Here is a 230,686-nt window from a genome sequence, read left to right as displayed (position 1 = left end):
TGTCCCAAGCTTGAAGCCCAGGTGATTTGATCAACGCCACAGTCTTGTCTTTATCGGGACCTCTCTTTTCATATCCCAGAATTCGGCCGCCTTTACTGGCTTTTTTGGCCCATTCGTCGGCACGCTCTTTCAGTTCATTTTCAGCTAACAACTTACGTGCATTATCTTCTGCTACATTGCCTGCACGAGTCGCTAAAACTTCAATTGCATGAGTGAGTTCACTCTGGTTTGACATATCCAATTTACCCGCACCTTCATTCGGGCTGAACTCGTTATTCTTCAGACGCATAAGACTTAGTAATGACCCCGTCAAACCACGATCCATGGCACGTGGAGAGAATGGCGTTACCGATTGTGCCTCAACATGCTTGTAGAAGGTGGCGTGGTAATGTTCGAATGTTTCGTAGTGAGAGAGGTCACGCGGTCGGGCCCAGGTAAGTACGGTGCAGACTAGGCCAGGGAATGAACGTCCAACACGACTGGTAGCCTGAATATACTCGGCCGTTCCCTTAGGTTGTCCATTCACTGCCATCAGGCCGAGTCTATTCACATCGACTCCCACTGACAGCATATTGGTTGCTAGGACCACGTCAATAGCCCGAGTATCACCTTCCCGCCACTTCGTCACGTATTTACCTGCAGAGCTATCAAACTCGGCCTTAAACTTGACCTCAAGATTGTCGAGGTATTTTGGGATGTCCTGGCTAGATACACGAGAAGTCAATTCGCGAATGTTGTTGACACTACGTTGTGCCAATGCAGGCCGTTCCACCATGCTCATTTGCACGCGATAGGAACGTGTCTGCACATCATCTTCTGCCAATCGCTTCATCCCGCCTAGTTCACGTAGCGAGTTGAAGTAGCCGACCATAGTCATATAAGGATCAGCAGGTTCACCGAAGTGGTCAAATAGCTCCTGTGCCGCAGTTAAGAAAGCGGTATAGACTCGAATAAGCATTGCTGGGCGCGAGCTGCCGGGTGAGCAGACTCCCAGATAACGTCGGCCAAATTTATCCTTTATGTGGCGTTGAACTGAGAAGAAGTTGTCTTCCACATCTAGTCCATGTGGTGGGAATACCGAAACTTGGCGCATAAATACATTATTTACTTGCTCTTTGGCTTTGCGCACTGTTGCCGTTGAGGCAATGATTTTCGGTTTGACCGTTTTTCCGTTGAGCGTCCAGCTACACAGCTCATCGACGGCAGTTTCATACAAACCTACCATGGTACCCAGTGGCCCACTTATTAGGTGGAACTCATCCTGGATGATTAAATCAGGCGGTCGGATAGGGGGGATGGCCTTTACTTTAGCGGAAGGCTGTCCTTTGAATGCTTGGTGGTTTCCAGTGCAATTGGCCCCAGGCCAGAGTAAACCGTGCCGCTCACATTCTTTTTCAACTCGGCCAAAAAGAGTCCGCACTTGGCCACGCCATGCCATCATGGTGAACTTATCCACTGTGGCAATCATCATTGTCGGAGGACGATGGTAGATTTCTTCATCTACCACCAGTACTGGTATTCCAGGGTGTAGTTGCTTGCTGGACTTTCCCCTGGAAAATTCGCAGCGTCCTTTTTTGTCACCACAATAGATAAACGTTCGGCCGCCAGCTTTATCCTTTTTAACTTCGACATCTTGCCCAGGAATGATTTCGGTACCACACCATGGACAGCTGGTCAGTTGGACGGGTGAGGCTGTTCCCGCATTATAACTACCCGGGTTACGTGTTTTTTCGATAGCATTATGGCTATCTTCAGTCGTTCCCGGAGTCACTTTATTGCCGACCCATAGGCCAATAGTGAATGGCTCCGTTCCGAGGGATTTATCACCCTTATTTAGTGCCTCGCGTCGCAGCACTTCCATTGCACAAATAAGTGATGTAGCACGCTGGAACTGTTGCAGTGTCAGCAAACGAAGGGTGTAACGCATTATCACAGTCAAACCACGTGAGCTATCGTACCCGCCTAGATTGCCCTGCATACGTCGAATGGCCATGGTGAAGGCGGCTACACCCAGATAGGCTTCAGTCTTACCACCCCCGGTAGGAAACCACAGCAGGTCCGCATAAGCCTCAATAGGTTTGACTCGGTCTGGGTGACACGGATCCGCAAGGGATGGAATCGACAGCAACAGAAAAGCTAACTGGAATGGACGCCAGCTGCGGTTCTTAAGAACATCGAACTTATCTAGGGTAACGTCCTCGCCTCGGCGCATGGCAATTGCATACAAGCTGCGTATGCGTTGCGTGGCCATCGCTTGATTGGCGAAACGGAAGGCTGCCAGAGCATTGTCATTAGACTTAAGTGTATTGATACCTTCTTGCAGGCGGGTATGGATCTCCTGACAACGATCTATGGCCGCTTGGGCTTGGGTATCGAAGCCCTTGACCTTGCTGCTCACACTCAAGTTCTGTTCATCAATCCAGGTAGCGTAGTCATTAGTTAGCACACTTAAGGCATCAACTAATGGATCAGTGTCCAAAGTGGCTAGTCGTTGCATATCAAGCAGACCACTACTTACCATTTCTCGCATAGCTGGACGATCGGATAGCTCAAGCCCAGGAGTCTCAGTTGCCTGAACCTCGTACTGTGGCATCACTGTAGTACGCACTTCTGTAGCTAGTGTGACGTCATCCGCTATTTCTGCATGAACTGCAACTCCATGACCCACGGCGAACTCAACACGATCTCGGTAGATCATCTCAAGTGCTTCGCGCTCTGGGTCCATACCATCTGCATCTAGTACCGGTCTGCGCCTGAAAATGGCAGGCTTGGCAGCATCTTTCGCTGCTCGAACGATCAGCTCTGGTTGAAACACCCATGCTGTATCACGGTTTGTATCCGGTTCTTCCTGCGCATTAACGAGGAAGAGTGTAATCAGCCGATCACCATTGTCATTTTTGGCTCGAATAGAGCCCTGCACTCTAACTTCCGGGGAGGCACTATCCGGAGCATTGTGTGAAATCGAGCCCTCGATCAGGGGGAGTACGATCTTGCCACCACAAGGAATGCGTTTCCAAACCTTAGCTTTTTGCCCATTGGACTTAAAGAATTGATGTTCATCATTTGGCACACGCTCATATCGCCCCCAACACGTTTCGATCTCGATCCGATCGACGTCGCCATCCACGCAGAAAGTCATGCCGAGGCTACTGGGCACCAATGACTGATTGCTGGCTGCATCAATCTCTTCTGCCGTATCGGTTTCGCCGCTGCCAAGGACTGAGGGAGAGTTCACCTTTGCAGTCTTCGCTTTGACGATCAGGTCTGGCTCTTCATCTTCAATATCTTCAGCATCAACAGGAAACTCCTGCCCTCTTTCGGCTGCTTCACGTGGGGCTAGCTTGCCAACTAGGTAGCGGTCGCGTACACCCATATCGACGATGAGCTCATTAGGGCCACCAGCAGGGCCAAGTAAGTCGTCCATCACAGCCAATTGCAGCAGTTCGCGGATATAGGTTTGATCCCCGATTTTTGGTATTTCAGCAATATTCGTATTCAGTGCATTTGGGAGCATTTCAATGAATTCTTTCCATTGAATACGACCAGAACTTCCTTTTGCTGGTAGTGTGAGTGAGGTCATACCAACCGAAATAGATGGCTTGACGTGCAACATGCGATCGAAAAACAGCGTAGTACTTTCAAGATCGGAACGAATACGCAGAATGCGTCCGATTCGCGTGATATGGCCTGAGGTATCTAGAATCACGACCCAATCGTCATTTGAGATGCCTTGATTGAGTTCTCGCTCGCCTTTTAAGCGCTGCGTATAGAGGGCTAAGGTTGGATCTTTCACTTGGGCACGGTCAATCGCGAACCATGCATTAGGTGATCTGGTTGGTTTATCATTTATCATTATTTCCCTCCATACCGCTCTAGACGAAATTTTGAGCCGTGACAACAAGATCAACGGTGGTTGCGTTGATCATTAATGAACTACCTTTCTCAAACTCAAACTTAGTTTGAAATTAATGTTGGGGATTATTTTCGTGGCGTGCTTAATCTCTTAGCTTTAGCCGCTTTTACATGCAAGCCAGCAGCAAGTTCTTCCTGATAGCGCAGACGATTCAGTTCTGACAATCGTTGTAGCACTTCGACACGAGCAGCCTCTGAGATAGTGAAACGAACTCCCTGCTTGGTTTCCCTGAATTCGTGATTCAGCGAAATATCTCCCCATCCATATGCGTCCAAAACAGTCACATCTAGTCTGACGTGCATATCTCGCAAGCCAATAATATCTTGATCAATGCACGCCGGGTCGTGCAACTCTCCATAGATAGGGGTAAGGCCAGAGACCCTACGATCCATAAGATTGCGGCGATAGGCCCAAAAGGCGTTCGCAAAGGAATCCAATGATTCGCTGCCCTGCGGAAATGGAAAGGTTTCGAAGCATCTGGATGGCGTATATCTAAACCTCGTGACCAGACTGCTGGCTTCAATTGAGGCCCACGCTTCATGAATTGTGCTTGAAAGCACTGCGAAACGCCAAGGCTGATCTGACGTAACTATTACTAGAGCATTTGTGAATACCGGCCCCGGTGTAACAAAATCCCAGAACCAATATTCCCCTGTAAATAATCGCGCGACTGCCTTTTCTAGGCCTTGCAGTCGGCTATAAAGACCCTTCGCGATCTCGCCAAACCTCCAATATCTCTCTCGCCTAGCCGCTCGATTATCTTTTGCCCTCTCCGGTTTAACCCATTGTTCGATAATTGAGAACGGAATGCGGTGGCTTCGCGCTTCGGCTTCACCCATGTCACCGAAATCAATCACCCATCTTCCAGGTGACTGCGCAGCTGATGAAGAGAAGTCCTTCCCGTTCATCAGTTGTTTGATAATGTGTGCATCCGGTGGCGAGCATAGCATTTTCCTTGCTTCTGCCTCGGAAACGATGAACCCGTCTCCGAGCAATTCGGAACCCTTGTAGCAAATTCCAGTATTGCTGAACAATGAATGCATGCTAATTTCATCTCCAGCAGCTTCCAAAGATGCGCTTATGTTTACAACTTCCGTATTATTTAAAAGAACTTTCCCTGACCAAATTCCTTTTCTGCCAAAGAACATGGCTACAGAGAGAGCTGCTTTTCCGGGCCACGCTAGAGGATTTGTGGCTTTGTACAGACGAATCTGCGAGCTATTTATTAACCACTTCAGCCCTGATTCCTTGTTATCGCCTTCCGCTATGCTCTTGGTTGTTACAAGTCCTACTGTACCGTTAGGGCGACAGGCAACTAAGAACCGGTGGAGAAAATGGACTGCGAGGTCTGCCGTCCCCTTCACCTTAATGTTGGTAAGCAGCAAATAGCGGAGATACGCAATTCCGTTGTCCGTTGATATTCGTGAACCGTGGCGATAGGGTGGGTTTCCCAGCACCGCATCAAAGCCGCCGTGTGAGTCTGCGAGGACTTCTGGAAACTCCAGAGGCCAATGAAACGGCCGACGAGCAGATTTGCCGATGGGCAGATCCGTCGTGAACGCGTCGATCGATCTCCTGCGCACCAAGGAGAGTACGTCCCGGTCTTCGTCTATGACCTGTCCGGCTTTGATGGTCAGCGAATCCAGCGCGTTTTCCAGCGCAACACCACCTCCTGATATGAAGACTTCCCCAATGAGCGCATCGGCAATACATTTCGACACTTCAAGCTTGCGGCGCGCCTCTGCATCCAGATGCGCCATGGCTTCCACGTCGTGTATATCCCGGATCGGCATATCGCGCAGTCTCTGGCGCAATTCAATTGCTTCCCGAACTGCTTTTTCGATGTCTTGGCCGAACAGGCGTAATTGCCCCTTGGCCGAAGGTTTCATCGTAAGCTGGGTCAGCTGATCCAGCCGATGGATACCGAGCAGGCTATCACCGCAGCGTAAGCTATGGTCGAGGAAGCCAAACGGGCGGCCCTTGGCCAGCGTCACCAGCCAGATGGAGAGCTTGGCCAGTTCTACCGCTAGTGGATTCAGGTCGACGCCGTACAGGCAACGTTCGGCAATCAGGCGACGAGCTATGACAATGCGTGCATCCATATCGCGTGGTAACTGCTCACAGGTGCCCAAGGCATCCAAGACAACACCATCCACGCTCACCGCCTTTCCGTTGGCTTCGGCCAGCGACCAGGCTTCATTGAGACGATCGGCCAGCCAACGGCAGGCCTGTACCAGGAAGGCGCCCGAGCCCATGGCTGGGTCGCAGATTTTGAGATCGAGTAGTTCGGCGGGGGATTTAAGTCGCCACTCTTCTTGAGGCGTACCGTCTGCCGGGCCGATATAAGCTACCGGCGTCAGCGTCTCAGTAACGATGGTTTCGGTAAGGGACTTGGGCGTGTAGTGAGTACCTGTTTCGCGTCGGTTGGAACCGCTTGTGACGATGAAGGCACCAGCGGAGTAGACTAGCGGATAACCCCAAGGGTCAGTGCGCAGCAGATGGGCGTAAGGTTTTATACGGTCACGTAACTGGATGTCACCTTGGCAGGTAGTGAGTAGGCGATCAGCCAAGGTGTCATCAACAGCTTTGGCCAGATCTTTGCGCACCCGGCTGATAGAACTGCCGGAGCGTTCTTGCAGCAACTCAACTAGCTTCTCAGTACTGTTCATGCTTGCTGAATCTAGCTCGGCTAGATTGACCCATGGATACTGTGATTTCTTGGTGGCATCCAGTTCCAGTGTGACTTCATTGGTACGCCTTACGGTACGTTCCAGCAGACCTTCATACACGTAACCGATTTGTTCGACGTCCAGTGCGCGATATGAGAGTGTTCGGCCCTGGAATTGCTGGATGGCCTCTAGCAACAACAGAACTGTGCGGTTATCAATCGGCAGTGGCTTGGCTGTATCTGTCCGCCAACTGGAACCTTTAGCCCGTCCTTCCAGAAAAGGAAAATGATCAGGATCGAACAGTGAGCTACCCAGTGCAGGCAGACGAAGACTTTCATGTTCCACCCCGCAGAAAACAGCACGGAAGACCGCCAGCAGGCGCGACCAGGCGTCCCAGCGCCGTTCTAGGATTTCTTCGGGTACCTTGCGTAACTGCATACGTAAGGTGGAAAGTGCATAGTTGGCTTCGTATCGTTCATCGCCCAAAAGAAGCAGGCCGCGCTCCTCTGCCGAGAGCAGAAACACCAAGCGCATCATCACTGTCAGAGCCGCTTCATAGAGTTCGGATTCTTTTACGTTGTAAAGTAGTTCACGATTGCGATCCTGATCAGCTTTATCAAGGGACTGGATTAATACTTCTACAGCGCGACGTACTTGTTCTCCCAGTGCATCGGTTACTTCATCCTGATATTTCAGAGAACTGTCGAACAATGCGGGTAGTTGTTCGGATTCATCGACGAAGAAACGGCGGATGCCAAGTAGATGCACGAAGGCCTGTAGAGTGATGGGTTCCTGGTTCCAAAGTCGGGCATACCAGCTAGCGAAACTGGTGACTGCACCCACAGGAGCATCCACCAGCATCCAGCGTTCACCATTGGTCACCAAGCCAAGTCGACAGCCTAAGGAACGGCACAGCTGAACCATACGGTCTGCGGGTGTAGCGACCCATCCGTTCATCTTCAGCGTTGCGTCAAGATCGATGTCTTGTGCATAGGTATGAATGAGCATCAAAGGTTTGTTCGCGCACTGCTCGTCGACAATTGCTAGATTAGGTGACAGAGCTACACCATGGTCAGAAAGAACAGTGTTCAGGTTGGCGGTGCACCAATCTGTGCCCTTCAGGACATCGCCTTTACCGTCCTCATCGAACTCAAGGCCACGTGAAAGAACTTCTTCGATCCACGCGAAATGCAATTCATTGAACTGAGAATCTTCTTGTTCCAGTGCTTCTCGCCACTCATCGTAAGCTTGGCGCAGTCGTTTGCGTTTGGCGGTGTCTAGATCTTCCAGCCCCTGCGGGAATGCATCTGTTAGTACAGGTATGGCAAGGAAGGGGCCTGAAATGTCGATTAGCGAGAGCCAATCATCGTGTACGCTGGCCATACTCATGCTTCCCCCCTCTGAACAGTAGATTCAGGTACTAGGAAGGTAACAGCAACAGGAAAAGTACGATCGTCGAGTTTAGCGTAGCGAGTTTCGATGGCTTGGATCTCCTGTTCACGCTCTTCAGGAATACGTGAAAGGCGAGCTTTCAGAGCTGCGGTGTCACGTTTGAGCTGGGTTCGTTCATCCTCTAAGAACAGTGAAAATTGCTCAGGTTGTTGATCTTTTTTTAATTCGATACAGATGGTTTTTTCAAGTTCATCAAGCACTGTGCTAATGTCCGTCAATTCTCGATTCTTACTGAGCTGAAGGGTACTAGCCAAATCTTTGAGCCGGTCTTTTGACCTAGCGTTCACTGACTGTAGAATAGCGTGTTGTGCACGGTCAAAACGAATACGGATGTCATCAAATAGTGAGTCAGAAGCTGTCATTGGCTTACTATTATCTAGCCATAGCTGAACTTTATTGACCCCTTCTTCACGGCGGAAGGATTTATCCCCAAGATAACCTCCAGCTGTTGTCAACTCTTCGTGGAGGCGATGGTAATTGCCTCCGGTGATGACCAGCCTTGAACTAACTACTACGGCAGGGCCATCAATTAGTGTGTCGGGCACCGAACGTACAGTAACACGATGCAACTTCTTCACGTCATCGCGAGCCCATACTTCTGCTCGTAACAGACGTAGACACATCTGTACCAGTCGATGATTCAAATGAACGAGTACGACATCGTCACGTCCTCTCGCCACGGTATGGTCAAAGGTGATAGGGCGAGTTTGTAGAGTATAGGGATGGCGTAGCCCCTCCAGGCAACGAGCCCAGGATCCTGACAATGCTGGCATTTTGAATGTTGAACCAGCTGGATCATCCGGAAGAGCAAACGGTTCCAAATGCGGTCGGCCTGCCAAAGAAAGTCCCGTATTTACAGCCATGAGGATATGTTCTGGCGTGAGATGGAAATCGTTTTGAGTGGATAGTAGCCGGTCATGTAACCGGGCTATCCGCTCTTTCAGTTCACGATCGGCGCTTACGAATCGTTTAGTTTTGGCAATCCGAGCTTCTGCAATACGAGTATCAAAATCCCTGATAGATCCTTCAATCAGCTTCGACATCTGTGGCGCGATAACCGGATTGACACTACCCATGTCTGATCGCATAGATTCGAGCTTACGTAGAGCTCGGATGATGTCCCCACTATGGCCTCCAATGCTAGCTTGGCTATTTTCATCGCCATCGACAGGATGCCAGATCAACACCTCTTTCTGGCGTTGACCATGACGGTCAATACGACCATTGCGCTGCTCCATCACATTGGGATTGTAGGGGATCTCAAGATGGATTAAGCAGTTACAGTGGTTCTGCAGATCGATACCTTCAGATGCTGCATCGGTAGCAAGAAGAATACGAACGGCAGAGTCTTTGGGAGCGGTCTGGAAGGCTGCTTTTACTTTCTCACGTTCGTCCTGCGCTATACCACCATGGAGGATCGCGAGGCGCTCCCCACCAAATCCATGGCTGGCTAGGATCTCGTGTATCCACTGGAGGGTAGTGCGATATTCAGTGAACAGAATTACCCGATGTTCATTCCAATGACCGTTTGTTTTCAGATTGGTATCAAGCCAGCTGAGCACGGCTTTAGCTTTGGAATCGACTTGGTTTCTGGCTATCTGTGCCCATTTACGTAGTTCACTCAGCATTTGTTGCTGGTCGGTCGTGAGCGGCTGAGCTCGACATGAAGCTTCTTCAACAGCCTCAGATTGCGCGTTCTCTACCTCTTGGTCGTTAGCGTAATCTTCATCAACACGAAGAATAGCTTTGCGCAAGATGCGGTCGTCCATCGGACTATTATCACTACGCAGGTTTCCATAAGTCAGACTAGCGATGTGTTTTTCAAGTGTTGATGCGAAGGCCGCAGGGGAGGAAAAGAGCCGTTTTTTTAGTAGCTGATTCACGAAAGCAGTTCCGAATGTGCTACCGGTTTTCTCTGCACCTAGTTCTCGGCTCTTGCAGTAGTCATTGAGTTTTGAGTGAATTTCGCGTTCTTTGGCAGTGTATAAAATCGGTAAGACTTCAAGCTTACGTTGGGCGTAAAGTACATTGCCGTTAGCATCGACGAGATCGCTCTTGAGGCGACGAATCATTACTTGATTGAGCTGCTTATCGTCGGGAAGTATATTTCTAGCGAAACGTTGGTCATCCAGAAGTTCGAGAAGTGAGGTGAAGGATTCGGTATAGCCATTATGTGGCGTAGCGGTCAGAAATAACCTGTGCTGGAAGTGAGGACTGATTGAACGGATGAAGCGCGTTCTCTGACTCTCTAATGCGTAGTTTGCCCCAGCAGCCGGTGCGATATTATGTGCTTCGTCAATGACCAATAGATCGAACTTGCGTGGGTAGCTGTTATACAAGGGCAACACATCGCGCATAGCTCTCAAGCCTTCGCCACTTTTGGCCCAATCCATGGATGTGATCAGTCGAGAATGCGATGTCCACGGGTTGGCATGGATCCCGCGTTCTCGGCGTAATTGCTTGATGTAGCGAGTGTCGACGATTTGAAATTCCAGTCCAAACTTTTCCTGCATCTCCATTCGCCACTTTTCCTGTAGCGACGCAGGGCAGATAATCAGGACTGTACGGGCTCGATGTCGAAGCAGCATTTCCTGAATGATTAATCCAGCCTCAATAGTCTTACCTAAACCGACATCATCGGCTATGAGGAGATTGACACGGGCCATATCAATTGCACGCACCAACGGATCGAGTTGGAAGTCTTCTATACTAACGCCACTGCGAAATGGGGCCTGCAGGAAGCCTCGGTTAGCATTAGTGGCAGCTCCCCAGCGCACTGCGTCAAGGAAAGCATTAAGAGTGCTGGAGTCGTCTTGCCCACTGATTGTGGGCAGCCCAGCTCGCTCAATAATCTGGGCACCTACCTCAATTTCCCAAATAACCTCAAGTTCTTCCCCCAAACCATCTTCATCAATAGATGACAAAGTTACTGCGTGCTGTTGAGCTGAGGCAGGTAACAATTGAGATGAAGTAACTTCCACAACAATCCATTGACGCCGACGGACCTCAACCAACTGACCGGGTTCTGGAATAGTTCGCTGTACTCGGATATCAGGTGTATTAGAAATTTCCATATTGTTTCCAGACTCTAATTCATATAACCCAATGATTAGTAAAGATTTGTCATCCAGCAGTGACCATATTCACATTTGCAAGATGTGAATTAATACTGCGTGCAATTGCTCGGCCAAGTTCAACAGGGACTGCATTCCCGATTAAGCGCCCTAGAATCCTTAAACTTACTGGCCCATCATGGGGAATAAATGCATAGTTACGGGGAAAACTCTGAAGAATTGCCGCTTCTCTCAGGGAGATTGCGCGGTTCTGTTCAGGATGCCCAAATCGACCATTTCCAAAACCATAGCACTGCGTTGTCATGGTTGGTGCTGGTTTGTCCCATTCCATACGGCCATAAACACTAGCGTAAGTTCTGCCACTTTCTGTTCGATGACAATCGGCAACAAGATGTTCTGGCCAGTCACGCCAGGTTCCTCCTGGTTTTGAGGCCTTAATACGCTCCAGATTCTTATCTGACAATGTGGAGGTAACATGCAGCTTATCTCCTGGAGCGGCTTCACCAGCATTTAATGCGCGCAGATGGCCTATAGCTTCTCTTACTGTTTTGGGTTTTGTACACGTTGGAGAAGACATTTTTATCTCGCCATGGAGTGATGCCAATAAAACCATTCTCTTACGTGTTTGTGGGACACCGAAATGAGTGCAATCAACAATGCTAAACCATACGCTGTAGCCAATACACTTCAATGCCTCGACGAAGTCGTGGAACACTTGGTGTTTAGCCACAGTAGGAACATTTTCCATCGTGATCACGTCTGGGCGAGTACCTTCTGCTAGGCGTGCAAACTCATACAGGAGCCCCCATTTACCATCCTTACCATCCGATTCATAACGTTGTGTATAGGTAGAAAATGGTTGACAAGGCGCACAGCCAGCGAGAATTTTGATGTCAGCATCGCCAAACAATGCATCTAATTCGGTTGTTGTTACTTTGCTTATATCCCGTTCTATAAATTTGGCATTGTTGTTTGATTCATAAGGAAATTTGCAGGCCGGATCCATGTCAATTCCTGCAACTACAGGTAAGCCTTCAAGTACAAGGCCATGCGTTAATCCACCTGCACCACAAAACAAATCGACACAAGATACTTTCTTCATTTAACTCTTCTCATCTTTTCAAAGACTTAGAGATACCCATAAATTAATTACTACAAGAGTATCAAGATCTTATTTCCACTTCATTAGTATTTGCACAACGTCCAAGATGCAGCCATTTGCGAGCGCCTTTAGCTTACAACTTCCATGATGAAATATTTTATGTATAAAAATACAGCATTTTGGGGCTGCACATAAATGGTGATTTTGCTGTTACCAGAGTCTTCAATGATTCATTCAACCGATGACCAGCGATCTAGACTGAAAAGCCCCATACCAGAAGTTGTTTGCTTATATGATCTCATGAACAGCTTGTGGGGTAAATGAATACTGGATACCGGTTTGGTGCCTAGTCGTGGACGTTGTGGATCCAGAACGTTACCTCAGCTATGTCCTTGATGTCATAGCAGACTGGCCGGTCAACCGGGTCAGCGAGCTGCTACCGTGGCGCGTCACACTGCCAACTGAATAACATATCCCCGTCAATACGGCTCACGCTGTACGCTTACTGGTATTGTCTTCGCCGCAGGTAGTTACGCGAATACAAACATGCTATTTTAATAAGTGTTATTAACTTTTATTAAAAGGTGACGCTCATGAGACAACTCGCGAAACAGACGATCAGCGCTCAGATCCCTGCAGAGCTTGCTGCGGCGGTTGAAAACCTGGCTATTGAACTGGACAGATCCAAAAGCTGGGTGATTAAAGAAGCGTTGACCGCCATGATTGAAGAGAGAGAACGGCGGCATCAGCAGATTTTGAAAGGGCTTGCTGATGTCGATGCGGGAAGGGTGGTTAGCCATGCGGATGTGGTTGACTTCGCTAACAAACTGAAAAAATCGTAACCCATGGAAATACAGTGGACCCAAAAGGCCCAGGATGATCTGGAGCGTATTTATAGGTTTGCCTGTCAGTACAGTCGGCAACATGCTGACAACGTATTAGAACGTTTGATCATAGGAACCTCAGGGCTCGCCGAACATCCAAGAATCGGTGTATCTCAGACAAGATATGAACCACGAGAAGTGAGAAAAATCTTGTTTGATGATTATGACGTTCACTATGAAATTCAGCGCGATACTATTTATATTGTTGACCTTTGGCATACCCGAGAGGATCGCTGAAGTTTGTCATCTTCCAGGTAACCTTTGCCCCGATTCGAGTCCCAAAATCAACGATTTAATGTGTTGGTATTGATGTTGGTACATTATCTAAATGTTATTTTTTATTGTTTTTAAATCAAAGGATTAATCATTATGTGCGAGTCCGGCCTTCGCACCATTAGTCAGTACGCAAATCAAGTCGCATTCGAGCGGCTTTTTTTGTGCCTGAAATCCAGTCCCCGCAAGGCTCCTTGAGGTTTTTCAGACAACCTGATTCAATCAACATCAACTTAGGGTTTACGTACGAACGTCTGCAATTTGCTTTGCCACCGGATTGATTGAACGGAAAAACTCAGTGATTTCATTGCTAACCAGTGCTCAGTACTCTAGGTGTCGTATGTTTGCTAGGGTTATCCATTCGCAACTCTAAATGCTTCAGACATTCGTTCCTGCTCCCGAAGAGGTAGTCCCAAACCATCAGCAATTGTCCTCCATTGAGCCACGATCCCCATAAAGTTTTCAATAATTTCATCGGCCTGTGCCAAGCTCAAACGGAAATATTCAGCGACTTCGCGTGCCAGTTCGAGATCTAGTGCATTATCTGCTTCGGTGATATTAAGCTTTAGGCCGTCAGACCAGGGAACGGGATTCATATCGTAGGCTGCAGAAAGCCGCCAGCCTTTGCCAGGGACCAAAATGAAACCATGATTGCGTAAGTGATCATCGGTGTTAGAGACAAGAATATTGAAAACAATCCTTGACCAGAGTTCTTGCAGGTCGGTTTTTGTTTGTGCGCCATGTCTTATCAGGACGTCTGCAAGTTCAAGATAACTGACACCTGTAGAGGCATCATCACCATCTTGATGTCTGGTCATTGTCATGGCAGAAGCAAAATGAAGGCGCTGGCCGGATCCTGTACGGTCGAACCGACGGACCATAAAGCAGTGGTAATCGCTGGCATATTTATGCGCTTCAGCTGTTGCGACGTTCAGCCCACAACCCACGGCGAGAGCATTGGCTACCATCTCCCAGCCGCCAACATCGTAATCATCTTTGGTGCTGGGAAATTTTGCGATATAGAGATGGCCATGCTTGTCCACGACACTTGCTTTGGGCCTTGCCCCACCTAGAGAGCCACCTGGCGCAATGAGCATCCGCAACCATTCCTGACCCTGTAGGGATGTATTGTCTGGATCATCTTCCAGTGCGCGGCTTGCCCTTTCTAAAGCGTGAATTTCGGTAAAGGGAGGTGCCGCTTCGTCAGCTCGGTTATCAAGAAATTCACCTTCATCATTAAGCTTGTAGCGTAGAGCTCCTACTCGATAAAGATCATGTACACCCAAGAGATAATTTGATTCGTATAGCCTGGTTCCTTCAGCTTGGATACCGGCACGAATATCCCGTTCAAGGCGACGCTTCATCAGTATTCGGCCCCAGCGATCGGGACTGGAGTCACCAAATATACCGAATTTATCCCGTGGGTGAGTGGGGTACTGGGCACCCTCGAATAAAAGAATTTCTGGATCAAGTTGCAAACGATTGAGGTCGGGATCAGTCAGTGCTTGAGGGTCATACTGAAATTCAAACAACTCTCGCGTACGAGTTTGTCGGCTATGCAGCAAGCCAACTCGCTTTGGCCCGCGCATTCCATCCCAGTCTGCATATACCCCAATCATCGCCATCGTTAACTCCCTTTGATTGACTTCTTCAATGGTTTCAGCAGGGCAGCCAGATCGGCCGACGTTGTGCCTGTCGCTTTGTGGGCTGTATTGTTTGCTACGGAGCCAGCTTTTGTTGTTGTAGCTGCCTGCTTATCTGATCCTTCATACCTGTAGGCAGCCTCAGAGCGCGGCTTTTTGTCTACCGGTGCTTTATTGGGTTTTGCCTTGGAAGTGAAAACGATGTCCTTCTTTATCAGCCGGGAATCCTGAAGTTGGCGGCCTAGTTGATCTTCGGCTGCCAACTTATTTAGATCGTTTTCAAGCCCTAACACCTGCATGACAGATAGATATGCACCTATCGTTACGCCTGTTCCCCCGGCTTCAAGCGAACGTAGCGTCATTGGCGACATACCAGCTCGTTCTGCTACCTGTTTAGCCGTCAGCTTGCGCCGAAGACGCGCAAGCTTCAGCCGCTCACCAAAATCAGTCAGCAACTGGTTAGTTGTAGGAAGCAGTGGTGCTGTTTTTTTAGCCATAATATCAATATTTTATCTTTTTAGTACAGATTACACCATAATATTAGCATAATTTTGACATGAAGCAGCAAGGGGGATGACGTGTGATACTAATATTTTTACTAAAAATAGTTTAAAACGCCAGAATATTAGCACTTTTTAAATGGCTTCGAAGGAGGGAAGGGGATTTGTACGTATTCACTAGCCCCGTATCTGCATCGTCCATTTATGCAACGTCTGTGTTACCTGGGCTCTTATGTTCCTTGCAGATAGCCTACTCATACTAAAAGCACTCCGCTGGACCTCTGGGGCGTCTAGCTTAAGGTTTTGCCCGCTTTCCAGCTTAGCCTGCAAGGATTATCATACTATCGAGACTACAGATCTAGAGAGTGTGCTATGCAACATATTATTGAAGGTTTTCTCAGTTTCCAGAAAGAGATTTTCCCGCAGCGTAAGGAACTCTTCCGCAGCCTGGCCTCCAGCCAGAACCCTAAAGCGCTTTTTATTTCGTGTTCTGACAGCCGCCTGGTACCCGAGCTGGTGACCCAGCAAGAGCCGGGGCAGCTTTTCGTTATCCGTAACGCTGGCAACATCGTCCCTTCCTTTGGCCCGGAGCCGGGTGGGGTGTCGGCGACCATCGAATACGCGGTTGTGGCGCTAGGCGTTACTGACATAGTGATCTGCGGCCACTCGAACTGTGGTGCTATGAAGGCTATAGCTTCTTGCCAGTGCCTTGACCCGATGCCTGCTGTTGCCCACTGGCTGCACTATGCGGACGCGGCAAAAGCGGTGGTAGAGAAGAAAACCTGGGATAGCGAAATCGACAAAGTTAACGCTATGGTTGAAGAGAACGTGATAGCCCAGCTCAACAATATCAAGACTCATCCGTCCGTTGCCGTTGGTCTGCGCGACAACGCCCTGCGCCTGCACGGCTGGGTGTACGACATCGAAAGTGGCGAGATCCGCACGCTGGATAAAAATACCAAGAATTTCGTTTCGCTGGCGGATAACCCCGAGGTCTACTTCGAGTAAAAGATGCTTGGCCTTGGTTATGAAACTGAATCCACGTTCCGACGTGGATTTTTTTTAGGGCTAGATCTAGTTAGTTGAATATGATTAATAATGTTCGCTTTTGATACTCACTAAAAACCTTGGCAGATTTCCTCGATATGGAGCTGTCCCTTATACACAACTCGGAATCTTGCTGTTTTTTATAGGCGTTACTTTAAACTTGTCAATTTGCCGCCCGAAAAATTCTCTTTAAAATCAGCCTGCTGTGTTTCTCAAATTACGGCCATTTGACCGCAATTTGAGATGGGTACAGGAGACAGTAATATGGAGAGGGGATGGAAAACTCATGTTCAATGTGCTTTTCTTGGCTAGTGACGGGTTAAACCGCCCTGCAGCATCCAATGGAATAACTCGCTAGTGCGTCTGAAATTCAATTTTTTCATTGCCGCGCGTTTGTGCGAGCTTATGGTCTTCTCCTTGATACCCATGCAACGTGCAACGCTGGCATGCGCTTTACCCTGCTTAAGGTGATATAGCACTTCTTGCTCACGCCGTGTGAGTGGCTCGTGGAGACAGACTTTTGCTGTTTGCTGCGTGTCTTCGGGCGGCGGTTGATGTGAAAGCAGGATGTTCTCAATGAGTTGTAAAACGGTGCTCACCGATTGGTGCCGGTATAAGATATTGGACGTCGCCACACCACGGTATAAGTGCTGTAGATGAGCATCTTTTCTATCTGCGATGGCAAAATAAAGCGTCGGGCTACAGTCCCCTGAGGAGGAAGCTGGCGTGATAAATGTGCCGCAGCGAATGGCCTGAAAGATAATATCAGCAGTTATTCCATTCGAAGGGCCGGTGTAAAAACGGATCTTTTTATTTTTAAAATAGCTGGATAGGGCCATAATGAGTCCTGCAATGAAAAAATTATCATCGTCTATGATGCGGATGGTCAATGTTTCCATCATCATGGCATTGTTCGTGCTGTTCATGTTCTCTTCGTCCTGGTTTATGCTTTTTGGTTTGAGTCATCAATTTTTTACGTCACGACTCTTGGCTTTTATCTGCACGCGTATCGGCTGATTCCGGTATTACACTACGGGTTACTATATTAATCACCGGATAAAAGCCGGCTATGCAGCGGCAGCAATAGGCTAACCAACAAGATGCTCTGCATTCAAGTTAATGACTTTTAATCGCCATATCTGGTTTAATACTTTGATTGATGGTGATTTATCAGTTTTTTATCCTGTAACTTGCTCTGATGATTAGCGTATTAGGCGGTGTTAACTGGGGTGATCCTCAATTAACTTTAGCAGGATGGTATTAATAAAGGCTTAATCAGTGAGTGACAGTTGATTAAGCCTTTTTGATAAGTTAATTCGATATTATTGCGCAAGTAAAGTAGGGGTTGGTCAACCCTTTAATAAGATATGCATTATTATTTAAATGCTTTGTTTCCATATAGAATGCGACGCCTGGTGCCTCTGGCAGCACGTATTGTTGCCAGATTTCGTCTGGCATATTATCTATGGGATGGCGTTCTTCCCGGGTGATCATGGTTTTGGCAAAGCCCTTAAAGTCAGATTGCTTCATGGTGACGAATATTCGTCTGGCAATAACATAATTACTATCTAGTCCTTTGAGGGAGCCTAGCGCGAGCAATTCGCTGCTGCCTTCATGGGCGGTGACGATGTTCATATCCAGGTTAAGTTCAAGTTTCTTACCCTCTTTGGTCGCTATGTACGAATTCAGATGAGTATCACAGCGAAACGGTTTCCAGTTAGAGCGGCTGAAATAATGAAATGCGCCACTCAGGATGACGAGGACGATGATGGACAGACTGATAATAATTCTATTCATGTGAGCCTACTCAACCTGTTTGAAGTTATTGCAGTTTTTATAGTTCATATCGCTATTCTTGGTGCAAACTGACAGAAAATAAATCTTATGAAATTCGTTGGTAGGACGCGCTTCCATATAATAGATGTCAAGATCGGTCTGCGTACAATCGATCCCTTCATCGGTCAGCATCTTTCGTGCACGATCAGATTGTACGGGTTCATGCTTACCTTCATTCAGAGTATAGATATGGCATTTATCCTGGATCCCGATGAGCGCGGGTTGTTCATTCTTGCTTAGGGTCATCCATGCCGCCGCTGCAGCGGTGACGCACAGAACAAAGAGCAGAGACAATGCCGGAATTTTCAATCTGCGTAATGGCTTTTTTGAGCTTATGTTCACACCGGCCGCTGCAACGTTATCCACCGTTGCCGGTTGACTCGACGGCTGAAGTTCAATGTGTTCAGCAGAGGCCGATTCTTTGGCGAGCTTGGTTTCTGGATGGATTTCCGCATCCAATTTAAAGCCTATGCGCGGCACCGTGAGCAGAATGTCTTTACTCATCCCAAGTGCCTCAAAGGCTTTTCTCAACTCGCTGATATGGTTGCTCAACGTGGCGCCGGACGGAGAAAACCCAAAATCCTCCCAGACATGCTTGAGCAGAATTTCACGCGTCAGTTCAGTTTTATTATTCTTTATCAACTCGCTTAACAATCTTGTCGCCGGGTTAGATAACCCTACCGTTAGTTGGGTATTATTCCTCAGCATTAATAATCGACTTTCCGGATCGAAAATCAGTGTTAGATTTATTATGTATTTCATGAAGATACCTATTTGATTCTGGTGTGTAAACATCAAAATAATCAATACTAAGATTAGTCTTGAAACAAGATTAGTAGAATCTAGGGTAGGCCAACACTGACAGTCAACTCCTTTTGAGAAAATTATCCCCTCCCTGAAATGGGGTTGAAATTAAAGGAGTTTTAGTTTTTAACTGGGTTTCATGTTTTGGATTTATCTGCTGATTTGTTTCTTAATTTTATTTAATTTTGGAATTTTCATCCAACTTTTTTAGATTAATTAGATTTTTTAGCTTTTTGTTTTTTTTGGACATATCATATTTCCAGTTGCCGGTAGCTATGACATGGCACGCAGAGAGAGGCGTAAACCTCTTTCATGTGCCGGTTGTGTGAACCTGAATAATTGGCGACTTCACACAAATGGGAATGGACCCTTTAAAGGATAAAGTTGAAATGAAATTGAATAAAATCATGATGGCCGCAGTTTTGGCATTCGGTACTATTTCTGGCGCACAGGCTGCAGATGAAGGACATGGTAAAGTTACCTTCACTGGCTCTATTATTGATGCACCTTGCTCAATTGATCCCAAGTCTGTTGATCAGACCGTTGATCTGGGCGCAGTGTCGAACGTTTCCCTGCTGAATGGTGGTAACTCTGACCCTAAGCCGTTTGAAATTCGCCTGGAAAAATGCAGCCTGGACACCGCGAAAACAGTGACCACCACTTTTGATGGTGCGGCCGGCAAAAATGGCCTGTTGGGTATGACCGGTGATGCCAAAGGCGCCAGCATTGCAATTACCGATGGCAGCAATAACCTGATTGAACTGGGTAAACCAAGCGCGGGCCAACTGATCAGCGCCGGTGCTTCTGAAGCGACTCTGGCCTTCAGCGCTTATCTGAAAGGCGACGGCGGCGATGATAAATCTATCATTCCAGGTAAATTCCAGAGCGTGGCTAACTTCATTCTGAACTACAAATAATTTGGCTTGTTGACAGGATTAATCATGTATGCGGGCTGTGCCCCGCATACATTCTTGCCAGAATGACTCGTGGGAGAATGATGAGATGAAACAGCCAGAAATGCTTTATTCGGCGTTTTGCCTGTTAATGCTGTTACCAATGCAAAGCAGCCTGGCTGCGGCGGGTTGGGGGCGGGTTAACATGCAAGGCGCCGTAATTGAAACGGCCTGCGCCATTGATACCAATAGCCGCGATCAGACTATTGATATGTCAGTAGCACCATTGAGCCAAATTATACGTGATGGGCAAGGCGCTATTCGCCCATTCAGTATTCGCTTGGTTAATTGTGTTTTGGGACGCATTGATGAAAATTTAGCGAAGTGGCAACGCTTTCAGGTGACATTCGATGGGCGGGTGGATAATGGATTATTCGGTGTCGATGGGCAAGCTCGCGGCGTTGCGTTACAGCTTAGCGACAGCGAGGGAAATATCGTATCACCTGGCAATCCAACGCCGTTGCTTGATATTACCGAAGGTGACAGAGCACTAAATTATTCGCTGCGGCTGGTCAGCAATCAACAGCAATTACGCAGTGGAGAATACACCTCAACCATTAGGTTTAAAATGGACTATTACTGATTGGATGATAATAACGCGGAAAAACGTTAGGTTTTAAATCACCAGATGTGCCTGTCACTTATTTCCTGTTCGTGGAAATACAAAGTTTTTCATTGATAGCGCTGGCGTAAAAATAAGAAGAAAGGGATTGATGAGCATGATAATGCCGAGCTGGAATTTATTACCCTTCCGCCCTCGTGCAGTAGGGATTTGTATTGCCTGCGCGTTGGGTCTTTTTGGGTATTACGCCAGTGCGGAAGAGGTGCAGTTCAATACCGACGTTCTGGATGTAAAAGATCGCGAAAATATTGATCTGGGCCAGTTCTCGCGTGGCGGATATATCATGCCGGGCGATTATATGATGTTGGTGCGCGTTAATAAGCAGGAACTGCCTGAGCAAACCGTTACTTTTTACCCGGCGGAGCAGGACGCTGACGATAGCGCCGCGTGCATCAGCCCGGCAATGGTAGAACAGTTCGGCTTAAAACCGGACGTGAAAGAAAAACTGACCTGGTGGCATCAAGGTGAGTGTCTATCGGTGGATAGCCTGCCGGGCACGTCGGCGCGTGCCGATTTGGGCAGCGCCAGCCTCACTGTTAGTTTGCCTCAGGCCTATCTGGAATATGCCGCCGACAACTGGGATCCGCCGTCGCGTTGGGATGAGGGCGTGCCAGGGTTGCTGTTGGATTATTACCTCAACGCGCAGGCCCAACGGCAACAGCAGCGGGGGCAGCAGGGATATAACCTCAGCGGCAACGGCACGGTGGGGGCCAATCTGGGTGCCTGGCGGCTGCGGGCAGACTGGCAAACGCGGCTGGATCATCAAACTGGTCGCGGGCAGCCGACGCAGCAGAACTGGGACTGGAGCCGTTATTACGCCTATCGCGCGGTCCCGCGTTTGGGGGCCAAGCTGTCGGTCGGGGAGAACTTCCTGTATTCCGACATTTTTGACAGTTTCCGGTTCACCGGTGCCAGCCTGATCAGCGACGACAGCATGTTGCCGCCGAACCTGCGCGGTTACGCCCCGGAGATTACCGGGGTAGCACGCACCAACGCCAAGGTGGTGATCAGCCAGCAGGGGCGTGTGCTGTATGAAACCCAGGTCGCGTCCGGCCCGTTCCGCATTCAGGACATCAATGATGCGGTCTCTGGGCAGTTGGATGTGCGGGTTGAAGAACAAGACGGCAGCGTACAGGAATTCCGCCTCGATACCGCCAGCATCCCGTATCTGACCCGGCCGGGGACGGTGCGCTACAAACTGGCGAGCGGCCGCCCTTCGGACTGGAAACACAGCACCAACGGGCCGCTGTTTGCGACCGGCGAGTTTTCCTGGGGCGTCAGCAATGGCTGGTCACTGTACGGCGGCGGCGTAGCGGGCGGTGATTACAACGCCCTGGCGGTCGGTATCGGGCGGGATCTGATGATGTTCGGTGCACTGTCGTTTGATGTGACCCAGTCGCGGGCGCGTTTGGCGCAGTTGGAAGACGCCACCCTAACAGGTGGTTCTTATCGGCTGAGCTACTCGAAAAACTTCGATGAGTACGACAGCCAGGTGACCTTTGCCGGCTACCGCTTCTCGGAGCGGAACTACATGTCGATGAGTGAATTCCTGGATGCGCGCACCTATGGCACGCGCAACCAGAACAGCAAGGAGATGTACACCATCAGCTTCAGCCAGCACTTACGCGATCTCGGGTTAAGTGCCTACCTGAACTACAACCATCAGACTTACTGGGACAGCGCGGCCAACGATCGTTACACCCTGACGCTGTCACGTAATTTTGATATTGGCCGGTTCAGGAACCTGAGCCTGTCACTGACGGGGTATCGCAATAAGTATAACGGTGTCAATGACGACGGCATGTACCTCTCGCTGTCGATGCCGTGGGGGAGCAACGGCTCGGTCAGCTACAGCGGCAGCTATGACCGTAACGACAACACCCATCAGGTGGGGTACTACGATCGGCTGGAAAACGGCGATAGCTATCAGCTGGGCAGCGGCATCTCACGCAACGGTGCATTGGCGAGCGCTTATTACACCCATCAGGGCGATATGGCGCAGGTAAATGCCAATGCCAGCTACCAGGAAGGGCGTTATTCGTCGGCCGGGATATCACTGCAAGGGGGGGCGACCGCCACCGTGAAAGGTGCGGCGCTGCACAGGTCTGGGATGATGGGCGGTACCCGCATGATGGTGGACACCGGCGGCGTGGCGGATATTCCCATTGGCGGCTATGGCGCGGTGACACGTACCAACCGCTTCGGTAAGGCGGTGGTGACGGATGTCAGCAGTTATTACCGCAACCGGATCAGCATTGATGTTAACAAGCTGCCGGAGAATGCCGAAGCGACGCGTTCAGTGGTGCAGGCCACCCTGACCGAAGGGGCGATTGGTTATCGCCGATTTGAAGTGATCGCCGGTGAGAAAGCGATGGCGGTGATCCGCCTGGCGGACGGTTCGACGCCGCCGTTTGGCGCCACGGTGAAAAACCGCAAACAGCAGGATGTGGGCATTGTTAACGATGGTGGCAGCCTGTACCTGAGCGGCATTAACCCGAATGAGGAGATGACCGTGCGATGGGACGGGCGGGCGCAGTGTGCGCTGACATTGCCGGAGCACATTCCGCAAGACGATTTGGCCAACCTGTTGTTGCCGTGCCGCCTGCTGCCGGCGGAGACGGCGGAATAACGACGGAAACGTATTTAGCCATGGGGCAGGCCGGAGCTGTTTCTCCCCCTCCCCGGCTTTTTTATTGAATTTAAAGAAAGTGAGTAATTAATGATGAACCTAATGAGTCAATCCCTTTATTCGTTGGCGGGCAGCTTGCTGGCCGGGGTGTTGGGCCTTCAGCAGGCCCAGGCCGCGATAGCGCTGGATCGCACCCGGGTGGTGTTTAACGGTGGTGAAAAATCGACCAGCCTGACCATCAGCAACGAAAACAAGCAGTTGCCATACCTGGCGCAAGGCTGGGTGGAAGATGCGCAGGGCAATAAAATCACTACGCCTTTGACGGTGTTACCGCCGTTACAGCGCCTGGAGCCGGGGGCAAAAAGCCAGATCAAGGTGCAGGCCTTACCGGCCGCCAACCTGTTGGTGCAGGATCGCGAGACGCTGTTCTATTTCAACCTGCGTGAGATCCCGCCAAAGAGTGAAAAGCCCAACACGCTGCAACTGGCGTTGCAAACGCGGATCAAACTGTTTTACCGGCCAAAAGCACTGAGCAATACCGAAGGTGCGGCCCCTTGGCAGGAGCAGCTAACGCTGACCAGGCAGGGCGACAAATACCAGGTGAACAACCCAACGCCGTATTACATCACCATTGTGGATGCCAGCAGCAAACCGGGGAGCGCCAGCGCCAAGGGCTTTGAACCGGTGATGGTGGCGCCAAAAGGCAAAGAGATGTTGAACGTCGGCGTGGCAGCGCTGGGCAATGCGCCGGTGCTGACCTATGTCAATGACTACGGCGGCCGCCCGCAATTGCAGTTCAACTGCGGTGGTGCCGAGTGCAAGGCCAAGCCCGTCAAGCCAAGCTGATAACCGGGTGTAGAGAGGGAACTGAACATGCAACAGCGAAAACAACGGAGCGGCTTCCTGTCTTGCCCTGAGCGGCAATATCTGTTGGCCAGGGTGGCTGCGGCACTGATGGTGCCAGTGGTGATTGGCAGCATGTTGGCGCTGATGCCTGAGGCTGGCGCGGCGGATAACTGGAACGTTGACGGTGCTAACGGGGTGTTGCATGTGCGTGGTGCGCTGACCGAAAGCGCCTGCCGCCTGGAGATGACCTCGGCTTATCAGGATGTATGGTTGGGGGAAACCGGCACCGCCCGGCTGGCGCAGATTGGCGCGCAGGGCACGCCGGTGGCGGTGCGGTTGCGCTTGCAGGATTGCCTGCGTACCCCGGCGAACAACCGCGATGAGCGCAATGGCAATCTGTTGTGGAGTGCTCATCAACCGGCGGTGTCGTTGAGTTTTGTCGCCCCGGCGGATGCGGATAACCCGCAGTTAATCGCGGTGCGCGGGGCATCCGGCGTGGCGTTGCGCATGGTGGACCAACTCGGCAGGGATATCCGCCTGGGGAGCCGAGGTGCGCCGTTGATGCTGGCTGTGGGGCAGGATCAACTGGACTATGTCGTAAAGCTGGAGCGCACCCGAGCGCCGTTGCAGGCGGGGGCCTATTCGGCTCATGTGGATTTCAGGCTCAATTATGACTAAGGCGGGTGATGTGGAGACAACGATGTTATGCAGGCTGGGGCCGGCGTTGTCTGCGGCGTGCCTGGCGCTGACGGTCTGGGGCGGAAGCTTCCCGGCCATGGCGAAAACGGCCACCACGACGGTGACCGTCAAAATCACGTTGACGGCGCCGCCATGTGACGTCAACGACAACAAGCTGATTGAAGTGAACTTCGGCAACGACGTGATGACCACCCGCGTGGACGGCGAGTACAAAAAAATGCCGATCACCTACACGCTGAAATGCCAGGGCGGTGCGTCAAATGCGGTGCGGATGCGGATTGATGGTCAGGGGGCGGCGTTTGACAATGGGGTATTGAAAACCAACAAAACGGATTTTGGCATTGCGCTGCTGAACAACGGCAAGCGGCTGCCGATCAACGGTTGGTTGAATTTTACTTATCCTGATCAGCCAACGTTGGAGGCGGTGCCGGTGAAGCGCAGTGGTGCCAGGCTGAGCGGCGGGGCGTTTTCCGCTGGCGCGACGATGAAGGTGGAATACCGATGAAAGGTTATTCAGGCATGGTCTTGCTGCTGGCCTGCGGAGCGCTGAGCACCCCAGGGCTGGCGGCGGAGAACATGAAGTTCTACGGCACCCTGGTTGAGCCCCCGGCTTGTACCATTAATAACGGTGGCAATGTTGATGTCGATTTTGGTAACCGGGTCGGGGTTAAAAAGGTGGATGGGGTGAACTATTTGCAGCCGATGAATTACCAGATTAGCTGCGTTCCCGATGCCAATGCCTGGCGGATGACGCTGGAAATCGCCGGAAAAGTGGCGACTTACGACCAGGCGGGCGTCATCACCAATATCACCGATCTGGCGATCCAGATCAGGCAAAACGGCGTTCCCTTCGAGCTGAACAAGCCGATAGCCATCAACCCGACTAACCCGCCACAACTGGAAGCGGTGCCGGTGAAACGGCCAGGATCGACGTTAAAAGAAGGGGCGTTCGAGGCCACGGCCACCCTGAAGGCGGTTTACCAATGAACGGATGTGGGCAACAGCTTAATGCAGTGCTGATCGCCGGGGTTCTGGCGTTTAGCGGGCAGGTGCAGGCCGACAACGTTCGCCTGCATGGTGCACTGGTCGCCGAACCCTGCGTGATTGCGCCGGGGGACGAGAACGTGCGCCTGGATTTTGGCACGGTGATCGACAAATACCTGTACGCCAATGAACGCACCCACGGGCAGGCGTTCGATATTCGCCTGGGGGAGTGCGATCTGAGCCTGGGGAAAACGGTCAAGGTGACCTTCAGCGGCACGGAAAACCCGAGCCTTAAGGGGCTGCTGGCGATTGACGGCGGCAGCAAGGCCTCCGGCATCGCAATCGGTATGGAAACCCAGGGTGGTCAACCTTTGCCGTTGAACAAGGCCGGTGAGGGATACCGGCTGGTTGCTGGCAATAACACTCTGACGGTGCTGGCCTATGTGCAGGGGGAGCCAGAGGCGATTGCCCAGCGGCGAATAGTGCGCGGGCCGTTTAGCGCTATTGCCACCTTTAGACTGGAATATGAGTAAGGCGGCATCCGACTGGCTGGCAGCATATCTGTGGTTGTACAAGCGCCGACGCCATGCGCCGCCCAATGCCGATATCTGGCATCTGCGGTTTCATTGGCAAGAGCGCGGGGAAGCGCTATACCGGCAGGTATGCAGTGGCAATTACCGCCTGCAGCCGATGCAACTTCACCGCCGGTACGATAACAGCTGGGTGCAGTGGTGTGCGCAAGATGCGCTGGTGCTGAAATGGGTGGCCTGGCAGGTGGAACATCTGCTGCCGACTCATCAACGCTGCGTTCATCTGAAAGGGCGTGGCGGCGGCCAGCAATCGGTGGCTCAGGTTTGGCGAGCACTCACCTCCGGGGAGTACGCCTTTGTTTATCGAACGGATATCCGTGGCTATTACCGCCATATCCGCAAGACACAGGTGCTGAGTCTGGTGCAACAGCACGTTGCGGATCCGGTACTCACCGGTCTGATTGAGCAGTATGTGCATTACAGCGTTGAAGAAGGGGGCGAGATTTTTACCCCGCAGCACGGCATCTGCCGCGGCTGCGCGCTCAGCCCGCTGATAGGTGCAAGTCTGTTGCATCATGTTGACAGCGATTTTGCCGCACAGGCAGGGACGTTTTATCTGCGCTACATGGATGACTTTGTATTGTTTGCCCGCACGCGCTGGCAGCTAAGGCGCTGTGTTAAGCAACTGCACCATTATTTCAATCTGGCGGGCTTTGAAACGCACCCGGATAAAACCCAATTGGGAAGAATTGAACAAGGCTTTGACTGGCTGGGCGTGTGGTTTACCCCTGAGGGAACCACCATAGCGCCCCGCGCATTAGAAAATTATCGTGTCCAGCGCCTGCGGCTTTACGAGCAGGCCCGGCGGCGGGGTCTGTCAACAGCAGACTGCGACGCACGGGTGCAGGCGTATGACGTACGCTGGACTAGATGGGCCAACGGCCTGCTTCGGCGATGAACTGATACTAGAGGGCAATATGACCATATCCGTAGACATCAGATTGTATTATTTACCACTGGCTGCAATGCTTGCACTCCCGGACTACTCACACAGTAACACGGCGGTATTATCTCCGGGATATGTCATACCTCCCGCACAAACAATTACTGCTACACCGCAAACCCTCGGCGGCGGAGGTTCGTGGACAGCGCAACCGGGACCAGCTTATTGTAAGATATATGCTTACATATCCGGCCCGGAGCATGGCTCTTCTTACTTACTCGTTGACAACTCATATAGAGGGCGGGGTAGTAGCTGCTTCGGCGTCACAATCGGACCGGACCATATGAATGAGTACCTGAACTCTATCTTGTACAATATCCCGTCTTATCCAATGCCATATGCTGGTGTCCACTCGATTGTGTCCCCCGTACCTGTATGCCTATTTTCGTTTGAAATTCGCACCGACATCAACTCGAACGTATACTCGTGGGCTACCGGATATGCTGGTTGTAAACTGCAACCCCTGAACCCGCAGACCTACTGCTATGTGCATGCCCCCCAGCCCATGATCCACCCTCCGTCACCAACTGGATACATACGGTCCACCAGCGGAAGATCTGTCGATGTATCATGTTCACAAGAAACAAACCTAACCGTGTCGATAGACGACAGTTCCCTACCTCTGCGAGGGGGAAAAGGACAAATCGCGTCCACCTTGTATGTTGGCGCGAATGGCCATAGTTCTGTACGCGTGAAAGCAAATCCGAACGCTGCGGTACCTCTGATCAGCGACATCAATACAACAGCCGCAATCCCGGATGTGTATCAGGGATCGAAAGTATTAATCATCTCCTGGGACTGATACCCTGGAGGATTCTGTTAAAAAAGGTGGCACCGTACCGTCGGCAGTATCTGCGGCGGCGTCGACGGAAAGGACACAGATTTTTAACTTATCTGTGTATCTAGCGCGGGGATTCAGTATAAATCCCGGCCAGCCCCTACTTGGTAGGATTTGTGTGCACCTGGTGTAAACCAAGGGGCGGAAAACGACACCCACAGTAGCTGCGCCGCCCGGCCGCAGCTGCATTCTCATGGTAAACGCGATTGCATAGACAGTCATCCGATTATAGACGTACGTGTGGCCGTGGGGCCTGCCGTGTGAAACCCTGTGCTTTCGTACCAACGCCCTTATCTGTTATATTCGGTCACGTGTGAATTATTCTAAGCTGTCGGGGGCGAGCAGTTAATGGACAACGAAGAACATATTAGTAACATTATCAAAACGCACCTCGAAGCGACATTAAACGATCTCGGGGAATTCATCTGGGCGTATGTGGTGTTATCGAAAAAAGATATGTCCTGTATCTTTGGGGTAACCAACTATCCGGGGGAATGGGTAGAACATTATAAAGCCAATGGTTTACAGTATACCGATCCGGTGGTGATCACCGCGCTAAACCGGTTAACGCCTTTTTCCTGGGATGAAAATCTGATGACGGGCGGAGGTTTTCATTTTTCCGAACTCTTCGAGCGGGCCAGGAAATTTGGGCTGAATAACGGCTATACGTTTGTATTGCATGATTATAATAATAACCTGGTCACCTTATCTTTTATTCTTGCTCCTGAAACCAGAGCGGAATTAACCCAAACGCTGATCAAGAATAAAGGTGATATTTCTGTTTTACTGGCGTCAGTGCATGAGATCTACCTAACCCTGAATTCGCTGTCGGAAAAAAACGCCTCTCGCTCGGAAAAAAGTGCCCAATTTACCGAACGGGAAAACGAAATCCTCTACTGGGCCAGCGTGGGCAAAACCTATCAGGAGACGGGGATGATCCTCGGGATCACTACGCGTACGGTCAAGTTTCATATGTCCAACATCGTCAAAAAGCTGGGAGTCGCAAATGCCCGGCATGCAATACGTCTAGGTGTGGAACTTCAACTGATTAAACCGGTTAGTTGATTACAAAGAAGGCTCAGCCGCCAGCGGCCAGTCGTTCAACCTGGTTTCGTCCGCTGCGCTGTGCTTGCTGAATATCTTGGCTTTTAGCTTCCTCTGGCTCTCAGAATCGACATGGCCGAGCAACAGATAGACCGGCTCATCTTTCTCGGAAACACCGGTTTCCAACACGGTGACATTCCAACCCGAGGTTCTGATGATGTGCATCATCGCATGGCTGGCAACGGCAAGAATGCCATCATAATGATGTTGTTGCGCATAGTTAATCAGTGAGAGAAACAAAGCCATAGTGACGGGAAACTTACGGCCTAACAGCGAATGGGTTCTTTCTTTATCCACGAAGAAACGCGTGGATTCAATGTAGTTGCCTTCTGGAATGTTGACATTGTTAAAGAATGAGGAAAATGTACTGTTCAACATATTATTGTATTTCATATCTATCATCCTGGTTCCACATATAATCATGCCGTTCTCCACGCCAAAAATATAGTTGGTCTTGTCATTGTCAAACTGATCGACCTCCTTGCCATCCGAACAGTCGACTGCCCATTGCAGTCTGTCTTTAAAGGTATTTTTTCTTAACATAAAGAGATCTTCAGATTTCTCATTGCTCATTGAAGCATAGTTAACGCTGTAAATATTAAACATAATGTCACCTGTGAATGAATATATAGAGATAAGTTCATCCGGTAACATCAGTGAAGTTTCATTAAGAGCATGCCGGTACAGAGGAATGATAATGCTTTTTAATAGATTTACGTAACCTTATTATAGGAATTAACTGGTTTTTAGCCGGTGCTGGGAAAGGTGTTTTAGGCGGCACTCCGGGCTTAAAAGTGATATGTTTCTTAGCGCATGCGAAGCGGAGGGATCTGCAAGCACCGGCAACTTTTACCCATTTTTTACATCTTTATACAGATAACAGACAACTCGCTGGCCGAGACGGGCAAGAATGGATGTGATTCTTTTGACAAGGAGCTTCCCCATGGATCTGAAATGTATTTTTGCGTTATTCACCCTGTCTGTGCTGCCTTGGAGTGCTAGCGCAGCCCCGGCGGCCCCCAAGGTCGTCGTCAAGTCTGAAGTTGCCTCGCCCGTGGTGTTGGAAAATACCCAGGATAAAAACTACCTGAAAATCTCGTTGGTGGGCTATCCGCTGCCGCAGGAAAAACGCAGCCCGATCAATCTGGCGTTGGTCATCGACCGCTCCACCTCAATGAGTGGCGATCGCATCGAAAACGCCAGAAAGGCGGCGATCGCCGCTGTTAACATGCTTAACGGTAATGACACGCTTTCGGTCGTTGCCTATGACTCCGGGGTTGAGGTGGTGATCCCGGCGACCAAGGTCAAAGATACCAAAGAACTGATTAATAAAATTAACAAAAGTATTGAACCGCGTGGGATGACGGCGCTGTTTGCCGGGGTGAGCAAGGGCATCGATCAGGTGAGCAAGCATCTGGATAAAGAGCAGGTTAATCGCATTGTTCTGCTTTCCGACGGGCAGGCCAACGTGGGGCCAACCTCCAACAGTGAACTGGCCGAGCTGGCCAAATTGGCGGCCAAGAAAGGTATCGCCATTACCACCATTGGCATTGGTGATGGTTACAACGAAGATCTGATGACCACCATTGCTGGCTATAGCGATGGAAACCATGCCTTTGTTGAGCAATCCAGCGATTTGGAAAAGACCTTCGCCCACGAGTTTAACGACGCCATGTCCGTGGTGGCACAGGATGTGGTGGTGGTGATCAAAACCGCCGATAAGGTTACGCCGGTTCGCCTGCTGGGGCGTGATGGCAGCATCAGCGGCAATACGGTCACCGTAAAACTGAACCAGCTGTATTCCAATCAGGAAAAATATGTTCTGCTGGAAGTGATCCCGGCCAAGGGCAGCAACGCCCAGAGCAAACCGCTGGCCGATGTTAACGTGCGTTACGCCAACCTGAGTACCAAGCAGGTCGATACCTTCAATGAAAAGGTGGTGGTACGTTATAGCCAGTCCGCTAAGGACGTGAGCGCCGCGCAGGTTGATGAGGTGTTGGTGGATTCGGCCATTCAGAAAGCAGCGATTGAAAATGAGCGCGCGGTAGAGCTGATGGATGCAGGCAAAATGGAAGAGGCCAAGCAGGTGTTTAGCGCTAACGCGGCAGCCTTGGAAAGCCTACCCGTCAGTGCCGCGCCAGCCAGACAAAAAGCCGAAGCCAGCGCGCAGAAGAACAAAGACCTGATGGGTAAAATGGAGAGCGACAGCAAGGAATCGACCCGTAAGGCAGTGAAAGAACAGAACTACAACATCAAAACCCAGAAGAACCAGTAGCAGGGAGCCAAATGAGCCAGCGTACTTCCAGAAGTTTAACGGTTTTTATCATCATCACCGTGGCGGTCTTCAGCCTGATCGCCTATCTGGGAGTGCGCACCCTTGAGCACGAAGTGTTGTTACGCCATTACCAATCCCAGACCATGGCACAAACGCGCGCCGTTCAGGCCAGCGACAGCGTCATGGATATTCTGCGGCAGAAAGCGACGCGGCTGGACGCGATCACCGACTACATTCAACCCAACGAACAGGCGCTCAAGGAGCTGGTCGAGAAAGATCACGACATTGATGGCGTGTTTGTCCTGCAGAAAAATCGGTTGTTATATCCCAACGAAAACGGCCCGCTGAGCCAAAAAGAACTCGCCTGGGTTCAGGCCATCACGCCGCTGGTGAACGATCCTTCCTTGCTTTACGGCCACAGCGTAAAAAGCGAAATGGCTGTCCCACAATCCGGCTGGTATATCACCGGCGAGGTGCAGGAGCCGTTGCTGATTTACTGGCGCACTATCGGCAGCGATACCATCGGATATCGGGTTCCTTATATCAAGCTGTTGTCGGACGTGATTAATACGGTCAACGTCGATTTTGGTAGCGACACGCTGGTGCTGGTAGAGAACGGACGCCTGCTGTACCAAAGCAACCCATACGTCACCCTGGGAAACCTTCAACCCCTAGCCGAGCAAAGCCTGCCTTATCCACTTACTGGCTGGCAGGTGAGTTATTACGGCAAAGCGGTCAGCACTACGGCGGTCTATCTGTGGGGCGGGGCGTTTATTCTGCTAATGTTGGCCATCATGGGTTTGATCATTTTCCGTCTCTACCGGGAATACACCCAGACGGCACGGCTGGCGCGCCAGCAGGTGGGTTTTGTCAGCCAGGTGTCCCACGAGCTGAAAACGCCGCTGACCAATATCACGCTGTATGCCGAGTTGCTGAAAGAGGAGCTGGACGAACAGCACGATGAAGGGTTGCGCTATCTGGACGTGATTATCGGCGAGAGCCAGCGCTTATCGCGCCTGATCCAGAACATTTTGAGTTTTACCCGTGAGCCGAAGCTGCACATTCAGCCCATTGATCTCAACCCGCTGCTGACGAAGATTGCGCAGACTTTCATGCCGTCATATCAGGCCAAGGGGATGGCGATCTCACTCTCGTTAGGCGAAAGCGTGGTGGTGCAGAGTGATATCGATCGCCTGACGCAGATAATCAATAACCTGCTGAGCAACGCAGAGAAGTACGCCACTACCGGTAAACAGGTCGATATGCTGGTGGCGTGCAGTGCAGATTATGTCGATATTCACGTGCGGGATTATGGTGCCGGTATCGCCGAGAAAGAGCTCAGGATGATTTTCCTGCCCTTCTACCGGGTGAAGTCAGGCATTACCGAGGGCGTTTCGGGCACCGGCATTGGCCTGACGATTGCCCAGCAGCTGGCACACAGTCTGGGCGGGGAGATCCTGGTTGCACCGCAGTCGCCTGGGGTGCGCTTCACCTTGCGGCTGGCGCGCGCAATACCATCGAATAACTAACGACAACAAACGGGCTACTGCACCTGATTCCGGCACCGTACCCGCTCCCTCTCCCTGTGGGAGAGGGTTGGGGTGAGGGGAAAACACACCACCGCAGGCGATAATCGAACATCACCGCTAATAGCATCAACCACAGGGAGTCATGATGAAAATACTGGTCGTTGAAGACGATACGAACATTCGCCAGGGATTGGTAGAAGCACTCTCCCGCGAGGGTTACAGCCTGATCGCTGCAGAGAATGGCAAAGTGGCGCTGGAGATGTATCAGCAGGAAAAACCGGATTTTATCATCCTCGATATCATGATGCCGGAGCTGGATGGTTACGCGGTATGCCGAGAGATCCGCAAACAGGATGAGCAGATCCCGATTATCTTTTTGTCCGCCAAGGATGAAGAGATCGACCGGGTGGTCGGGTTGGAACTGGGAGCAGATGATTACATCAGCAAGCCGTTTGGCATTCACGAGATCCGTGCCAGGATCAAAACTATCGCCAGGCGTTGCCTGCGCAGCAAAACCGCGCAGCCAGATGCCAGTTTTTGCTTTGGTGATTTAACCGTGTACCCCAATGAGCTGTGCGCTCTGCGCCAAGCGGCGCGGCTGGAGCTTTCACTGCGCGAGGTGAAAATCCTGGAGTGTCTCTATCAGCACAAGAATAAGGTCGTCACGCGCGAGATGCTGTTCGATGCTGCCTGGGGTTATGACTTTCTGCCTAACAGCCGCACGTTGGACCAGCATATCTCCAAGCTACGCAAGACCATTGAGCTTGATGCGAATAGTCCGGTGTTGATCCGCACCGTGCATGGGATGGGGTATCGGTATTTGGGGTGAAAGCTGCGTGGGTATTCTCTCATCCCTTAAATGCCTGCCCCCGGTGCCACTCCACAAACCTATCCAAAGGATAATGTTCGGCACTCTTGGGAAGCCAAATCGCCTTGCCGGCAAAATCCCAGAACAGCCGCTTGACCATCTGGCTGCCGTTCACGTCTGCTGAAACCAGTAGTTTCATGCTCGCAAAACGAAAGGGATTCAACAGCTTCTAGGCAAGCATCAGCCGTTCAGCCTCCACCTTACTGACTTTCTTACAGGGGCAGCGGAAGTCTTTATTTCAACGCGTGATCGGTTTGACAAGCTGCCATTCGGCCCTCAGCCTGATGGCATGTCTGGCATTGGTCACCCCCATCTTTTTCACAATATTGCCGATATGGAATTTTATCGTACGGATCTTCACGTCTAAAATAATGGCAATTTCCTGGTAGGTTTTACCCATGCTGGCCCAATAGAGCACTTCGTTCTCCCGCGTTGTCAGGGGATCTTTTTCTACGCTGGAGTTATCGCGATTATTTCGTGAGGTTTCCCGGTGCCGGGTGGTGATCCTTTCGTGGACGTTAGCCAGCAGCATCTGCAAACGGGCTTTGTTAGGGTGTATTTGGCCCTCTATATCGATGGCTTTGTTATCATTAATCGTTAGCGTCAGCATCGCCAAATTATGATCGTGGTCATGCAATACAAAGGTATAGCCAGTGGTAATATTATAGTTCTTTGCATGGCTGAATATATCTGAGGGCTTTAGACTTGGATTTATTGGCGTGCTTTCATCCCAGGGAAATGGCGAGACTCTTTGCAGGGCGCAGAGCACCACGGGATCGATGCATTGGTAGTTCCTTTCTTTATAGATATCAATCCATTGGCTTGGGTAGCTGGAGGTTATCACTGTCTCCATAAGGTCTTTCTTGTTAAGTATCATATAGGCGTATTTGAAATCGCCAAATTCCGCTATTTCTTTATCCAGATGGTTTTTAAATGCATTTTTTTCATCGTGGCTAGCAGAAAATAATGTAGACATCAAATTACCTCAGCCTGAAATAATAACGCTACTAACATAACTTGTGGGACAATAGTCTAGCCTAACCGTTATTGAACACCAGATAATATACTGGCTTGCCGGCGATTTTCGACAAAATAGTAAAAAAAAACCTGACCTCGTTGGGTCAGGTTGCCACATTGGCCAACACCAGGGAAATTTTTACTGCCATTATCTTAAAGCCATTTTCTTGGTTGAGGCAAGCGCTCTATGCTGGATTTTGGCTATCTATCACCATTATCCGGTCTAGGATTAGTATTGCCTTACGTTGATCATTGCAGCGGCATGGTATCTGCATTGATATTCTTGCTGCTAACTCTTGGCATTATCTGAGGGGATACTCAGAGTTGCGTTGGTAACTTACCACCATTTGATCATTATTTGATCAGTCTTGGGCCTGCTTTTATAACGAAAAACGCTTGTAAGACCTCAATATAATCATATTGAGTCCGCATTATTGCCGTTTACAGCCTGCTATAAGACGCTAATCGAGCTGTTGATATCATTGGGTGGAACAGATTCTTCATGCAGGACTTCTCTGGATACATTCTGTATCTACAAAAGCAGGTGGGGCTGGCTCGTGCCGAAGGGGAGCTGTGCTATGCGGCCAGCCGTTGATTTTTCCTTGTTCCCGAGTGGAGGAGGCCTCAGGCATCTCTTGTCGGGTGAGATCATTGTGTTGCTCAATAGATTGTTGTCACGGTAATCCGAAGCTTGATCTTCACCGATAGCTAAAAATTGAGGTCTCAGCAGTGGGCTGGAGGCCTTGAAACCGCTCTCAGACGGGTTCTCATGAGATAAAACGGATTTTTTTCAAAGAAAAAGTGATGAGAATCACAAATAAACACCCTTAAATCGCTCATTAAATGGTCATTCCGTTGCCATTATGTTGCATTGTCGTGTCTGGTAAACGGGAGAGGGTGAGACTATTCTGATTCATGAGCTAAGCAACACGTTATAGCGCTCCTTTTATGGAAATGTTCTTGATCATCCTTGCGTATTATTTGTCCGTTAATACCCTTTATCTACTGCTGTGTCAGCATTTTTTAAGAAAAAGCTTATTTGTGATGCGTGGATTATTGAAGAATATTCTTAGTCCGTTGAGAGCTTCCTAATTAACGTTTTAAACTAAAATATATACTGTTAATCCTAGGAATCTTCAGAATGAATAATAACAACTTGATAGGTATTATCGATGAATATGGTCATTCGCGATCGTTTTAACCGATTTTGAATAATTGTTTTTAGCCATTAATATTGTTTTGGAAATTAAGAAATAACTTAGTTTCAGTAAATGGTATTCTGCTCATCCAACGGCGTAATGGAGTTGGTAAATGATGAAGAAAGGAAGGGAGTCTTATGCTAAAGATATTAGATTGTGGGTATCCACCACAGAGCGGTGCTCGCTCCAAAAGACCTTTAACCTGGCCAGATACCAATAAGTATTTCCGTGAAGGTATCGTAGGCTACTGTGACTCAGTTAATACTTCCCCAGAGCAGCTAAAAGTCGTATTTATTGACTTTCAATTGGCTAACCTGCGCCTTTTTCTGGAGCAGGACTGGCTAATGTATTCTGCTTGTAATCGCATTGTGCTGGTCACCGATAGTTACCTGTTACCCTTGGCAAATTACTATAAGAGCATGTTTCGGCAGGTTGATTCTGTGATCCAGAGAACGGGGGCATCCAGTGACATTTTTGCTAAAATCGATCATGTTATTGCCGGAGAGCGGGTTTCTTCAACATCGCAAGTCAGGCTGTCTTCGCGTGAGATATGTTTATTACGCACTCTGATCCATGGTGTCACCGTGGGCGATCTCGCCAACAGGTTGCGTCTTAGTCCTAAAACAGTTTATGCCCTGCGCCATAATATTTTGGGCAAAATGGGGTTGACTAAAATGAATGATATCTTCACTCGTGCCTATCACTCTGTTAGATAAACTATAACTACCTATTGTCATAGGGTTATCTAAAGGAAATAAAATATGCGGTGATTGTATATCGCAGGATTTTCATTATTTAATTGCCGTAGGACCTTTTCGAAAATGTTGGTTTTCGAATGCGCCCTTGTGTCGCATTTATTGTGCCACGCCAGTAAATATTGGCGGGAAATTAATTGATATAAATAAAGGAAGAAATTTTATGAAGAAGTTAGCTCTGGCTTTGATTGCAGCTTCAGCGTTGGGAACAATTAATCTGGCTAATGCGGACACTCGTACTGCGAACGCGACAGCGTCTTGGGATGCAAAAGCTATTAAAGATACCAGCAGTATGCTGGTTGTTACCCCGATAAAGTCACTGACCTTTAATTACGCAGAAGGTCTGGAGCGTTTTAACTCTCAAGACGGCGCGTTCGATATCACCATCGCTGGCCAGTCTGGCGCGAGTGATTTCAAACTGACCTCTAAAATCATCTCCAACACCCTGAGCCGCGCAAGCGATGACTCTGCACTGACCGTTGGCGTTAAGTGGAACGGCAAAGCACTGTCTGAAAGCAGCGAGATGGTGATGATCGATACTTCTGCAGGTATCAGCGCAGGTCTGTCTGCACTGGCCGTACCAGGCGCTTATGCTGGTGCTAACCGTACCAGCACTCAGGGCGTGTTCGCCTTTGAGATCGCTAAAGCAACCGTTGCCGGTACTGACACTGCATTCAAAGACCTGACCGACGGTTACTGGGATGGCAACGTAAACGTTGAATTCACAGCGACCTGGGACGGTACTTTCTCCACCCTGTAAGCGATTTTGTTGTCTTAACGTAGTCAGGATCGGGGTGAATAGCCCCGGTCCTTATGGAACGCATGATGAACAGATGGTTTCCTACGCTGATGTGCTCAGCACTATTTTATTGTACTCACGCCGGTGCAATTAACGTTGGCGAGATTACATCAATCATTTCCCCTGGCCAGAGCGTTATCGCCAAGGAGGTGATTAATACTGTGGATGATGCCCGTCTGGTCAGCCTGAGGGTCGAGCGTATTTCCTCCCCGATGGAAGGTGGCAAAGTGATCCCAATGGAGAGCAAGCAGGAAATAATGGCCACGCCATCCAACCTGATTTTGCCAGGCAAAGGTAAAGATGTTTTCCGCGTTTTCTATTCCGGGCCGAAGGACGATAAGGAGCGTTATTACCGTTTAATCTGGAATGATAATCCGGTTACCGAAGAGGGGCTGTCAAAGACCAAAAAAGCCGCTTCGGCAACCACCTCGGCAACCATAAGTACCATTATGGTCGTCACACCACGGAGGGACAAGTTCGATTATCAGTACCGAGATGGTGTTGCGTATAACACCGGTAACAGCTCTTTCCGCGTGGTGGCATTTGGCCCCTGTAAGCAGGCACAAACCAGTGAAGAGAAAACGAAAGGATGCCGTGAGCGTTATTACGTCATGCCAGGACTCGGCGTGCATTTGAAATTTGTTGATATCAATAATCAAAAACTCAGCGTTGGCATTTGGCACAACGAAGATTATATCAACGTGAAATAGCCTCTTTACCCATTGCCTGCATCGTACGTGTTTTCCAGGTGTGGAGTAGGGAAGCTATTTGGGGAAGCAAATGGGTAATAATTTCATCTTAAGGACAAGAACCAAGGCCGTAGCGCTATGTATCGCTGCGGCTCTGATGTCTATGCAGGCTAACGCCAGAAACCTACAGGATGTTCGTTTAGGAAATTATCTTATCCCGGGGGTATTTGGTCAGGCGCTGACCGAAGGTATGACCATTCCTGTACTGCTACGTTACAAAGGCGGCGATCAACAAGAAAAACAAAAGGTAGCGGATGCGCTGGTGGTGCTGGAAAAAGGCCGCCTGATGATAAGAGATATTACGCTGGCGGAAGAGTCTGAAGGGGCAACCTTGGCGGAGACGACCCAGACATTGATCCGCGGTCTGAAAGATCGTTTCTTTGATCAAAATACCCATATTGCCGTTTCGTCCGATGCCGATCTGAACCTGAATATCCGTTCATTTGTACTGACGCTGGACGTGAGTGAAAAAAGCTTGGGGACTTCCATTATCCCACGAACGAGTTTGCTGGGGATCTCTTCGGTGCCGCATTTCAGTTCGGTGCTGAATTACGATCTCGGTGTTTACCGCTCGCAGTTAAAAAAGGGTGAGAACACCTCGAATAACTATTTGACCCTGGATAATACCTTTGGCTTCGCGGAGCATCATTTCAATGTGAACGGCTCGTTTTACGGTATTGGGGAGTCTCAACAGGATTCTCAGCTTTACCGTGCCATGTATGAACGGGATATGAGCGGGCGCCGTCTGGCATTTGGCTTGGTTGACACCTGGAACCTGCAATCGTTGGGGAGCCTGTCGGCACTTAACTCCAGCAAGGTGTATGGCGTCACTTATGGCAATAAGTCCGCTACCAAGATCCAGAATACCCAATATTCGCTAACGCCAATTACCGTATTCTTACCTAGCGCGGGTGAAGTCCATATCTACCGGCAGGGGCGTCTGTTGAACATCCAGAACTTCCCGATGGGCAGCTTTGAGGTCGATACCAGCCGCCTGCCGTATGGGATTTATGACGTTGATGTCGAAGTGGTGATCGACGGCAAAACCCAGTCGCGTATGCGCCAGACAATCAACAAAGCCTTTTCTGGCAATAATGGCGTGGCGCAAGAACTGAACTGGCAGCTATATGGCGGATATGTTAATTACGACAACCGCAATAACCGCACCAACGACAGCACCACCAACGAAACCTATCTGGCTGGGGCGTCGGCGGCGATGTCGATCCCGGAAATTCTCAAGATCGCCTCGGTTCCGGCGATATTTGGCCTGGCAGTGCAAACCTCGACCTATACCTTCGACAAGAAGGTGGTGAATGAAACCTCGGTTAACCTCAACGTGAACCAGTTCGCGAGCTTGGGCTGGCAGGGGTTGCTGTCACAGGGCGGGCGTTACCGCAATATTTTAAGCGCCAGCCTGATGCTACCGAAAGGCTTCGGCAGCGTGTGGGCCAACCGGGAAAAGAGCCATATCGGTAAGGGGTTGCCGGTCTATGAGTCGGACAGCTATTCCTATGGCGGCACCCTTAGCCTGAGCCGGTTCTTTGAACGTGGTGGTCAGCTTACGCTGAGCCGCACGGTAGATAAGCGCGATCGCAGCACCTCTAACAACCTGGAATACTCCACGGCGCTGTTCTCCGGGCGTTATGGCACGGTCAACCTACGCGCCGGTATCCAGCGTTATCGCTATGATTACCAGTCCAACAGCACCAACCAGCGCTATATCTCGCTGGACTTCTCGTTGCCGCTGGCCGCCTGGTTAAGCACCGGTGTGTCTTCCAACAATGGCAACGTGCGGGCCAATCTGGCTGCCAACAAGAGCTTCGATGACTCGGCGTTTACCTCTGCCGGTTTCAACCTGGCCAAGCTGGTCAAGGATAAGCACAACGGTGACAGCGCTTATTCGGCCTCTGGCTATGCCGCCTTCGATACCAAATACAGTGTGGGCACGTTGTCGCTCTCACGGCCGGACAACAATCGCCTCAATGGCAACCTGACTGCGCGCGGTGCGGTGGCCTACAGCGATAAGAACTTCGCCGCCAGCGGTATTCAGGAGAAGTCCGGGGTGTTGGTAAAAACCGGCTTCATCGACGATGCGGTGCTGTCGGCTCAGATCGATGGCCGCAGCTATCCGCTGAGCGGTGCGAATAACTTTATCCCGTTGCCGCCGTACTCAAGCTACAAGGTTGAACTGATGAACGACAAAAACTCGATGGACAGCTTTGACATCGTCAAGGGGCGCACCCGCAACGTCACGCTGTATCCGGGCAACGTCGCCGTTTATGAGCCGGAAGTGAAACAGTTAGTGACGGTGTTCGGCCGGATGACCATGGAGAATGGCCGGGCGATCGCCAATGCCGCTGTGCGTAACCACATCGGTAAAACCATTACGGATGCGACGGGCGCCTTCCAGATGGACGTTGATAAACGCTACCCGAGCGTGTCATTGACCATGCCAGATCATGGCATTTGCGAGGTCGATCTGGATTTGGCCAAGGCCAAGGGCGTGAAGTGGGTCGGCGATGTGGTGTGCAACGTGCAGACCATTCTGGCACAACGATGAGGAAAGGGTTTGACATGAAACGGCGTAATATTTGCCAGTTGGCTGGGGTGCTGATGTTGGTTTCCTTCTCTAGCCAGGCGGCCAACGTGAGCAACAGTTATTTCTTTATCGAAAATCAGGTGGATGGAGAATACTTCATCACGCCACAGAGCACCGATCCCCGTTTCAGCGGGGCCAACGCGTTTACCAAATATGCGTCAGGCGACCAACGCAGTTTGGGCTATATGGGCTATACCGGGCTGATCCAGACCAATTCGTTCGCCGATATCTGGCTGGAGGATTCTCCCATCGCTCGGCCATTTATCGGTAACCGCTGTATGAATAATGGTAGCGGTTGCCCCTCGAACGGTTATCTGCCGGGCTATATTGGCGATAATGGCGTTTATCACGTGGCGGTTAACACCAGCAGCGGTGAAGCGCGTTATGGGCGTGGTATTTTCTCTGATTCGGCTTATGAGTATTTTAAAAATGTGTCGGTTGGCTCGACGGAAGTTTATAAATACCGTTTCTGCTCTACCCGCACGGACTACAACCCTGCAGCAGGGCAAAGCTGCGTTAGCGTAGGTGGTTCGCAGACCAGCCATGAGTTCACCATCACCAAAGCGGGTAATTTGCGGTTGGAATCTACCAACGCACTGCAGGAAATTTTTATCGACAGCAATGGCAATCCGGTGATGGGAACGGGTTCTCAGTTCTGCTCTGTGGGCTACATTGGTTCACTGAGTGGCGCGATCTGTAAGCTGGTGTCTTATCAGATGCAGGGGAGCACCCTTTCGCCGATGCGCATGAACATGAAGCTCAACACTGCTGCGCTCGGGTTTACGCCTGCCGCAAATACCATTCGCCTGAGTGCCGATGGTGCCAGTGGTTGGGTGAACTACAGCGCCACCACCAACGCGGCGAATTTGATCAAAGCCGGTAACGGCGGTATTTATGTCTTTTTATCGCAGACCTTCCTGAAGAACCTGATCGATCGGGGGGTGGATCTGAGCCACAGCCAGGATTTCTTCACTTTCCTGTTCACCAGTACGGTGGCGCCGCAGTCCGGATATTACGAATTTTCGCCTTCAAACACTATCTTGCTGGTTCCGCGCGATTATGGCATTAGCATTATCTCCAAAGACCAGGTGCTTAATCCCAAGCGTGAAGGCAAAGTCGGCAGCACAGAACCGCCGATCGTGTTCGACTATATTGTGACTACCTCTGGCCCAAGGCAGGCTGATAGCATTACTGCGCAGGTTTACGGTCCGGCAGGGCAGGTCAATGGGCGCCCGTACTGCGTCTTTTCCTCTACCGACGGTAAGCTTAGGGTACCGTTCTCGGCCTATCTGGCTTATACCGATAACGTCGGGCAAGTGGTCCGCACGCGTGCCAGCTGTGATGATGTTCCTATCAGCCTGAATGCGGCGCGTTGGGTAAGAACCGCCTGGCCGGTTCCCTCACAAAACGACGGCAGCTTTTATCGCACCGAGTTGTCTCTAAGCTTCCCGATGAATGAGGGCAATTCGATGTGGACCCTGGATGGGCGGGATTGGATGGGGATTGTCAGCGCCACCGGTGAGGTAAGGGTCAGGGCGGTCTGGACCGGCCCTGATATCCATTAGGATTGAAAATGACGATAAGACTAGGGTGGTGGCTAGCGGGGCTGATGCTGGCGTTCCCGGCGCAGGCGGTTTATCTCTCTTCCGGCGTATTCACTCTGGAGAGCGATCGCACCTTCTTCTCGCGCCAGTTTGTTAACAACACCAAAGAGACCAATCTGTATGTGATCGGTGCCTATCGGATTGCCAAACCGGGGGTTGACGAACAGCCTCAGCCGCTAGAACAGGGCGAACTGCTCTATACCCCACTGCGCAAAATACTGGAGCCGGGGGCGTGGGAATATTTCAAGATTTTCTATCGCGGCCCGGCGGACGAGCGCGAGCGCTATTATCGCATAGTGATCCAAGAGATCCCGGCCAACTTGATGGAGATGCAGGGGGAAGACAAGACACCGCTGGTATCCCCGACCATGTCGCTAGATACCATCATGGTAGTTCGCCCGCGCAAGATGCGTTTCACTTATCACTATGATCCGCAGGCCGGGGTGTTGAAAAACACCGGCAATACCTATTTCCGGGTGATGATCCATCAAGGCTGCGACGGGCAGGATGACACCGCCAAGGTGTTCAATCTGTTGCCGGGGGAAAGCTACAGAGGTGCCGATCTGCGTGGGCAGAATCGCAAGTTTATTGTTGGCTTTAACAAGTACCTACGGCTGGGGGAGCAGTGCTTCGAACAGGGGCAGGGATAGTACCCCCACCCCAGTTCACCACCAAAGCTAGACTTCCTTGCGGCCCAAATAGCGCTCTTTCATCAAAGAAACGCCAATCGCAATATCCAGCACCGGGGAAGGCGGCAGGTAATTTGCCTTACCGAGTTCCTGCATCGCGCCAATCAGCGGATGGTCGATCCCCAGCGCATAGTCCGCCAATAACGTCCCGGCAATGGTTTGCTTGGACACGCCTGCGCCGTTACAACCTCCGGCGGTATAAATACCTTTCTTCAACTCGCCCCAAACCGGCGCGCCATTGCGGGTGACGCTGATGGTGCCAGACCAGGTACTTGTCAGCGGCACATCCCTCAGCTGCGGGTAAATCTTGTTGAAAATCTGCTGATGTAACAGGGTTGCCTGATAGGTCTGCGCAGCGGTGATCCGGCCGTTCAAGGCTGGCGTCACATGTTGGCGGATCAGGAAACGGTGATCCTGGGTATAGCGTACCGTTGCCCCGGCGATCGCGTTGACCGGCGTTAGCCCCCAACTGCTCATGGTTGGCAGCTTTTGGCGTTGCTCTGCGGTTAATGGCGCGGTGATGCTGGCGAAGGTAGCCATGGCCGCCTGCTGGCTGGTGACCGGAGCCAGCTCCCTGGAGAGGGCGTTGGTGGCTAACATCACGTTGGCCGTTCTAATCGTGCCAAAGGGGGTGACCACCTGCGTCACGCTACCGTGCCGGATTGCCATCACCGGAGTGTGGTTATACATCGTTACGTTGTCCGGCAGATTATTTGCCAGGCCAACGATCAGGCTGGCAGGATTAACCAGGATCGAGCTTGGGGTATAGATGCCCTTATTATAAAAACGAGTGCCCAATTTTCGATACAGCGCTTCCTTATCCATTATTTGATAAGGCTCGTTCATGGCATCGAGATTATCGGTGTACTCTTTGAGCACCCGCTGATTAGCGGCATCAACCTGGCAGTGATATTTTCCGGCATTCTCCCATTCGCATTCGATCCCCTGTTGCTCAATTTGCTGGGTTAATTGATTGATCCCTTCTTGTAATAAAGAACGATACGACTGGGCTTTTTTCAACTCCGCCGTCGAGCTGCCAATATTATGAGGTAAGCCGATAATAAACCCTGAATTTCTGGCCGAAGAACTTTCCGCCGCACAGGCCGCATCAACGATGATGATTTTCAGTTTGGGATCGTGGTTAGCCAGCCTTCTGGCGAAGGAAATCCCGGCGAAACCGCAGCCTACCACGACCCAGTCGGCCTCGGTATCGCCGATCAGCGTTGGGTAAACGGTGGGGCGCAGATCGGGTTTTAACCAACCATTTTGGTTTTGATTTAACGGTACCGATGCATATTTCAAACTCAAGGTCCTTTTCAAAATGTTTGCCACTCAAGGTCACTAAATAGGGTTATAAAACATTTCGCTAGCCTGAACCAGCAGATTCAGCCGTTGGTCATTTACCCCCTTTTATTGACGGTAAGTTATTTATAAGCAACCGTTAAGCATTGAGGCGCCTCATTGGATTGCCGCAGTTTGCCAATTGGCCGGGGAGTACAATCTGGGCGAGCCTCTATGACAGAAATTAAGGTCACTCAGCAGATTTATTTCTGATTTTTTCCTTTATTCCCCTGCCATAGCTGTTTAGTATCGGAATTGGTGAGAATGACCCATTTTCTGAGGTTTTGTTCTGAAAATCGGCTATCCCTTCCCGAAATTGCAGAGTTGTTAACTACATTATCATTGTAACTTAGTGGATTTAACTATCCTAAACGGATTTCTAAAAAATATAAGAACGGAAATATTCTATGTCACAGATGTTAGCGCTTTTGATTGTAATGGTGATTTTATACCTGGGAGATGCGGTATCCGTGCGTACTAAAGCCTGGATCCCTTCTGTATTTGTCTGTGCGGTGTTGTTCCTGTTCGGCTACTGGACGTTTTTCCCGAAGGATATCGTCAGCCTGGCCGGTATCACACCGGCGGTAGCGGTGATGCTGATGTATCTGCTGATCACCAACATGGGGACGCTGCTCTCGGTACCTGAGCTGATGCGGCAATGGAAAACCATTGTGATCTCGCTATCGGGGATCGCTGGCATTATCGCCGCTGTGTTTGCGGCCTGTATGCTGATGTTTGATATGAATACTGCCATCGTGACCATTCCACCATTGGTTGGCGGCATCGTTTCGGCGTTGATCATGTCGAAGGGGGCAGCCAGTGCGGGCCTGGTCGATCTCTCGGTATTCGCTATCCTGATCTACGTAATGCAAGGGTTTGCCGGTTATCCGTTAACTGCCATCATGCTGCAACGGGAAGGTAAACGCGTGCTGCAAAAATATCGCAATGGCGAATGGCACGAGTCTGCCACGCAATTGCCTGCCGATAAAATGCCAACCACGGTCAGCGCGGAAGAAAAAATGCCGCGTATGTTTGGCCTGATCCCGGCCCATTACAACACCAGCTACTTCAAGTTTCTGCGCCTGGCGCTGGTAGGCTATCTGGCTTATCTGGTATCGGACCTGCTGGCCCCGGTGGTCACCATCAGCCCGTTTGTGCTGTGTTTGCTGTTTGGCGTAGTGGCCGCCACGATCGGCTTCCTGGAAAAACAGCCGATGCAGAAGGCCAACGGCTTCGGATTTGCGGTGATGGGGCTGATGCTGTTTATCTTTGACACCCTGAACAGAGCAACCCCGGAAATGCTGCTGCGGCTGGTATTCCCGATGCTGGTGCTGATCGGCGTGGCGGTAGTGGGGATGTTTATCGTCTCGTGGATGGTGGGGAAATTCCTTGGCGTCAGCATGGAGATGGCCTTCGCGATCTCCCTGACGGCGATGTATGGCTTCCCGGCGGATTACATCATCACTAACGAAGCGATAACGGCGCTGACCAAAGACGAAAAAGAGCGTGAGATCCTGACGCACCATATGTTGGCACCGATGCTGGTCGGCGGATTTATTTCCGTGACCATGGTTTCCGTGGTGCTGGCGGGCGTTATGGTCGGTTACATCACCCCAATCGCAGGATAAGTCATGAGCTATGCAAATCAGCTGCGTATTCAGCAGCACCTGGAACAACTGGCCGAGTTCACCGCTACGCCGGGCGAAGGCACGACGCGTATGAGTTACAGCCCACAAGGCCAACAGGCGCGGGCTTATATCAAGGCGCAGATGGAGGCGGCGGGCCTCAGCGTACGTGAGGACGCCATCGGCAATATCTTCGGCAAGAGTCAGGCGCAGGACCCGGCATTGCCGAGCGTGATGATCGGCTCCCACTTTGACTCGGTGCCTAACGGTGGTGCTTTCGATGGCCCTGCCGGAGTGGTGATGGGGTTGGAAGTGGCCAAGCTGTTCCAGGAGCATCGATTATTGCCGCGTTACCCGCTAGAAGTGGTGGCGCTGGTGGAAGAGGAAGGGGCCAGCTTTGGTCGTGGCCTGCTGGCTTCCTGTGCGATTGCAGGTAAGGTGGATGCTGCAGAGTTGCACCGCCTGCGGGATAGCCAGGGGCAATCGGCAGCACAGTGTATGGCCCAGGTGGGGTTTGATGCCGATCGGGTGGCCAGCGTGGTGCGGGAGCCGCAAACCCTCAAGGCGTTTATCGAGCTGCATATTGAGCAAGGGCCGGTGCTGGAACAGGAAGGGTTAGACGTTGGCCTGGTAGACGTGATCGTCGGTATCACTCAGTTGGTTGTCACCATCACCGGTAAGGCCGGGCATGCGGGCACCACGCCGATGGATCGCCGCCACGATGCGCTGGTGGCCGCCAGCCAGGTGATCGCCCGCGTTGGCGATTTTGCCCGTGAGGCCGGTGATGAAACGGTCGCCACTACGGGGAAAATTCAGGTGTTCCCTAATGGAGCGAACGTGATACCGAGCAAGGTGATTTTCACCGTCGACATCCGTTCTAAGCGGCTGGATAAGCTGCAACAGGTGGTCGAGCAGACCAAAGCCTGTATCCAGCAGCAGGCCGGGGCGGGGATCGCCTGCCAGATTGAACAACCGTTGCTGGTAGAGCCTACGCGTCTGCACAGCGGTATCCACAGCCAGCTACAAAAACACAGCGAAGCGCTGGGCCTGAGCCACCGGACCATGGTCAGCGGAGCCGGGCATGATGCAATGATTTTTGCCGGGATCACCGACGTGGGGCTGGTGTTCGTGCCCAGCAAGGACGGCCTGAGCCATCACCCCGATGAGTGGACCGACTATGAGCAAATTCAGAAAGGCATCGACGTTATTTTTCAGACAGTAAAAGAGATCACAGAGGCCAGCAGTTATGACTAATCAAGCTATCGCGCAATCTATAAAAGCCCACGCGGAGGCGATGATTGCGTTCCGTCGCGATCTGCATGCTCACCCTGAACTGCCTTGGGAGGAGGTGCGCACCACTCAGAAGGTGGCGCAAGCGCTGGAGGAGATCGGTATTCCTTATCGCCTGACGACGCCAACGGGCGTGATCGCCGAGATTACGGGTGGGCAGCCAGGCAAGACTGTGGCCTTACGCGCCGATATGGATGCGTTGCCGGTGCAGGAACTCAACGACTCATTAAGTTATAAATCGCAGACCGACGGCAAGATGCACGCCTGTGGCCACGATGCCCACACCGCCATGCTGCTGACGGCGGCGAAAGCCCTGTATGAAAACCGTGAGAGCCTGCGTGGCAACGTGCGGCTGATTTTCCAACCTGCCGAAGAGATTGCTCAAGGCGCGCGTGAAATGGTGAAGCAGGGTGCAATCGAGGGCGTGGATAACGCGTTTGGCATGCATATCTGGACCACCAGCCCGTCGGGCAAGGTGTCATGTAATGTCGGCTCCACTTTTGCGTCTGCGGATTTGCTGAAGGTGAAGTTCAAAGGGCGCGGCGGCCACGGCTCAATGCCAGAGGCCTGTGTGGATGCTGCGGTTGTCGCTTCTGCCTTCGTGATGAACGTGCAGGCGATCGTTTCCCGTGAAACCTCTCCGTTAGAGTCAGCGGTAGTGACCATTGGCAAAATGGAAGTCGGCACCCGGTTTAACGTGATTGCTGAAAATGCGGTACTGGACGGCACGGTGCGCTGCTTTAACGTCGAGGCACGTGAGCGTATCAAGGCGGCGATTGAGCGTTACGCCGAGCATACCGCGGCCATTTATGGCGCGACCGCACAGGTGGAATACACCTACGGCACTTTGCCGGTGATCAACGAGGAGCGCAGCGCGTTGCTGGCACAATCGGTGGTGCGTTCAGCCTTCGGCGACGAGGTGCTGTTTGCCGAAAAACCGACGACCGGCGGTGAGGACTTCAGCTTCTTTATCGAAAATATCCCCGGCTGCTTTGCCCTGTTGGGCTGTGGCAACCCGGAGAAAGGCACCGATTGGGCGCACCATCACGGCTGCTTCAATATCGATGAAGACGTGATGGCGACCGGCGCGGAGCTGTATGCGCAGTATGCCTGGAGTTACTTGCAGCAGGATGCGTTTTAAGCCCGATAGCTTTATTGGGCAACATTGAGTGCGGTGATGCCTCTCACCGCACTTATTTAGTCCTCCGGTCCGCTCATCTCGCCGATAAAGTCCATTCTGTCACTGAGCCAGGTGTTCACTATCGCGTCGGCGGCTTTGGCCGCATCGCTGGCCGAGAAATGCTTCTCGGTTTGCAACCAGCCCATGGTCGCCAGACGTGCCGGTTCAATGGCGACAAGCAACTGCTCGCGTTGTTCTTTCGGCCAAACCTTATCGTCAGACCAACTGCGGATTAGCTGTGCAGGATCGTCCGAGGCTGGCGTGCGCTGGCTTGGCTTAAGGAAATCCTCGGGGGAGATGGTGGCGCGCAGGCGGAACATGGCCCAATCGGCATAGCTGGCAAAGCGGATGGTACCGGAATTCTCACTGGCCTTGCCAATCATCGGTTCTATTGACTTGGTAAGTTGCTGCCAGGCTGGTCGTTCAAACAGATCGCCCTGCGGTGAACAAATGGGGGCCTGTGAATCACGAGACGATCCATATAATGCCCCAAAGGCTTCATAAGCCGCTGCGCCCTGCTGTTTGAAGATGAAGCAATGCACATAGGGGCGGCCATCGGCATTTTCATACCCGGCTCGCTCAATGGCCATGCGTAATAGCGTTAAAACTGCAACATCATGGCCGGTTTTGGGATCGTTTTCGATATCACGTAACACTGATTGGGAGAATGTATCGTCGTTCATTGCCTTGATCACGCTTTGATGCCTGGTTTCTACCTCGGCATCCGTGACCTTGCTGGCGGGCGCAAACTGATGCAGGTAAATCAACCAGGCGGAGGCCAGCGGGCCGCGATACTGCTGCAACTGCTGTGCCGCTGCAGCCGGGTCTGCAGGAATGTTGGCGATGATGTTATCTAGTGCCGAGGCGGCCTGCTTGGCGGTGTTCTGCAACTGGGCGGCGCGTTGGCTAAATAAATCGCTCAGGCAACTTTCCTGACCGTTGCAGGCATCCCGCTGCTTCAACCAGCTACGCTGCTCGGCGCGTAATGCGTCGGCCTGATCCCCTGGCAGGCTTGCCATTGCTAACCGGTAATTTTCGGTCAGTTGGCTGTCGAGGCTGCTCAGGTCTGGGCTATTGCAGATGCTATGCTCGATATCGCTGGTGGCTTTCTCACAATCGAAAGAAGCGGCGTGCGCTGCGGTGCTGGCCCCCAGAGTCAGGCTCAGGCAGAGCAACAAGCGCGATAAAGGATGGCCGGCGAATGTTGTATCACGGAGAGAGTTAGCGCGTTGAAGCCTGGCGATCATGCTGAGTTCCTTTTGGTTGGGTCTTTAACTTTGCTCCATATTACTTTATTGCATTTATACAATATATTAGGTGTGCTTTTATTATGTTTATGCAATAACTCCATGGTAAGAAAGACAGCGTTGGCAGTTCTAACACCCAACACCGCCCCCCAACTCATCAGCCCAGCGCAGCAAACCCAGAGCGGATTTCATCTTCCGGCAAATCGATGCCGATAAACACCATCGTGCTTTTGCACTCTTCTTCCGGCAACCATTCACGGTCCCAGTCGGCGTTATACAGACGCTGCACGCCCTGGAACAGCAGGCGGCGCGGTTCGTCCTTAATCGACAAAATCCCTTTGTAGCGCAGCAGGTTATCGGCGAACTTCAATAATAAGCCTTCCATCACTTCGGAAATTTGCATCAGCTCCAGCGGTTGGTCGTGGTACACCACGATCGACTGGATGTTGTTCTGCGCTTGCGGAATGCGGCGGAAAAGCGGGGTAGGCGCTGCCACGTTGAGCTTGTCGTTAAGCACAAAGCCTTCGATATCAAATAGCACGCTGAGATCGATATCACCGTGCGTCACTTTATATACCGGTGCGCGGGCGTTCATCAGTTGCAAACGCTGGATCAGCGCTTCGTTATCCGTTGCCACATCGGTCTTGGTCAGCAGGATACGGTCGGCATAGCCCACCTGGGCCTGCGAGATAGTGAACTGGTTCAACTGCTGATCGGCATGTACCGCATCCACCAACGTGATAATCCCGTCCAGCAGGAAGCGTTGGCCGATGACTTCATGCGAGAAAAAGGTCTGAGTGATCGGGCCGGGGTCGGCCATGCCGGTGCATTCAATGATCAGCCGGTCGAATTCCAGTTGCCCCTTATCGACGCCGTCCAGCAGATCCAGCAGCGCGTCTGCCAGTTCGTTGGATTTGCTGCAACAGATACAACCGTTGCTGAGGGTAGTGATGCGGCTGGCGCGGTCGCCAATCAGCGCGTTATCAATTGGCACCTCACCGAATTCGTTCTCGATGACGGCAATCTTGTAACCGTGGTTTTCATTCAGAATGTGGCGCAGCAGGGTGGTTTTGCCTGCGCCCAAAAAGCCCGTCAGGATGGTGACTGCAATGGGTTTCATGCCTGGTCCTTGTACTTACTTAACTAGCAACAGCGCATACCGCCTTTGCCATCGCCACCGTAGCGGGCATCCTGGCGTTCGCGGAAAAATTCTTTATAGGTCATCACCGGCTTGTCCGGATGGTTGTCTTTCATATGCTGGACGTAGGTATCGTAGTCAGGCACGCCCACTAACATGCGTGCAGCCTGCCCGAGATATTTACCCGCCTGGCCGAGGTTTCCGAACATGGGTTCACTCCAAAGAAAAATACCCTACATAACGTATTATCATTATGCAGGGTATCCATCAAATCACCATCAGTGGTGCGACGAAACTTTGACGCCACCCTCAGGAACCGGCACGTATGGTGTCTCCTGATCGGTGCGTTTCGGGTTTTTGTGCGCCGCCATGGCGGTTTTAATACCGAAGAAGATGATGCTGTACACCACCAGCAGGAACAGGATGCTCAAACCGGCGTTGGTGTAGTTGTTCACCACGATATGGTTCATGTTGGCAACCTGCTGTACGGTCAGTTCAGCACCGCCCTCGGTGATTTTGTTTCTGTACAGGCTAGCCTGGTAGAAGAAGCCTTCCAGCTGCGGATTGTCGCTGAACAGCTTGAGGCAAATCGCGTAGGTGGTACAGATCAGCAGCCAAACGGCTGGGATCACGGTCACCCAGATGTACTTGGTGCGCTTCATCTTAATCAATACTACGGTGCTCAGTACCAGTGCTACGGCAGCCAACATCTGGTTGGAGATGCCGAACAGCGGCCACAGGCTCTTGACGCCGCCCAATGGATCGACCACGCCTTGATACAGCAGGTAACCCCAAAGCCCAACGCAGCCTGCAGTACCGGCAATACCGGCCACCAGTGAATCGGTTTTCTTCAGGAATGGCACAAAGTTACCCAGCAAATCTTGCAGCATAAAGCGACCGGAACGGGTACCTGCATCCAGAGCGGTCAGGATGAACAGCGCTTCGAACAGAATACCGAAGTGATACCAGAAGCCCATGTTCGCGCCAGGGATGACCTGATGGAACACGTGAGCGATACCGACTGCCAGAGTTGGTGCGCCACCGGCACGGTTCAGTACCGAAGGTTCGCCGATGTCTTTGGCGGTTTGCAGGATCTGCTCTGGGGTAATCACAAAGCCCCAGGAACTGACGGTTGCGGCAGCATGCGCGGAGACATCACGCAGAGAGGCCATGATCATCGGTGCATCTTCGGTGCCCAGACGGTGCAGGTCTGGCATGGTAATGCCCAGTGCTGCCGGTGGGGTGTTCATGGCGAAGTACAGGCCAGGCTCGATGATAGAAGCCGCGACCAGTGCCATGATGGCAACGAAGGATTCCATCAGCATGGCGCCATAACCGATAAAGCGGGAGTCCATTTCGTTGGCCAGCAGTTTCGGTGTGGTACCTGAAGCGATCAGCGCGTGGAAGCCGGAAACGGCACCACAGGCAATGGTAATAAACAGGAACGGGAACAGGGTGCCTTTCCAGACCGGGCCGGTGCCGTCAATGAACTGCGTTACCGCAGGCATTTTCAGCTCTGGGTTGAGGATCACGATACCGATCGCCAGCCCGACGATCACGCCGATTTTCAGGAAGGTGGCCAGATAGTCACGCGGAGCCAGGATCAGCCATACCGGCAGCAGGGCAGAAACGAAGGCATAACCAATCAGCGTATAGGTGATGGTGGTGTCTTTAAAGGTCAGCGCCGGGCCCCAGTATGGGTCGTGGGCAATCACGCCGCCGAACCAGATGGAGGCGATCAACAGCACGATACCGATGACCGACACTTCACCCACCTTGCCAGGGCGCAGGAAGCGCATGTACACGCCCATAAACAGCGCGATTGGCACGGTAGAACAGACGGTGAACACGCCCCATGGGCTTTCGGCCAAGGCTTTCACTACGATCAGAGCCAGCACCGCGAGGATGATGATCATGATCAGGAAGCAGCCAAACAGCGCGATGGTGCCAGGGATTGGGCCCATTTCCTTTTTGATGATCTCGCCCAACGAAGCACCGTTACGGCGTGAGGAGATAAACAGCACCATAAAGTCCTGTACCGCCCCCGCCAGCACCACGCCGCCTAACAGCCACAGCGTACCGGGCAGATAGCCGACCTGTGCTGCCAGCACTGGGCCAACCAACGGACCCGCACCGGCGATTGCCGCAAAGTGGTGGCCGAACAGCACGTTTTTATTGGTGGGGACGTAGTTCAGGCCGTCGTTGTTTACCACCGCCGGTGTAGCGCGGGTGGCGTCCAACTGCATCACCTTGGTGGCGATGTAGAGGCTGTAGTAGCGATAAGCCACCAGGTAGACCGCTACCGAAGCAACGATGATCCACAGTGCACTAATACTTTCGCCACGGCGCAATGCGATGACACCCAGGCAGGAAGCCCCGAGTATCCCCAGCAGCATCCATGGGAGGTGTTTTAAAATCCCCTCGCGTTTCATGAGGTATCCTTATCCTATCTGCAAAAATTGAGTGATAAATCCGATTCTTAGATGTCGGACATTTAGCTGTAGCGTCTTCCCCTGGTTAGGGTCAGGTTTAGGAACAGCTCATCATTGCCAGGCTGGATAGGGAAAGACATCTGAATTTCAGCCAGCGGTTTTATACGCTGGCGAACGGTTGGAATGGCGGGGTGAGTGGTTTAGGCAGAAGTGTGAGTGGCGAAGGCGATCAGGTTTTGCTCCGTTTTGGCATTCGCCAACTGCTGCCCCATCCAAGGGCTGAAGGCCCAGGGGGCTGCCGTTACCGCAGCGATCAACGCGCGTAAATCAACCCAGTGGAAGTCCATCACTTCATCTGCTCTGGCTGCAACGGCACCCGTAGCCAATGCCGCGTAAACCGGGCAGATTTCGTTTTCCATAATGCCGGAGGCGTCTGTCTCGCAGTAGCGGAAATCGGGGTCGATGGGGGTGATCTGTTCCACGCTCAGGCCCATTTCATACAAACAGCGTTGCTCGATAGCGTGTTCGGTGCTCTCCTGCCACTGCGGATGGCCACAGACCGAGTTAGTCCAAACGCCTGGCCAGGCTTTTTTGCTCAGCGCTCGGCGGGTGATCAGCAACTCGCCCTGCGGGTTGAAGATCCAGGAGGAGAAAGCCAGATGCAGGGGCGTTTGTCGCTGGTGGGCCGCATATTTTTCCATCACGCCGGTGGGTTGACCTTGTTCATCAAGTAAAACGACATGCTGCTGGGTCATGAAAATTCCAATTTAATCGCGATGTACGACTATTACTATAACACCCGTGTCTCAATGTAGGGGGCACTTCATGCTGCGCCCATTCAGCCTCTATTTCGCACCTCATCCCAGCTCAGACCAAAGCGCGCCAGGTATTTACGCAGCCGGTCTGCATCGTTGGGCTGTTTTTTCTGCTGGCGCGAGACGGCAAACAGCTGTCTACCCGCTTCGGAAAGTGATGTGGAAGCTCGGCACACGTCAAGCACCGTTTCCAACTGGCTTTGCTCGAACAGATCGATAGCGGCAAGCTCGACAGGTAATTGCACGCTGGTGTTCCCCTGCCAATGGGATTTCAGCCGGGCGATTTCTTCATCGACCAAAGGCTGGTTGATGCGCCCTTGCTCTGCCAACGTTGCCATGCGTGCGATGGAAGATCCCAGCTCGCGGAAGTTGCCGCGCCAGACCGCCTGCGGGGAACGGGCAAAAGCCAGGTAACGCTGTCTGGCGTCTTTGTCGAAACGGACCTGCGTCTGGTTGCTGCGAGCAAAGCGTTGCAATTCGTAATCGATGTTCGGCTCGATATCTTCGCGGCGTTCAGCCAGGCCGGGCAGTGGGAAGGTCCACATATTGATACGGGCGTATAAATCCTCACGGAAACGGCCTTGAGCTATCCAGTCGCGCATATCACGATGGGTGCCGGCAATCAGCTGGAAGTCGCTGCTGGCTTCTTTATCGGCACCAAAGGGGAAGAAGGTTTTTTCCTCGATGGCTTTCAGCAGCATCGCCTGTTCGTCTAACCCCAGCTCGGCGATCTCATCAAGGAACAGCATGCCGCCGTCGGCTTCACGCAGTAGGCCTGCTCGTGCCTGCAACGCACCGGTAAACGCCCCTTTCACATGGCCGAACAGGGTCGACATGGCGTTATCGCCGCGTAGGGTGGCACAGTTCACCGCGACAAAACGGCCTTTTACCCGATGGCGCGAATGCCGGAGTTGATAGATACGCTCGGCCAAAAAGGATTTCCCGGCTCCGGTGGGGCCGGTGAGCAGTATGGGCGCATTTGAACGCAGGGCGACGCGTTCAATCTGGTCGATCAGCGAGTTAAAGGTGGCGTTGCGCGTTTCAATACCGGCTTTGAGGAACGACACCGAGCGCTGGTGTTCATGTAGGAATCGGCTGGTGAGGGCGCTGTAGCGGCTGAGATCCAGATCGATCACCGAGTAAATCCCTTGGGGGGACGGGCGATCGGCTTTGTCACCGGGGGCGGTTTGCAGCAACTGGGCAGGCAGGTAGTGTGCCTCGGTTAGCAGGAACCAGCAGATTTGTACCACGTGAGTGCCTGTGGTGATATGCACCAGATAGTCTTCGTTCTCGGTATCAAACGGATAGCGGCCGGCGAAATCCAGAAAGGCGCTGTACACCTCTTCCAAATCCCAGGGATCCTTGAGTGCCACTTCCTGTAACACCACCTGAGTGGCTGGAGAAACCGCTACGATATCTTCCGCCACCTGCTGCGCCATGCCTTTATCGCGCGGCTGATGCAGCAGCTCCAGGCGATCGATCGGCAGATCGGGCTGCTGGCACAGACCCACCGTTGGCCGCCATTTGCTCCAGCGGTTTTCCCGTTTGCCACGTTTATCCAGCGTGGTGCCCAGCACACCGATCACGACTCTGCGCTTCATATTATCCCTTTCGATAAAATACTATCCTGAAAGATAAAATACCGGCTTGTTGGCAACATCGCCAGTCATCTGTGATTAATTATTTATTAGTTAAATATCAATCAATTGTATTTTTAATGGGTGTTTTTGACAGAGTTGGCACGCCTTTCGCTATATCCACTACGTCAAAAGAAAAAGGATGACTAAAGAATGAAGAATAATTATGAGTTGATGGCACCGGTTAATAGCGCACCGATCAAAATGTGGACACAGGGCGTGCCCGTAGAGCCAGAAGCGCGTGAGCAGTTGCTGAATACGGCGAAAATGCCGTTTATTTTTAAACACTTGGCGGTGATGCCGGATGTGCATTTGGGTAAGGGTTCCACCATTGGTAGTGTGATCCCTACCCGTGGCGCGATTATTCCGGCGGCCGTTGGCGTGGATATTGGTTGCGGCATGATTGCGGTGCGTACTTCGCTGGTGGCCGCCGATCTGCCGGATAGCCTGGCTGGGCTGCGTAGCGCCATCGAACAGGCGGTGCCGCATGGCCGTACCTCGACCCGTTCAAGAAGAGATAAAGGGGCCTGGGAAACTCCACCGCAAACGGTCGATCAGCATTGGGCCACTTTGCTGCCGCGCTTTAAGCGCTTGACCGACAAATATCCGCAGTTGCTGAAAACCAACAATTATCAGCATCTGGGAACGTTGGGAACGGGTAACCACTTTATCGAAGTCTGCCTGGATGAAACGCAGCAGGTGTGGGTGATGCTGCATAGCGGTTCTCGTGGCGTGGGGAATGCCATCGGTTCACTGTTTATTGCCTTGGCACAGCAGGATATGCAACAGCATATCGCTAACTTGCCGGATCGTAACCTGGCCTATTTCGAGGAAGGTAGCCAGCATTTTGACGATTACATGGAAGCCGTGGGTTGGGCACAGGATTTTGCCCGCCATAACCGGGAAGTGATGATGGAGCACGTGCTGGCGGCGCTGTCGCGTATCGTGACCAAACCGTTCACTACCCAGCAAGAGGCCGTGAACTGCCACCATAACTATGTGCAGCGTGAGACGCACTTTGGTGAGCCGGTGTTGGTGACGCGTAAAGGGGCCGTTTCTGCGCAGAAAGGCCAGATGGGGATCATCCCCGGTTCTATGGGGGCGAAAAGCTTCATCGTGCGCGGATTGGGAAACGAAGAGAGTTTCTGTTCTTGCAGCCATGGCGCAGGCCGCACCATGAGCCGTACGGCGGCAAAAAAACGCTTCACCGTGGCCGATCAGATCCGGGCAACCGAACATGTGGAATGCCGTAAGGACAGCGAGGTGATCGATGAGATCCCAATGGCTTATAAAGATATCGATGCGGTGATGGCGGCACAGTCCTCACTGGTGGAAATCGTCCATACCCTGCGTCAGGTGGTATGCGTAAAAGGATAACGTGATGGAACAGCTAGTAAACGGAGTGGATAGCGCCATGCGGGAAAGAGTCCGGCAGGTGCTGGGCGAGGTGGAAAAACGTTACGACGTGCGGGTGCTTTATGCCTGCGAATCCGGTAGCCGCGGCTGGGGCTTTGCCTCGCCGGACAGCGATTACGACGTGCGCTTTTTGTATGTCCACCCGCCGGAATGGTATTTACGGGTGGAGCCACACCGGGATGTGATCGAACTACCAATCGATCATGAATTGGATGTCTGTGGCTGGGAATGGCGCAAGGCGCTTGGTCTGCTAAAGCGGGCCAACCCAACGTTGATCGAGTGGTTGGATTCACCGGTGGTATATCAGGAAGCCCCTGAGAGCGTTGCGGCGTTGCGAGGTGTAGTGCCTGAATGGTTCTCCGCGCAGCGGGCACGTTGGCACTACCTGTCGATGGCCAGGAAAAACTTCCGTGGCTATTTGCAGGGGGAGCAGGTACGGCTGAAGAAATACTTCTACGTGCTGCGCCCGTTGCTGGCGGTGCGCTGGATAGAAGCGGGCAAGGGCGTGCCGCCGATGCGTTTTGACCAACTGTTGGCTGACACGGTGGAAGATCCGCTGCTGTTGGCGGAAATCCATGAATTACTGGCGGCGAAACGGCGCGCAGGCGAGGCGGAGTACGGCCCGCGTAGGGAAAGGATCCACGCGTTTATCACGCAGGAACTGACGGCGGATGCCCGGCAGGAAGCTTTGCCCGACAGCCCGGCCCGCAGCGACAAATCGCTGGATGAACTGCTTTATCGCACGGTGATGGTGTAATCAACCGGGGAGAAAGAAGGCTCCCCGGTAATGCAAATGATAAGGATAAAAAATGAAAACATGGTTAGCGCGTTTATTTGGCAAGGATATTCCAGCGGTTTTCCCGGCTCCTTGGGCGGCCGATCGTATGGCAATTTATCGTTGGTTGGCACCTTGGCAGCATAGTGCTGAGCCATTGCCCGCTGAAGCGAAAACCTTGCCGGATGAACCCCCGGTCATTGATGGTGAAATCCGTTGGTCGGCAGGGGCGCTTGATGGTGTTTTTGGTCATCATGTGGGGACAACCGATGATGAATCGCCGGTTGAGGCCATCATGGCAGCTCTAAGAAGTGTGTTGCGTAAGCCACAGCAGCAGAATGTCGAACAGCTCTATAATCTGCTGTGTCGGGAAACTCCGCTAGATTATATCGATGCATTGCTGCCTGAGGTTGCGCAGGACCCGAAGTTGCCCGCCAACAAATTGCAGGCTTTGGTGGAATGGTTAGCCACCGGAAGCCCGGATCGTAACGTGGTTAAGGTAGCCATGGCGCTGTTGGTCCTATTTCCGACGCAGAAAAACTGCCAGATACTTAACGTGTTGGGGGCGCACGACGAATTTACGCTTTATGCGATAGTGGCATTCGGGTCAATTTTACCTGCCGATGAGTATGAAAGCGCTTGGCTTGCGCTGGCGAAGCGGGCTGGTGGCTGGGGGCGAGTACAACTGATCGAGCGTTTACCGGCCTCCTTGAAGCAACAAAGCCGCGATTGGTTGCTCTGTGAAGGCTATCGTAACGCGGTGATGTATGAATACACGGCTTGGCATTGTGCTACCCATGGACAACTGCTCCAGGCAATGCAGCAGCAGCCTGATGCGGCGCGGTTATTGGGAGCTGCGGAGATTTTGCAGGCGTTAATTAACGGCGGTCCGGCGCGGGATATGCATGATTATGAGGAGGGTGCACAAGCTTGTGAATGTTATCTGCAATGCTTGCTGGCGGCTCCTCCGGCAGAAATACAGCATTATCTGGCGGCTGGTGATATTGCACGTTTCGCACAGGAACAAAGTGGTGCAGAGAAAGCTACGTGGACTCTTGAGCAGTGTGGACGGTTGCTCGAACTGACCAATGCGGTAATGGCACAGTCGCAATGGCCAGGTATTATCGACAATCACTTGCAGGGTAGTGACAAGTATCTTTTCAATCTGGCCGTTGCCGCTAGCCGGTTGCGTCAGCAGGAGCCGTGGGAGGCCATTTACTCACGGCAGTCAGCGGATCCAACGGATGACAACTGGTATCAGTTAATGCAAACCGACCAGCCAGAACATATTGCCAGAGTGATTTCGCTGGCCGAGCAGCAACTGGATTTAGTGGCTATTGCTTCCGGTCCAGGAATGGCTATGGGGCTAGGGTTGGCTTACCGACAGCATCAGGCGCTGGATTTTGTGCTGCAGGATCTCAACAAGTTTCCCGGCATGGGCTGGTCATTGTTGGCGGTAGGGCTACGTAGTGAGGTGATCCGTAACAGGCATATGACGCTGAACGCTTTGGAAGTATGGCCACAGACTGATTGGTCACCTGAGATGTTACAGATATTGCTGGCGGGCTTACGTAATGAACCCGATGAGCAGGTACGCGAGCGACTGCAAGCGTTGTGCGTAAATCTGAAGATTACGACAGACTGAGTCGACGTAGGCTTGGTCAATTGCCCTGAGAGTTATCCTCAGGGCTTTTCAGTTTTTAGCGATAAAGATGTTCTGCCGATGATAGGCCAACTGGTGGACATCTGGAGGGAAGTCTATTGGCAGCCTTAGCCTGCGACCTTCATATTTGGCAAAGTTCTCTTCGCTGATGGCGCTTTTCAGTTGTTTAAGGCGCGGCGAAAGCACCAGCTCAAGGTGTTCATTAAAGGTGATTAATCCGCGATCGAACGCTTTGTCGTGCAGGTTGGACAGACATAAGCCGTTGTTGGGGTTGAGCCGATGTTCAACGGTATGCTTCCACGGGCGGATATGGCTGGCGACCAGCAGCATCGGTTCTTCCAGTTCGGTCAGGCAACAGCGATTTTCATAAGCATCCAGCACCCGTTTGCGAAACAACTGCTGACCAACACGCGCATTGATGATGGTGGTTCTTTCTCTGCCACTGAAATCTTCTATTGCGCTGTCATGTAAGGCCGTGACCGGTGGCTTTAACTGTGTCATTGCCAATTGGCACTGCCGGTCAAAGGTGTCACTGTCGAGGTTCATTTCCTGCCATAGCGCTTCATCTGCTTTGGATGCCCCTGTCAGTCCACGACGGCCAGAGTTAACGATAAACGGATCCAGACTGGCGATATTCACTAACTTCATTGCCAATGCGGAAGGTGAGCGGCCGATTAACCCAGCATAGTGGATAATGTCGGGGTTTTTGGCGTGCAATTTACCAAAGGGGATTTGGCTGTATAGCGTAAAAGCTACCAGCAACTGTTCCCGTGTCCAGAGATTTACGGCAGCCATCAGGGCCTCGTCGTGGCATAACTTAATGGTGTTAGTTGAGCCACTTACTATGCCAGGCACATTGGTGATTGCCTACTTTCATCGATAACCTTCAGCGCCGCTACGTGGCGAGCCGGTGAATAAATGCCTGCAGCTCAGGAGTCCGTGGATTTTTGCCAGGGATTAACGGCGTCCGGGATGACCTTTTCCATGATCCTTCCCATACCCATGTTTATCACCGCCCTTGTGGTCACCTCTATTACCATGCTCCTTGCGGGGGGGCACTTTATGACCCTTATCGTCGTCACCATCACTTAGCAGTGCCAATGCGACCAGTGCACCTAGCCCGATCACCACACCGGTGATCGCGACCTCATCGTTGGTCATATTGGCACAACCCACCGTCGACAAACACAGCAAACCAATCAGCGGATTTCTCAAAGACTTAACCATGATCATTGATCCTTTTTACGGTCAGTTAGCTATCCATTCAAACTACCGATACCGTAGGACATCGCGATCGCGAGCTCAAGATAAGCTCAGGTAAATTAAGTGATAAGCTTCGTCAAGGAACTTGACGTGGATTGACATTAGCGGGAGAGAAGCGGGAGCCAAAGGGTAAAAAAGCCAGGTTGCCTGGAGACAACATGACACTTTTCTTCCCTCACCCCAGCGGAGTGGCGGTCAAACGCAGGCGTAAACCGTAGCACGTTCGATTCCCTCTCCTTGGGGAGAGGGTTAGGGTGAGGGAGAATAACGCTATTATTTCAACGCAATGCGGATCACGTCATCTGGAGCGGTGGCTTCTTTTTCACGGCTTGAAGCCTGCTTCACGCTCACGTACAGCGTCTTACCATCTGGTGACAGTGCCAGGCTGTTCGGATGCGTTGGCGTCTTGATGGTTTCCAACAGCTTGTAGCTCTTGGCGTCGATCACGCTCACGGTGCCCGCTTGGCGATGAGTAACGTACACTTCATTGCGCGCTGGGTTAAACAACACGGCCAGGGATTCCGGCACGTCGATCTTCTGCAGAATGTTGCCGTTGTTGGTATCAACAACCAGTACCTGCGGCTGCTTGGAATCGGTGATGAACGCACGGTGGGTTGCCGGATCCAGGCTGATATTCAGGAAGAAGTGCTCCTTCGACTCATCCAGCTTCTTACGTGACAGCACCTTGTTGGTTTTGGTATCGATAGTCACCAACTCGCCATCGGCATTGGTCACATACAGGCGGCTTGCCGCTGCATCCAGCGCCAGGCCGGTACCGTATTTACCGGTTTCGGTGATGGTGGTGCGCAGAGTCAGATCCTTGCCATCCACAACCCAAACCACGCTGGACTCGCCCAAGCCGGTGATATAGACGGTGTCTGTGGTCGCGTCTGCCACCAGCTCACGTGGGGCCAATGGTTTTACGGTATCAGAGCGTTTACGCGCATCCAGCACCAGGCGGCCTTTCACTTCGCCGGTTTTGCCGTCGATCGCGGTCAGCGAGTTACTGGTGGTGTTACCAAAATAGAGAGTATCGATCTTGGTGTTGATGGCGGCACCGAACGGTTTGATATCATTATGAATGATCTGCGTGATATCCAGCGTTTGTGGGTCAAGGCGATAGACGATGCCGCCCTTATCCAGCTTGCGGCTCTGTGAAGTTGCCAGATACAGCGCATTCTCGCCCTGGCTGTACACCATCTCGTAAGCGCCTTTACCTACCGGCTTACGCAGCAGTTCCGTTTCTGTCTGTGCCAGTACAGAGGTGGAAAACATCAGGCTGCTGAGAAGCAACAGAGGGTAAACCGCACGTCCGCCAAACTTACGGCTGGTGGTCATCATAGCGTTCATAAAAGCTCCATTTGATCAAAATACAGGCCGCCACCGGGCTGCTGCTCGGTGGCTAAATCGGGCTCAACATTGAATCGAAAGCAAAATCTGGCCGATCATGTCATTGCATGCGGCTCACTATATTTGTGAATGATAATCATTATTCTTACGGAAGGGGAGCACTTTTGTTGCTTGGGGCGATAAGAGTCACGTTTAGGGCAATCAGAGAGAGGAGAATATCCGGCCAGTGTCTACTCTTCGGTCAGGATCAGGCCCAGACGCTCGGCGGTCTTTTGGATAATTTGGCCAATGGCTTTATGGCTGAGGAGACGGCTTGAGGGTTCGGCTATCGAGAGTTCACTATCCATGACCCGTTGGCCGCCAAACAGGATCATGGCAAAATGATCGTCATTTCTTTTTGAGTACCACTTCATTCCGTCAACGTTATGATGCTGTTGATAAATAGCCTGTGACCAGGCTCGGGTTTGCGAGTATTTGAGCTGGGTACTGCCGATCAATTCATCGCGATCGATGCCCATATAGAGACAATCCTGTGCTCGGCAACTGACGACGTTCAGATCCCGCTCTGGTTTCAACTGGATGTAATGCATATGGGTAAATGGGCGTAAATCGAAAAATTCTGTTTTGCCTGTGGCGATCACATCGTGAAAAACCGATTCCGCGATAGCGGCTTCGCAACTGCTGGCCAGGTACATGGTGGGGATCAGATCCAAAGCTGCATCCCTGATAGGGCTGAAACGGGCTCCGTACTCATGGGGAAGCAATATTCTGCCGGGATTAAAACAGTCACCGGGGTACTGCGCATCATGGCAGCGATGTAACACCGTGCCTTTGGGAATGACTTCGATTCTTACCCGCAGGGTCTTGCCAGGGGCGGCTATCTTGCGGCCAAGAAAAACGGGTGAACCAAAATCTTCCTTTTTGGGCTCACCCTTCTGTTTAACTTTGTTCTGCTCCATCGACGATCCTTTTCGCTTCATATTCCGCCGCCGCAATCACATTGGCCGGATATGACTGCAACATTTCCATGGGACGGCGGCCAGCCAACAGGTTGTTTGACGTCGCGAACCACTGGGCAAGCCCCCAGCCGCGTTTCAGGTTTTTAAAGCTGGCGAGCAACACTGCCATCACGGGAAGAGGGCGATAGTTATCATCCAGCGCATAACGGGGAAAGAGTTGTGTTGCCCCTTTCTTCAATGAAAATATGCGGTTATGGCTTTTCCATTTGCTTGGCTGGGCCGAGGGATTCTCGGTAGCAAAGCCTGCCAGATGGGAAATCTGTTCTGCCGTGAGCCATTCGCTGGCCGCCAGGATGTGCTCACGCCCGCGTTCCACCTTGGAAATATCAACCAGGCCACTGTGATTGACGGGCTCTTGCGTATCCCGCGGAAGAATTATCCGGGCAGTGTCATCCGGATTGATTTGTTGCTCCAGGCTATGAAACATGGCTTCAAAACGTGTCTCGTCGATGTGGCAAACGTCGCCAGAATCATTTTCAGCTTCTCTAACCTGGCGGAGAGTTTGCAACATGATTTTCAGGTGTTCTTCAACCACACCGAGAGACGTTGAGTTGTCTATATCAACTTTCAGCTGAAAGAAAGGCTTCTGCGCCTTCATTTTCCTTTTACTGATGACCATCTGCAGCCCATCTTCCCTGATCCTGAGGCCATCTTTGTTGATGTCGATTTCTCGGGCCAGCATTCTTTTCTCCCGTTAGCTAAAGCTAACCGTTTTAACCATTCTAACCAAACTATCCTCAGTTATAGCAGGTTGTGTAAGAATTAACCAGAACAGATGCAGCAACATGATCGGTCGAGGTGTGGGCTTACAGTCTTATCGCACCAGCAAGCGCCTGGTCTGCGGCGGCTTTTTCCGCCAGATAACGGGCCGGAGGCTTACCTACCGCTTTACGGAACATGGTGACAAAACCGCTGGCGCTCTCGTAGCCGAGATCTAACGCCACGGTCTGGACGCTTTCCCCCTGCGTTAAGCGTTGCAGAGCCAGCATCACATGTAATTGCCGCCGCCAGTGGCCAAAGCTCATGCCCATCTGCTGTTGCAGCGTTCGGCTGAGCGAACGTTCGCTCATGCCAATGCGTTGCGCCCACTGACCCAGCGTGGATTTATCGGCCGGGTTGGCCAGCAGTTGCTCGGTCAATTGGCGGATGCGGGCATCATTGGACACCGGCAGGTGCAGGTTCTCCAGCGGCGCGGCGGCCAGTTGATCCAACAAAACCTTCGCAATGCGGCCTTCCGGGCCCTCTTCCGGATAGAGAATATCGAACTGGCTGGCCTGCAACAGCAGTTCTCGCAGTAATGGAGATACCGTCAAGGTGCAGCAGTTTTGTGGCAAACCAGGGATGGCATCCTGCTCAACGAAGAGGCAATAGCACTCGCTTTGGCTGGTAGCTCGCGCGTTGTGGCTGACGTTACTGGGCATCCACAAGGCACATTGTGGCGGTACCAGCCACAGGCCATTTTCAACTTCGCAGCGGATCATACCGCGCACCGTGTAAATCAATTGCGCCTTGCGGTGGCGATGATGGGTGCATTCCCAGTCTTTCTGCACGCTTGATGCCTGAACCGCGAAGATGGCGCGGGGCACGTTATCGATATCGGGTCTGGGATCCTGGCAAGTGGCTTTCATGAGAACAATTATCATATTGGCGTATTTGAGCAATATTATGTCTTGATTGTGCAATGTGGTCTAGCGCCAACGTCGATAGAGTAAGCGCCACTGGCGTGTTTTGTGGTAACACGCTCATGACCGACAACGCAGAGGAGAGGCCATGCATCAGGAAAATGTTATCAGTCAGCTTCTGGCCTGGATTGAGCAAAGCCTGGATCAGCCCTTGACGCTGGACAGCATCGCGGCCAAATCCGGCTATTCCAAATGGCACCTGCAACGGATGTTCAAGCAGCACACCGGCGAAGTGTTGGGGACCTATGCCCGGCGAAGAAGGTTGACTGCGGCGGCACGTGAGTTGCGCCTGACCAGCGCCACGGTGGCCTGTATCGCAGATAAATACCAGTTCGATTCGCAGCAGACTTTCACCCGTGGATTTAAAAAACAGTTTGGTTTGCCACCGGCGGCTTATCGTCGCAGCGTGGACTGGCCTAGTTATGGTTTGCAACCGCCGTTGAATATGACCCATGAGCCAATGCCAGAGGCGCAGATTATTGTGCTGCCTTCGATGAAACTAGTCGGCCATACTCAGCAGGGTAGCTGCACGTTGGGGCAATTGGGGCCCTCGAAAAAGCGGCTACGCCAACACGCCTGGCGGCATTTGCTGCATCCGGAACAGGAATTACCCACCGTCGCGTATGGCCTGATGAGCCTGAAGGCAGACACCCAGCAGCGGGATCGTCAACAGATGGTGTATACGGCGGCACTGCCAGAGGAAGAGGCGGCAGGTGAAACGGTGACGATCGAACCCGGGGAGTATGCCCGCTTTGCCTATCAGGGGCAGGTTGCAGGGCTCCAGAACTTTATCGCCCGGCTGTATGACACGGCCATTCCGCAGATGAATGCGGTACGGCGGCCAGGGCAAGATATTGAGCGTTTTTACCCGGCATTAGGCGTTTGCTACGGTGACGAACAGGCGGCGATCAGCTGTGAATATCTTATCCCGATCCGCCGTAGCGAAGAGGTCAGTGGGTTACGCTAGGGCAGGAATTTACCAAAAGGACACTATTCCCTATATCCGGCTACAAAAAAGTGAGGTATTTGCGTTAGTAATGTTTCCATCTTGGCGGCAAGTGCACATATAATGCGCATCCGGTCAAACCAGGCCGGGCAGAACACATACCATTTTTAGCCAGTGCGGCCACCACTTTACTACGAAGATGAAAATGAGCATTCGCGCGTTATTAACCCTGTTTACCGCTCTGGTTGCATTCAGCCAGGCTGCCTTCGCCGTTGTATACCCTTTGCCCGCCAAAGACAGCCGTCTGGTTGGGGAAAATATTCAGATCACCGTGCCTGCAGACAGCAAACTGCCGCTGGAGAGCTTTGCGGCTCAATACCAGATGGGTTTGAGCAACATGCTGGAGGCTAACCCTGGCGTTGACCCGTTCTTACCGCTGCCAGGCAGCACGCTGACCATCCCACAGCAGCTGATCCTGCCTGACGCTCCGCGTGAAGGCATCATCATCAACAGCGCAGAAATGCGTCTGTACTACTACCCGAAAGGCACCAAGACCGTCGTAGTGCTGCCGATTGGTATCGGCCAGTTGGGTAAAGATACGCCGCTGGACTGGGTCACCACCGTACAACGCAAGAAAGCAGGCCCAACCTGGACGCCAACCGCTAAAATGCGTGAAGAGTACGCTGCCGATGGTGAAATCCTGCCAGCGGTATTCCCGGCGGGCCCTGATAACCCGATGGGTCTGTACGCCCTCTATGTTGGCCGCCTGTATGCGGTCCATGGTACTAACGCCAACTTCGGTATCGGCCTGCGTGTGAGCCACGGCTGTGTGCGTCTGCGTGCTGACGACATCAAATACCTGTTCGACAGCGTGCCAGTAGGCACTCGAGTGCAGTTTATCAACGAGCCAGTGAAGGTTTCCGTAGAGCCAGACGGTTCACGTTACCTGGAAGTACACAACCCGCTGTCTGCCAACGAAGATGAGCTGAAGTCGAAAGAGCCAGTGCCAATCACCATCACCGCGCCGGTTGGCAAAGTGCTGATGGATCCAGCCGTTGACCAGAGCGTCGTGGACGCGGCCATCAAGGCACGTTCCGGTATGCCGGTTAAAGTGAACTGATTTTTGCTATTGCGATAAAAAAGACGCTCTCGGGCGTCTTTTTTTATGGGAAAAACTCAGCGTATCCGCTTGGCCACCAGAGTGAACTTGTAATCTTCGCTTTTAAAGAAGTTGCGGCTGAACTCAAATACCGTACCGTCGTTGAGAAAACCGGTGGAGACCTTCTCCAGGATCGGTTTCTGCGGATCTATTCCTAACGCCTTCACCACATCTTCGCTTGGCATTACTGGGATGATCTCCTGCTCGCTACGGTCAATTACCCGCTTTTTGACCTGTTCGATGTAGTGATATTTGGATTTCTGCATCACCTCATAGCTGAGGTCGGGGAACAGTGCCAGAGGCATCCAGGTCTCTTCCAGCGTCACTGGTTTTTGCTTGATATAGCGCACCCGTTTGACGTAATACACCTTGTCTTCAGTGGTCAGGTGCAATGCTTCGGCGATGGTTGGGCTGGCCTTGGCGACTTCAAAGATCAGCACGTCGCTGTGGGTTTCCACGTTGCGATCCGCCAACTTTTCATAAAAGCTGGTGAGCTGATAGATATCGTAATTCACCTTCTCTTCTTTGACGTACCAGCCGCTGCCCTGAATGCTCTCAATCACCTGTTCTTCGGTCAGTAATTTCAACGCCTGGCGCACCGTTACCCGGCTGACGTTGTATTGTTCGCGCAGTAAAGCCTCGGTCGGTAACGCATCGCCGGGCTTGAGTTCACCATCGGCAACCTGTTGGCGCAGGGTATCCGCAATCTGGCGATAAATAGGCTTTTTGCTCACGCTTTGGTGTCCCCGGCTGGTTGTTGGATCTGCTGCCCGCATTCTAGCCTTAGGCCAGGGATAAACAAACCAATAACGCCATATCTCGTTAAGTTGTTCTTAAATTGAATTAATACAAATTTAATACAAAAATGGCGTTGATTTGAAATTGATCACAAATTGGTGTGGCTTGTCTTGGTATTATCGCCGCCTGTTTATTGACGGAGCCGCCCTGGCTTCAGCGTGAGGATAAAGATGGACCTGAGCAGCCTGACCCACCCCAGCCTGATAAACCTGCAAGTGGCCTTTGCGGGGCGCGATCAGGCGATTCATCAGCTTGCCGACCAACTAGACGTGCAAGGCAAATTGCATGACAAAGCGGCGTTTCTCCGCGAGGTCTTTGCCCGGGAAGCGCAAGGCCCTACCGCGTTGGGGGAAGGGTTGGCGGTGCCCCATGGTAAAAGCGATGCGGTAAAGGAAGCGGCATTTGCCGTTGCCACGCTGAAAACGCCGTTGGAGTGGGAAGGGATCGATGGGCCGGAAAGCGTCAACCTGATCTTCCTGCTGGCGATCCCGCAGGCACAGGCCGGTACCACGCATATGCAATTACTGACCAGCCTGACGACGGCGCTGGTGGATGACGACATCCGCGCGGCAGTTCTAAATGCTCGTACGCCGGAACAGTTGTTGGCCCTGCTGGCTGGAGGGACGCCGGAATTTGCACCCAAACCGCAGGATGATACTCGGCCTACGGTGGTGTGCGTCACCGCGTGCCCGGCCGGTATCGCCCATACCTATATGGCTGCGGAATATCTTGAGAAGGCGGGGCGCAAGCTCGGCATCAACGTGTATGTCGAGAAACAAGGGGCTAACGGGATCGAAGGCCGCCTGACGGCGGAACAGCTAAATAGTGCGACGGCCTGCGTGTTCGCTGCCGAAGTCGCGATTAAAGAAGTGGAGCGCTTCAACGGTATTCCCCGTATCGAAACGCCGGTCGCCGAGCCCATCAAGCACGCAGAGCGCATTTTGCAGCAGGCATTGGCTGTGGGCCAATCCGCTAACGGTGCTGCACGGGTGCAGCAGAGCGAAGTGCCGGTGCAGAAAAATAGCGTGAAGACCGAACTCAAACAGGCGTTACTTAGCGGCATCTCTTTTGCGGTGCCGCTGATTGTGGCGGGGGGCACGGTCTTGGCTGTTTCGGTTTTGCTGGCACAGATCTTTGGCCTGCAGCATCTGTTTGATCAAGAGAACTCCTGGTTGTGGATGTACCGCAAGCTGGGCGGCGGCATGCTGGGTATCTTGATGGTACCGGTGCTGGCGGCCTACACGGCGTATTCGCTGGCGGATAAACCGGCCCTTGGCCCAGGCTTTGCGGCCGGGTTGGCGGCAAACATGATTGGCTCCGGCTTCCTTGGCGGTATTGTGGGCGGCCTGATCGCCGGATATCTGATGCGCTGGGTGAAGAACCATGTGCGCCTCAGCCCCAACTTCAACGGCTTCCTGACGTTTTATCTTTACCCGGTGATTGGCACGCTGGTAGCGGGCAGCCTGATGCTGTTTGTGATCGGGGAGCCGGTGGCCTGGTTGAACAACAGTCTGACCGCCTGGCTTAACAGCCTGTCTGGTACCAACGCGCTGGTGCTGGGAGCGCTCCTCGGTTTTATGTGCTCGTTCGACCTCGGCGGCCCGGTGAACAAGGCGGCCTATGCGTTCTGCCTGGGGGCGATGGCCAACGGCGTGTTCGGCCCCTATGCGATCTTTGGCGCGGTCAAAATGGTTTCGGCCTTTACGGTCACCGCCTCCACCTTGCTGGCTCCACGGCTGTTCCAACAGTTCGAGATTGAAACCGGTAAATCCACCTGGCTGCTTGGCCTGGCAGGCATTACCGAAGGGGCGATCCCGATGGCGATTGAAGATCCCGTGCGGGTGATCGGCTCCTTCCTGGTGGGATCGCTGGTGACCGGCGCGATCGTCGGTGGGATGGGGATTGGCCTTTCGACGCCGGGCGCGGGGATCTTCTCGCTGTTTCTGCTGCACGATAATGGCCTCGGTGGCCTGCTGTCGGCAGCCATTTGGCTGGGGGCGGCGCTGCTTGGCACGGCGATCTCCACATTGGTGCTGATCCTTTGGCGGCGTCAGGCGATGAAGCAGGGCAAATATCCCCTCGTTCAGCCGCAGTAAGTTGATTTCCCCTCACGCTAACCCTCTCCTTTAGTGAGGGGGGACTGATCGAGTGGATCTGAAAATTCGGTGACGCACCCTGGATAAGGGGGCGATCGAGTTTGCTGAAATTACCGCTTTACTGCCAAAAGAGCAGGAGTCATCAGCTCCCTCTCCCTGGGGAGAGGGTTGGGGTGAGGGGCTTGGTTACGTCATCTTAGGAATTGATTATGAAAGCTGTATCACGTGTTCACATTACGCCGCATATGCACTGGGATCGTGAGTGGTATTTCACCACCGAGGAGTCACGCATCCTGCTGATAAACAACATGGAAGAGATCCTGACCCGGTTGGAAACCGATCCCGAGTACCGTTTCTATGTGCTGGATGGGCAAACGGCGGTGCTGGAAGACTACTTTGCCATCAAGCCAGAAAATCACGAGCGGGTGAAAGCGTTGGTGCAGGCTGGCAAGCTGATCGTTGGGCCGTGGTATACCCAAACCGATACCATGGTGGTGTCAGGGGAATCGATCGTGCGCAACCTGATGTATGGCATGCGCGACTGCCTGTCCTTTGGCGAACCGATGAAGATCGGCTATCTGCCGGACTCTTTCAGCATGTCTTCGCAGTTACCGCATATTTTCAACGGGTTCGGTATCACGCGCGCCATGTTCTGGCGCGGTTGCTCCGAGCGCCACGGTACCGACAAGACCGAGTTCCTGTGGCAAAGTAACGACGGCAGCGAAGTTGCGGCACAGGTGCTGCCGCTGGGTTACGCCATTGGTAAATACCTGCCCGAAGATGAAGCAGGGCTGCGCAAACGGCTGGACAGTTATTTCACCGTGCTGGAAAACGCCTCGGTTACCAAAGATATCCTGTTGCCGAACGGCCACGATCAGATGCCGCTGCAACAGAATATCTTCCAGGTGATGGCCAAACTGCGCGAGATTTATCCACAGCGTGAGTTTGTCATGAGCCGTTTTGAAGAGGTCTTCGAGCGGATCGAAGCCAGTCGTGAACGTTTGGCGACGCTGAAGGGCGAATTTAACGACGGTAAATACATGCGCGTGCACCGCACCATCTCGTCAACCCGCATGGATATCAAGATCGCCCACGCCGAGATCGAGAACAAGATCGTTAATATCCTTGAGCCGTTGGCGGCGATCGCCTGGTCACTGGGCTTTGAATACCATCACGGCCTGCTGGAGAAAATGTGGAAAGAGATCCTGAAAAACCACGCCCACGACAGTATCGGCTGTTGCTGTAGCGACAAGGTACATCAGGAGATCATGACGCGCTTTATTCTGGCGGACGACATGGCGGAAAACCTGGTGCGCTTTTACATGCGCAAGATTGTCGACAATATGCCGGTACAGCACGCAGATGCCGACAAACTGACGTTCTTCAACCTGCTGCCTTACCCGCGTGAAGAGGTGATCAACACCACCATTCGTATTCGTGCCCAGCAGTTCTCGCTGATGGATGAACAGGGCCAGCCGGTGGAGTATTTTATCCGCGCCGCGCGGGAGATCGATCCTGGGCTGGTGGATCGCCAGATTGTGCATTACGGCAACTACGATCCCTTTATGGAGTACGACATTCAGCTCTGTCGCCCATTGCCCGCGATGGGATATTGCACCCTGCATATTCATGCCAATCACGCAGGTCAGCAACGCCAAGCTGCGGCGCAACCGGCAGAACTGTTGGAAAACGAGTATTACCGCATTGCCCTGAATGCCAACGGTACGTTGGATATTACCGATAAACAGAGCGGCTATCTCTATCAGCAGGTGTTGCAACTGGAAGATGGCTCCGACGATGGCGATGAGTATGACTATTCGCCTTCCCGTGAAGAGTGGTTGATCTATTCCACGCAAAGCGCAGTGGCTACCGCCATCAAACATGAGGCTTGGCAGAGTATCGCCACACTGGAACTGCGCATGGCATTGCCAGCCAATCTGCAACAGCGGGCGGAGCGGCTTAGCGACGGTTACCTGGATGTACAGTGCCAGGTGACGTTGGCGCACAACAGCCGCCGCATCGACATTGAGATGTGGCTGGATAACCAGGCCGACGATCACCGCGTGCGGGTATTGATCCCAACGCCGTTCGCCAGTGAAAACGTGCTGGCGGATAACCAGTTTGGCTGCATTACTCGCCCGGTGGACGATCCGGCCATGGCCGTTTGGCAGCAAGAGGGCTGGAAAGAGGCGCCGATCCCGGTGTGGCAACTGATGAACTTTGCCGCCTTGTATGACGATCTGCATGGCATGGCATTGTTTACCGAGGGGTTGCGTGAGTTCGAGATTGTTGGTGAGCGCCGCGATACCTTTGCCCTGACGCTGTTCCGCTCGGTAGGCGTGCTGGGTAAAGAGGAATTGCTGTTGCGGCCGGGTCGCCCTTCCGGCATCAAACTGCCAACGCCAGATTCCCAGATGCGTGGCAAATTGCATTGCCGGTTCAGCCTGTTCAGTTTTGCAGGAGATCCGCACCAGGCGGGCGTGATGCAGCAGGCCCGGGCCTACGTCACTCCGGTGCGCTGTTACAACAAAATCCCGTTTGATGCGATGAAGCTCAATCTGGCGGCCTTCCGCACGCCGCTGCACTTTAGCCTGCTTTCGATGCCAGAATCAGGCCCAGTATTGAGCGTGTTGAAGAAGGCTGAGGATGCCGATGCTTTGATTATTCGCGTGTATAACCCTTCGGAGCAGGTGTCGATCGGCGGAGCGTTAACGTTGGCGGCTCCAGCGCAGGAATGGCTGGAAACCGGTATGGACGAGCAACCGTTGCCACAGCAAGGCATAGCAAAAGGGGATTTCACTACCTTGGCGCCTTGCCAGTCGAAAACCTTCCGTTTTATCCGATAAGTACTGGCCAGAGGCGTGGATTGCCACGCCTCTGAATGTAACTATAAATTCAATTGGCGTGCTAGCTGGTCGATAGCGGCGCGCTGGAACTGGTTGAAGGCCTCGCGGGGTTGCTGTTGCTGAATGAATTCCAGCATTGGGTCCTGCACCTCGGTGCGTATGCCGCTCAATTCTTCCATTACCGCCAGGCCGCAGAACGGCACATAAGCTTCGGCATAGCCCCCTTCGTGCACCATCACCAGCTTGCCACCGCAGAGCCGATCCGCAGCGCTTTGCACCTGGGCGGTCATGGCTCGGAAGCTGTCGCTGTGTAACTGCATCCGCGCCAGAGGATCGATGGCGTTAGCATCGTAACCGCAGGCGATGATGATCATCTCTGGCTTAAACTGCTCTAGCGCTGGAATGACGATTTGCTGCATGGCGTATTGATAGCCGTCGTCACCGGCCCCGGCCAGCAGCGGAATATTGATGTTGTAACCCGCCCCGGCTCCCTCACCGCGATCTTGTTCACCGGCGTAGCCCGCCGGGAAACAGCCGTCTTGATGCAACGAGATGGTCAGCACGTCGTCGCGCTGCCAGTAAATGTGCTGGGTGCCGTTGCCGTGGTGCACGTCCCAGTCGATCACTGCCACCTTGCCTAGCCCGAAGCGGTCTTTGGCGCGTTCGATGGCAATGGGAATATTAGCCAGGAAGCAGAACCCCATCGATTGATCCGGCAGGCAGTGATGGCCCGGCGGGCGTGAGAGGGAATAGGCGTTGTCCAGTTCCCCTTTCAGCACCGCCTCTACCGCAGCACAGGCCAGCCCAGCGGAAAGTTTGGCAATTTCATAGCTGCCTGGCCCCAGCGGAGCCTCTTCCCCCAACATGCCGCCGCCGTTATCGCTCAGCTGTTTGAAGCGTTGCAGGTAATGTGCCGGATGGATGCGCAGTAAATCTTCCTCATCGGCCAGCTCGGCGCTCAGCAGCTTGAGCTGGCGCGACAGGCCGGAAACGTCCATCAGGTTTTTCATCCGCCGCTTGGTTTCCGGCGACTCGGCATGCCCGGCTCCAGATGGCGGTTGCACCCAGCCGCCCACCGGCAGCGTGGTGGCATGTAAGCCGGTGCTATGCCAGAAACAGCGCTCATCGAAGAAAAAACCGGTTGTTCTTTTCACCTTATGACTCCTGTTAAACGGCGCGGCGCGCGCGGTGAAGCCAGCGAGATCAGCAGCAGGGACAGCAGCGCACAGCTCAATGCGCCGATCAGCAATGCGTTGATCCCGCCGGAAGATTCGATCAGGTAACCCGCCAACGTAGGGCCAATGGCCATGCCGCCGCCAATCACCAGATTGATGCTGTTCATCAGCTTGCCGTTGTTATCCAGCACCGAAACGCGCGCCAGAATAAAGGGCAGCACAAAGGTCCAGGTGAACTTGAACATCACGGCGGCGAGGGTGAAGCGAATGAGTAGCGGGTTGCGGCTCAGCAGCAGGACGCTGGCAATCAGCAGGCCGTAGCCGATCCACAACAACGGCTTGTGGCTGCGTCTTGCGCCAACCAGTGCCGCCCCGCCAGCCCCGATGATGCCAAACAGGGTGGCGGCCGCCAGCACCTGCCCGCTGTGCACCGGTGAAAGGCCCGCGGCTTCGGCGATAGTGCCGATAAAGGTCCAGACCGCACTCAGGCTGATGTAAAAGGCCAATACCGCCAGCACGGCAAACAGCTTGTAAATGGGCAGGCTTGGGGGCATCTGGCTGGCCGCGCTGTGGCTATGGCGGAAGCCGCTGGGGAATGCACTTAGTAACGGCAGGCAACACAGCATGATCGCCGCCAGGATAAGGTAAACCGCCATCAGGCCGAAATGAGCAAACAGCGGGGGCAATGCCAGCAAGCCGAACACGCCTAGCAGCAGTTGGCCCAGCACCCAAAAGGCATAGACTCGGCTGGGGTTGGCGGTACCTGCCGCACAAGAAATGCAGAGGATCATCAGTGTGCCACCGGCCAGTGAAGCGATAAATCGCAATACCAATAGCAAGCTGAAATCGGTGGCCATGGCCGAGGCCAGATTGCCGATCAGGAACACCATCGCTGCTAGCGTAGCGACTTTGCGCCAGTTGATCCGGCTGATCCACCACCAGGCGGGCAGCGTGGCGATGCTCATGGCTCCCAGTTCGGTGGAAAACAGATGGCCGATCTGGCCAGGTGTGAGGTGCCACTGGCTGGCTAACTGGGCAGCGACGGCGGGAGCGGTCATCAGGATCCCCGGCGCGATGGCGGCAAACACGATAATCGCCGTTAACAGCCTGGGTGGGCAGGGGAGCAAGGCCCCGGTAGAAGGCACAGAAACTGCATCACTGGACATCGTCGTTATCCTTGAGTTTCGTCAATCGTTACCCTCCACGCTTTTTAAGCATGGGGAAGCCGCGCCAGCATTGGCGGATGGTTGAGTGTTACTGCTTTAGTCAGGATCAGCCGTAGGCAATAAACCCGCTGGAGACCAGTTCGGTGCGGTTGACCACGGCGGTTTTGGCAAAGATATTGCGCATATGGGTTTTCACCGTCGATAGAGAAATGCCGAGCTTCAAGGCGATACGCTTATTACTGGCCCCTTCACGCACCATATTGACGATCTCCTGCTCTTTGGCGGTGAGCAACTGGGCTTCACTGTCTGGCAGCAGATCGCGGGTGGCCAACTCGATCAACGGCAGCACCGCACGTAAGCGGCTGCGTTCCAATTCGGTGAACGGCGTATCGCGGATCAGAGAAACCCCGGCAATAATCCGCTTACGCTGGCGGATAAAAATCTCCGTCATGTCTCGCATGCGATTGGGCAGCATAAAGTCGTGATAATAGTGGCGGTTATTGGCGATCGCCGCTGGCGTCATGTTCACCATCTGGATGTCTTGCTGGTGGAAGTTGGCCGGTTTTAACGGGTCCAGCTGTTGAAAATGGTCCAGATATTGCTGATGGGTATCATCGCTAATGCCATGAAGAATGTAGTGATCTGGCCGCAGGTCCGGGTCCACCAGATAAAAAACCCCGGCTGAAACTGGGATCAGATGCGCAATGGTATTCAGACAGCTCGAGATAAAAGCGTCGTTACGCATGAAGGATGATGTGGTGGTCATAATGCATTTTCCTCCGTTGATCGCTCAGTACCCTGAAGGACACCTGCAAAGGTATCTGGACAATATGTGAACGATACAAGCATAGGTGTAGCAATTATGCAACACAACGAAAACATATTAACAACGTGAGCCGGATTGCAATAAAATACATTAATAACAACATCCCCATGTTGAGTGGTGGAGTATCCAACAGCCGATGAGTAGTGTTTTCATTAACACATTAATGAAATGGGCCAAGCGGTTACTACTGAATTTAAAGTAATTTCTCGTTGATAGAGTTTTTGCCCAGTAACTCAACTCCCCCATTAACTCCTCTGCCTCTCTCGTCCTTAAGGACGATAGCCAGCCTTTTGCTTTCCTTCCTATAGTGAGATTACCGCCCTTGGCGGCTACAACACCGGGTAAAAACCACTATAAGAGGAAATACCATGAACCTGTCGTCGCGGCTCAATGCCCAGCTAGAACGGGGCAAGGTCGGGTTCCCCACCACGTTAGCCAGTTCGGTTGGGGTGATCATGGCCAGCCCGGTGATCCTCACCGTTACCAGCGGTTTTGGTATCGGCGGTGACACCTTCGCGCTGGCGATGCTGATCGCCTTTATCATGATGCAAGCCCAGCTCACTACCTTCTCTGAAGCGGCGGCGATCCTGCCCACCACCGGCTCGGTGTATGACTATATCTCCTGCGGTATGGGGCGCTTTTTTGCCATTACCGGCACCCTGTCTGCCTATCTGATCGTCCATATCTTTGCTGGCACTGCCGAAACCATTCTTTCCGGCATCATGGCGCTGGTGAACTTTGAACACCTCAACACCCTGATGGAGAGTAATAACAGCTCATGGATGATCGGCGTAGGTTTGGTGATCATTTTCGGTATTCTGAATGCGTTTGGCATCGAAGCCTTTGGCAAGGCTGAGGTCGTGCTGACGTTCTGCATGTGGAGCACCTTGATGATCTTTTCGATCGCCGGGCTGTTGCTGCCGCATGCCGTACCGCTAGAAGGCTGGTTTGGCACCACGCTGGATGTCGGCGATCCCTTTGCGGTGTTCAGCCTGGTCGGCATGGCGATGTTTATGTTCGTCGGCTGTGAGTTGGTAACGCCGATGGCGCCGGAGATTAAACGTTCGCACCGGGTGATCCCACGGGCCATGTCCCTGGGGTTGTGCGGTGTGGCGCTGTGCATGGCGTTATACGGTGCGGCACTGAGCCACCAGGTGGAAAACGTGGTGGTGGATGCGGCCAATAACGTGCACCTGTTGGATACGCCAATGGCTATCCCGGCATTTGCTGGCCAGATTATGGGTAACTTTGGCAAATACTGGCTGGGCGTCGGGCTGCTGCTGGCCGGTGCTGCGACGATTAATACCTTGATGGCAGCGGTGCCACGGATTATCTACGGCATGGTGTTGGATGGCGCTATGCCACGTATCTTCGCCTATCTGCACCCGCGCTTTAAAACTCCGGTAGTCGCGATTGCCGCTGCGGTGCTGATCCCCTGCGTTCATGCTTTTGCCATTCAGGGCAATCTGGACCGCATTATGCCGATGGTGCTGGCCGCCGTATGTGCTTGGGGCGTGGCTTACCTGCTGGTGACCTGCTCGGTGGTGATCCTGCGTATCCGCCGTCCGGATCTGCCACGCGCCTATAAATCGCCTTGGTTCCCGTTGCCACAGATTGTCTCCAGCGTCGGTATCGTGCTGGCGATTTTCTACATCACGCCACCGGGCATGAACCCACGCGATGTCTACATCCCCTTTGGCATCATGATCGGCCTGACTTCCGCCTATGCGCTGTTCTGGACCCTGTGCGTACAGAAGGTGAATCCGTTTAAACCGGTGCCGGTGGAAGAGGTGCTGGAAAGTGCCTTCAACAAGGCAGAAGCTGCGGAGGTGGAATTTGATCGGCTTACTTCCCTCACTTAATCGTTATTGGCACCGCGATCCTTCTGGCTATCAGCCGGGAACGACGATGGATCGCCTGGCCAATAACCTGCGGCCTTACGCCTGTGAACGCGTTGCTGTTAATCAGTTGCGGCTCACGCTACCACAGGGACCGGTGATCGAGGTGGCTGAACAGGTGCAGTCGCTGTTTCTGGCGCATATCGTCACTCACCGTTTCCGCTTGCAGGGCAGCGTACGCTTTACCGAGCCGCAGGTGCTCAACATCATCACCGGTGGCTGGCTGCGCCGTAATGGCGTGATTTATCGCACCAAAGCCAAACATGATGGTGCTCGGCAGTTGATCGCCGCGTTGCAGCAATACCCACAAATCGGCGACACGCTGGCCAAGCTCGATTTTCGCCGCGCCACGCTCACGATAACAGAGGGCCGCTGGCAGTTGGATATTGAGCATTTTGCCGCTTCCGAAGTGGTCAGCCGCCTACCCGCCAGCCGTCGCTATCTGCGCTTGGAGGCCGAGCAGCGGCGCTTGCTACTGAGTAGTTTCCTGATGATCGGCCAGTTGATGGAGAAATGTAATGAGTAGAGTGGTGGTCATTACCGGCGGCGGAACCGGCATTGGCGCTGCTTGTGCGCGTTTGCTGGTGCAGGAGGGGGACCAGGTGTTTATCGTTGGCCGCCGCCGCGAACCCTTGAACGCCTTGGCTGCGGAGATTGGAGCACATGCCGTAATTGGGGACGCCGCCAGCGGAGCCAGTTGGCACACCGACATTCTGCCTGCGATTTTACAGCAGGCCGGACGTATCGACTGCCTGATCGCCAGCGCTGGCGGGATGGGGTTGGGCCGTATCACCGAAGTCACCGATGCCCAGTGGCAGCAAGCGCTGGACAGCAACCTCAACAGCGCGTTTGCCAGTGCCCGGGCCTGTTTGCCGGAGTTGGTGAAAAGCTGCGGTAATCTGCTGTTTGTCGCATCGATCGCCTCGTTGGCCGCCGGGCCGGAGGTGTGTGGCTATGTCACCGCCAAACATGCGCTGATCGGCCTGATGCGTTCTATCGCCCGCGATTATGGCCCACAGGGCGTACGTGCCAACGCCGTTTGCCCCGGCTGGGTGACCACGCCGATGGCCGATGAAGAAATGCAGCCGTTGATGGCGGCACATAACTTAACGCTCGAGCAGGCCTATCAACATGTCTGTCGCGATGTGCCGCTGCGCCGCCCGGCCAGTGCGCAAGAGATTGCCCAAGTGTGTCGTTTTCTCTGCTCAACGCAGGCGTCAATTATTACCGGCGCGACGCTGGTGGCCGATGGCGGTTCCACCATTGTCGATGTGCCGACCTTAGCTTTCACTTCCCTGTAAGGAGATTGTCATGAGTTCAGAAGCGGTATTTATTCAGGTTGGCGCATTGGCGGAAGGTTTCGCTCCTCACAGTCATACGCTGGCACAGCAGGATTTAGCCGGTACTACGCTGGCGTTCCATTTTGCCGAAGGGGAAACGGTGCAGTGCAGCTTTAACGACGATCAAACCCTGCAGTGGGGAGATCAACGGGTTGACTACCGAGCCACCGGCATTCGTCCGGGGATCCTGTTTATCGATTTCCTCGATCCGCAGCGGCCCAGCGGCAGCGTTACGCTGGTGTGCGATCGTCAGCAGGGTAACTTTACCGCCGTCTATGGTCAGTTACCGGATGAGTCACAGGCGCGGCTGGATGCCTTTAGCCGGGTGGAGCAGGGCTTGCCGCTGACTGCGGTGAATGCTGAATTCCGCTTTGGCCGCCTGGACAACAGCGATGCACCGTTGCCGCAGTTTACCGACGAACTGATCGGGATGCGTAATATGTATACCTACAGCCCGACGGAGCGCTATGAGCATATTTATCTGAACAATAATTTCTACGCCTGGCAGTGTTTGGACGGGGTCGAGAAAGGGCTGGCGGATGTTGATCGCTGCCATTACGTCAAAGTGGCGGAGAAGCTTTATCTGTTCGTCTGGCGCGAGAAAATTATCCCAACGCTGGGCGTGGTGATGATCGATCTGCAAGAGATGCGCACCGATGGCAAGATCCTCGGCTATCAGGGCAGTGATTTCAGCAGCCTGAGTAACTTTGCCGTGGGCGCTCACGCGCAGATCCTTAACACCACGCATTACCCAAAGGCCTGAGCCGATGACGGCGATTTATGCCAGTGATGCGTTTACCGGGCAGGTGGTGCTGGTGACCGGCGGTGCGCAGGGCATTGGGCTGGCGATCGTCAGCGCCTTTGCTCGTTTGGGGGCCAAGGTGGTGATGGCCGATCTACAACGGCAAAAGGCGCAGGAGGCGGCTGAAAGCTTGTGCCAGCTGGGTTGGCAAGTGCAGGCGGCTGCCTGCGATATGGCCGATGCAGGGCAGATTGCCGAGCTGGTAGAGCAGATAGCGCAGCAGCATCAGCGGCTGGACGTGGTGATCCACAACGCCGCTTATTTTCCGCTAAGGCCGTTTAGCCAGATTGATGCTGAACTGCTGCAACGTACGTTAAGCGTCAATTTGATGGCACCGTTTTTTCTGGCTCAGGCGGCACAGCCGTGGATGAAGCGCCAGGGAGGCGGACGCATTCTGGTGACCTCGTCGGTCACAGGGCCAAGGGTGGCCTACCCGGGGTTGGCGCACTATGCGGCTTCCAAGGCGGGAGTTAACGGCTTTATTCGTGCCGCCGCATTGGAACTGGCATCTGACAATATCACGGTGAACGGCGTGGAGCCGGGGATGATCCGCACGCCCGCGATGGCAAATCTGGGCGGGGACGCGGTGAACCAGGCGATTGCCTCTGCGGTGCCGTTAGGCAGGTTGGGGGAGCCGGAGGATATCGCTGCCGCAATGGTCTTTTTAGCCTCACCGGCTGCGAGCTATATCACCGGCCAGACGCTGGTGGTGGATGGTGGTGCGCTGTTGCCGGAAGCTCAACCTGCTAGTCTCTGAGGATACCCTCACCCTAACCTTCTCCCACAGGGCGAGGGGACCGATCGAGTGGGTTTGAAAATTCGGTGACGCACCTTGTATTAAGGGGCGATCGAGTTTGCTGAGATTACCCTCTTTCTCCCAACAGAGCAGGGACTGTCAGCTCCCTGGGTTGGGAGGCTGGGCTATTTGTGAGCAACTACGTTGTTGGCATGTTGATCCCCTAAGCGGATCAGCTCGTCGAGTAGCTCCATCAACTGTTCCATCTTCTGCTTCGAGAATGCCGCTTCTATCTCCCCATATCCCTGTTCCACCTGGTGGCGTGCCAGTTCATACAGCTCCTGTCCCTGCTGAGTCAAGGACACGTACAGCTTGCGCTGATCGTTAACCGGCTTGAGGCGAAAGATCAGCTTATCCCGCTCCATGCGCGACAGGATGCCGGTCAGGCTGGGGCGCAGGATGCAGGTTTCTGCGGCCAACTCGTGAAACTCAATGGAACGGTTATCGGCCAATACGCGAATGATGCGCCATTGCTGCTCTGTCAGATTGTGGCTTTTCAGGATCGGGCGGAAGAACCCCATGGCGGTTTCACGCGCCTGCAACAGGGCGATGGTTAACGATTCATGCATGTCGATGGCCTTGGCTTAATTTTATTAACAACTTAATAGTAGCCAATTTTTGACCGGCGGAGAACGGCAAAACGCGATCCGTCACGTAAAAATCCGGCGAAAAAGGTTAATTTGCTGATTAATAAAGCTAATGTGCATAATTTGTGAATATTTCGTTATCACGATCACAAATTAAATTAACAACGTTGCGTAAATGCTGAACAGCGTATAAAAGTATTCATTAACATATTAATGATTGGCGATCCGTAGAAGGAGTCTGCATGAAAGGCACCGTATTTTCCGTAGCACTTAACCACCGCAGCCAGCTTGATGCCTGGGATCAGGCGTTTCGCTCCGCCCCTTACCAAACGCCGCCCAAGACGCCGGTGTGGTTTATCAAACCGCGCAATACCTATCTTGCCAACGGCGGCAGCATTCCGTTCCCGGCCGGTGAAACCGTGCAAAGTGGCGCAACGCTGGCAGTCGTGATTGGTAGCACCGCACGCAAGGTGGCGGCGGATAAGGTGGCCGATTATGTGGCCGGTTATGCCTTGGCTAACGACGTCAGCCTGCCGGAAACCAGCTTCTATCGACCGGCGATCAAGGCCAAATGCCGTGACGGCTTCTGCCCGCTGGGAGAGGTGGCTTCATTGGCTAGCACCAGCAACCTGGAAATTATCACCGAAATCAACGGCGTGGAGCAGGATCGCTGGTCAACGGCCGATCTGGTGCGTTCGGTGCCGGAACTGATCGCCGCTATCAGCGATTTTATTACCCTGCAACCGGGGGATGCTGTGCTGATTGGCACGCCACACCAGCGGGTTGAGATCAAGCCGGGTGATCAAGTGACGGTGCGGGCCGCAGGTTTGTCAACCCTTACCAACCCAGTGACGCAGGCAGGAGAATAACCATGAGACATGCTCGTATCCGCCATCATGGCCAGATTGTTAACGTCACCGTAGACGACCAGTTAAGCGTTACCCTGCCCGATGGCAGCAAGCTCGATGAGCACGATGTGGAATGGCTGCCACCGGCGCAGGGCACGATATTTGCCCTCGGCCTGAACTATGCCGATCACGCCAGTGAGCTGGAGTTTAAAGCGCCGGAAGAGCCTTTGGTGTTCCTCAAAGGGCCAAACAGCCTGACCGGCCACCGCCAGGTTTCCGTGCGACCGGCGCAGGTGGAATACATGCACTACGAAGCCGAGCTGGTGGCGGTGATCGGTAAAACTGCGCGCAACGTCAGCCGCGAACAGGCGATGGATTACGTGGCCGGTTATACCCTGTGCAACGACTACGCCATCCGCGACTACCTGGAAAACTACTACCGCCCCAACCTGCGGGTGAAAAGCCGCGACACCCTGACGCCTATCGGCCCCTACATTGTCGATCGTGACGATGTCGCAGATCCGCATAACCTGACGCTCAGCACCTACGTTAACGGTGAACTGCGCCAGCGCGGCACCACCGCTGACATGATTTTCGACATCCCGTTCCTGATCGAATACCTGAGTGAATTTATGACGTTGCAGCCTGGCGACATGATCGCCACCGGCACGCCGAAAGGGCTGGCCGACGTGCAGCCTGGGGATGAAATTGTGGTTGAGATCGAAGGCATTGGCCGTTTGGTTAACCACATCATCAGTGAAAAAGATTACGAGGAGAGCAAGGGATGAAAACCATCAACCATTGGATCAACGGCAAGAACGTCGCCAGCAAAGAGTATTTCACCACCACCAACCCGGCTAACGGCGAAGTGCTGGCGGAAGTGGCGTCCGGTGGCCAGCTCGAAATCGACCAGGCAGTCGCTGCGGCAAAAGAAGCCTTCCCGAAATGGGCCAATACGCCGATGAAAGAGCGGGCACGCCTGATGCGTCGCCTGGGTGAACTGATCGACCAGAACGTGCCGCAGATTGCCGAGATGGAAACCGCAGATACAGGGTTGCCGATCCACCAGACCAAAAACGTGCTGATCCCACGCGCCTCGCACAACTTTGAGTTCTTTGCCGAGATCTGCCAGCAGATGAATGGCCGCACCTACCCGGTGGACGACAAGATGCTCAACTACACGCTGATCCAACCGGTGGGCGTGTGTGCGCTGGTGTCGCCGTGGAACGTGCCGTTTATGACCGCCACCTGGAAAACAGCACCTTGCCTGGCGTTAGGTAATACCGCAGTGCTGAAAATGTCCGAACTGTCGCCACTGACGGCGGATCGCCTGGGTGAACTGGCGCTGGAAGCCGGTATTCCTGCCGGGGTGCTGAACGTGGTGCAAGGCTATGGCGCAACGGCGGGGGATGCTCTGGTACGCCATAAGGACGTGCGTGCGGTGTCCTTCACCGGGGGGACCTCAACCGGCCGCCGCATTATTGAAAGCGCCGGGCTGAAGAAATTCTCGATGGAGCTGGGCGGCAAATCACCGGTGCTGATCTTTGAGGATGCCGATATCGAGCGGGCGCTGGATGCTGCGCTGTTCACCATCTTCTCGATTAACGGTGAACGCTGCACCGCAGGTTCACGCATCTTTATTCAGGAAAGTATTTACCCGGAATTCGTCAAACGCTTTGCCGAGCGTGCCAACCGCCTGCGCGTAGGCGATCCGATGGATCCCAATACTCAGGTCGGTGCGTTAATCAGCCCGCAGCACTGGGAAAAAGTCTCCGGCTATATTCGCTTGGGCATCGAAGAAGGGGCCACTTTGTTGGCAGGTGGCCCGGATAAACCGGCCGGTTTGAGCCACGGCAATTTCCTGCGCCCAACGGTGCTGGCCGATGTTAACAACAATATGCGTGTCGCGCAGGAAGAGATCTTCGGGCCGGTGGCCTGCCTCCTGCCGTTCAAATCAGAAGAAGACGGCCTGCGCATGGCCAACGATGTGGAGTACGGCCTGGCGTCGTACATCTGGACGCAGGACGTGAGCAAAGTCCTGCGTCTGGCCCGCAATATTGAAGCGGGTATGGTTTTCGTCAACACCCAGAACGTACGCGATCTGCGCCAGCCGTTTGGCGGGGTGAAATCCTCTGGCACCGGCCGTGAAGGCGGTGAGTACAGCTTCGAAGTGTTTGCCGAGATGAAAAACGTTTGTATCTCCATGGGGGATCACCCGATCCCACGTTGGGGAGTGTGAGATAGCTCCGTGCCCTTTAAAACAACAACCAAGGACTAGACCCGATAGATATCAGCCTGCGGCCTGCCGTGCTGCAGGCTGAAAGATAAAGGGGATAGGAGGACATATGGGTAAATTAGCATTAGCCGCAAAGATTACACACGTTCCTTCGATGTACCTGTCTGAATTGCCAGGAGAACACCATGGCTGCCGTCAAGCCGCCATTGATGGTCACAAAGAGATCAGCGCCCGCTGTCGTGAAATGGGCGTCGACACCATTATCGTATTCGACACCCACTGGTTGGTGAACAGCGCCTACCACATCAACTGTAACTCGCATTTCAAAGGGCTTTACACCAGCAACGAGCTGCCGCACTTCATTCGTGACATGACCTATGAATACGACGGCAACCCAGAGCTGGGGCAGATGATTGCCGATGAAGCCCGCAAGCTTGGCGTACGTGCCAAGGCCCATGAGATCCCAAGCCTGGAGCTGGAATACGGTACGCTGGTGCCAATGCGCTACATGAACAGCGACCGCCACTTCAAGGTGATCTCCATTTCTGCCTTCTGCACCGTGCATGACTTTGCCGATAGCCGCCGCCTGGGCGAAGCGATCAAAACTGCGATTGAGAAATACGACGGCACCGTGGCGGTATTGGCTAGCGGCTCGCTGTCACACCGCTTTATCGACGATCAACGTGCCGAGCAGGGCATGAACAGCTACACCCGCCAGTTCGACCAGCAGATGGACGAACGGGTAGTGAAACTGTGGGAAGAAGGGCGCTTCCGCGAGTTTTGCGAAATGCTGCCGGAGTACGCCGATTACTGCTATGGCGAAGGCAATATGCACGACACCGTGATGTTGCTGGGCCTGCTGGGCTGGGACAAGTACCAGGGCAAGGTGGAGTTCGTTACCCCGCTGTTTGCCAGTTCCGGAACCGGCCAGGTCAACGGCATATTCCCGCTTCCCGCTCAAGCCTGAGGATACCCAATGCCCCATTTTTACGCTGAATGTACCGACAACATCCGCCGGGAGGCGGATTTGCCAGCGCTGTTCGACAAGGTTAATCACGCGCTGGCGGAAACCGGCATCTTCCCGCTGGCTGGCATCCGGAGCCGCGCCATCTGGCTGGATACCTGGCAGATGGCCGACGGCAAGCAGAACTATGCCTTTGTACATATGACGCTGAAGATTGGCCACGGCCGCAGTCTGGAGAGCCGCCAACAGGTGGGCGAAATGCTGTTCATCCTGATCAAGGATCACTTTGCAGCGCTGATGGCCAAGCGCTATCTGGCCCTCTCTTTCACCATGGAAGAGCTGGATCCGGTGCTGAATTACAAGCAAAACAACGTCCATGCGCTGTTTAGCAAGGACTGAACAAGGGGTGGTAAATGCTGGATAAAGACGTACTGAGCCGAGCCGTGCAGCGCCTGCATCAGGCCGAGCAGAGCCGGGAACAGATCCGCGCGTTATCGCTGGATCACCCGGAGATCACTATAGAAGATGCCTATGCTATCCAGCGCCAATGGGTTGAGCTGAAGATCGCCGAAGGGCGCACGCTGAAGGGGCATAAGATCGGGCTGACCTCGCGCGCTATGCAGGTCAGCTCGCAGATCACCGAGCCGGACTACGGCGCGCTGCTGGACGACATGTTCTTTAACGATGGCAGCGACATCCCGATCGATCGCTTTATCGTGCCACGCGTCGAAGTCGAACTGGCGTTTGTGCTGGCGAAGCCGCTGCGCGGGCCGAACTGCACGCTATTTGATGTCTATAACGCTACCGACTATGTGATCCCGGCGCTGGAGATCATCGACGCCCGCAGCCATAACGTCGATCCGCAAACCCAGCGGCCACGCAAGGTGTTCGACACCATTTCCGACAATGCTGCCAACGCCGGAGTGGTGATGGGCGGCAGGCCGATCAAGCCTGATGCGCTGGATCTTCGCTGGATCAGTGCCTTGCTGTATCGCAATGGCGTGATTGAAGAATCTGGCGTGGCGGCGGCGGTGCTCAATCATCCGGCCAACGGCGTGGCCTGGCTGGCTAATAAGCTGTCCCCGTATGACGTGGAGCTGGAGGCCGGGCAAATCATCCTTGGCGGTTCCTTCACCCGCCCGGTGGCGGCACGGCGCGGCGATACCTTCCATGCCGACTATGGTCCGATGGGCTGCATCAGCTGCCGGTTTGTCTAAGGAGCAACACGATGATAACTAACCATTTCAAACAGGCCTTGCAGGAAAAACGCCCGCAGATCGGCCTGTGGCTGGGGCTGTGCAGCAGCTACAGCGCGGAACTGCTGGCCGGCGCCGGGTTCGACTGGCTGCTGATCGATGGCGAACATGCGCCTAACAATGTGCAAACGGTATTGGGGCAGTTGCAGGCGGTGGCGCCTTATCCCAGCCATCCGGTGGTGCGTCCGGCCTGGAACGATCCGGTGCTGATCAAACAACTGCTGGACGTTGGTGCGCAAACCCTGTTGATCCCGATGATCCAAAACGCCGAACAGGCGCAGGAGGCGGTGCGGGCGACCCGCTATCCACCAAACGGCATTCGCGGGGTTGGCAGTGCGCTGGCTCGCGCCTCGCGCTGGAACCGGGTGCCGAATTACCTGCATCTTGCCGACAGCCAGATGTGTGTGTTGGTACAGATCGAAACCCGAGAGGCGGTGAAAAATCTGGATGCCATCCTGGAGGTGGAAGGGGTCGACGGCGTCTTTATCGGCCCGGCGGATCTGAGTGCCGACATGGGCTTTGCCGGTAATCCGCAGCATCCCGAAGTGCAGCGCACTATTGACGATGCCATTGCCCGCATCAGTGCCGCAGGCAAGGCACCGGGCATCCTGATGGCACAGCAGGAACTGGCGCAGCACTATCTGGCATCCGGCGCGTTGTTTGTTGCCGTTGGCGTGGATACCACTCTGCTGGTACGGGCGGCAGACTCCCTGCTCAGCAGTTTCAAACAGGATAAAGCGGCGGAGCCACCTCCATCCCAGAGCGTTTACTAATCGGAGTCATCATGAGCAACGTCGATTCGCTCAAGCCACTGAACCCGGCAGAGCAACATAAAGCGTTAACCGCCACCGAGCAGTCGGTGATTAAAAAGTTATTTCGGCGCCTGATTATTTTCTTATTTGTGTTGTTTGTTTTCTCGTTCCTTGACCGCATCAACATCGGGTTTGCCGGTTTGACCATGAAGCAGGACCTCGGTCTTAGCTCCACCATGTTCGGCCTGGCCGCAACGCTGTTTTACGTCACCTACGTGATCTTCGGCATCCCCAGCAACATGATGCTGAGCAGGGTGGGGGCACGGCGTTGGATCGCCACCATCATGGTGCTATGGGGCATTGCTTCTACCTGCACCATGTTCGCCACTGGGCCAACCAGTCTGTACGTGCTGCGGATGATCGTCGGTATTACCGAGGCGGGCTTCCTGCCAGGGATCCTGGTGTATCTCACCTACTGGTTCCCGGCGTTCTACCGCGCTCGGGCCAACGCTTTGTTTATGATTGCCATGCCCGTCACGATGGCGGTGGGTTCGTTGGTATCCGGCTATATTCTGGCGCTGGACGGCATGATGAACCTGAAAGGTTGGCAATGGCTGTTCCTGCTGGAAGGCATTCCTTCGGTGATCCTCGGCGTGGTGGTGTGGTTCTACCTGGACGACACGCCGGCCAAGGCCAAGTGGCTGACCAGCGAAGAGAAGGCCAGCCTGAAGGCGATGATGGAAGCCGACAAACTGCAACTGGTGCAGCCGGAAGGGCCTAGCAGCCACCGTGCATTGCAACAGCGCAGCCTGTGGCGTGAAGTGCTGACGCCGGTGGTGCTGATGTATACGCTGGCCTATTTCTGCCTCACCAATACCCTGAGCGCCATCAATATCTGGACGCCGCAGATCTTGCAGAGCTTCAACCAGAGCAGCAGTAACATCATGATCGGTTTTCTGGCGGCGATCCCACAAATCTGTACTATCGCCGGTATGATCTGGTGGAGTAAACGTTCGGATCGCCTGCAAGAGCGTAAGTTCCACACCGCACTGCCTTATCTGTTTGCCGCGGCGGGTTGGCTGCTGGCTTCGGCGACCAATCACAGTATGGTCCAACTGTTAGGGATCGTGATGGCGTCGGTCGGCTCCTTTACCGCGATGGCGATCTTCTGGACCACGCCGGATCAGTCGATCAGCTTTGAAGCTCGAGCGGTGGGGATCGCGGTGATCAACGCCACCGGTAACATCGGCTCGGCGGTCAGCCCACTGTTGATCGGCTGGTTCAAGGATGTGACCGGCAGCTTTAACTCCGGGCTCTATTTTGTCTCGGCGTTGTTGATTATCGGGGCCGTGCTGGTATGGCGTATCCCGATGAAGGATTCACGCCCACGGGCCACGCCATAAACAATATTGGCGATGGGGGCCGCATGTGGCTAAACGGGCGCAGCATGCGGCGCCCCTACAATTAGTTGTAGGGGATCGGCATTTATTTTCACCGGAGGACAGCGTGCAGAAAAGTACCGGCTTTATCGCCAATATCGATATTGGCAAAGAGTATGACGCGCGTTACGCCGCTGATGAGGTGCACTACGAAACCTTTGCCGGACTGGCGGCGTTTTTTGGCCGGGATATGCAGGTGCACTGGCACGATCGCTTCTTCCAACTGCATTATCTGGCCACCGGCAGGATAGAGCTGCAGCTGGACGATCAACACTATTCGGTGCAGGCTCCGCTGTTTATCCTCACCCCGCCTTCGGTGCCACACGCCTTTTTCACCGAACCAGACAGCGACGGCCACGTGTTAACGGTGCGCCAGGAACTGATCTGGCCGTTGCTGGAGCGCCTGTATCCGGGCAGCAATCTGGCGCTGGATATGCCGGGGATTTGCCTTTCGCTGGCCGCAGTGCCGCAGGAGTTGGCGGCGCTTGGGCATTATTGGGAACTGATCGCCCGCGAGTTTAGCCAAAAGATGGCCGGGCGCGAGCAGACGTTGGCATTGCTGGCCCAGGCGGTCTTCACGCTGATGCTGCGCAATGCCTCATTGGATGATAAGGCCGCCAGCGGTGTACGCGGTGAACTGAAGCTGTTCCAGCGTTTTAACAAGATGGTGGACGAGCGTTTTCGCGATCACCTGTCGGTGCCGGAATATGCCCAGTCGCTGGGGGTGACGGAATCACGCCTCAACGACCTGTGCCGCCGCTTTGCCAACCGGCCACCCAAAAGGCTGATCTTCGATCGCCTGTTGCGTGAAGCCAAACGGCTGCTGCTGTTCAGCGCCTGCACGGTGCATGAAACGGCCTACAGCCTGGGGTTTAAAGATCCCGCCTATTTCGCTCGCTTCTTCAATCGGCTGGAAGGCTGTTCGCCTTCCGCCTATCGCGCTACGCAACACGTTCTGTCGTAAACAGGTGCGGGTCAGCCTTTGTTCGCCACCAAATCCGCGACCAGCCGGTTGACCGGATCGCTCATGTTGGTGAACTTGGTCAACTCCGAGCGGGTAACGACCACAAACACGCCGATATTTTGCTGCGGCACCATCGCCATATAGGTGATGAAGCCGCCGCCGCCGCCGGTTTTCTGGATGATCCCTGGCAGGCCATCTTTCGGCGCCATGTATACCCAGCCCAATCCCAAAGCAGAGGCTTCACCCGGTACATCCATCCCTTTCAATGACACCAGGTCCTGGCGCTGGAAATACATGGTTTGTTCAGTTAACGCGGTTGGCTTGCGCGAGCCGCTTACGTTGGAGGACAGGAACTGCTGCATCCAGCGCTGCATATCGCGCGGGGTCGAGTAAACGCCACCGCTGCCACTGGCGGCCGTGGTATCGCGGCAGGCGCTTGGCCCAGAGGCTGCAACCATCAGGCGTGAGCACTGCTCTGCGCTTGGCGTCAGCGTGGTATCAACCATCCCCAGTGGACCCGTGATTTTCTCACGCAACAAGACGTTATAAGGCTTACCAGCGGCACGTGACAATGCATCGGCCAATAGGTCGTAGGCCAGGTTGGAGTAGGCCGCTCGCACGCCCGGCGGCACGGTTATGTTGGCATGAGACAACCACTGCCAGCGCTGTGCCTTGGTGGGCCAGGTAAACACCGGCGTTTTTGGCGGTTTCTTGCCGGGTTGTTCACGCGGCAGGGCGCTGGTGTGCGTTGCCAGGTTCAGCAAGGTAATCGGCTGGCGTGAATTGTAGGCAGGGACGACGGCCCCTTTGGGTGCATATTTGCGCAGGGGATCGGTGAGTTTGACCTTACCTTCCGCCGCCATTTTGACCATCACTTCGCTGGTCATCAGTTTGGTGATGGAGGCGATGCGGATCAGGGAATCTGGCCGTGGACGTAGATCGTTGCCCGGTTTGGTATCGCCAAAACTGCGGTTAACCACCTGATTATTATCGATAACCACCAGCGCCATACCGGTTGCGCCGCTGTTATAGAAGATATGTTCAGCATACTGATCGACAATCTGTGAGGTGAGCTGCGCGTCGGTCGCCTGGCTGGCCAAGGGTGTGGCACACAGGCCAAGCGCCAGCAATAACGTGGAGAGTGAGGTCTTCAACGGTCGTGTTCCATTTAAAAATGTGGCAGGGAAGGCGTAAGTTGTCCGCTAGTGTAATGCGCTACGACGCGATTGGCATGTGGTAAAAGTGGCGACAGGTAAAAGTTTTTCACCTTTCCCCTTCCGGCGAAGGGGAAAGGATCAGGTGACTGGCTGCGGGTGTGAGGCTAGCTGAATATTGTTGCGGCCACTGTTTTTGGCCCGGTACAGCGCGGCGTCGGCCGCACAGATCGCAGAGTCGATATCCAGTTTATCCAGCGCAGAAATCCCGGCGCTTAACGTCACCTTGGTTGTCTCCTGCGCGTGGAAACGATGGGTGATGGTTAATTCCTGCACGCATTGGCGCACCTTCTCCGCCAGATAAGCCGCGTAGTCTTCACCGACGTTGGTCAGCAGAACTAAAAACTCTTCTCCGCCGTAACGCACCACGATATCCCGTGAGCGTACCGCATCCCGGATGGTCGCTGCCACTTGGACTAGTGCTTGGTCGCCCAGAGTGTGGCCGTAGCGATCGTTGTAGACCTTGAAATGGTCGATATCGAGTAGCAGCACAAAGTGGTTGCCTGAGGTCGGCGAGAGCAACTGATCCAGTTTGCTCTCCAGCCCACGGCGGTTATACAGGCCGGTTAGCGGATCGATCATGCTCAGATCGCTGAACTTATCCCGTTCGTGATACAGGTTGGCCACCAGATGTTGGGTAAACATCTCACTGCGCTTCAACAGCAAATGATGCACCGAGAAGGCGACGATCGGCAGCAGGGTGGTGAACAGAATACGCATGGTGTTATGCATGCCGTCCAGCCACAGGATTATCAGCGCCGAGGGAACAGCGTGCAGGCAGAAGGCCAGCAGGTTATCCGTCAGCGAAATCGCGCTGATAAAGAAAATACTGAACAGGCTGATCAGCAAGAAGCCGTGGTTGTCACTGGCGGTAAGCTGGCTCTTGCAATAGATGTGCGCCGCCCATAGCAGCCCAAGGATGATGGCGAGCAGGTTGAGCCTTTGGACGTAGTGGCGGGGCGAATACAGCGTAAATAGCATGGCCGCCAGGCAAATCGCCGGAATGCAGATTAGCGGCAGCGTGAAGGCCGGGGTCTCTTTAAAGGGCACGAATAAAGTAAAAATGGCAGAGGCGGCATTCATCAACAAGAAAAGAAACAGGGATAAGCGCTGTTTGCTGGTTTGCAGTTGCTGATAAGAACGCGAGTTCATACGGGGATCACTCTTTACCAATGGGGCCGGTCGAAGGAAAAATGTTAGACAATGCCTGTTGAATAATTCCAATTGGTTATTATTAACAGACTATAAATGTTAAGAATTTTCTTATATGAAACTAACATTTTTCGCGCAGGCTGTCATCCGCGTTCAGCCGGATCTTGAAAAGAGTGCGGGTCGAAAAAAAGTGTTATATGATATTGGTTATCATTATCACTTAAAGGGTGGGGTTATCATGTTAGCAGCCATGGTTACCGCTTGTGGATTGTGGGGCATCAGTTGGTGCTTGGGGAATCGGCTTGCCAGCGCCTGGGGCGTGTTGCTGCCCTGTGCTCTGATGCCATTTCTGGCGCTGATAGACCTGGATATGATGCAACTGCGTACTCTGATCGTGGTTGCCATGCTGGCTACGCTGGTGATGCTGTTTAACAGCCGCTGGCGTCATTACCTGCTGCTCCCTTCCTGCATGGCTCTAGCAGGTGGACTGGCCGCAATCAGCCTGCATTTCAGCTTTAACTGAAACGACAAAACCACGCCTGGGCGTGTTGGTTTTTTTCAATGAGTTTTAATGCAGGAACAGCTGGAAGATAACTCATCAAGTGGTGCGAAGAGAGGGACTTGAACCCTCACGTCCGTAAGAACACTAACACCTGAAGCTAGCGCGTCTACCAATTCCGCCACCTTCGCACAGTTTGATGTGTTGCTTTGATGTCGATTTATATCACCAGCTTGGTGCGAAGAGAGGGACTTGAACCCTCACGTCCGTAAGAACACTAACACCTGAAGCTAGCGCGTCTACCAATTCCGCCACCTTCGCATTCGATGCTGTGCAATATAAATCATGTGGTTATTTGGTGCGAAGAGAGGGACTTGAACCCTCACGTCCGTAAGGACACTAACACCTGAAGCTAGCGCGTCTACCAATTCCGCCACCTTCGCGTACCAGATACGCTACCGGAGTAACGCTACCACGGAGGCGAATTCTAGAGATTTTGGCGGGGACGTCAATAGTTATTTCCCGGATTAGCGGCGTTTGCTGTAAAAAACGGCATATCAGCGCTTTTATGGCCCTCGAACAACGTAATCAGCCAATCAATCAATACCCTGACACGCGGGGCGAGGAAACGGCCAGGCGGATACATGATGTAGATCGGCATCGGCGGTGGTGGCGTATCGGCCAGCACTTCCACCAGTTCGCCGCTTTGCAACCAGGGAGAGAGCGTATAACGCGCCCCCTGGATGAGGCCCAATCCGGCACGGCAGGCACTGGTGTAGGCATCGGCCCCGCTAACGCTCAATCTGCTTGGCAATTCGCGCAGCTCAAGGCGGCCATCACGGCAAAATTCCAGCGGGTAGTTGCGGTTATTCACCAAGGAGAAATAGCCCACCGCCCGATGGTGTTGCAGCTCGTCGATCGACTGCGGGGTACCAAACGCCTGTAAATAGCCGGGTGAGGTGCAGGTGAGCTGGGGCAGTTGGGCAATCCGCCGGGCAACCAGCGTATCGTCTGCGGTTTCCCAAGCCCGCAGCACGCAGTCCACACCTTCGCGCAGCAGATCGACATGGGTGTCGTTGGCCCCCAGCGCAATTTCTATCTCTGGATAGCGCTGATAGAACTCATCCAGCGCTGGGATGACGATTTCCCGCGCCAGCGAATGGGGCATATCGATCCGCACCTTACCGGTGGGTTGCAGCTTGTGGTGGCTGAACAGGGTATCTGCTTCCTCCAGGGCGTCCAGCAGGTGCAGACAACGTTGGTAGTACAGCGTTCCCTCGGCGGTGACCTGTACCTGACGCGTGGTGCGCACCAATAATCTGACGCCAAGCCGTTGCTCAAGGCGTTTGAGTACGTTGCTTACCGTGGCTCGAGGCAGCTGCAACCGTTCGGCCGCGCGGCTGAAGCTGCCTAGTTCCACGATCCGGGTAAAGATGCGCATAGCCTGAACCTGATCCATTTTGCCGCCCGCATTGTTGGTGATTTATGAACAGTGATGTGCAATCTGCATTATTTATCTTTGTGGCATAAACAACCAGACTTTGTTTCGACATCCATGTTCAATAAGGACCACACAATGCAACAGCGCAAATTAGGTACTAATGGCCCCCTCGTCTCTGCCCTGGGTTTAGGTTGCATGGGGATGAGCGATTTCTACTCCACGGGTTATGATGAGCAGGAAGCCATCGCCACGCTGCATCGGGCTCTGGAACTGGGGGTGACTCTACTGGACACAGCAGATATGTACGGCCCGCACACCAATGAACAACTGATCGGCAAGGCGATCAAAGGCAAACGCGACCAGGTATTTCTGGCCACCAAATTCGGTATTGTGCGCGATCCGGCCGATCCCACTGCGCGGGGCGTGAGCAGTGAACCGGACTATATCCGTCGCTCGGTAGAAGGCAGCTTGCAGCGGCTAGGGGTAGAAACCATCGATCTTTACTACCAGCACCGGGTCGATCCGAAGGTACCGATCGAAGAGGTGGTTGGCACCCTGGCGGATCTGATCAAAGAGGGCAAGATCCGCCATATTGGCCTGAGTGAAACCTCCGTTGCAACGTTGGAACGCGCTCATCAGGTGCATCCGATCACCGCGTTGCAGACTGAATATTCCTTGTGGAGCAGAGACGCTGAGCAGGGGCAACTGGCCGCTTGCCAACGTTTGGGCATTGGTTTTGTCGCCTATAGCCCGCTTGGGCGTGGCTTTCTGACCGGGGCGATCCAGAGTCTAGAGGACTTGGCGGCAGATGATTTCCGCCGCGATAATCCACGTTTTCAGGGGGAAAACTTTGCTCGCAATCTGGAACTAGTCACCAAGGTCAGTGAATTGGCCAGGCAGAAAGGTGTGACCCCGTCGCAACTGGCGTTGGCTTGGGTGATGGCGCAGGGGGAACATATTGTTCCAATTCCTGGTACCAAACGTCGGCGCTATCTGGAAGAGAACGTGGCGGCAGCGGAGATCACGTTGAGCGAGCAGGAATTGGCGGCTATCGAGGCGGTATTCCCTCTGGCAGGCGTGGCGGGTGCACGCTATACAACGGTGGGAATGGAGTTGATTAACGGCTGATGGCATACCTTAGGGATAAATGTTCGTCAGGCGAGCAATCTCCCCTCACACCAACCCTCTCCCGATGAACAAATCGGAGGCGTCAGGAACACTTGTGTGAGGGAGAGGGGGCGGGTACGGAGCTGTGGTCAGGTACAGAAGTTATTCAGTCGCATGGCTGAATTTATAGGTAGGGTGCTGTAGTCAAATGGTGGCACGATCGATCCCCTCTCCCTGTGGGAGAGGGTTAGGGTGAGGGGCTTGTTACCTTTTCTTCTTCGCATCGCGTGGCTGGCGTGCCACGGTGGCTTTGTACACCTTGAAGCGGCCGTTCTGTGCCAACACTTCATGGCTGCCGAAGGTGGCATCCAGAATGTCCGGGTAAGGCAGGAAGGCGTTGGCGACGATGCGCAGTTGGCCACCGATTGGCAGGTGTTTTAACGCTCCGCGGATCAGCGTTTCTGCGGCGGTCAGGCTGGTGGCCAGGCCGTCATGGAACGGTGGGTTGGAGATGATCAGGTCAAAGCGGCCGGTAATGTCGGAGTAGACGTTACTGACGATCACTTCCCCTTCAATACCGTTGGCAGCCAATGTCGCCCGGCTGGATTCTACGGCTGCGGCGTTGACGTCGCTGAGGGTCAGCTTCATTTTCGGCGACAGTTTAGACAGCACCGAAGCCATTACGCCAGCGCCACAACCCACGTCCAGCACTTTGCCTTTCATGTGTTTTTCCAGCGTGGAGAGCAGCAGTGAACTGCCAACGTCCAGGCCATCACGGCTGAACACGCCAGGTAGCGTCTTCACTTCCAGATCGTGCAACTGATAGCTTTCCCACCAGTCGGCCAGATCAAACTGGGTCTGCACATCGATGCGGCCATGATACAACCCGCAGCGGCGAGCGCTGTCGATCTTGGCAAGCGTGGCATGGCCTTCCAGCGTTTGTTCCGCGCTGCGTACGCCACTGCGGTTTTCACCGACGACAAAAATTTCTGCGCCAACCGGCAGCAGGGCCAGGATATTGCACAGTTGGAACTGCGCTTCCTGCTTGCTCTTTGGCCAGTAATACACCAGCGTATCACACTCGGCGACGAAGGCAGGATCGACCGTCAGACCGAACTGTGCATGCTCTCCCATCGTCCGGTTCAGTAACTGCCAGTGATGGTATTGCTGGGTATGGACACGCACATCCGCGGCCTCTAATTGGGCCGGCAGGGTATCCTGCAGATCGCCGGCAAACAACACGCGGCGTTCCATAAATTCATCACTGTGGCGCAGCATGACTTCACTGGCGGGGGTTAATGCAGACATCAGTTTTCGGCTCCTCAAGATTTAGCCGGAGATTATAGAGCTTTGTGGCCAGATGTTCGACGGGTTTGTTGGCGCAGGCTGCGTGGGTTTGTTAGCATAGCGCGGCATAGGGCAGGTAGGGTGCGTCACACACGGGGATCGGCATGGCATCAAAACGCGACTGGTTGTTACAACAGCTGGGGATTACGCAGTGGACATTACGCCGCCCTGGAGTGTTGCAGGGAGAGGTGGCGGTAAGCGTGCCCCCGAACGTGCGCCTGCTGGTGGTGGCACAGGCATTGCCAGACCAGCACGACCCGTTGTTTTGTGACGTGCTGCGCAGCCTGGGGCTGACAGCGTCACAAACCTATGGCCTGACACCGGATCAGGTAGCGATGCTGCCACAAGATACCGAGTGCAACAGTTGGCGGTTGGGCGTCACGGAACCGCTAGCGGTGGCCGGCGCGCAGCTACATAGCCCGGCGCTGGCCGAGCTTTCTCAAGATGCGGGTGCGAAACGCGCACTCTGGCAGCAGATTTGTCATCATGAACAGCATTTCTACCCTGACAGCGGCCGATCTGGCCACAGCCTTCAAGATTGAACAAGCCAGCCATGCGTTTCCCTGGACGGAGGCGACGCTAGCCAGCAATCAGGGCGAACGTTACCTTAATCTGAAATTGACAACCGAAGGGCAAATGGCGGGTTTTGCCATTACCCAAATCGTGCTGGACGAAGCCACGCTGTTTAATATTGCTATTCATCCAAGCTGGCAGCGCCGGGGCTTTGGCCGCATGCTGCTGACTGCCGTGATCGAGCAATTGGAAGCGCGTGGTGTGGTCACTCTGTGGCTGGAAGTTCGAGCCTCTAACCGCGGTGCGATAGCGCTCTACGAAGACCTTGGCTTCAATGAAGTGACGGTGCGCCGCAACTATTACCCCGCAGCCAGTGGCCGCGAAGACGCGATCGTTATGGCGCTGCCGCTGGGGTAGCGACTTATAGTCCTCCCTTTGTGCAGCCGGTTTGGCTTGCCATTATCTTATGCCGAAGAAACCATTGATTGTCACCGGTTGGTAAATCAGCGAAAATACTCGGCTACTATCTTTTTATTACCGCTTTGCCTGGCGCCGCGATCGGCGCGTTGTGATGATGAGCAGGGCGGACTAACCATAGAAACGTGAAAAACATGTCTCCTAGTGAATTCGCCCGCGAAGTTGCGAAAAGAAGAACTTTCGCCATTATCTCGCACCCCGATGCGGGTAAAACCACCATCACCGAGAAGGTGCTGTTATTCGGACACGCTATCCAGACCGCTGGTACGGTAAAGGGTCGTGGCTCCAGCCAGCACGCCAAATCCGACTGGATGGAGATGGAAAAACAACGTGGTATCTCGATCACCACCTCGGTGATGCAGTTCCCGTACCGCGACTGTCTGGTTAACCTGCTCGATACCCCGGGGCACGAAGACTTCTCCGAAGATACCTATCGTACCCTGACGGCGGTGGACTGCTGCCTGATGGTGATCGATGCCGCAAAAGGCGTTGAAGATCGTACCCGCAAGCTGATGGAAGTTACCCGCCTGCGCGATACGCCGATCCTGACCTTCATGAACAAACTTGACCGTGACATCCGCGATCCGATGGAAGTGATGGACGAAGTTGAGCGCGAACTGAAAATCGCTTGCTCGCCGATCACTTGGCCGATCGGCTGCGGCAAGCTGTTCAAAGGGGTTTACCATCTCTATAAAGATGAAACCTATCTGTACCAGACCGGTAAAGGCCACACCATTCAGGAAGTGCGCATCGTGAAAGGGTTGAACAACCCGGAGCTCGATGCTGCCGTAGGCGAAGATCTGGCCGCCCAGTTGCGTGATGAGCTGGAACTGGTGCAAGGGGCTTCCCATGAGTTTGAGCAGGAAGCCTTCCTGGCAGGCGAATTGACCCCGGTGTTCTTCGGTACCGCTTTGGGTAACTTCGGTGTCGATCATATGCTTGATGGGCTGGTGGCCTGGGCGCCTGCGCCAATGCCACGTAAAACCGATACCCGTGAAGTGGTCGCCGCCGAAGAGAAATTCACCGGCTTCGTGTTCAAGATCCAGGCTAACATGGATCCTAAACACCGCGACCGTGTGGCGTTTATGCGCGTGGTGTCTGGCCGCTATGAGAAAGGCATGAAACTGCGCCAGGTTCGTACCGGCAAAGACGTGGTGATCTCCGATGCGCTGACCTTTATGGCCGGTGACCGCTCGCACGTTGAAGAAGCCTACCCAGGCGACATCATTGGCTTGCATAACCACGGCACCATTCAGATCGGCGACACCTTCACCCAGGGTGAGGATATGAAGTTCACCGGTATTCCGAACTTTGCGCCAGAACTGTTCCGCCGTATCCGCCTGCGCGATCCGCTCAAGCAGAAACAGCTGCTGAAGGGGCTGGTCCAACTATCTGAAGAGGGTGCGGTGCAGGTGTTCCGCCCAATCGCCAACAACGATCTGATCGTGGGTGCGGTGGGCGTGCTGCAGTTTGACGTGGTGGTTGCCCGTCTGAAAAGCGAATACAACGTGGAAGCGCTGTATGAATCGGTTAACGTCTCCACAGCCCGTTGGGTAGAGTGCGACGACGTGAAGAAATTCGAAGAGTTCAAGCGTAAGAACGAGCTGAACCTGGCGCTGGACGGCGGCAACAACCTGTCGTATATCGCACCAACCATGGTTAACCTCAACCTGACGCAGGAACGCTACCCAGAAGTGGTGTTCCGCAAAACTCGCGAGCATTAATCTCGTCAACAGGGCGCTTCTAAGCGCCCTGTGTTTTCCTTCTTCAGCCCCCCATCCTGCTAATTATTAAACCCTTCTCACTAATTATTTCGTCTAAACCGAACAAGATTTTCCGCGATCTGGCGGCAAATTTTCGCTTATGGTCTATATTTATCAGGGCGCATAGCGGCATCTGAGCGTAAAATACTATTGTACCCACATATTTTAGAGAGTTATTCGGTAGTGTTGCCGATAGGAGACAGTCCTATCTTAGCAATATCAATAAGATAGTGATGTGGATCCCAAATCAACTGCTATATGTCTCCAATAGACGACAGTTTTACGCTTAATTGTTGCTCATTTGTTTTGTTGTTGTTGATTTTTAACGGCGTTTTTAACTTGGCACGGGCATTGCAGGTATGTTTACCGTAGAGCAATAGTCCGGTCGTGAACGTTTGATTGTATAGAGATCGTGAAGTATTCATTTGAGTTAGCCGCACTCTGGCGGCACCAGAGCCCACAGCAGTTTGGGGTTCTACAACAAGAAGGAAGAGATCGATGAAAAATACCAAGTTTGCACATTCGCTGATGGCAGTCGTTTTGGGTTCGGTACTGGTTAGTGGTTCGGCCCTGGCTGAAGAGACCATGATGAACAAAGCATCAGGCGTAGTTGATAGTACTGGTGCCAAAATCGATAGCTCCATGAAAAAAGTCGACAACTATATGGATGACAGCGGCATAACGGCTAAAGTTAAAACTGCGCTGGTTGACGATAAAGCCATAAAAAGCACCGACATCTCGGTGGAAACCGAAAAAGGTGTGGTGACGTTGAGCGGTTTTGTCGCTACTCAAGCTCAGGCTGAGAAAGCGGTAGACGTTGCAGGTCGGGTAGAAGGGGTCAAATCCGTCAGCGATAAGCTGCACGTGAAAGATCAAGCGACCCAGTCGGTGAAGTCCTATGCCGGTGACACCGCAACTACCAGCGAACTGAAAGCTAAACTGCTGGCCGATGACATCGTGCCTTCACGCAACGTGAAAGTAGAAACCACAGATGGTGTGGTGCAGCTTTCCGGTGAGGTGAAAACCCAGGCGCAGTCTGATCGTGCAGAAAGTATTGCCAAAGCCATTGATGGCGTGAAAAGCGTCAAGAACGATCTGGCGGTAAAACCTTAATCGTCAGTAACAGTAAGCAATAACTCCCAGGCTAACGCCTGGGATGTACTACCAGAAATAGAATAATCCGCAGTTTTAAGCCGCACCCAGCAGGGGCGAGCCAAACGCGAAATTTTTATCACCATGGTAAGGAGAGGCTTATGTTTCGATGGGGCATTATATTTTTAGTGATTGCATTGATCGCCGCAGCACTGGGTTTTGGTTCGTTGGCAGGTACTGCCGCCTGGGCCGCCAAAGTAGTGTTCGTGGTAGGGATCATTCTGTTCCTGGTCAGCCTGTTTACCGGCCGTCGGCGTCCTTAGCGTCTCTCTAAACTGTAACAAAGCTTGATTCTTTTTCTCTGCGCCAGGAGGCAGGTCATGAATAGCGACATCATTGTTGGCCGTTGGAAACAGCTGAAAGGCCAGGTTTGGCAGGCATGGGCGGAGTTTTCCGGCAATGACGGCCTGTGGCTGGCAGGGAGCAATGACTGCCTCTCTGGCGTATTACAAGAAGATTACGGAAGAGAGCAAGAAGAGGTATCCTCGGGAAAACGGCCACATTGAGGATACGGGGTTGGGATACAGAATACCCATCACGCTCGGTAATATAGAACCCCTGGCGTATAAACCATACCGGCCCGGTAAAATGGCGCTGGTGTGTGAGGGCGGCGGACAGCGCGGTATCTTTACCGCCGGCGTACTGGATGAATTCCAGCGCGCACGCTTTAACCCTTTTGATCTGATGATTGGCACCTCTGCCGGTGCGCAGAACCTCTCGGCATTTATTTGTGGCCAGATGGGCTACGCACGGCGGGTGATCACCCGCTACACCACCTCTGCCAATTTCTTTAACCCGCTGCGCTTTGTGCGTGGCGGGCATCTTATCGATCTCGACTGGTTATTGGATATCACCTCGCAACAGTTGCCGTTGGCTTTTGACGTGGCGGAAAAGCAGCTGATTAATGGCCGTGAATTTCTGATGTGTGCCTGTCGCAGCGATGACTTTACGCCGGTTTATCTCCCTGCGGCACGGGATAGCTGGTTACCGGCTATCAAGGCCTCCAGCGCCATCCCCGGGTTTTATCGTATGGGCGTAGAGCTGGATGGCATCAGCTATCAGGATGGCGGCATCAGCGATGCCATCCCGGTCGAAGAGGCCTATCGCCGTGGGGCGGATACCATCGTGGTGATCCGCACCGTGCCTTCACAGATGGCCTATACGCCGAAGTGGATGAAACGCATGGAGCAATGGCTGGGTGAAAGCAGCCTGCAGCAAATGGTGCGGCTGTTGCAGCATCATGAGCAGAGCTATTTGCGCATCCAGCAATTTATTGAAAAACCCCCCGGTAAACTGCGCATCTTCGAAATATTCCCGCCTAAGCCGCTGGCGAGCAATGCGCTCGGCAGCCGTTTGCCTGCGCTGAATCGCGATTATCATCTGGGCCGCCGTTGTGGGCGCTATTTCCTGGCGACGGTAGGCCACTGGCTGCTGGAGCAGGAAAAGAACGATGGCATGACGGTAACAACATCACTTTCCCGTCGTCTGATCCAGCCGGAAACCGTGCGGATGCCTTCGCCGATTATTACCGATGTGCTTAACCCGCAGGGCCATGCCGTGCAGCCTGAAGCGCCACCAAAAATCATCCTGCCAGGTGACGGAGATGTGCTGTGAGTTACGCCTTTACGGATACTCATTGCCACTTTGATTTCCCGCCTTTCAGCGGGGATGAGCAGGCGAGCCTGGCATTGGCCGCGCAAGTCGGGGTGCAGCAAATTATTGTGCCAGCGGTCACGGCCGATCGCTTTGTGCGTATTCTCAAGCTGGCGCGCGAACATACTCCTTTGTTTGCCGCGCTGGGGTTACACCCGCTGTATATCGCTCAGCACCATGATGAGCAGCTTGAACAACTGGCAAGTTACCTGGCAAGCAAGCCGCATAAGCTGGTGGCGGTGGGGGAGATTGGGTTGGATCTGTATATGGCCGAGCCGCAGTTTGAACGCCAACAGGCGTTGCTCAAGGCACAACTGAAGCTGGCAAAACAGTATGATTTGCCGGTGATCCTGCACTCCCGCCGTAGCCACGATCAGTTGGCTGCCGCATTGCGTCGTACCGAGGTACCGCGCCGTGGCGTAGTGCATGGTTTTGCTGGCAGTCTGGCTCAGGCGCAGGCCTTTATTCGCCTGGGTTATTACATTGGCGTTGGCGGCACGATCAGCTACGAGCGGGCGCAGAAAACCCGTCAGGTGATGGCGCAGTTGCCGTTGACCTCGCTGTTGCTGGAAACCGATGCACCGGACATGCCGTTGGCGGGTTATCAAGGGCAGCCGAACCGGCCTGAACGGGCTGCGGAGGTGTTTCAGGTGCTTTGCCAACTACGGCCTGAATCTGCCGATGAGATTGCCGAACAGCTACAACAAAATAGCCAATCCCTGTTTGCATTGGATCCACACCTCTCACTTTAAATGTGACTTGAATCACGTTGTGTGATTTTCAGTTGCTTCTACTTGTATATATTTGTGACATAAAACGAGTCTCATCCCGCCTCGCTCAGTATAATTGCGTCCCATTATCGCCCTTGGGCAACCCGTTTTATCCAGCGGGCCGGGGGTATTTCTTCTTCGCAACAGGGACATACTCGTATGCAACTCTTCATGAGCCTGGTCGGTATGGTGGTCTTGATCGCCATTGCGGTGCTGCTTTCCAGCAACCGGCGCGCTATTAAACTGCGTACCGTACTCGGCGCGTTTATCATCCAGATTGGCATTGGCGCGCTGGTGCTCTATGTCCCGATCGGGCGCCGTATTCTTGGTGGCATGTCGGAAGGGGTGGCAAACGTCATCGCTTACGGTAACGAGGGCATCTCTTTCATCTTTGGTGGCCTGGTTTCCGACAAAATGTTTGAAGTGTTCGGCGGTGGCGGCTTCGTGTTCGCCCTGCGTGTGTTACCGGTAATTGTGTTCTTCTCCTCGTTGATTGCGGTGCTCTATTACCTGGGCATCATGCAGGTGGTGATCAAGCTCTTGGGCGGTGGTTTGCATAAGCTGTTGGGTACCTCGCGGACCGAATCGCTGTCAGCCACGGCCAATATTTTTGTGGGGCAGACCGAAGCGCCGCTGGTGGTGCGCCCTTATATCGCCACCATGACCCAGTCGGAGCTGTTTGCCGTAATGTGCGGCGGCCTGGCTTCGGTAGCCGGTTCCGTGCTGGCGGGCTATGCCCAGATGGGCGTACCGTTGGAATACCTGATCGCCGCTTCCTTTATGGCCGCACCGGGTGGATTGCTGTTTGCCAAACTGATGGTGCCGGAAACCGAAAATACCCAAGACCGAGCCGATGCGATGAAGCTGATCGCCGAAGACGAGCGCCCGGCAAACGTCATCGATGCCGCTGCCTCTGGTGCGGCCTCTGGCATGCAACTGGCACTGAACGTGGGGGCGATGCTGTTGGCATTTATCGCTCTGATCGCGCTGCTTAACGGTATTCTTGGCGGTATTGGTGGCTGGTTCGATTTCCCACAGCTGTCACTGGAACTGATCCTGGGCTGGGTGTTCTCGCCGATCGCCTTCCTGATTGGTGTGCCTTGGAGTGAAGCGATGGTGGCGGGTTCGTTTATCGGCCAGAAGGTGATCGTTAACGAATTCGTGGCCTACATGAACTTTGGTGCTTACCTGCGTCCGGATGACGTGGTGGCTGCTGAGGGGCTACAGGTGCTGTCACAGCACACCAAGGCGATCATCTCCTTTGCGCTGTGTGGGTTTGCCAACCTGTCTTCCGTAGCGATCCTGCTGGGTGGTCTAGGCAGCATGGCTCCAGGTCGTCGTCACGACATTGCTCGTTTCGGGTTAAAAGCGGTGGCCGCCGGTACCTTATCCAACCTGATGAGCGCCACCATCGCCGGATTCTTCCTGGCGTTGTAAGCTATACTTGATATCAACAACCAGGTTCCTGAAGGGGCCTGGTTGCCTGCAAAAAGGGCATTCGCCTAATGACCGCCGTCTCTTTAGTGAATTTGTGAACAATATCGCGTTATTTTGTGATGATCTTCACATATAATTCAGTCCTGTTACAGTGCTATCCTGTGTAGTGTGAATCAGAACACAAATATGCCAGAGTGGTCGTGTTCAAATAGCGATTGCTGGCTATGCGAAAATCGAAGGGCTATGTGCGGTGAGAAGGATCTCAGTTGCTGGCGTGGGAAGACTATCCCGCGCGCTATCTTCAAGGAACCAAGTCCGCTCGCCAACATCAGAATGCTCAGTTGGAGAGTTTTATGACCGAATTAACCGCAGCAGCGCAACGCGCGCTGAACCTGATGGATTTAACCACGCTGAACGAAGATGACACCGACGAGAAAGTGATCGCGTTGTGTCGTCAGGCGAACAGCCCGGCAGGCCATACTGCCGCCATCTGCATCTATCCGCGTTTTATCCCGATTGCCCGCAAAACGCTGCGTGAGCAGGGGACGCCAGATATCCGTATCGCCACCGTCACCAACTTCCCGCATGGCAATGATGATATCGACATCGCTGTGGCAGAAACCCGTGCAGCCATCGCCTACGGTGCCGATGAAGTTGACGTGGTATTCCCTTATCGTGCCCTGATGGCCGGTAACGAGGAAGTCGGGTTTGAACTGGTCAAACAGTGCAAGCAAGCCTGTGCTGCTGCCAACGTGCTGCTGAAAGTGATCATCGAAACCGGTGAGCTGAAGCAGGCGGAACTGATCCGTAAAGCCTCCGAGATCTCCATCAAGGCCGGGGCTGATTTTATCAAGACTTCTACCGGTAAAGTGCCGGTCAACGCCACGCTGGAAAGCGCTGAGCTGATGATGACCGTGATCCGTGATATGGGCGTAGGCAAAACCGTTGGCTTCAAGCCAGCCGGTGGCGTGCGTACCGCAGAAGATGCTCAACAGTATCTGCAACTTGCCGGGCGTCTGCTGGGAGAAGACTGGGCCGATGCGCGCCACTTCCGCTTTGGTGCGTCGAGCCTGTTAGCCAGCCTGCTGACCACGCTGGGGCATAGCACCCAAGCCGCTGGTAACGGTTACTGATTTTCACTCACGTCTTGTTGCGTTGGGGCTGCCAAGCGGCCCCGTTAACGCAGCGCGCAGGCGTATCGAATGACTCTATTTAGCTAAAACAGGGGGCTACTTTGTTCTTGGCACAAGAAATAATCCGTAAAAAACGTGACGGGCAACCGTTGAGCGAAGCCGAGATCCGCTTCTTCATTAACGGCATTCGCGATAACGTGGTGTCAGAAGGGCAGATTGCTGCACTGGCGATGACCATCTATTTCCACGACATGACCATGCCAGAGCGCGTGGCGCTGACCATGGCAATGCGTGATTCCGGCACGGTGTTGGACTGGAAAAGCCTGTCGCTGAACGGCCCGATTGTGGATAAACACTCCACCGGCGGTGTGGGCGATGTGACTTCGCTGATGCTTGGCCCGATGGTGGCAGCCTGTGGCGGCTACGTGCCAATGATTTCAGGCCGTGGTCTGGGTCATACCGGCGGTACGCTGGACAAGCTGGAAGCGATCCCTGGCTTTGATATTTTCCCGGACGACAACGCGTTCCGTAAGATCATCAAAGACGTTGGCGTGGCGATTATCGGCCAGACCAGCTCACTGGCTCCGGCAGACAAGCGTTTCTACGCGACGCGTGATATCACTGCTACCGTCGACTCCATTCCGCTGATCACCGGTTCTATTCTGGCGAAAAAACTGGCCGAAGGGCTGGATGCGCTGGTTATGGACGTGAAAGTTGGCAGCGGTGCTTTCATGCCGACCTATCAGCTTTCTGACGATCTGGCGCAGGCGATTGTGGGCGTTGCCAACGGAGCCGGTTGCAAGACGACCGCGCTGCTGACTGATATGAACCAGGTGCTGGCTTCCAGCGCTGGTAATGCGGTCGAAGTGCGTGAAGCGGTACGCTTCCTGACCGGGGAATATCGCAATCCGCGTCTGCTGGAAGTGACCATGGCGTTGAGCGTGGAAATGCTGCTGTCTGGTGGCCTGGCTACCGACGATGCTGACGCGCGCGCCAAACTGCAGGCGGTGCTGGATAACGGCAAAGCGGCGGAAATCTTTGGCCGCATGGTGGCGGCACAGAAAGGCCCAAGCGATTTTATCGAGCGTTACGACAGCTATCTGCCAGCCGCGACGTTAACCAAGCCGGTTTATGCCGAGAAACCAGGTATCATTACCGCGATGGATACCCGTGCACTGGGTATGGCGGTGGTGTCACTGGGCGGTGGCCGCCGTCGCGCGACCGACAGCATCGACTACAGCGTGGGCCTGACCGATGTGGCTCGCCTGGGCGACACTGTCGATACCCAGCGTCCATTGGCGGTGATCCATGCCAACGACGAAGAGAGCTGGCAGCAGGCAGCAGATGCGGTACGCGGCGCGATGGTTCTGGGCGACAAAGCGCCAGAAGTCACGCCGGTGGTTTACAAACGCATCACCGAATAACCTCTGTCTAAAGAATCAGGAGTGGCAGCGGCCTTTTCGCTGTCGCCCTCAGCGTGAATACGCAGGAGAGTATGATGAAACGTACATTTATTATGGTATTAGACTCATTCGGCATTGGCGCGAGTGAAGATGCCAAAAGCTTTGGCGATGAAGGCTCCGATACCCTTGGCCATATTGCTGCTGCCTGTGCACGTGGCGAAGCCAACGTGGGCCGTAGCGGCCCGCTAACCCTGCCAAACCTGAGCCGTCTGGGCCTGGGCAAAGCAGCGGAAGAATCCACTGGCAAGTTCCCGGAAGGGTTGGATAAAGACGCTGAAATCATCGGTGCTTACGGCCATGCCAGCGAGCTTTCCTCCGGTAAAGATACGCCATCAGGCCACTGGGAAATTGCCGGTGTGCCAGTCTTGTTCGACTGGGGCTACTTCTCAGACGAGCACAACAGCTTCCCGCAGGAATTGCTGGACAAGCTGGTGGCGCGTGCCAACCTGCCGGGTTACCTCGGTAACTGCCATTCATCCGGTACCGTGATCCTGGATCAACTGGGCGAAGAGCATATGAAAACCGGCAAGCCGATTTTCTACACCTCTGCGGACTCGGTTTTCCAGATTGCCTGCCATGAAGAAACTTTCGGCCTGGATCGCCTGTACGAGCTGTGTGAGATCGCTCGTGAAGAGTTGACCGAAGGTGGCTACAACATCGGCCGTGTGATTGCCCGTCCGTTCCTGGGGAATAAGCCGGGTGAGTTCCAGCGTACCGGTAACCGTCACGATCTGGCCGTGGAACCCCCAGCTCCGACCGTGCTGAAAAAGCTGGTTGATGAGAAGGGCGGCGAAGTGGTTTCCATCGGCAAGATTGCCGATATCTATGCCAACGTGGGGATCACCAAGAAGGTGAAAGCTACCGGGATCGACGCCCTGTTCGACGCCACTTTGGTCGAGATGGAAAAAGCCGGTGACAACACCATCGTATTCACCAACTTTGTTGATTTCGACTCCTCCTACGGCCATCGCCGTGACGTAGCGGGTTATGCAGCCGCGCTGGAGCTGTTCGACCGCCGCCTGCCAGAGCTGCTGAAGCTGGTGAAAGGGGATGACATCATCATCTTCACCGCTGACCACGGCTGCGACCCGACCTGGCCAGGCACCGACCACACCCGTGAGCATATCCCGGTTCTGGTCTATGGCCCGAAAGTCAAACCAGGCTCGCTGGGGCATCGCGAAACCTTCGCCGACATCGGCCAGACCGTCGCCAGCTATTTTGGCGTGTCACCGATGGATTACGGCAAATCCATGCTTTAATACCGCTTTTAATGACGCTGGCCTTCACGCCAACGTCTTTATTTCAATGAATTGAGGGAAGTGATTATGGCAACGCCACATATTAACGCTGAGATGGGTGATTTCGCTGACGTAGTGCTGATGCCGGGGGATCCGCTGCGGGCAAAATACATCGCAGAAACCTTCCTGGAAGGCGCTGTGGAAGTGAACAACGTGCGTGGCATGTTGGGTTTCACCGGCACTTATAAAGGTCGTAAAATCTCGGTAATGGGCCACGGCATGGGCATCCCATCCTGCTCTATCTATGCGCGTGAACTGATTGCCGAGTTTGGCGTGAAGAAAATCATCCGTGTCGGCTCTTGTGGCGCGGTGCGTGATGACGTCAAACTGCGTGATGTGGTGATCGGCATGGGGGCTTGCACCGATTCCCAGGTTAACCGTATGCGCTTCAAAGGCCACGACTATGCGGCCATTGCGGATTTTGACATGGTGCGTAATGCGGTAGACGCTGCGGCTGCTCAGGGCATCCCTGCACGCGTGGGTAACATCTTCTCCGCCGATCTGTTCTACACGCCAGATCCGGATATGTTCCAGGTGATGAAGAAGTACGGCATCCTGGGCGTAGAGATGGAAGCGGCAGGTATCTACGGCGTGGCCGCAGAGCTGTATGAAGAGTTCGGTAGCACGGCGTTGACCATCTGCACCGTTTCCGACCATATCCTGCGTCATGAGCAGACCACCGCTGCCGAGCGTCAGACCACCTTTAACGAGATGATCGTTATCGCGCTGGAATCTGTCCTGCTGGGCGACAAAGCGTAATGACCTCGCGGGCGCAGCACGCTGCGCCCCATTTTATCTATTCACGAATCTATTCATTTTGCCGTAAAATAATACCAATATTTGTTATTTTTCATATTGTTACTGATTTTTTATTCTATTCACCAGCCAACTCGCCACCTTGCCAATTCATGGGGCATCTGAACGGGCGCAGCATGCAACGCCTCTACGCTCGAGCATGAGATTCAGCAACATTGCCACTTTGGCATCAATCTCAGAATGCCATCAGCTTTTCTTCGTTTCTTCCTGCTCTGCCGGTTTCTCGTCATCACCATCGTCTACCGTATTACCTTCTGCCAGCGGCGTGTTGGCGGTTAGCAGGTACGGAGACTGCTGCCAGCGGCTGCGGCGGCCTTGCAGCAGGGTACGGGCCAGAATAATGCCGATGGCCAGCGCCAGCAGGATCATCAGGCGTAGCAGGTTGGTGGTGTTATCCACCTGTTTGGATTCGGTGGCCAGCACGTGGGTATCCAGCGTCACCCGGATAAAGCCCAGTGGGCCATCTTTGCCCTGGATTGACTCGACGAGCTGGTGGTTAAAGTAGCTGCCCGCGCGTTTGCCATCCAGCGCCAGGCGATCGCGTACGCTAATCTGCTCGCCGGAGTGGGCGATCAGGGTGCCGTCCAACTGGTAGACGCTAGCATCCAGAATACGACTGTGATTGGTCAACTGCGTGAGAATGCGCTCAACCTGCTGATTGTCTATGTCGCTGTCGCCATCCATCAGCGGAGTCAGGCTAAAAGCCACCTGCTTGGTCAAGGTTTGTGCCAATTCTTCGACCTGTTCCGATCGCGCCATTTGGTGGCTCAGGCTAAAATAGGAGGCACCTTGCATCAACAGCACCAGCAACGCCAGGCAAATCAGGATAATAGCGGTGCGATGCAGGCGGAATTTCAGTTTAGCTTTAGCCATTAGGCTTCCTTTAGGGCGGTCATCCGGGAGTCACGATTGACCACCTGGCTGTGCGGTACCGGGATGTACCAATACCGCGAGCGCATGGATGCGCTAGAGCGGCCAACTAGAGATTCATAGGGTAATATGTTGCCAGAAGCAATGGCGATAGGATAGCTTGATGCGTCGTTTTATCATGCAGTGTTATTCAGGAGTTAAGGATGCCAAATAGTCTGACCTATTGCGATCTCCCTGCCGAGATCTCTCAATGGCCGGGGTTGCCTCTTTCGTTGAGCGGTGACGAAGTCATGCCGCTGGATTATCGGGCGGGCCACACCGGTTGGCTACTATATGGCAGAGAACTGGATAAAGAGCGTATTACTCATTTCCAGCGCAAGCTCGGGGCCGCGATGGTGATCGTGACGGCCTGGGCGGTGGAAGATTATCAGGTGGTTCGCCTGGCGGGGACGCTAACTGCGCGCGCCAAACTGTTGGCGAACGAAAGCGGGCTAGACGTTGCGCCACTTGGCAAAATTCCTAACCTGCGCAAGCCGGGCCTGTTGGTGATGGATATGGACTCAACGGCGATCCAGATTGAGTGCATCGACGAAATCGCCAAGTTGGCCGGGGTAGGCGAGCAGGTCAGTGAAGTGACCGAACGCGCGATGCGTGGCGAACTCGATTTCACCGCCAGCCTGCGCCAACGCGTGGGGACGCTGAAAGGGGCCGATGCCAATATCCTCAAACAGGTGCGTGACGAATTGCCGTTGATGCCTGGGTTGACCAGTCTTGTGCGCAAGCTGCAGGCGCTGGACTGGCATGTCGCTATTGCCTCCGGCGGCTTTACCTATTATGCCGAGTACCTGCGTGACAAGCTCAAGCTGGTGGCCGTGGCAGCCAATGAGCTGGAGATCCGCGACGGTAAGCTGACCGGCGAGGTGCTGGGGCCGATCGTGGATGCGCAATTCAAGGCCGATACTCTGGTGGCGCTGGCAGAGAAGCTGGGGATCCCACCGCAGCAAACCGTAGCGATCGGCGACGGTGCCAACGATTTGAAAATGATGCAGGTGGCCGGGCTGGGTATCGCCTATCACGCGAAGCCTAAGGTCTATGAGAAGGCGCAGGTCTCGATCCGCCATGCCGATCTGCTGGGAGTGCTCTGTGTGCTCTGCGGCAGTTTGAAACACGATGTGAGGTAAGCTGTGGCAAAAGCAGTAAAACGGGCATTTGTCTGTAATGAATGCGGCGCTGATTATCCGCGCTGGCAGGGGCAATGCAGTGCCTGTCAGGCCTGGAACACCATTACAGAAGTGCGTCTGGCTTCAGTCTCCTCTTCCGCTGCCCGTAGCGAGCGTTTAAGCGGCTATGCGGGCGATGCCGGTATCAGCAAGGTGCAGAAGCTTTCGGACATCAGCTTGCAAGAGCTGCCGCGTTTCTCTACCGGCTTTCTGGAATTTGACCGCGTACTGGGCGGCGGCGTGGTGCCGGGCAGTGCGATCCTGATCGGTGGTAACCCCGGCGCGGGGAAAAGTACGCTGCTGTTGCAGGTGCTGTGCAAACTCGCCGAGCAGATGAAAACCCTGTACGTCACAGGTGAAGAGTCGCTGCAACAGGTCGCGATGCGTGCCCATCGTCTTGGATTGCCCACTGGCGGCCTGAACATGCTGTCGGAAACCAGCATCGAGCAGATCTGCCTGATCGCCGAGCAGGAGCAACCCCGGCTGATGGTGATCGACTCGATCCAGGTCATGCATATGACGGATATCCAGTCATCGCCAGGCAGCGTGGCACAGGTGCGCGAAACGGCGGCTTATCTCACCCGCTTTGCCAAAACTCGCGGCGTAGCGATCGTAATGGTTGGTCACGTTACTAAAGATGGCTCACTGGCCGGGCCGAAAGTCCTCGAACACTGTATCGACTGTTCCGTGTTGCTGGATGGCGATGCCGATTCCCGGTTCCGTACGCTGCGCAGCCATAAAAACCGTTTTGGTGCGGTCAACGAGCTGGGAGTGTTCGCCATGACCGAGCAGGGGTTGCGTGAGGTGAGTAACCCTTCCGCGATCTTCCTCAGCCGGGGTGATGAAGTGACTTCCGGCAGTTCGGTGATGGTAGTTTGGGAAGGCACCCGACCACTGCTGGTTGAGATCCAGGCGCTGGTCGATCATTCGATGATGTCTAACCCACGCCGCGTTGCCGTAGGCCTGGAACAGAATCGTTTGGCGATCCTGCTGGCGGTGCTGCATCGTCACGGTGGCTTGCAGATGTCCGACCAAGACGTTTTTGTCAACGTAGTAGGCGGCGTCAAGGTTAGCGAAACCAGTGCCGATCTGGCGTTGCTGCTGGCGTTGGTCTCCAGCCTGCGCGACCGCCCATTGCCTAACGATCTGGTGGTGTTTGGCGAAGTGGGCCTTGCAGGGGAGATCCGCCCGGTGCCTAGCGGCCAGGAGCGTATTTCTGAAGCGGCCAAACACGGTTTCAAGCGGGCGATCGTGCCACATGCCAACGTGCCGAAGAAACCACCGGCCAATATGCAGGTGTTCGGCGTCAAGAAGCTGGCGGATGCGCTGGACGTACTGGAACAGTTTTATTAATTGCCGCCCGCTGCGCGGAATATGCTATTTTGTTTAGCATAATAAACGGGAGGGTTTATGCGGCAGTTCGATTACCTCAAGGCAGCGATTAAGCAACAGGGATGTACCTTACAGCAGGTAGCTGATGCCAGTAGCATGACCAAGGGCTACCTCAGCCAGCTGTTGAACGACAAAATCAAAAGCCCGAGCGCGCAGAAGCTGGAAGCCCTGCACCGTTTCCTGGGGCTGGAATTCCCACGCCGTGAGAAGAAAGTCGGCGTGGTGTTTGGTAAATTTTACCCGCTGCATACCGGCCATATCTATCTGATCCAGCGCGCTTGTAGCCAGGTTGACGAGCTGCATGTGATCCTGTGCCACGATGAGCCGCGCGATCTGTTGCTGTTCGAGAACAGCTCTATGTCACAGCAGCCAACGGTCAGCGATCGCCTGCGCTGGCTGTTACAGACCTTTAAATACCAGAAAAATATCCATATTCACTCTTTCGACGAAAAGGGCATTGAACCTTACCCGCACGGCTGGGACGTGTGGAGCAACGGCGTGAAGAGCTTTATGGAGCAAAAGGGCATCGTCCCGAGCTATATCTATTCCAGCGAAGAACTTGATGCTCCCCGTTACCGTGAACACTTGGGGATTGAAACCATCCTGGTTGATCCTGAACGTTCCTTTATGAATATCAGCGGCAGTCAGATCCGTCAGGATCCGTTCCGCTATTGGGACTACATCCCCACTGAAGTGAAGCCGTTCTTTGTTCGTACGGTGGCGATCCTAGGCGGTGAATCCAGCGGTAAGTCAACGCTGGTCAACAAGCTGGCGAACATCTTCAACACCACCAGCGCCTGGGAATATGGCCGTGACTACGTCTTTTCCCACCTTGGGGGTGACGAGATGGCGTTGCAGTATTCCGACTATGACAAGATCGCGCTTGGGCAGGCCCAGTACGTGGATTTTGCGGTGAAATACGCCAATAAAGTGGCGTTTATCGACACCGACTTTGTCACCACGCAGGCGTTCTGTAAAAAGTATGAAGGGCGGGAGCATCCGTTCGTTCAGGCGTTGATCGACGAATACCGTTTCGATCTGGTGATCCTGCTGGAGAATAATACCCCTTGGGTGGCCGACGGATTGCGCAGCTTGGGTAGCCCGGTCGATCGCAAGGCGTTTCAGTATTTGTTGGAAGAGATGCTGCACGCCAATAACATCGAATATGCTCACGTAGAGTCGAGTGATTACGAGGAACGCTTCTTGCGCTGTGTCGATCTGGTGCAGCAACTGCTGGCGGCGGATGCCAGCCGCTTGGTGAAGTTTTAGGGACGTTTTAGGCGGGTAAATGTCGGTGTAGTGGTGATGTAGTACCCCTCACCCTAACCCTCTCTCACAGGGAGAGGGCACCGATCGAGTGTGTTTGAAATTGTCGTGACTCACCTTGGATGAGGAGGCGATCGAGTTTGCCAAGATGTTCTCTTCACTGCCAAACGAGCAGAGGCTATCAGCTCCCTCTCCCTGTGGGAGAGGGTTGGGGTGAGGGGGCCATAGCAATTTATTAATACCTGACACATCGATAACCCCACTAACTTAGTAAGTTATCACCAACTTACCCTGCATATGCCCATCCAACAGCTTGGCATGCGCGGCGGTCAACGTGTCCACCGTCAGCCCCTGTAGCGTTTCGCTCAGCGTGGTGGTCAATTTACCTTCATCAATCAATTGCGCCACCTGTTTGAGGATCTCCCCTTGCTGGGCAATATCCGGCGTGGTGAACATGCTGCGGGTGAACATGAATTCCCAATGCAGCGCCGCGCTTTTCAGCTTCAACGCATTTTGATCCAGCGGTTGGCTGTTCTCGACGATGGTGCAGATATGGCCGAGCGGGGCGATCAAATCGCTGATGGCTTGCCAGTGGCCGTCGGTATCGTTCAGGCACAGGATATAATCCACGCTCTCAATCCCTTCCTTAGCCAGGTTGCCTTTCAGGTCGCGGTAATCCACCACCAGTTCAGCACCCCGTTCGCGGCACCAGGCGGCCGATTCCGGGCGAGAGGCCGTAGCGATGACTTTCACCTTGCTACGCTGTGCTGCCAGGGGGATCGCTAGCGAGCCTACGCCACCAGCACCGCCGATGATCAACAGCGTTTTACCGGCAGCCGCATGCTGAATATTCAGATGTTCAAACAGGGCTTCCCACGCGGTGAGTGCTGTCAGCGGCATCGCGGCGGCTTGCGCCCAGTCCTGGCTGGCCGGTTTATGCGCCACGATACGTGAGTCAATCAGCTGATGGGTGCTGTTGCTGCCCGGACGGGTAATATCCCCGGCATACCATACCTCATCGCCGGGTTTGAACCCGCTAACGCTGCTGCCCACTTCGAGCACCACGCCGCTGGCATCCCAGCCGAGAATACGTGGCTGCTGCAAACCATTCTTTTGCAGGCCAGCATGAACCTTGGTATCGACCGGGTTAACGGAAACGGCTTTCACTTCCACCAGCAGATCGTATTGACCCGGTGCGGGTTTTTCTGGAGCGATCTCGATAAAACCGGCTGGATTTTTCGGATCGACGGCAATGGCTTTGATTAACATAATTGTGCTCCTTCGCATGAATAGTCCCAGTGTAGACCCTGAGGAGTAGAGTGATAAGATGGACAATAACTAACTAAGTGTTCGTCTGAGGTGAACAATCATGTTCAAGCAGTTGCAAGATATGGCGTTGTTTGCGTTGGTGGCGGAGTGCGGCAGTTTTACTGCGGCAGCCAAACGGGCCGGGCTGCCTAAATCCAGCGTCAGCCAGCGTGTCAGCCAGTTGGAACAAAAGCTCGGCTTGCGCTTGCTCAACCGCACCACCCGGCAGTTAAATTTGACCTTTGCCGGTGAGCGCTATCTTGAACATTGCCAGGAGATGCTCTCTGCTGCCGAACGGGCCGATCTGGCCTTGCAGCGCTTACGCGATAACCCCAGTGGCCGCCTACGTATCTCCACGCCTGCCGGGCTGGGGGCGACGTTGCTTCCGCGTCTGGCGGCAGATTTCCAGCGCCAATATCCGGATGTCTCGTTGGAAGTGTCAGTGTCAGATGCCATGGTGGATATGGTGCAGGAGGGGTTTGATGCGGCATTGCGTACCGGCAGGCCGCAGGATTCCTCGTTGATTGGCCGCCGTCTGGGGCATGCTCCCCGTTATTTGTTGGCTGCACCGGACTATCTGGCCCAACACCCGCCATTGCTGCATCCGCAGCAGTTGCAGCAGCATCTTTGCATCGCTCACCGTGCCTGGCCTGCCTGGATATTACGCCGGGGGGAAGAGTATTACCGTTGGCAGCTGCCGCTGCGGCATACTACCGATAATCTGTTATACGCGCGCGAATGTGCCATTTTGGGGGCGGGTATTACGCTGTTGCCCGCGTTTCTCAGCCGCGAAGTGGTCGCACAAAAGCAATTGGTGGAAGTGTTGCCGCAGTGGCAGGCCGAAGGCAATGAACTGTATCTGGTTTACCCGAGCCGCAAACTCAATTCTCCGGCGCTGGCCTGTTTTATTGATGTGGTGATCCAGCATCCGGTCTTTGTGGATTATGCGCAGGCACTGGATTGGGGATAACAAAAAGCCCGCAAAATGCGGGCTTGAGAGTATAGATAGCCAACCGGATGTTACTTGGTGACTTTCTTGTACTTGATACGGCGAGGTTCCAGCGCATCGGCACCCAGAGTACGCTTTTTGTACTCTTCGTATTCGGTAAAGTTACCTTCGAAGAACTCCACCTTGCCTTCATCCTGATAGTCCAGAATGTGGGTGGCAATACGGTCGAGGAACCAACGGTCGTGCGAGATCACCATCGCACAGCCCGGGAACTCCAGCAGGGCGTTTTCTAACGCGCGCAGGGTTTCGATATCCAGGTCGTTGGTTGGTTCGTCGAGCAGCAGTACGTTGCCGCCAACCTGCAGCAGCTTGGCCAGATGCAGACGGCCACGCTCACCACCGGACAGTTCGCCCACGCGTTTGCCCTGATCGACGCCCTTGAAGTTAAAGCGGCCAACGTAGGCACGGCTTGGCATTTCGGTGTTGCCCACGCGCATGATGTCCTGGCCGCCGGAAACTTCTTCCCATACGGTTTTGGAGTTATCCATGCTGTCGCGGAACTGATCGACCGAAGCCAGCTTGACGGTATCACCCAGCACGATGCTGCCGGAGTCAGGCTGTTCCTGGCCGGACATCATGCGGAACAGCGTGGATTTACCCGCGCCGTTCGGGCCGATGATGCCAACGATGGCACCCTTAGGTACCGCGAAGGTGAGATCTTCGATCAGTAGGCGGTCGCCGTAGGATTTACGCAGATTGTTAACTTCAACCACTTTATCGCCCAGGCGTGTGCCAGGTGGGATAAACAGTTCGTTGGTCTCGTTACGTTTCTGGTATTCGGTGCTGTTAAGCTCTTCAAAGCGTGCCAGACGGGCTTTGCCCTTAGACTGGCGGCCTTTGGCCCCCTGACGTACCCACTCCAGCTCTTTCTCGATCGACTTGCGGCGAGCGGCTTCGGTTGAGGCTTCTTGCGCCAGACGAGCGTCTTTCTGCTCCAGCCAGGAAGAGTAGTTACCTTCCCACGGAATACCTTCGCCACGGTCCAGCTCCAGGATCCAGCCAGCCACGTTATCGAGGAAGTAACGGTCGTGGGTGATCGCCACCACGGTGCCTTCGAAGTCGTGCAGGAAGCGTTCCAGCCAGGCCACGGATTCGGCATCCAGGTGGTTGGTCGGTTCGTCCAGCAGCAGCATGTCTGGCTTTTCCAGCAGCAGGCGGCACAGCGCTACGCGGCGGCGCTCACCACCGGAAAGGTTGGCGATTTTTGCGTCCCACTCCGGCAGGCGCAGTGCATCGGCGGCGCGCTCCAGCTGGGTGTTGAGGTTGTGACCATCGTGAGCCTGAATGATCTCTTCCAGGCGGCCTTGTTCAGCGGCCAGCTTGTCGAAGTCGGCCCCTTCTTCAGCGTACAGTGCGTACACTTCATCAAGGCGCTTGAGGGCACCGACCACTTCTGCCATCGCTTCTTCAACCGATTCGCGAACGCTGTGCTCCATATTGAGCTGCGGTTCCTGCGGCAGGTAGCCGATCTTGATGCCCGGCTGCGGGCGAGCTTCCCCTTCGATATCGGTATCGATGCCGGCCATAATGCGCAGCAGGGTAGACTTACCGGAACCGTTCAGGCCCAGTACGCCAATTTTGGCCCCAGGGAAGAAACTCAGGGAAATGTTTTTCAGAATATGACGCTTCGGCGGAACCACTTTGCCGACGCGGTGCATGGTATAGACGTATTGAGCCACGTTGCTCCGAGCCTCTCTATCAGTTTTTATAGGATGTCTGGCGGCCTGAGTGTAGCCCGTTTCAGCACCGGTTCCCAGATCCCCTATGACGATCGCCAAGTATAACCGCTAATGCTCACCATTAGGTGAACTTTGCTGTTTCTTAAGGGGTGACGACGATCGCCACGCGACGGTTTTCAGCGCGCCCGCTGGAAGTGGCGTTACTGGCTACCGGCTGGCGTTTGCCCATTCCGCGAGTTTCTATATTGGCACGCGGGATGCCGACACCGGCCAGGACATCGGCCACGGCGTTGGCGCGGCGCAGTGAAAGCTGGTCGTTGTAGCTGTCTTCACCGTAGTTATCGGTATGACCATCCAGGCGGAATTGCACGATGTTAACGCTCTTCAGCGCCTTGCCCATCTTCTCGACGATCTCGGTGCTTTGAGGGCTCAATTTACCGACGTTGTTACCGAACAGCACCTTGTCGGAAAAGCCAAACTCCCAGCCGTTATCCGTCAGTTTGAACCCTTGCGCCTGCAGTAAGGCGATCTGTTCCGCCGTCAGCCCCTGTGGTTTGCTCTGGCAGCCTGCCAGCGTGAGCAAGGTGATAAACACTAACGCCAGTAGGGAATAAGTCCGTTTAAAATTTTGCTGTAACATTGATTTTTCTCTTTTTGGTTGTTGAGGCCCGGTGCTGGCGCTATTTGCGCATCGCTAACCGCCAGCCTCCGTGGGACAGGTGTTTTGCCCGGTACATTGCGTCATCCGCTTCGTTGAGCAGTTCCTGAGTGGTAGAGGCATGTTCAGGGTAAAACGCGATGCCGATACTCAGTGCGGCGATCACTCTTTCCTTGTTGGGCAACACAATGGGTTGTTGCATACACTCGATGATGATGTCGGCAATCGGCAACACATCGTTGGTGTCTTTGAGCGGTGCCAGCAGGATGGCGAATTCATCGCCCCCCATCCGGGCGACCAGATCGTGCTTGCGCAACCTGCTACGCAGGCGCTCTGCGATGGTGATCAAGACGGTATCACCGGCAGCATGGCCATGGTTATCGTTCACCTCCTTGAAACGATTGCCGTCGATAAACAGTACCGCCAGCTTTTCATCGGGTTCGAGCTCTGACAGCGCGCGGCCCAACTGAGCTTCAAAGAAGGCCCGGTTTGGCAACCCGGTCAGGCTGTCGTGGGTGGCTTGGTGGGTTAATGCGTCATTCTCTTGTTGCAGGTGCTGTTGCCAGGCTTCGATTTCATCCAGCAGGCCGTTAAAATCACAGCTCAGTTCGTGCAGCTCGGCAATCGGTGCTGAAGGCACCCGCAGTTCGAAAGTCCGATCGCGGCGTACCGTATGGGCAACGTTGGTGATATCGTCCAAGGAGGTCACGATCCCTCTGAGCATTCTGCGGGAAAGTACCAGGGCGCACAACGTACTGAGCATCAGGCAGGCAATCATGCCTACCATGCCGCGCAGCAAGAATTTCAACAGACTGCTGCCGTTGCCGGTCAGCCAGACCAGGCCGATCTGTTTGCCTTCACGGGCGATGGGCAAAACCACCGCTTCCGGCAAGATCCAGCGGGCCACCATCTGTTCCAACCCATGCAATGGACTGTCCGCTGGGTGGCTCCAACTGGCCAAGGCGACCCCCCGCATATCCAGGATCTTGGCCTCCGACACTTCCTCGTTGGAAGCGATCAGCATCAACGCTTCGCGAGCGGCGGGACGGTCTTCAAACACCACGGCGGCCTCAGCGGTATAACTGATCGAGCGGGCAATCAGATGCAGGTTATGGTTGGCATAGGCTCGCAGGGCAAACAGCGCTAGCAACGTCAGGAAGATCCCCGCAGCGCTGACGGCGATCAGCGCCAGCCCCAGGTTCATCCGTTGCAGCACTTGGCCCAGCGTAGGGCGAGATGTAGCCGAACCTTTTTGACCTAACAGTTTCATTGCGGCGGCACCTTTTTACGCGCCAACTGCAGCACGTTGGGGTGAACACGCACGCCACTGCGCGCCAGTGAGTCCAGATTCACTTTAAAACCCGCCTGATCGTTGCTGATTTGCAAACAAAAGGCACTGCCAACAGCACATTCCATATCCTTTTCGCTGATGCTGAGGATCGAGTGACCCGAAATCCGGTGGAAAAAATCTTGTTTCTGAGCAGCATTAACGTCGCCCAAGTACACTACATCGCAGCTAGTTGCCAACTGCGGATTATCTATCTCGATCCGCAGGGTTTTGATTGGCTGCGGTGCCGTCAGCAATACCGGGTCGAACAGACCTTCGGCATACTGCACAGGCGCAGTCACGCACAAGCGGATCGGATCAGGTTTGGCGGGCCAGCGAGCATAGCTGATAATCCCCACCACCACGGTGGTGACGGTATGAATACGTTTTTGGTAGGGATCTTGTGTATCAGCCCCGGCCAAGCTGGGAAACGTCAACATAGCCAGCAGCAGGATCGGTAACATGCGACGCGATCGGACCGGGTTGCTATATAAACCCTGTGTCCTAGCAGCCAACCTTCTGGCCTTTATCGACATCTTCATTTGCCATTCCTGCCTACGGCCGGCTTGGTGGCGCGGCAGTCTGATACTAAATAATTGAGCCTAGTCGAAAAGGGTAAAACTTTGCCACGTACAATCAATCACACTACCCAAAAAGCATAACCTGACCGTCTTGGGGGCGGATTGTATTATAAGAGCCGTTTGTTGTGCGCTTTATGCTCGGTTTTATGAGATTTTTCCTAGGTATTTTTAACGTTATAAAACGCCCGGCAGGGTTTGCCAGGCGTTTTAGTGAAAGTAGTGTTTCCTTACGCGCTTATAATAGCGTTTTTCGGCTCGCTTTGATGCGGTTAATCACCCATTTTTCTACTTCTACGATAAGAAATAGCCCAATGGCTATCATCAACGTCACTCCCCAATAGAACAGCGGCAGCGGCGCGGTGCCAAACAGCGCGTTCATAAACGGCAGATAAATGATGGCCATCTGCAGCAGTAACAGTACGCCACTCACCAACCACAGGCCCTTATTGAGGAACAACTGGCGGTTTAGCGGGAAGCGGTCTGCGGTGCGGCAGTTGAACATGTAAACCCACTGCGCGGTGACCAGGGTTTGCAGTAACACGGTGCGGATCAACTCGCTGCTGTAGCCGCGTGGCGCCATCCAGGCTTCCAGGGCGAAGGCGCTGAGAGCGATCAGCACGCCGACGAAGCCGATGCGCCAGATAGCGTGCAGATCCAACACGTTGCTGCCCGGCACCCTCGGTTTACGGTGCATCAGCCCTTTTTCGGCGGGTTCATAGGCCAGGCCGAAGGACAGGGTGGTGGAGGTGGCCATGTTCATCCACAGGATCTGGATGGGCGTCAGCGGCAGCATGGCACCGGCCAGAATGGCGATGATGATCAGCAGGCCCTGTGCCAGGTTGGTCGGCAGCACGAACAGGATGGTTTTCTTCAGGTTGTCGTAAACGCGGCGGCCTTCTTTTACCGCGCTGGCGATGGTGGCGAAGTTATCGTCGGTCAGCACCATATCGGCGGCTTCTTTAGTGACCTCGGTGCCTTTGATCCCCATGGCGATACCGACGTCAGCCTGTTTCAACGCTGGCGCATCGTTGACGCCGTCGCCGGTCATCCCTACCACGCCGCCTTTATCCTGCAGCGCTTTTACCAGACGCAGCTTATGTTCCGGGCTGGTACGGGCAAAGATATCGTAACGCACGGCGGCTTCTGCCAACGCCTGGTCATCCATATGTTCCAGTTGGGAACCGGTGATGGAATCCTGACTGTTACCAATACCCAGCATGGCCCCGATGGCCATGGCCGTTTTTTGGTGATCGCCGGTGATCATCTTCACGCGGATCCCCGCTTGCTGGCATTCGGCGATAGCAGCGACCGCTTCAGGACGCGGTGGGTCCATCACACCAGCGATGCCGATAAACACCATCTGCTGGCGGATATCACCGTGATCCAGCGCCACCTCGCCGTCTGGTGTGGTTTTACTGGCGGCGGCTACCATACGTAAACCTTGCTCGGCAAAGCGCGACATCTCCGCTTCCCAGTAGCCGCGGCGGAAGGGCTTGATACCAGAATCGGTCAGTTCGAATTCGCACAGTGCGAACAGCACGTCCGGCGCGCCGGTAAGGAACACCTGATTCTTGCCTGCTACCTGGCTTCGTACCGCCATATATTTGTAACTGGAGTCGAACGGGATTTTAGCCAGTTGGCGGGCTTCACCTATTTCCAATCCGGCCTTCATCGCCAGCACTTTCAGTGCACCTTCCGTCGGGCTGCCTGTGATCGCCCAGCGGCCGCTGTCATCCTGCTTTACCTGGCTGTCGTTACACAGGGTGATCGCGGTAATGAACTGCGCTAACGGTGGGATATCTTGAACTTGCGCCGGTTTGTTACTGTCGGCAAAGAAAATGCCGCCAACCGGTTCATAGCTTTCCCCTTCCACACGGTAGGCATGGTCAGCCATGATGACGTTTTTTGCCGTCATTTCGTTCATGGTCAGCGTGCCGGTCTTGTCCGAGCAGATCACTGTCATCGAGCCCAAGGTTTCTACCGTAGGCAGTTTGCGGATAATTGCGCGGTTACGTGCCATCGACTGCACGCCCAGGGACAAGATAATGGAAATAATGGCTGGCAGACCTTCGGGTACCGAGGCCACCGCCAGGCTGATCAACGCTACCAGCAGCTCACCGAGCGGCATATCACGCATCGTGAAGGCAAACAAGAACAGCAACACCATCATTACCAGGATCAGGATGAAGATGTTTTTGCCCAGGCGATCCATCTGTTGCAGTAACGGGGTGCGCTGGGTTTTAACGGTCGAGATCATCTCGCTGATGTGGCCGAGTTCGGTATAGCCGCCAGTTGCGATAACTACGCCCTTGGCATTCCCGGCGCTGATGGTGGTGCCGGAGAACAACAGGTTGGTGCGATCGCCAATCATCACTTCATCAGGGATAGCGTCGGTTTGTTTCGAGACCACGGTAGATTCGCCGGTCAAGATGGCCTCTTCAACCTGAAGGTTGTGAGATTCCAGTAACCGCAGGTCGGCGGGAATTTTATCGCCAGGGCGCAATAATACGATATCTCCCGGGACCAAATCTTCCGCATTCACGGTGTGGTTAATTCCGTCACGCACCACAATAGCCTGGCTGGAAAGCATATTCTTAATGCCTTTCAGCGATTTCTCTGCGCTGTTTTCCTGCACAAATCCGATAAGGGCATTGATCACGGCAACGCAAAGAATAACCACCGTATCGATCCAATGCCCCATAATGCCTTTGAGGAAGGCGGCGGCCAGCAAAATATAAATCAGCACATCGTTAAAGTGGGCAATAAAGCGCATAAAGGCGCTTTTGCCTGCCTGCTCCGGCAGGGCGTTGGGGCCAAACTTCTTCAGCCGCTCGGCGGCTTCCTGCTCGCTCAGGCCTTGTTGCTGGCCGTTCAAGTGCTGAAGCGTTTGTTCAATATCATATTGATACCAGGCTTTTTCCGGCTTGGGCGGCTCTTGGTATGCAGTGGGGGAATGTTTTGGCATGGAGTGCCTCTCCTTAAAGTCGTTCGAATCTAAGTCCCCATCTGTGTCGGCAGCCCTTTTGCCGGGTTGATATTCCATTGTTTTCTGTCACACAGACGTGAATGGTAATAATTTCAGTTAGTGGATGGTCAATTATCTGCCGCGTGATAGTAAATAATCGCAAACTTGAGTTTTTGATCTGAGATAATAAAAACAAAGTAATAGGAATTGTTTTAATCAGTGAGAAAATGTTTCTCTATTAATGTCTCTGTAACGTCATTTTTTGTATAGAAAAACTCGTGTCTGCATAGAAAACTATAGAACACTGGCGTTATTGTGTGATGAAAAAATTTCCCATAATCCCATGATTTTTCAAAACGTCGTCTTGCTGTTCTGCCTGATGCGATAGTCTGACAGCGTGGTTTTCATCTACGCTGATAAACTTGTTATAAAGTAATGAATGGATACACGTTTTTGCTGTCTATGATTAATACCTGATGCCAGCCAATGGTGGCGGCACAGTTTTGTTCCCAGCGTGGCTTCACACGGTGGGGCGTGAGACACTCGCAGAGCAGGATCCACTGGCCCGTTGGCTGCTGACGCGTCGCGGCAGCGGGGTGGATCGGTTCTGGCAAGCTAACCCAGCGAGGAAAGAGTAAGTATGGTCAAGGTGGACAAATGGCGGTTGTGGGCTGTAGGCCTGTGCCTGACGGCATTTTCTGGTGCAACATTGGCAGACTCCCTGGACGGCGAACGCCAGCGTTATCTGCAAATCAAGCAGGCCTGGGACAGTAAACAGATGGACGTGGTGGCGCGACTGATGCCAACGCTGCAGGATTACCCCCTGTATCCTTATCTGGAATATCGCCAGTTGACGCAGGATCTCAGCACGGCCAGTGCGGCTCAGGTCCAGCAGTTTTTGCGGTCGCATCCTACGTTGCCACCCGCAAAATCGCTCTCTGCCCGTTTCGTGAACGAGCTGGCGAGCCGTCAGGATTGGACTACCCTGCTGGCCTTCAGCCCGCAAGAGCCGAAACCGGTCGCGGCGCGCTGTAATTTCTATTACGCCAAGTGGGCCACCGGCGATCAGCAGGCGGCTTGGGCCGGTGCCGATGATATCTGGATGAGCGGTAAAACCTTGCCTGGCTCCTGCGATAAGCTGTTCAGCGTCTGGCAGGCTGCCGGTAAGCAAACGCCGTTGAACACGCTGGCGCGGATGAAACTGGCGCTGAAAGAGGGCAACAGCGGCCTGGTGAACTACCTGTACCGCCAACTGCCAAGCGATTATCAGACCATGGGGGATGCACTGGTACGGTTGCAAAACGATCCCGCCACGCTGGAAGCCTTTGCCCGTAGCGTCGGCCCCACAGATTTTACCCGTTCGGCTACCACCATCGTATTCGCCCGTCTTGCCCGTCAGGACGTAGAAAATGCTCGAGCCATGATCCCAACGCTGGCCCGCCTGCAGAAAATGAGCGAAAGCGAGAAGTTGGCAATGGAGGAAGAGGTAGCCTGGCGGTTGATGGGCAATGATGCCACCTTTGAGCAGACCCAATGGCGTGATCGGGTGATCCTGCGCAGCCAACAGCCAGCCTTGCTGGAGCGCCGCGTGCGTATGGCGCTGGGCGTGGGCGATCGTCAGGGGCTGAAAACCTGGCTGGCACGTCTGCCTGAAGAATCGCGTAACAAGGACGAATGGCGCTACTGGCGTGCCAGTGTAATGATCGATGAAGGTAAACGCAGCGAAGGGGAAGCGATACTGCGTAGCCTGATGAATGAACGCGGCTTCTACCCGATGGTGGCGGCGCAAAAACTGCAGGTGCCTTATCCGGTTATGGTCGCCGTGGCGGCAAAACCGCGCGCCGATCTGGTGAGTGGCCCAGAGATTGCCCGGGTGCGTGAACTGATGTACTGGAATATGGATAACCTGGCGCGCAGCGAGTGGAGCTCATTCGTCGCCAGCCGCAGCCGCCCGGAGCAGGAAGCGCTGGCCCGCTATGCCTTTGAGCAGAAATGGGCCGATCTAAGCGTACAGGCGACCATTGTTGGCAAACTGTGGGATCATCTTGAAGAACGTTTCCCGATGGCTTGGCCGCAGGAATTCCGCCGTGCTACCGAAGATAAAGGCATTACGCCGAGCTATGCCATGGCGATAGCCCGCCAGGAGAGCGCCTGGAACCCGAAAGCGCAGTCGCCGGTCGGGGCCGCAGGTTTGATGCAGGTCATGCCGCGCACCGCGAAACATACGGTGGATCTGTTCGGCATCCCAGGCTATAGCAGCCCGAGCCAGCTGTTTGATCCGCAAACCAATATCACCATTGGTACCAGCTATCTGGAGTCGGTGTATCAGCAATTTGGTCGTAACCGTATTCTTGCGTCTGCGGCCTATAACGCTGGCCCATCACGGGTGAATACCTGGTTAGGCAATACCGATGGCCGGGTGGATGCCGTGGCGTTTGTGGAAAGCATTCCGTTCTCGGAAACCCGTTCTTACGTGAAGAACGTGTTGGCTTATGACGCATTTTATCGTTACTTCATGCATCGACCAGCGAAGGTATTGACGGATGCCGAGTGGCAAAGACGCTACTAATTCTCGATAAGATAGTTACCTAAGTAACTGTGTTTAATACCGCACCACGAAAGTCAGAGGCAGGTGGGGGCCAGGCAGGTTAGCCGAACGTTGAGCGCAAGGATGCGCGATTCGAGCCCTCAGGGATGAGTTTACGGCGTGTCGGCGTTCTGCATGGCCCCACCTGTTGCACCAATACATGCAGCTATTTAGCTTAGCGTTAGCGGCATTTTGACGGCTACCTGGTCTATGCTATGCTGCTGTACTAGTTAAATAGTATGGTGGCTGGCATGACGCAATTATCGCTAAACGACCCCGCTCTTTCAGAACAAGGCAATGAAGATTGGCTGCGCTTTGTCGCACTGCTGCAGAGCTCGTTCGATCAGGATCTGCACCAACAGTTGATGCAACTGCTGCTGACGCCGGATGAGCGTACTGCGCTGGGGACACGGGTGCGGATTATTCAGGAACTGATGCGTGGCGAAATGAGCCAGCGCGAGCTGAAGAATGAGCTCGGGGCAGGTATCGCAACCATCACCAGAGGGTCAAACAGCCTGAAGATGGCGACGCCAGCGCTGAAACAGTGGCTGGAACAGCAACTACTGGGGTGACGCCATCACCCCGGTGGCTTATTGCTGCGGCGTATTATTGCTGTTGTGGCTGCGGTAGATCGGATTGTGGAACGGCACCAGTGCCAGCAGCAGCGCCTGATGGTAAACGCTGGTGCGGCTCAGCCGACCGTCGGTAAAGATACCGATCGCTCCCCCCTGACGTTTGACTTCGCTATTGCCAGTGATCAAGGTCATTTCATCGCCTAACTCGCGACCAGCCCGAATACCCTGTAAAATTGATTCTGGCAGCATCAGGCTGGCAGAACGCGATTCGCCACGGGTCGTCGGGTTTTCTACCGTCATCCAGGCGAACGTCATATTTTCTTCGATCCCGGCTTCTACTCCGACCCAAAAGTCGGCTTCTGGCCGCACCTGCCGGGCTTCCATCACGCGCTGGCGTGCGCCGGTACGGGTTTCGGTATTGCCAATGGGTTGCAGTGAAACGCCGCTGGCGACGTCAACCGATTCTATGCGGCATTGGTCTGCGCCAAAGGTATCTTCAAAAGCCAGTTGAATAGCCCTGATCTTTGCCGGGTTGGTAGTTGCAGCGATAACATGATACATAACGGCTTTAGCTTCCTTAAAGTGGGGCTGTGTCTTGCCATGATTTTTGATGGCGGCAAGTTATGCGTAGTGCAAGGCACGAGCCACAGATAAACTCAAGTTTCACGCAGTATAACGGAAAAGCATAATGTTACAGGTATACCTCGTTCGCCACGGCGAAACGGAATGGAACGCAGCACGCCGCATTCAGGGCCAATCCGACAGCCCATTAACCGCCACTGGCGTTCACCAGGCTCATCTGGTTGGCAAACGCGTTAGCCGCGAGGGCGTGACGCACGTGATTTCCAGCGATCTGGGCCGCACCCGTCAGACCGCGCAAATCATTGCGGACGCTTGCGGTTGCGACGTTATGGTAGATGCCCGGCTGCGTGAACTGCATATGGGCGTTCTGGAAGAACGTTTGATCGACAGCCTGACACCGCAGGAAGAGCTGTGGCGTAAACAGATGGTCGATGGTACTGCTGACGGCCGTATCCCTCAAGGTGAATCTATGACGGAGTTGGCCACGCGGATGCATGCGGCGCTGACAGAGTGCCTGAAACTGCCGCAGGGCAGCAAGCCATTGATTGTCAGCCACGGCATCGCGCTGGGGTGCCTGATCGGGACAGTATTAGGGTTACCGGCCTATGCAGAGCGCCGTCTGCGTTTGCGCAACTGCTCGTTGTCACGCGTCGACTATCAGCAAAGCCCCTGGTTGGCTCCAGGCTGGATTGTGGAAAGCGCGGGCGATATCTCGCATCTGGACATGCCCGCGTTGGATGAGCTACAGCGCTAACGGCGGATCGGGATCAGATAGTCGCAACGGATCTCGCTGGGTGGCTGAGGCGGACGCCGGTCACCTTGCGGATAGAAGCGCTCAATATCGTGCCCTTTGCGGCGGGTCAGTTCCAATGCTGGCAGGCAAGTGCCGTACAGTATCAGGATAAAGTCCTGCAGGCCGGATGCTGGCCCCTGATAGCTGAACATGGCATATTCACCGCCTTGCAGCGTGATCGGCTGGCCTTCCTGCACCTTGGTCGGAACGTGTTGCGCCTCCAGGGCAGTGGTATACAGCACTTCCTGCTCGTCGTCTTTTTCCTGGCTTGGCCGCGAGTGGTGCAGGCCGTAAAGCACCGGTGGCAGGGTTTCTATCTGCCCCAGGTACTGTTGCCAGAATTGGGTACGCAGCTCGGAGCGGAAGTTGGAGATTTGCTCTAACGTACAGGAGTAGCTCTGCGTCAGGCCGATCAGGTCCAGCTCTGGTAGCGTGACAAACTCTGGATGTGGCAGCGTAAAGGCGCCCAGACGTATTGGCGGGCACATGCCGAAGGCGTTCCAGTCTTCTGAACGGCGATACAGCGCCGGGGTTTGCGCAAACTGTTTTTTGAATGCGCGAGTGAAGGTCTGCTGTGAGTCGAAACGATACTGCAAAGCAATATCCAGAATAGGCCGACTGGTGAGGCGCAATGCGACGGCGGCTTTGGACAATCTTCTTGCCCGAATATAGGCGCCGATGGCGTTCCCAGTGATATCCTTAAACATCCGTTGCAGATGCCATTTAGAGTAACCCGCTTTTGCCGCCACGTTATCCAGTGACAAAGGTTGGTCCAAATGGCTTTCCAGCCAGCTAAGCAGATCACGAATGATACCGGCTTGATCCATAGATCTTCCTCGTAGAGCTTCAGGTTCGGAACCCGAACTGTTTGATTTGTCATGCTGATACCTGATGCTCACTGACTTATTGATCAATCAGTTGCATTACATACGGCGCTTTTGCGATATGCGTTGCGGGAAGCGGGGGAAAACTGGTGTTAACAGGCATTAAGCGATGACGATGCCGCATAATAGCAACTTTTTTCCTCCACGACTCCCAAAGATTTTTTTCGCTCTCTGTGCTAAAAAGAGCTGCCTGGGCCGAGGAAAACCCATTTCTATGACCTGAAGCATCGGCGTTCTTATTAGCAGCCCTGTGATTTAACACGCTGTTCTATTGGAGTTAAGTGAATGAAAAAAGGATGGATATTTTTGTTCGGTCTGGTTTGCGCAACGGTTAATAGCGCGCAGGCGGAACAGGTAGGATCGGTCGATACGGTGTTCAAACTGTTTGGTCCAGATCATAAAATTGTGGTGGAAGCGTTCGACGATCCCGATGTGAAAAATGTAACTTGTTATATCAGTCGGGCTAAAACCGGTGGGATAAAGGGTGGATTAGGGCTGGCAGAGGATACCTCGGATGCCGCCATTTCTTGCCAGCAGGTTGGGCCGATCGAGCTGAGCGACAAGATTAAAAAGGGCAAGGCGGAGGGAACCGTGGTGTTCCAGAAGCGCACCTCTTTGGTGTTCAAAAAGCTGCAGGTAGTGCGTTTTTATGATGCCAATCGCAATGCGCTGATCTACCTGAGCTATTCCGATCGGGTGGTAGATGGTTCACCGAAAAATGCCCTGAGCGCGGTGCCAATCATCCCTTGGGGTGAAGCCAAATAATCCAGACGGGCGCAGTAAACAGCGCCCCCTACGTTGTGAGCCCATTCAGATGGCATCGCGTCTGGTCTCAATAAAAAAGGGTTCAGCAAGCTGAACCCTTTTTAACCTGTGACGTTAAGACAGGCTTATTCTTCCAGATCGCCGCAGAAGCGGTAACCTTCACCATGAATGGTGGCAATGATTTCCGGCGTGTCCGGCGTGGATTCGAAGTGCTTACGAATACGACGGATGGTCACGTCTACGGTACGGTCATGCGGCTTCAACTCACGGCCAGTCATTTTCTTCAGCAACTCACCACGGGACTGGATCTTGCCCGGGTTTTCACAGAAGTGCAGCATGGCGCGGAATTCGCTGCGTGGCAGTTTGTACTGCTCGCCAGCAGGGCCGATCAGAGAACGGCTGTTGATGTCCAGCTCCCAACCGTTGAACTTGTAGCTCTCAACCAGCTTGCGCTCTTCGCCGACGCTACCCAGATTCATGGTGCGTGACAGCAGGTTGCGCGCACGGATGGTCAGTTCGCGTGGGTTGAACGGTTTGGTGATATAGTCATCGGCGCCGATTTCCAGGCCAAGGATTTTATCGACTTCATTATCACGACCGGTCAGGAACATCAGCGCGACGCTGGCTTGTTCGCGTAGTTCACGCGCCAGCAACAGGCCGTTCTTGCCTGGCAGGTTGATATCCATGATAACCAGGTTGATATCATTTTCGGACAGGATGTTGTGCATTTCTGCACCGTCATTGGCTTCATGAACAATGTAGCCTTCCGCCTCGAAAATGCTCTTCAGGGTGTTACGAGTGACTAACTCGTCTTCGACAATCAGAATGTGCGGGGTCTGCATATTTGCTACCTAAAATTGCCAACAAAATAGAAAATAGGAAGTACAGCAGTCTCGGTGTTCTTCCATGGAGGGCAGAGATACCGCTCACGTTCCCTCAATTACCAAACGACTACAGTACGTAAACTCGTTCTTGATGCGCTTTCCATCAATGTCAACAAGATCGCTAGCTGGGTGGGGGGGCTATTTTTTACCACCCCGAATGATGCCAAAACGGCGCATATCCTAACCCTATTAACAGCAATATAACAGTGTGTGCCGAATTCATCACCTAACAAAACTACGCTTTGTTGACATATATCAAATTCAATTGTAGCACGTTAACAGTTTTGTGAAAAACACTTACAGAACTGCCAAGTTAAGTCACAGATCGTCAAATTCTGTGAACGATTCAGCTTTGTTGGGGCTGATGCGTTACAATTGAAAGCTAACTGTTTAGGGTGAAAATACAGTGCTTTGTTTTTAATGAAAATTAAAACTTAACCTGTGGTTATGAATGTTTCGTCTGCTTTATAGGTTGAAGTGCCTATTTAATAATATTATAGCAAGAGACCATTTACGATGTTAATCGTTTGTAAATATAATCAGACAAATCCCAACAGTCAAAGAACTATTCTCTTTATTTTTCTGGAGTCTTGATGCAGCTTCATATCGTGTTAGTCGCGCCCGCTCGGGCGGAAAATGTTGGCGCAGCGGCGCGGGCGATGAAAACCATGGGCTTCACCTCGTTGCGCATCGTCGACAGCGAGGCCCATCTGCAGCCCGCCGCCCGCTGGGTCGCCCACGGCGCTGGCGATATTCTGGATGCGGTGCAGACGTTTTCTACCCTGCAAGAGGCATTGGCAGACGTGGACTTTACCGTTGCGACCACCGCTCGCAGCCGCGCACGCTTCCATTACTACTGTACCCCTCAGCAACTGACGGAGCAGTTGGCGGAACGCCAGCAATGGGTGCATCAGGCTGCACTGGTGTTTGGCCGCGAAGACTCGGGCCTGACCAATGAAGAGCTGGAGTTGGCCGATCTGCTGACCGGCGTCCCGATGGTGGCCGATTATCCTTCGCTGAACCTCGGTCAGGCGGTGATGGTGTATTGCTATCAACTGGCGCAGTTAATGTCAGTCAGCGCGCAGCAGGAACCCCTAGCCGATGCCGGGCAGCTCAACGCGTTGCGGCAACGGGCAGATCGCCTGTTACAGGCGCTGGACGTGACAGATGACCAAAAATTGCGCGATTGGTTACACCAGCGGCTCGGGGTGTTGCAGCAGCGCGATACTGTCATGCTGCACCGGTTGATGCATGATATTGAAAAAAAACTGACGAAGTGATGTAGGCGTTTTCTGTTGCTTGTCTGGTGTTATTCACTATTTAATCGGCTTCATTGTGATTTTTTGTTCTGCAATTCCGTTTTTTTATCGGCTTCATCGCGCAGATCCCGCTGTGGCCAGTAAATAGGCAAAATAAAGAAATAATTTGACTTGGCCAGACGATTGCTTTAACCAATAGAGGGGACAGAGATTCTAATGAGACAGACAGACAAAATGCGAAACATCAGCCTGAATACGACAATTATTACCACCACCGATACCACAGGTAACGGGGCGGGCTGACGCGTACAGGAAACAGAAGAAAAAAGCCCGCACCTAACCAGTGCGGGCTTTTTTTTCGGCATAAATTCAGGAGATAACAGAAATGCGAGTGCTTAAATTTGGTGGAACCTCGGTAGCGAATGCGGAACGTTTTCTGCGCGTTGCCGATATCGTGGAGAACAATGCACGCCAGGGACAGGTAGCCACGGTATTGTCCGCACCGGCCAAGATCACCAATCACCTGGTGGCGATGATTGAAAAAACGGTAGCCGGCCAGGATATTCTGCCAACCATGAGCGACGCCGAGCGCATCTTTGCCGACCTGCTCAGCGGTTTGGCCAAGGCGCTGCCTGGCTTTGAGTACGATCGCCTCAAGGCACTGGTCGAGCAGGAGTTCGCGCAACTCAAACAGGTACTGCATGGCGTGGCGTTGTTGGGGCAGTGCCCGGATAGCGTCAATGCGGCCATCATCTGCCGGGGTGAAAAGCTCTCTATTGCCATCATGGAAGGCGTCTTCAAAGCCAAGGGCTACCCGGTGACGGTGATTAACCCTGTAGAGAAGCTGCTGGCTCAGGGCCACTATCTGGAGTCGACCGTTGATATTGCCGAGTCCACTCTCCGTATCGCTGCAGCGGCCATTCCTTCTGACCATATCGTCCTGATGGCGGGCTTTACTGCCGGTAACGACAAAGGCGAACTGGTCGTGCTGGGGCGCAACGGCTCCGATTATTCCGCCGCCGTGCTGGCCGCTTGCCTGCGTGCCGACTGTTGCGAGATCTGGACCGATGTGGACGGGGTTTATACCTGCGATCCGCGTACCGTGCCGGATGCCCGATTATTGAAGTCGATGTCCTACCGCGAGGCGATGGAGCTCTCCTACTTCGGCGCCAAAGTTCTCCACCCGCGTACCATCACCCCGATTGCCCAGTTCCAAATCCCTTGCCTGATTAAAAACACCGCCAACCCACAAGCTCCCGGCACCCTGATCGGTGGCGAAAGCGTGGCTGATGATACGCCGGTAAAGGGCATCACCAATCTGAACAATATGGCGATGATCAACGTGTCCGGCCCAGGTATGAAAGGCATGGTCGGCATGGCGGCACGTGTGTTTGCCGTGATGTCACGCGCCGGGATCTCGGTGGTGTTGATCACCCAATCCTCTTCTGAATACAGCATCAGCTTCTGTGTGCCCCAGAGCGAGCTGCAACGCGCTCGTCGTGCCCTGGAGGACGAATTCTACCTGGAGTTGAAAGACGGCGTGCTGGAGCCGCTGGACGTGATGGAGCGCCTGGCAATCATCTCGGTCGTCGGCGACGGTATGCGCACCCTGCGTGGCATCTCTGCGCGCTTCTTCTCTGCTTTGGCTCGCGCCAACATCAATATCGTGGCGATCGCTCAAGGCTCTTCCGAGCGTTCAATCTCCGTGGTGGTCGATAATGATTCCGCCACCACCGGTGTGCGCGTCAGCCATCAGATGCTGTTCAACACCGATCAGGTGATCGAAGTGTTTGTGATTGGCGTCGGCGGCGTCGGCGGGGCGCTGATCGAGCAGGTTTATCGCCAGCAGCCTTGGCTGAAGCAAAAACACATCGATCTGCGCATCTGTGGCATTGCCAACTCAAGGGCGATGTTGACCAACGTACACGGCATCTCGCTGGAAAGCTGGCGGGACGAACTGGCCGAAGCCAAAGAGCCTTTCAATCTGGGCCGCCTGATCCGCCTGGTGAAAGAGTGCCACCTGCTCAATCCGGTGATCGTCGACTGTACCTCCAGCCAGGCAGTGGCCGATCAGTATGCCGATTTCCTGGCCGATGGTTTCCACGTGGTAACGCCAAACAAGAAGGCCAACACCTCGTCGATGAATTATTACCAGCAACTGCGCACCGCAGCAGCCGGTTCTCGCCGCAAATTCCTGTATGACACCAACGTGGGGGCGGGCCTGCCGGTGATTGAAAACCTGCAGAACCTGCTCAATGCGGGCGATGAGTTGGTGCGTTTCACCGGTATCCTGTCGGGGTCACTGTCCTTTATCTTCGGTAAACTGGATGAGGGGATGTCGCTGTCAGAGGCCACCTTGCAGGCCAAGGCCCTCGGTTACACCGAGCCAGATCCGCGTGATGACCTCTCGGGGATGGATGTCGCTCGCAAGCTGTTGATCCTGGCGCGTGAAGCGGGCTATGCGCTTGAACTGAGCGATATTGAAGTCGAATCGGTGCTACCGCCGTCGTTTGATGCCAGCGGTGATGTGGAGAACTTTATTGCCCGCCTGCCGGAGTTGGATGCTGAATTTAACCGCCGTGTGGCCGCTGCTGCCGCGGAAGGTAAGGTGCTGCGTTATGTGGGTGCCATCGAAGAAGGCCGCTGCCTGGTACGTATTGATGCGGTAGACGGCAACGATCCGTTGTATAAAGTGAAGAACGGTGAGAACGCCCTGGCCTTCTACAGCCGTTACTATCAGCCATTACCGCTGGTGCTGCGCGGTTATGGTGCCGGTAATGATGTGACGGCGGCCGGGGTATTTGCCGATCTGTTGCGCACACTGTCATGGAAGTTGGGAGTCTAATATGGTTAAGGTGTATGCACCGGCCTCAATTGGTAACGTCAGCGTCGGGTTCGATGTGCTGGGAGCTGCGGTTTCCCCTATCGACGGCACGCTGCTGGGGGATTGCGTCAGTGTAGAAGCGGCCAGCCGCTTCAGCCTGGAGAATGGCGGGCGTTTTGTCAGCAAGCTGCCGAACGATCCTAAAGAGAACATTGTTTACCAGTGCTGGGAGCGTTTCTGTCAGGCGATTGGCCGTGAAGTGCCGGTAGCGATGCGGCTGGAGAAGAACATGCCGATCGGCTCTGGGCTGGGATCCAGCGCTTGCTCGGTGGTGGCCGGTCTGATGGCGATGAACGAATTTTGCGATCGCCCGCTCAACGAGACGCAACTGTTGGCCCTGATGGGCGAACTGGAAGGGCGTATTTCCGGCAGCGTGCATTACGATAACGTTGCGCCGTGCTATCTGGGCGGCCTGCAGCTGATGCTGGAAGAAGAAGGGATCATCAGCCAGGAAGTGCCTGGCTTTAAAGACTGGCTGTGGGTGATGGCCTATCCGGGCATCAAGGTATCCACCGCAGAGGCGCGTGCCATTCTGCCCGCGCAATACCGCCGCCAGGACTGTATCAGCCATGGCCGTTATCTGGCGGGCTTTATTCACGCTTGTCACACTCAGCAACCGCGTCTGGCGGCCAAGCTGATGCAGGACGTGATTGCCGAGCCTTATCGCACCCGCCTGTTGCCAGGCTTTGCTGAAGCGCGTAAAGCCTCACAGGATATCGGTGCCTTGGCCTGCGGCATTTCCGGCTCCGGCCCGACGCTGTTTGCGGTCTGTGATGACGGCGCAACGGCGCAACGCATGGCTGATTGGCTGACCAACCATTACCTGCAAAACGACGAAGGTTTTGTTCATATTTGCCGCCTGGATACCGCTGGCGCTCGACTATTGGGATAACGCATGAAACTGTACAATCTGAAAGATCATAACGAACAGGTCAGCTTCGCGCAGGCTATCAAACAGGGCCTGGGTAAGCAGCAAGGGCTGTTTTTCCCGCTGGAACTGCCAGAATTCGAACTGACCGAGATTGATAAGTTGCTGGAGATGGACTTTGTCACTCGCAGCAGCAAGATCCTGTCCGCTTTTATTGGCGACGAGATCGCCGAAGAGGCGCTGTACAAGCGGGTGAAGGCCGCGTTTGAATTCCCGGCCCCGGTGGCACAGGTGGAGAGCGATGTCGCCTGCCTGGAGCTGTTCCACGGCCCGACGCTGGCGTTTAAAGACTTCGGCGGCCGCTTTATGGCGCAGATGCTGGCGGAAGTTGCGGGCGATCAGCCAGTGACCATCTTGACTGCAACCTCCGGTGATACCGGCGCTGCCGTTGCTCATGCCTTCTATGGCCTGAAAAACGTGCGCGTGGTGATCCTCTATCCACAGGGCAAGATCAGTTCGCTCCAGGAAAAGCTGTTCTGCACGTTGGGTGGCAACATCCACACCATCGCTATCGATGGCGACTTTGACGCCTGCCAGGCGTTGGTGAAGCAGGCGTTTGACGATCAGGAACTGAAAGAGGCTGTTCACCTGAACTCGGCCAACTCGATCAATATCAGCCGCCTGCTGGCGCAAATCTGCTACTACTTTGAAGCCGTGGCGCAACTGCCGCAGGAAGCTCGCAATCAGTTGGTGATTTCCGTGCCAAGCGGCAACTTTGGCGACTTGACCGCCGGGCTGCTGGCGAAATCCCTGGGGCTGCCGGTGAAACGCTTTATCGCCGCCACCAATGCTAACGACACCGTGCCACGCTTCCTGACCACTGGTGAATGGCAACCAAACGCCACCGTGGCGACGTTATCCAATGCGATGGACGTCAGCCAGCCTAACAACTGGCCGCGTGTGGAAGAGCTGTTCCGCCGTAAAATCTGGCAGTTGAAGGAGTTGGCACATGGCGCGGTGAGTGATGAAACTACCAAAGAAACCATGAAGGAGTTGGCTGCCTTGGGCTACCTTTCAGAGCCTCATGCGGCGATCGCCTATCGCGTTCTGCGCGATCAATTGCAGGCAGGGGAGTTTGGTCTGTTCCTGGGCACGGCACATCCGGCCAAGTTCAAGGAAAGCGTTGAAGAGATCCTCGGCCAGGAGTTGCCGTTACCACAGGCCTTGGCAGTGCGCGCACAGTTGCCGCTGTTGTCGCATAACATGGCGGCGGATTTTGCCGCGCTGCGTCAATTCATGATGACGTTGCCAGTCTGATAAAACCCGTTCCCTCTCCTAATTGGGAGAGGGAACGGATTTCTCACTGCTCCGGGCGTTTGAACACCAGCTCATTACCTGCCGAAGCCGCCTCATCGAAGGCATACCCTTCCAGATTGAAATCAACCAGCTGTTCTCTGCGCTCCAAGCGATTCTTGATGATAAAGCGGCTCATCAGCCCACGCGCTTTCTTGGCGTAGAAGCTGATGACTTTGTACTTGCCGTTTTTCTCGTCCAGGAATACCGGCTTGATCAGCGTACCGCGCAACTTGGCCGGTTTTACCGATTTGAAGTATTCATCCGAAGCCAGGTTCACCACCACATCATCGCCTTGCTGCTCCAGGGCCTGATTCAGCTTTTCGGTGATTCGATCGCCCCAGAAACTGTATAGGTCTTTGCCCTGCGGGTTCTCCAGCTTGATCCCCATCTCCAGGCGGTAAGGCATCATCAGGTCCAGCGGGCGCAGCACCCCGTACAGGCCAGAGAGCATCCGCAGATGCTGCTGTGCGAAGTCGAAATCCTCTTCGCTGAAGTCTTGCGCCTGTAAGCCGGTATAAACGTCGCCTTTAAACGCCAACAGCGCCTGACGAGCATTGTCCGGGGTGAAGTCAGGTTGCCATTCGCCAAAGCGTGCGGCATTCAGGCCCGCGAGCTTATCGCTGATGCTCATCAGGCCCGAAATTTGTGCCGGGGTCAGCTTACGGCAGATTTTGATCAGCTCTTGCGACTGATCCAACAATTCGGGCTGAGTAAAGCGCTCGGTGGCTAATGGGCTTGCATAATCCAGGGTTTTGGCAGGTGAAATAATAATGAGCATGGTCACATCCTGTTTATCAACATGTGGCTACTGTAGCAAAAAGCGCGCAAGACCAGGAGGTATGGCTGTGATAGGGCGCACTTTACGCGCCCTGGAGGGTTATCTCTGCCTGCTCGGCTTCCAGATCCCCGGTTCGAGTTGGGATCCCAGCTCCGGGTAGTGGTTGATGTCAAAGGTGGGCAGCTTGCCGAGTGAACGCTGGTGGTTGTAATCCTTGGCCAATTTGAAGGCCACGTCGGACAGTAACAAGATAGCGGTCAGATTGGTGATCGCCATCAGCGCCATCGAGATGTCGGCCATTTTCCACACCGTGGATAATTCTGCCATAGAGCCAAACATCACCATCCCCAAGGCAAAGCAGCGGAAAATCGTCAGCTTGGTTGGATGGTGGTGCTTAAGGAAGATCAGGTTGTTCTCGGCATAGGCATAATTGGCAATGATAGAGGTAAAGGCAAACAGGAAAATGGCAATCGCGACAAAGGGCGCGCCCCAGGAGCCGACGGCGCTGGCCATGGCCCGCTGGGTCAGATCGATGCCGCTGATGTCGGACGGGGGATTATCCAGTGCACCAGAGGCCAAGATTATCGCCGCCGTTGCGCTACAGATGACGATGGTATCGACAAATGCGCCAAGCATCTGCACATAGCCCTGTGAGGCAGGGTGTGGCGGATAAGGGGTAGCGGAAGCGGCCACATTGGGAGCCGAGCCCATCCCGCCTTCGTTAGAAAACAGCCCGCGTTGTATACCCTGAGTCATGGCCTGGGAGATCCCGTAGCCGAGGGTACCGGCAGCGACTTCCTGCACGCCAAAAGCGCTTTTGAAGATCAACGCCAGGATGGCTGGCATATGCTCAATATTCAGGCCGATGATCCACAGCGCCAGCAGGAGGTAAGCCAAGGCCATAAACGGTACGATTTTTTCTGCGACCCGGGCGATGGCGCGGATACCGCCAAAGATCACCATGGCGCTCAGCACCACCAACACTATGCCGACGTACATGGGGTCGATGTTAAAGGCCACGGAACTGGCCAGGGCGATGGAGTTGGCCTGTACCGCATTGAACACCAGGCCGAATGCGATCAGCAGGAAAATGGAGAACATCACGCCCATCCAGCGCATACCCAAGCCTTTTTCCATATAGTAGGCCGGGCCACCACGGTAGTGGCCGTTATCGTCTTTGGTTTTGTAGAGCTGCGCCAGGGTACTCTCAATGAAAGAGGTCGCCATGCCGATAAACGCGATCACCCACATCCAGAAGATGGCGCCGGGGCCGCCAGCCGTAAGCGCTATCGCCACGCCGGTAAGGTTGTTGGTGCCGACACGAGCGGCTAATGAAGTGCATAGTGCCTGGAAGGATGAAATACCCGCACCGTCGCTTTTGGTGCTGTTCTTCAGCACGGAAAACATATGGTTGAAGTGACGAATTTGAATAAAGCGGGTACGTAAGGTGAAGTAGATGCCGGCCCCCAACAGCAAATAGATCAGTACTGAACTCCACAGGATGTTATTGATAAAGTTAATCAGATCCGTCACATGTTTCTCCTTGTTAAGATTACTGCTGCTCTGGTTCTTCGACCTTGGTTCGGAAAACTTGAGTCAGTTATCTACAAGAACTTGGCTAAAATCATCCCATTGACGGGAATTACAGCCTTCTTCTGGATTTTTGCGGTGAATAAAAAAGTTGGCGGGAATTTAACATAATTTTCAGGGGGGACTGCGCGTTAATGCCGTGGCATTGCTTCGGTAATTGCGAATTATCGGTGCGTAACCGGTTGCTCGCACAAGGATAAAACAACCGCCGCCAGCGCGTGATTTTCCTGCCTTGCGCCGGGCTACGTGCATGTTATTATCAGGACAAGGCATGGTTGAACGATGCCAAAAGTTCATGCACAAACGATGAGATAATGCCAACATGACCGATAAATTAACGTCCCTACGCCAGCTGACTACGGTAGTTGCGGATACGGGTGATATCGCTGCAATGAAGCTATATCAACCGCAAGATGCCACCACCAACCCTTCGCTGATCCTCAATGCAGCGCAAATTCCTGAATACCGCAAACTGATCGATGAAGCCATTGCGTGGGCTCGCGAGCAGAGCAGCGATCGCGATCAGCAGGTTGCCGATGCCGCAGACAAGCTGGCCGTCAACATTGGTCTGGAGATCCTGAAACTGGTCCCGGGCCGCATTTCCACCGAAGTAGACGCGCGTCTGTCTTATGATACCGAAGCCAGCGTTGCCAAAGCCAAGCGCCTGATCAAACTGTATAACGAAGCGGGCATCAGCAACGATCGCATCCTGATCAAACTGGCCTCCACCTGGCAGGGCATCCGTGCGGCCGAGCGCCTGGAAAAAGAAGGCATCAACTGTAACCTGACGCTGCTGTTCTCCTTCGCTCAGGCACGTGCCTGCGCCGAAGCTGGCGTGTACCTGATCTCGCCGTTCGTTGGCCGTATCCTTGACTGGTACAAAGCCAATGGCGACAAGAAAGAGTTTGCCCCGCACGAAGATCCGGGCGTGGTTTCAGTGTCTGAAATTTATCAGTACTACAAGCAGCACGGCTATGAAACCGTGGTGATGGGCGCCAGCTTCCGTAACGTGGGTGAAATCATCGAACTGGCGGGCTGCGATCGTCTGACCATTGCCCCTGCACTGCTGAAAGAGCTGGCGGAGAGCGAAGGCGCACTGGAGCGTAAACTGTCTTATACCGGCGAAGTGAAAGCGCGTCCGGCACCGCTGACCGAGCCTGAGTTCTACTGGCAGCACAACCAGGATCCAATGGCGGTTGAGAAACTGACCGACGGTATCCGCAAGTTTGCAGTAGACCAGGGCAAGCTGGAAAAAATGATCGCCGACTTGCTGTAATTACGAAAAGTCGTGCAGAAGGTGGCCTCGGCCACCTTTTTTTATACCTGAATATCCACCTCATCGGGCAAACCCCCTATACTCCCGTCATTCATCTCCCTTCGGTAACCGGGGCATAAGACAGAGGTAAAACATGGATACATTACGCATTGGTTTGGTTTCTATTTCGGACCGCGCTTCAGGGGGCGTTTATCAGGATAAAGGGATCCCGGCGCTGGAAGAGTGGCTGGGCAGCGCTTTGGCGACGCCGTTCACCCTGGAAACCCGGCTGATCCCCGACGAGCAGACGCTGATTGAGCATACGTTGTGTGAGCTGGTTGATGAAATGGGCTGCCATCTGGTGCTGACTACCGGCGGCACCGGGCCGTCCCGGCGTGACGTTACTCCCGACGCTACGCTGGCGATTGCTGATCGGGTAATGCCGGGTTTTGGCGAGCAAATGCGCCAAATCAGCCTACACTATGTGCCAACGGCAATTCTTTCACGTCAGGTTGGGGCGATCCGTAAACAGGCGTTGATCATCAATCTGCCGGGGCAACCCAAATCGATTAAAGAAACGCTGGAAGGGGTGAAGGACGAGGCAGGCAAGGTGGTAGTGCACGGTATTTTTGCCAGCGTGCCTTATTGCATCCAACTGCTCGAAGGCCCTTATGTAGAGACTCACGAGGCCGTGGTAGCAGCATTTCGTCCCAAGAATGCGCGGCGCGAGATAAATCTCTAAATTTCAGCAATCTGCGGGATAACCTTCAGCGCATCTGGTGTGAAATTATTTTGCCGTTATAGTAAGAAACTTTTTACAGTCAGCCGTTATGCTTTCTGTGTCTTTCCTGTTTCCTCTAACGGTATCTTATGCATCACGATAATAATCGCCGGCTCAACCGGCAAGATTATAAAACTCTGACGTTGGCTGCCCTGGGCGGTGCGTTGGAGTTTTATGACTTCATCATTTTTGTTTTCTTTGCCGCGGTAATGGGCGATCTGTTCTTCCCGGCGGATATGCCTGAGTGGCTGCGTCAGGTGCAGACCTTCGGTATCTTTGCGGCGGGCTATCTGGCTCGGCCATTGGGCGGCATTATCATGGCGCACTTCGGCGATCTGGTGGGCCGTAAAAAGATGTTCAGCCTGAGCATCCTGCTGATGGCGTTACCGACGTTGGCGATGGGGATGCTGCCCACCTATGCCAATATCGGCATCGCCGCACCGTTGCTGCTGCTGTTGATGCGGGTTATGCAAGGCGCGGCGATCGGTGGTGAAGTCCCTGGTGCCTGGGTGTTTGTGGCGGAGCATGTGCCGCGCAAACGCGTTGGTTTTGCCTGTGGCACGCTCACTGCTGGCCTGACGGCCGGTATCCTGCTCGGCTCGCTGGTGGCCACCGTTATCAATACCACGCTCAGCCAACAGGCTATTCATGACGGTGGCTGGCGTATCCCGTTCTTCCTGGGGGGCATCTTTGGTCTGTTCGCCATGTATCTGCGCCGTTGGTTGCAGGAAACGCCAATCTTTATCGAGATGCAGGCGCGTAAGGCGCTGGCAGAAGAGCTGCCGCTGAAATCGGTGGTGATGAATCACCGTAGAGAGATCGCGGTCTCGATGTTGCTGACCTGGTTGTTGTCGGCAGGTATTGTGGTGGTGATCCTGATGACGCCAACCTACCTGCAAAAACAGTTTGGCATAGCCCCGGCGCTGTCACTGCAGGCCAACAGCATCGCGATCGTCATGCTGTTTGCGGGCTGTATCGTCTCTGGTTCGGCGGCTGATCGCTTTGGTGCCAGCAAAACCTTTATCGTCGGCAGTTTGCTGTTGGCAGGGTGCAGTTGGCTGTTCTATCAGTCGGTGGCAACCCATCCAGAAATGCTGTTTGCCACCTACGCATTGGTTGGCTTCAGCGTGGGGATCGTCGGCGCGGTGCCTTACGTCCTGGTGCGGGCTTTTCCGGCGGAAGTGCGATTTAGCGGGATTTCGTTCTCCTACAATGTGGCATACGCGATTTTTGGTGGTTTAACCCCGGTATTTGTCACGCTGATCATGAAGTTAACCCCGTTAGCGCCCGCTTACTATATGCTGGCGTTATCGACGCTCGGCCTGCTGCTGGGGATCTACCTGCGTCGCGACCTGAACAGTGAAAAGCCACTCTTGAACTAAGGGATTTTCGCCCAATAAAAAACCCTGCGAGTGAACACCGCAGGGTTTTTTTATAATCACGTTAGTACGGATTTATGCAGTAACAGCGGCAAGCGTGGCCTGCTGAACTTTCACCGGGCCGATTGGCAGAACGGTGCGGCCCAACTGTTCGTTGATCACCTCAGCCATTGCCAGATAGATCGCGCTGGCACCACAGATAATGCCTTCGTAACCGGCGAACGTCAGGATCGCGTGGTTACCGGTGATGTTGCCGACGGCCAGCAGTGCGAACAGCACGGTCAGGCTGGCAAACACGAACTGCAACCCACGGTTGGTGCGCAGCGTGCCGAAGAACATGAACAGAGTGAAGACGCCCCACAGTGCAAGGTAGATGCCGAGGACGTTCGCGTCGGTCGGTTCTGCCAGGCCCATGCGTGGCAGCAGCAGGATGCCTACCAGGCTCAGCCAGAAGCAGCCGTAAGAGGTGAAGGCGGTCAAGCCGAAGGTGTTGCCTTTCTTGAACTCAAGAATACCGGCAAAAATCTGAGCCATGCCACCGAAGAAAATCCCCATACTGATGATGACGGAAGTCAGTGGGAAAAAGCCCGCGTTGTGCAGGTTCAGCAAGACGGTAGTCATCCCGAAGCCCATCAGACCCAGGGGGCCGGGATTTGCCAACTTGTTGGAGTGCATATGTCCTCTGCGATAACAGAATTGTAACGAAAATGGATAGGTAATTTAATAATTGGTCTGAATGGCCGAAAAACCCATAACTTCCATCAGAGCGCGCGGCATCATAATGATCCCCACGTCAGGAAACAATGATCTGGCTGCGGATAAAAACGAAATTTTTTTTGCCCTGCCCCTTGATGCTGGTGTGGATGGCCCCATCTTATTGGCAACCGCAGTTGCTGACCGCGGGTAACACTGAGATGCCGGGCAGTTGAAAAGCAAAAAAACGCCCGCATATAGTTAGCAACCTGACCGATTATGAATTTATTAGTGGAGATGTTTAGATGGGCAAAATTATTGGTATCGACCTGGGTACAACCAACTCTTGTGTAGCAATTATGGATGGTGGCAAGGCGCGCGTGCTGGAGAATGCCGAAGGCGATCGCACCACTCCTTCAATCATCGCATATACCCAGGATGGTGAAATTCTGGTTGGCCAGCCTGCTAAGCGTCAGGCTGTTACCAACCCACAAAACACCCTGTTTGCGATCAAGCGCCTGATTGGCCGTCGCTTCCAGGATGAAGAAGCACAGCGTGACAAGGCTATCATGCCTTACAACATCGTCGCTGCCGATAACGGTGACGCCTGGCTGGAAGTGAAGGGCCAGAGAATGGCACCACCGCAGATCTCTGCGGAAGTCCTGAAGAAAATGAAGAAAACGGCGGAAGATTACCTGGGTGAACCGGTAACTGAAGCGGTTATCACCGTTCCTGCCTACTTCAACGATGCTCAGCGTCAGGCGACCAAAGATGCTGGCCGTATCGCAGGTCTGGAAGTGAAACGTATCATCAACGAACCTACTGCTGCGGCCCTGGCTTATGGCCTGGACAAAGAAGTGGGCAACCGTACCATCGCGGTTTATGACCTGGGTGGCGGTACTTTCGATATCTCAATCATTGAGATCGACGACGTTGACGGTGAAAAAACCTTCGAAGTTCTGGCGACCAACGGTGATACCCACCTGGGTGGTGAAGACTTCGATAGCCGCCTGATCAACTATCTGGTGGAAGAGTTCAAGAAAGAGCAGGGCATGGATCTGCGCAACGATCCGTTGGCGATGCAGCGTCTGAAAGAAGCCGCTGAAAAAGCCAAGATCGAGCTGTCTTCTGCTCAACAGACCGACGTCAACCTGCCGTACATCACTGCAGATGGCAGCGGTCCAAAACACATGAACATCAAAGTGACCCGTGCAAAACTCGAGTCGCTGGTAGAAGATCTGGTTGCTCGCTCTATCGAGCCGCTGAAAGTGGCACTGAAAGACGCAGGCCTGTCGGTTTCTGACATTCAGGACGTGATCCTGGTCGGTGGCCAGACCCGTATGCCTATGGTTCAGAAGAAAGTTGCTGACTTCTTCGGTAAAGAGCCACGTAAAGACGTTAACCCGGACGAAGCGGTTGCCGTTGGTGCTGCGGTTCAGGGCGGTGTGTTGGCCGGTGATGTGAAAGACGTATTGCTGCTGGACGTTACCCCACTGTCACTGGGTATCGAAACCATGGGCAGCGTAATGACGCCGCTGATCACCAAAAACACCACTATCCCGACCAAGCACAGCCAGGTGTTCTCTACTGCCGAAGACAACCAGGCAGCGGTGACCATCCATGTGCTGCAGGGTGAGCGTAAACGTGCCAATGACAACAAGTCACTGGGCCAGTTCAACCTGGACGGCATCCAGCCGGCACCACGCGGTATGGCACAGATCGAAGTGACCTTCGATATCGATGCCGACGGTATTCTGCACGTGTCTGCGAAAGACAAGAACACCGGTCGTGAGCAGAAGATCACCATCAAGGCTTCTTCTGGTCTGAACGAAGAAGAAATCCAGAAAATGGTGCGCGATGCCGAAGTGAACGCTGAAGCTGACCGTAAGTTCGAAGAACTGGTGCAAACTCGTAACCAGGCGGATCACCTGATCCACGGTACCCGTAAGCAGTTGGAAGAAGCGGGCGAGCAATTGCCAACTGAAGACAAAACCGCTATCGAGAGCGCGCTGAAAGATCTGGAAGCGGCGGTGAAAGGCGAAGATAAAGCCGAAATCGAAGCGAAAACCCAGGCTCTGGTGCAGGTTTCCGGCAAGCTGATGGAAATGGCCCAGGCTCAAGCGCAGCAGGCACAGGGTGCTGATGCCGGTGCAGACAACGCGGCGCAGAAAGACGACGACGTGGTTGACGCCGAGTTTGAAGAAGTTAAAGACAAAAAATAATCGCCCTTAAGCGGGCACGGTACGGCCACAGGCCGTAACCGGAAACCAGCACGGGCGTCGAGGCAACTCTACGCCCGTGCACGCATGTTAAGGGTAAGAGAAATAATGGCGAAGAGAGATTATTACGAGGTGCTCGGCGTTGCCAAGACGGCAGACGAGCGCGAAATCAAAAAGGCGTATAAGCGCCTGGCGATGAAGTATCACCCTGATCGTAATCAGGAAAAAGACGCCGAAAGCCAGTTTAAAGAGGTCAAGGAAGCCTACGAGATCCTGACCGACGATCAAAAACGTGCTGCCTACGATCAATACGGCCATGCGGCCTTTGAGCAAGGTGGTATGGGCGGTGGTGGTGGCTTTGGTGGCGGCGGTGCCGACTTCAGTGACATCTTTGGTGACGTGTTTGGCGATATCTTTGGCGGCGGACGCCGTCAACGTGCCAGCCGTGGATCCGATTTGCGTTACAACATGGATCTGACGCTCGAAGAAGCCGTGCGTGGCGTGACCAAAGAGATCCGTATTCCAACGCTGGAAGAGTGCGATGTCTGCCATGGCAACGGTGCCAAGCCGGGCAGTTCACCGGCAACCTGTCCGACCTGTCATGGTCAGGGCCAGGTGCAGATGCGCCAAGGGTTCTTCACCGTGCAGCAGGCTTGTCCGCACTGCCACGGGCGTGGTCAGATCATCAAGGATCCGTGCAACAAATGTCATGGCCACGGTCGCGTAGAGAAATCCAAAACCCTGTCGGTGAAAATCCCGGCGGGCGTAGATACTGGCGACCGCATCCGCTTGGCGGGTGAAGGTGAAGCTGGTGAACACGGTGCACCAGCAGGGGATCTGTACGTTCAGGTTCAGGTGAGTGCTCACCCGATCTTCGAGCGTGAAGGCAATAACCTCTATTGTGAAGTGCCGATCAACTTTGCTATGGCTGCCTTGGGTGGCGAGATTGAAGTGCCAACGCTGGATGGCCGCGTCAAGCTGAAAGTCCCGGCGGAAACTCAGACCGGTAAACTGTTCCGCATGCGTGGTAAAGGGGTGAAATCGGTACGGGGTGGCAGCCAGGGTGACCTGCTGTGCCGCGTGGTGGTAGAAACGCCGGTGAGTCTGAACGAGAAGCAGAAGCAGCTGCTCAAAGAGTTGGAAGAGAGTCTGGGTGGCCCTTCTGGGGATAAAAACAGCCCGCGTTCGAAAAGCTTCTTCGACGGCGTGAAAAAGTTTTTTGACGACCTGACTCGTTAATCAACTTTCTCTGCGCATCACTCCTCAAACCCCGGTTTAAGCAAACCGGGGTTTTTTTATCTTTGCTGTCTGAATGCCCCTATAAAAAGTGTGATATATAGCTCAAACAGATCGGTTTTATCGAGTTATTTTGCATTTATAAACTGATTTTTTCGAGGTGATTACTCGACTATACTCGTTTCATTGTCTGGAAACCGGGGCGCTTTGCCTCTTTATCTTTGCCCTATGGATTTCGAGTTGCAGCTTGAAACACGACGGGCATTTTGGAGCGACGTACTGTGACTACTATTATTCGTCAATTTCTGCGTCAAGAAGCCGCTGGCGGCATTATTCTGATCGCTGCTGCCGTGGTGGCTTTGATCATGGCCAATACCCCCGTACAGGGGCTGTATCAGGCCTTCCTCAATTTACCCGTGGCGGTCAGCATCGCCTCGCTGGAAATTGCCAAACCGCTGCTGCTGTGGATTAACGACGGTTTAATGGCCATCTTCTTCCTGGTGGTGGGGCTTGAAGTCAAACGTGAACTGCTGCAAGGTTCCCTGGCTGGGCGTGAGAAGGCTATCTTCCCGGCGATTGCCGCGTTAGGCGGCATGCTGGCTCCGGCGCTGATCTATCTGCTGTTCAACGGTGCCGATGAAGTGACCCGCCAGGGCTGGGCGATCCCGGCGGCAACGGATATTGCCTTTGCCTTGGGCGTGATGGCCTTGCTGGGCAACCGGGTGCCGACCAGCCTGAAGGTATTCCTGCTAGCCTTGGCGATTATCGATGACCTTGGGGTCATTATCATTATCGCGTTGTTCTATACCCATCAGGTCTCGATGGTGGCGCTGGGCGTTGCGGCTGCGGCGATCGTGGTATTGGCGCTAATGAACTGGCGGGGAGTGGGTAAGACCTCGCTGTATATGATGGTCGGATTGGTGCTGTGGGTAGCGATCCTCAAGTCAGGCGTTCACGCTACGCTGGCCGGGGTGATTGTCGGCTTCATGATCCCGCTGAATGCCAAGAGTGAGCCTTCACCCTCTGAAACCTTGGAACATGAGCTGCACCCTTGGGTCGCCTTCCTGATCCTGCCGCTGTTTGCCTTTGCCAACGCGGGTGTATCGTTGCAAGGGGTGTCCTTGAGCGGGTTGACTTCACTGTTGCCGCTGGGAATTGCTGCCGGGCTGTTTATCGGCAAGCCGCTGGGGATTTTCGTCTTCTGCTGGCTGGCGGTGAAGCTGGGGATTGCCCGTTTGCCGCAGGATATCGGCTTTAAACAGGTGTTTGCCGTGGCCGTGCTCTGTGGTATTGGTTTCACCATGTCGATTTTTATTGCCTCATTGGCCTTCGCCGATGCGGATGTGGCTCTCAGTACCTATGCCAAATTAGGCATACTATTGGGATCGACCAGTGCTGCGGTAGTGGGTTACGGCCTGCTGCGTTTGAGCTTGCCTCGCAGCCGATGACCTTTGTATTTACCCCTCGTTGCTGAAGGGCTATTACAATAGTAGAGGTAGCGTGGCTTTGTCAGCCACGCTGCACTTGGGATTAAAGATAACTTTGCGTTGTCCGAAATTAACGATAGGGAGTTTGTCGCTCATCACGGCAGACCGTTTGCCGATGAGAAACCTAAGGAGAGAACGTTTTGAGAATGTCTCATATCAACTTTAACCACCTGTATTACTTCTGGCAGGTGTGCAAGGAGGGGTCGGTCGTGGGAGCGGCAGAAGCCCTGTTCCTCACGCCGCAGACCATCACCGGCCAAATCAAGGCACTGGAAGAACGGCTCAACGGTAAGCTGTTCAAACGCCAGGGGCGTGGGCTGGTCCCCTCCGAGCTAGGCCAACTGGTGTTCCGCTATGCCGACAAGATGTTTATGCTCAGCCAGGAAATGCTGGATATCGTCAACTACCGCAAGGAGTCCAACCTGCTGTTTGACGTGGGCGTAGCGGATGCGCTATCCAAACGTCTGGTCAGCCAGGTCTTGGAAACGGCGGTGGTGGTGGACAACGAGCAAATCCACCTGCGCTGTTTTGAATCAACCCATGAGATGCTGTTGGAGCAACTGAGCCAGCATAAGCTGGATATGATCCTGTCGGATTGCCCGGTTGACTCTAGCCAGCAGGAAGGTTTGTTTTCGCTTAAGCTGGGCGAGTGTGGGGTCAGTTTCTTCTGTCGTCAGCCGATACCCGACTTACCGTTCCCTGCCTGTCTGGAACAGCGCCGCTTGCTGATCCCGGGAAGGCGTTCAATGCTGGGGCGCAAGCTGCTCAACTGGTTCAACACGCAAGGTATCAAGGTCGAAATACTGGGGGAGTTTGACGATGCGGCCCTGATGAAGGCTTTCGGCCTGTACCACAATGCGATCTTCGTGGCGCCAACGCTGTATGCGCTGGATACCTATAGCGATGATGACGTGGTGGAGATCGGGCGTGTCGATAGCGTGCAGGAAGAGTATTACATCATTTTTGCCGAGCGAATGATCCAGCACCCGGCGGTACAGCGGGTATGCAACAAGGACTTCTCGGCGCTGTTTGCGCTGTAGGCTTGAACGTCAGGCGTAAAAAAACCGGCCGAGGCCGGTTTTTTTAACAAGCACACAACGTAATGCTTATTGCATTGCGTTGATACGCGCCGTCAGGTTTGACTTATGACGCGCTGCTTTGTTTTTGTGGATCAGGCCTTTAGCTGCCTGGCGATCCACAAGTGGTTGCATTACGAGGAATGCGTTTTGTGCTGCGTCTTTGTCGCCAGCTGCGATAGCTGCGTCAACCTTCTTAATGAAGGTACGCACCATTGAGCGACGGCTAGCGTTATGCTTGCGACGTTTCTCAGACTGTATGGCGCGTTTCTTAGCTGATTTGATATTAGCCAAGGTCCAACTCCCAAATATATATATTGAGGACAATTCAAAGGCCGAGGAATATGCCCTTTTAGCCTTCGTTTGTCAATGGATTTGTGCAAATAAGCGCCGTTTGTACGGGCGGCACTTGCTACGTTGTGATGGCGCAGGATTTTACCAGCTTCAGCCATGGGAATACAGTGTTTCACGAGAAAAATCGCCATGTGATTTGCATCACAGTCTGCAAGCTGTTGGTCCTGGTGGGTTATCCCCCGTCTTTCAAGCGTCGGCCAGAAGCCAAGCTCGCTATCAGCGCGCTAATATAGCACGCATTGGGCCAGATAAACGGTGGTTAAGGCGATTATCCTCCGGTATGGTATGACTATTACATCAAAGGAACCAATCGCGGGTTAACCTTGACCGCTGTACAAGGTATAATCCGCCGATTTCCACTGTGTTGGGCCAGCTATGCAGCTAATTCGCGGCATCCATAATATCCGGGCACGCCACCGTGGCTGTGTGCTCACCATCGGCAACTTTGACGGCGTCCATCGCGGTCACAAGGCGCTGTTGGGGCAGTTGAAGCAGGAAGGGCGACGCCTGGGGTTACCCGTCATTGTCATGATCTTTGAGCCACAGCCGCTGGAACTGTTTGCCGCGGACAAGGCTCCGGCCCGCCTCACGCGTTTGCGTGACAAAGCCAAATACCTGGCGCAGGCCGGGGTTGATTACCTGTTATGCGTCAAGTTTGATCCCCGCTTTGCTGCCCATACCGCTCAGGCATTCGTTGCCGAGCTGCTGGTCGAAAAGCTGGGGGTAAAATTCCTGATGGTGGGGGATGATTTCCGCTTTGGTGCTGGTCGCCAGGGGGACTTCCCGCTGTTAGAGCTTGCCGGGCAAGAGTTCGGCTTTGAGGTGGTCAGCACGCCAAGCTTCCGTGAAGGCGACCTGCGCATCAGCAGCACCGCTATCCGCAATGCGCTGCGTGATGATGATTTGCCGCTGGCAGAAACCCTGCTGGGGCATCCTTACAGTATTTCCGGGCGCGTAGTGCATGGCGATGAACTGGGGCGAACCATTGGTTTCCCCACCGCCAACCTGCCGCTCAAACGCCTGGTTGCCCCGGTGAAAGGGGTGTATGCCGTCGATGTTTATGGCCTGGGCCCCGAGCCTTTGCCTGGCGTGGCCAATATCGGCACCCGCCCTACGGTGGCAGGCGTACGTCAGCAGTTGGAAGTGCATCTGCTGGACGTAACCATGGATCTTTACGGGCGCCACTTGGATGTGGTGCTGCGCGCAAAATTGCGCAATGAACAGCGTTTTGCTTCGCTCGATGCGCTAAAGCAGCAAATCGCCAATGATGTGGTGACGGCCCGGACGTTCTTCGGGCTACAGACACCGGCTTAATCTACGAACCGAAACGAGATCGAGAATCTAATGAGTGACTACAAGAATACCCTGAACTTGCCGGAAACAGGGTTCCCGATGCGTGGCGATCTCGCCAAGCGTGAACCTGGCATGCTCGCACGTTGGTATGAACAGGATCTGTACGGGATCATTCGTGCCGCCAAAAAGGGCAAGAAATCCTTCATTCTGCATGACGGCCCTCCGTATGCGAATGGCAGCATTCACATTGGTCACTCGGTAAACAAGATCCTCAAAGACATTATTATCAAGTCAAAAGGGATGGCTGGCTTTGATTCGCCTTATGTTCCAGGCTGGGACTGTCACGGTCTGCCTATCGAACTGAAGGTTGAGCAACTGTATGGCAAACCGGGTGAGAAACTGACACCGGCAGAGTTCCGCCAGAAATGTCGTGAATATGCCGCCGAGCAGGTAGAAGGCCAGAAGAAAGACTTTATCCGTCTGGGGGTGCTGGGTGACTGGGATCATCCGTACCTGACCATGAATTTTAAAACCGAAGCCAACATCATCCGTGCGTTGGGCAAGATCATCAGCAATGGTCATCTGCTCAAAGGCGCCAAGCCGGTGCACTGGTGTACGGACTGTGGTTCTTCCCTGGCGGAAGCGGAAGTTGAATATTACGACAAAACCTCGCCATCCATCGACGTCGCGTTCCACGCGGTTGATGCGGCGGCTGTGGCCAGCAAATTTGGCGTAACCCGCGTTAATGGCCCTGTGTCACTGGTGATCTGGACGACCACACCGTGGACGCTGCCTGCCAACCGTGCGATCTCGCTGAATGCAGAGTTCACCTACCATCTGGTCCAGGTTGAAGGCCAGTGCCTGATCCTGGCAGCTGACCTGGTAGAAAGCGTGATGAAACGTGCAGGCATCAGCCATTGGGAAGTGCTGGGTAGCTGCAAGGGCAGCGATCTGGAACTGATGCGCTTTACCCATCCGTTTATGGGCTTTGACGTGCCGGCGATCCTGGGCGATCACGTTACGCTGGATGCCGGTACCGGTGCCGTACATACCGCTCCTGGCCACGGCCCGGATGACTTCGTGATCGGCCAGAAATACGGCCTGGAAGTCGCCAACCCGGTTGGCCCGAACGGCTGCTACCTGACCGGCACCTATCCAACGCTGGACGGCAAGTTCGTGTTCAAGGCCAACGATCTGATCGTTGAGCTGCTGCGTGAGAAGGGTGCTCTGCTGCATGTGGAAAAACTGCAACACAGCTACCCGTGCTGCTGGCGCCATAAAACGCCGATCATCTTCCGCGCCACGCCGCAATGGTTTATCAGCATGGATCAAAAGGGTCTGCGCAAGCAGTCGCTGGAAGAGATCAAAGGCGTGCAATGGATCCCGGATTGGGGCCAGGCGCGTATCGAAACCATGGTTGCTAACCGCCCAGACTGGTGTATCTCACGCCAGCGTACCTGGGGCGTTCCCATGTCCCTGTTCGTACATAAAGACACCGAGCAACTTCACCCACGCAGCGTAGAGCTGATGGAAGAAGTGGCCAAGCGTGTTGAGCAAGACGGGATCCAGGCCTGGTGGGATCTGGACGCTGCCGATATCCTCGGTGACGAAGCGGCCGATTATGTGAAAGTGCCAGATACGCTGGACGTCTGGTTCGACTCGGGTTCAACCCATTCTTCCGTAGTTGACGTGCGCCCAGAATTCAACGGCCACTCTGCCGACATGTATCTGGAAGGTTCCGACCAACATCGTGGCTGGTTCATGTCATCGCTGATGATTTCAACCGCCATGAAGGGTAAAGCGCCTTACAAAGAAGTGCTGACCCACGGCTTTACCGTCGATGGTCAGGGCCGCAAAATGTCCAAATCAATCGGCAACACCGTCAGCCCGCAGGACGTGATGAACAAGCTGGGTGGCGACATTCTGCGCCTGTGGGTCGCCTCTACCGATTACACCGGCGAGATTGCGGTTTCCGACGAAATCCTCAAGCGTGCTGCCGATTCTTATCGCCGCATCCGTAATACCGCGCGTTTCCTGCTGGCCAACCTGAACGGGTTTGATCCAAGCACTGACTGCGTGGCACCGGAAGAGATGGTGGTACTGGATCGCTGGGCCGTAGGTCGTGCAATGGCCGCGCAGCAGGATATCGAGCAGGCCTATGCCAACTACGATTTCCATGAAGTGGTGCAGCGCCTGATGCAGTTCTGCTCGGTAGAAATGGGGTCCTTCTATCTGGACATCATTAAAGACCGTCAGTACACCGCGAAAAGCGACAGCGTTGCCCGTCGCAGCTGCCAGACCGCTCTGTTCCACATTGCGGAAGCGCTGGTACGTTGGATGGCGCCGATCATGTCGTTTACCGCCGATGAAATCTGGGCCTTCCTACCAGGTGAGCGCCCGCAGTACGTGTTTACCGAAGAGTGGTACGACGGTCTGTTCGGGCTGGCGGCAGGCGAAGGCATGAACGATGCGTTCTGGGCCGATCTGCTGAAAGTGCGTGGTGAAGTGAACAAGGTGCTGGAGCAGGCACGTGCGGACAAGCACATTGGCGGTTCGTTGGAGGCGGCGGTTACGCTGTACGCCGATAGCGATCTGGCAGCACGTCTGAACAGCCTGCAGGACGAACTGCGCTTTGTGTTGCTGACTTCATCGGCCAGCGTAGCACCGTTTGCAGATGCTCCTGCCGATGCGCAGCAAAGCGAACTGTTGAAAGGGCTGAAAATTGCATTCAGCAAAGCGGATGGTGAGAAGTGCCCGCGCTGCTGGCATTACACCACCGATGTCGGCCAGGTGGCGGAGCATGCAGAACTCTGCGGCCGCTGTGTGACCAACGTAGCCGGTGACGGCGAAAAACGTAACTTTGCCTGAGATCAAGCGCCTGATGAGTAGACCGATAAGTTCGACCGGCTTGCGCTGGCTATGGCTGGTAGTGGTGGTGCTGGCGCTGGATTTTTTCAGCAAACAGTGGATCCTGAGTAACTTCGTGCTGGGCCAGACCCAGCCGTTGTTCCCGTCTATCAACCTGTACTACGCCCGTAACTACGGTGCGGCGTTCAGTTTCCTGGCGGATCACGGTGGCTGGCAGCGCTGGTTCTTTGCCGGTATTGCGGTCGCCATCGTGGTGGTGCTGCTGGTGATGATGTATCGCAGCAGTGCCCAGCAGAAGCTGAACAATATCGCCTATGCCTTTATTATCGGCGGTGCGCTCGGCAACCTGTTTGATCGTCTGTGGCATGGCTTTGTGGTCGATTTCATCGACTTTTATATCGGCAACTGGCATTACCCGACCTTCAATCTGGCGGACAGCTTTATCTGCGTCGGTGCCGCCATGATCGTGCTGGAAGGGTTCTTGCCGGCGAAGAAAAGCGTCAACAGCGAAGGTAAGTGATATGACGGCTCAGGTTAACGGCAACAGCGCAGTGCTGGTGCATTTCACGCTGAAACTGGCAGATGGAACGACCGCGGAATCAACCCAGGGTAACGGCAAACCAGCGCTGTTCCGCCTGGGCGATGGCAGCCTGTCTGCTCCGCTGGAACAGCAGCTGATCGGCCTGCGGGCAGGGGACAAATGTGCGTTTACCCTGCAACCGGAAGCCGCGTTCGGTGCGGAGAACCCGGATCTGATCCAGTTCTTCTCACGCCGCGATTTTAACGAAACCGGCGTGCCGGATGTTGGCACCATCATGCTGTTTACCGCCATCGACGGCAGTGAAATGCCTGGTGTGGTGCGTGAAGTGGCGGAAGATTCGATCACCGTTGATTTCAACCATCCGTTGGCGGGGCATCCGGTGACCTTCGATATCGAAGTGCTGGAGATCGACCCGCAGCAGGAGGAAGCGCATGCAAATATTGCTGGCTAACCCGCGTGGCTTCTGCGCCGGGGTCGATCGTGCGATCAGCATCGTAGAACGTGCGCTGGAGATTTATGGTGCGCCGATTTACGTGCGTCACGAAGTGGTGCATAACCGCTATGTGGTCGAAAGCCTGCGCGAGCGTGGTGCGGTATTTATCGAAGAGATCGCGGAAGTGCCGGACGGCTCAATCCTGATCTTCTCTGCCCACGGTGTGTCGCAGGCTGTTCGGGCCGAAGCTAAGGCCCGCGATCTGACCATGCTGTTTGATGCCACCTGCCCATTGGTGACCAAGGTGCATATGGAAGTGGCTCGGGCCAGCCGTAAGGGCACCGAAGCGATCCTGATTGGCCATGCCGGGCATCCGGAAGTGGAAGGCACCATGGGCCAGTACAGTAACCCTGAGGGGGGCATGTACCTGGTTGAGTCGCCGGAAGATGTCTGGCAATTGCAGGTGAAGAACGAGCATAACCTGTGCTTTATGACCCAGACGACCTTATCGGTGGATGATACCTCCGATGTGATCGATGCGTTGCGTAAGCGCTTCCCGGATATTATCGGGCCGCGCAAGGACGATATCTGCTATGCCACCACCAACCGTCAGGAAGCGGTGCGCAGCTTGGCAGGTGATGCCGACGTGGTGCTGGTGGTGGGGTCGAAGAACTCGTCCAACTCCAACCGCCTGGCGGAACTTGCCCAGCGTGTGGGTAAACCAGCCTATCTGATCGACTCGGCGGCGGACATTCAGGAATCCTGGTTGAAAGACGCCAGCAACATTGGCGTCACCGCCGGAGCCTCTGCGCCGGACGTGCTGGTTCAGGACGTCATCAGCCGCTTGAAAGCATTGGGCGGCAAAGACGTGCAGGAGCTCAGCGGCCGCGAAGAGAACATCGTGTTTGAAGTACCGAAAGAACTGCGCATGGATATCAAGCAGATCGACTGATCGTTGCCAATATCATTAAGTAACGGGAAGCCTTGGCTTCCCGTTTTGCGTTTTAACTCGCTGTAATTAATCGTGTAACAGGTGGGAGCCATAATGAAGAACCCGTCCCTGGGGCTCGAATCGGGCATCCATGCGCTCAACAGTCGGCTAACCTGTATGTCTCCCACCTGCCTTGGGCTTTATGTGTTGCAGTATTAAGCTCGTCCTTTAGCGTGCAGAATGAGCAAAAATCGACTTTATCGCCATTCATCGTAATGCATAAATAGTGCATGATTATGTAGCACCAGACGGTTGACGCTAATCGGGTAATTGTTAATCAATTGACAGCGTTACTGATAACATACCGGGCATATCATAATTTTCTAATCCGTAAGCAAATCCTCTGGTAGTGATAGGGTAGGGAAGTTACCCTGAACCCATAGCCGAGGAGTGGCTTTTGACCATAAAAGAGAGCGAAGTATGACTGATTCACAAATCCGCATCGCGATTGCGGGTTCCGGTGGCCGCATGGGGCGCCAATTGATCCAGGCCGTGCAGCAGGCACAGGGCGTGGTATTGGGGGCGGCACTGGAGCGTCCGGGGTCTAGCCTGGTTGGCACAGATGCCGGTGAACTGGCTGGCGTTGGTGCATTGGGTGTCACCGTCAGCGATAACCTGGAAAAGGTTGTCAACGATTTCGATATCCTGATCGACTTCACCCGCCCGGAAGGCACCCTGGCTCATCTGGCGTTTTGCGTGGCCCACGGCAAAGCCATGGTGATCGGCACCACCGGTTTTGATGATGCAGGTAAAGCGGCGATCCAGGCCGCGGCACAGCAGATTGGCATCGTGTTTGCCGCCAACTTCAGCGTGGGCGTCAACGTGGTGCTCAAGCTGCTGGAGAAAGCGGCCAAGGTAATGGGCGATTATACCGATATCGAAATTGTGGAAGCTCACCACCGCCACAAGGTAGATGCTCCTTCAGGAACGGCGTTAGCTATGGGCGAGGCGATTGCCGGTGCCTTGGGACGCGATCTGAAAGAGTGCGCGGTTTACGAGCGCGTGGGCTATACCGGCGAGCGCGATCCAAAGAGCATCGGCTTTGCCACCATTCGTGCCGGGGATATTGTGGGTGAACATACCGCCATGTTTGCCGATATTGGCGAGCGGGTAGAAATTACCCATAAAGCCTCAAGCCGGATGACGTTTGCCAATGGCGCGGTGCGTGCCGCGTCATGGATATCAAACCAGCATAATGGGCTGTTTGATATGCGTGATGTGCTCGGTTTAGACCAGTTATAATTTTAATGAACACCATCGTGATGTGGTTGTGTTGATCATAATGATATGATAATCGGACAATAATTTTATTGTCCTTTTTTTTAACATTGAAAATGATGGTTAAGATCATTTTTAATGATGTAGCTATTGTTTTTATATGTTATCTAGTCTTATTCCTGTTTTTTCCGTCATCTTTATTGCTCCCTACGCAGATTTAAGCTGTTTTAAGCCATTTTTTCTGTCACTGTGTCTCGCAACCGTTTACCCGGTCAAGTTTGCTGGTGTTTTTGTGCCTGTGACCCCCTTTAAACCCTGAAGGCTGCAAAAATAATGAAAAAAATGGCGCTTTATCTAGACAAGCGGGACGCTCATCATTAAAATGCGCCCAATTTGCCAAAAATTGGCCTTGAGGGCGGTTTTTGCATTGATTTAGGGCGTGAAATCTGAATTAATATGCAAATATTGTGATTGATTATTCCTCGGAGGGTGTTTTGATTAAGTCAGCGCTATTGGTTCTGGAAGACGGAACCCAATTCCACGGTCGGGCCATCGGGGCAGAAGGTACGGCAGTGGGGGAAGTGGTCTTCAATACCTCGATGACCGGTTATCAAGAAATCCTCACTGATCCTTCCTACTCCCGCCAGATCGTTACTCTTACTTATCCTCATATCGGCAATGTCGGCACCAATGATTCCGACGCAGAATCCTCCGCTGTTCATGCTCAAGGCCTTGTCATCCGCGACCTGCCCCTGATTGCCAGCAACTACCGCAACGAAATGGGCCTGGCCGATTACCTCAAGCGTCATAATATTGTGGCGATTGCCGATATCGATACCCGCAAGCTGACTCGTCTGCTGCGTGAGAAAGGCGCACAGAACGGCTGCATCATCGCGGGCGACCTCACCGATGCCGATCTGGCGCTGCAAAAAGCCAAGGCTTTCCCTGGCCTGAAAGGCATGGACCTGGCAAAAGAGGTCACCACCAAAGAAGCTTACGCCTGGCAACAGGGGAGCTGGACGCTGGAAGGCGATTTGCCGGAGGCTAAACCTGCGGGCGAACTGCCTTACCATGTAGTGGCCTACGATTACGGCGCCAAGCGTAATATCCTGCGTATGCTGGTGGATCGCGGCTGCCGCCTCACCGTGGTGCCAGCGCAAACCCCTGCGGAAGAGGTGCTGAAAATGAATCCGGACGGCATCTTCCTGTCCAACGGCCCTGGTGACCCGGAGCCTTGCGATTACGCCATCACCGCCATCAAACGTTTCCTGGAAACCGATATCCCGGTATTTGGTATCTGCCTGGGCCACCAACTGTTGGCGCTGGCCAGCGGTGCCAAAACCATGAAGATGAAGCTTGGCCACCACGGCGGTAACCACCCGGTGAAGGATCTGGATAACAATACCGTGATGATCACCGCGCAGAACCACGGCTTTGCCGTCGATGAAAATAATCTGCCGAACACATTGCGGGTCACGCATAAATCCCTGTTCGACCACACGGTGCAGGGCATCCATCGTACCGATAAAGCCGCGTTCAGCTTCCAGGGCCACCCAGAAGCCAGCCCAGGCCCGCACGATGCCGCGCCGCTGTTCGATCACTTTATCGAACTGATTGAGACTTACCGTACCAACGCCAAATAATCAGGAGCCAGAAAAGCCATGCCAAAACGTACAGATATAAAAAGCATCCTGATCCTCGGCGCTGGCCCGATCGTTATCGGCCAGGCGTGTGAATTTGACTACTCTGGTGCCCAGGCGTGTAAGGCGCTGCGTGAAGAAGGTTATCGCGTCGTACTGGTCAACTCGAACCCGGCCACCATCATGACCGACCCGGAAATGGCCGATGCCACCTACATCGAGCCGATCCACTGGGAAGTGGTGCGTAAAATCATCGAGAAAGAGCGCCCGGATGCAGTGCTGCCAACCATGGGTGGGCAAACCGCGCTGAACTGTGCGTTGGAGTTGGAACGTCAGGGCGTACTGGCCGAGTTTGGCGTCACCATGATCGGCGCTACCGCCGATGCCATCGACAAAGCCGAAGACCGCCGCCGTTTCGATATCGCCATGAAGAAAATTGGCCTGGACACGGCGCGTTCCGGCATCGCCCATAATATGGAAGAAGCGTTGGCGGTGGCCGCTGATGTGGGCTTCCCATGCATTATCCGCCCGTCATTCACCATGGGCGGCACCGGTGGCGGCATCGCCTATAACCGCGAAGAGTTTGAAGAGATCTGCGAGCGCGGTCTGGATCTGTCCCCGACCAAAGAGCTGCTGATTGACGAATCGCTGATCGGCTGGAAAGAGTACGAGATGGAGGTGGTGCGCGATAAGAATGACAACTGCATCATCGTCTGCTCGATCGAAAACATCGATGCTATGGGTATCCATACCGGTGACTCCATCACGGTGGCTCCAGCGCAAACGCTGACCGACAAAGAATACCAAATCATGCGTAACGCCTCGATGGCGGTGCTGCGTGAGATCGGGGTGGAAACCGGCGGCTCCAACGTGCAGTTCTCGGTGAACCCGAAAACTGGCCGCCTGATCGTGATTGAAATGAACCCACGCGTATCCCGTTCATCGGCGCTGGCCTCGAAAGCGACTGGCTTCCCGATTGCCAAGATCGCCGCCAAGCTGGCGGTGGGTTACACCCTCGATGAGCTGATGAATGACATCACCGGTGGCCGTACGCCAGCCTCCTTTGAGCCGTCCATCGACTATGTCGTCACCAAGATCCCGCGCTTCAACTTCGAGAAGTTTGCCGGTGCCAACGATCGCCTGACCACCCAGATGAAGTCGGTCGGCGAAGTGATGGCGATTGGCCGCACTCAGCAGGAGTCATTGCAGAAAGCGCTGCGCGGCCTGGAAGTGGGCGCGACCGGGTTCGATCCGAAAGTGAGCCTGGACGATCCGGAAGCCTTGACCAAGATCCGCCGTGAGCTGAAGGATGCGGGTTCCGATCGCATTTGGTATATCGCCGATGCTTTCCGCGCCGGTCTGTCCGTCGATGGCGTGTTCAACCTGACCAATATCGACCGCTGGTTCCTGGTGCAGATTGAAGAGCTGGTGCGTCTGGAAGAGCAGGTTGCCGAAGCGGGCATCAACGGCCTGAACGCTGATTTCCTGCGTACGCTCAAGCGTAAAGGCTTTGCCGATGCGCGCCTGGCCAAGCTGGCTGGCGTTGCGGAAAGCGAAATCCGCAAGCTGCGCCACAGCTTCAACATGCACCCGGTCTACAAGCGTGTGGACACCTGTGCGGCAGAGTTTGCGACCGACACCGCCTACATGTATTCCACCTATGAAGACGAGTGTGAATCCAACCCGACCAACGATCGTCCGAAAATCATGATCCTGGGCGGTGGCCCGAACCGTATCGGCCAGGGCATCGAGTTCGACTATTGCTGCGTACACGCCTCGCTGGCGCTGCGCGAAGACGGCTACGAGACCATCATGGTCAACTGCAACCCGGAAACCGTCTCTACCGACTACGACACCTCGGATCGCTTGTACTTCGAACCGGTGACGCTGGAAGACGTGCTGGAAATCGTCCGTATCGAGAAGCCAAAAGGCGTGATCGTGCAGTATGGCGGGCAAACCCCGTTGAAACTGGCGCGTGAGTTGGAAGCGGCAGGCGTGCCGATTATTGGCACCAGCCCTGATGCGATTGACCGTGCCGAAGACCGTGAACGTTTCCAGCAGGCGGTTAACCGCTTGGGCCTGAAGCAGCCGGCCAACGCCACCGTGGCAACCATCGAGCAGGCGGTTGAGAAAGCGGCCGGCATCGGTTATCCGCTGGTGGTGCGCCCCTCCTACGTACTGGGTGGCCGTGCGATGGAGATCGTTTACGACGACATCGACCTGCGTCGTTACTTCCAGAACGCGGTCAGCGTATCCAACGATGCGCCAGTGCTGCTGGACCGCTTCCTGGACGACGCGGTAGAAGTGGATGTGGATGCTATCTGTGACGGCGAGCGCGTGCTGATCGGTGGCATCATGGAGCATATCGAACAGGCTGGCGTCCACTCCGGTGACTCCGCTTGTTCACTGCCAGCCTACACGCTGAGCAAAGAGATCCAGGACGTGATGCGCCAGCAGGTAGAAAAACTGGCGTTTGAGCTGCAGGTTCGTGGTCTGATGAACGTGCAGTTTGCGGTGAAGAACAACGAAGTCTACCTGATCGAAGTGAACCCACGTGCCGCACGTACCGTGCCGTTCGTTTCCAAGGCTACCGGCGTAGCGTTGGCAAAAGTGGCGGCGCGCGTGATGGCCGGTAAATCACTGGCCGAACAGGGCGTGACTGAAGAGGTCATCCCGCCGTACTACTCGGTCAAGGAAGTGGTGCTGCCGTTCAACAAGTTCCCAGGCGTTGACCCGATCCTCGGGCCAGAAATGCGCTCGACCGGTGAAGTGATGGGCGTTGGCCGTACCTTCGCCGAAGCCTTCTCCAAGGCGATGTTGGGCAGTAACTCCGGCATGAAGAAAGGCCGTGCGCTGCTGTCAGTTCGCAGTGGGGACAAGGCTCGCGTGGTGGATTTGGCTGCCAGCCTGCTCAAGCAGGGCTTTGAACTGGATGCTACCCACGGCACCGCAGTGGTGCTGGGCGAAGCGGGGATTAACCCACGCCTGGTCAACAAGGTGCATGAAGGGCGTCCGCACATTCAGGACCGCATCAAGAACGGCGAATACACCTACATCGTGAATACCACTGCGGGGCGTCAGGCGATTGAAGACTCCAAGCTGATCCGCCGCAGTGCGCTGCAGTATAAAGTGCACTACGACACCACGATGAACGGCGGCTTTGCTACCTCAATGGCGATGAAGGCCGATCCAACCGAGCAGGTCACGTCGGTACAGGAACTGCACGCACGTATCACCAAGTAAGTTAATAAGTTGGCTACCACTGAGGCGCTGCTTTTGCAGCGCCTTTTTTGTGCACAGAAAACCTCCAGCTAGGCTGGAGGTTCCGTAAAGCTTTCAGCTTTGAGCCAGTTATAAAAACCCCTTTTGATTTGTTAAAACAGTTTGCGGTCTGGCAACTGCAAAGGTTCAACAAGAAATCAAAAGGGGGTCCCTATGAGGGACGAAAAGAGCTTAGCGCACACGCGATGGAACTGTAAATATCACATAGTATTTGCGCCGAAGTACCGAAGAAAGGTGTTCTACGGGGAAAAGCGTAAAGCGATTGGCAGTATCTTAAGAAAGCTGTGCGAATGGAAAAACGTGAATATTCTGGAAGCGGAATGTTGTGTGGATCACATCCATATGCTTCTGGAAATCCCGCCCAAGATGAGTGTGTCGGGCTTTATGGGATACCTGAAGGGAAAGAGTAGCCTGATGCTTTATGAGCAGTTTGGCGATTTGAAGTTCAAATACCGTAACAGGGAGTTCTGGTGCCGAGGGTATTACGTTGATACGGTTGGTAAAAATACAGCCAGGATACAAGAATACATAAAGCACCAACTGGAAGAGGATAAAATGGGTGAGCAGTTGTCGATCCCCTATCCGGGTAGCCCGTTTACGGGCAGTAAGTAATCCATAAATGCAAATGTCAGATCGCAATGCGCCTGTTAGGGCGCGGCTGGCAACAGAGCCTTATAGGCGCATATGAAAAACCTCCGGCTATGCCGGAGGATATTTATTATTGCTGGAGCAACCCAAAAGTGATGATTTGCGGCTTGTGCTGATTTTGTGGGCGTACGTCATATTTTTGTGATGATAAATTTGATATCCCATTATCTTTATCTATTTTTAATGATGATTACTGTTATTTTCTGTTGTAAAACGGGCCTGTTCAATAAGGTGTCATCATGCTAAACAAACACGAGAATATCCTGCAGATCACCCATCTTAGCCAGGAGGGGATTGCTCAACTGGCTCCTTCATTCAACACGCTTCCCCACACTCAGCATGCGGATGGCAAGTACCGCCTGCGGCGTTATTCCGTCATGCGTTTTCAGGATGGAAAGGTGGTAGAGACGGGCAAACATGAGTTTGTACAATCTGAGGATATCAACCATTTTCAGGGCAATATTGTCCGCCAGTTTGAACCGCTCCTGGCCACGACCTGGCAAAATGAGGGGATGCGCGAAATGTGTGGGCTCTTTGTTGAAAGCAATGCTCTACCGAACAACCAGGAAATCGAGATCCACCAAATCCGCATTACCACCACCTATGATGAAACTCAGGTGGCACCAGAAGGCATCCATCGTGATGGTTTTGATCATATCGCGATAGTCGGTATCGACAGGCATAACATTGTCGGGGGAGATATCCTGCTCTATAACAGCAATCGCGAAGAGCCATTTTTCCGTAAGGTGTTGGAAAATGGGGAAGTTGCCATGATCGCTGATAGTAAGCTGTGGCATAACGCCTGCCCAATCCGTGCCGTCGTGACCGATAAAGAAGGGCATATGGATGTTTTTGTTCTGACAGCGAGGGTGGCATGAAATTTACGCCTGAACAAAGCCGGACGCAATTCAGCGCTCTGGGTCAGCGGTATCAAGGAAAAAGCGTGGTGTTCTTTGATGGCCCCGGTGGCTCACAGGTCCCGCGCACGGTGTTAGACAAGATGGTCGATTATTTGGGCCACCATAATGCCAACCTGGGGGGGCACTATTTTTCCAGCAAAGCCACTGAGCGAGTGATGTTACAAGCCAGAGAGTCCGTTCGGGCGTTCTTGAATGCCAGCTCGGCCGACAACATTGTCTTTGGCGCCAACATGACCTCACTGACTTTTCAGCTGAGCCGCGCTATCAGCCGGGATTGGCAAGCCGGGGATGAGGTGATCGTCACCGCTCTGGATCACTATGCGAACGTTTCGAGCTGGCAACAGGCCGCTGCCGATAAACAGATCGTTGTCCATCAGGTTCCTGTTAATACGCAGGATTGTACGTTAGACGTCGATAAACTTTGTGCGCTCATGAACGCCAGAACCCGGTTGGTGGCTGTCACCTATGCGTCAAATACCACAGGCTCGATCGTGGATATAAAGCGTATCGTCGAGGCGGCACACCAGGTTGGCGCTTTGGTGTATGTAGATGCAGTGCACTATGCTCCACACCGTCTTATTGATGTTCAGGCGTTGGGTTGCGACATACTCCTGTGTTCCGCGTATAAATTTTTTGGTCCACACGTCGGGATTGCCTATCTGGCTACGCCGTGGTTACAAACGTTACGTCCTTACAAGGTCGAACCGGCCACCGATCTTGGTCCTGGGCGTTTCGAAACGGGAACTCAGAGTTTTGAAGGGCTTGCGGGGGTGACTGCTGCGATCGAATATCTGGCTCAGTGGGGAGAACCCGGAGCGCCCTTGCGCCAGCGCTTGCAAGACAGCTTTAGCCAACTCAGCCAGCATGAAGAAGCGCTCAGCGCTTATTTCTTGGAAAAACTACGGCAAGTGAAGGGGGCGCGTTTGTACGGAATCGATCGGCCTGATGCTAATTGCCGAACCCCGACTTTCGCCGTGACGTTTGAGCACGGGCTGCCTGAATCGGTTGCCAGAGCCCTGGGAGAGCACAATATTTGTGTCGGCAACGGGCATTTTTATGCGCTGGGGTTAATCCGCCAACTGGGTCTGGAGCAACGTGGCGGTGTCGTGCGGATCGGTTTGATGCATTACAACACTCGCCAGGAAATTGACCATTTGTTTGAGATTATCAACACGTTAAATCAATAATTGCCGTAAGCCAGTGATGTCATATTGCCCCCATATCCTGATGATCAGGGGATGGGGGCATCGTGGGCTAGCAAGCTTTCAAGTCATTAATGGCGGCACGGTGACTGGTATATACTCGTTGTATGAAACGCAACAACGAGAAGCGCATGATCCTGATTATTTACGCCCATCCCTATCCCCGGCATTCCCATGCCAACCAACGGTTGCTACAGGCGGTAAAAGACATTCCCGGCGTGGAGGTCCGTGCGCTGTATGAACTGTATCCGGATTTTAATATCGATATCAACGCCGAGCAGCGGGCGCTGGAACGGGCCGATATGGTGGTTTTACAGCATCCGATGCAGTGGTACAGCTTGCCGCCGTTGCTGAAACTGTGGATCGACAAAGTGCTGGAGCATGGCTGGGCCTATGGCCACGAGGGCAACGCCCTGGTGGGGAAAGACTGCCTGTGGGCGGTCACCAGCGGCGGAGATGAGCAGCATTTCGCTTTGGGCGATTACCCCAACTTTGCCGCACTGGGTCAGCCGCTACAGGCCACGGCGATTTACTGCGGTATGAAGTGGCAACCGTATTTTGCCGTGCACAACACCTTTACCTGTAACGAACCGGCTTTGATCGCCGCCGGGGAAGCCTATCGTCAGCGGCTGGTGCAGTATCTGATGGAACACAACGAGCCAGCAGCAGAGCAGGAGTCAGTGAATGGATAATCACTCGATGATGATTGAAGGGCTGATCTATCTGGGATCAGCCGGGCTTTTGGTGCCAATTGCCGTACGCCTGGGGTTGGGATCGGTACTCGGCTATCTGATTGCGGGCTGTGTCATTGGCCCTTGGGGGCTGAAACTGGTTTCCGATCCCGAGTCGATACTGACCTTTGCCGAAATCGGCGTGGTGTTGATGCTGTTTATCATCGGGTTGGAGCTGGATCCCCGGCGGTTGTGGACGCTGCGTGCAGCGGTATTTGGTGGTGGCAGCATCCAGATGGTGGGATGCGGCCTGGTGCTAAGCGCCTTCTGCTATTTCCTCGGCCTGAATTGGCAGGTCGCCTTGCTGATTGGCTTGACGTTGGCACTCTCCTCAACGGCAATTGCCATGCAGGCGATGAGTGAGCGTAACCTGACGCCTTCGCCGATTGGCCGCAGCTCGTTTGCGGTGCTGTTGTTCCAGGATATTGCCGCTATTCCCTTGGTGGCGATGATCCCACTGCTTGCCAGCAGCGGCGCGGCTACCACGCTGGGGGCCTTTGTGTTTTCTGCCGCCAAAGTGGTGGGGGCGCTGGCGGTCGTGGTGCTGTTAGGGCGCTATGTGACCCGGCCCTTACTGCACTTTGTGGCGCGTTCCGGCATGCGTGAAGTCTTCAGCGCCGTGGCGCTGTTCCTGGTGTTTGGTTTTGGCATTCTGCTGGAAATGGCCGGGCTATCGATGGCGATGGGGGCCTTTCTGGCTGGCGTGTTGCTGGCCAGTTCCGAATACCGCCATGCGCTGGAAAGCGATATTCAGCCATTTAAAGGCCTGTTGCTTGGGTTGTTCTTTATCGGCGTGGGGATGTCGATCGACTTTGGCACGCTGTTCCATCACCCGTTGCTGATTGCTTCGCTGTTGCTGGGCTTTATGCTGTTGAAGGCGGCACTGCTGTGGCTGGTTGCGCCGATGCTTGGGGTACCCAAGCGCCAGCGCGGGCTGTTCGCCATTTTGCTGGGGCAGGGCAGTGAGTTTGCCTTTGTGATCTTTGCTGCGGCACAGATGGCTGGTGTGTTACCACTCGAATGGGCTAAATCGCTGACGTTGGCCGTTGCACTTTCGATGGCCGCCACGCCATTGCTGCTGGTGGTTGCCGCTCGCCTGGCCAAAAATGCCCCGCAGGACGAACGCCCGGCAGATGTGATCGACGAAGAGAATGCCAGCGTGATCATCGCCGGTTTTGGCCGTTTTGGCCAGATCGCAGGCCGTATGCTGCTGGCCAACGGCGTGCATACCGTGGTGCTGGATCACGATCCGGACCATATCGAAACGCTGCGCAAATTTGGCACCAAGGTGTTTTATGGCGATGCGACGCGGGCCGATCTGTTGGAAGCGGCAGGAGCGGAACATGCCAAAATCCTGATTAACGCCATCGACGACGTGGAGGCTAACCTGCAACTGACGGCGCTGGTCAAACGCCATTTCCCGCACCTGAAAGTGGTGGCGCGTGCCCGCGATGTGGACCACTGGTATCAACTGCGGCAGTTGGGGGTTGAAAAACCTGCGCGGGAAACCTTTGAAAGCTCGTTACTGATCGGCAGAGAAACTCTCGAACTGCTGGGGCTGGACGCCTACGAAGCCCGTGAAAAGGCGGATACCTTCCGGCGGTATAACCTGAAGATGCTGGAGGATACGCTGGAGAACTACGAAGATACCGAGTTCCGTGTCGCCAGCCTGCAACGGGCTAAAGAAATGCTGTCGTCGGCCATCGAGCAAGATCAGATGCGCCTATCTCACGTGCAGCAAAACGGCTGGCGCGGCAGTATTGATGGCAAAGCGCCTGAGGAAGAGGTAGTGGAAGCGAAAGGGTAATTGGCTGGCGAGGGTTTGCCCCTCGCCGGTTTTTCAGCTCAGCGCGACCTTGATGCCCAAGGCGATTAACATCCCACCCAGCAGCTTATCGACCACCTTCTGGGTTTTCTCCAGCCCACGGCGTACCGGCCCGCTTTGGATTAAAAACACCAGCACCGGCCACCAAACGGCGGAAAGACCGAAAATAATCCCGGCATACCACAGTTTTTCACCCAGGCCGGAGTTGATTTGCAATACCTGGGTAAACACCGCGAGGAAGAACAGCGTGGCTTTCGGGTTGAGCAGATTACACAGGTAACCTTGTACAAAGGCGCTTTTCAGGCTGACCTGCTGTTGAGGCAGGCTGCTGACGTTCATCTTGCTGCCACCGCGTGACAACAAGGCTTGAATACCGACCCAAATCAGGTACACCGCACCGGCGTATTTCAGCACGTTGAACAACCACGGCGTGGTGGTGATCACTACCGCCAGACCCGCGACACAGTAAGACATATGAGTTGCCACGCCGCAGATCACGCCGAACGCGGTCATCATTGCTGCCAGGCGCGGATAGCGCGCTGCGTTTTTAATCACCAGAAAAAAGTCTGGCCCGGGGGAAAGCATGCCGAGCGTGGCAATGCCGGCGACAAACAATGAGGTTTCAAGCATGAGCGAGTCTCTGAAAAAGGCCTAATTCTGCTGATAATAACGCCACTCCTCCTGACGTGCATCAACCTATTACATCAATCTCTGGTTATATGATGGGTCTTCATTAAGAGGATGTGATTGAGCGACATGAAAAAGGAATTAACCGCAGAGATACCCGGTGTAAACCAGCAACAGCGTGAGATCACCCGTCTGTGTATTCAGTGTGCGTTGCTGTTGCTACAGCACGGGGCGGAAAGCATGGTGGTGGAACAACTTTCGACTCGCTTGGGCCTGGCGCTTGGCATGGATAGTGTAGAAAGCTCCATCTCGGCCAACGCCGTGGTACTTACCACCATCAGCAATGATGCCTGCCTGACCACCACGCGAAAGAACGTCGATCGTGGGATCAACATGCAAATGGTGACCGAGGTGCAGCACATTGTGATCCTGGCAGAACACCATTTGGCCGACGTCCATGACGTGGCGCGGCGCTTTGAAAAGATCCGTCCGCTGCGCTATCCGCGTTGGCTGGTGGTGCTGATGGTGGGGCTGTCCTGTGGCTGTTTCAGCATGCTCAACGGCGGCGGGCCAGATGCTTTTGCGGTCACCTTTATGGCCAGTGGTCTGGCGATGTTTGTGCGCCAGATGCTGACCGCTCGCCATATGAATCCGCTGATCAACTTTTGCCTGACGGCCTTTGTCGCCACGTCGGTCTCCGGCCTGCTGTTACGTGTGCCGTTTTTCCACCAAACCTCCAGCGTAGCGATGGCGGCCAGCGTGCTGTTGCTGGTGCCCGGTTTCCCGCTGATCAACGCGGTAGCCGATATGTTTAAAGGCCACGTGAATACCGGCCTGGCCCGCTGGGCGATGGCCAGTTTACTGACGCTGGCAACCTGCATCGGCGTGGTGATGGCGATGTCGCTGTGGGATTTACGGGGGTGGTCATGAGCCTGCTGTGGGCGCTGTTACAGGACATGCTGCTGGCGGCGGTACCCGCGCTCGGCTTTGCCATGGTGTTCAACGTGCCGCTACGAGCGCTGCGCTACTGTGCCTTGCTTGGGGCTCTGGGGCACGGTTCGCGGATGCTGATGATGCATTTCGGCATGAATATCGAGTGGGGCTCGTTCCTGGCCGCCATCCTGATCGGTATCATCGGCATTTACTGGTCACGCTGGCTGCTGGCACATCCCAAGGTGTTTACCGTTGCGGCGGTGATCCCGATGTTCCCCGGTATTTCAGCCTATACCGCGATGATCAGCGTGGTGGAGATTTCACATTTGGGCTACAGCGAAGCCCTGATGTCGGTGATGATCTCCAACTTCCTCAAAGCCTGTTTTATCGTGGGAGCCTTGTCGATTGGCCTGTCGGTACCGGGTCTGTGGCTGTATCGTAAACGTCCCGGCGTTTAGGGCTTTTTTCTAAGGATCTGGGATTACTGGAGTTTATCTTCAGAGCCGTCCGATATATGACTATCGCTCGATTCGTCTATCGACGGTGGCCGGGGCTTTACGTATAGTGTGAACAATTTTGCTGCCTATACAGGGTTAAACAATGATTATCAGCCTGATTGCTGCTTTGGCGGCGGATCGCGTTATTGGTATGGAAAATGCCATGCCGTGGCACCTGCCGGAGGATTTGGCGTGGTTTAAACGTAACACGTTAAATAAACCGGTGATTATGGGCCGTAAGACCTTTGAGTCGATTGGCCGCCCATTACCGGGCCGCCATAATATCGTGTTAAGCAGCCAGCCGGGTAAAGAACCTGGCGTGACCTGGGTGACTTCGCTGGAGGAGGCCTTGGCTGCGGCTGGCGAGGTGGAAGAAGTGATGGTGATGGGCGGTGGCAGCATTTATAGCCAGTTCCTGCCACGGGCTTCCCGGATGTATCTAACGCATATCGATGCCGAAGTGGGTGGCGATACCTACTTCCCGGATTACGAGCCGGACGAATGGGAAACCTCGTTCAGCGCCTTCCACGATGCGGATGCACTGAACTCGCATGGCTACTGTTTTGAGATTTTGGAACGCCGCTAAGGCGGGTTAGCTATCAAATGGGCACCCTTGGGTGCCCATTGTCGTTTTAAGACGCTGCCAGCGTATCCGCGCCGTCTATTGCATCACGGCGGTTGCTTGGCTGGGTAAAGTAGCGCTTGTCTTCCCAACGTAGCAGGGTTAAATCCCCGCCCCAACAGCAGCCGGTATCCAGGCCGATGATCCCTTCCGGCGTGCCTCTGCCTTCGAGTGATGCCCAGTGGCCGAAGATGATGCTGTATTCGGGATCGACCAGACGTTGCAGATCAAACCAGGGTTTCAGCGGAGCGGGAGCGGTGCCCGGCGCATCTTTGCAGATCATGTCCAACTGGCCATTAGGGAAGCAATAGCGCATGCGGGTCAAGGCATTGGTGCTAAAGCGCAGGCGTGCCAACCCGCTCAGTTCCGGGCTCCAGTTGTTGGGCATGTCGCCGTACATCGCATCCAGAAATAACGGATAACTGTCGCTGCTGAGTACCGCTTCCACTTCACGGGCACACATCTGTGCGGTCTCGATATCCCACTGTGGGGTAATGCCGGCGTGGCCCATGATCAGTTTGCGTTCATCATCCACCTGTAGCACCGGCTGGCGACGCAGCCAGTTGATCAACTCGTCAGCATCAGGTGCTTCGAGCAAGGGGGTAATGCGGTCTTTGGGTTTGTTACGGCTGATACCGGCGTACACCGCCAGCAGGTGCAGGTCGTGGTTACCCAGAACCATTCGCAATGCCGGGCCGAGAGAGCGGACGTAGCGCAGCACTTCGAGCGAGCCGGGGCCACGGGCGACCAGGTCGCCAGTCAGCCACAGTTGGTCTTGCAGGGGATCGAAATTAACCTGCGCTAATAGCGACTGCAGTTCATCGAAACAGCCATGAACGTCGCCGATAAGATATGTCGACATATTAGTGGATCAGCGTAGGGATGGCTAAACGGAACACCGGAATAGCGGTACGGAATGGCTGACCCTGTTGATCAACCATTTCATAGTGGCCTTCCATGGTGCCCAGCGGCGTTTCGAGTATCGCACCGCTGGTATATTGGAACTCGCTGCCGGGCTGGATAATGGGCTGTTCACCGATCACTCCCTCGCCCTGAACTTCAGTTTGCCGACCGTTACTGTTGGTTATCAGCCAGTAACGGCCCAGCAGTTGCACGTCAAAGCGCCCCAGATTACGGATGGTAACGGTATACGCGAAGACGTAACGTTCTTCCTCAGGTATCGATTGTGATTCCACATACACACTCTGTACCTGCACACATACACGGGGCGAATCAATCATGACAACTGCTCCTTTATTGCTGCTGCGCCTGCTGTTGTGAAAGCCAGTTTGCCAGCTTACAGTACTGCGCTACAGAAATATTCTCTGCTCTGAGCGTCGGATCGACGCCGAGTTCCGTCAACTGTTCCGGGGTGAAAAGATCGCCCAGGCTGTTGCGGATGGTTTTTCTGCGTTGGTTAAACGCCTGGGTGGTCACGCGGCTGAGCATACGCACATCGCCGACAATATTTGGCATCACCAGATGCGGTACCAGACGAACCACGGCAGAATCGACTTTAGGCGGTGGCGCGAACGCAGTCGGCGGCACTTCCAACACGGGAATAACGTTGCAGTAATACTGCGCCATCACGGTCAAGCGCCCGTATGCCTTGCTGTTTGGGCCGGCAACCAGACGGTTGACCACCTCTTTTTGCAGCATAAAGTGCATGTCGCGGATAGCTGAAGTATAGCTGAAAAGGTGGAACATCAGCGGCGTCGAGATGTTATACGGCAGGTTGCCAAACACGCGCAACGATTGGCCTTCCACGGCTGCCAGCTCGGCGAAGTTCACCGTCATGGCATCTTGCTGATGAATGGTCAGCTTGTCTTTCAGCTGTGGGTGATTGGCCAGGCGGGCTGCCAGATCGCGGTCAAGTTCAATCACCGTCATGCGATCCATACGCGCGCCAACCGGCTCGGTCAAGGCTCCTAGGCCAGGGCCGATTTCGACGACCGCTTCGCCCGGCTGTGGGTGAATGGCTGAGACAATGCTATCGATGACAAACTGATCGGTTAAAAAGTTCTGTCCAAAACGTTTGCGGGCAAAGTGCCCTTGGTGGACTCTATTATTCATTGCTGTTAATTATCATTTTAATGGCGAGAGCCAAGGCCGTTTTGAAGCTGCCTGCATCGGCAGTGCCGCTGCCAGCCAGTTCCAACGCGGTACCATGGTCGACCGAGGTACGGATAAAAGGCAAACCGAGGGTGATATTCACCGCCCGACCAAACCCCTGGTATTTTAGTACAGGCAAGCCCTGATCGTGATACATCGCCAGCACCACATCTGCATGTTGCAGATATTTGGGCTGGAACAGCGTATCCGCCGGGAGCGGGCCAATCAGCTGGATGCCGCGGCTACGCAGCACCTCCAAAGCCGGAATAATCACATCCAACTCTTCACGCCCCATATGGCCGCCTTCCCCCGCGTGTGGGTTTAGCCCACAGACGTAAATCAACGGGTGCGGAATGCCAAACTGGTTTTTCAGATCCCGATCGAGAATGGTGATCACTTCGAACAGGCTCTGTTGGGTAATGGCGCCCGGGACTGCCAGTAACGGCAGATGGGTCGTTGCCAGAGCGACGCGAAGCTCCTCGGTAGCCAGCATCATCACCACGCGTTCACAATGGCTGCGATCGGCAAAGAACTCGGTGTGGCCGGTAAAGGCCACGCCAGCGTCGTTGATGATGCTTTTATGGACCGGGCCAGTGACCAGCGCGGCGAACTCACCGTTCAGGCAACCGTCACAGGCACGTGCCAGAGTCTCTACCACATAGGCGCTGTTGGCGACGTTAAGTTCGCCAGCGACCACGGCCGCCGGAGCTGCAACGGGCAATACCGTTAAGGTCCCGGCACGCTGTGGCTGTGCAGGTTGGCCTGGCTGGTAGTCGCGCAGCGTGAGCGGTAACGCCAACTGGCGGGCGCGCTCAAGCAACAAGGCCGGATCGGCGCACACCACCAGCTCAACAGGCCAATCCTGTTGTGCCAGTACGGTGACCAAATCCGGCCCAACCCCGGCAGGCTCGCCGGGGGTGATGACGATACGGTTATTGCGGTGCATTGCTTCCATCGAGGATCTTCACGTAAGCAGCGGCACGTTGTTCCTGCATCCAGGTTTGCGCTTCTTCGGCAAACTTGCGGTTAAACAGCATGCGGTAGGCACGATCTTTCTGCGCCGCATCGGTTTTATCCACCTGGCGGGTATCCAGCAACTGGATCAGGTGCCAGCCAAAGGAAGAATGTACCGGCTCGCTGATCTGGCCTTTTTGCAGTTTCAGCAGCGCATCGCGGAAGGCAGGATCGTACATGTCTGGCGAAGCCCAACCCAGATCGCCGCCCTGCAGGGCAGAGCCTGGATCTTGTGACAGCTGTTTGGCCTCGTCTTCAAACTTCGCTTTGCCGCTCTTGATGGCCGCAGCCACTTCCTGCAGCTTGGCGCGTGCCTGATCGTCGGTCATCACTACTGAAGGTTTCAGCAGAATATGACGGGCATGCACTTCTGTCACTGAAATCGACTGGGTACCGCCACGGATATCGTTGACCTTCAGGATATGGAAGCCGACGCCGGAGCGGATCGGCCCAACCACGTCACCTTTTTTGGAGCTGGACAGACGCTCTGCGAACAGCGTTGGCATTTCCTGCAGTTTACCCCAACCCATCTGGCCGCCTTTCAGCGCCTGTGAGTCGGCGGAGTAGGTGATCGCCAGCTTGCCGAAATCGGCACCGCCGGTTGCTTCACCCGCCAGGCGTTTCGCCAGCGCTTCGGCTTCATCAACCTGCTTCTGCGATGGGTTTTCTGGCAGCGGGATCAGGATGTGGCTGATGTTGATGTCGGTTTCACCGCCGTTCTGCGCGCCGACCTGCTTGGCCAACGCGTCAACTTCCTGCGGCAGGATGGTGACACGGCGACGCACTTCGTTGTTACGCACTTCTGAGGTCAGCATTTCCTTGCGGATCTGCGCACGGTAAGTGTTGTAGTTCAGACCTTCATACGCCAAGCGGCTACGCAGTTGATCCAGGCTCATCTTGTTCTGGGCGGCGATATTGCCTATCGCCTTGTCCAGATCGGCATCGCTGACGGTGATCCCCATTTTTTGCGCCATCTGCAGCAGGATATTATCCATAATCAGACGTTCAATGATCTGGTGACGCAACGTATTGTCGTCTGGCAATTGCTGGCCAGCCTGCTGTGCGTTGAGTTTCACCGATTGCATCAGGCCGTTCACGTCGCTCTCGAGTACTACGCCGTTATCGACGACGGCGGCGACTTTATCCATTTGTTGCGGTGCTGCGAACGCGGTATTGGCACAAACCACCAATCCGAGAAGAAGCGTTCTCCAGTTCTTCATACATTTCCCGTTATCTGTTTCCGCAAATGCGGGTGAAAGTTGTTTTTTTTCAATTCGTTAATCAATATCAGAAGGCGCGTTGGTAAGGCAGAATACCCGAACGCAGCATTTCATTGGTGCCAAGGCTGTGATCGCTGCTCAAGCCACGCAGTTCGACGTTGAATGAAACTTTGTTATCGTACTTGCTGACCTGATTGCCGTAGTCCCAATCGGTGATCTTGCGCTCATAACCCACGTTAACCGCCCAGCAGCAGGTGTTATAGCGCAGGCCGACCAACTGGTTAGCAGTTTGTTTCGCACGGGTATCGTAGTAATACGCCCCGACGACTGCCCAACGATCGGCAATCGGCCAACTGGCCACCAGACCGACCTGCGAAATACCGTCCTGATAGCCTGGGTTGCTGATATCCGGCAGGGTTGCCGAAATATATTCCGGGCTGGCATAACGGTAGTTCAACTGCACCATACGATTCTGATCCTGACGATATTCCACTACCGCGTCGCCTAACGCGAAGCTGTCAAGACGGGTGTCGTATTGCACACCACCGCGCAGGCCCCAGCGATCGTCAATCTTCCAATAGGTGTCACCAGCCCAGACGACGCTGCCGGTATCATCGCTATTATCAAAGTTGCTACTTTGATCCCCGGTCCGCGAGCGGCTGAGGTAGTAGATTTGACCTACGGAAACGTTAAAACGTTCAACCAGCGCGTCATCATAAATACGCGAAGTGACACCGGCTGCCACACGGTTCTGCGAGGCGATGCGATCCAGGCCGCTGTAGGAGCGGTCGCGGAACAGGCCCGAGTAGTCGGTTTGCAGCAGGGTTGAGTCATAAGTATAGATATCGCTTTGATCGCGATAAGGCACGTACAGGTACTGCATACGTGGCTCGATGGTTTGGGTATAACCTTCTGACCAATCCATTGGGCGATCAAACACCACTTTGCCGTCGGTCTTGAACTGCGGCAGTACGCGGTTGACTGAACCTTCCAGATCGGGAACCGGGCTACCCGGGTTACGGTTGGCATAGTCGGCGGCAAAACCGTTCGGGATGGTCTGCTGGAAATGCGTCGCCATCAGTTTGGCTTCGGTATTCAGGCTGCCCCAACTGTTGACCAGCGGCAGATTGATCGCCGGTTCAATGTGCCAACGGGTGGCCTCCGGGTTATTCGGGTTGACGCTGGTAAAGTTGGCAACCTGGCCGAAGGTGTGGAAATCAAACGGACCGATATCCGATTTATAGTAGTTGAGATCCAACTGCGGCTGTGCACGGTAGGCGTTCTGGTTACCTGCACCGCTGAAGATCTGGAACTGCTTGGAGGCCAGCGTGGCATCCCAGTTCTCGTCAGCATAACCGACGCTGAATTTCTGCGTGGCGTAGCCATCGGTGGTGGAACCGTATTTGGAATCCAGATCGGTGAAGTAATAAGGGTCGCTGACCTTGGTGTAGTCGACGTTGAAACGCCACACCTGATTCATTACGCCGTTATGGCCCCAGTAGAATAGCCAACGCTTACTGTCGTCGACATCTCCGTGATCTTTTTCGTACTGCCTATCGCTTGGCAGCCAGTCGAAGGCCATGGTGCCCAGACCCGGTTGCAACAGATAACGGAATTCGTTCTGCCACTGCAGGCCGCGATTCGTCATGTAGTGCGGGGTGATGGTGGCATCAAAGTTTGGCGCAATGTTCCAGTAATACGGCAGCATGAACTCGAAGCCGTTATTACTGCCATATTTGGCATTGGGGATCAGGAAGCCGGAGCGGCGTTTATTGCCCACTGGCAGCTGCAAATAGGGGCTGTAGAACACCGGCACCTTGCCAATCTTGAAGCGGGCGTTCCACACTTCGGCCACTTCTTCTTCGCGATCGTGGATCACTTCGGAGCCCACAACGCTCCAGCTGTTATCGCCAGGCAGGCACGAGGTGAAGGTACCGTTTTCCAGGATGGTGTAGCGGTTTTGACCGCGCATCTTCATCTTGTCGGCGTCACCACGCCCTTGGCGGCCCACCATCTGATAGTCGCCCTGATAGACGTCGGTGTCTTTGGTGTTCAGGTTTGACCAGGCTTTAGGGCCTTTCAGTTTGATCTGATTATCCGCGTAATTCACGTCACCGGTGGCGGTAACGGTACGGATGGGATCCGGCTGCCCGTCTTTTTGCGTCTGCTTCAGCTCAACCTGCTTCGCCGTCAGGGTGCTGTTGCCCTGTTCGACGTTGACGTTGCCGGTGAACAGCGCGTTGTTCGGATAGTTGGCTTGTGAATCATCGGAAATGATGGTGACCGGCAGGCTGTTGGGGTCGCCGCTGATCACGGGTTTATCATAAACAGGCACACCGAGCATACATTGCTCGGCCAGATCTGCCAGCGCGTGCTGACTATATATCGCCGTCCAAATTAACGTGGCCAGCAGTGTTGGGAAACTTTTTTTCATACGCGGTTTTGGTGTTCCGTCATCAGAGGCGTCATGTCCGGCAAACGGTCAGAGACTATATCACTCATCAGCGTTGCGCTAGTGTTAAATCCTGCCGTTCGATTGCGTCGTCGTTAGGCGCAGAGATAAATGACAGGTATGATAATCGAATTCTTGGAAAAAATCGCCTTAACCCTTGCACGTACCGATGGGGATACACGGCTTATTACGGTTTGATAGTTGGGGAGTATATGCAGTATTGGGGAAAACTGCTCGGAGTGATTGTCGCCATTTGGGCTGGCGGCGGATTCTGGGGTGTCGTGTTGGGGTTGATCGTTGGTCATATGATTGATACCGCACGTAATAACAAGCGTAGTCGGGGCTTCTTTACCGATCAGCAAACGCGGCAGACGTTATTTTTCCGCACTGCCTTTCAGGTTATGGGGCATCTGACCAAATCGAAAGGGCGGGTGACCGAAGCCGATATCCAGATAGCCAGTCTGTTTATGGACCGCCTGCAACTGCATGGCGAGGCCCGTACCGCGGCGCAGCAGGCGTTCCGCGAAGGCAAGCACAGCCAGTTTCCGCTGCGTGAAACCTTGCAGCAGTTACGCAGCATCTGTTTTGGTCGCTTTGACCTGATTCGGATGTTTCTGGAAATTCAGATCCAGGCCGCGTTTGCCGACGGCTCGCTGCATCCGAATGAACGCCAGGTGCTGTATGTGATCGCCGAAGAGTTGGGGATCTCCCGCGCTCAGTTCGATCAGTTCCTCAGCATGATTGAAGGCGGACGTCAGTTCGGTGGCGGCAGTTGGCAGGGGCAGCAAGGGGGATACTCCCAGGGCGGCTACCAGCAGGCGCAACGTGGCCCAACGCTGGAGGATGCTTGCAAGGTGCTGGGCGTGAGCAGCAGCGACGATGCCACCACCATCAAACGTGCCTATCGTAAGCTGATGGGCGAGCATCACCCGGATAAACTGGTCGCCAAGGGATTACCGCCGGAAATGATGGAGATGGCGAAACAGAAAGCGCAGGAGATCCAGGCAGCCTACGACCTGATCAAACGCGAGAAGGGTTTCAAATAGTTAAGGGTGCCGTGTGCGGCGCCCTTAAAACTCAGAAATCCGGCTCTACGCGAAAATGCATCGGTGTCTGGAACGCGGGATGGGTGATACGCAACTCTTGTGCGTGCAGCTGCAGGCGCGGTGCCATCGCCTTGGCCTCTGGCGGGGCGTAGAAGCCATCGCCAAGAATGGGGTGACCCAATGCCAGCATATGCACACGCAATTGGTGTGAGCGCCCGGTGATGGGCAGCAGCTTGACCCGCGTGCTGCCATCCGCGTCCCGGGAAAGCACCACATATTCGGTCTGTGCGGCCTTGCCGGTTTCGAAACAGACTTTCTGCAAGGGCCGGTTAGGCCAGTCGCAAATCAGCGGTAAATCCACCATCCCTTCATCCTGTGCCATATGCCCCCACACGCGGGCGATGTAGCATTTTTTCGGCTCGCGCTCGCGGAACTGGCGTTTTAGCTCACGCTCGGCGGCCTTGTTCAATGCCACCACGATCACCCCGCTGGTAGCCATATCCAGGCGATGCACGGACTCCGCCGCAGGAAAGTCTGCCTGGATACGCGTCATCAGGCTGTCCTTGTTCTCCGGGGCACGGCCAGGCACGGAAAGCAGCCCGCTAGGTTTGTTGACCACGATGATGTGCTCATCCTGATACAGCACGTGCATCGGATCTTGCGGGGGATTGTAAGGTTCCATGTTAGCTCCGCTGAGAAGGGCAAACCGGGAAGCCTTGGCTCCCCGCTGTGTGGATCACTGGTGTGTCACCACTACCAGACGAATAGCATCCAGCCGCCATCCCGCTTCGTTGAGGTTAATCAGCACCTGCTTGCGGTTGAACTCCAGCGCTTCGACTTCGTCATCACGGATATTCGGGTTAACCGCTTTCAGGGCTTCCAGACGTGCCAGCTCGGTACTCAGCTTGTCATCGGCCTCTTGCTTGGCCTGTTCGATCAGGGCGCGGGCCTGTTCTTCCACCAGGCTTTCTGCCTGTTGCAGCATCACGTGCACTTCTTGCTGCACCGCATTGACCAGTTTGCTGGAGGTGTGGCGATTGACCGCGTTCAGTTGGCGGTTAAAGCTTTCGAACTCGACCTGTGCTGCCAGGTTGGTTCCCTTGCGATCCATTAACATGCGGATCGGCGTTGGAGGCAGGAAGCGGGTCAATTGCAGGTGTTTAGGGGCCTGCGCCTCAACCACATACACCAGTTCGACCAGCAGGGTGCCCACCGGCAGTGCCTTGTTTTTCAACAGGGAAACTGCACAGCTCCCGGTGTCGCCGGAGAGGATCAGATCCAGCCCGTTGCGGATAATCGGGTGTTCCCAGCTGACAAACTGGGCATCTTCACGTGACAGCGCCTGCTCGCGATCAAACGTCACGGTGCAGCCATCCTGCGGCAGCCCCGGGAAGTCCGGTACCAGCATATGGTCGGACGGAGTCAGGACGATCAGGTTGTCGCTGCGGTCTTCCTGGTTGATGCCGACGATATCGAACAGGTTGAGCGCAAAGCTCACCAGGTTAACGTCGTTGTCCTGCGCCGCAATGGCTTCCGCCAGCGCCTGCGCTTTGTCACCGCCGTTGGAGTGCATTTCCAGCAGACGGTCACGGCCCTGTTCCAGCTGCGTTTTCAATTGCTTATGCTGCTGGTTACAGGCATGGATAAACTCATCCAGACCTTCCTGCTCGGTAGGGGCGGCCAGGTAGCCAATCAGTTGCTCATAGCAACTGTCATAAATCGGCCGGCCGGTTGGGCAGGTGTGCTCGAAGGCATCCAGCCCTTCATGGAACCAGCGGCCCAGCACGGCCTGAGCGGTGTTTTCCAGGTAAGGCACCATGATCTGGATGTCGTGCATCTGGCCAATACGATCCAGACGGCCAATACGCTGTTCCAGCAGATCCGGGTTAAACGGCAGGTCGAACATCACCATCTGGCTGGCAAACTGGAAGTTACGCCCTTCCGAACCGATTTCGGAGCACAGCAGCACCTGTGCACCCTCTTCCTGTGAAGCGAAGTAGGCGGCGGCGCGATCGCGTTCGATAATGCTCAGCCCTTCGTGGAACACGGCGGCCCGGATCGCTTCGCGCTCACGCAGCACCTGCTCCAGTTGCAGAGCGGTCGCGGCCTGGGCACAAATCACCAGCACTTTCTCATGACGGTTGGCGACCAGATAATCCAGCAGCCACTCAACGCGCGGATCGAAGTTCCACCAGGTCGCATTCTCCCCTTCGAACTCCTGATAAATCTGTTCTGGGTAGAGCATGTCGCGGGCGCGGGCTTCGACGGTTTTCTTGGCGCTCATGATGCCGGACACCTTGATCGCCGTCTGATATTGCGTTGGCAACGGCAGTTTGATCTGGTGCAGGTGGCGGCGTGGGAAGCCTTTTACGCCGTTACGGGTATTACGGAACAGCACGCGGCTGGTGCCGTGGCGATCCATCAGCATGGTGACCAGTTCCTGGCGCGCCTGCTCGCTGTTGTCGGTATCGCTGTTGGCCGCTTTCAGCAGGGGTTCAATGTCCTGCTCGTCGATCAGCTCACCCAGCAGGTTCAGCTTGTCATCCGCCAGGCGCTCGCCGCTCAGCAACAGCGTCACCGCATCGGCTACCGGGCGGTATTTCTGTTGATCGGTGACAAACTCTTGGTAGTCATGGAAACGGCTGGGATCCAGCAGGCGCAAGCGGGCAAAGTGGCTTTGCTGGCCAAGCTGCTCCGGGGTTGCCGTCAGCAGCAGTACGCCCGGGATGTGCTCCGCCAACTGTTCAATCACCTGATATTCACGGCTCGGCGCGTCTTCGCTCCAGGCCAGGTGGTGAGCTTCGTCTACCACCAGCAGATCCCAGTGGGCATCGGCCAACTGCTCAAGGCGCTGTTTGTTGCGACGCACGAAATCCAGCGAGCAGATCACTAACTGTTCGGTTTCGAACGGGTTACTGCTGTCGAGCATCGCTTCGGAATAGCGGCTATCGTCAAACAGGGAGAAATAGAGGTTGAAGCGACGCATCATTTCAACCAGCCACTGGTGTTGCAGGGTTTCCGGCACCACGATCAGCACGCGTTCGGCGCGGCCAGCCAGCAGTTGCTGATGAATAATCATCCCGGCTTCGATGGTTTTACCCAGGCCCACTTCATCAGCCAACAGAACGCGCGGCGCATGGCGCTGGCCGACCTCGTAGGCGATATGCAATTGGTGCGGGATCAGGCTGGCGCGCATACCACGCAGGCCAGCGAACGGCAGGCGATACTGTTCGCTCTGGTATTTGCGGGCGCGGAAACGCAGCGCAAAGCGATCCATGCGGTCAATCTGACCGGCAAACAGGCGGTCTTGCGGTTTACTGAAGGTCAGCTTACTGTCCAGCAGCACTTCACGCATAGCGACGCCGCTTTCCTGGGTGTCCAGACGTGTGCCGATATAGGTCAACAGGCCGTTATCCTCTTTGACTTCCTCCACCTGCAACTGCCAGCCTTCGTGGTTGCTGATGGTGTCGCCCGGGTTAAACATCACGCGGGTGATTGGCGAGTCGTTTCTGGCATAGAGGCGGTTTTCACCGGTTGCGGGGAAAAGCAGGGTCACCATGCGCACGTCCAGTGCTACCACGGTTCCCAGTCCCAATTCGCTTTCCGTATCGCTGATCCAGCGTTGACCAAGTGTAAAAGGCATAGTTTGTCGGCTCGATTCTTATTAAGTAAGTCTTGCTACCCGGCAGATAAGCCCTGGGTAACCTGTTTCAACTGCCTGCTATTCCCGGCATCTTGCCTGCCACCGCGTTGTTACCGGTTGGCGAGCTTTATTTTCATTTAGCGGGTAATAGCCTGTTACGCCAGACGTCTGGTGACGGCATGGCGACAACGATGTTGTGAATAGTGGTTCAGAATTTGGGAAGGGCGCTATGGTAATGGAAGGCGGCGCATTCGTCACCTGTAAAACCCGATGATTTTTTCTTCCCAAATGCCGACTAACACCAGTAAAAAGAAAGGGTTTCCCCATGGGGGGGTATTACCCCCTGCTTTGACCGCTCAGAACAGGCCTATCTGCCTGGTGACTAACGCCGAAAAATCGTCGTACAGGAAGGGAAGTATAGCGTCTGCCACCGGTTGCAGTTGGCGTTCGAGATAATGATCGTAATCGATCGCAGATTGCCGGGTTTCCAGCGGCTCTGGCCCGGCTAGCGTCATTACATAGCTGATCCAGCCACCGTTCTGATATTGCAGTGGCCGCCCCTGTTGATGATTATAGTCATCGGCCAGGCGGGCTGCTCGGGCGTGTGGCGGGACATTGCGTTGATAGTCGTCCAGCTTGCGCCGCAGGCGTTTACGGTACACCAGCCGGTCGTCAAATTCGCCGTTCAGCGTTTTGGCCACGTAATCGCGCACAAAGTCCTGATAGGGCTGGCGCTTGAAGATGCGTTGATAGAGCTGCTGCTGAAACTGCTGCGCCAGCGGGGTCCAGTCGGTGCGTACCGTTTCCAACCCTTTATACACCATCTCTTCACTGCCGTCCGGTTTGCTGATCAACCCGGCGTAGCGTTTTTTGCTGCCCTGCTCGGCACCGCGGATGGTGGGCATTAAAAAGCGGGAATAGTGGGTTTCAAACTCCAGCTCCAGCGCATTTTCCAGCCCATATTGCTGTTGCAGATGCTGCTGCCACCATTGATTGACGTGATCGAGCAGTTCGCGGCCAATCTCGGCGGCCTGCTGTTCACTGTGGGCCTTTTTCAGCCAGACAAAGGTCGAGTCCGTATCGCCATAGATCACCTGGTAACCTTTAGCTTCGATCAACTCCCGCGTCTGGCGCATGATCTCGTGGCCGCGCAGGGTGATCGACGAAGCCAGACGGGGATCGAAGAAGCGACAGCCGCTCGATCCCAGCACGCCGTAGAAGGCATTCATGATGATCTTGAGCGCCTGCGACAGCGGTTTGTTGTTGTGGCGTTTGGCCGCTTCGCGCCCCTGCCAGATCTGTCGAACAATCTCGGGAAGGCAGTGTTTGGTGCGGGAGAAGCGAGCCTGGCGAAAACCCGGCACCGAGTTTTCATCATCCGGGTGCTGCATGCCTTCTACCAGCCCGACGGGATCGATCAGGAAGGTGCGGATGATCGACGGATACAGGCTTTTGTAATCCAGTACCAGCACCGAATCATACAGGCCGGGCTGCGAATCCATCACAAAGCCGCCGGGGCTGTGCTCTTCCGGCAACTCCCCAAGGTTAGGGGCCACATAGCCCTGACGATGCATGCGTGGGATATAAAGATGGTTGAAGGCTGCTACCGAACCGCCGCTGCGATCGGCCGCCAAGCCGGTCACGGTGGCGCGCTCGAGCAGGAAGGTCAACAGTTCGGTTTTGGTGAAAATACGCGTCACCAGCTCGCAGTCTTTTAGGTTATAGCGGGCCAGAGCGGGTTTATCTTCGGCAAAGCGGCGGTCTATTTCCGCCATCCGCTGGTAAGGATTGTCGATCGATTTCCCTTCCCCAAGCAGCGTTTGCGCCACATATTCCAGGCTGAAGGACGGGAAGTTCCAGGTGGCCGATTTCAGCGCCTCGATACCGTCGATAATTAATCGCCCGGAGGCCGAGGCGAAGAAGTGGTTTTGCTTAAAGCCGTGCTCGCGCCATTCCAACAGATTACCGCCACGGCCAAAGCGCAGGGGGATCTGATAACGTTCGGCGTGTTTCTGCAGCACCCGCAGATCGAACTGCACCAGGTTCCAGCCGATAATGGCGTCGGGATCGTGCTGCTCCAGCCATTGGTTCAGGCGTTCCAGCAGCTGTGGGCGGCTGTTGCAGTATTCCAGCTCGAAATCCAGCGCCTCAGTGCCGCCGTTGGCCGGGCCGAGCATATACACTTGGCGCTGGCCACAGCCTTCCAGCGCGATGGAGTAAAGCTCGCCATGGGCGGTAGTTTCGATATCCAGTGATACCAGCTTTAAAGTGGGGCGGTAGTCTGGGGCAGGCTTCATCTGGGCGTTGAGCCACAGGCCGTTACCGTCGGGTTGGCCGTTGAACCACACCGGGGCGGTGATAAAGCGCTCCATCAGATAGCGTTCCGGCGGGCGGATATCGGCCTCAAACACGTTGACGCCACCCTCTTTGAGCAGTTTTTCCAGCTTGATCAACTGACGATGCTGGCGGCAATAAAGGCCCATCACCGGACGGGAATGGAAATCCTGCAGCGGCAAGGGTTTCAGCTCGACATGACGCTCTTCACGCAGCAGCAACTCGGCCCGCTGACGCTGTTCGGCGGGAATGAATGCCACGGAGGTCTGTGGGGCCAGCCGTAGCCGTTGTGGCCCGCTATCGGTTGCCAGCCAGAACTCAACTTCGGTACCGGCGGGCGTATCACGCCAATGGCGGGTGAGTAAGAAACCCTGCTGTAGAGATGTCACTAGTTTCTGAGCATCGGTGATCTATAGATGTTTATAGTATGGGTTTTTATACAGTAATTGTCTATTACTGGCCGGATTGGCTAAATCTACATACAATTCAACGATTGACTCCCCCTGGCCCGCGCCGGACAATCCTTCGCCCATACGTTTAGCTTACCAACAGAGGTTTAATGGAAGCCTATTTACAGCAGTTGATCACCCAGTCATTGGCTTTCACCCTGGTGGTGGTCATGCTGGTGGCGTTCCTGGAGTCGCTGGCGTTGGTCGGTTTGTTATTGCCGGGCACGGTGATGATGGCCAGCATTGGTGCACTGATCGGCAGCGGACAGGTGGACTTTTATATGGCCTGGGGGGCGGGCATCGTCGGTTGTCTGTTGGGGGATTGGATCTCCTACTTTATCGGCCGGGCCTTCAAGGGGCCGCTGCACCGCTGGTCATTCCTGAAAAAGAACAAGGCGATGCTGGATAAAACCGAGCATGCGCTGCATCAGCACAGTATCGTTACCATTTTGATCGGCCGTTTTGTTGGCCCGACGCGCCCGCTGGTGCCGATGGTTGCCGGCATGCTCGATCTGCCTCCCTACAAATTTGCCCTGCCCAATATCATCGGTTGCCTGACCTGGCCGCCGGTCTATTTCTTCCCCGGCATTCTGGCCGGAGTCGCGATCGATATTCCTGCTAGCGCCAACAGCGCGTTATTCAAATGGCTGTTGTTTGGCGTGGTGGTGCTGTTCTGGCTGGCAGCTTGGCTGAGTTGGCGCTGGTGGCGTGAAGGAAAGCGCAGTGCTGATAAGCTGACACGCTGGCTAACGCCGAAGCGGCTGCGGTTGGCCTGTATTGCTAGCTGGGTAGGGGCGCTGGTGTGTTTCTATTATATGCATCAGCAGGCGTTGATGCCGGTATATCGACATTTGCTGTGGAAAGTGCTGGCGGGCTGACGCTAAAATTTGGGCATAAAAAAACCGACTGGTGAGGTCGGTTTTTTTATTTCCCGCTCTAGAGCTGGTAACTCTGACCGGTTGAGACAGTCAGCAACTAACGGGTTAATGCTATATCCGGCTGGATAAAAAAGCAACAATAACAGTAGAAATTTGAAAACCACTGATTATATAATCAGGTCGTTAGCTCTGCTGAGTGTGTAGCTTCGGTGCGCACATGAACGTAATAGTTTTAGTCCTGGCTGAAATGACAGGTGGTGCTGGTTTCAGTGCTCTGGCCGGGGTGAGACAGTCAGTAACTAACATAGGAAGGCAGCTACCGTGACAGGCAGCGTATGGGTAAGCGGTAGTGTCCTCACTCCATGAAATGGAGTAACCGGATGATTGATATCGATAAGGCAATCATCGTTCTTGGGGCGCTGATCGCGTTGCTAGAACTGATCCGTTATGTGATTCAGTTACTGAACTGATAATGGAAACGTAGCTAAGGCCGGGGGCTAACCACTCCCGGCCTTTAACATTCAGCCGCGAAAGTTTACTGGAAGAACGCCTCCAACTGCTCAAACACCCGCATATCTTCGCTATGGCGTTTCACCTGTAACACATCCTCCAGCTTTTCAACCTGGCTGATCATCTGCACCAGGCGCTGATCGTCGGCCACCAATAGCCAAATGCGGCTCTGGGTTCCATCTTTCAGCGGCATACATAAAATACCTTCCACGTTAAAGGCACGGCGGGCAAACAGGCCACAAACGTGGGTCATTACGCCCGGATGGTTCCGTACCGCCAACTCCAGGATCACCTGTGGATTCTTTTGTAGTGATTGCATGGCTTATTCTCCAATCATTTCGATGTTGGCGGCACCCGGTGGCACCATTGGGTAAACTTTTTCGTTGATATCGATCAGCGCGTGGATCAGGCAAGGGCCAGGACGTTGGATGGCCGCCAGCAACGCGGCCTGTGGATCTGCCTCGGCATTCAAATCGCAGGTGTCCAGGCCAAACCCGGCGGCAATCTTCAGGAAATCGGTACGCTTTGGATAGGTGGCGGCAAAGATATGCTGTTGATAGAACAGCGTCTGCTGCTGGTGTACCAATCCCAAGGCCTGGTTGTTCATCAGGATGATTTTCACGTCCAGATTATGCTCAACGGCGGTCGCCATCTCTTGAATATTCATCATCAGGCTGCCGTCACCGGAGAAACACAGCACCTTGCGCTGAGGCTCTGCCAGGGCTGCACCAATCGCAGCAGGCAAACCAAAGCCCATGGTGCCCAAACCGCCGGAGGTCAGCCACTGGCGCGGGCGGCTCAGTGGATAAGCCTGGGCTACCCACATCTGATGCTGGCCTACATCGGTGGTGATAATGGCGCTTTCGTCCACGCAGCGTGCTGCGGCTTTAACCAGCCCGTAATGGCTCAATGGGTCTGCCATATTTGGCATGTTGATCGGGAATTCACGCTTCAGATCGTTAACGGTGTTCATCCATTCGGTACGCGGCTGTGCTTCGATCATCGGTAACAGCTGTTGCAGCACCTGGCCGACATCGGCATGGATGGCAATATTGGCCTGTTTAACCTTGCCCAGTTCGGCACGGTCGATGTCCACGTGGATAATTTTGGCGTTCGGGCAGAATTGCTCGGTTTTACCGATTGCCCGGTCGTCGAAGCGGGCGCCAAGCACGATCAGCAGGTCGGCTTCTTGCAGGATAAAGTTGGTGCTGCGCGCGGCATGCATCCCCAACATGCCTAATGACAGCGGGTGTTCCACCGGCATTGCTCCCAATGCCATCAGCGTCATGGTGGTTGGCAGGTTGGAGCGCTCGGCCATTTCCAGCGCCGGTTTATGGGCTTCTGCGCAGATGATGCCGCCGCCCAGATACAGAATAGGGCGCTTGGCCTGATTGATCATTGCAGCAGCCTGTTCGACCTGCTTGCTATCAAAGGCCGGTGGGGCGTCTGGTACGGCCATTGGCGGTAACAAATCCCACTCAATTTCGGCGGTTTGCACGTCTTTCGGGATGTCGATCCACACCGGGCCTGGGCGGCCGGATTCGGCAATGCGGAATGCGTCGCAGATCACCTGCGGCAGATCGCTGATATCACGGACCAGGTGGTTGTATTTGGTGATGGGAATGGAAATGCCGTAGGTATCCACTTCCTGGAAGGCATCGGTACCGATCATCGAGGAAGATACCTGGCCAGTGATGCACACCAGCGGGATCGAATCGAGCTTGGCGTCGGCAATGGCGGTCACCAGATTGGTGGCTCCCGGGCCGCTGGAAGCGATACAGACCGCCGCCTTGCCGTTGGTACGTGCCATGCCCTGCGCCATAAAACCGGCCCCTTGCTCGTGGCGGGCCAGCACGTGCTGGATGACGGTGCTTTGGCTCAGAGCATCGTACAGCGGCAGCGCTGCGCCACCGGGAATGCCTGCAATAGTGGTGATACCCTGACGCTCCAGCAGATGCACGATCAGCTGTGCGCCGGTAATACGTTGGCCTTGGTGTGGCGTGCCCGAAGTTGCCATGTGCCTATCCTTTTCTCTGGGCCGGTTAGCTTTTCTGGGCAGGGAGACTAAAACAAGAAACCCCGCCCGGTTTGCGCCGGCGGGGTTTGGGAATCGATGCGTTGATTCGGACCCTACGGCGCGTTGCCGACGACCACCACCACACGCACGACGACCACCGCGGCTGGTAGCGCGGTTGTTAGTAGGGTCGAGGTCAGCGAGGATGCGATCACAGGGAGCCTTATCATCAGTAGTAAAAAACAGAATTTTATAAAACCACAGGTGCAAAATTCGCACAACAGGTTTATTGCTTCAGCATAAAAAACGCGTGGTAGATCACGGTTTAACCGGAATACCCAGCACCTTGGCCTCCGGAGCGCTGCCGCTTACCAATGCCTGCGTCGGGCCGTCGTAATAAATCCGCCCATCCACGACCAGCAACGTACGCGGCGCGATGCGGGCGGCATCCTCAAGATTGTGTGAAACCATCAGCAGCGTGAGTTGGCGCTGGTCGCAGACGTTTTGCAGCAGTTGCAGCATCTCACTGCGCAGTGCCGGATCGAGTGCAGAGAAAGGCTCATCGAGCAGCAGGATCGGCTGCTGGCGGATCAGGCAACGCGCCAAGGCTGCCCGCTGCCGCTGCCCGCCGGAAAGCTGTGACGGCAGGCGCTGCAGATGCTCCTCCAACCCGACCTGTTGGGCAATCTGTGCTAGTTGTTCCTGCTGTGCGGCGGTTAGGCGCAGTCCAGGATCCAGCCCCAGGCCGATGTTTTGCTTGACCGTCAGGTGGGCAAACAGGTTGTTTTCCTGAAACAGCATCGACACCGGGCGTTTGGCTGGCGGCGAAGCGGTATGATCGCTGCCGTTGAGCCACAGTTTACCGCTGGCCGCCGGCAGAAAACCGGCGATCAGGCTGAGCAGGGTGCTTTTGCCTGCGCCGCTAGGGCCAAGCACCGCGACGTGTTCTCCCGGCTGAATGCGCAGGTCAAAACGCATCGGCAGGTGTTCGTACAGATAGGTCAGTTTTTCAAGCGTCAGCATGGCGGCCCGGTAAACGTTCAATCAGGGTAAACAGCAGGAAACAGAGCAGCAGTAGCAGCAGGGCAGTCACGGCCCCGTCGTTGCTGCGATATGCGCCAATCTGCTGATAGAGATAAAAAGGCAAGGTACGGAACTGCTCGTTGCCGAACAGTGCTACCACGCCGAAATCGCCAATCGACAGCACACAGGCAAAGGCCAAAGCCTGCGCCAGCGGGCGTTGCAACGCTTTCAGCTCGATCCAGCGCAGCCGCTGCCAGCCGTGGATATCCAGCGACAAGCATAGTGGATTATAACGCTCGGCCAGATCGCGCATTGGATTTTCCAGCACTTTTAGTGCGTAGGGTATCGCCATCAACGCATTGGTGAGGATCACCAGCGCATAAGGCGACTGCGGCAGTCCAGTGGTATCGCTCAGCAACAGAAAGAAACCGGTAGCCAGCACAATACCCGGCATCGCCAGGATCACCATGCCGCTCAGTTCCAGCGTTTGGCCCCAGGCGGCCCGTTGTCGCAGCTTCAGCTCACGGCTGCTCCATAGCAGCATCATGGTCAATACCACGCACAAAATGCCCGCGCCTAGTGCGATGCGTAGTGAGGTGAACAGGGCCTGCCAGAGAATGGGCTGTTGCAGCACGGTGACCAGCGTTTGGTTGGCACCGTCGATGATCACCGCCAGCAACGGAGGTAGCAGTAACAGTAGCGCAGCGACAATAAATAGCGTATCGCTAATGCGCCGCCCCAGACTGTCCTGCGGATCGCGCCAGCGCTGGGCGTGGGTATGGCCAACCGGCAGAGCCTGGCTCAAACGCTGGCTGAGCACCACCAGCCCCAGGCAGCAAGCCAGTTGGATCAGCGCCAGCAGCGCCGCGCGGCTGAGATCGTAGTCGTAACTCAAGGCCTGATAGATCGCCAGCTCTATGGTGGTGGCCTGTGGCCCGCCGCCCAACGAAAGCACGGTTGCAAAGCTGGCAAAACACAGCATAAACACCAGTGCGCCGCTGGGGAGGATCTGGCGGCGTAACGCAGGCCATTCCACAAAGCGGAACTGCTGCCAGCCGTTCATCCCCAGCTGTGCGGCCAGTTGGCGCTGCTCGGTGGGGATGTTCTCCAGCGCCTGTAGCAGAAGGCGGGTGGCCAGCGGCATATTAAAGAACAGATGCGCCAGCAGGATGCCTTGCAGGCCATAAGGCGAAAAACTGTAGTTCACGCCCAGCCAACCACAGAGCGTTGCCAGCCAGCCTTGCCTGCCGTAGACGCTCAGCATGCCAAATACAGCCACCAGCACCGGCAGCACCAGCGTCATGGCGCACAGCCGCAGCAGCAGGTTACGGCCAGGGAAGCGCCGCCGGTATAACGCTCGGGCCAGCCAGATGGCAGGCACCACCGAGATCACGGCAGAGAGTAGCGCCTGCCAAAAGGTAAAGCGCACTACATGCCACAGGTAGCTGTCTTGCCACAGGCTGCGCCAATCACTTTCTGGCGCATGACGCCACAGCGAGCCCATGGCCGCCAACGCGATCAGCAGGATCAGACCTGCGGCCATCAGCCCCGGCCATAACCAGCGGGGGATCAGTGGCTGACGGCAGTTTGCCATGCTCGGATCCAGTTACCACGCTGTTGTGCCACTTCCTCGGCGCTGAATTGCAATGCCGTTTGCGGCACGCTCATCTGTTCGAAACCGGCGGGCAGTTCCGTCTTGATCACCGGGTACATCCAGTTGCCTGTGGGAATGGTGTTCTGGAAGGCCGGGGAGACCATAAACTGCATGAAGCGCTCGGCCAGTTCTGGCTGTTTGCTGGCCTTTAGCTTGCCAGCGACTTCGATTTGCAGGTAGTGGCCTTCACTGAAGTTGGCCGCCGCATAGAGGTCTTTTTTCTCTTCGATCAGATGGTAGGCAGGGGAGGTGGTGTAGCTCAGTACCATGTCGCCTTCCCCTTTCAGGAACAGGCCGTAGGCTTCACTCCAGCCTTTGGTAACGGTGACGGTTTTCTTCGCCAACTGTTGCCAGGCAAGCGGTGCCTCGTCTCCATACACTTTCTGCATCCAGAGCAGGAGGCCAAGGCCAGGTGTGCTGGTGCGCGGATCCTGATAGATGATCTTCAGGGGGCGATCGCTGCTCACCAACTCTTTCAGGCTGGTCGGCGGGTTCTTCAGCTTGTCTTTGTTGTAGACGAAAGCAAAGTAGCCATAGTCGTAGGGAACGAAGGTCTGGTTGTGCCAGCCACCGGGAACCGTGAGCTTGCTAGTATCGACTTGGCTGGCGGAGAACAGATCCGTTTGCTGCGCGGCTTGCAGCAGGTTGTTGTCCAGGCCCAAAACCACGTCGGCGGCGCTGTTCTTGCCCTCCATTCTCAGGCGATTGAGTAACGACACGCCGTCTTCCAGCGCCACGAATTTCAATTCGCAGTCACATTCGGCCTCAAAGGCTTTTTTTACCGCCGGGCCAGGGCCCCAGTCGGCAGCGAAAGAGTCGTAGGTGTAGACCGTCAGCGTTGGCTTGGCCAGGACGGGCATCGCCGCTAGCAGTAATAAACAGGGCAGGTATTTTTTGACCACTTTGCACTCCTAATAGTAAAGGGGGCAAAGGTATCTGAGGACTGGGTTAACGAAGGTTAACGCGCCATGCTCAAATCCCTCCGCCGGTATTGACCGGATCAGGTTCGACGGGTGTGCTCTCAGCGGAAAACCGTTGGCCAAAAATTGGCGGGTTCTCCGCACCCCGTTGAGTCGGCGCTATTGTAGAGGCTTAGCGGCGTGGGTGAAAGGCGATTATGCTTCCGGTGGCGCAAACCAGGCAGATTTAAAATCGAACCAGCCGAGGGTATTCATCCGTACCCCACGCATACTGCGTTGACCATGCAGTTGCAGCCAGTGGTGGAATAACGGATGCAACTGATGGCTGCTGACCAGGCGCTGGCAAAACTCGGCCATGGACAGGCTGTTTTCCCGCCACTGAGCGGCATCCTGTGCGATATCTTCCGTCAGACAATGTTGTATCAACGGCAGTTCGTATAGCGTGGCAAACAGCGAAAACTCCAGCGGCAGGGTGAAGTTGGCGCTGCCTAACCACAGATCGCTTTGCGCCTTGCCCTTATGCCAGGCTTCATAATCCACGACCTGTACATTGAGTTTGATGCCCTGCTCGGCCAGCAGAGAGGCGATAGCCTGCTTGATTGCGTGGAACTCGGAGTGTTCGCTGTAGAAGGTCAGGGTCAATTCGGTTAAGCCTGCAGGCTTGGGTTGCTGCCCCAACACACGGTTATGTAACCAGCGCGGGAGAATGCCATAGGCCGGAGCCCAGTAACGCTGGTAGAGCGGCCCGGCGTGGCTCAGCAGTGCGATTGGGTTGATCAGTTCGCTTAGCCAACTGCGGATTTCCGGATCGGCCGCCAGTGCCGAACGCTGATCGAACAATAGAAAATAACAGCCTTCTTCGAGGCGGCTTTCCAGCTCGTTCCTACCGGTATCATCCCCCTGTAACTGGACGCCGGAGTGCGCCAGCTCTTCGGTGATTTCCGGTAATACCCAAATGTTGACCTCATCGATCAGGGCGCGATAGCCAAAGTAGTCGTCAAAGGCATGGATTTTCATCTGGCTTTGGTTGTTGTGTATCACGCGATAGGGGCCGGTGCCGATCGGATGGCGAGCAAAGTCCGGCAGGCTCTGCCATTCGCGCGGCAGGATCATGGCATGTACGCTGCTCAGCAACCAGGGCAGCCAGTAGTCCGGCGTGTGCAGATGTACATCGATGACATAGGGCGTAGGCGAGTCGATCCTGTCGATATGTGAAAATAGCGGCTGTGGGATCAGGCGGTTGAGCGACTGGATCACATCTTCCATTTCCAGCTCACGGCCATGGTGAAAATGGATCGCCGGACGTAGATAAAAACGCCAGTGCAAAGGAGTGATCGTTTGCCAATGATGCGAAAGATCGGGATCCAGTTCCCCGTTTTCCTCGTTTACCCGCGTCAGGCCGTTGAAAATCTGTCTTGCCAGGTGGGTTTCTGAACGGCGTAGTGCCGAGCCGGGCAACAGGTTATAAAGCTGACGATAGTAGAGCACTCGCAGGATATGTTTCCCCTGGCGGAAGCTGCGCCCCAGCTGGGAAAGCAGCATTTGGCGTACCACGTCTTTATCGCCCACCAGTTGGACCAGTTGGTCGATGCGATCCTGTTCCAGTAGTTCCTCGGCGCGTTGTTGTTGCAGTGCCAATCCGGTGTAGTGAAAGCTGAGCTGCGAACGCTTACCCCGGCCGGATTCGGCCTGCCAGGTCAGCCAGCCCTCGTGCTGCATGGCTCCCAGTAGCGAACGAACGTGGCGGCGGGAACAACTGAGCACCTCTGCCAACTCTTGCAGCGTGGTTTCGGTGGTTTGGCCATGGCAGCGTTGCCACAGGCGGATGAACTGTTGTTGCAGGCGTGAGGTGGACATAAAAGAGGAACTCTCTGGCATCAAGTCGTCAATTTATCTTTCCCTATATTACGCCGATAATGAGGGCAGTTGAATCAGCGGAGGGATAACAAATGACGGTTCTGTTAACTAAACAGTTTTATCAGCGTTATTTCACCGCGATCCGCCGCCAGCAGGCAGATTGGCTGCGGGTGGTACCTGAACAGGCGCGGCTGGAGATGCTGGCCCACTTGACCCAGTGGGACATCGCCACGCTGAGCGACAAGCAATACCGTGAGCGTATCTGACGTTCACCGCAAAAGTGTTTCTGAGTAATGGTGCTTTTCACCAGCCAGTGGGGTAACACCCACTGGCATTTTTATCTGCCGTCTTTACTTCCTTCGGCAATTTTCCTTCTGTAGCATAGCCTTCTTTATTTCTGGATAGGGATATCGCCATGAGTTTCAGACGCTGGTTGCCGCGCCGTTTTAATCCCGTTTTTGCCGCCTTCTTGTTGATAGCCTTCCTGACCGGCATTGCCGGAGCGCTGCAAGCCCCCACGCTGAGCCTGTTTTTGACCACCGAGGTAAAGGTGCGCCCGTTATGGGTGGGTATGTTCTATACCGTGAATGCCATCGCCGGGATTGCCGTCAGCTTCCTGTTGGCCAAGCGTTCGGATACCCGTGGCGATCGGCGCAAGTTGATCCTGGTGTGCTGTGCCATGGCGGTGGGCAATAGCCTGTTGTTTGCGTTCAACCGTGATTATCTGACCTTGATCACTGCTGGTGTATTGCTGGCCGCGATTGCCAATACCGCCATGCCGCAGATTTTTGCCTTGGCGCGTGAGTATGCAGACAGCTCGGCACGTGAAGTAGTGATGTTCAGTTCGGTGATGCGCGCTCAGCTTTCACTGGCCTGGGTGATCGGCCCGCCGCTGTCGTTTATGTTGGCACTGAACTACGGCTTTACCGTGATGTTTATAATTGCGGCGGGGATTTTTGTCGTCAGCGTGCTGCTGGTGTGGCTGATATTGCCTTCGGTGCCCCGTGCCAACGTTGAGATCAGCGTAGATTCTCCGCCTATCGCGCCAATCAGCGCCTGGCGCGATCCCGATGTGCGCCTGCTGTTTGTGGCCTCGATGCTGATGTGGACCTGCAACACCATGTATATCATCGATATGCCGCTGTATATCACTGCCGACTTGGGCTTGCCAGAACGGCTGGCAGGTTGGCTGATGGGGACCGCCGCCGGGCTGGAAATTCCGGCTATGCTGCTGGCGGGTTATTACGTCAAACGCTTTGGCAAACGCAATATGATGCTGTTTGCGGTGGCGGCAGGCGTACTGTTTTATGCCGGGCTGGTGCTGTTCAAGTTCCAGTCGGCCCTGATGGTATTGCAGCTGTTCAACGCGGTGTTTATCGGCATCGTTGCCGGGATCGGCATGTTGTATTTTCAGGATCTGATGCCGGGGCGGCCCGGTGCCGCGACCACCATGTTTACCAACAGCATTTCGACGGGGGTGATCCTGGCCGGTGTACTGCAAGGCGCGTTGGTGGAAAACTTCGGGCACTCTGCGGTTTACTACCTGATTACTCTGCTTGCCATCCTGGCGCTGTGGATGTGTGCCAAAGTTCGCGAAGTGTGAGCTGTAACACCCGGTTAGTTGATACATATCATTGAGAAAACCGCTCCATTCTCACTAAGATAAACGGACTCAGAGCGTGAGCTTCACGCTCTTATCCATCTTGCTATTGAGATGCCGATCCCGTTGATTAAAGTGGGTATGTTATGGATAAACTAACGCCGCTCAAACCTGTTCCCTCCCTCTGTGCCGTTATCGCTGCTCTGCTGATTTGGTTTGTGATCCCCGTCCCTGAAGGGGTGGCACCGAATGCCTGGCATTTGCTGGCACTGTTTATTGGTACCATCATTGCCATTATCGGCAAGGCGATGCCGATCGGCGCCGTATCCATCATTGCCATTGCGCTGGTGGCCGTGACCGGAGTGACCAACCCTGGCAAGCCGGGGGCCGCGCTGGACGATGCACTGAGCGGGTTCTCCAACCAACTGATCTGGCTGATCGGTTTCTCGATCATGATCTCCCTGAGCCTGAATAAAACCGGCCTGGGATCGCGCATTGGCTACTACTTTATCTCGCTGTTTGGCAAGAAAACGCTGGGGATTGCCTATGCGTTAACCCTGGCGGAAACCGTGCTGGCCCCGGTGACGCCGAGCAATACCGCCCGTGGCGGCGGGATCATCCACCCGATAATGAAATCGATAGCGGACAGCTTTGGCTCCAAGCCCGAGCTGAATACCTCCGGCAAGATTGGCCGCTATCTCTCACTGGTGAACTACAACATCAACCCGATCACCTCGGCGATGTTTATCACCGCAACTGCGCCTAACCCGCTGATTGTCAATCTGATCGCCAAAGGCGCGGGTTCCGAGTTCGAACTCACCTGGGGCATGTGGGCGATAGCGGCGTTGGTACCGGCAATCTGTTCGCTGATCGTCATGCCACTGGTGGTTTATCTGCTGTATCCACCGGAAATCAAAAGCACCCCGGATGCGCCATTGTTTGCACAAGATAAGCTGCAAACTCTGGGGCGGATAACCCTGCCAGAGAAAATCACGCTGGGTGTGTTTGCCCTGTTGCTGGTGATGTGGGCCGGAGTTCCAGCGATGATTTTTGGCCCCGCACTGGCGGTTAACCCAACGACGGCTGCGGTGATTGGTTTGGCGATCCTGCTGGCAACCGGCGTACTGAGCTGGGACGACGTGCTGAAGCACAAAGGGGCCTGGGATACCGTGGTCTGGTTTGCCGCCTTGGTGATGATGGCGACCTACCTTGGCAAACTGGGTCTGATTGCCTGGCTGTCACAAACGGTAGGTTCGGGTATCGATCATATGGGGATGAGCTGGGTCGGAGGGACCATTCTGCTAACGCTCGTCTATCTCTATTCGCATTACTTCTTTGCCAGTACCACCGCGCACGTGACCGCCATGTTTGCCGCGTTCTTTGCCGCAGGTATTGCCCTTGGTGCGCCTCCGGCTCTGCTTGGCCTGATCCTGGCCTTCTCGTCTTCACTGATGATGTCGTTAACACATTATGCCACCGGCACCGCGCCGATCATCTTTGGGTCGGGCTATGCCACCCTGGGGGAATGGTGGAAAACCGGCTTTATCATGAGCGTGGTCAACCTGCTGATCTGGGCGCTGATTGGTGGGGTATGGTGGAAGTGGTTAGGCTATTGGTGAGTTTGATGAAAGCCTCACCCGCCGGGCGGCGGGTGAGGCTGAGGTTTAGTTCAGAAAGGCCGGTTGCTGCGCTTCGTAGCGGGAAATCTCCGCTTCGTGCTGCAACGTCAGGCCAATGCTGTCCAAACCGTTAATCATGCAGTGGCGGCGGAAGCTGTCGATCTCAAACGGGTAGCTTTTGCCCCCGGCTTTCACCGTCTGGTTTTCCAGATCGACCACGAACTCTGTACCTTCGTGCTCTGCCACCAGCTTAAACAGCGTATCCACATCCTGCTCGCTCAGCGTGACCGGCAGCAGCTGGTTGTTGAACGAGTTGCCGTAGAAGATATCCGCAAAGCTTGGTGCAATCACTACCTTGAAGCCGTAATCAGTCAGTGCCCATGGTGCGTGCTCACGGGATGATCCGCAGCCAAAGTTTTCCCGGGCTAACAGAATGCTGGCCCCTTTGTAGCGCGGAAGGTTCAGCACAAACTCAGGATTTGGCTGCTGACCCGCATCGTCCAGAAAGCGCCAGTCGTTGAACAGGTGCTGGCCGAAACCGGTGCGGGTGACTTTCTGCAGAAACTGTTTCGGGATAATGGCGTCGGTATCGACGTTGGCCGCGTCCAGAGGCACCACTAAGCCGGTATGTTGAGTAAATTTAGCCACGCTGGTGCTCCTTAGTGCAATTCACGGATGTCGGCAAAATGGCCGGTAACGGCAGCTGCGGCGGCCATAGCCGGGCTGACCAGATGGGTACGCCCACCGCGGCCCTGACGCCCTTCGAAGTTACGGTTGCTGGTTGAGGCACAGCGTTCGCCAGGGTTCAGACGGTCGTTGTTCATCGCCAGGCACATGGAGCAGCCTGGCAGGCGCCATTCGAAACCGGCTTCGATAAAGATCTTGTCCAGACCTTCCTCTTCCGCCTGAGCTTTGACCGGGCCGGAGCCAGGCACCACAATCGCCTGCACGCCTGCGGCCACTTTACGGCCTTTGGCAATGGCGGCTGCGGCACGCAGATCTTCGATGCGTGAATTGGTGCAAGAACCGATAAACACTTTGTCGATTGCGACGTCAGTCAGCTTGATGCCGGGTTTCAGATCCATATAGGCCAACGCTTTTTCAGCTGAGGCACGTTCCACCGGATCGCTAAAGGAATCGGGGGTTGGGATTGCCTGATCGACCGCGATAACCTGCCCAGGGTTGGTGCCCCAGGTGACCTGTGGTGCGATATCTTCCGCCCGCAGGGTGATGGTGGTATCGAATTTGGCTTCGGCGTCGGACTTCATGGTGCGCCAGTAGGCCACGGCCTGCTCCCAGTTTTCCCCGGTAGGAGCGAACTGGCGGCCTTTCAGGTAATTGAAGGTGGTGTCGTCTGGCGCAACCAGGCCCGCTTTGGCACCCATCTCAATCGCCATGTTGCACAGCGTCATGCGGCCTTCCATGCTCAACGCTTCGATAGCTTTGCCACAAAATTCAACGACGTGGCCAGTACCGCCAGCGCTGCCGGTTTTGCCGATCACGGCCAGCACGATATCTTTGGCGGTGATACCTTCTGCGGCATCGCCGGTGACTTCAATCTTCATCGTCTTGGCGCGGCCCTGCTTCAGGGTTTGGGTCGCCAGCACGTGTTCCACTTCCGAAGTACCGATACCGAACGCCAGCGAGCCAAAGGCACCGTGCGTGGCGGTATGGGAGTCGCCACAGACGATGGTCATGCCCGGCAGCGTCATGCCTTGCTCAGGGCCGATAACGTGCACAATGCCCTGGAAGGGGTGGTTCAGGTCATACAGTGAGACGCCGAACTCTGCGCAGTTCTTGATCAGCTCCTGCATCTGAATGCGAGCCATCTCGCCGCTGGCGTTGATGTCTTTGGTCTGGGTCGACACGTTGTGATCCATGGTGGCAAAAGTCTTGCCCGGCTGACGCACTTTGCGGCCCATGGCACGCAGGCCGTCGAACGCCTGTGGGGAGGTCACTTCATGCACCAGATGACGATCGATGTACAGCAGCGGTGTCTCGTTTGGCGCTTCATGCACCACGTGGGCATCGTATAATTTCTGATATAAGGTCTTGGCCATGATTTACGCCCCCTCAGCCACGAAGCGGGCAATGATATCGCCCATTTCATTGGTGCCGATGGCTTTGCCGGCACCGGCCAGATCGGCGGTACGGTAGCCCTGTTCCAACGCCTGATTAATGGCGCGCTCGATCGCATCTGCGGCTTCATCGGCACCCAGGCTGTAACGCAGCAGCAGGGTGGCAGACAGAATTTGCGCGATCGGGTTGGCAATGTTTTTGCCCGCGATGTCAGGTGCGGAACCCCCGGCGGGTTCGTACAGGCCAAAACCTTGTTCGTTCAGGCTGGCGGAAGGCAGCATGCCCATCGAGCCGGTGATCATGGCGCATTCGTCCGACAGGATGTCGCCGAACAGGTTGGAGCACAGCAACACGTCAAACTGGGACGGGTCTTTGATTAACTGCATGGTGGCGTTGTCGATATACATGTGCGACAGCGACACATCCGGATAGTCCTTGGCTACCTGAGTCACCACTTCACGCCACAGGATGGAGCTTTGCAACACGTTGGCTTTATCAATCGAGGTGACGATATTGCGGCGTTTGCGGGCAGACTCGAAGGCGATACGGGCGATGCGTTCGATTTCAAAGCGGTGGTAGACCTCGGTATCAAAGGCGCGCTCATGCATGCCCTGGCCTTCACGGCCTTTGGGTTGGCCAAAGTAGATGCCGCCGGTTAACTCACGTACGCACAGAATGTCGAAGCCACGCGCGGCAATATCCGCACGCAGCGGGCAAAAATCTTCCAGCCCTTGGTACAGGCGGGCAGGGCGCAGGTTGCTGAACAGTTTGAAGTGCTTGCGCAGCGGCAGCAGCGCACCGCGCTCCGGCTGCTCTGCCGGTGGCAGGTGCTCCCATTTAGGGCCGCCTACCGAGCCGAACAGGATGGCATCGGCCTGCTCGCAGCCGGCAACGGTCGCTGCGGGTAATGGGGTGCTGTGGCGATCGATGGCAATACCACCGACGTCATATTCACTGGTAGTGATGCGGATACCAAAGCGTTGGCGCACGGCATCTAACACTTTATGGGCCTGGGCCATTACTTCTGGGCCGATCCCGTCTCCGGGCAAGACGGCAATGTGGTAAGTCTTAGTCATGTTCACACCGTTTCCTGATTATTTTGATGTTTGGTTTGCTGCAAGCGCTGCTTTTCTTTTTCTACTTGCTGAGAGCGCCAGATATTGTTCAATACGTGGATCATCGCCTTGGCAGAGGATTCCACAATATCGGTTGCCAGGCCCACGCCATGGAAGCGGCGGCCATTGTAAGACACCACGATATCAACCTGGCCCAGCGCGTCGCGGCCCTGGCCTTTGGCGGTCAGTTGGTATTTCACCAGCTCAATCGGGTAGTCGGTAATACGGTTGATGGCTTGGTAAACCGCATCGACCGGCCCATTGCCTGTGGCGGCTTCGGACTTCTCTTCGTCGCCACATTTCAGTTTGACCGAGGCGGTAGCCATAATGCTGCTGCCAGACTGCACGCTGAAGTATTCCAGACTGAAATGCTCAGGCTCTTCCTGCTGCTTGTTGATAAATGCCAGGGCTTCCAGATCGTAGTCAAACACTTGGCCTTTCTTGTCGGCCAGCTTCAGGAAAGCCGCATACAGCACGTCCAGATTGTAATCCTGCTCCTTGTAGCCCATTTCTTCCATGCGGTGTTTTACCGCCGCGCGGCCGGAACGGGAGGTCAGGTTCAACTGGACATCTTTCAGACCGATGGTCTGCGGCGTCATGATTTCGTAGTTCTCCCGGTTTTTCAGCACGCCGTCCTGGTGGATACCGGAGGAGTGAGCGAAGGCATTGGAACCGACGATGGCCTTGTTGGCCGGGATGGGCATATTGCACAGTTGGCTGACCAACTGGCTGGTACGGTAGATTTCCTGATGATTGATATTGGTGTGCACCTGCATAAAGTCCTGACGCACCTTGATGGCCATGATCACTTCTTCCAGTGAACAGTTACCGGCACGTTCGCCGATGCCGTTCAAGGTGCCTTCTACCTGGCGGGCACCGGCCTGGACGGCAGCGATAGAGTTACCCACGGCCATGCCCAAATCGTCGTGGCAGTGGACGGAGATAATCGCCTTATCAATATTAGGCACGCGGTCGTACAGTGTAGTGATGATGCCGCCGAACTGGTTTGGCGTGGTGTAGCCAACGGTATCAGGGATATTAATGGTAGTGGCACCGGCATTGATGGCGGCTTCTACCACGCGGCACAGGTTATCAATAGGGGTACGGCCAGCGTCTTCACAGGAGAACTCTACGTCATCGGTATAGTTACGGGCGCGTTTGACGGAGCGCACCGCCATTTCCAGCACCTGGTCGAAAGAGCGCTTCAGTTTGGATTCGATATGCAGGGTGGAGGTGGCCAGGAAGACGTGAATACGGAAGGCCTCGGCCACGCGTAATGCTTCGGCAGCGACGTCAATGTCGTTATCAACACAGCGTGCCAGACCACAAACGCGGCTGTTTTTGATCTGGCGGGCAATGGTCTGTACTGACTCGAAGTCCCCAGGAGAGGAGACTGGGAAGCCGACTTCCATTACATCGACACCCATTCTTTCCAGCGCCATGGCGATCTGGATTTTTTCTTTAACGCTCAGGCTCGCCTGCAGCGCCTGTTCACCATCACGCAATGTGGTATCGAAAATAATGACTTGTTGGCTCATCGTGTTGTTCCTTGTCGTGTTTGTTTCACGCTAAGCGGGTAAAAAAAAACCCGCGCAGTAGCGCGGGTTTTGCAGATGATGGGCTGAATCAGCTTTGAACCCCGTCCACCAGCGTACCGCGCACATAAGATGCGTTTAGTAGTAGGCCTAGTAGACGGTGAGTACGGATCATGGCGGTCAGCTTCTCTAAAATTGTTTCGTTGCCTAATTTGATACTTTATTGGCCGGGGCATGTCAACACCTGATTAAAGCAGGGGTATTGAAAAGCGCGGCGCCAGTGGGGATGGCGCTAGTTGGAAACTCGGTAAAACCCCCCAGGGCCAGCGCTAAATCCGCAGGTGATTGGGGTTTTATTAGCATAAATGGTTTGAAAGTGGCGCTGTCGCATTGATTAACAAGACTACTAGGTTAAAATTTTTCGTTGGCGCAAAAAACCAGCAAACGTGGTTTGATAGGATGCTGATGTTTCTGGTTTGGTATTCATGGTGTCAATTTGTTTTTGTTAATCTATTCGTAATTCGTATTTTTAGCGCTGAACTGAGCCGCTACAATCAATTAAGTGATGCTAAAGATACCTATTTTGCTCTGGCATGATTGTCCATTAACTCATTTTATGGTCTGATCCAGAGGTTGATGGGGCCAAACAGGTATCCATAACGCAGGTGTTTTGTCTGCCAATTTTGTTTGTATGCCATCGGCGAGTTGCGAACCGATGTGCCAAGGCTACCTAACGACGAACAATGCCTAATATGCACCCTGTGTCATATTTTTATAGGATGATGCCCGATTGCTATCTTACAAGGGTAGTCAAAAGGGATAACTAATTTCGCTGTGTGGGAATAACGTAGCGTGTCTTTTCCCGTTATTCCCCTGCGCGCTAGCGGGATTATCTACATGGGACTTAGTGGAGTTTGGATATGTCCGAATATAATTCAGGAACTGTCTTGAGGAAAGAAAACGGTGATATTCATTTGCGCAGTGTGGATCTTAATTTACTCACTGTTTTTGATGCAGTTATGCAGATGCAGAATATTACCAAGGCGGCAAATTCCTTAGGGATGTCGCAGCCAGCGGTCAGCAATGCCGTGTCGCGTTTGAAGATCATGTTCAACGACGAGCTGTTTGTCCGCTTCGGCCGTGGCATTCAGCCTACCATGCGCGCCCGCCAACTTTTTGGCCCGGTACGCCAGGCACTGCAGCTGGTACAAAATGAGCTGCCAGGCGCTGGTTTTGATGCCCTGAGCAGTGAACGCCTCTTTATGCTTTCTATCTGCAGCCCGCTAGATATTCGTCTGACTGCCAAAATAATCAACAACGTCAAGAGCATGGCTCCCAACGTGCAGATACAGACCAAGTCTTACATGAGCAATAACATCGAGCATCAGTTACGCTATCAGGAAACCGAGTTTGTTATTGGCTATAGCCGCCTTGAACATCCCGAGTTTCAGGATATTGCCTTATTCGATGATGAATTGACCCTGGTTGCCGCGCAGTCTCACCCACGCCTGGTAGGTACCATTAGCCAGAAACAGATGCTGGCGGAGCATCATGCCGTCATCGCATTGGAGCGCTTTTGCTCCTTTAGCAAACCCTACTATCTGGACGAAACCCTACAGCGCAGTGTCACCCAGCAATGTACCGACCTGTTCAGCGTATTGAATCTGGTCGCCATGACCGAGATGGTGGCAATCGCTCCTCGCTGGTTTGCCCAGCAGCACGCACAAGCCTTGCAGCTAAAATTAATTCCGCTGCCTTGGGAGAGAAAAACCGCCACCTGTTATCTTTCCTGGCATGAGTCTGCCGAGCGTGATGAAGGCCATCAGTGGATGAAGTCCGTACTTAGCCAAGCGGGTGTATTGCGTTAATTAGTGATTTATTGGCCCAGCGCGCTTTCGAGTGCGTCGGGTTGATAATGGACAGCGTGAAAGATTAATAAGAATAGGCTCAAGAAAAACTAAGATAATTCCGTGTAGTGATACCGTGGAAAATATCATTTACCCGCGAGGGTTATTTAATTTAAGTGACCGAAACACTATTCTGCCCCAAACGATACTGCCGTTATTTTAACCTGTCACCTTTCCTTTCTTGTCGTCGATCCCACTTTGTCTGTTTGGCGTAAACCTTTTGCACTCCCTTTTGTCCAAGATCAAGAGAAATGAGCACAAGCGCGTTTTGGCTCACACTTCTACGCTGAAATCCCTTTTCCCACAGCCGGAGACTAGGTAGACTGCGCAAAAAAAGTAAACACGTGTAAGCTGAGATGTGAGAGCTTCCGCTCCAATCGCGGTTAACTGGTTGATTAATTTCAGGCATAGAGCGCTATGACCAATACCTTGCAGCATTACCATCAGGTCGAACGTATACAGCATCACATTGCTAACCGTGCCGAACATACGGCTTTCCGTCAGTGGTCCCCGCAGGGAGAAACACGGCTGACCTGGTCGCAGGTCGGGGCGCATATGCAACATATTGCCTGCGCCTTGCTGGCACTGGGCGTCGAGGTACAGGAACGTATCGCGATTTTTGCCAACAACAGCATGACCTGGTCGTTGGCCGATCTGGCGATCCTCGAACTGCGGGCGGTCAGCGTGCCGCTTTATGCCACCAACACTCCGGCTCAGGCGGCATTTATCATTAACGATGCCGATATCCGCATTCTGTTTGTCGGCGAACAAGAACAGTTGGATGCCGCGATTGCGCTGCGTGGCGTATGCCCGCAACTGACCCACATTATTGTCTTTGATGCTTCAGCCGATTTGCGCGACTGTGAGATTGCTCAACACCTGCATCATTTCGAACGTCTTGCGGATATCGAGCGTTTCGAAGCCCAGCGTCAGCAAAGAATTGCCGAGCGCGATTTGCAGGATTTATTCACCCTTATCTACACCTCAGGCACCACCGGGGAGCCGAAAGGCGTGATGCTTGACTACCGCAATATGGCCGCACAGTTGCAGCTGCATGACGATCGCCTGACGGTGACGGCGGATGACGTTTCCCTCAGCTTCCTGCCACTGTCACACGTGTTTGAACGTGCCTGGAGCTTCTTTATCATGCATTCGGGCGCGCAGAACGTTTATCTGCCCAATACCGACTGGGTGCGGGAAGCGATGGCCGATGTCAAACCGACCCTGATGTGTGCAGTGCCACGCTTTTATGAAAAAATCTTCAGCGCGGTGCATGAAAAGGTCGCTCGTGCGCCTTGGTTACGGCGTGCCTTATTCCACTGGGCCATCGTCTGCGGTGAACGCAAGTTCCTCCAGGAAAGGGCTGGGAAACCGTTAGGCAAGCTGTTCGACCTCTCTCACCGCTGGGCTGACAAGCTGGTGTTAAGCAAGCTGCGGGGGATCCTGGGGGGGCGGGTGCGCTTCTTGCCGGCGGCCGGTGCCAAGCTTGATGACAACGTCATTCTGTTTTTCCAGGCGATGGGCATTAATATCAAATACGGCTACGGCATGACGGAAACCTGTGCCACGGTCTCATGCTGGGAAGAGAACAACTTCCGCTTTGGTTCGATCGGCAAGCCGCTGCCCGGCGTAGAAGTGCGCATTGGCGATGAAAATGAAATCCAGGTGCGTGGGCCAATCGTGATGCGTGGCTATTTCAATAAACCCTTGGAGACGGCCGATAGCTTTACCGCAGACGGTTGGTTGAAAACCGGTGATGCTGGCATGATCGACGATGGCGGCAACTTGTTTATTACCGAACGGCTGAAGGATCTGATGAAGACCTCCGGCGGCAAATACATTGCGCCACAGATGCTGGAAGGTACCCTGGCGCAGGATCGCTTTATTGAACAGGTCGCGATCGTTGCCGATGCACGCAAATTTGTCTCCGCGTTGATCGTCCCGAGCTTCGAATCGTTGGAAGAGTATGCCAAATCGGTCAATCTTAAGTATCAGGATCGGCTCGAGCTGCTGCGCAACAGCCATATTATCGAAATGTTCGAAAAGCGTTTGCGGGAAATGCAAAAAGAGTTGGCTCTGTTTGAGCAGGTGAAGAAATTTACCCTGCTGCCGGCGGCCTTCTCGATGGAATTGGGGGAGCTGACCCCGACGCTGAAGCTGCGTCGCAAGGTGATCCTACAGCGTTATCAGCATGAAATAGAGTCGATGTATCAGGAAAAGTGATGATAGGGGCGGCAGGCGGACGAAAAATCCCCAGTCGCTCTTGCCTGATATAGTTCTGTAATTACCTCCACCCTCGAAACAATGCCTAGCTGAACAACCGCTCAGCTAGTGCATAGTTTTGCCAAGCCCTACATCTTCAGCCTGATGGCAATACCCTTGCCCACGATAAGCCATTTTGCCGTTTGCCTGCCCCATATTCTGACGCTATGTTAAGAGTCCAAAACGTCCATAAGATTTTTGGGGCCATGCCCCAGACAGGACAGGCGCTACGTTCCGGCGTCAGACAAGAACAAGCTATGTAAGCCTGGAGGCAAACCCATGGAAATATTGTCAGGAGCCGAGATGGTCGTCCGATCGCTGATCGATCAGGGCGTTAAGCATGTATTCGGCTATCCGGGCGGGGCGGTACTCGATATCTATGATGCCCTGCACACGGTAGGGGGCATCGATCATATTCTGGTGCGCCACGAGCAAGGGGCGGTGCATATGGCCGATGGCTATGCACGAGCAACCGGCGAAGTGGGTGTCGTGCTGGTCACTTCTGGCCCTGGGGCTACCAACGCCATTACCGGCATCGCCACCGCCTATATGGATTCCATCCCGATGGTGGTGCTATCTGGTCAAGTGCCGAGCTCGCTGATTGGTTACGATGCGTTCCAAGAGTGCGACATGGTGGGTATCTCCCGCCCGGTGGTAAAACACAGCTTCCTGGTCAAGCGTACCGAAGACATTCCTTCCGTGCTGAAAAAGGCGTTTTACCTGGCTTCTACCGGCCGCCCTGGCCCAGTGGTGGTCGATCTGCCGAAGGATATCGTCGGCCCGGCGATAAGAATGCCTTACGCGTATCCGCAGGACGTCAGCCTGCGTTCCTACAACCCGACGGTGCAAGGCCACCGCGGGCAGATCAAACGCGCCCTACAGACCATTCTGGCGGCAAAAAAGCCGATCATGTATGTGGGCGGCGGTGCCATCAATTCGGAGTGTCATGAAGAGTTGCTGCAACTGGCGGAAAAGCTGAACCTGCCGGTCACCTGTACGCTGATGGGGCTGGGGGCGTTCCCTGGGACTCACCGCCAAAGCGTCGGTATGCTGGGCATGCACGGCACCTATGAAGCCAACAAGACCATGCATCATTCCGACGTGATTTTTGCCGTTGGGGTGCGCTTTGACGATCGCACTACCAATAACCTGGCCAAATACTGCCCGGATGCCACGGTGCTGCATATCGATATCGACCCGACTTCCATTTCCAAAACGGTGGATGCCGATATTCCTATCGTTGGCGATGCCAAACAGGTGCTGACGCAGATGCTGGAACTGCTGGCGCATGAGGACAAAGCGCAGGATTTCGATGCGCTGCGTGACTGGTGGCAGTCCATTGAACAGTGGCGCGCGCGTGATTGCCTGGGCTACAACAAAGACAGTGGCACCATCAAACCTCAGGCGGTGATCGAAACGCTGCACCGCCTGACCAAAGGCGATGCCTATGTCACCTCCGACGTTGGCCAGCACCAGATGTTTGCCGCGCTTTATTATCCGTTCGATAAACCGCGCCGTTGGATCAACTCGGGTGGCTTGGGCACTATGGGCTTTGGCCTGCCAGCCGCCCTCGGGGTGAAACTGGCACTGCCAGACGAAACGGTAGTGTGCGTCACCGGTGACGGCAGCATCCAGATGAATATCCAGGAGTTGTCCACGGCTCTGCAGTACAATTTGCCGGTAGTGGTGGTCAACCTGAATAACCGCTACCTGGGCATGGTGAAGCAGTGGCAGGACATGATCTATTCTGGCCGCCATTCTCAGTCCTATATGGATTCCTTGCCGGACTTCGTCAAGCTGGCCGAGGCCTATGGCCATGTTGGTATCGCCATTCGTACCCCGGATGAGCTGGAAAGCAAGCTGGCGCAGGCGCTGGCTGAAAAAGAACGTCTGGTGTTTGTCGATGTGACCGTCGACGAGACCGAACATGTTTATCCAATGCAGATCCGCGGTGGAAGCATGGACGAAATGTGGCTAAGCAAAACGGAGAGAACCTGATGAAGCGCCGTATCTTATCGGTATTACTGGAAAACGAATCCGGTGCGTTGTCGCGCGTCGTCGGGCTGTTCTCTCAGCGTGGCTACAACATCGAAAGCCTGACGGTTGCTCCTACCGATGATCCAACCTTGTCGCGCATGACGATCCAGACGGTGGGTGATGAAAAGGTACTGGAGCAGATAGAGAAGCAGTTGCATAAGCTGGTTGACGTTCTACGCGTCAGTGAGCTGGTGCAGGGGGCTCACGTTGAGCGTGAAATCATGCTGGTGAAGCTGCAGGCTAGCGGCTATGGTCGTGAAGAGGTGAAACGCAGCACGGATATCTTCCGTGGCCAGATTGTGGATGTCACCTCGTCGCTTTACACCGTGCAGTTGGCGGGGACCAGCGACAAGCTGGACGCTTTCCTCAACGCCGTACGTGAAGTAGCGGAAATCGTCGAAGTGGCCCGCTCGGGGATTGTTGGCGTGTCGCGCGGCGACAAGATCATGCGCTGATAGCGGGTTTTCTGCACGGTATCCGGGGCGTGGCAGGTTTGCTGCGCCCTTTCTTTTTAATTTTTTGCCCATTTGCTGGCACCTTTGGGCGAAAGCGGTTGCTCGGCAGTGTTTTCTGCTGTTAGATCGCCATTACGGGTTGAATAACCATAGTGACTATCATGGTTACTCATTACCCTTCCGCTTTCGGTTCGCTGCATGCTTAGCCGTACATTGAAAGCGTGGGGTAAACAACGCCACACGATCCATTGTCATTTTGAGAGTCATTTAAAGGGGTTAACGTGAAACTGGATGAAATCGCGCGTCTCGCAGGCGTTTCGCGCACTACGGCCAGTTATGTCATCAACGGCAAGGCGAAGCAGTATCGTGTCAGCGATAAAACCGTCGAAAAAGTGATGGCCGTGGTCAGGGAGCACAATTATCACCCGAATGCCGTAGCGGCAGGGCTGCGTGCGGGCCGCACTCGTTCTATCGGCCTGGTGATCCCGGATCTGGAAAATACCAGCTATACCCGCATCGCCAACTACCTGGAACGCCAGGCGCGTCAGCGCGGTTATCAACTGTTGATCGCCTGCTCGGAAGATCAGCCGGATAATGAAATGCGCTGCATTGAGCACCTGCTGCAACGCCAGGTTGATGCGATCATCGTCTCCACTGCGTTACCGCCGGAGCATCCTTTCTATCAACGCTGGGCTAACGATCCTTTCCCGATTATCGCGTTGGATCGCGCTCTGGATCGTGAACACTTTATCAGCGTGGTGGGGGCCGATCAGGAAGACGCCTTTGCCTTGGCGCAGGAGTTACGCACTTTCCCCGCCAAGTCGGTGTTGTATCTGGGGGCTTTGCCTGAGCTTTCGGTCAGCTTCTTGCGTGAGCAGGGCTTCCGTCAGGCCTGGCAGGATGATGAGCGGCAGGTGGATTATCTCTATGCCAATAGCTATGAGCGTGAAGCAGCCGGTGTGCTGTTCGCGGAATGGTTGAAAACCCATCCGATGCCACAGGCGTTGTTTACCACCTCATTCTCGCTGTTGCAGGGCGTGATGGACGTTACGCTGAAACAGCGTGGGCGTTTACCGGCGGATCTGGCGATTGCCACCTTTGGTGACCATGAGCTATTGGATTTCCTGGAATGCCCGGTGCTTGCCGTGGCCCAGCGCCACCGTGATGTTGCCGAGCGGGTGCTGGAGCTGGTACTTGCCAGCCTGGATGAACCGCGCAAACCTAAACCGGGTATGACGCGCATTCGCCGTAACCTGTTCCGCCGTGGCAGCCTGAGCCGCAAATAATGCCGTCACCCTAACCCTCTCCCACAGGGAGAGGGGACCGTTCGAGTCACAATTTGCCTACGCCATTCGTTCTGTACACCCGGTGACTGATTAACTCCTGTTCCTGATCACAGCTTCGTATCAGCTCTCCTTGGTGGAGTGGGTCTGAAACTGTAGTGACTCACTTTGGTGCCGAGATTATCTCTTTAGCTCCAGCAGAGCAGGGGCAATCAGCCCCCTCTCGCTGTGGGAGAGGGTTGGGGTGAGGGGACCACGCGAAACAGCCTGCGGCAATATTCCAGAAAATAGCCGTACACCACGCCCATCGCCATTGAGATCACCGCATTGCTGGTCACCGCGGCCAGGATCTGCTGGCCGTCTGCACCCACGCTCCACAGAATGGCAGCATAAACCGGCGATTGAAAACTGACGTAAGCCAACAGATCGGCCAGGTTCCGCAATAAAAATTGCCCGCGGGGGCTGCGGCGTGCGGTGGCGATAAAGAAATCGCGGTAGCGGCCATAGGGCCAGGCGATCAGGATATTGACGGGGATCGACACCACCCGGGAGGAGAGCGATTGGCTAAAGCTCATGCCCGAAATCAATATTTCAATCGCCATCCCGACGATAAAACAGTACACCACCAGCGCAAAAGTATCGGCGGCAGCGCTGCGCCATGGTGAAACGGCTCTAGACATGACACGATCCCTGAATTTATCGGTTAATATGTTGGTTGTTAATGTTAATTAGGTGTTATTAACTGACCTTGCTGCTATTTAGTAGTCTACTTGACTGGATTGATTGTTATAAGTGGCTTAAAATTTTTATTTTTAACATTTGAGTGATTTTTATCCTGACAACAGGGGGGAAAGTGCGTAAAGCAGGAATTTAAAATTGCAGTTGTAGAAATTATCATTATAAACAGTACGTTATGATTATGTGGCGACGGTGAGATGACGGTTTTGCGGCTGATTTAGCGATAGGCTCACTAAATTTACGTATATTCCTAAAGTCGCAAAAAAATCCAGATGAATTGTAAATAGGTGTTTTGAGAATAATCTTACCATTTTGATTTGAATCATAATTAGCGGCTTGAGCCAGTGCTTCGCCATTTATTTTATCTTTGTGTTGTTCTTTGACGGAATAATTGAAGTAAAATAGCGCGCCGTTGGCAGCGAAATACTCGCTGAGTGTTATTAACTCAAGGGCTTATCGCATTTCCCTGCTGGCAGGCGGCTTGCGGCCAAGCCTTGACCGATGCGGGATGCGGTGGGGTTGTCCCCGCCGAGAGCGATGTTGAAAAGTGAGACCTGGATTGCAGAAGGACATAATGAGTTATTTAATCGTCAATTTGTGTTTATTTTAATCACACTCTTTCCGCTTAGAAAATTCTCCTCTTTAATCATGATGTTAATTTATATTCATGCAATAAATAGAGTTCCTTTCGTGAGCCAGCCTCCAGAATATGCCTATAAATATTGCCAAACCGCTCTTGCTCTGGCTTGACAAGGTTTTCATACCCTCCGTAAACTCCCTTATGTGGGAATTTGTGGTGTAAAGTGGTGAAAAGGGTCACGAGGGGGTAGCTCAGGTATGTTTCGTGGGGCAACGATGGTCAACCTCGACAGTAAAGGACGGCTCGCCGTACCAACCCGTTATCGGGATTTACTGAATGAGGAATCGCAAGGCCAAATGGTTTGCACCATTGACCTCCATCAGCCCTGCCTGCTGCTTTATCCATTACCTCAATGGGAAATCATCGAGCAAAAGTTGTCCCGTCTGTCGAGCATGAATCCCGCCGAGCGCCGAGTCCAGCGCTTGCTGTTGGGCCATGCCAGCGAGTGTCAGATGGATAATGCCGGTCGGTTGCTGTTAGCCAATACGCTACGCCAACATGCCGGGCTTACTAAAGAAGTGATGCTGGTCGGGCAGTTTAACAAGTTTGAACTGTGGGATGAACAGACCTGGTATCAACAAGTCAAGGATGATATTGACGCGGAACAATCCACTCAGGAACCGTTGTCTGAGCGGCTACAGGACTTGTCACTATAAGCATGCTGGAAAATTATAAACATACGACCGTATTGCTGGATGAGGCCGTGAAGGGTCTCAATATTCGCAGTAACGGCATCTACATCGACGGTACTTTTGGTCGCGGTGGTCATTCTCGTCTGATCTTGTCCCAACTGGGGCCGGAAGGGCGCTTGTTGGCTATCGATCGCGATCCGCAGGCAATTGCCGCAGCTCAATCTATTGCAGACCCACGTTTTACTATCATCCACGGTCCGTTTTCCGATTTGGCTGACTATGTGCAGCAACGGGAACTGGTGGGCAAGATCGACGGCGTGTTGCTCGACTTAGGTGTTTCCTCCCCGCAACTGGATGACGCAGAACGCGGATTTTCCTTTATGCGTGACGGCCCGCTGGATATGCGTATGGATCCTTCAAGCGGCCAATCCGCCGCCGAATGGTTGATGAAAGCGGAAGCCGACGATATTGCCTGGGTGCTGAAAACCTTCGGTGAAGAACGCTTCGCCAAACGCATTGCCCGCGCCATCGTGGAAAGAAACCAAGTAGAGCCGATGACCCGTACCAAGGAACTGGCCGAGCTGATAGCCCATGCCAGCCCGTTCCGTGATAAGCATAAACACCCGGCAACCCGCAGCTTCCAGGCGATCCGTATCTACATCAACAGCGAGCTGGAAGAGATCGAACGCGCGCTGGACGGTGCATTAGCCGTGTTGGCACCCGAAGGCCGCCTGTCGATCATCAGCTTCCATTCGTTGGAAGACCGTATCGTCAAAAGCTTTATGCGCCACCACAGCCGTGGTGCCCAGGTTCCGGCAGGAATTCCGCTCACTGAAGCGCAGTTGCGTGAAATGGGCGGCCGCACACTGAAAGCCTTGGGCAAAATGAAGCCAGGCGATGTTGAAGTGGCTGAAAACCCACGGGCGCGTAGTTCGGTACTGCGTATTGCCGAGAGGATGCCTGCGTGATTGGTAATGAGCGCCACGGTTTAGTTGGCGTCATTGGTGGCGATCTGCTGCGTAACGCCAAGATCCCGCTGATTTTGATGATTGCCGCGTTGGTTTCCGCCGTGTTTGTGGTGACCACCGCGCACCGTACCCGCCTGCTGACCGCCGAGCGCGAACAGCTGGTGCTGGAGAGAGATGCGCTGGATATCGAATGGCGCAACCTGATCCTGGAAGAGAATGCCCTTGGCGATCACAGCCGCGTAGAGCGTATCGCCACCGAAAAACTGCAGATGCAACACGTTGATCCATCGCAGGAAATTATCATTGTCAAGCCATGAGTGGTTTAGCCGAAGTCACGATACGGAGCAAATAGCTAACGCATGAAAGCAGTACGTCCCGGTAAGAAGTTGAAACGCCAGGAAGATCAGGCCAGCTTTGTCAGCTGGCGTTTTGCGTTGCTGTGCGGCTGTATTCTGTTGGCGCTGGTTGGGCTGATGCTGCGTGTGGCTTATTTGCAGGTGATCAATCCGGATCGGTTGGTGAAAGAAGGCGACATGCGTTCGCTACGTGTGCAGTCGGTTCCCACTGCTCGCGGCATGATCAGTGACCGCTCTGGCCGCCCGTTGGCGGTGAGCGTGCCGGTGAACGCCGTGTGGGCCGATCCGAAAGAGTTGAACGAACGCGGGGGTATTACGCTGGATTCGCGCTGGAAAGCGCTGTCCGACGCGTTGCAAATTCCGCTCGATCAGCTCTCCAATCGTATTAATGCCAATCCGAAGGGGCGCTTTGTCTATCTGGCCCGGCAGGTTAACCCGGCGATTGGTGATTACATCCACAAGCTGAAATTGCCTGGCATCTATCTGCGCCAGGAATCGCGCCGCTACTACCCGTCTGGCCAGGTTACTTCTCATATCATCGGCGTGACCAACATTGACGGCGAAGGGATCGAAGGGGTCGAAAAGAGCTTTGATCGCTGGCTGACCGGCCAACCGGGCGAAAGAACCGTACGTAAAGACCGCTATGGCCGAGTGATCGAGGACATCTCCTCGGTAGACAGCCAGGCGGCGCACAATCTGGCGTTGAGCATCGATGAACGCCTGCAGGCACTGGTTTATCGTGAGTTGAATAACGCCGTCGCCTTCAACAAGGCGGAGTCTGGTACCGCAGTGCTGGTGGACGTGAACACCGGCGAAGTGCTGGCGATGGCCAACAGCCCATCGTACAACCCGAACAATATGGCCGATACGCCGAAAGACACCATGCGTAACCGTGCCATCACCGATATTTTTGAACCTGGTTCTACCGTGAAACCGATGGTGGTAATGACGGCGTTGCAGCGCGGCGTAGTGAAAGAAAATAGCGTGCTCAATACCATTCCTTACCGCGTTAGCGGCCATGAAATCAAAGACGTGGCGCGCTATTCGGAACTGACTGTGACCGGGATCTTGCAGAAGTCGAGTAACGTCGGTGTTTCAAAGCTGGCGTTAGCGATGCCGTCCTCAGCGTTAGTAGATACTTACTCACGTTTTGGGCTGGGAAAAGCGACCAATTTGGGGCTGGTCGGAGAAAGCAGTGGCTTATACCCAAAAAAACAACGGTGGTCTGACATAGAGAGGGCCACCTTCTCTTTCGGCTATGGGCTAATGGTAACCCCGTTACAGTTAGCGCGAGTCTATGCCACGATCGGCAGCCTGGGCGTTTATCGCCCGCTGTCGATCACCAAGGTTGACCCTCCGGTTGCCGGCGAACGCGTCTTCCCTGAGGCTACCGTGCGTACGGTAGTGCACATGATGGAAAGTGTCGCCTTGCCGGGCGGTGGTGGGGTGAAAGCCGCCATCAAGGGTTATCGTATCGCCATTAAAACCGGTACCGCCAAAAAGGTCGGGCCTGATGGTAAATACGTCAACCGATATATCGCTTATACCGCGGGGGTGGCGCCAGCTAGCCAGCCTCGTTTTGCTCTGGTGGTGGTCATCAACGATCCACAGGGTGGGAAATACTACGGTGGTGCGATTTCCGCGCCGGTGTTTGGTGCCATCATGGGGGGCGCGCTGCGGATCATGAACGTTCAGCCAGATGCGTTGCCCACCGGTGACAAAAGCGAATTAGTGATTAATAACAAAGAGGGTTCAGGTGGCCGATCGTAATTTGCGCGATTTACTCGCTCCGTGGGTGCCAACGGCACCCGAGCGTGCGCTGCGGGAAATGATATTAGACAGCCGTATTGCGGCTGCCGGGGATCTGTTTGTCGCCGTAGTTGGCCATCAAACGGATGGACGCCGCTATATTCCGCAAGCCATCGCCCAAGGGGTTGCCGCCGTTATCGCTGAAGCGGAAGGCGAAGCTGAAGACGGTAAAATTTGCGAAATGCACGGCGTGCCGGTGATTTACCTGAGCCAACTTGGCCAGCGCCTGTCGGCGTTAGCCGGGCGTTTCTATCATCAGCCTGCCGAACGTCTGCGTCTGATTGGCGTGACGGGGACTAACGGTAAAACCACCACCACCCAACTGTTAGCCCAGTGGAGCCAACTGTTGGGCGAAACGGCCGCCGTGATGGGCACCGTGGGCAACGGGTTGTTAGGCCAGGTTTGCCCAACGGAAAATACCACCGGTTCTGCCGTCGACGTGCAGCACGTGCTTAACGATCTGGCGCAGCAAGGGGCCACCTTTGCCGCGATGGAAGTCTCCTCTCACGGTCTGGTGCAACACCGTGTGGCGGCTTTACCCTTTGCCGCAGCCGTTTTCACCAACCTGAGCCGCGATCACCTGGATTACCACGGTGACATGGCCAGCTACGAAGCGGCCAAATGGTCACTGTTTGCTGGCCACGACGTTGGTCAGGCGATCATCAATGCCGACGATGAAGTCGGGCAGCGTTGGCTAGCCAAATTGCCAGACGCGGTCGCCGTCACCATGCAGGACAATTTGCAGCCTGGCTGCCATGGCCGCTGGCTGAAAACCACGGCGGTGGACTATCACGACAACGGTGCCACCATCCACTTCAGCTCAAGCTGGGGCAACGGCGAGATCGAAAGCCGCCTGATGGGAGCATTTAACGTCAGTAACCTGATCCTGGCATTGGCGACGCTGCTGTCACTCGGTTACCCGTTTGAGAAATTGGTTAACACGGCCAATCAACTGCAGCCGGTCTGTGGCCGGATGGAAGTCTTCAATGCGCCAGGCAAGCCGACGGTGGTGGTGGATTATGCCCACACTCCGGATGCGCTGGAAAAAGCGCTGGAAGCCGCACGCCTGCATTGCCAAGGGCAACTGTGGTGCGTATTTGGCTGCGGTGGCGATCGTGATAGAGGTAAGCGCCCACTTATGGGTGGCATTGCCGAGCAGTTTGCCGACCGGGTGGTGGTAACGGATGACAATCCGCGCACCGAAGAACCGCAGGCGATCATCAAAGATATTCTGGCCGGGTTATTGGATGCCGGGCATGTACAGGTCATCCACGGGCGCGCCGAAGCCGTGACCAGCGCCATCATGCAGGCTAAAGAGCAGGATGTGGTACTGGTGGCGGGTAAAGGCCACGAGGATTACCAACTGGTGGGTAACCGTCGTCTGGATTACTCCGATCGCACCACCGTCGCACGTTTGCTGGGGGTGTTGGCATGATCCCGGTCTCCCTCCAGACGCTGGCGGCGGTATTGGATGCCGAGCTGATCGGCACCGACTGCATTATTACCGAAGTGACGAGAGATACTCGTCAGGTCACTGCAGGTTGTCTGTTTGTGGCCCTGAAAGGCGAGCGTTTCGATGCTCACGACTTTGCCGCCGATGCTGTCGCCGCTGGCGCAGGCGCTTTGCTGGTAAGTAAGCGCTTATTGGTGGAGGCTCCGCAACTGGTGGTGAAAGATACCAGTCTGGCACTGGGGCAGTTTGCTGCCTGGGTACGTCAGCAAGTACCAGCCAAAGTGGTAGCGCTGACCGGTTCATCGGGCAAAACCTCGGTGAAAGAGATGACCGCGGCCATTTTACGTGAATGTGGCGAAGTGCTGCATACCGCCGGGAATTACAATAACGAGATCGGCGTGCCGCTAACGCTGCTGCGTTTAGAGCCGCAGCATGATTTTGCGGTGATCGAGCTGGGTGCCAACCATATCGGTGAGATTGCCTATACCACCGCCTTGGCGCAACCGCAGAGCGCGCTGGTGAATAATCTGGCCGCAGCCCATCTGGAAGGTTTTGGCTCACTGGCTGGCGTTGCGCAGGCCAAGGGTGAAATCTTTGCCGGTTTGCCGGCGGATGGCGTGGCGATCCTCAACGCCGATAGCAACGACTGGCCGCACTGGCAGGCGCAGTTACAGGGCAAGACGGTCTGGCGTTTCTCCCCCCAGGCTGCGGAATCTGTGGATTTCTTTGCCAGCGATATCCAGGTGAAAGGGAGCGTCACTCATTTCACCCTGCACAGCCCGTTCGGCACGGTAGCGATCGAGTTGCCATTGCCAGGCCGCCATAACGTGGCCAATGCGTTAGCGGCAGCAGCACTGGCGATGTCGGTTGGCGCTTCGCTGGCCGCCGTGAGTGCAGGCTTGCAACAGCTTCAGGCAGTGCCGGGGCGTTTGTTCCCGATCGCCTTGGCGCAAGGCAAGCTGTTGCTCGATGACAGCTATAACGCCAACGTCGGTTCCATGACGGCAGCAGCGCAGGTGCTGGCAGAAATGCCGGGTTATCGCGTAATGGTCGTTGGTGATATGGCCGAGTTGGGCGCAGAGGCCGAAGAGTGTCATCGTCAGGTGGGTGAAGCTGCCCGTCTGGCCGGTATTGATAAAGTCATCAGCGTGGGTGGGCTGAGCCAGGTCTTGAGCTCCGCCGCCGGTAACGGTGAACATTATCAGGATAAAACAGCAGTGACCGCGCGCGTAGCGGAACTACTCTCAGCACATGCGGTAATTACCGTGTTAATCAAAGGTTCACGTAGTGCCGCAATGGAGCAGGTAGTACGCGCGTTACAGGAGAAAGCACCATGTTAGTTTGGCTGGCCGAACATTTGGTCAAGTATTACTCAGGCTTCAACGTCTTTTCTTATCTGACGTTCCGGGCCATTGTCAGCCTGCTGACCGCGCTGTTCCTTTCCCTGTGGATGGGGCCGAAGGTGATCAAACGCCTGCAGGAAATGTCCTTTGGTCAGGTAGTGCGTAACGACGGGCCAGAATCGCACTTTAGCAAGCGCGGTACGCCGACCATGGGCGGCATCATGATCCTGACCTCCATCACCATTTCGGTGCTGATGTGGGCCTATCCGTCCAACCCTTATGTGTGGTGCGTACTGTTCGTACTGGTGGGTTACGGCATCGTCGGCTTTGTCGATGACTATCGCAAAGTAGTGCGCAAAGATACTCGGGGATTGATCGCCCGTTGGAAATATTTCTGGCAATCGGTGATTGCCTTGGTCGTGGCTTTTGCCATGTATGCCGTAGGAAAAGACACGCCAGCCACCGAGCTGGTTGTGCCGTTCTTTAAGGACATCATGCCGCAGCTGGGCTTGCTGTACGTGGCGTTGGCCTACTTTGTGATTGTCGGCACCAGCAACGCGGTCAACCTGACCGATGGGTTGGATGGCCTGGCGATCATGCCAACCGTGTTTGTAGCGGCGGGCTTTGCGCTGGTGGCTTGGGCGACCGGTAACATGAACTTCGCCAACTACCTGCATATTCCGTATCTGCGTCATGCCGGTGAGTTGGTCATCGTCTGCACTGCGATCGTCGGAGCCGGTTTAGGTTTCTTATGGTTTAACACCTATCCGGCTCAGGTGTTTATGGGTGACGTTGGTTCACTGGCACTGGGCGGCGCGTTGGGTACCATCGCCGTGCTGCTGCGCCAGGAGTTCTTGTTGCTGATTATGGGCGGCGTGTTCGTGGTTGAAACGCTGTCGGTGATCCTGCAGGTGGGATCGTTCAAGCTGCGCGGGCAACGTATTTTCCGCATGGCGCCGATCCACCATCACTATGAATTGAAAGGCTGGCCAGAACCACGGGTGATCGTGCGCTTCTGGATTATTTCGCTGATGCTGGTGCTGATTGGCCTGGCGACGCTGAAGGTGCGCTGATTATGGTGGATTATCAGGGTAAAAAAGTGGTCATCATCGGGTTGGGCCTCACCGGCCTGTCCTGCGTTGATTTCTTTATGACCCGTGGCGTGACGCCGCGGGTTATGGATACCCGTATTTCGCCGCCGGGCCAGGATCAACTTCCCGAGAGCGTTGAACGTCATCTGGGCTCCCTGAATCAGGAATGGTTGCTGTCTGCGGATTTGATTGTGGCTAGCCCAGGCATGGCATTAGCGACTCCGGCTTTGAGCGCTGCCGCCGATGCCGGGGTTGAGATCGTCGGTGACGTTGAGCTGTTCTGCCGTGAAGCCCAGGCGCCAATTGTGGCGATCACCGGTTCCAACGGCAAGAGCACCGTCACCACGCTGGTGGGCGAAATGGCCAAGGCCGCCGGTTGGGCCGTGGGCGTCGGGGGCAATATCGGCCTGCCAGCGCTGAGCCTGCTGCGCCAGGAGTGCCAACTGTACGTGCTGGAGCTGTCGAGCTTCCAATTGGAAACCACTTACAGCCTGCATGCCGCAGCGGCCACCATTTTGAACGTGACCGAAGATCATATGGATCGTTATCCATTTGGCCTGCAGCAATACCGTGCCGCCAAATTGCGCGTCTATGAAAATGCCGAAGTCTGCGTAGTGAATGCGGACGACGCGCTGACCATGCCGGTGCGCGGTGCCGATGAGCGCTGTGTCAGCTTTGGTGCCGACGTGGGGGACTACCATCTCAACCGCCAGCAGGGTGAAATCTGGCTGCGGGTGAATGGTGAGAAAGTCCTCAATACCAACGAGATGAAACTCACCGGTCGCCATAACTTTACCAATGCGTTGGCTGCCCTGGCCCTGGCCGATGCCGTCAAGTTGCCGCGTGCGTCCAGCCTGAAAGCGCTGACGACCTTTACCGGCCTGGAGCACCGCTTCCAACTGGTGTGGGAACACAACGGCGTGCGCTGGATTAATGATTCCAAAGCCACCAACGTCGGCAGCACCGAGGCAGCGCTGAACGGCCTGCAGGTTAAGGGTACGCTGCATCTGCTGTTGGGCGGTGATGGCAAGTCTGCGGACTTCTCGCCGCTGGCGCGCTATCTGCAAGGTGACAACGTGCGTTTGTACTGCTTTGGCCGCGATGGCGCACAGCTGGCACAGCTGCGTCCGGAAGTCGCGACCCAGACAGAAACGATGGAGCAGGCGATGCAGGCCATTGCCCGCCAGGTGACATCAGGCGATATGGTGCTGTTGTCACCGGCCTGCGCCAGCCTGGATCAGTTCCGTAATTTTGAAGTGCGTGGCAACGAGTTTGCCCGTCTGGCACAGGAGCTGGGCGGATGAGACTACGGGTGCCGACGTTCGGCCTGACCAACAAGCTGAAAGACTGGGTGATGGGATCGCGTGAAAGCGATACTAGCAGCATGGTGCTGTATGACCGTACCTTGCTGTGGCTGACCTTTGGTCTGGCGATTGTTGGTTTTGTGATGGTGACGTCGGCCTCAATGCCTATCGGCCAGCGCCTGGCTGAGGATCCGTTCCTGTTTGCCAAGCGTGATGCACTTTACCTTGGCCTGGCGTTCGGCCTGTCGCTGGTGACACTGCGTATCCCGATGGCCGTTTGGCAGCGCTATAGCAACGTCATGCTGCTGTTATCGATAGTCTTGTTGCTGGTGGTGCTGGTGGTTGGCAGCTCGGTAAACGGGGCTTCACGCTGGATCTCACTGGGCCCGTTGCGTATTCAGCCCGCTGAGTTATCCAAGCTGTCGCTGTTTTGCTACCTGGCGAGCTATCTGGTGCGCAAGGTAGAGGAAGTCCGCAGCAACTTCTGGGGCTTCTGTAAGCCAATGGGCGTGATGGTGGTGCTGGCGGTGCTGCTGCTGGCCCAGCCGGATTTGGGGACGGTGGTGGTGCTGTTTATCACCACGCTGGCGATGTTGTTCCTGGCCGGGGCAAAGATGTGGCAGTTTCTGGCGATCATCGGTTCGGGCGTGTTTGCCGTGGGGCTGCTGATTATCGCGGAACCTTATCGTATGCGCCGTGTGACTTCGTTCTGGAACCCATGGGCCGATCCGTTTGGCAGTGGTTACCAGCTAACCCAGTCGCTGATGGCGTTTGGCCGTGGCGAGTTCTGGGGGCAAGGGCTGGGCAACTCGGTACAGAAACTCGAGTATTTACCCGAGGCGCACACTGACTTTATCTTCTCCATTTTGGGCGAAGAACTGGGCTATATCGGTGTGGTTTTGGCCCTGTTAATGGTATTCTTCGTCGCTTTTCGCGCCATGTCTATCGGCCGCAGGGCGTTGGAGATAGACCAGCGATTTTCCGGTTTTCTGGCGTGCTCGATCGGTGTCTGGTTCAGTTTCCAGGCGTTGGTGAACGTCGGAGCGGCAGCGGGGATGTTGCCAACCAAAGGCTTGACCTTGCCACTGATAAGCTATGGTGGCTCGAGCCTGATCATTATGTCGACGGCGATCGTGCTGTTGCTGCGAATTGATTATGAAACGCGCCTGACCAAAGCGCAGGCGTTTGTGAAGAGGTAGCGGATGAGCGGTAAAGCTAAGCGTTTAATGGTGATGGCAGGCGGTACCGGTGGACACGTGTTTCCGGGGCTGGCGGTCGCACATCATCTGATGGCGCAGGGCTGGCAGGTTCGCTGGCTCGGTACCGCAGACCGTATGGAAGCCGATCTGGTGCCAAAGCACGGGATCGAGATTGATTTTATCCGCATCTCCGGGTTGCGTGGCAAAGGGCTGAAGGCGCAGTTGACCGCCCCGTTGCGTATCTGGCAGGCGGTGCGTCAGGCGAAAGCGATTATGCGCAGCTATCAGCCGGACGTGGTGCTGGGGATGGGCGGTTACGTTTCTGGCCCTGGCGGTTTGGCTGCCTGGCAGTGTGGTATCCCGGTAGTGCTGCATGAGCAGAACGGCATTGCGGGCCTGACCAACCGCTGGCTCTCAAGGATCGCCAAGAAAGTGTTACAGGCGTTCCCTGGTGCGTTTCCGAATGCGGACGTCGTGGGTAACCCGGTGCGTACCGATGTGTTGGCGCTGCCACTGCCCGCCGAGCGACTGAACGGGCGTGAAGGGCCAATCCGCGTGCTGATTATCGGCGGTAGCCAAGGTGCGCGCGTGCTGAATCAGACAGTTCCTGAAGTCGCCGCGCTGCTGGGCGATAGAATAGTCCTCTGGCATCAGGTTGGTAAGGGCGCATTGCCAACGGTACTGCAAGACTACGAGAGGGTAGGGCAGACCGGGCACAAGGTGACCGAGTTTATTGATGACATGGCAGAGGCTTACGCCTGGGCGGATGTGGTGGTGTGCCGTTCTGGCGCGCTGACCGTCAGCGAAGTGGCGGCGGCGGGATTACCGGCCATTTTTGTGCCGTTCCAGCACAAAGATCGTCAGCAATACTGGAACGCGCGTCCTCTGGAAGAGGCCGGTGCGGCCAAAATTATCGAACAGCCGCAGTTTACTGCCGATGTCGTGGCGGAACTGCTGGCAAGCTGGGATCGCCCAACGCTGTTGAAGATGGCTGAAAAGGCCCGCGCGGTAGCGATCCCGGATGCAACAGAACGCGTGGCGGCAGAAATTATTCGTGCAGCCCTGTAAGGCCGTAGGGGTTACCCCTGTTGAGCTAAATCGAACCTGATAGATAGAGAAGTGATGAATACACAACAATTGGCGAAACTACGTACTTTCGTGCCCGAGATGCGACGCGTCCGGCACATTCACTTTGTTGGCATCGGTGGTGCCGGCATGGGTGGTATCGCCGAGGTGTTGGCCAACGAGGGTTATCAGATCAGCGGTTCCGACCTGGCGCCGAACCCGGTCACCCAGCAGTTGAGCGAGCTTGGGGCAACGATTTACTTCCATCACCGCCCGGAAAACGTGCTGGATGCCAGCGTGGTAGTGGTTTCAACCGCTATCCCGGCAGACAACCCGGAGATCGTCGCAGCCCGCGAGGCGCGCATTCCGGTGATCCAGCGGGCAGAAATGCTGGCCGAGCTGATGCGCTATCGCCATGGCATTGCCATCGCCGGTACGCACGGCAAAACTACCACCACGGCGATGGTGTCCAGCATTTACGCCGAAGCCGGTCTTGACCCAACGTTTGTTAACGGTGGGCTGGTGAAAGCGGCGGGTACCCACGCACGTTTGGGTTCTAGCCGTTACCTGATTGCGGAAGCGGATGAGAGCGACGCGTCGTTCCTGCATTTGCAACCGATGGTGGCGATTGTCACCAACATCGAAGCCGACCATATGGATACCTACCATGGTGACTTCGAGAATTTGAAGCAGACGTTTATCACCTTCCTGCATAACCTGCCGTTCTATGGCCGTGCGGTAATGTGCATTGACGATCCGGTCGTGCGTGAGTTGTTGCCGCGCGTGGGTCGCCATATCACCACCTACGGCTTTAGCGAGGATGCGGATGTGCGTATCGAGAGCTACAGCCAGATCGGGCCGCAGGGGCACTTTACCCTGAGCCGTCAGGATAAGCCGTTGATGACGGTGACCCTGAATGCACCGGGCCGCCATAACGCCTTAAACGCGGCGGCGGCGGTTGCCGTGGCGACGGAAGAAGGCATTGCCGACGAAGCCATTCTGCGTGCGCTGGCCGGTTTCCAGGGGACGGGGCGTCGCTTCGATTTCCTGGGCGAGTTCCCATTGGCGGCGGTGAACGAAAAACAGGGTAGTGCCATGTTGGTGGACGATTATGGCCACCACCCAACGGAAGTGGATGCGACCATCAAGGCCGCGCGTGCCGGTTGGCCAACCAAGCGGGTGGTGATGATCTTCCAGCCGCACCGCTATACCCGTACTCGCGATCTGTATGACGATTTCGCCAATGTGTTGTCGCAGGTTGACGTGTTGCTGATGCTGGATGTCTATCCGGCGGGTGAAGCTCCGATCCCTGGTGCTGATAGCCGTAGCCTGTGCCGTACCATTCGCAATCGCGGCAAATTGGATCCGATCCTGGTGTCCGATGCGGATACCGTGCCAACGCTGTTGGCGCAGTTGTTGCAAGGGGACGACCTGGTGCTGGTGCAAGGGGCTGGCAATGTCGGTAAAATCGCGCGCCGGCTGGCTGAACTAAAACTGCAACCGCAGATCAAAGAGGAGGATCATCATGGCTGATAAAGTCGCCGTATTGCTGGGTGGTACCTCCGCAGAACGTGAAGTTTCACTGCAATCTGGCGCGGCCGTGCTGGCCGGGTTGCGAGAAGCGGGCATTGATGCCCATGGCATCGACACCCGTGACTTCCCTGTCACCGAGCTGAAAGCGCAGGGGTTCACCAAAGTGTTCATCGCGCTGCACGGGCGGGGCGGTGAAGATGGTACATTGCAAGGTCTGCTGGAGTTTTTGCAGTTGCCTTATACCGGCAGCGGCGTGATGGCCTCGGCGCTGACCATGGATAAATGGCGCAGCAAAATGGTGTGGCAGTCGATGGGGCTGCCGGTGGCACCTTACGTGGCGCTGAGCCGCCGCCAGTATCTGGGCAACGATCGGCAAAGCCAACTGGCTGCCATTGACGCTCTGGGATTGCCGCTGATTGTGAAGCCAAGCCGCGAAGGTTCCAGCGTTGGCATGAGCAAAGTGACCGAACGCGCAGCCCTGGAAGGGGCGTTGGAAGAAGCTTTCCGTCATGATGAGGATGTACTGGTAGAGAAATGGCTCAGCGGTCCGGAATACACCGTGGCGATCTTGGGCGATAAGGTGCTGCCTTCCATCCGTATTCAGCCCGCTGGCGTGTTTTACGATTACCAGGCCAAATATATTTCCGACGATACGCAGTATTTTTGCCCGAGCGGCCTGGATACACAGCAGGAAGCCGCTATGGCTGCGCTGGCACTGCGGGCTTACCGTGGGCTGGATTGCAGCGGCTGGGGACGTGTTGATGTCATGCAAGACAGTGATGGTAGCTTCTACCTACTGGAAGCGAACACTTCACCAGGCATGACCAGCCACAGCCTGGTCCCGATGGCGGCCCGGCAGTCCGGATTAACTTTCTCGCAGTTGGTTGCGGGAATTCTGGCATTGGCTGACTGAGATGTCGCAAGCGGCTCTGAATGCACGCGAGCGCGAGGCGGATAACGGCCCACGCCGCAGCAATGGCACCCAACTGGCAGGGATGATTTTCCTGCTGATGGTGTTAGGCACCATCCTGTGGTGCGGCTGGGTAGTGGTGGGTTGGATGCAAGATGCCAGCCGTCTGCCGCTCTCAAGGCTGGTATTGACCGGTGAACGCCATTTCACCACTAACGACGATGTTCGCCAGGCGATCTTGGCTTTGGGAGCACCAGGCACCTTTATGACGCAGGATGTGGACATCATCCAGCAGCAGATCGAGCGTCTGCCGTGGGTCAAGCAGGCCAGCGTACGTAAACAGTGGCCGGATGAGCTGAAAATCCACCTGGTGGAGTATGTCCCGGTGGCGCATTGGAATGATTTGCACATGGTTGATGCCGAGGGCAAGTCGTTCAGCATTCCGGCGCAGCGTTTGGGCAATCAGAAATTACCGTTGCTCTATGGTCCGGAAGGCAGCGAACAGGATGTTCTGGAAGGTTACCGCGCGATGAACGGCGTGCTGGCAGCCAGCAAGTATCAGCTTAAGATGGCGTCCATGACGGCCCGCCATTCGTGGCAGTTGGCTTTGGATAACGATGTTCGGCTGGAACTGGGACGTGACGATCGCATGGGTCGCTTGCAACGCTTCATCGGGCTTTATCCGGTGCTGTTGCAGCAGGCGCAGGCGGAAAACAAGCGCGTCAGCTATGTCGATTTACGCTATGACTCCGGTGCCTCAGTCGGCTGGGCTCCGGCGTTTATCGACCCGCAGGCAGCCGTAGGCGATCGGCCAAACAGTAATCAGCAACAGAATCAGGCACAGGCAAAACAACAATGATCAAGTCGACGGACAGAAAACTGGTAGTTGGACTGGAGATCGGTACCGCAAAAGTCTCCGCATTGGTGGGGGAAGTTTTGCCCGATGGCATGGTCAACATTATCGGGGTGGGCAGTTGCCCGTCTCGCGGTATGGATAAGGGTGGCGTTAACGATCTGGAATCGGTAGTCAAGTGCGTACAGCGCGCTATCGATCAGGCCGAACTGATGGCGGATTGTCAGATTTCCTCGGTTTACCTGGCCTTGTCGGGTAAGCATATCAGCTGTCAGAACGAGATCGGGATGGTGCCGATCTCCGAAGAGGAAGTGACACAGGAAGACGTGGAGAACGTGGTGCATACCGCCAAGTCGGTGCGTGTGCGCGACGAACACCGCATCCTGCACGTTATCCCTCAGGAATACGCCATCGACTATCAGGAAGGCATCAAAAACCCGGTTGGGTTATCCGGCGTGCGTATGCAGGCCAAGGTGCACCTGATCACCTGCCATAACGACATGGCCAAGAACATTGTCAAAGCAGTGGAACGTTGTGGTCTGAAAGTGGACCAACTGATTTTCGCCGGTCTGGCCGCCAGTTATGCGGTGCTGACCGAAGATGAGCGCGAGCTCGGCGTCTGTGTGGTAGATATCGGCGGGGGCACCATGGATATGGCGGTGTATACCGGCGGTGCTCTGCGCCACACCAAAGTGATCCCTTACGCCGGGAACGTGGTCACCAGCGATATCGCCTACGCCTTCGGCACGCCGCCGACCGACGCGGAAGCGATTAAAGTTCGACACGGTTGTGCACTTGGGTCGATTGTTAGCAAGGATGAAAGTGTTGAGGTTCCTAGCGTGGGGGGAAGGCCTCCTCGGAGTCTGCAAAGACAGACATTGGCTGAAGTGATTGAGCCGCGCTACACCGAACTGTTGAATCTGGTTAACGATGAAATATTGCAATTGCAGGAGCAACTGCGTCAGCAAGGGGTGAAGCATCATCTGGCAGCGGGTATTGTGCTGACCGGCGGTGCCGCCCAGATTGATGGCCTGGCAGCCTGTGCGCAACGGGTATTCCATACCCAGGTACGCATCGGCCAACCCTTGAACATCACGGGTCTGACGGATTACGCGCAAGAGCCTTACTATTCTACAGCGGTCGGGCTACTGCACTATGGAAAAGAGTCTCACCTGAGCGGTGAGGCAGAAGTAGAAAAACGCGCCTCGGTGGGCAATTGGTTTAAACGCATCAATAGCTGGCTGAGAAAAGAGTTTTAATGTTTAGACAAAGAGATCATGCTGAGTAATCTTTTTATGATCTCGCAGCGACAGGCACAAAACGGAGAGAAACTATGTTTGAACCAATGGAACTAACCAATGACGCGGTGATTAAAGTCATCGGCGTCGGCGGTGGCGGTGGCAATGCCGTTGAACACATGGTGCGCGAGCGCATCGAAGGTGTTGAATTCTTCGCCGTTAATACAGACGCTCAGGCGCTGCGTAAAACGGCAGTTGGCCAAACCATCCAGATTGGTAGCGGTATTACCAAAGGTCTGGGTGCAGGCGCGAACCCGGAAGTGGGTCGTAATTCAGCGGAAGAAGACCGTGAAGCCCTGCGCGCCGCTCTGGAAGGTGCAGACATGGTCTTCATCGCGGCTGGTATGGGTGGCGGTACCGGTACCGGTGCTGCGCCAGTGGTGGCAGAAGTCGCAAAAGATCTGGGTATTCTGACCGTGGCCGTAGTGACCAAGCCTTTCAACTTTGAAGGCAAGAAGCGCATGGCATTCGCGGAGCAGGGTATCGCCGAGCTGTCCAAGCACGTGGACTCGCTGATCACCATCCCGAACGACAAGTTGCTGAAAGTTCTGGGCCGTGGCATTTCTCTGCTGGACGCATTCGGCGCGGCTAACGACGTGCTGAAAGGCGCGGTGCAGGGTATTGCCGAACTGATCACCCGTCCAGGCCTGATGAACGTCGACTTTGCTGACGTTCGCACCGTGATGTCCGAAATGGGCTACGCGATGATGGGTTCTGGCGTTGCCTGTGGCGAAGACCGTGCCGAAGAAGCGGCGGAAATGGCGATCTCCAGCCCACTGCTGGAAGATATCGACCTGTCCGGCGCCCGTGGCGTGCTGGTCAACATCACCGCTGGCTTCGACCTGCGTCTGGATGAGTTCGAAACCGTGGGTAACACCATTCGTGCTTTCGCTTCCGACAATGCGACCGTGGTAATCGGTACCTCGCTGGATCCGGAAATGAACGACGAACTGCGCGTGACCGTAGTTGCGACCGGTATCGGTATGGACAAACGTCCTGAAATCACCCTGGTAACCAATAAACAGGCCAGCCAGCCAGTGATGGATCACCGTTACCAGCAGCATGGTATGTCACCGCTGCAGCAGGAAGTGAAACCTGCTGCCAAGGTGGTGAACGATCAGAGCGCGCAACCAAACAAAGAGCCTGATTATCTGGATATCCCGGCCTTCCTGCGTAAGCAGGCAGATTAGGAATAAGCTGATAATTTGGAATCTCCGCTCTTTGTGCTAAACTGTCCCACCGGCCTTGCTGTATGCTGGGCTGGTTGGATTGATAACATTGCGAGATAAAACGATGATCAAACAAAGGACATTAAAACGTATTGTTCAGGCGACTGGTGTCGGTTTACATACCGGCAAGAAAGTCACGCTGACAATGCGCCCAGCGTCGGCTAATACCGGGGTCATCTATCGTCGCACTGACTTGAATCCACCGGTTGATTTCCCGGCTGATGCAAAATCCGTGCGTGATACCATGCTCTGTACTTGCCTGGTGAATGAGTCAGACGTGCGTATTTCCACCGTTGAGCATCTTAATGCTGCGTTGGCGGGCTTGGGTATCGACAACATCATTATTGAAGTTGACGCTGCCGAAATCCCGATCATGGACGGTAGTGCCAGCCCGTTTGTCTATCTGTTGCTGGATGCCGGCATTGAAGAGCTGAACTCGGCGAAGAAATTCCTGCGTCTGAAAGACACTGTACGCGTTGAAGATGGCGACAAGTGGGCAGAGCTGTCCCCGCATAACGGGTTCCGCCTGGACTTCACCATCGACTTCAACCACCCGGCGATTGATGCCAGTACCCAACGCTATCGTCTGGATTTCTCAGCCGATTCGTTCGTACGCCAAATCAGCCGTGCGCGTACCTTCGGTTTCATGCGTGATATCGAGTATCTGCAGTCCCGTGGCCTGGCTCTGGGCGGCAGTTTCGATTGCGCGATTGTGGTGGATGACTATCGTGTCCTCAACGAAGACGGCCTGCGCTTCGAAGACGAATTCGTACGCCACAAAATGCTGGATGCCATCGGCGATCTGTTCATGTGCGGCCATAACATCATTGGCGCGTTCACCGCGTACAAATCAGGCCATGCGCTGAACAACAAGTTGCTGCAAGCCGTGTTGGCGAAACAGGAAGCTTGGGAATTCGTGACATTCCAGGATGAAGCCGAAATGCCGTTGGCATTCAAGGCTCCATCAACCGTACTGGCCTAAACTGCCAAGACGTCAATTACTTATCACGACCGGTCGCGTTGGCTCTCTCTCCTGCCAACGAGGCCAGTCGTTCTAATATCTTGCGCAATTTTTCTGGGCTCTGCGCCGCCAATCCCCGTAATGCATCCGCACTTTCCAGGCTCAAATGACGCATAGGTACCTCTGCTTGCTGGCCATTTTCCGTGCTTTTGCCGTGGTTTTGTACCTGGCTGCTGCCTTTTGCCATCAACGAAGGATTAATCCTGATGTCGATTGACGACAAAGATGGTAGAATTTGCGCTCGTAGTGCGGAGAGCAGGCTGGGTTGTTCATAGCGTAAGCGCATCATCCAACTGGCATTGGCGGTTTCCAGCACTAAAATACCCTGTCTGAAGTTGGCGACACGGCACCAAGGGTGCAACTGAGCGGGCAATAACCCCTTCACGGCACGATTGAGTTTCAGTAGCGCGGTAGCGCGTTGCTGAACGTTATGCAGCGGTCCTTTCTCTGTTGCAGACGCGTCGTCAAACAGGATATCTAATAATTGTGGACGGCTATCGCGCATAATGGGCTCCGGCGGATAATAAACACGTGATCGGTATTCTAAATCGTTGGCGACAATTTGGCAGACGTTATTTCTGGCCTCATCTCCTGTTGGGGATGGTAGCGGCTACGCTTGGCGTACCGCAAAATCTGTCCGGCACCGTCGATCAAAGCGCATTACCGAGCACCTCGTCCAGTCTTAACCGGCAAAATTCCGCCAGTCACGCCTTCAACAGCCTGGCGTTACTGCAAGAAGTGCATCGTCGCCCAACGTTTAACGTTGATTACTGGCACCAGCATGCGCTTCGAACCGTCATTCGTCACCTCTCTTTTGCTCTGGCACCTCAGGCCGTCTATGCCCGGGTGCAGGAAACGGAGACCGTTGCGGTTGAACCTCCATTACAGGTGGCTCAGCTTGCCCTGCTCTCCACGCTCAATGCGCTACTGACGCACGAGCCAAAACCACCGACTATCATTCGTGATACCCATCACCCTATCGTTCCTTCTTTGGCGCAGCATCAGGCCGGGCTGTGGCTCGCTCAGGTGCAAGGTATTCGCGCCGGGCCTGCAGCCCTCGGCTAATCTTTGCCCTCAGGGCAGCAAAAAACAAACAACACAACAGCTTGTTGACGGCCATTATGGTGTCGTCGCGTAAGAGATATAAAGAATCATGTTAATCAAACTATTGACCAAAGTTTTTGGTAGCAGCAACGATCGTACCCTGCGCCGTATGCGCAAAGCGGTTGAGATGATCAACCGTATGGAACCAGACATGGAAAAACTGTCTGATAGCGAACTGCAGGCCAAGACCGATGAGTTTCGCGCGCGTCTGAAAAAGGGCGAAGTGCTGGAAAGCCTGATCCCGGAAGCCTTCGCCGTAGTGCGTGAGGCCAGTAAACGAGTCTTCGGCATGCGTCACTTCGACGTGCAGCTGTTGGGCGGGATGGTGCTCAACGACCGCTGTATCGCCGAGATGCGTACCGGTGAAGGTAAAACCCTGACCGCAACCCTGCCTGCCTATCTGAACGCCCTGAGCGGCCGTGGCGTGCACGTGGTTACCGTCAACGACTACCTGGCCCAGCGTGACGCCGAAAACAACCGTCCGCTGTTCGAGTTCCTGGGTTTGAGCGTGGGTATCAACCTGCCTGGCATGCCTGCTCCGGCCAAGCGTGAAGCCTATGCCGCAGATATTACTTACGGTACCAACAACGAATACGGCTTTGACTACCTGCGTGACAACATGGCGTTCAGCCCGGAAGAGCGCGTACAGCGTAAGCTGCACTATGCGCTGGTGGATGAGGTTGACTCCATCCTGATCGACGAAGCGCGTACGCCGCTGATCATCTCCGGCCCGGCCGAAGACAGCTCAGAGATGTATAAGCGTGTTAACAAGCTGATCCCACAGCTGATCCGCCAGGAAAA

The 230,686-nt window shown here is 54.5% G+C and carries 196 protein-coding genes, 3 tRNA genes, 3 pseudogenes, 1 riboswitch and 1 other annotated feature (2 of these 204 cut by a window edge); of the genes and pseudogenes, 128 read left to right on the top strand and 74 right to left on the bottom strand.

The genetic code is table 11. The features are described 5' to 3' along the window. From drmA to IMQ33_RS16200, 4 genes are all read right to left on the bottom strand, one after another. Nucleotides 1-3,853, bottom strand: the 5' portion of a protein-coding gene (drmA, locus tag IMQ33_RS16215; RefSeq protein WP_196062164.1) for a DISARM system helicase DrmA. 122 nt of this gene lie to the left of the window's left edge; only the first 3,853 of its 3,975 coding nucleotides appear in the window; it begins with the start codon at nt 3,851-3,853; the stop codon falls past the left edge of the window. Between the two features lie 125 nt (nt 3,854-3,978). Next, complete coding sequence (locus tag IMQ33_RS16210; RefSeq protein ID WP_196062165.1) at nt 3,979-7,971, bottom strand: type IIL restriction-modification enzyme MmeI; 3,993 nt, start codon at nt 7,969-7,971, stop codon at nt 3,979-3,981. Then, nucleotides 7,968-11,108 (bottom strand): DISARM system SNF2-like helicase DrmD, encoded by a 3,141-nt coding sequence (gene drmD, locus IMQ33_RS16205; RefSeq protein ID WP_196062166.1) that lies wholly within the window; start codon nt 11,106-11,108, stop codon nt 7,968-7,970. The genes IMQ33_RS16210 and drmD overlap by 4 nt, the downstream gene beginning before the upstream one ends. Before the next feature lie 49 nt (nt 11,109-11,157). Then, a complete protein-coding gene (locus IMQ33_RS16200) occupies nt 11,158-12,210 on the bottom strand; it encodes a DNA cytosine methyltransferase (protein WP_196062167.1) in 1,053 nt (350 codons plus the stop codon). A gap of 361 nt (nt 12,211-12,571) precedes the next feature. Here IMQ33_RS16200 and IMQ33_RS16195 point away from each other — a divergent pair. From IMQ33_RS16195 to IMQ33_RS16185, 3 genes and pseudogenes are all read left to right on the top strand, one after another. Continuing rightward, nucleotides 12,572-12,679: pseudogene (locus IMQ33_RS16195) on the top strand (transposase domain-containing protein); the annotation flags it as partial. A gap of 124 nt (nt 12,680-12,803) precedes the next feature. Beyond that, a complete protein-coding gene (locus IMQ33_RS16190; protein WP_004155191.1) occupies nt 12,804-13,052 on the top strand; it encodes a CopG family ribbon-helix-helix protein in 249 nt (82 codons plus the stop codon). 3 nt (nt 13,053-13,055) lie between these two features. Next, nucleotides 13,056-13,331, top strand: a complete 276-nt coding sequence (locus tag IMQ33_RS16185) for a type II toxin-antitoxin system RelE/ParE family toxin (protein ID WP_196062168.1) — start codon at nt 13,056-13,058, stop codon at nt 13,329-13,331. Between the two features lie 389 nt (nt 13,332-13,720). Here IMQ33_RS16185 and IMQ33_RS16180 read toward each other — a convergent pair whose 3' ends face one another. Further along, complete coding sequence (locus IMQ33_RS16180) at nt 13,721-14,992, bottom strand: type II toxin-antitoxin system HipA family toxin (RefSeq protein ID WP_196062169.1); 1,272 nt, start codon at nt 14,990-14,992, stop codon at nt 13,721-13,723. Nucleotides 14,993-14,994: 2 nt separating this feature from the next. Next, nucleotides 14,995-15,507: a helix-turn-helix domain-containing protein gene (locus IMQ33_RS16175; RefSeq protein WP_196062170.1), complete on the bottom strand. Its 513-nt coding sequence runs from the start codon at nt 15,505-15,507 to the stop codon at nt 14,995-14,997. Nucleotides 15,508-15,882: 375 nt separating this feature from the next. On the opposite strand from IMQ33_RS16175, the gene IMQ33_RS16170 reads away from it, so the two are divergent. Further along, nucleotides 15,883-16,518, top strand: a complete 636-nt coding sequence (locus IMQ33_RS16170; protein WP_024530881.1) for a carbonic anhydrase — start codon at nt 15,883-15,885, stop codon at nt 16,516-16,518. Between the two features lie 347 nt (nt 16,519-16,865). Here IMQ33_RS16170 and IMQ33_RS16165 read toward each other — a convergent pair whose 3' ends face one another. From IMQ33_RS16165 to IMQ33_RS16155, 3 genes are all read right to left on the bottom strand, one after another. After that, nucleotides 16,866-17,483: a LuxR C-terminal-related transcriptional regulator gene (locus IMQ33_RS16165; protein WP_196062171.1), complete on the bottom strand. Its 618-nt coding sequence runs from the start codon at nt 17,481-17,483 to the stop codon at nt 16,866-16,868. 385 nt (nt 17,484-17,868) lie between these two features. After that, nucleotides 17,869-18,354 carry a FidL-like protein gene (locus tag IMQ33_RS16160; protein WP_196062172.1) on the bottom strand — a complete coding sequence of 162 codons (486 nt, stop codon included), beginning with the start codon at nt 18,352-18,354 and terminating at the stop codon, nt 17,869-17,871. A 6-nt stretch (nt 18,355-18,360) separates the two neighbouring features. Continuing rightward, nucleotides 18,361-19,155, bottom strand: a complete 795-nt coding sequence (locus IMQ33_RS16155) for a winged helix-turn-helix domain-containing protein (protein ID WP_196062173.1) — start codon at nt 19,153-19,155, stop codon at nt 18,361-18,363. Nucleotides 19,156-19,586: 431 nt separating this feature from the next. Between IMQ33_RS16155 and IMQ33_RS16150 the strand changes: the two genes are divergently transcribed. From IMQ33_RS16150 to IMQ33_RS16105, 10 genes are all read left to right on the top strand, one after another. After that, nucleotides 19,587-20,114 (top strand): fimbrial protein, encoded by a 528-nt coding sequence (locus tag IMQ33_RS16150; RefSeq protein ID WP_196062253.1) that lies wholly within the window; start codon nt 19,587-19,589, stop codon nt 20,112-20,114. Nucleotides 20,115-20,199: 85 nt separating this feature from the next. Further along, nucleotides 20,200-20,733 carry a fimbrial protein gene (locus IMQ33_RS16145; protein ID WP_196062174.1) on the top strand — a complete coding sequence of 178 codons (534 nt, stop codon included), beginning with the start codon at nt 20,200-20,202 and terminating at the stop codon, nt 20,731-20,733. Between the two features lie 136 nt (nt 20,734-20,869). After that, nucleotides 20,870-23,401 carry an outer membrane usher protein gene (locus IMQ33_RS16140; RefSeq protein ID WP_370572412.1) on the top strand — a complete coding sequence of 844 codons (2,532 nt, stop codon included), beginning with the start codon at nt 20,870-20,872 and terminating at the stop codon, nt 23,399-23,401. A 102-nt stretch (nt 23,402-23,503) separates the two neighbouring features. After that, on the top strand, nt 23,504-24,247 hold the full coding sequence (locus IMQ33_RS16135) for a fimbria/pilus periplasmic chaperone (protein ID WP_275505122.1): 744 nt from the start codon (nt 23,504-23,506) through the stop codon (nt 24,245-24,247). Nucleotides 24,248-24,274: 27 nt separating this feature from the next. Beyond that, complete coding sequence (locus IMQ33_RS16130; RefSeq protein ID WP_065684347.1) at nt 24,275-24,925, top strand: fimbrial protein; 651 nt, start codon at nt 24,275-24,277, stop codon at nt 24,923-24,925. A gap of 22 nt (nt 24,926-24,947) precedes the next feature. Next, nucleotides 24,948-25,451 (top strand): fimbrial protein, encoded by a 504-nt coding sequence (locus IMQ33_RS16125; protein WP_074028401.1) that lies wholly within the window; start codon nt 24,948-24,950, stop codon nt 25,449-25,451. Continuing rightward, on the top strand, nt 25,448-25,933 hold the full coding sequence (locus IMQ33_RS16120) for a fimbrial protein (protein WP_196062176.1): 486 nt from the start codon (nt 25,448-25,450) through the stop codon (nt 25,931-25,933). Before IMQ33_RS16125 ends, IMQ33_RS16120 begins: the two co-directional genes overlap by 4 nt. Then, nucleotides 25,930-26,463 carry a fimbrial protein gene (locus IMQ33_RS16115; RefSeq protein ID WP_074028404.1) on the top strand — a complete coding sequence of 178 codons (534 nt, stop codon included), beginning with the start codon at nt 25,930-25,932 and terminating at the stop codon, nt 26,461-26,463. Before IMQ33_RS16120 ends, IMQ33_RS16115 begins: the two co-directional genes overlap by 4 nt. Then, a complete protein-coding gene (locus tag IMQ33_RS16110; protein ID WP_196062177.1) occupies nt 26,456-27,418 on the top strand; it encodes a reverse transcriptase domain-containing protein in 963 nt (320 codons plus the stop codon). Before IMQ33_RS16115 ends, IMQ33_RS16110 begins: the two co-directional genes overlap by 8 nt. Before the next feature lie 1,231 nt (nt 27,419-28,649). Beyond that, nucleotides 28,650-29,366: a LuxR family transcriptional regulator gene (locus tag IMQ33_RS16105; RefSeq protein WP_196062178.1), complete on the top strand. Its 717-nt coding sequence runs from the start codon at nt 28,650-28,652 to the stop codon at nt 29,364-29,366. Here IMQ33_RS16105 and IMQ33_RS16100 read toward each other — a convergent pair whose 3' ends face one another. Further along, nucleotides 29,367-30,011 carry an acyl-homoserine-lactone synthase gene (locus tag IMQ33_RS16100; RefSeq protein WP_074028406.1) on the bottom strand — a complete coding sequence of 215 codons (645 nt, stop codon included), beginning with the start codon at nt 30,009-30,011 and terminating at the stop codon, nt 29,367-29,369. Nucleotides 30,012-30,348: 337 nt separating this feature from the next. Here IMQ33_RS16100 and IMQ33_RS16095 point away from each other — a divergent pair, with 337 nt between their 5' ends. From IMQ33_RS16095 to IMQ33_RS16085, 3 genes are all read left to right on the top strand, one after another. Then, nucleotides 30,349-31,680, top strand: a complete 1,332-nt coding sequence (locus IMQ33_RS16095; protein ID WP_098928907.1) for a VWA domain-containing protein — start codon at nt 30,349-30,351, stop codon at nt 31,678-31,680. Between the two features lie 11 nt (nt 31,681-31,691). Beyond that, a complete protein-coding gene (locus IMQ33_RS16090) occupies nt 31,692-33,209 on the top strand; it encodes a cell wall metabolism sensor histidine kinase WalK (protein ID WP_196062179.1) in 1,518 nt (505 codons plus the stop codon). A 145-nt stretch (nt 33,210-33,354) separates the two neighbouring features. After that, nucleotides 33,355-34,038 (top strand): response regulator transcription factor, encoded by a 684-nt coding sequence (locus IMQ33_RS16085; protein ID WP_098928903.1) that lies wholly within the window; start codon nt 33,355-33,357, stop codon nt 34,036-34,038. A gap of 19 nt (nt 34,039-34,057) precedes the next feature. On the opposite strand, the pseudogene IMQ33_RS26415 reads toward IMQ33_RS16085, so the two are convergent. Then, nucleotides 34,058-34,216 (bottom strand): annotated as a pseudogene (locus IMQ33_RS26415) (restriction endonuclease); the annotation flags it as partial. A gap of 99 nt (nt 34,217-34,315) precedes the next feature. After that, nucleotides 34,316-35,053 carry a LuxR family transcriptional regulator gene (locus tag IMQ33_RS16080; protein WP_196062180.1) on the bottom strand — a complete coding sequence of 246 codons (738 nt, stop codon included), beginning with the start codon at nt 35,051-35,053 and terminating at the stop codon, nt 34,316-34,318. 1,377 nt (nt 35,054-36,430) lie between these two features. Between IMQ33_RS16080 and IMQ33_RS16075 the strand changes: the two genes are divergently transcribed. The 6 genes from IMQ33_RS16075 (at nt 36,431) to IMQ33_RS16050 (ending at nt 43,449) form a co-directional block, all read left to right on the top strand. After that, on the top strand, nt 36,431-37,009 hold the full coding sequence (locus IMQ33_RS16075) for a LuxR C-terminal-related transcriptional regulator (RefSeq protein ID WP_196062181.1): 579 nt from the start codon (nt 36,431-36,433) through the stop codon (nt 37,007-37,009). Nucleotides 37,010-37,211: 202 nt separating this feature from the next. Further along, complete coding sequence (locus tag IMQ33_RS16070; protein WP_024530872.1) at nt 37,212-37,808, top strand: common pilus major fimbrillin subunit EcpA; 597 nt, start codon at nt 37,212-37,214, stop codon at nt 37,806-37,808. Nucleotides 37,809-37,873: 65 nt separating this feature from the next. Further along, complete coding sequence (locus tag IMQ33_RS16065) at nt 37,874-38,557, top strand: hypothetical protein (protein WP_065683682.1); 684 nt, start codon at nt 37,874-37,876, stop codon at nt 38,555-38,557. Nucleotides 38,558-38,627: 70 nt separating this feature from the next. Next, on the top strand, nt 38,628-41,156 hold the full coding sequence (locus tag IMQ33_RS16060) for a CS1-pili formation C-terminal domain-containing protein (protein ID WP_065683681.1): 2,529 nt from the start codon (nt 38,628-38,630) through the stop codon (nt 41,154-41,156). 14 nt (nt 41,157-41,170) lie between these two features. Then, entirely contained in the window at nt 41,171-42,760 is a 1,590-nt protein-coding gene (locus IMQ33_RS16055; protein WP_186581037.1) for a fimbrial protein, read from the top strand. 8 nt (nt 42,761-42,768) lie between these two features. Further along, a complete protein-coding gene (locus tag IMQ33_RS16050; RefSeq protein ID WP_196062182.1) occupies nt 42,769-43,449 on the top strand; it encodes a hypothetical protein in 681 nt (226 codons plus the stop codon). A gap of 27 nt (nt 43,450-43,476) precedes the next feature. On the opposite strand, the gene IMQ33_RS16045 is transcribed toward IMQ33_RS16050, so the two are convergent. After that, nucleotides 43,477-44,790 (bottom strand): FAD-binding oxidoreductase, encoded by a 1,314-nt coding sequence (locus IMQ33_RS16045; RefSeq protein ID WP_065683678.1) that lies wholly within the window; start codon nt 44,788-44,790, stop codon nt 43,477-43,479. Between the two features lie 446 nt (nt 44,791-45,236). Between IMQ33_RS16045 and IMQ33_RS16040 the strand changes: the two genes are divergently transcribed. The 3 genes from IMQ33_RS16040 to IMQ33_RS16030 are packed head-to-tail and all read left to right on the top strand — an operon-like array spanning nt 45,237 to nt 48,885. Further along, nucleotides 45,237-46,457, top strand: a complete 1,221-nt coding sequence (locus tag IMQ33_RS16040; RefSeq protein ID WP_196062183.1) for a hypothetical protein — start codon at nt 45,237-45,239, stop codon at nt 46,455-46,457. Between the two features lie 3 nt (nt 46,458-46,460). Further along, complete coding sequence (locus IMQ33_RS16035) at nt 46,461-47,708, top strand: Zn-dependent hydrolase (RefSeq protein ID WP_024530865.1); 1,248 nt, start codon at nt 46,461-46,463, stop codon at nt 47,706-47,708. Next, the gene (locus IMQ33_RS16030) at nt 47,701-48,885 is read left to right on the top strand and encodes a M20 family metallopeptidase (protein ID WP_196062184.1); all 1,185 of its coding nucleotides are present in this window, start codon (nt 47,701-47,703) and stop codon (nt 48,883-48,885) included. Before IMQ33_RS16035 ends, IMQ33_RS16030 begins: the two co-directional genes overlap by 8 nt. A 56-nt stretch (nt 48,886-48,941) precedes the next feature. On the opposite strand, the gene IMQ33_RS16025 is transcribed toward IMQ33_RS16030, so the two are convergent. From IMQ33_RS16025 to rtcR, 6 genes are all read right to left on the bottom strand, one after another. Further along, complete coding sequence (locus tag IMQ33_RS16025) at nt 48,942-50,171, bottom strand: lysozyme inhibitor LprI family protein (RefSeq protein ID WP_196062185.1); 1,230 nt, start codon at nt 50,169-50,171, stop codon at nt 48,942-48,944. 157 nt (nt 50,172-50,328) lie between these two features. Beyond that, nucleotides 50,329-51,291: a GTPase gene (gene yjiA / locus IMQ33_RS16020; protein ID WP_065683674.1), complete on the bottom strand. Its 963-nt coding sequence runs from the start codon at nt 51,289-51,291 to the stop codon at nt 50,329-50,331. Nucleotides 51,292-51,314: 23 nt separating this feature from the next. After that, nucleotides 51,315-51,518: a YbdD/YjiX family protein gene (locus tag IMQ33_RS16015; RefSeq protein ID WP_021179159.1), complete on the bottom strand. Its 204-nt coding sequence runs from the start codon at nt 51,516-51,518 to the stop codon at nt 51,315-51,317. Nucleotides 51,519-51,587: 69 nt separating this feature from the next. Further along, nucleotides 51,588-53,741 (bottom strand): carbon starvation CstA family protein, encoded by a 2,154-nt coding sequence (locus tag IMQ33_RS16010; protein ID WP_024531182.1) that lies wholly within the window; start codon nt 53,739-53,741, stop codon nt 51,588-51,590. A 200-nt stretch (nt 53,742-53,941) separates the two neighbouring features. Continuing rightward, complete coding sequence (gene idi, locus IMQ33_RS16005) at nt 53,942-54,496, bottom strand: isopentenyl-diphosphate Delta-isomerase (protein ID WP_196062186.1); 555 nt, start codon at nt 54,494-54,496, stop codon at nt 53,942-53,944. A gap of 83 nt (nt 54,497-54,579) precedes the next feature. After that, a complete protein-coding gene (gene rtcR / locus IMQ33_RS16000; RefSeq protein ID WP_196062187.1) occupies nt 54,580-56,157 on the bottom strand; it encodes an RNA repair transcriptional activator RtcR in 1,578 nt (525 codons plus the stop codon). A gap of 189 nt (nt 56,158-56,346) precedes the next feature. Between rtcR and IMQ33_RS15995 the strand changes: the two genes are divergently transcribed. Genes IMQ33_RS15995 through IMQ33_RS15985 form a run of 3 tightly spaced genes read left to right on the top strand, consistent with a single transcriptional unit; the run spans nt 56,347 to nt 60,029 of the window. Further along, complete coding sequence (locus IMQ33_RS15995) at nt 56,347-57,570, top strand: RtcB family protein (RefSeq protein ID WP_024531179.1); 1,224 nt, start codon at nt 56,347-56,349, stop codon at nt 57,568-57,570. Between the two features lie 4 nt (nt 57,571-57,574). Next, nucleotides 57,575-58,366, top strand: a complete 792-nt coding sequence (locus tag IMQ33_RS15990; RefSeq protein ID WP_065683670.1) for a nucleotidyltransferase domain-containing protein — start codon at nt 57,575-57,577, stop codon at nt 58,364-58,366. Between the two features lie 52 nt (nt 58,367-58,418). Next, nucleotides 58,419-60,029 carry a hypothetical protein gene (locus IMQ33_RS15985; protein ID WP_196062188.1) on the top strand — a complete coding sequence of 537 codons (1,611 nt, stop codon included), beginning with the start codon at nt 58,419-58,421 and terminating at the stop codon, nt 60,027-60,029. A 48-nt stretch (nt 60,030-60,077) separates the two neighbouring features. On the opposite strand, the gene IMQ33_RS15980 is transcribed toward IMQ33_RS15985, so the two are convergent. The 6 genes from IMQ33_RS15980 to IMQ33_RS15955 all read right to left on the bottom strand — a co-directional run bounded on the left by IMQ33_RS15980 (nt 60,078) and on the right by IMQ33_RS15955 (nt 65,307). After that, a complete protein-coding gene (locus IMQ33_RS15980; RefSeq protein ID WP_196062189.1) occupies nt 60,078-60,842 on the bottom strand; it encodes an HNH endonuclease in 765 nt (254 codons plus the stop codon). Between the two features lie 162 nt (nt 60,843-61,004). After that, on the bottom strand, nt 61,005-61,274 hold the full coding sequence (locus IMQ33_RS15975; RefSeq protein WP_037435676.1) for a hypothetical protein: 270 nt from the start codon (nt 61,272-61,274) through the stop codon (nt 61,005-61,007). Nucleotides 61,275-61,583: 309 nt separating this feature from the next. Beyond that, nucleotides 61,584-62,660, bottom strand: a complete 1,077-nt coding sequence (locus IMQ33_RS15970) for a YncE family protein (protein WP_196062190.1) — start codon at nt 62,658-62,660, stop codon at nt 61,584-61,586. A 230-nt stretch (nt 62,661-62,890) separates the two neighbouring features. Then, the gene (locus tag IMQ33_RS15965; RefSeq protein WP_196062191.1) at nt 62,891-63,619 is read right to left on the bottom strand and encodes an RES family NAD+ phosphorylase; all 729 of its coding nucleotides are present in this window, start codon (nt 63,617-63,619) and stop codon (nt 62,891-62,893) included. Next, on the bottom strand, nt 63,600-64,361 hold the full coding sequence (locus IMQ33_RS15960; protein WP_065683667.1) for a hypothetical protein: 762 nt from the start codon (nt 64,359-64,361) through the stop codon (nt 63,600-63,602). The genes IMQ33_RS15965 and IMQ33_RS15960 overlap by 20 nt, the downstream gene beginning before the upstream one ends. 124 nt (nt 64,362-64,485) lie before the next feature. Then, nucleotides 64,486-65,307, bottom strand: a complete 822-nt coding sequence (locus IMQ33_RS15955) for a helix-turn-helix domain-containing protein (protein WP_065683666.1) — start codon at nt 65,305-65,307, stop codon at nt 64,486-64,488. A 142-nt stretch (nt 65,308-65,449) separates the two neighbouring features. Between IMQ33_RS15955 and IMQ33_RS15950 the strand changes: the two genes are divergently transcribed. Both IMQ33_RS15950 and IMQ33_RS15945 read left to right on the top strand, forming a co-directional pair. After that, nucleotides 65,450-66,328: a helix-turn-helix domain-containing protein gene (locus IMQ33_RS15950; RefSeq protein ID WP_196062192.1), complete on the top strand. Its 879-nt coding sequence runs from the start codon at nt 65,450-65,452 to the stop codon at nt 66,326-66,328. A 178-nt stretch (nt 66,329-66,506) separates the two neighbouring features. Then, nucleotides 66,507-67,427, top strand: a complete 921-nt coding sequence (locus tag IMQ33_RS15945; RefSeq protein WP_024485479.1) for a L,D-transpeptidase family protein — start codon at nt 66,507-66,509, stop codon at nt 67,425-67,427. Nucleotides 67,428-67,483: 56 nt separating this feature from the next. On the opposite strand, the gene IMQ33_RS15940 is transcribed toward IMQ33_RS15945, so the two are convergent. Continuing rightward, nucleotides 67,484-68,200: a GntR family transcriptional regulator gene (locus IMQ33_RS15940; RefSeq protein ID WP_024527265.1), complete on the bottom strand. Its 717-nt coding sequence runs from the start codon at nt 68,198-68,200 to the stop codon at nt 67,484-67,486. Between the two features lie 234 nt (nt 68,201-68,434). Between IMQ33_RS15940 and mngA the strand changes: the two genes are divergently transcribed. Together mngA and mngB are read left to right on the top strand one after the other, a co-directional pair. After that, a complete protein-coding gene (gene mngA, locus IMQ33_RS15935; RefSeq protein ID WP_196062193.1) occupies nt 68,435-70,360 on the top strand; it encodes a PTS 2-O-a-mannosyl-D-glycerate transporter subunit IIABC in 1,926 nt (641 codons plus the stop codon). A gap of 209 nt (nt 70,361-70,569) precedes the next feature. Further along, entirely contained in the window at nt 70,570-73,206 is a 2,637-nt protein-coding gene (mngB, locus tag IMQ33_RS15930; protein ID WP_196062194.1) for a mannosylglycerate hydrolase, read from the top strand. 41 nt (nt 73,207-73,247) lie between these two features. Here mngB and IMQ33_RS15925 read toward each other — a convergent pair whose 3' ends face one another. The 3 genes from IMQ33_RS15925 to IMQ33_RS15915 form a co-directional block, all read right to left on the bottom strand. Then, nucleotides 73,248-74,360: a class II histone deacetylase gene (locus IMQ33_RS15925; RefSeq protein ID WP_196062195.1), complete on the bottom strand. Its 1,113-nt coding sequence runs from the start codon at nt 74,358-74,360 to the stop codon at nt 73,248-73,250. Then, nucleotides 74,357-75,547: an MFS transporter gene (locus IMQ33_RS15920; protein ID WP_196062196.1), complete on the bottom strand. Its 1,191-nt coding sequence runs from the start codon at nt 75,545-75,547 to the stop codon at nt 74,357-74,359. Before IMQ33_RS15920 ends, IMQ33_RS15925 begins: the two co-directional genes overlap by 4 nt. 106 nt (nt 75,548-75,653) lie before the next feature. Next, nucleotides 75,654-76,313, bottom strand: coding sequence for a LuxR family transcriptional regulator (locus IMQ33_RS15915; RefSeq protein WP_024485482.1), 660 nt, complete (start codon nt 76,311-76,313; stop codon nt 75,654-75,656). A 428-nt stretch (nt 76,314-76,741) separates the two neighbouring features. Between IMQ33_RS15915 and IMQ33_RS15910 the strand changes: the two genes are divergently transcribed. The 5 genes from IMQ33_RS15910 to IMQ33_RS15890 are packed head-to-tail and all read left to right on the top strand — an operon-like array spanning nt 76,742 to nt 81,170. Beyond that, nucleotides 76,742-78,235 carry an APC family permease gene (locus IMQ33_RS15910; protein WP_065683657.1) on the top strand — a complete coding sequence of 498 codons (1,494 nt, stop codon included), beginning with the start codon at nt 76,742-76,744 and terminating at the stop codon, nt 78,233-78,235. Further along, entirely contained in the window at nt 78,210-78,797 is a 588-nt protein-coding gene (locus IMQ33_RS15905; RefSeq protein ID WP_065683656.1) for a DUF3156 family protein, read from the top strand. The genes IMQ33_RS15910 and IMQ33_RS15905 overlap by 26 nt, the downstream gene beginning before the upstream one ends. Next, the gene (locus tag IMQ33_RS15900) at nt 78,790-79,572 is read left to right on the top strand and encodes an SDR family NAD(P)-dependent oxidoreductase (protein ID WP_196062197.1); all 783 of its coding nucleotides are present in this window, start codon (nt 78,790-78,792) and stop codon (nt 79,570-79,572) included. The genes IMQ33_RS15905 and IMQ33_RS15900 overlap by 8 nt, the downstream gene beginning before the upstream one ends. A 10-nt stretch (nt 79,573-79,582) precedes the next feature. Next, a complete protein-coding gene (locus tag IMQ33_RS15895) occupies nt 79,583-80,374 on the top strand; it encodes a MoaF C-terminal domain-containing protein (RefSeq protein WP_161712784.1) in 792 nt (263 codons plus the stop codon). 4 nt (nt 80,375-80,378) lie between these two features. After that, nucleotides 80,379-81,170, top strand: a complete 792-nt coding sequence (locus tag IMQ33_RS15890; RefSeq protein ID WP_196062198.1) for an SDR family oxidoreductase — start codon at nt 80,379-80,381, stop codon at nt 81,168-81,170. 164 nt (nt 81,171-81,334) lie between these two features. Here the strand turns inward: IMQ33_RS15890 and hpaR are convergent, their stop codons facing one another. Continuing rightward, on the bottom strand, nt 81,335-81,778 hold the full coding sequence (gene hpaR / locus IMQ33_RS15885; protein ID WP_065683652.1) for a homoprotocatechuate degradation operon regulator HpaR: 444 nt from the start codon (nt 81,776-81,778) through the stop codon (nt 81,335-81,337). Nucleotides 81,779-82,038: 260 nt separating this feature from the next. On the opposite strand from hpaR, the gene IMQ33_RS15880 reads away from it, so the two are divergent. The 9 genes from IMQ33_RS15880 (at nt 82,039) to hpaA (ending at nt 90,255) form a co-directional block, all read left to right on the top strand. Continuing rightward, nucleotides 82,039-82,665: a fumarylacetoacetate hydrolase family protein gene (locus IMQ33_RS15880; RefSeq protein ID WP_196062199.1), complete on the top strand. Its 627-nt coding sequence runs from the start codon at nt 82,039-82,041 to the stop codon at nt 82,663-82,665. Between the two features lie 2 nt (nt 82,666-82,667). Continuing rightward, a complete protein-coding gene (locus IMQ33_RS15875; RefSeq protein WP_065683650.1) occupies nt 82,668-83,432 on the top strand; it encodes a fumarylacetoacetate hydrolase family protein in 765 nt (254 codons plus the stop codon). Further along, the gene (gene hpaE / locus IMQ33_RS15870; RefSeq protein WP_021808003.1) at nt 83,429-84,883 is read left to right on the top strand and encodes a 5-carboxymethyl-2-hydroxymuconate semialdehyde dehydrogenase; all 1,455 of its coding nucleotides are present in this window, start codon (nt 83,429-83,431) and stop codon (nt 84,881-84,883) included. The genes IMQ33_RS15875 and hpaE overlap by 4 nt, the downstream gene beginning before the upstream one ends. A gap of 106 nt (nt 84,884-84,989) precedes the next feature. Then, complete coding sequence (gene hpaD / locus IMQ33_RS15865) at nt 84,990-85,847, top strand: 3,4-dihydroxyphenylacetate 2,3-dioxygenase (protein ID WP_024485491.1); 858 nt, start codon at nt 84,990-84,992, stop codon at nt 85,845-85,847. A 9-nt stretch (nt 85,848-85,856) separates the two neighbouring features. Beyond that, nucleotides 85,857-86,243 carry a 5-carboxymethyl-2-hydroxymuconate Delta-isomerase gene (locus IMQ33_RS15860; protein WP_024527249.1) on the top strand — a complete coding sequence of 129 codons (387 nt, stop codon included), beginning with the start codon at nt 85,857-85,859 and terminating at the stop codon, nt 86,241-86,243. Between the two features lie 14 nt (nt 86,244-86,257). After that, the gene (gene hpaH, locus IMQ33_RS15855) at nt 86,258-87,061 is read left to right on the top strand and encodes a 2-oxo-hept-4-ene-1,7-dioate hydratase (protein WP_021808005.1); all 804 of its coding nucleotides are present in this window, start codon (nt 86,258-86,260) and stop codon (nt 87,059-87,061) included. A gap of 11 nt (nt 87,062-87,072) precedes the next feature. Continuing rightward, complete coding sequence (hpaI, locus tag IMQ33_RS15850) at nt 87,073-87,873, top strand: 4-hydroxy-2-oxoheptanedioate aldolase (protein ID WP_065683648.1); 801 nt, start codon at nt 87,073-87,075, stop codon at nt 87,871-87,873. Between the two features lie 11 nt (nt 87,874-87,884). Then, nucleotides 87,885-89,255, top strand: a complete 1,371-nt coding sequence (gene hpaX, locus IMQ33_RS15845; RefSeq protein WP_024527247.1) for a 4-hydroxyphenylacetate permease — start codon at nt 87,885-87,887, stop codon at nt 89,253-89,255. A gap of 103 nt (nt 89,256-89,358) precedes the next feature. After that, complete coding sequence (gene hpaA, locus IMQ33_RS15840) at nt 89,359-90,255, top strand: 4-hydroxyphenylacetate catabolism regulatory protein HpaA (protein WP_065683647.1); 897 nt, start codon at nt 89,359-89,361, stop codon at nt 90,253-90,255. An 11-nt stretch (nt 90,256-90,266) separates the two neighbouring features. On the opposite strand, the gene ampH is transcribed toward hpaA, so the two are convergent. Continuing rightward, on the bottom strand, nt 90,267-91,409 hold the full coding sequence (ampH, locus tag IMQ33_RS15835; protein ID WP_196062200.1) for a D-alanyl-D-alanine-carboxypeptidase/endopeptidase AmpH: 1,143 nt from the start codon (nt 91,407-91,409) through the stop codon (nt 90,267-90,269). Nucleotides 91,410-91,550: 141 nt separating this feature from the next. Continuing rightward, nucleotides 91,551-92,621 (bottom strand): GGDEF domain-containing protein, encoded by a 1,071-nt coding sequence (locus tag IMQ33_RS15830; protein ID WP_065683645.1) that lies wholly within the window; start codon nt 92,619-92,621, stop codon nt 91,551-91,553. Between the two features lie 238 nt (nt 92,622-92,859). Here IMQ33_RS15830 and IMQ33_RS15825 point away from each other — a divergent pair, with 238 nt between their 5' ends. Then, nucleotides 92,860-93,144 (top strand): DUF1435 domain-containing protein, encoded by a 285-nt coding sequence (locus tag IMQ33_RS15825; protein ID WP_021808011.1) that lies wholly within the window; start codon nt 92,860-92,862, stop codon nt 93,142-93,144. Between the two features lie 80 nt (nt 93,145-93,224). Here IMQ33_RS15825 and IMQ33_RS15820 read toward each other — a convergent pair. The 4 genes from IMQ33_RS15820 to IMQ33_RS15805 form a co-directional block, all read right to left on the bottom strand. After that, nucleotides 93,225-93,311 (bottom strand) — tRNA-Leu (locus IMQ33_RS15820). Between the two features lie 43 nt (nt 93,312-93,354). Next, a tRNA-Leu gene (locus tag IMQ33_RS15815) sits at nt 93,355-93,441 on the bottom strand. 35 nt (nt 93,442-93,476) lie between these two features. After that, nucleotides 93,477-93,563: transfer RNA gene (locus IMQ33_RS15810), tRNA-Leu, on the bottom strand. Between the two features lie 65 nt (nt 93,564-93,628). Then, entirely contained in the window at nt 93,629-94,579 is a 951-nt protein-coding gene (locus tag IMQ33_RS15805) for a LysR family transcriptional regulator (RefSeq protein ID WP_196062201.1), read from the bottom strand. A gap of 117 nt (nt 94,580-94,696) precedes the next feature. On the opposite strand from IMQ33_RS15805, the gene IMQ33_RS15800 reads away from it, so the two are divergent. Continuing rightward, on the top strand, nt 94,697-95,689 hold the full coding sequence (locus IMQ33_RS15800) for an aldo/keto reductase (protein ID WP_196062202.1): 993 nt from the start codon (nt 94,697-94,699) through the stop codon (nt 95,687-95,689). 243 nt (nt 95,690-95,932) lie between these two features. Here the strand turns inward: IMQ33_RS15800 and rsmC are convergent, their stop codons facing one another. Further along, nucleotides 95,933-96,976, bottom strand: coding sequence for a 16S rRNA (guanine(1207)-N(2))-methyltransferase RsmC (gene rsmC / locus IMQ33_RS15795; RefSeq protein ID WP_196062203.1), 1,044 nt, complete (start codon nt 96,974-96,976; stop codon nt 95,933-95,935). Nucleotides 96,977-97,119: 143 nt separating this feature from the next. Here rsmC and IMQ33_RS15790 point away from each other — a divergent pair, with 143 nt between their 5' ends. The 13 genes from IMQ33_RS15790 (at nt 97,120) to deoD (ending at nt 109,433) form a co-directional block, all read left to right on the top strand. Then, complete coding sequence (locus IMQ33_RS15790; RefSeq protein ID WP_024527241.1) at nt 97,120-97,557, top strand: DNA polymerase III subunit psi; 438 nt, start codon at nt 97,120-97,122, stop codon at nt 97,555-97,557. Further along, a complete protein-coding gene (gene rimI / locus IMQ33_RS15785; RefSeq protein ID WP_065683640.1) occupies nt 97,502-97,945 on the top strand; it encodes a ribosomal protein S18-alanine N-acetyltransferase in 444 nt (147 codons plus the stop codon). Before IMQ33_RS15790 ends, rimI begins: the two co-directional genes overlap by 56 nt. A gap of 194 nt (nt 97,946-98,139) precedes the next feature. After that, nucleotides 98,140-99,729 carry a peptide chain release factor 3 gene (gene prfC / locus IMQ33_RS15780; RefSeq protein ID WP_021179214.1) on the top strand — a complete coding sequence of 530 codons (1,590 nt, stop codon included), beginning with the start codon at nt 98,140-98,142 and terminating at the stop codon, nt 99,727-99,729. A 537-nt stretch (nt 99,730-100,266) separates the two neighbouring features. Next, nucleotides 100,267-100,881 (top strand): molecular chaperone OsmY, encoded by a 615-nt coding sequence (osmY, locus tag IMQ33_RS15775; protein WP_021808016.1) that lies wholly within the window; start codon nt 100,267-100,269, stop codon nt 100,879-100,881. A gap of 140 nt (nt 100,882-101,021) precedes the next feature. After that, the gene (locus IMQ33_RS15770) at nt 101,022-101,183 is read left to right on the top strand and encodes a DUF1328 domain-containing protein (protein ID WP_004933089.1); all 162 of its coding nucleotides are present in this window, start codon (nt 101,022-101,024) and stop codon (nt 101,181-101,183) included. A gap of 57 nt (nt 101,184-101,240) precedes the next feature. Next, the gene (locus IMQ33_RS15765; protein WP_024485503.1) at nt 101,241-101,426 is read left to right on the top strand and encodes a CsbD family protein; all 186 of its coding nucleotides are present in this window, start codon (nt 101,241-101,243) and stop codon (nt 101,424-101,426) included. A 10-nt stretch (nt 101,427-101,436) separates the two neighbouring features. Next, nucleotides 101,437-102,534, top strand: coding sequence for a patatin family protein (locus IMQ33_RS15760; RefSeq protein WP_230326739.1), 1,098 nt, complete (start codon nt 101,437-101,439; stop codon nt 102,532-102,534). Further along, on the top strand, nt 102,531-103,325 hold the full coding sequence (locus IMQ33_RS15755) for a TatD family hydrolase (RefSeq protein ID WP_196062204.1): 795 nt from the start codon (nt 102,531-102,533) through the stop codon (nt 103,323-103,325). The genes IMQ33_RS15760 and IMQ33_RS15755 overlap by 4 nt, the downstream gene beginning before the upstream one ends. Before the next feature lie 189 nt (nt 103,326-103,514). Further along, nucleotides 103,515-104,780: a NupC/NupG family nucleoside CNT transporter gene (locus IMQ33_RS15750; RefSeq protein WP_024485506.1), complete on the top strand. Its 1,266-nt coding sequence runs from the start codon at nt 103,515-103,517 to the stop codon at nt 104,778-104,780. Between the two features lie 353 nt (nt 104,781-105,133). Continuing rightward, a complete protein-coding gene (gene deoC, locus IMQ33_RS15745; protein WP_037376682.1) occupies nt 105,134-105,913 on the top strand; it encodes a deoxyribose-phosphate aldolase in 780 nt (259 codons plus the stop codon). 101 nt (nt 105,914-106,014) lie between these two features. After that, nucleotides 106,015-107,337: a thymidine phosphorylase gene (gene deoA, locus IMQ33_RS15740; RefSeq protein WP_065683636.1), complete on the top strand. Its 1,323-nt coding sequence runs from the start codon at nt 106,015-106,017 to the stop codon at nt 107,335-107,337. A gap of 74 nt (nt 107,338-107,411) precedes the next feature. Further along, a complete protein-coding gene (gene deoB / locus IMQ33_RS15735; protein WP_024527234.1) occupies nt 107,412-108,635 on the top strand; it encodes a phosphopentomutase in 1,224 nt (407 codons plus the stop codon). A 66-nt stretch (nt 108,636-108,701) separates the two neighbouring features. After that, nucleotides 108,702-109,433 (top strand): purine-nucleoside phosphorylase, encoded by a 732-nt coding sequence (gene deoD, locus IMQ33_RS15730; protein WP_021179222.1) that lies wholly within the window; start codon nt 108,702-108,704, stop codon nt 109,431-109,433. A 243-nt stretch (nt 109,434-109,676) separates the two neighbouring features. On the opposite strand, the gene IMQ33_RS15725 is transcribed toward deoD, so the two are convergent. Next, on the bottom strand, nt 109,677-110,363 hold the full coding sequence (locus IMQ33_RS15725) for a YtjB family periplasmic protein (RefSeq protein WP_074028450.1): 687 nt from the start codon (nt 110,361-110,363) through the stop codon (nt 109,677-109,679). 200 nt (nt 110,364-110,563) lie between these two features. On the opposite strand from IMQ33_RS15725, the gene serB reads away from it, so the two are divergent. The 3 genes from serB to nadR are packed head-to-tail and all read left to right on the top strand — an operon-like array spanning nt 110,564 to nt 114,241. Further along, on the top strand, nt 110,564-111,541 hold the full coding sequence (gene serB, locus IMQ33_RS15720; protein WP_065683634.1) for a phosphoserine phosphatase: 978 nt from the start codon (nt 110,564-110,566) through the stop codon (nt 111,539-111,541). 3 nt (nt 111,542-111,544) lie between these two features. Next, the gene (radA, locus tag IMQ33_RS15715; protein WP_196062205.1) at nt 111,545-112,933 is read left to right on the top strand and encodes a DNA repair protein RadA; all 1,389 of its coding nucleotides are present in this window, start codon (nt 111,545-111,547) and stop codon (nt 112,931-112,933) included. Between the two features lie 57 nt (nt 112,934-112,990). Then, nucleotides 112,991-114,241, top strand: coding sequence for a multifunctional transcriptional regulator/nicotinamide-nucleotide adenylyltransferase/ribosylnicotinamide kinase NadR (gene nadR / locus IMQ33_RS15710; RefSeq protein WP_065683633.1), 1,251 nt, complete (start codon nt 112,991-112,993; stop codon nt 114,239-114,241). A 264-nt stretch (nt 114,242-114,505) separates the two neighbouring features. Here nadR and IMQ33_RS15705 read toward each other — a convergent pair whose 3' ends face one another. Continuing rightward, entirely contained in the window at nt 114,506-115,507 is a 1,002-nt protein-coding gene (locus IMQ33_RS15705; RefSeq protein WP_065683632.1) for a zinc-binding alcohol dehydrogenase family protein, read from the bottom strand. A gap of 100 nt (nt 115,508-115,607) precedes the next feature. Between IMQ33_RS15705 and IMQ33_RS15700 the strand changes: the two genes are divergently transcribed. Further along, the gene (locus tag IMQ33_RS15700; protein WP_029710777.1) at nt 115,608-116,516 is read left to right on the top strand and encodes a LysR family transcriptional regulator; all 909 of its coding nucleotides are present in this window, start codon (nt 115,608-115,610) and stop codon (nt 116,514-116,516) included. Between the two features lie 50 nt (nt 116,517-116,566). Here the strand turns inward: IMQ33_RS15700 and ettA are convergent, their stop codons facing one another. From ettA to IMQ33_RS15675, 5 genes are all read right to left on the bottom strand, one after another. After that, complete coding sequence (ettA, locus tag IMQ33_RS15695; RefSeq protein WP_021179229.1) at nt 116,567-118,234, bottom strand: energy-dependent translational throttle protein EttA; 1,668 nt, start codon at nt 118,232-118,234, stop codon at nt 116,567-116,569. 142 nt (nt 118,235-118,376) lie between these two features. After that, the gene (locus IMQ33_RS15690; protein WP_024527229.1) at nt 118,377-118,874 is read right to left on the bottom strand and encodes an OmpA family protein; all 498 of its coding nucleotides are present in this window, start codon (nt 118,872-118,874) and stop codon (nt 118,377-118,379) included. A gap of 40 nt (nt 118,875-118,914) precedes the next feature. Beyond that, complete coding sequence (locus tag IMQ33_RS15685) at nt 118,915-120,162, bottom strand: diguanylate cyclase domain-containing protein (protein WP_098928850.1); 1,248 nt, start codon at nt 120,160-120,162, stop codon at nt 118,915-118,917. After that, on the bottom strand, nt 120,159-120,761 hold the full coding sequence (locus IMQ33_RS15680) for a YfiR family protein (protein ID WP_065683579.1): 603 nt from the start codon (nt 120,759-120,761) through the stop codon (nt 120,159-120,161). Before IMQ33_RS15680 ends, IMQ33_RS15685 begins: the two co-directional genes overlap by 4 nt. Before the next feature lie 274 nt (nt 120,762-121,035). Continuing rightward, nucleotides 121,036-123,765, bottom strand: a complete 2,730-nt coding sequence (locus IMQ33_RS15675) for a cation-transporting P-type ATPase (RefSeq protein ID WP_196062206.1) — start codon at nt 123,763-123,765, stop codon at nt 121,036-121,038. Nucleotides 123,766-124,414: 649 nt separating this feature from the next. Between IMQ33_RS15675 and sltY the strand changes: the two genes are divergently transcribed. Both sltY and trpR read left to right on the top strand, forming a co-directional pair. Beyond that, complete coding sequence (gene sltY, locus IMQ33_RS15670; protein WP_196062254.1) at nt 124,415-126,334, top strand: murein transglycosylase; 1,920 nt, start codon at nt 124,415-124,417, stop codon at nt 126,332-126,334. Nucleotides 126,335-126,603: 269 nt separating this feature from the next. Continuing rightward, entirely contained in the window at nt 126,604-126,924 is a 321-nt protein-coding gene (trpR, locus tag IMQ33_RS15665; RefSeq protein ID WP_065683576.1) for a trp operon repressor, read from the top strand. 18 nt (nt 126,925-126,942) lie between these two features. Here the strand turns inward: trpR and yjjX are convergent, their stop codons facing one another. Beyond that, the gene (gene yjjX / locus IMQ33_RS15660) at nt 126,943-127,488 is read right to left on the bottom strand and encodes an inosine/xanthosine triphosphatase (protein WP_065683575.1); all 546 of its coding nucleotides are present in this window, start codon (nt 127,486-127,488) and stop codon (nt 126,943-126,945) included. Nucleotides 127,489-127,615: 127 nt separating this feature from the next. Between yjjX and gpmB the strand changes: the two genes are divergently transcribed. After that, complete coding sequence (gpmB, locus tag IMQ33_RS15655) at nt 127,616-128,263, top strand: 2,3-diphosphoglycerate-dependent phosphoglycerate mutase GpmB (protein WP_021179239.1); 648 nt, start codon at nt 127,616-127,618, stop codon at nt 128,261-128,263. On the opposite strand, the gene robA is transcribed toward gpmB, so the two are convergent. Beyond that, on the bottom strand, nt 128,260-129,129 hold the full coding sequence (gene robA, locus IMQ33_RS15650) for an MDR efflux pump AcrAB transcriptional activator RobA (RefSeq protein ID WP_024527222.1): 870 nt from the start codon (nt 129,127-129,129) through the stop codon (nt 128,260-128,262). The genes gpmB and robA overlap by 4 nt on opposite strands. A gap of 342 nt (nt 129,130-129,471) precedes the next feature. Here robA and creA point away from each other — a divergent pair, with 342 nt between their 5' ends. Continuing rightward, nucleotides 129,472-129,951, top strand: a complete 480-nt coding sequence (gene creA / locus IMQ33_RS15645; RefSeq protein WP_021179241.1) for a protein CreA — start codon at nt 129,472-129,474, stop codon at nt 129,949-129,951. Between the two features lie 125 nt (nt 129,952-130,076). Here the strand turns inward: creA and arcA are convergent, their stop codons facing one another. After that, nucleotides 130,077-130,793, bottom strand: a complete 717-nt coding sequence (gene arcA, locus IMQ33_RS15640) for a two-component system response regulator ArcA (RefSeq protein ID WP_024483588.1) — start codon at nt 130,791-130,793, stop codon at nt 130,077-130,079. 108 nt (nt 130,794-130,901) lie between these two features. Here arcA and IMQ33_RS26410 point away from each other — a divergent pair. The 6 genes and pseudogenes from IMQ33_RS26410 to thrC form a co-directional block, all read left to right on the top strand. Then, nucleotides 130,902-131,039 (top strand): annotated as a pseudogene (locus IMQ33_RS26410) (hypothetical protein); the annotation flags it as partial. 389 nt (nt 131,040-131,428) lie between these two features. Further along, a complete protein-coding gene (locus IMQ33_RS15635; protein WP_196062207.1) occupies nt 131,429-132,115 on the top strand; it encodes a tRNA/rRNA methyltransferase in 687 nt (228 codons plus the stop codon). Nucleotides 132,116-132,310: 195 nt separating this feature from the next. Next, nucleotides 132,311-132,397 carry a thr operon leader peptide gene (gene thrL, locus IMQ33_RS15630; RefSeq protein WP_071592991.1) on the top strand — a complete coding sequence of 29 codons (87 nt, stop codon included), beginning with the start codon at nt 132,311-132,313 and terminating at the stop codon, nt 132,395-132,397. Beyond that, nucleotides 132,336-132,454 (top strand) — a sequence feature (Thr leader region). (Overlaps the previous gene by 62 nt.) Before the next feature lie 25 nt (nt 132,455-132,479). Then, nucleotides 132,480-134,939, top strand: a complete 2,460-nt coding sequence (gene thrA, locus IMQ33_RS15625; protein WP_074028457.1) for a bifunctional aspartate kinase/homoserine dehydrogenase I — start codon at nt 132,480-132,482, stop codon at nt 134,937-134,939. 1 nt (nt 134,940) lies between these two features. Further along, on the top strand, nt 134,941-135,870 hold the full coding sequence (gene thrB / locus IMQ33_RS15620) for a homoserine kinase (protein WP_173409854.1): 930 nt from the start codon (nt 134,941-134,943) through the stop codon (nt 135,868-135,870). Between the two features lie 3 nt (nt 135,871-135,873). Further along, nucleotides 135,874-137,163, top strand: a complete 1,290-nt coding sequence (gene thrC / locus IMQ33_RS15615; protein WP_065683572.1) for a threonine synthase — start codon at nt 135,874-135,876, stop codon at nt 137,161-137,163. A gap of 43 nt (nt 137,164-137,206) precedes the next feature. Here thrC and yaaA read toward each other — a convergent pair whose 3' ends face one another. Both yaaA and IMQ33_RS15605 read right to left on the bottom strand, forming a co-directional pair. Next, a complete protein-coding gene (gene yaaA, locus IMQ33_RS15610; RefSeq protein ID WP_161713441.1) occupies nt 137,207-137,980 on the bottom strand; it encodes a peroxide stress protein YaaA in 774 nt (257 codons plus the stop codon). 99 nt (nt 137,981-138,079) lie between these two features. Continuing rightward, nucleotides 138,080-139,513 carry a sodium:alanine symporter family protein gene (locus IMQ33_RS15605; RefSeq protein ID WP_196062208.1) on the bottom strand — a complete coding sequence of 478 codons (1,434 nt, stop codon included), beginning with the start codon at nt 139,511-139,513 and terminating at the stop codon, nt 138,080-138,082. A gap of 379 nt (nt 139,514-139,892) precedes the next feature. On the opposite strand from IMQ33_RS15605, the gene tal reads away from it, so the two are divergent. The 3 genes from tal to IMQ33_RS15590 all read left to right on the top strand — a co-directional run bounded on the left by tal (nt 139,893) and on the right by IMQ33_RS15590 (nt 142,988). Beyond that, nucleotides 139,893-140,846 carry a transaldolase gene (gene tal, locus IMQ33_RS15600; protein ID WP_024483582.1) on the top strand — a complete coding sequence of 318 codons (954 nt, stop codon included), beginning with the start codon at nt 139,893-139,895 and terminating at the stop codon, nt 140,844-140,846. Nucleotides 140,847-140,979: 133 nt separating this feature from the next. After that, nucleotides 140,980-141,567 (top strand): molybdopterin adenylyltransferase, encoded by a 588-nt coding sequence (gene mog, locus IMQ33_RS15595; RefSeq protein WP_024483581.1) that lies wholly within the window; start codon nt 140,980-140,982, stop codon nt 141,565-141,567. A 128-nt stretch (nt 141,568-141,695) separates the two neighbouring features. Continuing rightward, nucleotides 141,696-142,988 (top strand): MFS transporter, encoded by a 1,293-nt coding sequence (locus IMQ33_RS15590; protein ID WP_065683569.1) that lies wholly within the window; start codon nt 141,696-141,698, stop codon nt 142,986-142,988. A gap of 72 nt (nt 142,989-143,060) precedes the next feature. Here the strand turns inward: IMQ33_RS15590 and satP are convergent, their stop codons facing one another. Further along, nucleotides 143,061-143,660 (bottom strand): acetate uptake transporter, encoded by a 600-nt coding sequence (satP, locus tag IMQ33_RS15585; RefSeq protein ID WP_196062209.1) that lies wholly within the window; start codon nt 143,658-143,660, stop codon nt 143,061-143,063. 323 nt (nt 143,661-143,983) lie between these two features. Between satP and dnaK the strand changes: the two genes are divergently transcribed. The 4 genes from dnaK (at nt 143,984) to nhaR (ending at nt 149,660) form a co-directional block, all read left to right on the top strand. Next, entirely contained in the window at nt 143,984-145,900 is a 1,917-nt protein-coding gene (gene dnaK, locus IMQ33_RS15580; RefSeq protein ID WP_196062210.1) for a molecular chaperone DnaK, read from the top strand. A 105-nt stretch (nt 145,901-146,005) separates the two neighbouring features. Continuing rightward, a complete protein-coding gene (dnaJ, locus tag IMQ33_RS15575; RefSeq protein WP_024527213.1) occupies nt 146,006-147,136 on the top strand; it encodes a molecular chaperone DnaJ in 1,131 nt (376 codons plus the stop codon). A 278-nt stretch (nt 147,137-147,414) separates the two neighbouring features. Next, nucleotides 147,415-148,581 (top strand): Na+/H+ antiporter NhaA, encoded by a 1,167-nt coding sequence (gene nhaA, locus IMQ33_RS15570; RefSeq protein WP_024527212.1) that lies wholly within the window; start codon nt 147,415-147,417, stop codon nt 148,579-148,581. Between the two features lie 179 nt (nt 148,582-148,760). Continuing rightward, entirely contained in the window at nt 148,761-149,660 is a 900-nt protein-coding gene (gene nhaR / locus IMQ33_RS15565; protein ID WP_021179255.1) for a transcriptional activator NhaR, read from the top strand. Nucleotides 149,661-149,726: 66 nt separating this feature from the next. Here nhaR and rpsT read toward each other — a convergent pair whose 3' ends face one another. Further along, nucleotides 149,727-149,990, bottom strand: a complete 264-nt coding sequence (gene rpsT, locus IMQ33_RS15560) for a 30S ribosomal protein S20 (RefSeq protein ID WP_024483576.1) — start codon at nt 149,988-149,990, stop codon at nt 149,727-149,729. A 435-nt stretch (nt 149,991-150,425) separates the two neighbouring features. On the opposite strand from rpsT, the gene ribF reads away from it, so the two are divergent. The 13 genes from ribF (at nt 150,426) to kefC (ending at nt 167,624) form a co-directional block, all read left to right on the top strand. Further along, nucleotides 150,426-151,364, top strand: a complete 939-nt coding sequence (gene ribF, locus IMQ33_RS15555; protein WP_024483575.1) for a bifunctional riboflavin kinase/FAD synthetase — start codon at nt 150,426-150,428, stop codon at nt 151,362-151,364. Nucleotides 151,365-151,394: 30 nt separating this feature from the next. Next, nucleotides 151,395-154,211, top strand: coding sequence for an isoleucine--tRNA ligase (gene ileS, locus IMQ33_RS15550; protein ID WP_196062211.1), 2,817 nt, complete (start codon nt 151,395-151,397; stop codon nt 154,209-154,211). Nucleotides 154,212-154,224: 13 nt separating this feature from the next. Continuing rightward, nucleotides 154,225-154,731, top strand: coding sequence for a signal peptidase II (gene lspA, locus IMQ33_RS15545; RefSeq protein ID WP_024527207.1), 507 nt, complete (start codon nt 154,225-154,227; stop codon nt 154,729-154,731). Between the two features lies 1 nt (nt 154,732). Then, on the top strand, nt 154,733-155,203 hold the full coding sequence (gene fkpB, locus IMQ33_RS15540; RefSeq protein WP_024483572.1) for an FKBP-type peptidyl-prolyl cis-trans isomerase: 471 nt from the start codon (nt 154,733-154,735) through the stop codon (nt 155,201-155,203). Beyond that, on the top strand, nt 155,184-156,137 hold the full coding sequence (ispH, locus tag IMQ33_RS15535) for a 4-hydroxy-3-methylbut-2-enyl diphosphate reductase (RefSeq protein ID WP_024527206.1): 954 nt from the start codon (nt 155,184-155,186) through the stop codon (nt 156,135-156,137). The genes fkpB and ispH overlap by 20 nt, the downstream gene beginning before the upstream one ends. A gap of 459 nt (nt 156,138-156,596) precedes the next feature. Next, a complete protein-coding gene (gene dapB / locus IMQ33_RS15530) occupies nt 156,597-157,418 on the top strand; it encodes a 4-hydroxy-tetrahydrodipicolinate reductase (protein WP_098928836.1) in 822 nt (273 codons plus the stop codon). 470 nt (nt 157,419-157,888) lie between these two features. After that, entirely contained in the window at nt 157,889-159,037 is a 1,149-nt protein-coding gene (carA, locus tag IMQ33_RS15525) for a glutamine-hydrolyzing carbamoyl-phosphate synthase small subunit (protein WP_074028464.1), read from the top strand. A gap of 18 nt (nt 159,038-159,055) precedes the next feature. Continuing rightward, on the top strand, nt 159,056-162,277 hold the full coding sequence (carB, locus tag IMQ33_RS15520; RefSeq protein ID WP_024527203.1) for a carbamoyl-phosphate synthase large subunit: 3,222 nt from the start codon (nt 159,056-159,058) through the stop codon (nt 162,275-162,277). Nucleotides 162,278-162,469: 192 nt separating this feature from the next. Further along, nucleotides 162,470-162,928, top strand: coding sequence for an IS200/IS605-like element IS1541C family transposase (tnpA, locus tag IMQ33_RS15515; RefSeq protein ID WP_024531425.1), 459 nt, complete (start codon nt 162,470-162,472; stop codon nt 162,926-162,928). 275 nt (nt 162,929-163,203) lie between these two features. Next, nucleotides 163,204-163,842, top strand: coding sequence for a 2OG-Fe dioxygenase family protein (locus IMQ33_RS15510; protein ID WP_065683565.1), 639 nt, complete (start codon nt 163,204-163,206; stop codon nt 163,840-163,842). Beyond that, nucleotides 163,839-165,071 carry a cysteine desulfurase-like protein gene (locus IMQ33_RS15505; protein ID WP_196062212.1) on the top strand — a complete coding sequence of 411 codons (1,233 nt, stop codon included), beginning with the start codon at nt 163,839-163,841 and terminating at the stop codon, nt 165,069-165,071. Before IMQ33_RS15510 ends, IMQ33_RS15505 begins: the two co-directional genes overlap by 4 nt. Before the next feature lie 146 nt (nt 165,072-165,217). Continuing rightward, complete coding sequence (kefF, locus tag IMQ33_RS15500; RefSeq protein WP_098931747.1) at nt 165,218-165,778, top strand: glutathione-regulated potassium-efflux system oxidoreductase KefF; 561 nt, start codon at nt 165,218-165,220, stop codon at nt 165,776-165,778. Next, nucleotides 165,771-167,624: a glutathione-regulated potassium-efflux system protein KefC gene (kefC, locus tag IMQ33_RS15495; RefSeq protein WP_065683563.1), complete on the top strand. Its 1,854-nt coding sequence runs from the start codon at nt 165,771-165,773 to the stop codon at nt 167,622-167,624. Before kefF ends, kefC begins: the two co-directional genes overlap by 8 nt. A gap of 33 nt (nt 167,625-167,657) precedes the next feature. On the opposite strand, the gene IMQ33_RS15490 is transcribed toward kefC, so the two are convergent. Beyond that, a complete protein-coding gene (locus IMQ33_RS15490) occupies nt 167,658-168,272 on the bottom strand; it encodes a LysE family translocator (protein ID WP_021179269.1) in 615 nt (204 codons plus the stop codon). Nucleotides 168,273-168,398: 126 nt separating this feature from the next. Here IMQ33_RS15490 and IMQ33_RS15485 point away from each other — a divergent pair, with 126 nt between their 5' ends. From IMQ33_RS15485 to folA, 3 genes are all read left to right on the top strand, one after another. Continuing rightward, complete coding sequence (locus tag IMQ33_RS15485; protein ID WP_024527198.1) at nt 168,399-169,199, top strand: threonine/serine exporter ThrE family protein; 801 nt, start codon at nt 168,399-168,401, stop codon at nt 169,197-169,199. After that, on the top strand, nt 169,196-169,660 hold the full coding sequence (locus IMQ33_RS15480) for a threonine/serine exporter (protein ID WP_065683562.1): 465 nt from the start codon (nt 169,196-169,198) through the stop codon (nt 169,658-169,660). Before IMQ33_RS15485 ends, IMQ33_RS15480 begins: the two co-directional genes overlap by 4 nt. A 142-nt stretch (nt 169,661-169,802) precedes the next feature. Further along, the gene (folA, locus tag IMQ33_RS15475) at nt 169,803-170,285 is read left to right on the top strand and encodes a type 3 dihydrofolate reductase (RefSeq protein ID WP_024483559.1); all 483 of its coding nucleotides are present in this window, start codon (nt 169,803-169,805) and stop codon (nt 170,283-170,285) included. Between the two features lie 46 nt (nt 170,286-170,331). Here the strand turns inward: folA and apaH are convergent, their stop codons facing one another. From apaH to lptD, 6 genes are all read right to left on the bottom strand, one after another. Further along, complete coding sequence (gene apaH / locus IMQ33_RS15470; protein ID WP_196062213.1) at nt 170,332-171,183, bottom strand: bis(5'-nucleosyl)-tetraphosphatase (symmetrical) ApaH; 852 nt, start codon at nt 171,181-171,183, stop codon at nt 170,332-170,334. 1 nt (nt 171,184) lies between these two features. After that, entirely contained in the window at nt 171,185-171,562 is a 378-nt protein-coding gene (apaG, locus tag IMQ33_RS15465) for a Co2+/Mg2+ efflux protein ApaG (protein ID WP_024483557.1), read from the bottom strand. Between the two features lie 13 nt (nt 171,563-171,575). After that, on the bottom strand, nt 171,576-172,394 hold the full coding sequence (rsmA, locus tag IMQ33_RS15460; protein WP_021179275.1) for a 16S rRNA (adenine(1518)-N(6)/adenine(1519)-N(6))-dimethyltransferase RsmA: 819 nt from the start codon (nt 172,392-172,394) through the stop codon (nt 171,576-171,578). Beyond that, nucleotides 172,387-173,379 carry a 4-hydroxythreonine-4-phosphate dehydrogenase PdxA gene (gene pdxA / locus IMQ33_RS15455; protein WP_196062255.1) on the bottom strand — a complete coding sequence of 331 codons (993 nt, stop codon included), beginning with the start codon at nt 173,377-173,379 and terminating at the stop codon, nt 172,387-172,389. Before pdxA ends, rsmA begins: the two co-directional genes overlap by 8 nt. Beyond that, nucleotides 173,366-174,667: a peptidylprolyl isomerase SurA gene (gene surA, locus IMQ33_RS15450; protein WP_065683559.1), complete on the bottom strand. Its 1,302-nt coding sequence runs from the start codon at nt 174,665-174,667 to the stop codon at nt 173,366-173,368. Before surA ends, pdxA begins: the two co-directional genes overlap by 14 nt. Before the next feature lie 67 nt (nt 174,668-174,734). Then, nucleotides 174,735-177,101: an LPS assembly protein LptD gene (lptD, locus tag IMQ33_RS15445; RefSeq protein ID WP_098928829.1), complete on the bottom strand. Its 2,367-nt coding sequence runs from the start codon at nt 177,099-177,101 to the stop codon at nt 174,735-174,737. 230 nt (nt 177,102-177,331) lie between these two features. Between lptD and djlA the strand changes: the two genes are divergently transcribed. Further along, entirely contained in the window at nt 177,332-178,165 is an 834-nt protein-coding gene (gene djlA / locus IMQ33_RS15440) for a co-chaperone DjlA (RefSeq protein WP_196062214.1), read from the top strand. 31 nt (nt 178,166-178,196) lie between these two features. Here djlA and rluA read toward each other — a convergent pair whose 3' ends face one another. The 3 genes from rluA to IMQ33_RS15425 form a co-directional block, all read right to left on the bottom strand. After that, complete coding sequence (gene rluA / locus IMQ33_RS15435) at nt 178,197-178,847, bottom strand: bifunctional tRNA pseudouridine(32) synthase/23S rRNA pseudouridine(746) synthase RluA (protein WP_065683557.1); 651 nt, start codon at nt 178,845-178,847, stop codon at nt 178,197-178,199. Nucleotides 178,848-178,901: 54 nt separating this feature from the next. Further along, a complete protein-coding gene (gene rapA, locus IMQ33_RS15430; RefSeq protein WP_024483551.1) occupies nt 178,902-181,808 on the bottom strand; it encodes an RNA polymerase-associated protein RapA in 2,907 nt (968 codons plus the stop codon). Between the two features lie 356 nt (nt 181,809-182,164). Then, nucleotides 182,165-184,531, bottom strand: a complete 2,367-nt coding sequence (locus tag IMQ33_RS15425; protein ID WP_196062215.1) for a DNA polymerase II — start codon at nt 184,529-184,531, stop codon at nt 182,165-182,167. A gap of 170 nt (nt 184,532-184,701) precedes the next feature. Between IMQ33_RS15425 and IMQ33_RS15420 the strand changes: the two genes are divergently transcribed. Both IMQ33_RS15420 and dinQ read left to right on the top strand, forming a co-directional pair. Next, entirely contained in the window at nt 184,702-185,469 is a 768-nt protein-coding gene (locus tag IMQ33_RS15420; protein WP_098928823.1) for a DedA family protein, read from the top strand. Nucleotides 185,470-185,849: 380 nt separating this feature from the next. Next, the gene (gene dinQ / locus IMQ33_RS15415; protein WP_196062216.1) at nt 185,850-185,939 is read left to right on the top strand and encodes a damage-inducible type I toxin DinQ; all 90 of its coding nucleotides are present in this window, start codon (nt 185,850-185,852) and stop codon (nt 185,937-185,939) included. A gap of 65 nt (nt 185,940-186,004) precedes the next feature. Here dinQ and ilvN (IMQ33_RS15410) read toward each other — a convergent pair whose 3' ends face one another. The 7 genes from ilvN (IMQ33_RS15410) to sgrR form a co-directional block, all read right to left on the bottom strand. Beyond that, entirely contained in the window at nt 186,005-186,298 is a 294-nt protein-coding gene (gene ilvN, locus IMQ33_RS15410; protein WP_024527189.1) for an acetolactate synthase small subunit, read from the bottom strand. A gap of 3 nt (nt 186,299-186,301) precedes the next feature. Next, complete coding sequence (gene ilvB / locus IMQ33_RS15405; protein ID WP_196062217.1) at nt 186,302-187,996, bottom strand: acetolactate synthase large subunit; 1,695 nt, start codon at nt 187,994-187,996, stop codon at nt 186,302-186,304. Nucleotides 187,997-188,109: 113 nt separating this feature from the next. Then, nucleotides 188,110-188,223: an ilvB operon leader peptide IvbL gene (ivbL, locus tag IMQ33_RS15400; RefSeq protein ID WP_193569011.1), complete on the bottom strand. Its 114-nt coding sequence runs from the start codon at nt 188,221-188,223 to the stop codon at nt 188,110-188,112. An 88-nt stretch (nt 188,224-188,311) separates the two neighbouring features. Further along, complete coding sequence (thiQ, locus tag IMQ33_RS15395; RefSeq protein ID WP_098928821.1) at nt 188,312-189,016, bottom strand: thiamine ABC transporter ATP-binding protein ThiQ; 705 nt, start codon at nt 189,014-189,016, stop codon at nt 188,312-188,314. Next, the gene (thiP, locus tag IMQ33_RS15390) at nt 189,003-190,610 is read right to left on the bottom strand and encodes a thiamine/thiamine pyrophosphate ABC transporter permease ThiP (protein ID WP_065683553.1); all 1,608 of its coding nucleotides are present in this window, start codon (nt 190,608-190,610) and stop codon (nt 189,003-189,005) included. Before thiP ends, thiQ begins: the two co-directional genes overlap by 14 nt. Further along, on the bottom strand, nt 190,586-191,572 hold the full coding sequence (thiB, locus tag IMQ33_RS15385) for a thiamine ABC transporter substrate binding subunit (RefSeq protein ID WP_196062218.1): 987 nt from the start codon (nt 191,570-191,572) through the stop codon (nt 190,586-190,588). The genes thiP and thiB overlap by 25 nt, the downstream gene beginning before the upstream one ends. A 57-nt stretch (nt 191,573-191,629) precedes the next feature. Continuing rightward, a riboswitch (TPP riboswitch) is annotated at nt 191,630-191,748 on the bottom strand. A 37-nt stretch (nt 191,749-191,785) separates the two neighbouring features. Continuing rightward, on the bottom strand, nt 191,786-193,447 hold the full coding sequence (gene sgrR / locus IMQ33_RS15380) for an HTH-type transcriptional regulator SgrR (protein WP_065683551.1): 1,662 nt from the start codon (nt 193,445-193,447) through the stop codon (nt 191,786-191,788). Between the two features lie 92 nt (nt 193,448-193,539). On the opposite strand from sgrR, the gene sgrT reads away from it, so the two are divergent. The 3 genes from sgrT (at nt 193,540) to IMQ33_RS15365 (ending at nt 196,666) form a co-directional block, all read left to right on the top strand. Then, entirely contained in the window at nt 193,540-193,713 is a 174-nt protein-coding gene (gene sgrT, locus IMQ33_RS15375) for a glucose uptake inhibitor SgrT (protein WP_071784940.1), read from the top strand. Nucleotides 193,714-193,862: 149 nt separating this feature from the next. Beyond that, the gene (locus IMQ33_RS15370) at nt 193,863-195,050 is read left to right on the top strand and encodes a sugar efflux transporter (RefSeq protein ID WP_065683550.1); all 1,188 of its coding nucleotides are present in this window, start codon (nt 193,863-193,865) and stop codon (nt 195,048-195,050) included. 143 nt (nt 195,051-195,193) lie between these two features. Continuing rightward, entirely contained in the window at nt 195,194-196,666 is a 1,473-nt protein-coding gene (locus IMQ33_RS15365) for a DASS family sodium-coupled anion symporter (protein WP_098928819.1), read from the top strand. A 45-nt stretch (nt 196,667-196,711) separates the two neighbouring features. Here IMQ33_RS15365 and leuD read toward each other — a convergent pair whose 3' ends face one another. From leuD to leuA, 4 genes are read right to left on the bottom strand one after another with little or no spacing between them, the layout of a single operon-like run. Further along, on the bottom strand, nt 196,712-197,314 hold the full coding sequence (leuD, locus tag IMQ33_RS15360; protein WP_098928817.1) for a 3-isopropylmalate dehydratase small subunit: 603 nt from the start codon (nt 197,312-197,314) through the stop codon (nt 196,712-196,714). A gap of 11 nt (nt 197,315-197,325) precedes the next feature. Continuing rightward, the gene (gene leuC / locus IMQ33_RS15355; protein ID WP_024527182.1) at nt 197,326-198,726 is read right to left on the bottom strand and encodes a 3-isopropylmalate dehydratase large subunit; all 1,401 of its coding nucleotides are present in this window, start codon (nt 198,724-198,726) and stop codon (nt 197,326-197,328) included. 3 nt (nt 198,727-198,729) lie between these two features. After that, nucleotides 198,730-199,821, bottom strand: a complete 1,092-nt coding sequence (gene leuB, locus IMQ33_RS15350; RefSeq protein WP_024483539.1) for a 3-isopropylmalate dehydrogenase — start codon at nt 199,819-199,821, stop codon at nt 198,730-198,732. 2 nt (nt 199,822-199,823) lie between these two features. Beyond that, a complete protein-coding gene (gene leuA, locus IMQ33_RS15345; protein ID WP_021179308.1) occupies nt 199,824-201,398 on the bottom strand; it encodes a 2-isopropylmalate synthase in 1,575 nt (524 codons plus the stop codon). 917 nt (nt 201,399-202,315) lie between these two features. On the opposite strand from leuA, the gene leuO reads away from it, so the two are divergent. The 5 genes from leuO (at nt 202,316) to cra (ending at nt 209,342) form a co-directional block, all read left to right on the top strand. Continuing rightward, nucleotides 202,316-203,263 carry a transcriptional regulator LeuO gene (gene leuO, locus IMQ33_RS15335; RefSeq protein ID WP_098928815.1) on the top strand — a complete coding sequence of 316 codons (948 nt, stop codon included), beginning with the start codon at nt 202,316-202,318 and terminating at the stop codon, nt 203,261-203,263. A 456-nt stretch (nt 203,264-203,719) separates the two neighbouring features. Continuing rightward, nucleotides 203,720-205,525, top strand: coding sequence for a long-chain fatty acid--CoA ligase (locus IMQ33_RS15330; RefSeq protein WP_196062219.1), 1,806 nt, complete (start codon nt 203,720-203,722; stop codon nt 205,523-205,525). Between the two features lie 318 nt (nt 205,526-205,843). Next, complete coding sequence (gene ilvI / locus IMQ33_RS15325) at nt 205,844-207,562, top strand: acetolactate synthase 3 large subunit (RefSeq protein ID WP_196062220.1); 1,719 nt, start codon at nt 205,844-205,846, stop codon at nt 207,560-207,562. Next, nucleotides 207,562-208,056 (top strand): acetolactate synthase small subunit, encoded by a 495-nt coding sequence (gene ilvN, locus IMQ33_RS15320; RefSeq protein ID WP_021179312.1) that lies wholly within the window; start codon nt 207,562-207,564, stop codon nt 208,054-208,056. The genes ilvI and ilvN (IMQ33_RS15320) overlap by 1 nt, the downstream gene beginning before the upstream one ends. A gap of 281 nt (nt 208,057-208,337) precedes the next feature. Further along, nucleotides 208,338-209,342 carry a catabolite repressor/activator gene (gene cra, locus IMQ33_RS15315; protein WP_021179314.1) on the top strand — a complete coding sequence of 335 codons (1,005 nt, stop codon included), beginning with the start codon at nt 208,338-208,340 and terminating at the stop codon, nt 209,340-209,342. Nucleotides 209,343-209,551: 209 nt separating this feature from the next. Here the strand turns inward: cra and IMQ33_RS15310 are convergent, their stop codons facing one another. Next, entirely contained in the window at nt 209,552-210,019 is a 468-nt protein-coding gene (locus IMQ33_RS15310; protein WP_098928811.1) for an L-alanine exporter AlaE, read from the bottom strand. A gap of 895 nt (nt 210,020-210,914) precedes the next feature. Between IMQ33_RS15310 and mraZ the strand changes: the two genes are divergently transcribed. The 16 genes from mraZ (at nt 210,915) to lpxC (ending at nt 228,742) form a co-directional block, all read left to right on the top strand. Continuing rightward, nucleotides 210,915-211,373, top strand: a complete 459-nt coding sequence (gene mraZ / locus IMQ33_RS15305) for a division/cell wall cluster transcriptional repressor MraZ (RefSeq protein WP_024483534.1) — start codon at nt 210,915-210,917, stop codon at nt 211,371-211,373. Nucleotides 211,374-211,375: 2 nt separating this feature from the next. After that, nucleotides 211,376-212,317: a 16S rRNA (cytosine(1402)-N(4))-methyltransferase RsmH gene (rsmH, locus tag IMQ33_RS15300; RefSeq protein WP_024527176.1), complete on the top strand. Its 942-nt coding sequence runs from the start codon at nt 211,376-211,378 to the stop codon at nt 212,315-212,317. Continuing rightward, complete coding sequence (gene ftsL, locus IMQ33_RS15295) at nt 212,314-212,634, top strand: cell division protein FtsL (RefSeq protein WP_021179318.1); 321 nt, start codon at nt 212,314-212,316, stop codon at nt 212,632-212,634. Before rsmH ends, ftsL begins: the two co-directional genes overlap by 4 nt. A 42-nt stretch (nt 212,635-212,676) precedes the next feature. Next, a complete protein-coding gene (locus tag IMQ33_RS15290) occupies nt 212,677-214,443 on the top strand; it encodes a peptidoglycan glycosyltransferase FtsI (protein ID WP_024483531.1) in 1,767 nt (588 codons plus the stop codon). Next, nucleotides 214,430-215,917 carry a UDP-N-acetylmuramoyl-L-alanyl-D-glutamate--2,6-diaminopimelate ligase gene (murE, locus tag IMQ33_RS15285; RefSeq protein ID WP_098928809.1) on the top strand — a complete coding sequence of 496 codons (1,488 nt, stop codon included), beginning with the start codon at nt 214,430-214,432 and terminating at the stop codon, nt 215,915-215,917. Before IMQ33_RS15290 ends, murE begins: the two co-directional genes overlap by 14 nt. Then, the gene (gene murF / locus IMQ33_RS15280; protein WP_065687092.1) at nt 215,914-217,275 is read left to right on the top strand and encodes a UDP-N-acetylmuramoyl-tripeptide--D-alanyl-D-alanine ligase; all 1,362 of its coding nucleotides are present in this window, start codon (nt 215,914-215,916) and stop codon (nt 217,273-217,275) included. The genes murE and murF overlap by 4 nt, the downstream gene beginning before the upstream one ends. Next, nucleotides 217,269-218,351, top strand: coding sequence for a phospho-N-acetylmuramoyl-pentapeptide-transferase (gene mraY, locus IMQ33_RS15275; protein ID WP_021179322.1), 1,083 nt, complete (start codon nt 217,269-217,271; stop codon nt 218,349-218,351). The genes murF and mraY overlap by 7 nt, the downstream gene beginning before the upstream one ends. A gap of 2 nt (nt 218,352-218,353) precedes the next feature. Then, the gene (gene murD / locus IMQ33_RS15270; protein ID WP_098928807.1) at nt 218,354-219,673 is read left to right on the top strand and encodes a UDP-N-acetylmuramoyl-L-alanine--D-glutamate ligase; all 1,320 of its coding nucleotides are present in this window, start codon (nt 218,354-218,356) and stop codon (nt 219,671-219,673) included. After that, nucleotides 219,670-220,872, top strand: a complete 1,203-nt coding sequence (gene ftsW / locus IMQ33_RS15265; RefSeq protein ID WP_021179324.1) for a cell division protein FtsW — start codon at nt 219,670-219,672, stop codon at nt 220,870-220,872. The genes murD and ftsW overlap by 4 nt, the downstream gene beginning before the upstream one ends. A gap of 3 nt (nt 220,873-220,875) precedes the next feature. Continuing rightward, a complete protein-coding gene (murG, locus tag IMQ33_RS15260) occupies nt 220,876-221,940 on the top strand; it encodes an undecaprenyldiphospho-muramoylpentapeptide beta-N-acetylglucosaminyltransferase (RefSeq protein ID WP_065687090.1) in 1,065 nt (354 codons plus the stop codon). 54 nt (nt 221,941-221,994) lie between these two features. Continuing rightward, nucleotides 221,995-223,470 (top strand): UDP-N-acetylmuramate--L-alanine ligase, encoded by a 1,476-nt coding sequence (murC, locus tag IMQ33_RS15255; RefSeq protein ID WP_024527168.1) that lies wholly within the window; start codon nt 221,995-221,997, stop codon nt 223,468-223,470. Further along, the gene (locus IMQ33_RS15250; protein ID WP_161739158.1) at nt 223,463-224,383 is read left to right on the top strand and encodes a D-alanine--D-alanine ligase; all 921 of its coding nucleotides are present in this window, start codon (nt 223,463-223,465) and stop codon (nt 224,381-224,383) included. Before murC ends, IMQ33_RS15250 begins: the two co-directional genes overlap by 8 nt. 1 nt (nt 224,384) lies before the next feature. Continuing rightward, the gene (gene ftsQ, locus IMQ33_RS15245; protein WP_065687088.1) at nt 224,385-225,239 is read left to right on the top strand and encodes a cell division protein FtsQ; all 855 of its coding nucleotides are present in this window, start codon (nt 224,385-224,387) and stop codon (nt 225,237-225,239) included. Beyond that, nucleotides 225,236-226,492 (top strand): cell division protein FtsA, encoded by a 1,257-nt coding sequence (gene ftsA, locus IMQ33_RS15240; RefSeq protein WP_004950148.1) that lies wholly within the window; start codon nt 225,236-225,238, stop codon nt 226,490-226,492. Before ftsQ ends, ftsA begins: the two co-directional genes overlap by 4 nt. 74 nt (nt 226,493-226,566) lie before the next feature. Then, nucleotides 226,567-227,721 (top strand): cell division protein FtsZ, encoded by a 1,155-nt coding sequence (ftsZ, locus tag IMQ33_RS15235; protein ID WP_024483522.1) that lies wholly within the window; start codon nt 226,567-226,569, stop codon nt 227,719-227,721. A 103-nt stretch (nt 227,722-227,824) separates the two neighbouring features. Continuing rightward, on the top strand, nt 227,825-228,742 hold the full coding sequence (lpxC, locus tag IMQ33_RS15230; protein WP_021179330.1) for a UDP-3-O-acyl-N-acetylglucosamine deacetylase: 918 nt from the start codon (nt 227,825-227,827) through the stop codon (nt 228,740-228,742). Between the two features lie 16 nt (nt 228,743-228,758). On the opposite strand, the gene IMQ33_RS15225 is transcribed toward lpxC, so the two are convergent. Continuing rightward, entirely contained in the window at nt 228,759-229,286 is a 528-nt protein-coding gene (locus tag IMQ33_RS15225; protein WP_065687087.1) for a DUF721 domain-containing protein, read from the bottom strand. Between the two features lie 26 nt (nt 229,287-229,312). Between IMQ33_RS15225 and secM the strand changes: the two genes are divergently transcribed. Both secM and secA read left to right on the top strand, forming a co-directional pair. Then, nucleotides 229,313-229,846, top strand: a complete 534-nt coding sequence (gene secM, locus IMQ33_RS15220; RefSeq protein ID WP_161739159.1) for a secA translation cis-regulator SecM — start codon at nt 229,313-229,315, stop codon at nt 229,844-229,846. A gap of 88 nt (nt 229,847-229,934) precedes the next feature. Then, a protein-coding gene (gene secA, locus IMQ33_RS15215; RefSeq protein ID WP_065687085.1) for a preprotein translocase subunit SecA crosses the window boundary here: on the top strand, nt 229,935-230,686 show its start. It continues 1,960 nt past the right edge of the window; only the first 752 of its 2,712 coding nucleotides appear in the window; its start codon is at nt 229,935-229,937; its stop codon lies beyond the right edge, outside the window.

It is taken from the genome of Serratia sp. Res13-Sevr-LER1-36-b, from assembly GCF_015673035.1.
GTDB classification, from domain to species: domain Bacteria; phylum Pseudomonadota; class Gammaproteobacteria; order Enterobacterales; family Enterobacteriaceae; genus Chania; species Chania fonticola_C.
Note: the sequence above shows the minus strand (reverse complement) of the source record. Positions and strands in the feature narration are given on the sequence as shown.

Bases quoted from the DNA above. Each gene is read 5' to 3' on its own strand.
- IMQ33_RS16210 (WP_196062165.1), bottom strand. From the start codon at position 7,971: ATGAGTATGGCCAGCGTACACGATGATTGGCTCTCGCTAATCGACATT.
- drmD (WP_196062166.1), bottom strand. From the start codon at position 11,108: ATGGAAATTTCTAATACACCTGATATCCGAGTACAGCGAACTATTCCA.
- IMQ33_RS16200 (WP_196062167.1), bottom strand. From the start codon at position 12,210: ATGAAGAAAGTATCTTGTGTCGATTTGTTTTGTGGTGCAGGTGGATTA.
- IMQ33_RS16190 (WP_004155191.1), top strand. From the start codon at position 12,804: ATGAGACAACTCGCGAAACAGACGATCAGCGCTCAGATCCCTGCAGAG.
- IMQ33_RS16185 (WP_196062168.1), top strand. From the start codon at position 13,056: ATGGAAATACAGTGGACCCAAAAGGCCCAGGATGATCTGGAGCGTATT.
- IMQ33_RS16180 (WP_196062169.1), bottom strand. From the start codon at position 14,992: ATGGCGATGATTGGGGTATATGCAGACTGGGATGGAATGCGCGGGCCA.
- IMQ33_RS16175 (WP_196062170.1), bottom strand. From the start codon at position 15,507: ATGGCTAAAAAAACAGCACCACTGCTTCCTACAACTAACCAGTTGCTG.
- IMQ33_RS16170 (WP_024530881.1), top strand. From the start codon at position 15,883: ATGCAACATATTATTGAAGGTTTTCTCAGTTTCCAGAAAGAGATTTTC.
- IMQ33_RS16165 (WP_196062171.1), bottom strand. From the start codon at position 17,483: ATGAACAGCACGAACAATGCCATGATGATGGAAACATTGACCATCCGC.
- IMQ33_RS16160 (WP_196062172.1), bottom strand. From the start codon at position 18,354: ATGAATAGAATTATTATCAGTCTGTCCATCATCGTCCTCGTCATCCTG.
- IMQ33_RS16155 (WP_196062173.1), bottom strand. From the start codon at position 19,155: ATGAAATACATAATAAATCTAACACTGATTTTCGATCCGGAAAGTCGA.
- IMQ33_RS16150 (WP_196062253.1), top strand. From the start codon at position 19,587: ATGAAATTGAATAAAATCATGATGGCCGCAGTTTTGGCATTCGGTACT.
- IMQ33_RS16145 (WP_196062174.1), top strand. From the start codon at position 20,200: ATGAAACAGCCAGAAATGCTTTATTCGGCGTTTTGCCTGTTAATGCTG.
- IMQ33_RS16140 (WP_370572412.1), top strand. From the start codon at position 20,870: ATGATAATGCCGAGCTGGAATTTATTACCCTTCCGCCCTCGTGCAGTA.
- IMQ33_RS16135 (WP_275505122.1), top strand. From the start codon at position 23,504: ATGAGTCAATCCCTTTATTCGTTGGCGGGCAGCTTGCTGGCCGGGGTG.
- IMQ33_RS16130 (WP_065684347.1), top strand. From the start codon at position 24,275: ATGCAACAGCGAAAACAACGGAGCGGCTTCCTGTCTTGCCCTGAGCGG.
- IMQ33_RS16125 (WP_074028401.1), top strand. From the start codon at position 24,948: ATGTTATGCAGGCTGGGGCCGGCGTTGTCTGCGGCGTGCCTGGCGCTG.
- IMQ33_RS16120 (WP_196062176.1), top strand. From the start codon at position 25,448: ATGAAAGGTTATTCAGGCATGGTCTTGCTGCTGGCCTGCGGAGCGCTG.
- IMQ33_RS16115 (WP_074028404.1), top strand. From the start codon at position 25,930: ATGAACGGATGTGGGCAACAGCTTAATGCAGTGCTGATCGCCGGGGTT.
- IMQ33_RS16110 (WP_196062177.1), top strand. From the start codon at position 26,456: ATGAGTAAGGCGGCATCCGACTGGCTGGCAGCATATCTGTGGTTGTAC.
- IMQ33_RS16105 (WP_196062178.1), top strand. From the start codon at position 28,650: ATGGACAACGAAGAACATATTAGTAACATTATCAAAACGCACCTCGAA.
- IMQ33_RS16100 (WP_074028406.1), bottom strand. From the start codon at position 30,011: ATGTTTAATATTTACAGCGTTAACTATGCTTCAATGAGCAATGAGAAA.
- IMQ33_RS16095 (WP_098928907.1), top strand. From the start codon at position 30,349: ATGGATCTGAAATGTATTTTTGCGTTATTCACCCTGTCTGTGCTGCCT.
- IMQ33_RS16090 (WP_196062179.1), top strand. From the start codon at position 31,692: ATGAGCCAGCGTACTTCCAGAAGTTTAACGGTTTTTATCATCATCACC.
- IMQ33_RS16085 (WP_098928903.1), top strand. From the start codon at position 33,355: ATGAAAATACTGGTCGTTGAAGACGATACGAACATTCGCCAGGGATTG.
- IMQ33_RS16080 (WP_196062180.1), bottom strand. From the start codon at position 35,053: ATGTCTACATTATTTTCTGCTAGCCACGATGAAAAAAATGCATTTAAA.
- IMQ33_RS16075 (WP_196062181.1), top strand. From the start codon at position 36,431: ATGCTAAAGATATTAGATTGTGGGTATCCACCACAGAGCGGTGCTCGC.
- IMQ33_RS16070 (WP_024530872.1), top strand. From the start codon at position 37,212: ATGAAGAAGTTAGCTCTGGCTTTGATTGCAGCTTCAGCGTTGGGAACA.
- IMQ33_RS16065 (WP_065683682.1), top strand. From the start codon at position 37,874: ATGAACAGATGGTTTCCTACGCTGATGTGCTCAGCACTATTTTATTGT.
- IMQ33_RS16060 (WP_065683681.1), top strand. From the start codon at position 38,628: ATGGGTAATAATTTCATCTTAAGGACAAGAACCAAGGCCGTAGCGCTA.
- IMQ33_RS16055 (WP_186581037.1), top strand. From the start codon at position 41,171: ATGAAACGGCGTAATATTTGCCAGTTGGCTGGGGTGCTGATGTTGGTT.
- IMQ33_RS16050 (WP_196062182.1), top strand. From the start codon at position 42,769: ATGACGATAAGACTAGGGTGGTGGCTAGCGGGGCTGATGCTGGCGTTC.
- IMQ33_RS16040 (WP_196062183.1), top strand. From the start codon at position 45,237: ATGTCACAGATGTTAGCGCTTTTGATTGTAATGGTGATTTTATACCTG.
- IMQ33_RS16035 (WP_024530865.1), top strand. From the start codon at position 46,461: ATGAGCTATGCAAATCAGCTGCGTATTCAGCAGCACCTGGAACAACTG.
- IMQ33_RS16030 (WP_196062184.1), top strand. From the start codon at position 47,701: ATGACTAATCAAGCTATCGCGCAATCTATAAAAGCCCACGCGGAGGCG.
- IMQ33_RS16025 (WP_196062185.1), bottom strand. From the start codon at position 50,171: ATGATCGCCAGGCTTCAACGCGCTAACTCTCTCCGTGATACAACATTC.
- yjiA (WP_065683674.1), bottom strand. From the start codon at position 51,291: ATGAAACCCATTGCAGTCACCATCCTGACGGGCTTTTTGGGCGCAGGC.
- IMQ33_RS16015 (WP_021179159.1), bottom strand. From the start codon at position 51,518: ATGTTCGGAAACCTCGGCCAGGCGGGTAAATATCTCGGGCAGGCTGCA.
- IMQ33_RS16010 (WP_024531182.1), bottom strand. From the start codon at position 53,741: ATGAAACGCGAGGGGATTTTAAAACACCTCCCATGGATGCTGCTGGGG.
- idi (WP_196062186.1), bottom strand. From the start codon at position 54,496: ATGACCCAGCAGCATGTCGTTTTACTTGATGAACAAGGTCAACCCACC.
- rtcR (WP_196062187.1), bottom strand. From the start codon at position 56,157: ATGAAGCGCAGAGTCGTGATCGGTGTGCTGGGCACCACGCTGGATAAA.
- IMQ33_RS15995 (WP_024531179.1), top strand. From the start codon at position 56,347: ATGAAGAATAATTATGAGTTGATGGCACCGGTTAATAGCGCACCGATC.
- IMQ33_RS15990 (WP_065683670.1), top strand. From the start codon at position 57,575: ATGGAACAGCTAGTAAACGGAGTGGATAGCGCCATGCGGGAAAGAGTC.
- IMQ33_RS15985 (WP_196062188.1), top strand. From the start codon at position 58,419: ATGAAAACATGGTTAGCGCGTTTATTTGGCAAGGATATTCCAGCGGTT.
- IMQ33_RS15980 (WP_196062189.1), bottom strand. From the start codon at position 60,842: ATGGCTGCCGTAAATCTCTGGACACGGGAACAGTTGCTGGTAGCTTTT.
- IMQ33_RS15975 (WP_037435676.1), bottom strand. From the start codon at position 61,274: ATGGTTAAGTCTTTGAGAAATCCGCTGATTGGTTTGCTGTGTTTGTCG.
- IMQ33_RS15970 (WP_196062190.1), bottom strand. From the start codon at position 62,660: ATGAACGCTATGATGACCACCAGCCGTAAGTTTGGCGGACGTGCGGTT.
- IMQ33_RS15965 (WP_196062191.1), bottom strand. From the start codon at position 63,619: ATGGAGCAGAACAAAGTTAAACAGAAGGGTGAGCCCAAAAAGGAAGAT.
- IMQ33_RS15960 (WP_065683667.1), bottom strand. From the start codon at position 64,361: ATGCTGGCCCGAGAAATCGACATCAACAAAGATGGCCTCAGGATCAGG.
- IMQ33_RS15955 (WP_065683666.1), bottom strand. From the start codon at position 65,307: ATGAAAGCCACTTGCCAGGATCCCAGACCCGATATCGATAACGTGCCC.
- IMQ33_RS15950 (WP_196062192.1), top strand. From the start codon at position 65,450: ATGCATCAGGAAAATGTTATCAGTCAGCTTCTGGCCTGGATTGAGCAA.
- IMQ33_RS15945 (WP_024485479.1), top strand. From the start codon at position 66,507: ATGAAAATGAGCATTCGCGCGTTATTAACCCTGTTTACCGCTCTGGTT.
- mngA (WP_196062193.1), top strand. From the start codon at position 68,435: ATGGACCTGAGCAGCCTGACCCACCCCAGCCTGATAAACCTGCAAGTG.
- mngB (WP_196062194.1), top strand. From the start codon at position 70,570: ATGAAAGCTGTATCACGTGTTCACATTACGCCGCATATGCACTGGGAT.
- IMQ33_RS15920 (WP_196062196.1), bottom strand. From the start codon at position 75,547: ATGTCCAGTGATGCAGTTTCTGTGCCTTCTACCGGGGCCTTGCTCCCC.
- IMQ33_RS15915 (WP_024485482.1), bottom strand. From the start codon at position 76,313: ATGACCACCACATCATCCTTCATGCGTAACGACGCTTTTATCTCGAGC.
- IMQ33_RS15910 (WP_065683657.1), top strand. From the start codon at position 76,742: ATGAACCTGTCGTCGCGGCTCAATGCCCAGCTAGAACGGGGCAAGGTC.
- IMQ33_RS15900 (WP_196062197.1), top strand. From the start codon at position 78,790: ATGAGTAGAGTGGTGGTCATTACCGGCGGCGGAACCGGCATTGGCGCT.
- IMQ33_RS15895 (WP_161712784.1), top strand. From the start codon at position 79,583: ATGAGTTCAGAAGCGGTATTTATTCAGGTTGGCGCATTGGCGGAAGGT.
- IMQ33_RS15890 (WP_196062198.1), top strand. From the start codon at position 80,379: ATGACGGCGATTTATGCCAGTGATGCGTTTACCGGGCAGGTGGTGCTG.
- hpaR (WP_065683652.1), bottom strand. From the start codon at position 81,778: ATGCATGAATCGTTAACCATCGCCCTGTTGCAGGCGCGTGAAACCGCC.
- IMQ33_RS15880 (WP_196062199.1), top strand. From the start codon at position 82,039: ATGAAAGGCACCGTATTTTCCGTAGCACTTAACCACCGCAGCCAGCTT.
- IMQ33_RS15875 (WP_065683650.1), top strand. From the start codon at position 82,668: ATGAGACATGCTCGTATCCGCCATCATGGCCAGATTGTTAACGTCACC.
- hpaE (WP_021808003.1), top strand. From the start codon at position 83,429: ATGAAAACCATCAACCATTGGATCAACGGCAAGAACGTCGCCAGCAAA.
- hpaD (WP_024485491.1), top strand. From the start codon at position 84,990: ATGGGTAAATTAGCATTAGCCGCAAAGATTACACACGTTCCTTCGATG.
- IMQ33_RS15860 (WP_024527249.1), top strand. From the start codon at position 85,857: ATGCCCCATTTTTACGCTGAATGTACCGACAACATCCGCCGGGAGGCG.
- hpaH (WP_021808005.1), top strand. From the start codon at position 86,258: ATGCTGGATAAAGACGTACTGAGCCGAGCCGTGCAGCGCCTGCATCAG.
- hpaI (WP_065683648.1), top strand. From the start codon at position 87,073: ATGATAACTAACCATTTCAAACAGGCCTTGCAGGAAAAACGCCCGCAG.
- hpaX (WP_024527247.1), top strand. From the start codon at position 87,885: ATGAGCAACGTCGATTCGCTCAAGCCACTGAACCCGGCAGAGCAACAT.
- IMQ33_RS15830 (WP_065683645.1), bottom strand. From the start codon at position 92,621: ATGAACTCGCGTTCTTATCAGCAACTGCAAACCAGCAAACAGCGCTTA.
- IMQ33_RS15825 (WP_021808011.1), top strand. From the start codon at position 92,860: ATGTTAGCAGCCATGGTTACCGCTTGTGGATTGTGGGGCATCAGTTGG.
- IMQ33_RS15805 (WP_196062201.1), bottom strand. From the start codon at position 94,579: ATGGATCAGGTTCAGGCTATGCGCATCTTTACCCGGATCGTGGAACTA.
- IMQ33_RS15800 (WP_196062202.1), top strand. From the start codon at position 94,697: ATGCAACAGCGCAAATTAGGTACTAATGGCCCCCTCGTCTCTGCCCTG.
- rsmC (WP_196062203.1), bottom strand. From the start codon at position 96,976: ATGTCTGCATTAACCCCCGCCAGTGAAGTCATGCTGCGCCACAGTGAT.
- IMQ33_RS15790 (WP_024527241.1), top strand. From the start codon at position 97,120: ATGGCATCAAAACGCGACTGGTTGTTACAACAGCTGGGGATTACGCAG.
- rimI (WP_065683640.1), top strand. From the start codon at position 97,502: ATGAACAGCATTTCTACCCTGACAGCGGCCGATCTGGCCACAGCCTTC.
- prfC (WP_021179214.1), top strand. From the start codon at position 98,140: ATGTCTCCTAGTGAATTCGCCCGCGAAGTTGCGAAAAGAAGAACTTTC.
- osmY (WP_021808016.1), top strand. From the start codon at position 100,267: ATGAAAAATACCAAGTTTGCACATTCGCTGATGGCAGTCGTTTTGGGT.
- IMQ33_RS15770 (WP_004933089.1), top strand. From the start codon at position 101,022: ATGTTTCGATGGGGCATTATATTTTTAGTGATTGCATTGATCGCCGCA.
- IMQ33_RS15765 (WP_024485503.1), top strand. From the start codon at position 101,241: ATGAATAGCGACATCATTGTTGGCCGTTGGAAACAGCTGAAAGGCCAG.
- IMQ33_RS15750 (WP_024485506.1), top strand. From the start codon at position 103,515: ATGAGCCTGGTCGGTATGGTGGTCTTGATCGCCATTGCGGTGCTGCTT.
- deoC (WP_037376682.1), top strand. From the start codon at position 105,134: ATGACCGAATTAACCGCAGCAGCGCAACGCGCGCTGAACCTGATGGAT.
- deoB (WP_024527234.1), top strand. From the start codon at position 107,412: ATGAAACGTACATTTATTATGGTATTAGACTCATTCGGCATTGGCGCG.
- deoD (WP_021179222.1), top strand. From the start codon at position 108,702: ATGGCAACGCCACATATTAACGCTGAGATGGGTGATTTCGCTGACGTA.
- IMQ33_RS15725 (WP_074028450.1), bottom strand. From the start codon at position 110,363: ATGGCTAAAGCTAAACTGAAATTCCGCCTGCATCGCACCGCTATTATC.
- serB (WP_065683634.1), top strand. From the start codon at position 110,564: ATGCCAAATAGTCTGACCTATTGCGATCTCCCTGCCGAGATCTCTCAA.
- nadR (WP_065683633.1), top strand. From the start codon at position 112,991: ATGCGGCAGTTCGATTACCTCAAGGCAGCGATTAAGCAACAGGGATGT.
- IMQ33_RS15705 (WP_065683632.1), bottom strand. From the start codon at position 115,507: ATGTTAATCAAAGCCATTGCCGTCGATCCGAAAAATCCAGCCGGTTTT.
- IMQ33_RS15700 (WP_029710777.1), top strand. From the start codon at position 115,608: ATGTTCAAGCAGTTGCAAGATATGGCGTTGTTTGCGTTGGTGGCGGAG.
- IMQ33_RS15690 (WP_024527229.1), bottom strand. From the start codon at position 118,874: ATGTTACAGCAAAATTTTAAACGGACTTATTCCCTACTGGCGTTAGTG.
- IMQ33_RS15685 (WP_098928850.1), bottom strand. From the start codon at position 120,162: ATGAAACTGTTAGGTCAAAAAGGTTCGGCTACATCTCGCCCTACGCTG.
- IMQ33_RS15680 (WP_065683579.1), bottom strand. From the start codon at position 120,761: ATGAAGATGTCGATAAAGGCCAGAAGGTTGGCTGCTAGGACACAGGGT.
- IMQ33_RS15675 (WP_196062206.1), bottom strand. From the start codon at position 123,765: ATGCCAAAACATTCCCCCACTGCATACCAAGAGCCGCCCAAGCCGGAA.
- trpR (WP_065683576.1), top strand. From the start codon at position 126,604: ATGACGCAATTATCGCTAAACGACCCCGCTCTTTCAGAACAAGGCAAT.
- yjjX (WP_065683575.1), bottom strand. From the start codon at position 127,488: ATGTATCATGTTATCGCTGCAACTACCAACCCGGCAAAGATCAGGGCT.
- gpmB (WP_021179239.1), top strand. From the start codon at position 127,616: ATGTTACAGGTATACCTCGTTCGCCACGGCGAAACGGAATGGAACGCA.
- robA (WP_024527222.1), bottom strand. From the start codon at position 129,129: ATGGATCAAGCCGGTATCATTCGTGATCTGCTTAGCTGGCTGGAAAGC.
- creA (WP_021179241.1), top strand. From the start codon at position 129,472: ATGAAAAAAGGATGGATATTTTTGTTCGGTCTGGTTTGCGCAACGGTT.
- arcA (WP_024483588.1), bottom strand. From the start codon at position 130,793: ATGCAGACCCCGCACATTCTGATTGTCGAAGACGAGTTAGTCACTCGT.
- IMQ33_RS15635 (WP_196062207.1), top strand. From the start codon at position 131,429: ATGCAGCTTCATATCGTGTTAGTCGCGCCCGCTCGGGCGGAAAATGTT.
- thrL (WP_071592991.1), top strand. From the start codon at position 132,311: ATGAGACAGACAGACAAAATGCGAAACATCAGCCTGAATACGACAATT.
- thrA (WP_074028457.1), top strand. From the start codon at position 132,480: ATGCGAGTGCTTAAATTTGGTGGAACCTCGGTAGCGAATGCGGAACGT.
- thrB (WP_173409854.1), top strand. From the start codon at position 134,941: ATGGTTAAGGTGTATGCACCGGCCTCAATTGGTAACGTCAGCGTCGGG.
- thrC (WP_065683572.1), top strand. From the start codon at position 135,874: ATGAAACTGTACAATCTGAAAGATCATAACGAACAGGTCAGCTTCGCG.
- yaaA (WP_161713441.1), bottom strand. From the start codon at position 137,980: ATGCTCATTATTATTTCACCTGCCAAAACCCTGGATTATGCAAGCCCA.
- tal (WP_024483582.1), top strand. From the start codon at position 139,893: ATGACCGATAAATTAACGTCCCTACGCCAGCTGACTACGGTAGTTGCG.
- mog (WP_024483581.1), top strand. From the start codon at position 140,980: ATGGATACATTACGCATTGGTTTGGTTTCTATTTCGGACCGCGCTTCA.
- IMQ33_RS15590 (WP_065683569.1), top strand. From the start codon at position 141,696: ATGCATCACGATAATAATCGCCGGCTCAACCGGCAAGATTATAAAACT.
- satP (WP_196062209.1), bottom strand. From the start codon at position 143,660: ATGCACTCCAACAAGTTGGCAAATCCCGGCCCCCTGGGTCTGATGGGC.
- dnaK (WP_196062210.1), top strand. From the start codon at position 143,984: ATGGGCAAAATTATTGGTATCGACCTGGGTACAACCAACTCTTGTGTA.
- dnaJ (WP_024527213.1), top strand. From the start codon at position 146,006: ATGGCGAAGAGAGATTATTACGAGGTGCTCGGCGTTGCCAAGACGGCA.
- ribF (WP_024483575.1), top strand. From the start codon at position 150,426: ATGCAGCTAATTCGCGGCATCCATAATATCCGGGCACGCCACCGTGGC.
- ileS (WP_196062211.1), top strand. From the start codon at position 151,395: ATGAGTGACTACAAGAATACCCTGAACTTGCCGGAAACAGGGTTCCCG.
- lspA (WP_024527207.1), top strand. From the start codon at position 154,225: ATGAGTAGACCGATAAGTTCGACCGGCTTGCGCTGGCTATGGCTGGTA.
- fkpB (WP_024483572.1), top strand. From the start codon at position 154,733: ATGACGGCTCAGGTTAACGGCAACAGCGCAGTGCTGGTGCATTTCACG.
- ispH (WP_024527206.1), top strand. From the start codon at position 155,184: ATGCAAATATTGCTGGCTAACCCGCGTGGCTTCTGCGCCGGGGTCGAT.
- dapB (WP_098928836.1), top strand. From the start codon at position 156,597: ATGACTGATTCACAAATCCGCATCGCGATTGCGGGTTCCGGTGGCCGC.
- carB (WP_024527203.1), top strand. From the start codon at position 159,056: ATGCCAAAACGTACAGATATAAAAAGCATCCTGATCCTCGGCGCTGGC.
- tnpA (WP_024531425.1), top strand. From the start codon at position 162,470: ATGAGGGACGAAAAGAGCTTAGCGCACACGCGATGGAACTGTAAATAT.
- IMQ33_RS15510 (WP_065683565.1), top strand. From the start codon at position 163,204: ATGCTAAACAAACACGAGAATATCCTGCAGATCACCCATCTTAGCCAG.
- IMQ33_RS15505 (WP_196062212.1), top strand. From the start codon at position 163,839: ATGAAATTTACGCCTGAACAAAGCCGGACGCAATTCAGCGCTCTGGGT.
- kefF (WP_098931747.1), top strand. From the start codon at position 165,218: ATGATCCTGATTATTTACGCCCATCCCTATCCCCGGCATTCCCATGCC.
- kefC (WP_065683563.1), top strand. From the start codon at position 165,771: ATGGATAATCACTCGATGATGATTGAAGGGCTGATCTATCTGGGATCA.
- IMQ33_RS15490 (WP_021179269.1), bottom strand. From the start codon at position 168,272: ATGCTTGAAACCTCATTGTTTGTCGCCGGCATTGCCACGCTCGGCATG.
- IMQ33_RS15485 (WP_024527198.1), top strand. From the start codon at position 168,399: ATGAAAAAGGAATTAACCGCAGAGATACCCGGTGTAAACCAGCAACAG.
- IMQ33_RS15480 (WP_065683562.1), top strand. From the start codon at position 169,196: ATGAGCCTGCTGTGGGCGCTGTTACAGGACATGCTGCTGGCGGCGGTA.
- folA (WP_024483559.1), top strand. From the start codon at position 169,803: ATGATTATCAGCCTGATTGCTGCTTTGGCGGCGGATCGCGTTATTGGT.
- apaH (WP_196062213.1), bottom strand. From the start codon at position 171,183: ATGTCGACATATCTTATCGGCGACGTTCATGGCTGTTTCGATGAACTG.
- apaG (WP_024483557.1), bottom strand. From the start codon at position 171,562: ATGATTGATTCGCCCCGTGTATGTGTGCAGGTACAGAGTGTGTATGTG.
- rsmA (WP_021179275.1), bottom strand. From the start codon at position 172,394: ATGAATAATAGAGTCCACCAAGGGCACTTTGCCCGCAAACGTTTTGGA.
- pdxA (WP_196062255.1), bottom strand. From the start codon at position 173,379: ATGCACCGCAATAACCGTATCGTCATCACCCCCGGCGAGCCTGCCGGG.
- surA (WP_065683559.1), bottom strand. From the start codon at position 174,667: ATGAAGAACTGGAGAACGCTTCTTCTCGGATTGGTGGTTTGTGCCAAT.
- lptD (WP_098928829.1), bottom strand. From the start codon at position 177,101: ATGAAAAAAAGTTTCCCAACACTGCTGGCCACGTTAATTTGGACGGCG.
- djlA (WP_196062214.1), top strand. From the start codon at position 177,332: ATGCAGTATTGGGGAAAACTGCTCGGAGTGATTGTCGCCATTTGGGCT.
- rluA (WP_065683557.1), bottom strand. From the start codon at position 178,847: ATGGAACCTTACAATCCCCCGCAAGATCCGATGCACGTGCTGTATCAG.
- rapA (WP_024483551.1), bottom strand. From the start codon at position 181,808: ATGCCTTTTACACTTGGTCAACGCTGGATCAGCGATACGGAAAGCGAA.
- IMQ33_RS15420 (WP_098928823.1), top strand. From the start codon at position 184,702: ATGGAAGCCTATTTACAGCAGTTGATCACCCAGTCATTGGCTTTCACC.
- dinQ (WP_196062216.1), top strand. From the start codon at position 185,850: ATGATTGATATCGATAAGGCAATCATCGTTCTTGGGGCGCTGATCGCG.
- ilvN (WP_024527189.1), bottom strand. From the start codon at position 186,298: ATGCAATCACTACAAAAGAATCCACAGGTGATCCTGGAGTTGGCGGTA.
- ilvB (WP_196062217.1), bottom strand. From the start codon at position 187,996: ATGGCAACTTCGGGCACGCCACACCAAGGCCAACGTATTACCGGCGCA.
- ivbL (WP_193569011.1), bottom strand. From the start codon at position 188,223: ATGATAAGGCTCCCTGTGATCGCATCCTCGCTGACCTCGACCCTACTA.
- thiQ (WP_098928821.1), bottom strand. From the start codon at position 189,016: ATGCTGACGCTTGAAAAACTGACCTATCTGTACGAACACCTGCCGATG.
- thiP (WP_065683553.1), bottom strand. From the start codon at position 190,610: ATGGCAAACTGCCGTCAGCCACTGATCCCCCGCTGGTTATGGCCGGGG.
- sgrR (WP_065683551.1), bottom strand. From the start codon at position 193,447: ATGTCCACCTCACGCCTGCAACAACAGTTCATCCGCCTGTGGCAACGC.
- sgrT (WP_071784940.1), top strand. From the start codon at position 193,540: ATGACGGTTCTGTTAACTAAACAGTTTTATCAGCGTTATTTCACCGCG.
- IMQ33_RS15370 (WP_065683550.1), top strand. From the start codon at position 193,863: ATGAGTTTCAGACGCTGGTTGCCGCGCCGTTTTAATCCCGTTTTTGCC.
- IMQ33_RS15365 (WP_098928819.1), top strand. From the start codon at position 195,194: ATGGATAAACTAACGCCGCTCAAACCTGTTCCCTCCCTCTGTGCCGTT.
- leuC (WP_024527182.1), bottom strand. From the start codon at position 198,726: ATGGCCAAGACCTTATATCAGAAATTATACGATGCCCACGTGGTGCAT.
- leuB (WP_024483539.1), bottom strand. From the start codon at position 199,821: ATGACTAAGACTTACCACATTGCCGTCTTGCCCGGAGACGGGATCGGC.
- leuA (WP_021179308.1), bottom strand. From the start codon at position 201,398: ATGAGCCAACAAGTCATTATTTTCGATACCACATTGCGTGATGGTGAA.
- leuO (WP_098928815.1), top strand. From the start codon at position 202,316: ATGTCCGAATATAATTCAGGAACTGTCTTGAGGAAAGAAAACGGTGAT.
- IMQ33_RS15330 (WP_196062219.1), top strand. From the start codon at position 203,720: ATGACCAATACCTTGCAGCATTACCATCAGGTCGAACGTATACAGCAT.
- ilvI (WP_196062220.1), top strand. From the start codon at position 205,844: ATGGAAATATTGTCAGGAGCCGAGATGGTCGTCCGATCGCTGATCGAT.
- ilvN (WP_021179312.1), top strand. From the start codon at position 207,562: ATGAAGCGCCGTATCTTATCGGTATTACTGGAAAACGAATCCGGTGCG.
- IMQ33_RS15310 (WP_098928811.1), bottom strand. From the start codon at position 210,019: ATGTCTAGAGCCGTTTCACCATGGCGCAGCGCTGCCGCCGATACTTTT.
- mraZ (WP_024483534.1), top strand. From the start codon at position 210,915: ATGTTTCGTGGGGCAACGATGGTCAACCTCGACAGTAAAGGACGGCTC.
- rsmH (WP_024527176.1), top strand. From the start codon at position 211,376: ATGCTGGAAAATTATAAACATACGACCGTATTGCTGGATGAGGCCGTG.
- IMQ33_RS15290 (WP_024483531.1), top strand. From the start codon at position 212,677: ATGAAAGCAGTACGTCCCGGTAAGAAGTTGAAACGCCAGGAAGATCAG.
- murF (WP_065687092.1), top strand. From the start codon at position 215,914: ATGATCCCGGTCTCCCTCCAGACGCTGGCGGCGGTATTGGATGCCGAG.
- mraY (WP_021179322.1), top strand. From the start codon at position 217,269: ATGTTAGTTTGGCTGGCCGAACATTTGGTCAAGTATTACTCAGGCTTC.
- murD (WP_098928807.1), top strand. From the start codon at position 218,354: ATGGTGGATTATCAGGGTAAAAAAGTGGTCATCATCGGGTTGGGCCTC.
- ftsW (WP_021179324.1), top strand. From the start codon at position 219,670: ATGAGACTACGGGTGCCGACGTTCGGCCTGACCAACAAGCTGAAAGAC.
- murG (WP_065687090.1), top strand. From the start codon at position 220,876: ATGAGCGGTAAAGCTAAGCGTTTAATGGTGATGGCAGGCGGTACCGGT.
- murC (WP_024527168.1), top strand. From the start codon at position 221,995: ATGAATACACAACAATTGGCGAAACTACGTACTTTCGTGCCCGAGATG.
- IMQ33_RS15250 (WP_161739158.1), top strand. From the start codon at position 223,463: ATGGCTGATAAAGTCGCCGTATTGCTGGGTGGTACCTCCGCAGAACGT.
- ftsQ (WP_065687088.1), top strand. From the start codon at position 224,385: ATGTCGCAAGCGGCTCTGAATGCACGCGAGCGCGAGGCGGATAACGGC.
- ftsA (WP_004950148.1), top strand. From the start codon at position 225,236: ATGATCAAGTCGACGGACAGAAAACTGGTAGTTGGACTGGAGATCGGT.
- ftsZ (WP_024483522.1), top strand. From the start codon at position 226,567: ATGTTTGAACCAATGGAACTAACCAATGACGCGGTGATTAAAGTCATC.
- lpxC (WP_021179330.1), top strand. From the start codon at position 227,825: ATGATCAAACAAAGGACATTAAAACGTATTGTTCAGGCGACTGGTGTC.
- IMQ33_RS15225 (WP_065687087.1), bottom strand. From the start codon at position 229,286: ATGCGCGATAGCCGTCCACAATTATTAGATATCCTGTTTGACGACGCG.